General features: G+C 35.0%; 205 protein-coding genes, 4 tRNA genes, 2 pseudogenes and 3 riboswitches (2 of these 214 only partly in view). Of the genes and pseudogenes, 163 read left to right on the top strand and 48 right to left on the bottom strand.

Features of this window, described 5'->3' with window-relative positions:
• Positions 1-212: the final stretch of a LytTR family DNA-binding domain-containing protein gene (locus BM203_RS02925; RefSeq protein ID WP_090092622.1), read on the top strand. 247 nt of this gene lie to the left of the window's left edge; only the last 212 of its 459 coding nucleotides appear in the window; its start codon lies beyond the left edge, outside the window; its stop codon occupies positions 210-212.
• A complete protein-coding gene (locus BM203_RS02920; protein WP_090092620.1) occupies positions 209-964 on the top strand; it encodes a LiaF transmembrane domain-containing protein in 756 nt (251 codons plus the stop codon). Before BM203_RS02925 ends, BM203_RS02920 begins: the two co-directional genes overlap by 4 nt.
• 182 nt (positions 965-1,146) lie before the next feature.
• Here the strand turns inward: BM203_RS02920 and thiE are convergent, their stop codons facing one another.
• Genes thiE through thiM form a run of 3 tightly spaced genes read right to left on the bottom strand, consistent with a single transcriptional unit; the run spans position 1,147 to position 3,426 of the window.
• Positions 1,147-1,809 carry a thiamine phosphate synthase gene (gene thiE / locus BM203_RS02915; RefSeq protein ID WP_090092688.1) on the bottom strand — a complete coding sequence of 221 codons (663 nt, stop codon included), beginning with the start codon at positions 1,807-1,809 and terminating at the stop codon, positions 1,147-1,149.
• Between the two features lie 5 nt (positions 1,810-1,814).
• Positions 1,815-2,624, bottom strand: coding sequence for a bifunctional hydroxymethylpyrimidine kinase/phosphomethylpyrimidine kinase (gene thiD, locus BM203_RS02910; RefSeq protein ID WP_090092618.1), 810 nt, complete (start codon positions 2,622-2,624; stop codon positions 1,815-1,817).
• 13 nt (positions 2,625-2,637) lie between these two features.
• A complete protein-coding gene (gene thiM, locus BM203_RS02905; RefSeq protein ID WP_090092616.1) occupies positions 2,638-3,426 on the bottom strand; it encodes a hydroxyethylthiazole kinase in 789 nt (262 codons plus the stop codon).
• A 71-nt stretch (positions 3,427-3,497) separates the two neighbouring features.
• Positions 3,498-3,601: riboswitch (TPP riboswitch) on the bottom strand.
• Positions 3,602-3,692: 91 nt separating this feature from the next.
• Here thiM and tenA point away from each other — a divergent pair.
• Entirely contained in the window at positions 3,693-4,349 is a 657-nt protein-coding gene (gene tenA, locus BM203_RS02900; RefSeq protein ID WP_090092615.1) for a thiaminase II, read from the top strand.
• A 33-nt stretch (positions 4,350-4,382) separates the two neighbouring features.
• On the opposite strand, the gene BM203_RS02895 is transcribed toward tenA, so the two are convergent.
• Positions 4,383-5,054, bottom strand: coding sequence for a type 1 glutamine amidotransferase (locus BM203_RS02895; RefSeq protein ID WP_090092613.1), 672 nt, complete (start codon positions 5,052-5,054; stop codon positions 4,383-4,385).
• Between the two features lie 64 nt (positions 5,055-5,118).
• Positions 5,119-5,931, bottom strand: a complete 813-nt coding sequence (gene thiD, locus BM203_RS02890) for a bifunctional hydroxymethylpyrimidine kinase/phosphomethylpyrimidine kinase (protein ID WP_407656035.1) — start codon at positions 5,929-5,931, stop codon at positions 5,119-5,121.
• Between the two features lie 143 nt (positions 5,932-6,074).
• On the opposite strand from thiD (BM203_RS02890), the gene glpK reads away from it, so the two are divergent.
• On the top strand, positions 6,075-7,592 hold the full coding sequence (gene glpK / locus BM203_RS02885) for a glycerol kinase GlpK (protein ID WP_090092609.1): 1,518 nt from the start codon (positions 6,075-6,077) through the stop codon (positions 7,590-7,592).
• 15 nt (positions 7,593-7,607) lie between these two features.
• Positions 7,608-8,381 (top strand): tyrosine-protein phosphatase, encoded by a 774-nt coding sequence (locus tag BM203_RS02880; RefSeq protein ID WP_090092687.1) that lies wholly within the window; start codon positions 7,608-7,610, stop codon positions 8,379-8,381.
• 53 nt (positions 8,382-8,434) lie between these two features.
• On the opposite strand, the gene BM203_RS02875 is transcribed toward BM203_RS02880, so the two are convergent.
• Positions 8,435-9,379, bottom strand: a complete 945-nt coding sequence (locus BM203_RS02875) for a class A sortase (protein ID WP_090092608.1) — start codon at positions 9,377-9,379, stop codon at positions 8,435-8,437.
• Between the two features lie 263 nt (positions 9,380-9,642).
• Between BM203_RS02875 and BM203_RS02870 the strand changes: the two genes are divergently transcribed.
• From BM203_RS02870 to BM203_RS02855, 4 genes are all read left to right on the top strand, one after another.
• Positions 9,643-10,515, top strand: a complete 873-nt coding sequence (locus tag BM203_RS02870; protein WP_090092606.1) for a PRD domain-containing protein — start codon at positions 9,643-9,645, stop codon at positions 10,513-10,515.
• 140 nt (positions 10,516-10,655) lie between these two features.
• Positions 10,656-12,611, top strand: coding sequence for a beta-glucoside-specific PTS transporter subunit IIABC (locus tag BM203_RS02865; protein ID WP_090092605.1), 1,956 nt, complete (start codon positions 10,656-10,658; stop codon positions 12,609-12,611).
• A 21-nt stretch (positions 12,612-12,632) separates the two neighbouring features.
• A complete protein-coding gene (locus BM203_RS02860) occupies positions 12,633-14,078 on the top strand; it encodes a glycoside hydrolase family 1 protein (protein WP_090092604.1) in 1,446 nt (481 codons plus the stop codon).
• 26 nt (positions 14,079-14,104) lie between these two features.
• Positions 14,105-14,929 (top strand): histidine phosphatase family protein, encoded by an 825-nt coding sequence (locus BM203_RS02855; RefSeq protein WP_090092603.1) that lies wholly within the window; start codon positions 14,105-14,107, stop codon positions 14,927-14,929.
• A gap of 203 nt (positions 14,930-15,132) precedes the next feature.
• Here BM203_RS02855 and BM203_RS02850 read toward each other — a convergent pair whose 3' ends face one another.
• The gene (locus BM203_RS02850) at positions 15,133-16,368 is read right to left on the bottom strand and encodes an MFS transporter (RefSeq protein WP_090092602.1); all 1,236 of its coding nucleotides are present in this window, start codon (positions 16,366-16,368) and stop codon (positions 15,133-15,135) included.
• A 143-nt stretch (positions 16,369-16,511) separates the two neighbouring features.
• Here BM203_RS02850 and BM203_RS02845 point away from each other — a divergent pair, with 143 nt between their 5' ends.
• The 7 genes from BM203_RS02845 to BM203_RS02815 all read left to right on the top strand — a co-directional run bounded on the left by BM203_RS02845 (position 16,512) and on the right by BM203_RS02815 (position 23,404).
• The gene (locus BM203_RS02845) at positions 16,512-17,435 is read left to right on the top strand and encodes a cytochrome C5 (RefSeq protein ID WP_205755855.1); all 924 of its coding nucleotides are present in this window, start codon (positions 16,512-16,514) and stop codon (positions 17,433-17,435) included.
• Positions 17,436-17,578: 143 nt separating this feature from the next.
• A complete protein-coding gene (locus BM203_RS02840) occupies positions 17,579-18,184 on the top strand; it encodes a hypothetical protein (RefSeq protein WP_090092601.1) in 606 nt (201 codons plus the stop codon).
• A gap of 366 nt (positions 18,185-18,550) precedes the next feature.
• Positions 18,551-19,894, top strand: coding sequence for a family 4 glycosyl hydrolase (locus tag BM203_RS02835; protein ID WP_090092600.1), 1,344 nt, complete (start codon positions 18,551-18,553; stop codon positions 19,892-19,894).
• A gap of 22 nt (positions 19,895-19,916) precedes the next feature.
• Positions 19,917-21,551, top strand: coding sequence for an alpha-glucoside-specific PTS transporter subunit IIBC (locus BM203_RS02830; RefSeq protein WP_090092599.1), 1,635 nt, complete (start codon positions 19,917-19,919; stop codon positions 21,549-21,551).
• A gap of 87 nt (positions 21,552-21,638) precedes the next feature.
• Positions 21,639-22,430, top strand: coding sequence for a MurR/RpiR family transcriptional regulator (locus BM203_RS02825; RefSeq protein WP_090092598.1), 792 nt, complete (start codon positions 21,639-21,641; stop codon positions 22,428-22,430).
• Positions 22,431-22,563: 133 nt separating this feature from the next.
• Positions 22,564-22,920: a hypothetical protein gene (locus tag BM203_RS02820; protein ID WP_143453044.1), complete on the top strand. Its 357-nt coding sequence runs from the start codon at positions 22,564-22,566 to the stop codon at positions 22,918-22,920.
• Position 22,921: 1 nt separating this feature from the next.
• Positions 22,922-23,404, top strand: a complete 483-nt coding sequence (locus BM203_RS02815; RefSeq protein WP_090092596.1) for a PTS sugar transporter subunit IIA — start codon at positions 22,922-22,924, stop codon at positions 23,402-23,404.
• 70 nt (positions 23,405-23,474) lie between these two features.
• Here BM203_RS02815 and BM203_RS02810 read toward each other — a convergent pair whose 3' ends face one another.
• The gene (locus BM203_RS02810) at positions 23,475-26,462 is read right to left on the bottom strand and encodes a TIM-barrel domain-containing protein (protein ID WP_090092594.1); all 2,988 of its coding nucleotides are present in this window, start codon (positions 26,460-26,462) and stop codon (positions 23,475-23,477) included.
• Between the two features lie 154 nt (positions 26,463-26,616).
• On the opposite strand from BM203_RS02810, the gene nagA reads away from it, so the two are divergent.
• The gene (gene nagA, locus BM203_RS02805) at positions 26,617-27,771 is read left to right on the top strand and encodes an N-acetylglucosamine-6-phosphate deacetylase (RefSeq protein WP_090092593.1); all 1,155 of its coding nucleotides are present in this window, start codon (positions 26,617-26,619) and stop codon (positions 27,769-27,771) included.
• A 55-nt stretch (positions 27,772-27,826) separates the two neighbouring features.
• On the opposite strand, the gene BM203_RS02800 is transcribed toward nagA, so the two are convergent.
• The gene (locus tag BM203_RS02800) at positions 27,827-28,303 is read right to left on the bottom strand and encodes a nucleoside 2-deoxyribosyltransferase (RefSeq protein ID WP_090092591.1); all 477 of its coding nucleotides are present in this window, start codon (positions 28,301-28,303) and stop codon (positions 27,827-27,829) included.
• A gap of 18 nt (positions 28,304-28,321) precedes the next feature.
• Positions 28,322-29,122 (bottom strand): tyrosine-protein phosphatase, encoded by an 801-nt coding sequence (locus tag BM203_RS02795; RefSeq protein WP_090092589.1) that lies wholly within the window; start codon positions 29,120-29,122, stop codon positions 28,322-28,324.
• Positions 29,123-29,273: 151 nt separating this feature from the next.
• Between BM203_RS02795 and BM203_RS02790 the strand changes: the two genes are divergently transcribed.
• The 13 genes from BM203_RS02790 to BM203_RS02735 all read left to right on the top strand — a co-directional run bounded on the left by BM203_RS02790 (position 29,274) and on the right by BM203_RS02735 (position 43,526).
• Positions 29,274-29,747 (top strand): universal stress protein, encoded by a 474-nt coding sequence (locus BM203_RS02790; protein WP_165777845.1) that lies wholly within the window; start codon positions 29,274-29,276, stop codon positions 29,745-29,747.
• A 290-nt stretch (positions 29,748-30,037) separates the two neighbouring features.
• On the top strand, positions 30,038-30,964 hold the full coding sequence (locus BM203_RS02785) for a phosphate/phosphite/phosphonate ABC transporter substrate-binding protein (protein WP_090092587.1): 927 nt from the start codon (positions 30,038-30,040) through the stop codon (positions 30,962-30,964).
• Between the two features lie 108 nt (positions 30,965-31,072).
• Positions 31,073-31,207: a hypothetical protein gene (locus BM203_RS08645; RefSeq protein ID WP_255409639.1), complete on the top strand. Its 135-nt coding sequence runs from the start codon at positions 31,073-31,075 to the stop codon at positions 31,205-31,207.
• A gap of 28 nt (positions 31,208-31,235) precedes the next feature.
• The gene (gene phnD, locus BM203_RS02780; RefSeq protein ID WP_090092585.1) at positions 31,236-32,171 is read left to right on the top strand and encodes a phosphate/phosphite/phosphonate ABC transporter substrate-binding protein; all 936 of its coding nucleotides are present in this window, start codon (positions 31,236-31,238) and stop codon (positions 32,169-32,171) included.
• A gap of 15 nt (positions 32,172-32,186) precedes the next feature.
• Entirely contained in the window at positions 32,187-32,960 is a 774-nt protein-coding gene (gene phnC / locus BM203_RS02775; protein WP_090092584.1) for a phosphonate ABC transporter ATP-binding protein, read from the top strand.
• The gene (gene phnE / locus BM203_RS02770) at positions 32,953-33,756 is read left to right on the top strand and encodes a phosphonate ABC transporter, permease protein PhnE (protein ID WP_090092583.1); all 804 of its coding nucleotides are present in this window, start codon (positions 32,953-32,955) and stop codon (positions 33,754-33,756) included. The genes phnC and phnE (BM203_RS02770) overlap by 8 nt, the downstream gene beginning before the upstream one ends.
• Positions 33,756-34,568 (top strand): phosphonate ABC transporter, permease protein PhnE, encoded by an 813-nt coding sequence (phnE, locus tag BM203_RS02765; protein ID WP_090092581.1) that lies wholly within the window; start codon positions 33,756-33,758, stop codon positions 34,566-34,568. The genes phnE (BM203_RS02770) and phnE (BM203_RS02765) overlap by 1 nt, the downstream gene beginning before the upstream one ends.
• Positions 34,569-34,823: 255 nt before the next feature.
• Positions 34,824-35,309 carry a hypothetical protein gene (locus tag BM203_RS02760; protein ID WP_090092579.1) on the top strand — a complete coding sequence of 162 codons (486 nt, stop codon included), beginning with the start codon at positions 34,824-34,826 and terminating at the stop codon, positions 35,307-35,309.
• A 52-nt stretch (positions 35,310-35,361) separates the two neighbouring features.
• The gene (locus tag BM203_RS02755) at positions 35,362-36,759 is read left to right on the top strand and encodes a metallophosphoesterase family protein (RefSeq protein WP_090092577.1); all 1,398 of its coding nucleotides are present in this window, start codon (positions 35,362-35,364) and stop codon (positions 36,757-36,759) included.
• A gap of 99 nt (positions 36,760-36,858) precedes the next feature.
• Entirely contained in the window at positions 36,859-38,808 is a 1,950-nt protein-coding gene (gene asnB / locus BM203_RS02750) for an asparagine synthase (glutamine-hydrolyzing) (RefSeq protein WP_090092576.1), read from the top strand.
• A gap of 20 nt (positions 38,809-38,828) precedes the next feature.
• Positions 38,829-40,103 (top strand): carboxylate--amine ligase, encoded by a 1,275-nt coding sequence (locus BM203_RS02745; protein ID WP_090092574.1) that lies wholly within the window; start codon positions 38,829-38,831, stop codon positions 40,101-40,103.
• A 166-nt stretch (positions 40,104-40,269) separates the two neighbouring features.
• Positions 40,270-41,487, top strand: coding sequence for an MDR family MFS transporter (locus BM203_RS02740; RefSeq protein ID WP_090092572.1), 1,218 nt, complete (start codon positions 40,270-40,272; stop codon positions 41,485-41,487).
• A gap of 89 nt (positions 41,488-41,576) precedes the next feature.
• The gene (locus BM203_RS02735; RefSeq protein WP_090092570.1) at positions 41,577-43,526 is read left to right on the top strand and encodes a M13 family metallopeptidase; all 1,950 of its coding nucleotides are present in this window, start codon (positions 41,577-41,579) and stop codon (positions 43,524-43,526) included.
• Between the two features lie 72 nt (positions 43,527-43,598).
• Here the strand turns inward: BM203_RS02735 and BM203_RS02730 are convergent, their stop codons facing one another.
• The 3 genes from BM203_RS02730 to BM203_RS02720 all read right to left on the bottom strand — a co-directional run bounded on the left by BM203_RS02730 (position 43,599) and on the right by BM203_RS02720 (position 47,318).
• Positions 43,599-45,635, bottom strand: coding sequence for a KUP/HAK/KT family potassium transporter (locus BM203_RS02730; protein WP_090092568.1), 2,037 nt, complete (start codon positions 45,633-45,635; stop codon positions 43,599-43,601).
• 117 nt (positions 45,636-45,752) lie between these two features.
• Complete coding sequence (locus tag BM203_RS02725; protein WP_090092566.1) at positions 45,753-46,205, bottom strand: hypothetical protein; 453 nt, start codon at positions 46,203-46,205, stop codon at positions 45,753-45,755.
• Positions 46,206-46,412: 207 nt separating this feature from the next.
• Positions 46,413-47,318, bottom strand: coding sequence for a hypothetical protein (locus BM203_RS02720; RefSeq protein ID WP_090092564.1), 906 nt, complete (start codon positions 47,316-47,318; stop codon positions 46,413-46,415).
• A 208-nt stretch (positions 47,319-47,526) separates the two neighbouring features.
• Here BM203_RS02720 and BM203_RS02715 point away from each other — a divergent pair, with 208 nt between their 5' ends.
• From BM203_RS02715 to BM203_RS02685, 7 genes are all read left to right on the top strand, one after another.
• Complete coding sequence (locus BM203_RS02715; RefSeq protein WP_090092563.1) at positions 47,527-47,745, top strand: DUF1659 domain-containing protein; 219 nt, start codon at positions 47,527-47,529, stop codon at positions 47,743-47,745.
• Between the two features lie 6 nt (positions 47,746-47,751).
• The gene (locus tag BM203_RS02710) at positions 47,752-48,018 is read left to right on the top strand and encodes a DUF2922 domain-containing protein (protein ID WP_228150088.1); all 267 of its coding nucleotides are present in this window, start codon (positions 47,752-47,754) and stop codon (positions 48,016-48,018) included.
• Positions 48,019-48,544: 526 nt separating this feature from the next.
• Complete coding sequence (locus BM203_RS02705; protein ID WP_090092558.1) at positions 48,545-50,326, top strand: SLAP domain-containing protein; 1,782 nt, start codon at positions 48,545-48,547, stop codon at positions 50,324-50,326.
• A gap of 135 nt (positions 50,327-50,461) precedes the next feature.
• Complete coding sequence (locus BM203_RS02700; protein WP_090092557.1) at positions 50,462-51,301, top strand: hypothetical protein; 840 nt, start codon at positions 50,462-50,464, stop codon at positions 51,299-51,301.
• A 209-nt stretch (positions 51,302-51,510) separates the two neighbouring features.
• Positions 51,511-52,020, top strand: coding sequence for a sigma-70 RNA polymerase sigma factor region 4 domain-containing protein (locus BM203_RS02695; protein ID WP_143453043.1), 510 nt, complete (start codon positions 51,511-51,513; stop codon positions 52,018-52,020).
• A 107-nt stretch (positions 52,021-52,127) separates the two neighbouring features.
• On the top strand, positions 52,128-53,354 hold the full coding sequence (locus BM203_RS02690; RefSeq protein ID WP_090092554.1) for a glucosaminidase domain-containing protein: 1,227 nt from the start codon (positions 52,128-52,130) through the stop codon (positions 53,352-53,354).
• A 39-nt stretch (positions 53,355-53,393) separates the two neighbouring features.
• Entirely contained in the window at positions 53,394-54,512 is a 1,119-nt protein-coding gene (locus tag BM203_RS02685) for an SLAP domain-containing protein (protein WP_090092553.1), read from the top strand.
• A gap of 97 nt (positions 54,513-54,609) precedes the next feature.
• On the opposite strand, the gene BM203_RS02680 is transcribed toward BM203_RS02685, so the two are convergent.
• Both BM203_RS02680 and BM203_RS02675 read right to left on the bottom strand, forming a co-directional pair.
• Positions 54,610-55,578, bottom strand: coding sequence for a Gfo/Idh/MocA family protein (locus BM203_RS02680; protein ID WP_090092551.1), 969 nt, complete (start codon positions 55,576-55,578; stop codon positions 54,610-54,612).
• A 138-nt stretch (positions 55,579-55,716) separates the two neighbouring features.
• On the bottom strand, positions 55,717-56,505 hold the full coding sequence (locus tag BM203_RS02675; RefSeq protein WP_090092550.1) for a hypothetical protein: 789 nt from the start codon (positions 56,503-56,505) through the stop codon (positions 55,717-55,719).
• Positions 56,506-56,661: 156 nt separating this feature from the next.
• Here BM203_RS02675 and BM203_RS02670 point away from each other — a divergent pair, with 156 nt between their 5' ends.
• The 13 genes from BM203_RS02670 (at position 56,662) to lepB (ending at position 70,605) form a co-directional block, all read left to right on the top strand.
• A complete protein-coding gene (locus BM203_RS02670) occupies positions 56,662-57,354 on the top strand; it encodes a 2,3-diphosphoglycerate-dependent phosphoglycerate mutase (RefSeq protein ID WP_090092548.1) in 693 nt (230 codons plus the stop codon).
• 157 nt (positions 57,355-57,511) lie between these two features.
• Positions 57,512-58,084 carry a MucBP domain-containing protein gene (locus BM203_RS02665; protein ID WP_133158281.1) on the top strand — a complete coding sequence of 191 codons (573 nt, stop codon included), beginning with the start codon at positions 57,512-57,514 and terminating at the stop codon, positions 58,082-58,084.
• 255 nt (positions 58,085-58,339) lie between these two features.
• On the top strand, positions 58,340-58,777 hold the full coding sequence (locus BM203_RS02660; protein ID WP_090092546.1) for a MerR family transcriptional regulator: 438 nt from the start codon (positions 58,340-58,342) through the stop codon (positions 58,775-58,777).
• Positions 58,770-59,183, top strand: coding sequence for a cupin domain-containing protein (locus BM203_RS02655; RefSeq protein WP_090092545.1), 414 nt, complete (start codon positions 58,770-58,772; stop codon positions 59,181-59,183). The genes BM203_RS02660 and BM203_RS02655 overlap by 8 nt, the downstream gene beginning before the upstream one ends.
• Positions 59,183-59,503, top strand: a complete 321-nt coding sequence (locus BM203_RS02650) for a carboxymuconolactone decarboxylase family protein (RefSeq protein WP_090092544.1) — start codon at positions 59,183-59,185, stop codon at positions 59,501-59,503. The genes BM203_RS02655 and BM203_RS02650 overlap by 1 nt, the downstream gene beginning before the upstream one ends.
• A 106-nt stretch (positions 59,504-59,609) precedes the next feature.
• Positions 59,610-60,578, top strand: coding sequence for an asparaginase (locus BM203_RS02645; protein ID WP_090092543.1), 969 nt, complete (start codon positions 59,610-59,612; stop codon positions 60,576-60,578).
• Between the two features lie 145 nt (positions 60,579-60,723).
• A complete protein-coding gene (locus BM203_RS02640; RefSeq protein WP_090092541.1) occupies positions 60,724-62,526 on the top strand; it encodes an FAD-binding protein in 1,803 nt (600 codons plus the stop codon).
• Positions 62,527-62,649: 123 nt separating this feature from the next.
• Positions 62,650-63,558, top strand: coding sequence for a LysR family transcriptional regulator (locus BM203_RS02635; protein WP_090092539.1), 909 nt, complete (start codon positions 62,650-62,652; stop codon positions 63,556-63,558).
• A gap of 193 nt (positions 63,559-63,751) precedes the next feature.
• Positions 63,752-65,236: an FAD-dependent oxidoreductase gene (locus tag BM203_RS02630; protein WP_090092538.1), complete on the top strand. Its 1,485-nt coding sequence runs from the start codon at positions 63,752-63,754 to the stop codon at positions 65,234-65,236.
• 25 nt (positions 65,237-65,261) lie between these two features.
• Positions 65,262-66,482, top strand: a complete 1,221-nt coding sequence (locus BM203_RS02625) for an MFS transporter (RefSeq protein WP_090092536.1) — start codon at positions 65,262-65,264, stop codon at positions 66,480-66,482.
• A gap of 30 nt (positions 66,483-66,512) precedes the next feature.
• Positions 66,513-68,378: an FAD-dependent oxidoreductase gene (locus BM203_RS02620; RefSeq protein WP_090092535.1), complete on the top strand. Its 1,866-nt coding sequence runs from the start codon at positions 66,513-66,515 to the stop codon at positions 68,376-68,378.
• Positions 68,379-68,441: 63 nt separating this feature from the next.
• Positions 68,442-69,878: a vinyl phenol reductase gene (vprA, locus tag BM203_RS02615; protein ID WP_090092533.1), complete on the top strand. Its 1,437-nt coding sequence runs from the start codon at positions 68,442-68,444 to the stop codon at positions 69,876-69,878.
• 163 nt (positions 69,879-70,041) lie between these two features.
• The gene (gene lepB, locus BM203_RS02610) at positions 70,042-70,605 is read left to right on the top strand and encodes a signal peptidase I (protein ID WP_244269956.1); all 564 of its coding nucleotides are present in this window, start codon (positions 70,042-70,044) and stop codon (positions 70,603-70,605) included.
• Positions 70,606-70,976: 371 nt separating this feature from the next.
• Here lepB and BM203_RS02605 read toward each other — a convergent pair whose 3' ends face one another.
• Positions 70,977-72,323 (bottom strand): threonine/serine exporter family protein, encoded by a 1,347-nt coding sequence (locus BM203_RS02605; protein WP_090092531.1) that lies wholly within the window; start codon positions 72,321-72,323, stop codon positions 70,977-70,979.
• A gap of 158 nt (positions 72,324-72,481) precedes the next feature.
• On the opposite strand from BM203_RS02605, the gene BM203_RS02600 reads away from it, so the two are divergent.
• The 11 genes from BM203_RS02600 (at position 72,482) to BM203_RS02550 (ending at position 84,964) form a co-directional block, all read left to right on the top strand.
• A complete protein-coding gene (locus BM203_RS02600) occupies positions 72,482-73,237 on the top strand; it encodes a DeoR/GlpR family DNA-binding transcription regulator (RefSeq protein WP_090092528.1) in 756 nt (251 codons plus the stop codon).
• On the top strand, positions 73,237-74,151 hold the full coding sequence (gene pfkB / locus BM203_RS02595; RefSeq protein ID WP_090092525.1) for a 1-phosphofructokinase: 915 nt from the start codon (positions 73,237-73,239) through the stop codon (positions 74,149-74,151). Before BM203_RS02600 ends, pfkB begins: the two co-directional genes overlap by 1 nt.
• Positions 74,152-74,166: 15 nt before the next feature.
• Complete coding sequence (locus BM203_RS02590) at positions 74,167-76,107, top strand: PTS fructose transporter subunit IIABC (RefSeq protein ID WP_090092523.1); 1,941 nt, start codon at positions 74,167-74,169, stop codon at positions 76,105-76,107.
• A gap of 158 nt (positions 76,108-76,265) precedes the next feature.
• The gene (locus BM203_RS02585; protein WP_090092522.1) at positions 76,266-77,153 is read left to right on the top strand and encodes a metal ABC transporter solute-binding protein, Zn/Mn family; all 888 of its coding nucleotides are present in this window, start codon (positions 76,266-76,268) and stop codon (positions 77,151-77,153) included.
• 19 nt (positions 77,154-77,172) lie between these two features.
• A complete protein-coding gene (locus tag BM203_RS02580; protein WP_090092521.1) occupies positions 77,173-78,366 on the top strand; it encodes an SLAP domain-containing protein in 1,194 nt (397 codons plus the stop codon).
• A gap of 51 nt (positions 78,367-78,417) precedes the next feature.
• Positions 78,418-79,038, top strand: coding sequence for a metal ABC transporter ATP-binding protein (locus BM203_RS02575; RefSeq protein ID WP_090092680.1), 621 nt, complete (start codon positions 78,418-78,420; stop codon positions 79,036-79,038).
• Positions 79,038-79,835, top strand: coding sequence for a metal ABC transporter permease (locus BM203_RS02570; RefSeq protein ID WP_090092520.1), 798 nt, complete (start codon positions 79,038-79,040; stop codon positions 79,833-79,835). The genes BM203_RS02575 and BM203_RS02570 overlap by 1 nt, the downstream gene beginning before the upstream one ends.
• Positions 79,836-79,994: 159 nt before the next feature.
• A complete protein-coding gene (locus BM203_RS02565) occupies positions 79,995-81,224 on the top strand; it encodes a lactate oxidase (RefSeq protein WP_090092519.1) in 1,230 nt (409 codons plus the stop codon).
• A gap of 351 nt (positions 81,225-81,575) precedes the next feature.
• Positions 81,576-83,069 (top strand): ABC transporter substrate-binding protein/permease, encoded by a 1,494-nt coding sequence (locus BM203_RS02560; protein WP_090092518.1) that lies wholly within the window; start codon positions 81,576-81,578, stop codon positions 83,067-83,069.
• Positions 83,062-83,808, top strand: coding sequence for an amino acid ABC transporter ATP-binding protein (locus BM203_RS02555; RefSeq protein ID WP_090092517.1), 747 nt, complete (start codon positions 83,062-83,064; stop codon positions 83,806-83,808). The genes BM203_RS02560 and BM203_RS02555 overlap by 8 nt, the downstream gene beginning before the upstream one ends.
• Positions 83,809-83,821: 13 nt before the next feature.
• Positions 83,822-84,964, top strand: coding sequence for an ArgE/DapE family deacylase (locus BM203_RS02550; protein ID WP_090092516.1), 1,143 nt, complete (start codon positions 83,822-83,824; stop codon positions 84,962-84,964).
• A 58-nt stretch (positions 84,965-85,022) separates the two neighbouring features.
• Here the strand turns inward: BM203_RS02550 and pepF are convergent, their stop codons facing one another.
• Positions 85,023-86,828, bottom strand: coding sequence for an oligoendopeptidase F (gene pepF / locus BM203_RS02545; RefSeq protein WP_090092515.1), 1,806 nt, complete (start codon positions 86,826-86,828; stop codon positions 85,023-85,025).
• A gap of 149 nt (positions 86,829-86,977) precedes the next feature.
• On the opposite strand from pepF, the gene BM203_RS02540 reads away from it, so the two are divergent.
• The 7 genes from BM203_RS02540 to BM203_RS02510 all read left to right on the top strand — a co-directional run bounded on the left by BM203_RS02540 (position 86,978) and on the right by BM203_RS02510 (position 93,426).
• On the top strand, positions 86,978-88,168 hold the full coding sequence (locus tag BM203_RS02540; RefSeq protein ID WP_090092514.1) for an LCP family glycopolymer transferase: 1,191 nt from the start codon (positions 86,978-86,980) through the stop codon (positions 88,166-88,168).
• Between the two features lie 33 nt (positions 88,169-88,201).
• Positions 88,202-88,567: a hypothetical protein gene (locus BM203_RS02535; protein WP_090092513.1), complete on the top strand. Its 366-nt coding sequence runs from the start codon at positions 88,202-88,204 to the stop codon at positions 88,565-88,567.
• A gap of 88 nt (positions 88,568-88,655) precedes the next feature.
• Complete coding sequence (locus BM203_RS02530) at positions 88,656-89,099, top strand: MarR family winged helix-turn-helix transcriptional regulator (protein ID WP_122059464.1); 444 nt, start codon at positions 88,656-88,658, stop codon at positions 89,097-89,099.
• A 42-nt stretch (positions 89,100-89,141) separates the two neighbouring features.
• Positions 89,142-90,539, top strand: coding sequence for an MDR family MFS transporter (locus tag BM203_RS02525; RefSeq protein ID WP_090092510.1), 1,398 nt, complete (start codon positions 89,142-89,144; stop codon positions 90,537-90,539).
• A gap of 101 nt (positions 90,540-90,640) precedes the next feature.
• Entirely contained in the window at positions 90,641-92,188 is a 1,548-nt protein-coding gene (locus BM203_RS02520) for an ABC-F family ATP-binding cassette domain-containing protein (protein WP_090092509.1), read from the top strand.
• A 7-nt stretch (positions 92,189-92,195) separates the two neighbouring features.
• Positions 92,196-92,972 carry a threonine/serine exporter family protein gene (locus tag BM203_RS02515; protein WP_090092508.1) on the top strand — a complete coding sequence of 259 codons (777 nt, stop codon included), beginning with the start codon at positions 92,196-92,198 and terminating at the stop codon, positions 92,970-92,972.
• Position 92,973: 1 nt separating this feature from the next.
• A complete protein-coding gene (locus tag BM203_RS02510) occupies positions 92,974-93,426 on the top strand; it encodes a threonine/serine exporter family protein (protein ID WP_090092506.1) in 453 nt (150 codons plus the stop codon).
• Between the two features lie 196 nt (positions 93,427-93,622).
• On the opposite strand, the gene BM203_RS02505 is transcribed toward BM203_RS02510, so the two are convergent.
• Positions 93,623-94,333, bottom strand: coding sequence for a C39 family peptidase (locus BM203_RS02505; RefSeq protein ID WP_090092504.1), 711 nt, complete (start codon positions 94,331-94,333; stop codon positions 93,623-93,625).
• 148 nt (positions 94,334-94,481) lie between these two features.
• Positions 94,482-96,059, bottom strand: a complete 1,578-nt coding sequence (locus BM203_RS02500; RefSeq protein ID WP_090092502.1) for a multicopper oxidase family protein — start codon at positions 96,057-96,059, stop codon at positions 94,482-94,484.
• Positions 96,060-96,406: 347 nt separating this feature from the next.
• Here BM203_RS02500 and BM203_RS02495 point away from each other — a divergent pair, with 347 nt between their 5' ends.
• Together BM203_RS02495 and BM203_RS02490 are read left to right on the top strand one after the other, a co-directional pair.
• A complete protein-coding gene (locus BM203_RS02495; protein WP_090092501.1) occupies positions 96,407-96,943 on the top strand; it encodes a hypothetical protein in 537 nt (178 codons plus the stop codon).
• A gap of 77 nt (positions 96,944-97,020) precedes the next feature.
• Complete coding sequence (locus tag BM203_RS02490; protein WP_090092499.1) at positions 97,021-97,641, top strand: LVIS_2131 family protein; 621 nt, start codon at positions 97,021-97,023, stop codon at positions 97,639-97,641.
• 21 nt (positions 97,642-97,662) lie between these two features.
• On the opposite strand, the gene BM203_RS02485 is transcribed toward BM203_RS02490, so the two are convergent.
• Together BM203_RS02485 and BM203_RS02480 are read right to left on the bottom strand one after the other, a co-directional pair.
• Positions 97,663-99,183 (bottom strand): O-antigen ligase family protein, encoded by a 1,521-nt coding sequence (locus BM203_RS02485; RefSeq protein ID WP_090092498.1) that lies wholly within the window; start codon positions 99,181-99,183, stop codon positions 97,663-97,665.
• Between the two features lie 86 nt (positions 99,184-99,269).
• Complete coding sequence (locus tag BM203_RS02480; RefSeq protein WP_090092496.1) at positions 99,270-99,587, bottom strand: DUF2187 domain-containing protein; 318 nt, start codon at positions 99,585-99,587, stop codon at positions 99,270-99,272.
• Between the two features lie 94 nt (positions 99,588-99,681).
• Here BM203_RS02480 and BM203_RS02475 point away from each other — a divergent pair, with 94 nt between their 5' ends.
• The 4 genes from BM203_RS02475 (at position 99,682) to BM203_RS02460 (ending at position 102,845) form a co-directional block, all read left to right on the top strand.
• Positions 99,682-100,227, top strand: a complete 546-nt coding sequence (locus tag BM203_RS02475) for a guanylate kinase (protein WP_090092495.1) — start codon at positions 99,682-99,684, stop codon at positions 100,225-100,227.
• Between the two features lie 149 nt (positions 100,228-100,376).
• Complete coding sequence (locus tag BM203_RS02470) at positions 100,377-100,862, top strand: C40 family peptidase (RefSeq protein ID WP_090092493.1); 486 nt, start codon at positions 100,377-100,379, stop codon at positions 100,860-100,862.
• A gap of 210 nt (positions 100,863-101,072) precedes the next feature.
• Complete coding sequence (locus BM203_RS02465) at positions 101,073-101,798, top strand: C40 family peptidase (RefSeq protein ID WP_090092492.1); 726 nt, start codon at positions 101,073-101,075, stop codon at positions 101,796-101,798.
• Positions 101,799-101,996: 198 nt separating this feature from the next.
• Entirely contained in the window at positions 101,997-102,845 is an 849-nt protein-coding gene (locus tag BM203_RS02460) for a C40 family peptidase (RefSeq protein ID WP_090092491.1), read from the top strand.
• Between the two features lie 160 nt (positions 102,846-103,005).
• Here BM203_RS02460 and hflX read toward each other — a convergent pair whose 3' ends face one another.
• The gene (gene hflX, locus BM203_RS02455) at positions 103,006-104,271 is read right to left on the bottom strand and encodes a GTPase HflX (protein WP_090092489.1); all 1,266 of its coding nucleotides are present in this window, start codon (positions 104,269-104,271) and stop codon (positions 103,006-103,008) included.
• A 406-nt stretch (positions 104,272-104,677) separates the two neighbouring features.
• On the opposite strand from hflX, the gene BM203_RS02450 reads away from it, so the two are divergent.
• From BM203_RS02450 to BM203_RS02360, 19 genes are all read left to right on the top strand, one after another.
• Positions 104,678-105,130, top strand: a complete 453-nt coding sequence (locus BM203_RS02450; RefSeq protein WP_090092487.1) for a PTS sugar transporter subunit IIA — start codon at positions 104,678-104,680, stop codon at positions 105,128-105,130.
• Between the two features lie 27 nt (positions 105,131-105,157).
• The gene (locus tag BM203_RS02445; RefSeq protein ID WP_090092486.1) at positions 105,158-106,558 is read left to right on the top strand and encodes a PTS galactitol transporter subunit IIC; all 1,401 of its coding nucleotides are present in this window, start codon (positions 105,158-105,160) and stop codon (positions 106,556-106,558) included.
• Between the two features lie 18 nt (positions 106,559-106,576).
• On the top strand, positions 106,577-106,867 hold the full coding sequence (locus BM203_RS02440; RefSeq protein ID WP_090092485.1) for a PTS sugar transporter subunit IIB: 291 nt from the start codon (positions 106,577-106,579) through the stop codon (positions 106,865-106,867).
• A 49-nt stretch (positions 106,868-106,916) separates the two neighbouring features.
• On the top strand, positions 106,917-109,025 hold the full coding sequence (locus tag BM203_RS02435) for a BglG family transcription antiterminator (RefSeq protein ID WP_090092483.1): 2,109 nt from the start codon (positions 106,917-106,919) through the stop codon (positions 109,023-109,025).
• A gap of 184 nt (positions 109,026-109,209) precedes the next feature.
• On the top strand, positions 109,210-110,640 hold the full coding sequence (locus BM203_RS02430; protein WP_090092481.1) for an MFS transporter: 1,431 nt from the start codon (positions 109,210-109,212) through the stop codon (positions 110,638-110,640).
• A gap of 488 nt (positions 110,641-111,128) precedes the next feature.
• Positions 111,129-111,695: an aldose epimerase family protein gene (locus BM203_RS02425; RefSeq protein ID WP_090092480.1), complete on the top strand. Its 567-nt coding sequence runs from the start codon at positions 111,129-111,131 to the stop codon at positions 111,693-111,695.
• Between the two features lie 104 nt (positions 111,696-111,799).
• Positions 111,800-112,909 (top strand): LCP family protein, encoded by a 1,110-nt coding sequence (locus tag BM203_RS02420; RefSeq protein ID WP_090092478.1) that lies wholly within the window; start codon positions 111,800-111,802, stop codon positions 112,907-112,909.
• Positions 112,910-113,180: 271 nt separating this feature from the next.
• Complete coding sequence (locus BM203_RS02415) at positions 113,181-116,153, top strand: sulfatase-like hydrolase/transferase (protein ID WP_090092477.1); 2,973 nt, start codon at positions 113,181-113,183, stop codon at positions 116,151-116,153.
• Positions 116,154-116,422: 269 nt separating this feature from the next.
• A complete protein-coding gene (gene tyrS / locus BM203_RS02410; RefSeq protein ID WP_090092475.1) occupies positions 116,423-117,688 on the top strand; it encodes a tyrosine--tRNA ligase in 1,266 nt (421 codons plus the stop codon).
• Between the two features lie 52 nt (positions 117,689-117,740).
• The gene (locus BM203_RS02405; RefSeq protein ID WP_159428280.1) at positions 117,741-118,139 is read left to right on the top strand and encodes an NUDIX domain-containing protein; all 399 of its coding nucleotides are present in this window, start codon (positions 117,741-117,743) and stop codon (positions 118,137-118,139) included.
• Positions 118,140-118,239: 100 nt separating this feature from the next.
• The gene (locus BM203_RS02400) at positions 118,240-118,578 is read left to right on the top strand and encodes a heavy metal-binding domain-containing protein (RefSeq protein ID WP_090092472.1); all 339 of its coding nucleotides are present in this window, start codon (positions 118,240-118,242) and stop codon (positions 118,576-118,578) included.
• A gap of 56 nt (positions 118,579-118,634) precedes the next feature.
• Positions 118,635-118,708 (top strand) — tRNA-Thr (locus BM203_RS02395).
• A gap of 21 nt (positions 118,709-118,729) precedes the next feature.
• Complete coding sequence (locus BM203_RS02390) at positions 118,730-119,383, top strand: HD domain-containing protein (RefSeq protein ID WP_090092471.1); 654 nt, start codon at positions 118,730-118,732, stop codon at positions 119,381-119,383.
• Positions 119,384-119,619: 236 nt separating this feature from the next.
• On the top strand, positions 119,620-120,702 hold the full coding sequence (locus tag BM203_RS02385) for a BMP family lipoprotein (protein WP_090092469.1): 1,083 nt from the start codon (positions 119,620-119,622) through the stop codon (positions 120,700-120,702).
• A 124-nt stretch (positions 120,703-120,826) separates the two neighbouring features.
• Positions 120,827-121,891 carry a BMP family lipoprotein gene (locus BM203_RS02380; RefSeq protein ID WP_090092468.1) on the top strand — a complete coding sequence of 355 codons (1,065 nt, stop codon included), beginning with the start codon at positions 120,827-120,829 and terminating at the stop codon, positions 121,889-121,891.
• A 72-nt stretch (positions 121,892-121,963) separates the two neighbouring features.
• Positions 121,964-123,499, top strand: a complete 1,536-nt coding sequence (locus BM203_RS02375) for an ABC transporter ATP-binding protein (RefSeq protein ID WP_090092466.1) — start codon at positions 121,964-121,966, stop codon at positions 123,497-123,499.
• Complete coding sequence (locus tag BM203_RS02370; RefSeq protein ID WP_090092465.1) at positions 123,492-124,595, top strand: ABC transporter permease; 1,104 nt, start codon at positions 123,492-123,494, stop codon at positions 124,593-124,595. Before BM203_RS02375 ends, BM203_RS02370 begins: the two co-directional genes overlap by 8 nt.
• Positions 124,595-125,551 carry an ABC transporter permease gene (locus BM203_RS02365; RefSeq protein WP_090092464.1) on the top strand — a complete coding sequence of 319 codons (957 nt, stop codon included), beginning with the start codon at positions 124,595-124,597 and terminating at the stop codon, positions 125,549-125,551. Before BM203_RS02370 ends, BM203_RS02365 begins: the two co-directional genes overlap by 1 nt.
• A gap of 10 nt (positions 125,552-125,561) precedes the next feature.
• Complete coding sequence (locus BM203_RS02360) at positions 125,562-126,500, top strand: nucleoside hydrolase (RefSeq protein WP_090092463.1); 939 nt, start codon at positions 125,562-125,564, stop codon at positions 126,498-126,500.
• 303 nt (positions 126,501-126,803) lie between these two features.
• Here the strand turns inward: BM203_RS02360 and BM203_RS02355 are convergent, their stop codons facing one another.
• Complete coding sequence (locus BM203_RS02355; RefSeq protein ID WP_090092461.1) at positions 126,804-128,120, bottom strand: C1 family peptidase; 1,317 nt, start codon at positions 128,118-128,120, stop codon at positions 126,804-126,806.
• A 130-nt stretch (positions 128,121-128,250) separates the two neighbouring features.
• Positions 128,251-128,673, bottom strand: coding sequence for an Hsp20/alpha crystallin family protein (locus tag BM203_RS02350; RefSeq protein WP_090092460.1), 423 nt, complete (start codon positions 128,671-128,673; stop codon positions 128,251-128,253).
• 198 nt (positions 128,674-128,871) lie between these two features.
• On the opposite strand from BM203_RS02350, the gene greA reads away from it, so the two are divergent.
• Both greA and BM203_RS02340 read left to right on the top strand, forming a co-directional pair.
• Positions 128,872-129,333: a transcription elongation factor GreA gene (gene greA, locus BM203_RS02345; RefSeq protein ID WP_090092459.1), complete on the top strand. Its 462-nt coding sequence runs from the start codon at positions 128,872-128,874 to the stop codon at positions 129,331-129,333.
• 236 nt (positions 129,334-129,569) lie between these two features.
• Positions 129,570-130,232: a CPBP family intramembrane glutamic endopeptidase gene (locus tag BM203_RS02340; protein WP_090092458.1), complete on the top strand. Its 663-nt coding sequence runs from the start codon at positions 129,570-129,572 to the stop codon at positions 130,230-130,232.
• Between the two features lie 128 nt (positions 130,233-130,360).
• On the opposite strand, the gene BM203_RS02335 is transcribed toward BM203_RS02340, so the two are convergent.
• Together BM203_RS02335 and BM203_RS02330 are read right to left on the bottom strand one after the other, a co-directional pair.
• A tRNA-Gly gene (locus tag BM203_RS02335) sits at positions 130,361-130,431 on the bottom strand.
• 59 nt (positions 130,432-130,490) lie between these two features.
• Positions 130,491-131,088: pseudogene (locus BM203_RS02330) on the bottom strand (SOS response-associated peptidase family protein).
• A 107-nt stretch (positions 131,089-131,195) separates the two neighbouring features.
• Here BM203_RS02330 and trpS point away from each other — a divergent pair.
• The 18 genes from trpS to BM203_RS08305 all read left to right on the top strand — a co-directional run bounded on the left by trpS (position 131,196) and on the right by BM203_RS08305 (position 151,681).
• Positions 131,196-132,215: a tryptophan--tRNA ligase gene (gene trpS, locus BM203_RS02325; protein ID WP_090092457.1), complete on the top strand. Its 1,020-nt coding sequence runs from the start codon at positions 131,196-131,198 to the stop codon at positions 132,213-132,215.
• 3 nt (positions 132,216-132,218) lie between these two features.
• Positions 132,219-132,698 (top strand): deoxycytidylate deaminase, encoded by a 480-nt coding sequence (locus tag BM203_RS02320; protein ID WP_090092455.1) that lies wholly within the window; start codon positions 132,219-132,221, stop codon positions 132,696-132,698.
• Positions 132,685-133,287 (top strand): TPM domain-containing protein, encoded by a 603-nt coding sequence (locus tag BM203_RS02315; protein ID WP_090092453.1) that lies wholly within the window; start codon positions 132,685-132,687, stop codon positions 133,285-133,287. The genes BM203_RS02320 and BM203_RS02315 overlap by 14 nt, the downstream gene beginning before the upstream one ends.
• Before the next feature lie 55 nt (positions 133,288-133,342).
• Positions 133,343-133,507, top strand: a riboswitch (M-box (ykoK) riboswitch).
• A 96-nt stretch (positions 133,508-133,603) separates the two neighbouring features.
• Positions 133,604-136,294 carry a magnesium-translocating P-type ATPase gene (gene mgtA / locus BM203_RS02310; protein ID WP_090092451.1) on the top strand — a complete coding sequence of 897 codons (2,691 nt, stop codon included), beginning with the start codon at positions 133,604-133,606 and terminating at the stop codon, positions 136,292-136,294.
• A gap of 109 nt (positions 136,295-136,403) precedes the next feature.
• Positions 136,404-138,377 carry a methionine--tRNA ligase gene (gene metG / locus BM203_RS02305; protein WP_090092450.1) on the top strand — a complete coding sequence of 658 codons (1,974 nt, stop codon included), beginning with the start codon at positions 136,404-136,406 and terminating at the stop codon, positions 138,375-138,377.
• Positions 138,377-139,144, top strand: a complete 768-nt coding sequence (locus BM203_RS02300) for a TatD family hydrolase (RefSeq protein ID WP_090092448.1) — start codon at positions 138,377-138,379, stop codon at positions 139,142-139,144. The genes metG and BM203_RS02300 overlap by 1 nt, the downstream gene beginning before the upstream one ends.
• A complete protein-coding gene (rnmV, locus tag BM203_RS02295) occupies positions 139,131-139,697 on the top strand; it encodes a ribonuclease M5 (protein WP_090092446.1) in 567 nt (188 codons plus the stop codon). Before BM203_RS02300 ends, rnmV begins: the two co-directional genes overlap by 14 nt.
• Positions 139,690-140,577: a 16S rRNA (adenine(1518)-N(6)/adenine(1519)-N(6))-dimethyltransferase RsmA gene (gene rsmA, locus BM203_RS02290; RefSeq protein ID WP_090092445.1), complete on the top strand. Its 888-nt coding sequence runs from the start codon at positions 139,690-139,692 to the stop codon at positions 140,575-140,577. The genes rnmV and rsmA overlap by 8 nt, the downstream gene beginning before the upstream one ends.
• 82 nt (positions 140,578-140,659) lie before the next feature.
• On the top strand, positions 140,660-140,905 hold the full coding sequence (locus BM203_RS02285) for a Veg family protein (protein WP_090092443.1): 246 nt from the start codon (positions 140,660-140,662) through the stop codon (positions 140,903-140,905).
• A gap of 110 nt (positions 140,906-141,015) precedes the next feature.
• Entirely contained in the window at positions 141,016-141,846 is an 831-nt protein-coding gene (gene purR, locus BM203_RS02280) for a pur operon repressor (protein WP_090092441.1), read from the top strand.
• A gap of 61 nt (positions 141,847-141,907) precedes the next feature.
• Positions 141,908-143,293 (top strand): bifunctional UDP-N-acetylglucosamine diphosphorylase/glucosamine-1-phosphate N-acetyltransferase GlmU, encoded by a 1,386-nt coding sequence (gene glmU, locus BM203_RS02275; RefSeq protein ID WP_090092440.1) that lies wholly within the window; start codon positions 141,908-141,910, stop codon positions 143,291-143,293.
• 104 nt (positions 143,294-143,397) lie between these two features.
• Positions 143,398-144,747, top strand: a complete 1,350-nt coding sequence (locus BM203_RS02270; protein WP_090092439.1) for an MFS transporter — start codon at positions 143,398-143,400, stop codon at positions 144,745-144,747.
• Positions 144,748-144,888: 141 nt separating this feature from the next.
• Positions 144,889-146,526, top strand: a complete 1,638-nt coding sequence (locus tag BM203_RS02265) for an SLAP domain-containing protein (RefSeq protein WP_090092438.1) — start codon at positions 144,889-144,891, stop codon at positions 146,524-146,526.
• A gap of 289 nt (positions 146,527-146,815) precedes the next feature.
• The gene (locus BM203_RS02260) at positions 146,816-148,174 is read left to right on the top strand and encodes a PTS sugar transporter subunit IIC (protein ID WP_090092436.1); all 1,359 of its coding nucleotides are present in this window, start codon (positions 146,816-146,818) and stop codon (positions 148,172-148,174) included.
• Positions 148,175-148,189: 15 nt separating this feature from the next.
• Positions 148,190-149,296 carry a DUF871 domain-containing protein gene (locus BM203_RS02255; protein ID WP_090092434.1) on the top strand — a complete coding sequence of 369 codons (1,107 nt, stop codon included), beginning with the start codon at positions 148,190-148,192 and terminating at the stop codon, positions 149,294-149,296.
• Positions 149,297-149,528: 232 nt separating this feature from the next.
• Positions 149,529-150,500, top strand: coding sequence for a ribose-phosphate diphosphokinase (locus BM203_RS02250; RefSeq protein WP_090092432.1), 972 nt, complete (start codon positions 149,529-149,531; stop codon positions 150,498-150,500).
• A 290-nt stretch (positions 150,501-150,790) separates the two neighbouring features.
• On the top strand, positions 150,791-151,330 hold the full coding sequence (locus BM203_RS02245; RefSeq protein WP_090092430.1) for an ATP-binding cassette domain-containing protein: 540 nt from the start codon (positions 150,791-150,793) through the stop codon (positions 151,328-151,330).
• A gap of 120 nt (positions 151,331-151,450) precedes the next feature.
• The gene (locus BM203_RS08305; RefSeq protein WP_143453042.1) at positions 151,451-151,681 is read left to right on the top strand and encodes a hypothetical protein; all 231 of its coding nucleotides are present in this window, start codon (positions 151,451-151,453) and stop codon (positions 151,679-151,681) included.
• A 92-nt stretch (positions 151,682-151,773) separates the two neighbouring features.
• Here the strand turns inward: BM203_RS08305 and BM203_RS02240 are convergent, their stop codons facing one another.
• The gene (locus BM203_RS02240) at positions 151,774-153,132 is read right to left on the bottom strand and encodes an HD domain-containing protein (protein ID WP_090092428.1); all 1,359 of its coding nucleotides are present in this window, start codon (positions 153,130-153,132) and stop codon (positions 151,774-151,776) included.
• A 268-nt stretch (positions 153,133-153,400) separates the two neighbouring features.
• Here BM203_RS02240 and BM203_RS02235 point away from each other — a divergent pair, with 268 nt between their 5' ends.
• From BM203_RS02235 to tkt, 9 genes and pseudogenes are all read left to right on the top strand, one after another.
• Complete coding sequence (locus tag BM203_RS02235; RefSeq protein ID WP_090092427.1) at positions 153,401-153,805, top strand: YwiB family protein; 405 nt, start codon at positions 153,401-153,403, stop codon at positions 153,803-153,805.
• Between the two features lie 45 nt (positions 153,806-153,850).
• A complete protein-coding gene (gene rpoE / locus BM203_RS02230) occupies positions 153,851-154,408 on the top strand; it encodes a DNA-directed RNA polymerase subunit delta (protein ID WP_090092426.1) in 558 nt (185 codons plus the stop codon).
• A 127-nt stretch (positions 154,409-154,535) separates the two neighbouring features.
• On the top strand, positions 154,536-156,155 hold the full coding sequence (locus BM203_RS02225) for a CTP synthase (protein ID WP_090092424.1): 1,620 nt from the start codon (positions 154,536-154,538) through the stop codon (positions 156,153-156,155).
• 110 nt (positions 156,156-156,265) lie between these two features.
• Positions 156,266-157,540 carry a UDP-N-acetylglucosamine 1-carboxyvinyltransferase gene (locus tag BM203_RS02220; RefSeq protein ID WP_090092422.1) on the top strand — a complete coding sequence of 425 codons (1,275 nt, stop codon included), beginning with the start codon at positions 156,266-156,268 and terminating at the stop codon, positions 157,538-157,540.
• 586 nt (positions 157,541-158,126) lie between these two features.
• Positions 158,127-158,709: pseudogene (locus BM203_RS08720) on the top strand (ROK family protein).
• 220 nt (positions 158,710-158,929) lie between these two features.
• Complete coding sequence (locus BM203_RS02210; protein WP_090092421.1) at positions 158,930-160,966, top strand: BglG family transcription antiterminator; 2,037 nt, start codon at positions 158,930-158,932, stop codon at positions 160,964-160,966.
• A complete protein-coding gene (locus tag BM203_RS02205; RefSeq protein WP_090092419.1) occupies positions 160,963-161,268 on the top strand; it encodes a PTS sugar transporter subunit IIB in 306 nt (101 codons plus the stop codon). Before BM203_RS02210 ends, BM203_RS02205 begins: the two co-directional genes overlap by 4 nt.
• A complete protein-coding gene (locus tag BM203_RS02200) occupies positions 161,268-162,635 on the top strand; it encodes a PTS ascorbate transporter subunit IIC (RefSeq protein WP_090092418.1) in 1,368 nt (455 codons plus the stop codon). The genes BM203_RS02205 and BM203_RS02200 overlap by 1 nt, the downstream gene beginning before the upstream one ends.
• A gap of 17 nt (positions 162,636-162,652) precedes the next feature.
• A complete protein-coding gene (gene tkt / locus BM203_RS02195; protein ID WP_090092416.1) occupies positions 162,653-164,638 on the top strand; it encodes a transketolase in 1,986 nt (661 codons plus the stop codon).
• A 185-nt stretch (positions 164,639-164,823) separates the two neighbouring features.
• Here the strand turns inward: tkt and BM203_RS02190 are convergent, their stop codons facing one another.
• The 3 genes from BM203_RS02190 to BM203_RS02180 form a co-directional block, all read right to left on the bottom strand.
• Positions 164,824-166,239, bottom strand: coding sequence for a C69 family dipeptidase (locus BM203_RS02190; protein ID WP_090092414.1), 1,416 nt, complete (start codon positions 166,237-166,239; stop codon positions 164,824-164,826).
• 333 nt (positions 166,240-166,572) lie between these two features.
• Positions 166,573-167,874, bottom strand: a complete 1,302-nt coding sequence (locus BM203_RS02185; protein ID WP_090092412.1) for a nucleobase:cation symporter-2 family protein — start codon at positions 167,872-167,874, stop codon at positions 166,573-166,575.
• Entirely contained in the window at positions 167,874-168,452 is a 579-nt protein-coding gene (locus tag BM203_RS02180; protein ID WP_090092410.1) for a xanthine phosphoribosyltransferase, read from the bottom strand. Before BM203_RS02180 ends, BM203_RS02185 begins: the two co-directional genes overlap by 1 nt.
• A gap of 74 nt (positions 168,453-168,526) precedes the next feature.
• Positions 168,527-168,624, bottom strand: a riboswitch (purine riboswitch).
• A 182-nt stretch (positions 168,625-168,806) separates the two neighbouring features.
• On the opposite strand from BM203_RS02180, the gene guaA reads away from it, so the two are divergent.
• Positions 168,807-170,363 carry a glutamine-hydrolyzing GMP synthase gene (guaA, locus tag BM203_RS02175; protein WP_205755859.1) on the top strand — a complete coding sequence of 519 codons (1,557 nt, stop codon included), beginning with the start codon at positions 168,807-168,809 and terminating at the stop codon, positions 170,361-170,363.
• A gap of 155 nt (positions 170,364-170,518) precedes the next feature.
• Here the strand turns inward: guaA and BM203_RS02170 are convergent, their stop codons facing one another.
• The 6 genes from BM203_RS02170 to rpe form a co-directional block, all read right to left on the bottom strand.
• The gene (locus BM203_RS02170; RefSeq protein ID WP_090092408.1) at positions 170,519-171,301 is read right to left on the bottom strand and encodes a helix-turn-helix domain-containing protein; all 783 of its coding nucleotides are present in this window, start codon (positions 171,299-171,301) and stop codon (positions 170,519-170,521) included.
• A gap of 21 nt (positions 171,302-171,322) precedes the next feature.
• Complete coding sequence (locus BM203_RS02165; RefSeq protein ID WP_090092407.1) at positions 171,323-171,742, bottom strand: hypothetical protein; 420 nt, start codon at positions 171,740-171,742, stop codon at positions 171,323-171,325.
• Positions 171,743-171,756: 14 nt separating this feature from the next.
• Positions 171,757-172,191: an MDR/zinc-dependent alcohol dehydrogenase-like family protein gene (locus BM203_RS02160; protein ID WP_090092405.1), complete on the bottom strand. Its 435-nt coding sequence runs from the start codon at positions 172,189-172,191 to the stop codon at positions 171,757-171,759.
• A gap of 506 nt (positions 172,192-172,697) precedes the next feature.
• A complete protein-coding gene (locus BM203_RS02155; RefSeq protein WP_090092403.1) occupies positions 172,698-173,723 on the bottom strand; it encodes a LacI family DNA-binding transcriptional regulator in 1,026 nt (341 codons plus the stop codon).
• Positions 173,724-173,790: 67 nt separating this feature from the next.
• Entirely contained in the window at positions 173,791-174,285 is a 495-nt protein-coding gene (rpiB, locus tag BM203_RS02150) for a ribose 5-phosphate isomerase B (protein ID WP_090092402.1), read from the bottom strand.
• A gap of 2 nt (positions 174,286-174,287) precedes the next feature.
• On the bottom strand, positions 174,288-174,938 hold the full coding sequence (gene rpe / locus BM203_RS02145; protein WP_090092400.1) for a ribulose-phosphate 3-epimerase: 651 nt from the start codon (positions 174,936-174,938) through the stop codon (positions 174,288-174,290).
• A 384-nt stretch (positions 174,939-175,322) separates the two neighbouring features.
• Between rpe and BM203_RS02140 the strand changes: the two genes are divergently transcribed.
• Genes BM203_RS02140 through BM203_RS02125 form a run of 4 tightly spaced genes read left to right on the top strand, consistent with a single transcriptional unit; the run spans position 175,323 to position 178,987 of the window.
• The gene (locus tag BM203_RS02140) at positions 175,323-176,258 is read left to right on the top strand and encodes a sugar phosphate isomerase/epimerase family protein (RefSeq protein ID WP_090092398.1); all 936 of its coding nucleotides are present in this window, start codon (positions 175,323-175,325) and stop codon (positions 176,256-176,258) included.
• Between the two features lie 33 nt (positions 176,259-176,291).
• Positions 176,292-177,665 (top strand): PTS transporter subunit EIIC, encoded by a 1,374-nt coding sequence (locus tag BM203_RS02135; protein ID WP_090092397.1) that lies wholly within the window; start codon positions 176,292-176,294, stop codon positions 177,663-177,665.
• Positions 177,666-177,694: 29 nt separating this feature from the next.
• A complete protein-coding gene (locus BM203_RS02130; protein WP_143453041.1) occupies positions 177,695-178,486 on the top strand; it encodes a DeoR/GlpR family DNA-binding transcription regulator in 792 nt (263 codons plus the stop codon).
• 15 nt (positions 178,487-178,501) lie between these two features.
• A complete protein-coding gene (locus tag BM203_RS02125) occupies positions 178,502-178,987 on the top strand; it encodes a PTS sugar transporter subunit IIA (RefSeq protein WP_090092392.1) in 486 nt (161 codons plus the stop codon).
• A 272-nt stretch (positions 178,988-179,259) separates the two neighbouring features.
• Here BM203_RS02125 and BM203_RS02120 read toward each other — a convergent pair whose 3' ends face one another.
• Together BM203_RS02120 and BM203_RS02115 are read right to left on the bottom strand one after the other, a co-directional pair.
• Entirely contained in the window at positions 179,260-179,883 is a 624-nt protein-coding gene (locus tag BM203_RS02120) for a hypothetical protein (protein WP_090092389.1), read from the bottom strand.
• A gap of 177 nt (positions 179,884-180,060) precedes the next feature.
• On the bottom strand, positions 180,061-181,362 hold the full coding sequence (locus BM203_RS02115; RefSeq protein WP_090092388.1) for an APC family permease: 1,302 nt from the start codon (positions 181,360-181,362) through the stop codon (positions 180,061-180,063).
• Positions 181,363-181,571: 209 nt separating this feature from the next.
• Between BM203_RS02115 and rbsK the strand changes: the two genes are divergently transcribed.
• From rbsK to alr, 7 genes are all read left to right on the top strand, one after another.
• On the top strand, positions 181,572-182,483 hold the full coding sequence (gene rbsK / locus BM203_RS02110; RefSeq protein ID WP_090092677.1) for a ribokinase: 912 nt from the start codon (positions 181,572-181,574) through the stop codon (positions 182,481-182,483).
• Positions 182,484-182,519: 36 nt separating this feature from the next.
• Positions 182,520-183,428, top strand: a complete 909-nt coding sequence (locus BM203_RS02105; protein ID WP_090092387.1) for an L-lactate dehydrogenase — start codon at positions 182,520-182,522, stop codon at positions 183,426-183,428.
• A 181-nt stretch (positions 183,429-183,609) separates the two neighbouring features.
• Positions 183,610-183,858, top strand: coding sequence for a type B 50S ribosomal protein L31 (locus BM203_RS02100; RefSeq protein WP_090092385.1), 249 nt, complete (start codon positions 183,610-183,612; stop codon positions 183,856-183,858).
• Positions 183,859-183,978: 120 nt separating this feature from the next.
• Positions 183,979-185,346 (top strand): UDP-N-acetylmuramoyl-tripeptide--D-alanyl-D-alanine ligase, encoded by a 1,368-nt coding sequence (locus BM203_RS02095; protein ID WP_090092384.1) that lies wholly within the window; start codon positions 183,979-183,981, stop codon positions 185,344-185,346.
• Positions 185,347-185,355: 9 nt separating this feature from the next.
• Entirely contained in the window at positions 185,356-186,855 is a 1,500-nt protein-coding gene (cshA, locus tag BM203_RS02090) for a degradosome RNA helicase CshA (protein ID WP_090092382.1), read from the top strand.
• A gap of 75 nt (positions 186,856-186,930) precedes the next feature.
• Positions 186,931-187,284, top strand: a complete 354-nt coding sequence (gene acpS / locus BM203_RS02085; protein WP_090092381.1) for a holo-ACP synthase — start codon at positions 186,931-186,933, stop codon at positions 187,282-187,284.
• 1 nt (position 187,285) lies between these two features.
• Positions 187,286-188,431, top strand: a complete 1,146-nt coding sequence (gene alr, locus BM203_RS02080; RefSeq protein WP_090092379.1) for an alanine racemase — start codon at positions 187,286-187,288, stop codon at positions 188,429-188,431.
• Between the two features lie 45 nt (positions 188,432-188,476).
• On the opposite strand, the gene cbpA is transcribed toward alr, so the two are convergent.
• Positions 188,477-189,184, bottom strand: a complete 708-nt coding sequence (gene cbpA, locus BM203_RS02075; RefSeq protein WP_090092378.1) for a cyclic di-AMP binding protein CbpA — start codon at positions 189,182-189,184, stop codon at positions 188,477-188,479.
• Positions 189,185-189,418: 234 nt separating this feature from the next.
• Here cbpA and pth point away from each other — a divergent pair, with 234 nt between their 5' ends.
• From pth to BM203_RS08555, 16 genes are all read left to right on the top strand, one after another.
• The gene (gene pth / locus BM203_RS02070; protein WP_090092376.1) at positions 189,419-189,985 is read left to right on the top strand and encodes an aminoacyl-tRNA hydrolase; all 567 of its coding nucleotides are present in this window, start codon (positions 189,419-189,421) and stop codon (positions 189,983-189,985) included.
• A gap of 1 nt (position 189,986) precedes the next feature.
• Complete coding sequence (gene mfd / locus BM203_RS02065) at positions 189,987-193,478, top strand: transcription-repair coupling factor (RefSeq protein WP_090092374.1); 3,492 nt, start codon at positions 189,987-189,989, stop codon at positions 193,476-193,478.
• A gap of 16 nt (positions 193,479-193,494) precedes the next feature.
• Positions 193,495-193,737 (top strand): RNA-binding S4 domain-containing protein, encoded by a 243-nt coding sequence (locus BM203_RS02060; protein ID WP_090092373.1) that lies wholly within the window; start codon positions 193,495-193,497, stop codon positions 193,735-193,737.
• Between the two features lie 79 nt (positions 193,738-193,816).
• Positions 193,817-194,203, top strand: coding sequence for an FtsB family cell division protein (locus BM203_RS02055; protein WP_090092371.1), 387 nt, complete (start codon positions 193,817-193,819; stop codon positions 194,201-194,203).
• Complete coding sequence (locus tag BM203_RS02050; protein ID WP_090092369.1) at positions 194,200-194,565, top strand: S1 RNA-binding domain-containing protein; 366 nt, start codon at positions 194,200-194,202, stop codon at positions 194,563-194,565. The genes BM203_RS02055 and BM203_RS02050 overlap by 4 nt, the downstream gene beginning before the upstream one ends.
• Entirely contained in the window at positions 194,555-195,814 is a 1,260-nt protein-coding gene (gene tilS, locus BM203_RS02045) for a tRNA lysidine(34) synthetase TilS (protein ID WP_090092368.1), read from the top strand. Before BM203_RS02050 ends, tilS begins: the two co-directional genes overlap by 11 nt.
• Positions 195,815-195,900: 86 nt before the next feature.
• A complete protein-coding gene (gene ftsH, locus BM203_RS02040; RefSeq protein ID WP_090092366.1) occupies positions 195,901-198,081 on the top strand; it encodes an ATP-dependent zinc metalloprotease FtsH in 2,181 nt (726 codons plus the stop codon).
• A gap of 45 nt (positions 198,082-198,126) precedes the next feature.
• Positions 198,127-198,993, top strand: coding sequence for an Hsp33 family molecular chaperone HslO (hslO, locus tag BM203_RS02035; protein WP_090092364.1), 867 nt, complete (start codon positions 198,127-198,129; stop codon positions 198,991-198,993).
• A 117-nt stretch (positions 198,994-199,110) separates the two neighbouring features.
• Positions 199,111-199,734, top strand: coding sequence for a histidine phosphatase family protein (locus BM203_RS02030; RefSeq protein WP_090092363.1), 624 nt, complete (start codon positions 199,111-199,113; stop codon positions 199,732-199,734).
• A gap of 106 nt (positions 199,735-199,840) precedes the next feature.
• Positions 199,841-200,863 (top strand): tRNA dihydrouridine synthase DusB, encoded by a 1,023-nt coding sequence (gene dusB, locus BM203_RS02025; RefSeq protein WP_090092362.1) that lies wholly within the window; start codon positions 199,841-199,843, stop codon positions 200,861-200,863.
• 20 nt (positions 200,864-200,883) lie between these two features.
• On the top strand, positions 200,884-202,431 hold the full coding sequence (gene lysS, locus BM203_RS02020) for a lysine--tRNA ligase (RefSeq protein WP_090092360.1): 1,548 nt from the start codon (positions 200,884-200,886) through the stop codon (positions 202,429-202,431).
• A gap of 265 nt (positions 202,432-202,696) precedes the next feature.
• Positions 202,697-202,870: an adenine-specific methyltransferase EcoRI family protein gene (locus BM203_RS02015; protein WP_228150090.1), complete on the top strand. Its 174-nt coding sequence runs from the start codon at positions 202,697-202,699 to the stop codon at positions 202,868-202,870.
• A gap of 336 nt (positions 202,871-203,206) precedes the next feature.
• The gene (locus BM203_RS02010) at positions 203,207-204,154 is read left to right on the top strand and encodes an ABC transporter ATP-binding protein (protein ID WP_090092357.1); all 948 of its coding nucleotides are present in this window, start codon (positions 203,207-203,209) and stop codon (positions 204,152-204,154) included.
• The gene (locus BM203_RS02005) at positions 204,141-204,896 is read left to right on the top strand and encodes an ABC-2 family transporter protein (protein WP_090092355.1); all 756 of its coding nucleotides are present in this window, start codon (positions 204,141-204,143) and stop codon (positions 204,894-204,896) included. The genes BM203_RS02010 and BM203_RS02005 overlap by 14 nt, the downstream gene beginning before the upstream one ends.
• Positions 204,893-205,660 carry an ABC-2 family transporter protein gene (locus BM203_RS02000; RefSeq protein ID WP_228150091.1) on the top strand — a complete coding sequence of 256 codons (768 nt, stop codon included), beginning with the start codon at positions 204,893-204,895 and terminating at the stop codon, positions 205,658-205,660. Before BM203_RS02005 ends, BM203_RS02000 begins: the two co-directional genes overlap by 4 nt.
• A gap of 352 nt (positions 205,661-206,012) precedes the next feature.
• Positions 206,013-206,171: a tyrosine-type recombinase/integrase gene (locus tag BM203_RS08555; protein WP_090092354.1), complete on the top strand. Its 159-nt coding sequence runs from the start codon at positions 206,013-206,015 to the stop codon at positions 206,169-206,171.
• A gap of 97 nt (positions 206,172-206,268) precedes the next feature.
• Here the strand turns inward: BM203_RS08555 and BM203_RS01990 are convergent, their stop codons facing one another.
• Positions 206,269-207,081 (bottom strand): DUF2785 domain-containing protein, encoded by an 813-nt coding sequence (locus BM203_RS01990; RefSeq protein ID WP_090092352.1) that lies wholly within the window; start codon positions 207,079-207,081, stop codon positions 206,269-206,271.
• Positions 207,082-207,238: 157 nt separating this feature from the next.
• Between BM203_RS01990 and BM203_RS01985 the strand changes: the two genes are divergently transcribed.
• The 5 genes from BM203_RS01985 to BM203_RS01965 all read left to right on the top strand — a co-directional run bounded on the left by BM203_RS01985 (position 207,239) and on the right by BM203_RS01965 (position 209,677).
• Positions 207,239-207,310 (top strand) — tRNA-Gly (locus tag BM203_RS01985).
• Between the two features lie 43 nt (positions 207,311-207,353).
• Positions 207,354-207,427, top strand: a tRNA-Pro gene (locus BM203_RS01980).
• A gap of 420 nt (positions 207,428-207,847) precedes the next feature.
• On the top strand, positions 207,848-208,216 hold the full coding sequence (locus BM203_RS01975) for an ArpU family phage packaging/lysis transcriptional regulator (RefSeq protein WP_090092351.1): 369 nt from the start codon (positions 207,848-207,850) through the stop codon (positions 208,214-208,216).
• A gap of 11 nt (positions 208,217-208,227) precedes the next feature.
• Entirely contained in the window at positions 208,228-208,629 is a 402-nt protein-coding gene (locus BM203_RS01970) for a hypothetical protein (RefSeq protein WP_143453040.1), read from the top strand.
• A gap of 256 nt (positions 208,630-208,885) precedes the next feature.
• Positions 208,886-209,677 (top strand): hypothetical protein, encoded by a 792-nt coding sequence (locus BM203_RS01965; RefSeq protein WP_090092348.1) that lies wholly within the window; start codon positions 208,886-208,888, stop codon positions 209,675-209,677.
• Positions 209,678-210,583: 906 nt separating this feature from the next.
• Here BM203_RS01965 and BM203_RS01960 read toward each other — a convergent pair.
• From BM203_RS01960 to BM203_RS01930, 7 genes are all read right to left on the bottom strand, one after another.
• Positions 210,584-210,880 carry a hypothetical protein gene (locus BM203_RS01960; RefSeq protein ID WP_090092347.1) on the bottom strand — a complete coding sequence of 99 codons (297 nt, stop codon included), beginning with the start codon at positions 210,878-210,880 and terminating at the stop codon, positions 210,584-210,586.
• A 79-nt stretch (positions 210,881-210,959) separates the two neighbouring features.
• Positions 210,960-211,100: a hypothetical protein gene (locus tag BM203_RS08410; protein ID WP_159428279.1), complete on the bottom strand. Its 141-nt coding sequence runs from the start codon at positions 211,098-211,100 to the stop codon at positions 210,960-210,962.
• A gap of 467 nt (positions 211,101-211,567) precedes the next feature.
• Positions 211,568-213,007, bottom strand: coding sequence for a DNA primase family protein (locus tag BM203_RS01950; protein WP_090092343.1), 1,440 nt, complete (start codon positions 213,005-213,007; stop codon positions 211,568-211,570).
• Entirely contained in the window at positions 213,000-213,791 is a 792-nt protein-coding gene (locus BM203_RS01945) for a bifunctional DNA primase/polymerase (protein ID WP_090092341.1), read from the bottom strand. Before BM203_RS01945 ends, BM203_RS01950 begins: the two co-directional genes overlap by 8 nt.
• 161 nt (positions 213,792-213,952) lie before the next feature.
• Positions 213,953-214,207, bottom strand: coding sequence for a DNA-binding protein (locus BM203_RS01940; protein WP_407656036.1), 255 nt, complete (start codon positions 214,205-214,207; stop codon positions 213,953-213,955).
• A 4-nt stretch (positions 214,208-214,211) separates the two neighbouring features.
• Positions 214,212-214,433: a hypothetical protein gene (locus BM203_RS01935; protein ID WP_090092337.1), complete on the bottom strand. Its 222-nt coding sequence runs from the start codon at positions 214,431-214,433 to the stop codon at positions 214,212-214,214.
• Entirely contained in the window at positions 214,430-215,128 is a 699-nt protein-coding gene (locus tag BM203_RS01930) for a phage antirepressor KilAC domain-containing protein (RefSeq protein WP_090092336.1), read from the bottom strand. The genes BM203_RS01935 and BM203_RS01930 overlap by 4 nt, the downstream gene beginning before the upstream one ends.
• Before the next feature lie 340 nt (positions 215,129-215,468).
• Here BM203_RS01930 and BM203_RS01920 point away from each other — a divergent pair, with 340 nt between their 5' ends.
• The 5 genes from BM203_RS01920 to rpoC all read left to right on the top strand — a co-directional run bounded on the left by BM203_RS01920 (position 215,469) and on the right by rpoC (position 228,476).
• Complete coding sequence (locus tag BM203_RS01920; protein ID WP_090092675.1) at positions 215,469-216,524, top strand: helix-turn-helix domain-containing protein; 1,056 nt, start codon at positions 215,469-215,471, stop codon at positions 216,522-216,524.
• Positions 216,525-216,632: 108 nt separating this feature from the next.
• The gene (locus BM203_RS01915; protein ID WP_090092333.1) at positions 216,633-217,784 is read left to right on the top strand and encodes a site-specific integrase; all 1,152 of its coding nucleotides are present in this window, start codon (positions 216,633-216,635) and stop codon (positions 217,782-217,784) included.
• 667 nt (positions 217,785-218,451) lie between these two features.
• Positions 218,452-220,947 carry an ATP-dependent Clp protease ATP-binding subunit gene (locus BM203_RS01910; RefSeq protein WP_090092673.1) on the top strand — a complete coding sequence of 832 codons (2,496 nt, stop codon included), beginning with the start codon at positions 218,452-218,454 and terminating at the stop codon, positions 220,945-220,947.
• A gap of 209 nt (positions 220,948-221,156) precedes the next feature.
• Complete coding sequence (gene rpoB / locus BM203_RS01905) at positions 221,157-224,798, top strand: DNA-directed RNA polymerase subunit beta (protein ID WP_090092331.1); 3,642 nt, start codon at positions 221,157-221,159, stop codon at positions 224,796-224,798.
• Positions 224,799-224,813: 15 nt separating this feature from the next.
• A complete protein-coding gene (gene rpoC, locus BM203_RS01900; protein ID WP_090092329.1) occupies positions 224,814-228,476 on the top strand; it encodes a DNA-directed RNA polymerase subunit beta' in 3,663 nt (1,220 codons plus the stop codon).
• Positions 228,477-228,525: 49 nt separating this feature from the next.
• Here the strand turns inward: rpoC and BM203_RS01895 are convergent, their stop codons facing one another.
• Positions 228,526-229,212, bottom strand: coding sequence for a prepilin peptidase (locus BM203_RS01895; protein WP_090092328.1), 687 nt, complete (start codon positions 229,210-229,212; stop codon positions 228,526-228,528).
• A gap of 180 nt (positions 229,213-229,392) precedes the next feature.
• On the opposite strand from BM203_RS01895, the gene rpsL reads away from it, so the two are divergent.
• The 3 genes in view from rpsL to fusA are tightly spaced (at most 21 nt apart) and all read left to right on the top strand, a layout consistent with a single transcriptional unit that may run on beyond the window.
• Positions 229,393-229,800, top strand: a complete 408-nt coding sequence (rpsL, locus tag BM203_RS01890; protein ID WP_090092326.1) for a 30S ribosomal protein S12 — start codon at positions 229,393-229,395, stop codon at positions 229,798-229,800.
• A 14-nt stretch (positions 229,801-229,814) separates the two neighbouring features.
• Positions 229,815-230,285 (top strand): 30S ribosomal protein S7, encoded by a 471-nt coding sequence (rpsG, locus tag BM203_RS01885; RefSeq protein WP_090092325.1) that lies wholly within the window; start codon positions 229,815-229,817, stop codon positions 230,283-230,285.
• 21 nt (positions 230,286-230,306) lie between these two features.
• Positions 230,307-230,686, top strand: the start of a protein-coding gene (fusA, locus tag BM203_RS01880; RefSeq protein ID WP_090092323.1) for an elongation factor G. It continues 1,714 nt past the right edge of the window; only the first 380 of its 2,094 coding nucleotides appear in the window; it begins with the start codon at positions 230,307-230,309; the stop codon falls past the right edge of the window.

The raw sequence follows: 230,686 nt of genomic DNA, 5'->3' as shown, positions 1-230,686 counted from the left end.
ATAAATTATATGAATTAGAGAAATTGCTTAGCTGGCAGTTTATGCGTGTTTCTAAATCAACTATTTTAAATTTAAAACAGGTTTATGCATTGACTAGATCAATTTCTAATTGCCAAGTACATTTTCGAGATTCTTACAAAGTTGTTTACGTTTCGCGCCGTTATTATCATAATTTGAGTGATAAATTAAATGAGAGAAGGTCCTTATCATGAGAAAACAAAAGATTAAAGAAATTTTGTGGGGCATTGGTTTAGTGGCAGCAGCCGTTTTCTTAATTCTTAATCAATTACAGCTTTTATCTTTTCATTTAGGCTTGGCCACTATTTTTTGGACAGTAATTTTTGCAGTAAGCTTAATCAATAGCCTCGTTAATCATAATTTATTTGGTACAGTATTTTCAGTCGCCTTTTTATTGATTGTTTATGCTGAGCCACTACACATCACTAGTATTGTTCCGTGGACGTTACTTTTAGCAACTTGTTTAGTGTATGCGGGATTACATTTGATTTTTGCAAAAAGCTGGCATCACTATCACACATCTTATTTTTTCAATAAGCGTCAAAGCAGAGGCTGGACGGAGGGCGAATTCACCTCTACCAAAAGTGATTTTGGTGATGACGACAGTGAAAATGATGAGCGTCATATCGTGATTAACCAAAAATTATCGGAAGTTTCGCGCTACGTTCATTCACAAAACTTAGAAACAGTCACTATTAATTCAACAATGGGTACAACTAGTGTTTATCTAGATTCTGCTAAACCGGCTGGCGATACGGTGATAATTAATGTCAATGCTTTAATGAGTGAGGTTGCAATCTACTTGCCATTGTCATGGCAACTTAAGGACAATTTAGCTACTATTTTGGGTGAAGTAGAAATTAATGGTACAGCAAAAGGCAATGGTCCAACGGTAATTCTGCAAGGATCAAGTAGATTTGTCTCAATTTCGATTAATTATGTTTAAAAGAGCCGTAACAATGCACCTAGCCGTATTAAAAACCTCCTAGTATTGAAAAATTTGAAGCAAAGTAAAGATTACTCTTATGAAGTATATTTAAAGAAGTAAAAAAAGACAGTACTGAAGATAGTACTGCCTTTTTTGAAGTTAGCTAGGACTTTAAATAACGAGGAAGAAGCTAACTGTTCTTATTGTCGCTGCCAATTGGTGGTAAGCATTGCTGTAACAGTCTTTTGAATGTTCTTACTTTGGGAAATCATTGAAATGACTGCTGCGCCAGCTACATTAGTTTGGGCAATTGCTGGTAAATCTGTAACCTTAATGCCACCAATTGCAACGATTGGTCTACGAGTGCGCTTGACTAGTTTAGCTAAACCAGTAAGACCTATTTCTGGATCAGCATTGTCTTTTGATTGTGTGGTAAAAATTGGACCACTGCCATAATAATCAATGCCAGCAATAAGGTCGCCTTTGGCAATTTCTGTCATAGTAGAACATGAGTAGCCCACAATCATCTGGCCGGCTACTTCATTTATTACCTGGGCAATATCTTCATCATCTTGACCAACATGGATTCCTTCAGCGTGAACTTTTTTGGCTAAAGCAACATCATCATCGATAAAAAATGGCACATCATATTTTTGACAAAGTTGGTGTAGTTCTTCGGCCATTGATAAGCGGTCACTTTGTTTCAAAGTTGATTTAGGACCCTTGTCACGGAATTGATAAGCAGTGATGCCAGCTTTGAGAGCTTCTTCTACTAATTCTGGTAGACTTTTGTTTGCGGGCAGGTCTTGTGTTCCACAGACAAAATATGCGGTTAACTGTGTGGGATCAAATTTTTGCATAATTTCTCCTAGTTTATTTTTACCCAATGATTAAGTGGTCCGTGACCATGGCCAACTTGGATGGTTTCTGCGATAGCTTTGGCTACGTATTGTTTACCAAGTTTAATTGCAGCACTTAAAGTTTGACCGTGAGCGAGCTGAGCTGTAATTGTTGCAGCTAAAGTGTCACCGGTGCCGTGAGTTCTTTTGGTGTGGGTACGTGGACTGCTAATCCAAAAATCGGTACCATCGGCTAAGAGGGTATAGTCGCGTACTAGTTCATTTTCAGCATGACCACCTTTGATTAGAACATTTTTCACACCCATCTCTTGTAAGGCATGAGCTAGTGCGGGATACTGTTTTTCGCTGCTTGCCTTAATTCCCGTCAGTACTTCAGCTTCGGGCAAGTTGGGTGTTACTAAATCTGCAAGTGGTAAAAGTTCTTCTTTGACAGTTTTAACAGCATCTTTACTTAGCAGGGGTGCACCGCCTTTAGCTACCATTACGGGATCAATTGTAATGGGACCAAAATCATACTTTTTTAGGTTAAGAGCAACTTGATGCACGTGAGCTGCATCGCCAAGCATTCCTGTTTTGCAGGCGCGAATCTTAAAATCAGCGGCAAGTGAAGTAAATTGTGCATCAATTAGTTCTAATGGCATTAAAAAAGAGTCTTGTACACCAAGGGTATTTTGTGCGGTAACTGCTACCACCACTGCTGTACCAAAAACTTTTTGCATTTGAAAAGTCTTAAGATCAGCCATAATACCAGCACCACCACCAGAATCGGTCCCAGCGATTGTTAATACTTGAGGGAAAGAATTAATTTTTTCAGTCATAAAAAGTCGTCCTTTAGTCAAATTTTGCTATTTTTTCAATATCGGCAACTTGAACTTTAGCCAAGTAGTCTATCAGATGCATACCGAACGTGCCAGGGCCAATTTCTGGATGGTCTTTAGCTAGTAATTCGCCAGTAGCTGCAAATACCAAGGTGGCAGTTTGAGCTGCTTCAAATGGATCAGCCCCAACTGTTGTAAAAGCTGCCACAATACTAGATAGTACATCACCTGAGCCAACATGGGCTTGAAATAGCGGGGTGCCGTTGTAAACATGTGCAATCTTCTTGCCATTGCTGATTGTGTCTGTTGCACCACTAGCAATAACAACACAGTCCAATTTTTGAGCCGTTTTTTGGGTGATTTGGTCAAGATTACCTGAACCCGAACCGGCATCAATCCCTCGGGAATTCCATTCAAAACCCCCTAAAGCTGCAATTTCGCCAGCATTACCACGGATTATGCTAACTGGAAATCTGTGGAGGAGGTCCTGCGCTGTTTGCAGACGATAATTAACCGCTCCTACAGCGACAGGGTCAAATACGATAGGCTTTTTATCTTGGGTAGCTAAAGCGCCTATTTTTTTCATTTGGGCAATTTGCAACTGGGTTAAGGTGCCGAGATTAAGGGTGATGCTTGAAGCCATCTTAACCATTTCTTCGGCTTCGGCAATTTCTTTACTCATAATTGGTGAAGCACCAATAGCATTTAAACTATTAGCAACATCTTGAACGGTGACAAAATTAGCAGCATTTAAAACAACCGGATTTTTTTCTCGTAATTCATTGAGAATATTTAACTTCATTTCAACCTCCAACAATTGCACTAGCCTACTTGCGTAAATAAAAAGCTTTGACACTATCATGTGTCAAAGCTTAACGGTTATTGACACGTTCCTACGCAAGAATTAGCTTACAGGTTCAAAGGGTCTAGAACGTAGTTCCATCTCAGCCTCGATGGGGGCTCCCCTCGTGTTATCGCTTTCTATTATAATAACTTTTTAAGTTTAAGGCAATTAAAAATAGGCATAAAATAAGAATAAAATTAATAAAGTAGAAAAGAGGCAAATTAATGAGTTTCACGCAGCAATTGCATCAAGCAGCACAAAATATATGGCAAAAAAGTCTGGTGCATCCTTTCATTACAGAATTACAAAGTGGCCAACTACCGTTAACAAAATTTCGGTTTTATTTACTGCAGGATCGATATTATTTAGTTGAATTTAGTAAGTTCCATCATCTATTAGCTGAACAAGCAGGTAATCCGCAAATTAAAAAATTTTTATTGCAGAGTGAAGCAGATCTTAGAGCTTGCGAATGGTCTGTCCGCAGTGATTTTTTTACGGGATTAAAAATTACTCCAATGGAAATTAGACAAACAGCGGTTGCGCCTACGGCGTATAATTATGTCAATCATATGTATCTGACACTCGAACGTGATGGCTTTGCCCCAGCAATCGCTGCAATTGTTCCTTGTTATTGGTTGTATCAAGAAATTGGGCAAAAATTAGCTAAAGTTGGCTCACCCGTAGCACTCTATCAAACATGGATAGATACTTATGATAGTGACTGGTATGAGGTCAATGTGACGCATATTTTGCAATTAATAAATATTTTGGCTAGTCAAGCCACCGCAACTGATCGTCAAATGATGCAAACAGCTTTTATTCGCAGTAGCTACTACGAATTGCAGTTTTGGCAAATGGCTTACGCAAAAGAGCGATGGTAATAAAAAACTGAACTAGCTAGTAGTTCAGTTTTTTTATTGAGCCGCAAGTCGTTTTTCATGCTGAGCCAAAATCATGTCAACAATTGCTTGGGCGACATTAAGGTTTTTTAATAATGGTCCATGAGAATAGGTACCAATAAAGTTATGATAACGTAGCCCTTCGACTTTATCTTGGGGGTTATTACCATAACCTTCAATCATTTTGCCTAAAGGATGCAGTTTTTCTTTATCATCAAAATATGTTTGTCCTGAATGGTTTTCAAAGGCACTAACTTCACCCCAGTCGCTCAGATACCTAGTATCACCAATCATTCGCTTATCTGACTTAAAAACGGTGTGGAAGGGTAAGATATCTAGTCCTTTAATTGTAATGCCAGAATTAGTTTTGTAATAAGAACCAACTAATTGATAGCCCCCACAAACACCTAACATTGGGCCGTCACTATTGATATAGTTGGTTAAAGTATCTTTATGACGTGGTAAGTCTTTGGCAACTACAGTTTGTTCAAAATCTTGGCCACCACCAAAAAAAACAAAGTCATAGTCAAAAGCGTCAAAGCTATCGTTTAAAGAAATATTATCTATTTGAGTTGCATAATTTTGTTTTTTTAGTAAATAGCGAATAATTTTGACATCACCAGAATCACCATAGGTATTCATTAGGTCTTCGTATAAGTATGCAATTTTAATTGATTTATCTGCCATTTTATCTCTACCTCTATTCTTTGGTTAAAGTATATCCTAAAGGTAAAGCGTGAGCAAAAGATAATTATTCAATATCTTCTTGGGCAGCGAAATGATTAATTGGACCATATTTTGAGCCAACTTCAATTGGATGAGCGATTGCTTCATAAGTAAAATCTTTAGCAATTTTAACACTGTCAATAATTGACATTTTTTTGGCAAGTTCAGCAGCAATAACTGCTGATAGGGTATCGCCTGTGCCATTAATTCGTTCAGTATTAATAAACGGCTTAGTAAATTCATAAACCTGACCGTCAGCAGCCAGCAGTACATCGGTTACTCGGGTTTGGTGAGGACTATCGTGGCGCCCCTTCATTAAAATATTCTTCGCTCCCATTGCTTGTAACATTTTTGCCCCCATCAGCACTTCTTCTTTTGAATCCAAAGAAAGCCCTGTTAATTTTTGTTGTTCATAAAAATTAGGTGTAATGATATCAGCAAGTGGTAGTAGTTCATCTAAGAAAGCTTGGTAAGCGTCATCGTCAAGCAGGGTATTTCCATGTTTAGTCATAATAACAGGATCAATGACAATCTTACCCATATCATATTTACGCAAGTTAGCTGCAACGCAAGTAATAATTTCTTTATTAGCCAGCATTCCAGTTTTAAGAGCTGAAATTGCAAAATCATCATTTAGAACATCGAATTGCTTTTGAATAAATGAAATGGGCATTACTTCTTGGGCATAGATTCCCGTGGTGTTTCCAGCAACAGCGGCAGTTAAAAGCCCCATACCATATACTTTTCGGGCATAAAATGAATGTAAATCTGCAGTCATTCCAGCACTACCATCACTATCATTTCCTGCAATTGTCAGAGTAATAATTTCTTTTTTCATTATTATGTAATCCTCTTTTAAATAAAAGTTTTATGTTCACAGTATAACTTAAAAAATAGGGACAATGCTATAATTATTTCTTGTAAAAGCAAGGTGGGGTAGTAAAATTATGATGAACCGCTTTCTTATAGAAAGGACAATTTATGGCGAAAAATTACATTATGGCAATTGATGAAGGAACAACCTCAACGCGGGCAATGATTATTGACCATCAAGGTCGAAAAGTTGCTTCTTCACAAAAGGAATTTCCGCAATATTTTCCACAACCAGGTTGGGTTGAGCACAAAGCAGAGGAAATCTGGCATGCAGTTCAAACTACAATTGCTAATGCGATTATTAATTCAGGAATTCGTCCAGAACAGATTAAAGGTATTGGCATTACTAATCAAAGAGAAACAACGGTAATTTGGGATAAAAAGACTGGTAAGCCAATTTATAATGCAATTGTGTGGCAATCTCGCCAGACAACTAAGTTGGCTGAAAAATTGAAAAATGCTGGTTATAGCAAATTAATTCATAAAAAAACCGGTCTAATTATTGATCCGTATTTTAGTGCTACCAAAATTCGTTGGATTTTAGATAATGTTGCAGGTGCACAGCAAAAAGCGGAACAGGGTGACTTGCTTTTTGGGACGATTGACAGTTGGTTGTTGTGGAAATTAACGGACGGTGCAGTTCATGTGACCGACTATACGAATGCTTCCAGAACAATGTTATTTAATATCCATGATTTAAAATGGGATGAAGATATACTTGAATTGTTAAATATTCCTAAAAAAATGTTACCAGAGGTTAAATCTAATTCTGAGATATATGGTTACACTAATTCGTATACTTTTTTTGGTGGTAAAGTACCAATTTGTGGTATTGCTGGTGACCAGCAGGCGGCTCTTTTTGGTCAATTGGCTTTGAAAAAAGGAATGGTAAAAAACACTTATGGAACTGGTTCATTCATTGTAATGAATACTGGTGAAGAACCGACTGAATCGGATAATAATTTATTGACGACTATTGCTTATGGACTTAATGGTCAAATTAACTATGCTCTTGAAGGCTCTATTTTCGTTTCAGGGAGTGCTATTCAATGGTTGCGCGATTCAATGAAAATGGTTAAAACAGCAACTGAATCTGAAACAGCAGCTAAGTTATCCAAATCTGAAAATGAAGTTTATGTTGTGCCAGCATTTACTGGCTTAGGAGCTCCATATTGGGATTCGGCAGCCCGTGGGGCAGTTTTTGGGGTTACACGTGGAACAAATCGTAATGATTTTATTAAGGCCACACTGCAGTCATTAGCCTATCAAACTAGAGATGTAGTTGATACAATGCAGATAGATTCAGGAATCAAAATTCCAACTTTACGTGTAGATGGAGGCGCATCAAATAATGATTATCTTTTACAATTTCAAGCTGATTTATTAGGAATTAAAATTGAACGTGCTCAAACATTAGAAACAACTGCTTTAGGCGCAGCCTTTTTAGCAGGGCTGGCAGTAGGATATTGGAAAGATCTTGATGAATTAAAAGATATATTTGTTGTGGGCAAAACTTTTGAATGTCAGATGGCAGAGGAAGAACGCAACCGCTTGTATCAAGGATGGAAAAGGGCGGTTAAAGCTACGCAAGTTTTTGCTCATGGTGAAGAAGCATTGAACAAGTAGGAAAGAGTGAGTAAGTTGGCACACAAACGAATCATTAAATTAGATGGACCACTAAATTTTAGAGATATTGGTGGCTATCAAAATGAAAATGGACAAACAGTTAAATGGAATAAAATTTATCGCTCAGATTCGCTCAGCTCTTTAAGCGCAAGTGATCAAAAAAAATTAGCCCAATTGCGGATTACTACTGATTGTGATTTGCGTTCGCAATACGAAAAAAATACTGCGCCAGATATTTTATGGGCAAACGTCAAGTTGGTTGATGTCCCTGTATATGCTGAAGTCGGGGCCGATAAATCAAAGGAACATTATAATTCTCAGTTTTTGGGTCAAATACCCAGTCTAAATAACAATTTTATGGGTAGAATTTACCAGCAAACTTTACTTAATGCACATAGTCAGACGATGTTTGCTAAAGTATTTGCTGAACTTTTAACCTTACCCGAGGAGGAAGCCTTAGTATATCATTGCAGTGCTGGTAAAGATCGAACCGGTATGGTGTCAGTCTTAGTGTTAATGGCTTTGGGAATTGCGGATGACACAATTGCCCGCGATTATCTGTTAACTAACCAGCTTTACGATTTCGCGGTTTCGCGTCAGCTGCCCAGTAATGATGAGATTTCCCAAATGGTCGCTAAGATGAATGTAACTAAGGGTGAAGGAATTGCAATTAAAGGCATTACCGAAACCATTCGTCAGGGCTGGGGAGACTTTGCTACCTTTTTCAAAAAAGAATTAGGCTTTAGTATCATGGATTACCAGCAGTTACGAAAAATGTATTTAGTATAGAGTTAGTTTTAATATAAAAAACTTCTAATATAAATTAGTGAAGTATACTGCAATTAAAACCAAATCTTGCTTAGCGCTGCAATTATGATTAATAAGAACAGAATTGTTAAGCAAATAATAATTGTGCTTAATGTTCTAGTATTTTGAAAAAAACTAGGCTGTGCAATTAAGCTAGTTTGTTTTTGAGGGGCAATTGTTTTATGACCTTTATCAGTTACTAGGGTTATTTTTCTTGTTTGCTTAGATTCCTGCTTGCCGGTAAGTTCTGCTGCCAATAGATTCTTGCTAGTCGCCTTTGTTTTGCCGATTAGTTCTCCTTGAGCCACTGTACGGTGAGCACCATAACCATATTTAGAAGTATTGAAATCAGAACAAGTAATTAGGGTAAGTAGTCGCTTTTTTTGTACATTATTTTCTACTTCGACTTGGGTTGGTTTAATAGTAAAAGATATGTTTTGAATACGATAAGCATAAATATGATGTAAGTCGGTCACGTAGACTATGTCGCCCGCTTTAGCGAGGTGTAAGTTGTCTAAAACAGCTCCACCATAAGTTCCCATATAGTGCCCAGCCAGAACGTAATTATTCTGTCCTCCCATAATTCGCTCAGGTAGACAAGTTACTACGCCATAAGCTAAATTTTGATTATGACTACCATAGCCTGCAAATAAAGGGGTATGGATGTTAACGGTCGGTATTGCAATTTGGCCAATGGCATATGCTTTTTTGTGTCTAGAAGTGAGTAAACGCTTAGTAGTAATTGATTCAGTCTTACTAGCATCATAAGTTGTTTTATGTTGTTTATTTTGATCTGCTTTTTTAGCTGTTAGCTTGGAACTGGCCTGTTCAGCATTTAATTGAACCAAGTATGAGTTTCCTAAACCAGAACCAAAAAAGATTAGAGCAACTCCGGAATAAAATAGTAGCCCGCTCACTAATAAGCGGATAGAGGACCATAGTTTATTTTTAGCTGAATAATTTTGCTTTTTTTTAGTCATATAATTATCCTTTTTTAAAAAATAAATTTCTTTGCATGTACTTTATATTAAAATAGATACTTTGACAAACTATAAGACTATAAGCAATTGCAATGCCAAAAATCAAAATGTTAAATAACAAATAATTGTTGAAATCGCTTTAACAATGATGTATAATCTTTTAAGTAAATAAGTGTGTTACTGATTCGATCAGGCATTAACCTATGAACAACAAGTTTCTCATGCTGCTCATAGGTTTTTTTATTGAAGTAGGAGTACGCTGAGTGAAATTTATTAAAAATTTTAACAACAATGCTGCTTTAGTGTCAGATGAATTTGATGTTGATTGGGTAGTAATTGGTAATGGAATTGGTTTTGGCAAAAAGCCGGGCGATTTTGTTGATGAACAAAAAATAACGCGACGTTTTGTTGCTGTTGAAAAGAACATTAAAATGATTGATAGTGTTAAAGATATCGATTCAAGGACTTTGGCACTAACTACTGATGTTATCAATTTAGTATCAATCAAACTAAAAGTAAAATTTTCTGATTACCAATATTTAGTTTTAGCTGATCACATTGATTTTATGCTTAAAAGGACAGACGAAGGCTTTACTTTGGGTCCGGATACGCTCAGCTGGGAAATAAGGAAACTTTTTCCTAAAGAATATACTGTTGCAAAAGAGGCTTTAGCTTTAATTGAACAAAAAACTAACTCTTCTTTTCCTAAATCAGAAGTAGCCTATCTTGCTTATCACTTTATTAATGCCAGTTCTAAGCAGACGAGACTCCAAGATACTGTCAAAATTACTAAACTAATTAGTGGCGTAGTTGAAATAATTGAGTATCAATATGGTATGCAATTAGATACGGAGTCTTTCAATTTTAATCGCTTTATGACCCATTTACGTTCGTTTATGGTGCGTCACCTTTATCAAATTAATGATGAAGATAATGGTAGTGAATTAGATCAGTCTCTATTAGAATTGATGAAGGTAAAGTACAAAAAGTCATACGAAACAGTTTTGAAAATTGGCACTTATTTACTTAAACAGGCCGGTTGGAAATTACAACCTGATGATGAAGTTTATTTAACACTCCATGTTTGGCGGGTAACGCATCGACAAGGAGACAGTAAAGCTAAGGAATCAGAGTAATTTTAAATATTAGTTTGTACGGTGTGTTACTGTTTACAGGCATTAACCCGAGAACGTAAAGAAAAGTCTATTGCAATGATGCAAGGGGTCTTCTTTAGGTTTGCGGGTTTTTATTTTGTTGTTTTTATTAGGAGGATCAGATGGCTTACGAAGAATTAAGTCGAGAAATTATCGCCAATGTTGGTGGTAAAGATAATGTCGCTAGCGTGGTGCATTGTACGACACGTTTGCGTTTCAAATTGAAAGATGAGAAAAAGGCAAATGACGAAAAGATGAAAGCGACTGATGGAGTACTTTCATTAGTTAAATCTGGTGGTCAATACCAGGTAGTTATTGGTAATAATGTTGCCGATGTTTATGATACTTTAATTAAAGTCGGTGGCTTTAGCGATGGCGGTGCAGTTAGTGATGATTATGTTGATAACAGTAACATGAGCATCGCTGATCGTTTTATTGATTTGATTTCTGGTATCTTTAACCCTATTTTAGGACCACTTTGTGCAGCCGGAATGATTAAGGGTTTCAATGCAATGTTTTTGTCTTTTGGCTTAGTAACAGCCAATTCTGGGACTTACATGATATTGAATGCCATTGGCGATAGTTTATTCTACTTCTTGCCAATCATTTTAGGTATTTCTGCAGCTAAAAAGTTTGGGATTAATGAGTACCTAGGTGCAACAATAGGAGCTGCTTTGTGTTACCCAACTATCGTAGCTATGGCTAGTAGTAAAACAGCACTCTTTACGGTTTTCAAGGGCACAATTTTGCAAGCTCCAGTCCACATGACTTTCCTTGGAATTCCTGTTATTTCGATGAATTATACTTCATCAGTTATCCCAATAATTTTAGCAATTTGGTTTGCTTCAAAAGTACAAAAAATTGCGCGTAAGATTATTCCTGATGTGGTTAAAACTTTCTTAGTACCATTTGTTGTTCTTTTGATTACTGTACCGGTTACTTTTTTAGTCATTGGACCAGTGGCTACGTGGGCAGGTAATGCAATTGCTGCAGTTATTAGTGCTATTTACAACTTTAGTCCAATTTTAGCTGGTATTTTAATGGGTGCTTTCTGGCAAGTCTTTGTAATCTTTGGTGTGCACTGGGGCTTTGTTGCGGTGATGATGACTAACATTGCCGCTATGGGCTTTGATCCAATTGTTGGTCTATCGCTGGCAGCTTCATTTGCGCAAACTGGTGTTGTTTTAGCAATGATTTTCCAAACTAAGAATGAAAAAACTCGTAGCATCGCTATTCCAGCTTTTGTATCTGGTATTTTTGGGGTAACTGAACCAGCTATTTATGGACTAACACTTCCACGTAAAAAGCCATTTATTATCAGTTGTATTGCCTCTGGTATTGGCGGTGGACTAATTGGTATGTTTGGTACAAAGCTCTATATCATGGCTGGAATGGGCATCTTCTCAATTCCAGGTGCAATTGGTAAAAATGGTGTTGATGGGACAGTTTACGGCTTAATGATTGCTATGGCTGTGGCAACTGTCTTAGGGTTCTTATTACAAATGCTCTTTGGAAAAAATAGTGTTGATGCACCAAGTGATGGTCAAGTTGCAACCAATACTGATCTAGCAGCTTCAGCAGCTCAAACTGAACCAGCTACCAAAACCAGTGCTGTAGCGATGAACCAAGCGGAAACTTTAGTTGCGCCTTTAGCAGGTACAATTGTGCCGTTAAATGAAGTTAAGGATGAAGTTTTTGCTAGTGGCTCAATGGGTAAGGGAGTTGCTATTGAGCCTAAGGAAGGTAAAGTTTGTGCACCATTTGATTGTGAAGTAGCAATGGTGTTCCCAACCGGACATGCAATTGGTCTTAAATCAGCAAAAGGCGCTGAGGTAATGATTCATATTGGAATGGATACGGTTGAATTAGATGGAAAAGGTTTTAAAATATTAGTTAAGAAGGATCAAGCTGTTAAGGCAGGCGAACCTTTGATTGAATTCGATATGGCGGCAATTAAGAAGGCTGGCTATCCGGTAACAACACCAATTGTTGTCACTAATTCAAATAGCTATCAAGATGTTACAGTTTTAACTAGTGGTAATGTAGCTTTTGGCGATCAATTACTGGAATTAAAATAATTTATAGAAAGAGGTATTATAATGACTACAAATAATTTTCCCCAAAATTTTTTATGGGGCGGTGCTACTGCAGCTAACCAATTAGAAGGTGCTTATCAAGAAGACGGTAAAGGTCTATCAGTAGCTGATGTTTTACCTGGTGGTAAGGATCGAATGAAGATAATCGCTTCACCAGATTTTGACTTTTCAATTGATGCAAAGCAAGTCTATCCTAACCACATTGGTATAGATCATTACCATCATTTTAAAGAAGATATTGAATTGTTTGGTGAAATGGGCTTTAAGTGCTACCGTTTTTCAATTGCCTGGTCCCGAATTTTTCCTAATGGGGATGAAGAAACACCTAACGAAGCAGGTTTGAAGTTTTATGATGCCGTAATTGATGAATGTTTAAAGAATCATATTGAACCAGTTATTACTATTTCGCATTATGAAATGCCGCTACATTTAATTAAAGAATATGGTGGCTGGAAGAATAAGAAGTTGATTGGTTTCTTTGAAAACTTTGCTCGAACTGTTTTAACTCGTTATCAGGATAAAGTTAAATATTGGATGACTTTTAATGAAATCAACAGTGCAGCTCATTTTCCAATCATGAGTCAGGGCTTAACTGTAAGTAACGGTGCCTTAGATAAGAAGAACGTTTATCAAGCCTGGCACAATCAATTTGTTGCTAGCTCAAAAGCAGTTAAAATTGGTCATGAATTGGATCCAGAAATGAAAATAGGTTGCATGATTCTTTATGCGACAACTTATAGCTACGATTCAAATCCTAAGAACCAATTAGCTACTTTGCAAACTAATCAAGCTAATAATTTCTTCTGTGCTGATGTGCAAGTACGCGGCCATTACCCAGCATATACGAAGAGTTTACTAGCCCGTCAAGGGGTTCAATTATCTGATATTGACTACACTGACGAGGAACTAGAATTATTAGCCAAATATCCAGTTGATTATATTGGCTTTAGCTACTACATGTCATCTGTTGTTGATGTAACACATGAGAATCAAGAAACAACTAATGGTAATTTAATGGGTGGTGTTAAGAATCCATTCCTAGAGTCAAGCGACTGGGGTTGGCAGATTGACCCAGCTGGTTTAAGAATTGCGCTCAACCAATTATCTGATCGCTATGAAAAGCCATTATTTATTGTGGAAAATGGTTTGGGTGCAGTAGATGAGCCGGATGAGAACAATTATGTAGCTGATGATTACCGCATTGATTATTTGCGTGAACACATCGAAGCTATTTCTGCAGCAATTGCTGATGGTGCTGATGTGATGGGTTATACCCCTTGGGGCTGTATTGACTTAGTTAGTGCTTCAACAGGTGAAATGTCTAAGCGTTACGGCTTCATTTATGTCGATGAAGATGATCAAGGTCAAGGAACGTTTAATCGGTTCAAGAAGAAGTCATTCGATTGGTATAAGCAAGTTATTTCTACTAATGGAGCAGATTTAAGCTAATAAATTTATAATTTAGGAGTAAGAAAATGAAACATAAATTGTCCCATTTTTTAGTACTATTAATTAGTGTAGTTAGTGCATTTTCATTTAGTGTACATCCAGTTAGCGCTAAAGGTAAAAACAATAAGCCAGTAACAATTTATTTAACTCGTCATGGAGAAACTACTGCTAATGTGATGCATTTAGCGCAAGGTTGGAGCGACTTTACGTTAACTGAAAACGGCATTAAGGGTGCAGAATATCTAGGGAAGGGCTTAAAAGGTATTAAGTTTAGTGCTGCTTATTCGGGCGACTTATCTCGGCAAGAAAAAACGGCTAAAGGGGCCTTGAAATATTCTGGTAACAAAAAAGTGCAACTGAAAGTAGATCCACGTTTGCGTGAGTGTAATTATGGCAGTTACGAAGGTCGACCAGATATTGCTAAAAATGTACCGGAAATTGCAGAATATTTAGGTTATACTAGCCTCGAAGATTTTCAAGCAAAAACCGGTAAAATGTTGCAAAACAAGATGCAAGATGGTTATTATGGTTTAGATCAACAAAACAAGTTGAATACTAATCTTCCAGCGCAATATCGCGCAGAAAGCTCAGGGACGGTTGAAAAACGTATGACTGAAGTTTTGACCATGATTGCTAAGAAGCAACAGAAAAAAGGTGGCAATGTCTTGGTAGTTAGTTCAGGTATGTCCATTAACTTGTTCTTATCGACACAAAACTATCCAGAATATCAAGGAACTGGAATGGCCAATGATGCGGTTACTAAATTAGTTTATAAGGATGGCAAGTTTAAGCTTGCTGGTGAAATCGGCAGTTTGAAATACTTTGATGCTGGTAAAGCAGCAAGTAAGTAATACTAACTCTAATTATTTATCAATAAAAAGCGTGATATTTAAAATCACGCTTTTTTTATTGAATAATTTTAGTAAGTAATTATTTGTATCAATCTTAATAATCACATATAAAATAAATTGAAATTCAGTTAAGTTTTTAGTTATTAGAGGTTTCAGCGCAATATAAGGATTTAAGTGCAAAACTTCTAATCACTAAGTTGATATTATTTATTGTTGCTTTTAAGACTAAATAGGATAATTAAGACGAAGTTAATTGCTAGCATCAGTCCGGTCGTCCAAAAGACGGTTGCATAATTGAACACACCAGAAATTGCAGAACCCATTAGTGAACCGAAAACAGAACCAACTGCTTGGAAAGACTGATTATAACTAAAGATACGACCAAAACTTTCAGCAGGTGTGTTTAAGGTTAAAACTGTCTGAGCGGCTGGTAGCATGGCTGCACTGGCGATTCCAAGCAAGAAGCGTAAACCGGCTAAGATCCAAGGTGAATGTGTAAGTGCCATAGGAATAAAAAGAATAGCACCAACAATTAACCCAACACGTAAAATTTTAAGTGGACCAATTTCATCCATTTTGTGGCCAATCTTAGATGCAGCCAATAGGGTGCCAAGACCAGGAGTTGCAGCAACAATTCCAGCGACAAAAGCGATATTTTTACTATTAGGCATCATTGATTTAACATAAAGCGAAACGATGGGATCAATTGACATGTTAGCAGCTTGGACTAGTAAAGTGGTGACAAACATAGCAACAATTAATTTTACATGCGGTAGAGTATGCATAATTTCGCTCATTGGTTTCATTTCTGCTCGCGAAACGGGAGTAAATTCTTCTTTAACTAAAAAAGTTGATCCTAAGAAAACTAGTACCATCAAAAATCCTGTAATAAAGAAAGGAATTCGATAGCCCCAAGCACCTCCAAGCCAGTTACCAAAAAAGTTTGAGAGAACACCACCTAAAAGGGGTCCTACTAAGTTACCAGCGGTTCCAGCGGTCATCATCTGGCTCATAACCCAACCACTTTTTTGGTGTGGGGTTTCTCCAGCAATTAAAGCAGTTGCATTGTTAATATAACCTGAAAAAGCGCCCTGAATAAAACGCATTACAATAATGTAGATCGCGTTAGGTGCAAAACCGGTTGCTGTGATTGTTAAAGCCATTACCCCAGATGCCCGCATACACATTAATTTGCGGCCCTTACGATCAGCTAAATTTCCCCAATAAGGTGAAACTATTGCCTGGGCAATAAAAGTCATTGCAAAAGCTAGTCCGGAATAAAGGCTAACTTGTAATTGCGTGTAGTGACCTAAGTCAGCGATAAATAATGAGATAAAAGGCATTGTCATTGAATAGCCCATGCCAGTAATAAAGCAGCCTAACCACAAGGTATAAAAAGCTTTGTGCCAATTAGCTGGTAATTTAGTCGATTGTGTCAAAATTCCCTCATCTTTCTTTTTTAAATTTATTAAAAATTATTGTCTTTTTTATTCTAGCACAATAAATTTAATAAGAATTTACTAAACCATAAAAATTATACTTAAAACGTGTTAGGATAATACTTTTGAAAGGAAGATTGTTCATGGGTAAGCAGTCACATATTACTAGAAATGAGTACCGTAAAAAATACATGACAAATAATGAAAAAGCCGGTAGTTCTTCCCCAACGGTGCGCACATCTCAACCTGAAAAATCGCGTACTAACTATCGTCATCTCAAATTGAATTTTTGGGAAATATTTTCTGATCGGCCTTATTTAGCAGTCACAGTTATAGTATTAGCGATTTTCTTTATAATGGCTAAATTATGGTTACTATTAGTTTTATTACTATTATTGGTGATAGTAGGTGTGTTGGTGATTGCGCGTAGCCATCATCCCAATCAAGTATTGAGTTTAGAATTTAAATTAAAAGCGCAACGCAAATTAAGTATGCTACGTTCCTTACAATTTGGTGGCTCAATTATTATGTTTTTAGCAACTTATATGAAAAAAGTTGTAACGGTTAATTTTTCAACTGCAGGCTCAACTGATGGGTTACAAGTAATTCAAGGAATTTTGTCAAATCGTGCGGGTATTTATGGACAACAGGGGTCATATTTCTTAAGTTTACTTAATACCTTAACTGGGGGACAATTATGGGGGAAGTATCGCTATGCTACTAATAGTGCGCAAATGATGAATAGTAATGCTGGTCGTTTAATTATTATATGGGTTTTACTTTTAATGTTGGCACCGGCATTCTGTGTATTGGCTCAATTTTTTCGTGAACCACATGCTCGTAACGCTACTTTAGTTGCGTCATTGATTGCTACGGTGGATTTATTACTAACCCCTTATTTAATGCGTAAATGGATTGTGGCTTATGCGATGGAAAATAGATTAGCGCATGAGCAGGCGATGGCGGCTATCAGTATAGGACCTATGGCATATATTGCAATGTTATGTTCAATTTTAGTTTTAATAATTTCTATTTATCGGATAATTAAACAAGATAAATTTGACTGATATAAATCGTTTCCACTATGGAATGCGGTTTTATTTTTTTAATTAAATAGCATTATTGTAAGCGCTTGCTAATAAGAATCTTAAGAAGTATAATTTGTAGCATATACTGAAACCGTCATGCTTACAGAAAAGGATAAAAGTCAATGAAAAAAGCAAAAATAATTACTTTAATTACGACCTTGGGGCTGTCCTTAGCAGGAATAGCTACGGTTGCTGTGCACCCTGAACAAACTATTCAAGCGGCCGTAGAAGGTAATAAATACGGACTTGTCAAACGCTATGCCTTACCGCAAAGTTTACGCGGGACATGGTATACCCAAGTTTCAAATATGTCACTAATGAAGATCACTAAGCATTCTTTTTCAAGACCTGGGACTAATGGCAAAAAGCTTTACGCCGTTGTCTATGTTGTTGGTAAAGTTAAGGGAACGAATAAATATCCTTGGCAAATGACAGGTAAGTTCGACAAGTATTATGAAAAAGCGATGAGAATTGAAAAAACACGCAAGATGCGGGGATTAAAATGGACCGTGATTGGACCAGTGGATGACCATGCTCCCAAGATGGCCACAGCTTATACCATGCATGAAGAAAACATAGATGGGCAAACCGCTAAAGTTGTCTTTGAAGCAGATTATACAGGTAAAGTAGTCAATCAGTACTTTACAACGTTAGAATTAGCTCAAAAATATAGTAAGCAAAAATTTACTGATATGACTTATTTTAATTTAGACAAGTTACCACAATAATAATTCTTAAATAAAAAGTCTAAGTTCTCAAATTCGAGAACTTAGACTTTTTAGTATATTATTTTTTAGCGCGATAAAAGAAAATTTCACGTGCAGCACTAGTGAACCAGATGATTGATAAATAAAAGGGAAAACCATATCTTTTTTGAGATATGGCTTTTGCTTAGCTGTAGTTAAGTATAGTACTAATTAAGAATTTTGAAAAATATTTCTTAAAATGAAACAAATAATTCAAGTTATGAAATACGTGTCTTCTTTTAAAGAAAGCGAATACAAAAAGTAGAAAAAATGTTATAAATAAACTTGTAAGCTAGCTACAAAAATAATACCGCTCCATATGGATATATGAACTAAAGGAGAAAACAAATGTCTAAAAATAATAAACGTTATTCGGTTGTGATTGCTGGTGGAGGAAGTACCTTCACACCTGGCTTTGTATTAAGTTTAATTGCTAATGAGGATAGGTTTCCATTAAGAAAACTGAAGTTTTATGATAATGATGCAGACAGACAAAAGAAAATTGGTGACGCGTGTGCAATTATTATGAAAGAGCGTGCACCAGAAATTGAGTTTTCATATACTACTGATCCAGAAGAGGCATTTACTGATGTTGATTTTGTAATGGGGTCAATCAGAGTAGGTAAATATGAAATGAGAGACCATGACGAAAAAATACCATTAAAATATGGAGTTAATGGTCAAGAAACAACAGGACCCGGTGGAATGGCATATGGTTTGAGATCAATTCCTGCAATTATACAAATTATTGATTGGATGGAAAAATATTCACCTAATGCTTGGATGATTAATTATTCTAATACAATTGCTATTGTTGCAGAGGCTTGTCGTAGATTTAGACCAAATTCAAGAGTCATTAACATTTGTGATATGCCAGTAGCAATTATGACTAGAATGGCACAAATTTGTGGATTAAATGATTACCATGATCTTGATGTTAATTACTACGGACTTAATCATTTTGGTTGGTGGAAAGAAGTTAGAGATAAAAATACGGGTAAAGATTTGACTCCACTATTAAAAGAACATCTTTCAAAAAATGGTTACTGGATTGGGGGTGAATTTGATAAAGATACAGAGGAAAGTTGGGCTGAAACTTTTAAGAAAGCTAAGGACTGCTTTGCCCTTGATCCTGAAGCATTACCAAATACATATTTGCAATATTACTATTATCCACAATATGAAGTTTCCAATGCAGATCCAAATCATACACGAACTGATGAAATTCGAGAATATCGTGAAAAATTGGTTTTTGAAGAATGTGCAAGAATTGTTAAAGCTGGTACAGCAAAAGGTAATTTATGGGAAGCAAGTGTTGAGCATTCAAATTATATTGTTGATATTTGTCATGCTATAGCTTATAACACCCATGAGAAATTTTTTGCTAATATTGCTAACAATGGTGCTATTTCTAATATTGATCCTGATTCAATTGTTGAGGTGCCTTGTTGGTTTGGTTCTGATGGTGTTCAAGCAATGGCAACTGGTGAAGCTGGAGTATTTGAGCGTGGAATGATTATGGAACAACAAACATGTGAAAAACTAGTTGTTGATGCCTATGAACAAAAGTCATATACCAAGATGTGGCAAGCTTTTGCACTTAATAAAACAGTTCCTGATGCATTGGTGGCAAAAAAGATTCTTGATGATATGATCCCTGTTAATAAGCTATATTGGCCAGAACTTAAGTAATTGCTAGGGAGGATAGTTACTTATGATGCAAAAGTTTCAAAAATTTGGTGCCGCAATGTTTGTACCTGTGCTTCTATTCTCTTTTGCAGGAATTGTTGTTGCGCTAGGTAGTTTATTTACAAATCAACAAGTCTTAGGATCACTAGCTAATCCTGGAACTACTTGGAATTCTATTTGGGATACAATTTCAGCAGGCGGCTGGACAGTTTTTAAGCAAGAAGCACTACTTTTTGTTGTTGGACTCCCAATTGGGCTGGCTAACAAATCAAAAGGTAGAGCGGCAATGGAATCTGTAATCACTTACATGACCTATAATTATTTTATTGGCGCAATTTTAACTCACTGGGGTAAAAATTTTGGTATTCCTAATTTTGCTAAAGTTCAACTTATTGAAAATTCAACTAATTATGGATTAACTGAAATAGCGGGAATTAAAACATTGGATACCAGTATAATTGGAGCTTTAATTGTTGCGGGAATTGTAATATGGCTTCATAATCGTTATTTTGATAAAAAATTACCTGAGTGGTTAGGGACATTTCAAGGATCGACATATGTTTATATTTTAGGCTTTTTTATCATGATACCAGTAGCTGTATTAACCTGTTGGGGTTGGCCTAAGGTTCAGTTAGGAATTGGTGGAATACAGCAATTTATTGTGAAGAGTGGCGTTATTGGAGTATGGATTTACAATTTTTTAAATAGAGTTTTAATTCCAACCGGACTACATCACTTGGTGTATATTCCATTTCAATACGGTCCGGCAGTGGTTGCTGGTGGACTGCAACCATACTGGTTACAACATTTATCACAATTTGCTTTAAGTACTCATCCTTTGAAACAATTAGCACCAGCAATGGGTTTCCAATTGTATGGCAATGAAAAAGTTTTTCTTGCTCCAATCATTTGTTTAGCGTTTTATGCAACAGCAAAGAAGAGTAAGAAAAAACAAACCTCAGCATTACTTATTCCTGCTGCTTTGACATCATTTTTTGCTGGAATTACTGAGCCAATTGATTTTACTTATTTATTTGCAGCTCCAATATTATGGATAATTTACTCAATTATTGCTGCAACTATGAATACAGTAATGTTTAGTTTGGGAGTTGTTGGTAATTTTTCTGGCGGTGCAATTGATATGGCTGCTGAAAATTGGATTCCCTTATGGAACCATCACTGGCAAACATTTTTAATTCAATTTATAGTTGGTATTATTTTTGCAATTATTACTTTCTTTATTTTCAAATTCATGATTAAAAAATTTAATTATATTACTCCTGGTCGTGAGGATGATGATCAAGAAGTTCAACTACTAAATAAGAAGGAATATCAAAATAGAAAAAATTTACAATCACAAAATTTTGATAATAATAAAACAGAGAGTAATCCTTACATTGATAGAGCAATAGCATTTCTTGACTTACTTGGTGGGGATGAAAATATTAAAGAGTTGAGTTCATGTGCAACTAGGTTAAGAGTTTCCGTTAAGGATCCAGAAAAATTAGGAACTGATGCTCAGTTTAAGGCTGCCAAAGCAATCAGTGTAGTTCATCATGGTAAGGCAATTCAAGTTATTGTTGGTCTTGATGTTGCTCAAGTACTTGAAGCGATGCAAGAATTGCGAAAGAAAAATCAAGACAATAGTAGTCACAATTAGCATGTTTAATGCAATAGAGCGCTTTAATAAATAAAAAGCAAGTTATAAAATGTAAGTAACTACTTTATATGGAGCGTATATTTACTAATGTCAATATTAAAATCTTTAGTTTATCAAAATAGTAGCAAATTAAATGATTCCGAAATTAGAATAATTCAATTTGTTCTAGATAATGCCAAAATATGTAAAACATTAAGTCTTTCGGAACTTGCAGAAAAATTATTTGTTTCGAAATCCGCTATTTTTCGATTATGCAAACATTTAGGATTAAGTGGATATAGTGAACTAAAGTTTTATCTAAATGAGGTTTATATAGAAAATAAACAAAAATTGAGCAATATAGATATATCGAATAATTTTGGTCCAGATTTAACAAAAGAAACGGCAAATTTATTGAAATATTTTCAATCGCTTGACCTAAAAAATTTTTATACAGATTTGAGTAATGCTAAAAACATATATATATATTCAACTGGTTGGATTCAACAAATGCTATCAAATTTTCTTTCGCATGAATTATTAATTTTTGGGATTTCTTCCATTGTTTTACCTGCTGCTGTGAGTGAATTACAAGGAGTAGGTAAGATAGCTAAAAAGGGTGATATGCTTTTTATTATTTCTTATACAGGTGATAATAAAGAAATAAATGATGAATTAGGAAAATTTGAGTTAGTTAATAATAAATTGCGTTATGTGTCATTTACGGACTTGAAGAAAAATAAATTAGCTTCGCTTGCTAATTATAATTTTTATTATCCAACTGTTAATTTTAGTACAGATAATAATGTATCATTTATACTCGCATATTTATTAATTGACTTATTAGTTAATAATTTTGGTATCTGGCAAAATAGAAAAAGTGAAAATAATGATATCTAATATAAATAATTATATTTTAATATTTTTAAATAAAAGCAATTTAAATGCAAAAAGAATCTTAACTTTGTATATCGATGCATTACTTTTAATACCACTATGTTTCGGAAGTTTCTTATTCTTTGTATTAACTATTATGAAACAGAATATGCCAGTGATTTTAGCTAAATTTCCAATTATTAGTATTGAAATAATTATCGCAATTACAGATTTTTTATTAGGCTATTATCTGTGGTTGAAAAAAGATGAACTTATAGCAAATCCTAAAAACTATCATTTTTTCATGTTATGTCAGGCAGTTAGTCAATTAATGGTTGGCAATATTTTATGTTTGATTTTAGCGATTTTTGGTCTATTACGCATAAGTAGTTTCAAAGAGAAATATCAAGCAGAGAATAAACTTATTAAAAATATATCGGTAATTTGTTTAATAGCTTTTAGCCTTTGTTTCGTGCTATTTATTTGCTTAGATATAAAAAATAGTAGGTATTAAAATGTTTAACTTATTTAAAAAAAATAAATTTATTGTTGAGGCGGTTTGTGATGGGGATTTATTTCCAATTACAGCTGTGGAAGATGATGTTTTTTCAACCAAAATGTTAGGTGATGGATATGCTATTAAGCCTAACAACGGAAAAATATATTCTCCAGTTGCAGGGACTATTACAACTGTTTTTCCAACTATGCATGCTATAGGTATTACGGTAGCAAACGGTTTAGAAATCTTAATTCATTTAGGACTAGAGACTGTTGCTTTGGCAGGCGAACCATTTGAAGTATTTGTCCATGAAGGTAGTCTAGTTAAAAAAGGTGATCTTTTAGTGAAGATGGATTTAGAGATGATCAAGACCAAGCAATACGATAGCACTATAATAGTTGTCTACACCAATATGGACATTATTAATTCTGTTTCAGAAGTTGACGCAGGCGCAGTGAAACATGGCCAAGAAATTCAAGTAATAGAATTTAATAATTGAAAAATCATAATCAAAAACTGCAAAATATTATTAATATTTTGCAGTTTTTGATTATTTAAATGTAAATAATTTATTTTTTAGCGCGATAAAAGAAAATTTCACGTGCAGCAACTAGTGAACCAGATGATTGATAAATAGCAAGTTCTATTGCTTTAGCAGTTACGTCACGTAAGCCTACTACTTTATTTTTGCTATCTGCTTTCCATTGTAAGTGATCGATGTAACTGGTGAAGTTCTTGCCATCTGGTGATACTAAAATGGAAACATCAACTGGATTTGCTTTGTGATCAATATTGCGTGGTACAAAAACCATCCGGCTCAAATTTTCTACTTTATCAAAAGTAAAAGTTAATTTGAGTGGGTTATCCTGCAAGCTAACTTGGTTAGTCTGCCATTCGCTAGCTAATTTTAAGTCAGTTAAGTAAGTTAGTGGGTGATGAGAGTTACTTTCACAATTGCTAGTGACTAGAATATCAGCAATTGCGTTTTCGATTGCTTCGTGTTTAGTAATTACTCCAAAAAGATCAGACCACTCGGATACCTTATTTCCAGCTACATAGCGCATACGGATAATATAACGATTATTGGGGGTCAATTCATGGAAAGTGAAACTTTTACCGGAAATTCCTTCATAAATAAGATGATTAATTTCAACTTCAACATTGCCAGGGCGAGACCAAGTAAGTTCAAATGAATGGGCTGAAATTTTATTTGAATCAACTGACGGTAATTTGGGAGATGGGAGAAGCCCATTAGTAACAGCAGGTACCATGACTTTGCTATTATAAGAAAAATTATTAATGGTAATTTCAATTTTGGCATCGGTTATATTCCGATTTGCTAGTTTAATTTGAAAAGCAGTTTGTCCTTGTTGCAGATATGGAGCAAATTCTGGTAAAGCATAATTAGTATTATAAAAGATTCCTTCGCGTGCATGATTAAAGGCATCAATTGTACCGTATTGCTGTATTTGTATAACTTGATCATTGATCTTTACTGTAACTTGATCAGAATACGAATCACACATTATGGTTAATTGGGTTTCTTGGTCAGTTTTTAATGCGGAGTAGTCGCCTTTAATTGGATCAATTGTAATGGTCAGCTTTTCACCTTTAACTATGCTTTTAATATGTGTTTCGTAATGATGCTCGCTAAAAGCAGTTAAATCATCATCATTATAAATGACAGTTTCGCTTTCTCCTTGAGGATAAAAGAAGAAATTACGGTGACCAAAGTCAAAAATACTCCCTCCACGCACAAATACTGGCAAATGCCATAGGGGAAATGACAGATTATTATAGACGCGGTTACCAGCATATTTTTTTCCAGTAAGTAGATCAATCCACATTATATGTTTGCCGGGTAAATATAAATTATCTTTACGTGAATCGCAATTAGCATCTTCGCGTCCGTTTGTGATAGGCGCAATTAAAAAATTATTACCTAACATAAATTCGCTGTTGAATTGCTCAGTATAATTTATTCGTTCGTCAGGAAATGCCATAAATAATGGTTGCATAATGGGATTTCCAGTTCGAGCTTGAGCATTTAGCGTGTATAAATAGCTTTGTAACTGTTGATGTAATGCTAGATATGCACGATTTATATTGGTTATTTTATTATTATAGGAAAATGGTGTTTTACTATAATTACTTTGATCATCGATATTAAATAAGAAGGGCGTAAAGGTTTTCCATTGAAAATCACGAACATAAATTTGAGCATTTCCGCCACCTTGAGCACCATCAATTGCTGCTCCTACTAAAGGTTGACCTGATAAATTTGCTCCAATCATTCCCGCAACTTGGGTGGTGATGTTTTCCCAATTTCCACCAACATCACCAAAAATTAAGGCTGCCTTATTTTGCATCCCCATAAAACCGCCATCCCGCAGTATTAATGGACGTTTAGGTCGTAAAATACTTTGCAATTGCTTCTGGTCGGTATCGATTGCAGTTTCATTACGTGCATAGCTAAAGCTACTTTTAGATGGTAAAGTAGGCTGGCCTTCATACCAAAATCCTGGTTGAACTCCCTGGTCGATAGCATAATCATTGAAAAAATTAAATCTTTGGTAATCAACAGCTGATACACCATGGTTGGGGATAAGCCAAGCTAAGTTGAAGTTCATTGCTTTATAACGATCAATAAGACCACGAGCAGAAAATTGATAGTCTTCCTCACCATTAAGCGAAGCTTTACCAGAGGCAACAGTGGGGTCATTAGTACGAGTATAATAACTATTGTCAAAACGACTGGCATTGCGCTCCTTGGCTTGACTTGGTTGCCAAAGAGTAGTAATGAAATTGCCAATATGTCCCAAACCCAACGCATATTTAGGCAATAGTTGGGGTTGGCCAGTTAAAGAATAGTATTTTTTTAAGATAGAGTGGGGTGTTTCGCCCATTATATAAAAACTATCAAAAATCACGTCTTGATGTTTAATCAATGTTAGTTCGGGATTTTGCTGTCCAAAATCATATATACCTTCTTGGGCAGTATTACGGATTTCACCGTAACCAGCATTTGACCAAAAGAATGGCACCTGCAGCGGAATACCGCCTTTTCCAGTAATTTGATCATGCTTAATCATAATTTTGCGTCCTTTATGACTGAAATAGCCATTTTGTAAGCCGCCACCAAAATAAAATTCATTTTTTTTCTGAACGAGAGTTTCACTTGTGGCTTCATTTGATAGCTCTAGTGGTTTGGCCTGGGCCATACGAATGCGATGTAGTTTTTCATCAAAGATGCTCATTAATACAGGATTTTGCCCAAAAATAATTTGATAATTACCTGCATGAATAATTAATGAATCGTTGGTTGCATGGACACGTGAAAGTTTAAATGCACTTTCGTCAAAATTATTTAATTGAATATAAGTTGTACGGTTTTCATTGAAGTTTTGTTCTGGATCAAGTAAAAAGCGAAAAATACCATCTGCTAAAATGTAAAAATGTGCTACTTCTCCGGTAGCAAAGTGTAATTCGTAAAAGTTTTCACATCTGTTAGCACCAGTCAATGCTCCTAATTGATGTTTGTTTGTTTTTTGTATCATAATTATTGCTTTCCTGTTAACTATTCTTACTACTATTATAACTAAAAAATAGAAACTTTCTGTAGTATTTGTGATTGAACTGGTAAAGGTAAATTTATTAAGCTAAAATGAAGATGAAAATATTAAGCTGAATTTTGTAAAGAAAGGTAAAATAATGACTTATTATATCCATGCAGATAAATTTTTTCTTGAAAATGTAACTGAAGATGGTGGTTACTTAGAAATTCAAGATAATGGTAAATTTGGCTTTTACTATTCTGAAAATGAAAAACCTCAAGGTAAAATTATTGACTACAGCGGCAAGTGGATTGCCCCAGGTTTAGTTGACACACATGTTCATGGCTCTCTTAATGAAGATATAATGCGTAGCGACTGGGCCGGTGTTAATCGGCTGTCAGAAGGTTTTTTACAATCAGGTGTAACTAGTTGGTTACCGACCACATATACTGCTAGTGCAACAACTTTAACTGAAATTTGCCGAATGTTTGGTGAGCATAAAGGTGAAGAAACTGGTGCTAAAATTCAAGGGCTCCATTTTGAAGGACCATATTTTACTGCCGAACATGCTGGGGCAGAAAATCCTAAGTATTTGCTTGATCCGGATATTGATCAATTTAAGCAGTGGCGTGAGGATTCGCAAGGCTTATTAAATAAAATTTCACTTGCACCAGAAAGAAAGGGTGCCAAAGAATTTATTCGGGCAGTTGTTAAAGAAGGAGTAGTTGTTGCTTTAGGACACTCTAGTGCCGATTATACCCAAGCCAAGGCTGGTATTGAGGCAGGGGCTTCAATGTTTACTCATACTTTTAATGGCATGCCTGATCCGGCTCATCATGATACTTCCATTTCTAATGCAGCAATGGCCTTAAATAATGTAACTGCCGAATTAATCTGTGATGGGCACCATGTGAATAAGGAAATGGTCCGTGCCTTGATTAAGGCTAAGGGACCAGAACACATTTGTTTGATAACAGATTGTATGGAAGCTGGAATGATGCCCGATGGAGATTATATGCTTGGTGAATTACCAGTTTATGTTAAAGATGGGATGGCCCGTCTTAAAACAGGTGATAACCTGGCTGGTAGTATTTTGCAGCTTAATACTGCTTTAAAGAATGTTGTTGATTGGAATGTGGCCACACCAGAAGAAGCAGTAATGATGGCTGCTTATGTACCTGCTAAAAGTGCCCATGTTTTAGATAAGTGTGGTTCAATTGCTCCTGACAAGGCAGCTGATTTTTTAGTATTAAATCAAGATATGACTTTGAGTGAAACCTACTTAGAAGGAGAGTCACGGTATCAGGCTTAAAATTGAAATACGAAAAAAACCGCTTCACATCTTGTGAAACGGTTTTTGTTTTAGTTTAGTAGACACCACCATCATAAAAATTGAAAGTTGGTTTGTTAAAATCAAAATCTTTTAACTCGCTAATTTTGATGGCATTATCACACACACCCCAGCTCATCAAGTTAATTGATTTGCCAAAATCTTCATCAGGAATTACTAAAACAATATACTTACCTTGGGACATCGCATAGCCCAGTTCCATGCCCAGGCCTACATCTTCTTCATCAGGAAGATAAACGCCAATCATGACGTCATTTGCTTTAATACCAGTTAAGTCACCCCGATAAGTAGCATTTGCCCATTCTCGATCATGTAAGTATTCGGGATGCTCTGCCACGTTAATACCCTTATATTGGTGGTCTAATGGAACATAACTGTTTTCAAGGTCAATTGTTGGATTTTGTGCTAAAGCTGACATTGCTTCTTGATATGCCTTGTTTTGTTTTTCGTTAAACCAGCCTGCGCCAAAATAAACGGTCTTTGTTTTACCCATTTTTCTCTCCTTAGCATTTTAATCTAGATAAATTTTGCGTAATTGAACAATTTTATCATCAGTTAGTCTCATGATATCATGCAAATAGTTTTCTAGACTACCATAATTTTTATTTATAGTATTGATAACGTAATCAAAATACTCTGGGCAAACAGTTTGTAAGTCTCTTAAATTACTAATTGCTGCATCATTGGCACCCTCGTCTTTGGCCTTTTGCAAAAAGTTATTAACGAAATCTTTAGTGGCGATATTGGTAAATAAATAGTCTGCTCTAATGGTTTCAAGCGGTACATTCAAAGCAGATAAAATTAAGATTGCTGCTAAGCCAGTCCGGTCTTTACCAGCAGTACAGTGAAATAGTACACTTTTATCGGATTCTGTGTTAGCCAATAAAATGTCAAAAAACTTACGATATGCTTTTTGAGCTGATTCACTTTTAATCATATCATCATAGGCAATAAACATATGGTTAAAGCCGGCTTTAGGATCATCATTTTCTTGACTAATAATTTCATCAATTCCCTTAGAAGAATTAGTTAAATCTTCACTGAAAACTGGGTTGAAATTGTATGTTACCCCTTCAGGAACACGATCAGGTTCTTGGTCTACTTCGTCTTTACTTCTAAAATCAACGATATACTTAGCACCATAATCTTGTAGAAATTGAAGGTCAGCTTCATCTAGTGTCGCCCAATTAGCTGTTCTAAGTAGTTTATGCTTTTTAATGGTTTTACCATCCATAGTTTTATAGCCGCCAAGTTCGCGAAAATTACGGCCATTCTTGATTGGGATAAGTTGATTTGTTAAATTTTTAGTCATTAAATTCTCCACCTTTTACACTTTGAGTTCCAATATCATTTTAGCAATAAACTAAGGTACAAACAATTCCAAGAAATTCCCCAAAATTACTAAGGCTAAAATATGTTAAAATATAGAAAATTAAGGATTGTACATTAATAAAGGGTGGATTATGACTATGAAAAAAGAACAGATTTTAGTGCCGGTTGATGGTTCTGAAGCAGCCGAACGTGCTTTTGATAAGGCAGTAAAAATAGCAATGGATGTGGATGCTCATCTTGATCTGTTAAATGTAATTGATACTAGACAATTTTTGGGCGAAATCCAAGATACTGTAATTACAGGTGATACTATTTATCAAATGACTCAAGATGCAGAAAAATATTTAAAAAGTTTAAAAGATTGGGCTCATGATAGCCTTGGTTTTGACAATCTTGATTATCATATTCGTTATGGTAGTCCCAAGGCTATTATTTCTTATGACTTTATTCAGGATCATCATGACGATTTAATTATCATGAGTTCAACTGGTTTAAACGCTGTTGAAAGAATGCTAATGGGCTCAGTAACTGAATATGTCAATCAACATGCATTAGCAGATGTCTTAATTGTTAGAACAGATATTAACAATAAGCCAATTAAGTAATTTGAAGAGTAATCCGAACTATAGTTAAAGCAAAATAAAAACAATAATTAACTGGAACATACGAGTAAATCGTATGTTTTTTATTTACGAAAAGCATAAATAAAATGTTCGTATTTAAATAATAGCATAAACGTACAGGAAAAAATTAATAATATTAACCTATAAATTTGCGAATATTAATGATAGTATTTAAATGTATTGAACGTAATTTAACTGAAACTGATTAAATAAGTTTGCCATTTTAATTAAAAAGATTCAGTTTGTACATGGAATATAGGAGTATTATAGAAATGAAAAAAGTCAAGCAATTTCTTGTAATAATGATGGCCGTACTATTTGCAGCTAATTTAACGGCGTGTGCAAATAAAAAAACGTCTTCAAGTAGTAATGAACCCAAGTCACTTAATGTCCAATTTGTTCCCAGCTCTGCTGCTAATAAGTTAGAAGCGCGGGCAAAGCCAATGGAAAAATTACTTTCTAAGCGGTTAGGCATTCCAGTCCATGTTTCAATGTCAACTGATTACAGCGGGCTAGTTGAGGCAATGAAGTCTAAGAAAGTTGATGTGGGTTTTTTGCCTTCTGATGCTTATATCATGGCACATAAGCAAAAAGCAGCTGATTTGCTCTTACAAGCAGTTCGCTATGGTATAAAGCAACCCGGTGGAGTGACAACTAAAAAGTTAGTCAACTTTTATCGTGGTGAAATTTTAGTTAAAAAAGATTCTGCTATTAAAACCTGGAAAGATCTTAAAGGTAAATCAATTTCTGTTCAGGACATTACCTCAGACTCAGGTTATGTTTTCCCCGTTGCTGAATTAAAACAAAAGGGGTTAGATGTTACAAAGAGCTGTAAAGTTGTTTCTGTTAAAGGAGCTGACCAAGGGGTGTTGAATGTTTTAAATGGTGATACGGATGCAGCCTTTGTTTTTGAGGATGCGCGCAATATTGTAAAACATGATGAGCCTGATATTATGACTAAAGTTGTGCCTATTTACTTCACCAAACCAATTCCCAACGATACGATTTCAGTTATTTCCAGTATGCCTAAAAATTTTCGGAAAAAATTAGCTAAAGCGTTTATTGCTATCGGTAAGTCTAAAGCGGGTAAGAAAATTATAGAGAGTGTCTATAGTCATGAAGGCTATGTTCACGCTAAAGATAGTGACTATGACACCATTAGACAATATAATAAAATTATGGATACAATCAAAAAATAATTTTTAATTTATATGAGCTATTTTTATATATTTTACTTTGCTAAATAAAGTATTTCTGTTATTATTTGATAGAATAATTACCAAAGCATCGAAAGGGGGCAAAGGCTGATGCAAAATGAAGTATCCATTAGAGATTTTGCAGTTAAGCTTTTTTGTTTCTTTAAAAATGATGTTATTGTTCGCTTTTTAAATAATATTGTTGGTAAAAGACTTAGTATGACTCACGCTTGTGTTCTTAGCTAAAGTCTTTTTTTATGTCTGGGAGGGCATGATGAATAAATTTAAAAAAATACTTGCTGGTTTTGCGGTGATGCTGGTAGCTGTGATGGCGACTGCTTGTTCAGGTAACTCAAGTAAAAGTAAGAGTACAGATAATGCCGCACCTAAATCTTTAAATGTTCAGTTTGTACCAAGTCAAGCGGCAACTAAACTAGAATCAAGGGCCAAGCCGCTAGAAAAAATGTTATCTGACCGCTTAGGCATTCCAGTCCATGTTTCAATGTCAACGGACTATAACACGGTAGTTGAAGCAATGAAGTCTAAAAAAGTTGATGTAGGCTTTTTACCACCAAATGGATATGTTTTAGCACATAAGCAAAAAGCAGCAGATGTTCTACTGCAAGCTCAAAGATATGGCGTTAAGCAACCTGATGGTCGGCCAACTAAAGAGTTGGTTAACTATTATCGTGCAGAAATTTTAGTTAAAAAGGGTTCTAAGATTAAAACTTGGAAAGATTTAAAAGGGAAATCAATTTCCATTCAAAGTCCGACCTCTTCAGCTGGTTACGTATATCCCATTGCTGAATTAAAGGAAAAAGGCCTTGATGTAAGAAAGAGTTGCAAATTAGTAACTGTTACAGGTCAAGATCAATCTGTTTTAAATGTTTTAAACGGTGATACGGATGCAGCTTTTGTTTTCGAAGATGCACGGACCATCGTTAAAGATGATAATCCTAATATTATGAAACAAGTTGTGCCAATTTACTTTACCAAGCCAATTCCTAATGACACAATTTCGGTTGTTCCAAGTATGCCTAAATCATTTCGGAAAAAGTTAGCTAATGCCTTTATTGATATTGGTAAATCAAAGAAAGGTAAGAAGATTATCGAAAGTATTTATACGCACGAAGGGTATGTCAATAGTAAAGACAGCGATTTTAATACAGTTCGTAAATATGAAGAGATTATCGAATCAACTAAAAAATAAAAAAGGAAGTATATAATGGCAGATTCTGCAGTTAAACCAATAATTGAATTAAAAAATGTAAATAAAATTTATGGTAAAGATATTGTTGGTTTAAAAGATATCAATTTAACTATTAATAAGGGTGAATTTGTCGTTATTGTTGGCTTATCTGGTGCAGGAAAATCAACTTTGCTGCGTTCAATCAACCGCTTAATCGACATTAGTGCCGGTGATATTTTAATTGCTGGTGAGTCAATTACTAAGGCTAAAGGTAAAGAGCTTAGAATGTTGCGCCGTAATATTGGAATGATTTTTCAAAGCTTTAATTTAGTTAAGCGCTCGAGTGTCTTACGTAATGTTTTAACTGGGCGGGTAGCATATTATCCAACTTGGAAAAGCACCCTAAATCTATTTACTAAAGAGGATAAACAAAGAGCATATGATGCTCTGCAACAGGTTGATTTGGCTGATAAAGTATATAGCCGAGCTGATGAACTTTCAGGAGGTCAGCAGCAACGTGTAGCCATTGCTCGGGTTTTAACTCAGAATCCTGATATTATTTTAGCTGATGAGCCTACAGCGTCACTTGATCCCCAAACTTCACGGCGGGTAATGCAAGATTTAAAGATGCTCAATGAAAAGCATGGTATGACAGTTATTATTAATTTACATAGCGTGCAATTGGCGAAAGAATTTGGTAAGCGAGTAATCGGCGTACGTGCTGGTGAAATCATTTATGATGGCAAAATGAGTGAAACGCCAGAGTCCACCTTTAATCAAATATACAGTGGTGGTGAAAAAGATGAATAGCACTGATCCAGAAAAATTAATGACATTGCCTAAGAAAAAATTTAAATTCTGGAACTTAATTTGGGTAATTATTTTTATTGGCGGTTTGTTTATTTCAACTGGTGTTACTAAAACAAGTTTAGGTGCTTTTTTTAGCAATTTTGGGCAATTTGCTGATATCTTCTTACAAATGCTTCATCCGAATTGGGCATATCTTGGTGCAGTGATTCCGCTTCTGCTGGAGACGATTAAGATGGCTGTTTTAGGAACTGTAATTGGTTCAGTCTTAGCCTTTATCTATGCATTATTAATTGCACGTAATATTGTTAAGAATAAAACAGTAACCGGCATTCTAAGGGTAATTATGAATATTATTAGAACGATACCTGACTTACTACTGGGAGCAATTTTTGTGGCAATTGTGGGTATTGGTCCGGTGGCAGGTATCTTGGCATTGGCGATTTGTACGTTTGGAATAGTGGTTAAATTATTTTATGAAGCCATTGAAACAATTGACCCAGGTCCCATTGAAGCTTTAACTGCTGTAGGTGCTAATAAATTGCAAATTATTGTTTTTGCAGTTTTACCTCAAGTTATCACTTACTTCATTTCATATTGCCTATATGCCTTTGAAATCAATGTGCGGGCTTCAACAGTCCTTGGTTATATCGGTGCTGGTGGGATTGGCTTGTACTTGCAACAAACACTTCAAGTCTTTGACTATGCAAAAACCGGGACAATTATTATTGTAATTATTTTGGTTGTGGTACTAATTGATTACATTTCATCTAAATCACGGGAGGCGTTGATGAACTAATGGATACTACTATGAAAAAATTGCCTCCTAAGCCAATTGAATGGAAAAAACGCATCTTACATTGGGCTATAGCAATAATTACGGTTTTCTTAATTATTTGGTCTTGTACAGGGATTGATTTTGGTGGTATTAAGGAAACTGCTGGCCAAATTGCTGGTGCAATATTTACAGGTATTTTTAATCCTGATTGGTCCTACATTTATAATGGGACCGGTGAAGATTTAGTTTCTCAATTATGGGAAACTGTTTGTATTGCATTCTTAGGGACCTTCATCTCAGCAATTATTTCTTTACCATTTGCTTTTTGGGCAGCACATACAAAGCATAAAAAATGGTATCTATCACGTTTAGGTAAGATTGTGCTAGCAGTCATTCGGTCATTCCCTGAAATAGTTTTGGCTTTAATGTTTATCAAAGCGGTTGGCCCTGGTTCAGCAGCTGGTGTTTTAGCCTTAGGTTTTCACTCAGTGGGAATGTTAGCTAAATTGTTTTCAGAAGCAATTGAAAATTTAGATGATGGTCCCAATGAGGCAGTAACTGCGGCTGGTGGATCAAAAATGAATATAATCATGTTTTCAATCCTACCTAATTTAATGCCTGCCCTGATTTCTAATACCTTATACCGGTTTGATGTTTCAATTAGATCAGCTTCAATTCTTGGTCTTGTTGGCGCTGGTGGTATTGGCTATCCTTTAATAATTGCTTTACAGTATCGGCAATGGAATCGAGTGGGAATTATTTTACTCGGTATTATTGTCATGGTAATTGTTATTGATGCAATTTCTGGTTGGATTCGTAAAAAATTAGTATAAATAAAAAGTAGTGCAGGTAAAACTGCATTACTTTTTTTATTATCGGGGTATTATATTTACCGTTAGTTTTTGCTGTGCTATCAATGAAATTAATAAAATTTATATTTTTAGATAAAAATAGACAAATTGTAGTCCGTTTTAAGTAAAAACATTATTATAATTATTAATTCTTTGTTAACAGAGTAAAAATTTATTTTGAAAAAGTGCAATAGTAGTTTTTTTGGTATAATATAGAATGAACTTTAGGAGGATATCATGGAAAAGTTAGCTATAGTGGCTTTGGCCGATGATTTGGCCATGAACCAAGAAAGTATTTTAAACCAAGAAATAGATTTTGATGCCGAGGCTGTTTATCGTGTAATTGACAGTTTGCAAGTACTGCATAAGCCAGTCAAAGAATACTTTGCAATGACACAAGAACAATATTATGAAACCGAGAGTGATCATAAATTAACTTTGATTAATTTATCAGCAAACTTGACTGACTTGCATGATCGCATCTTAACTAATCACGTAGATGGTTTTGTGGATCAACATGAGATTAATCTGACTTATAATCATGAAAATCCTTTCGAAGATGATTTTTATAATAATGTAGTCGATTTTCATGTTGTTAGCTATAGTTTGAAGGTAATTGGTGCCGTTCAAGCAGTAGCAGCTCAAGAATTACAAACAGTATTGTCTAAAGATGCAGTTTTGTCAATTGGGTTAGCAGCATACGCATTGGCAAATAATAAATAAAAATGAAGGCTGTGGCTAATGCCCAGCTTTTTCTTTAGCTTGAGGCAGAATAATGGAATTTTTTAGATATGCTAAAGGATTAGTTAATCGGATTAGTAGTGTAAGAGAGCAGAAATTATCGCAAAAGAAAAATGTCTCACTTGATCCGATGCAGGATTACTTAACTGTAGGAGAATATCGGGTTGATGAGGAACAACATACGCCGCATAATCAGCCATATAATTTAACGGTTTATAAAGATGATGAAGGGGTTTTACATCAAGCACTTAGTTTAGAAAGTACAACTAAGTTAGAACCGGAATATGTCCGTGACTTTAATCAAGAATTAGGCTGCTATCGTGCCTTTGCTAATCGGAATACTGGTCGCCGCTACGTGGTTGAAGAATATTTAGAACAATTTGTTGGGCGAGTAAAAAAGCATGTCCGCCAAGGAGAAAACTCGGTAAATGTCAGTGTGATTACTGATACCCATTATAAAGATGCCAACAGTATCGATTTTTATGGTTGGAATGGGCTAACCCATGTTAGTGAGTTTTCCTATTTAGATAATTTAGGTTTATTAGATTTAAAAGTTCACCTAGGGGATTGGATTGATGGGTCAGATACCGGATTTTTAGGTGAGAGGGAACTTATTAAATTACGTGATGCTTTTAAGTCAAACTACATTCCATATATAATGATTAAAGGAAATCATGATGAAAATGATAAATATGATGAACATCATGACTTAAAAGCATCGTTTCCAGAAAATGAATTCGAACATATTATGTGGCCGCAGATGTACGCGCAAGATGAGATTAACTATATTTCACGCCAGCATGGGGTTTGTTACTATGATATAGATAATGTTCGCTTTATTGCGGTTAATACTTCAGACTTACCCTATTATTTGGATGCGCAAGGTCGCAAAAAATATGATGCCAAAATTACCTTAGGTGTTAGAGAAGATCAAATTGAAGAAATTATTGAAATTTTGGAACAGTCTTCGAATAAAAATATTATTTTTATGAGCCATGCTAATCCAATTAATCGTAAAGCTTCTAATGCTTTGAAATATAATGGACGTTCTCTTCATGAATTATTAGTAGCCTTTAATCAAGGTGAAAAAGGCCGAATGCATTCTAGCTATGGTATTCCTGCGGAATTTCGCTTAGCTAATGATTTTGATTTCACTAATGTCAAAAATGCCCGGATTATCGCCTATTTTTGTGGACATCGGCACCGTGAAGACCAATATCGAATTAATGGTATTCAATATATTTTATTTAATTGTTCGGCTTTGATGGGTCCTAACCATGCTTTAACTACTAAGTATAATAAAAATTGGAAACGACAGATTGATCATCAAACAGAATTTGCGGGTTATGTTGTGAATATTGATTTGCATCGACACTTAATTCAAGTATTTGGCTATGGTGCGGCAAGTAAGAGACGATTTTTTTATATTTAGTAAAAATTCACAAGTAGTTTGGTAAATATGTGATTTTTAGCATATAATAGAGCGACTAGACTAAAAAAATAAATTACTGAAAATAAGGGAAGATAAACTATGTGCGGAATTGTCGCGTTTTATAATCCAGAAATAAACGATAAACAAGCTGCAATTGGCAAAATGATGGCAGCAATTAAGCACCGTGGTCCAGACTCAGATGGACTTTACACTAATGATAAAGTGGCACTTGGCTTTAGACGATTATCAATTATTGATTTGCGTGGTGGAAGTCAACCGATTTTTAATGAAGATAAGACGCGGGCAATTGTTTTTAATGGTGAAATTTATAATTTCAAGCCGCTAAGAGAAGAATTGATTGAAAAGGGTCATACCTTTACTACTAAGGCTGATACTGAAGTTTTACTTCACGGCTATGAGGAATGGGGAATGACTGAGTTACTTAAGCGCATACGAGGTATGTTTGCCTTTATTATTTGGGATGATAATACACAAACAATGTATGGTGCACGTGACTTTTTTGGCATTAAACCATTATATTATAGTGACGACAATGGTCAGCTACTTATGGGCTCCGAGATTAAGAGCTTTTTGCAATTTCCAGGTTTTAAACGTCGTTTAAATACTGAAGCAGTTAAGCCATATTTAATGAATCAATATAATGATTTGGCGGAAACTTTTTTTAAAGGGATCCATCGCTTTCCGGCTGGACATTGGTTTGAGTATAAAGCTGGCAAAATGAAGATGCATCAATATTGGGATGCGGAATATAAAGCAAATAATTTAAGCTTTGAAGAAACTGTTAATAAGATTGATGAAGATTTACGTGAAACAGTTGAGCTCTATCATAATGCTGATGTTCCAGTGGGTGCCTTTTTATCAGAGGGAGTCGATTCCAGCTATATTACTAGTATTTTAAATCCGGATGATGTTTTTTCGATTTCTTTTGATGATGCTACTTATGATGAATCATCTAAGGCTAAGGCACTAGCTGATATTAAAGGTTGGCAATTTTTCTCAGATAAGGTAAATGCTGATGAAGCAATGCATGACTTTGCTGAGATGCAATATCATATGGATGAGCCTGATGCTAATCCATCCATTATCCCTTTATGGTACTTGTGTAAGATGGCACGTAAGCATGTTACGGTAGCATTATCAGGCGAAGGTGCAGATGAACTGTTTGCAGGTTATGTTAATTATGGTATGCACACCCATAACAATGTGATCAAAGCATTTACAAATCAATGCAAAAAATTACCTAAGAAGACTAAAGTTAAGTTAGCTCATCAAATCAAAAAAATGCCGAATTTTCCTGGGAAAGTTCATCTTTATACTAACTTAGCTGAACCAAGTGAATTTTATGTTGGTCAATCGGTTATTTATGATTTGGATTATCCAACGATATTTACTTCTCAAGATGCTAATAGTATTTTGAAACCATCTTATCGTAACAAATTAACTGTTAATGGTATCTATCAAACGGACTTTAAAAAGGTTAAAGACCTTGATAATGTTCGTCAGATGCAGTATATTGATTTGCATCATTTTATGCTTAATGATATTGAGCAGAAGGCTGATAAGATTTCCATGGCGCATTCTTTGGAATTAAGGGTACCGTATTTGGATAAAAAAATAGCGCAACGGGCTAATTCAATCCCCACAGAATATCTTGTTAATAAGCATGATACTAAGTATGCCTTGCGGAAGGCTTCTGAAAAGGTATTACCAGCTGAATGGGCTAAACGTCCTAAACTAGGTTTTCCAACTCCAATTAAACAATGGCTACAAGAACCTCGTTTTTATAAACAGGTACGTGAACTATTTAGTGAAGCTTTTGTTCAGGATATTTTTGAACAGGATAAAATTTTGCAGCTACTTGATGATAATTATAAGGGTGACGGTTCGCATCGGCGACAAATTTGGACAATTTATACTTTCCTTGTTTGGTACAAATTGTTCTTTGTTGATTATGATGAGACAGTCAATCGCTATCAGCATGTACAACCGGAAGTAGCTAACTTAATTGAACAAGGCAAGTTAGTCTAATTAGGAGCAGATTTTAAAAAATGAAACAGGATTTTACACCAATTCTACTAGGTAGTGATATTAACGTTTATGGTATGGCTCGTTCATTCAATGAGGAATATGGTATTAAAGTTAAAGCACTAGCTGATAGTCAATTGGCGCCAACTCGTTACTCCAAAATTGTAAGCGTTGAACTACATCAAGGTTTTAGTGAAGATCCAACTTTTATGGAAGTTATGCGTGACCAGATGAAAATCTATCAAGATCATCAAGAACCGGTGATTTTAATTGCTTGTGGTGATGGCTATGCCGAACTATTATCTAAACACAAGGAAGAACTTGAAGCAACTTTCATTGTTCCATATATTGATTATGACTTGTTGAAAAAGTTAATTTCAAAAGAGGGCTTTTATCAAATTGCCGAAGAATATGGGCTTCCCTATCCTAAGACTAAGATTGTTACTGTAGCTGATTATCAAGCAGAAAATTATTTAAAGCTTCCATTCGATTATCCAATCGAATTAAAGCCAGAAGATCCGGTATCTTGGCTTGATGTTCATTTTGAAGGACGCAAAAAAGCTTTTACAATTCATAATGAAGCTGAATTAAAAGATATTATTAGTAAAATTTATAGCAATGGCTACAAAGCAGATTTAATTTTACAGGACTTTATTCCGGGTGATGATTCTAATATGCGTGTTTTAAATGCTTATGTAGATAAAAATCATCATGTTAAAATGATGTGTTTAGGTCACCCATTGCTAGAGGATCCTACTCCGCAAGCAATTGGTAATTATATGGCGATTTTGCCTGAATATGATGAAAAGCTGTATGAACAAGTTGAATCATTTTTAGAAAAATTAAATTATGTCGGGATGGCTAATTTTGATATTAAATATGATAATCGAGATGGTAAGTATAAGTTTTTCGAAATTAATTTGCGGCAAGGTCGATCAAGCTTTTACGTTACTTTAAATGGTTATAATTTGGCTAAATGGTACGTTGATGATTATGTTACCGATAGCTTGCAGGAAAAAGAGCCAGTTTATGGTAATAAACTTAAGTCGCAACATACTTTATGGTTAGGAATTCCGGTAAAAGTATTTAAGCAGTATGCCACTAATAATGATGCTAAACGTCTAGCTGAAGAATTAATTCATGAGGGACGCTATGGTACCACGGTTTTTTATGAAAAAGACCGTAATTTTAAGCGTTGGCTACTACTTAAATATATGTTCCATAATTATATAGGTCGTTATCAAAAGTATTATCAAGTGAATAAAGGACAGTTCTTTAATCAGCAGAAGAAACAATAATTTTAAAAGCTCATCTCACTTAAGAGATGAGCTTTTTAATGATTTTAGAATGGTCTCCAAGGCAATAACTTGATTTTTATAATATTTAGATTATTAGTCGGGGTGTTTTTTTGCACACTTCTTGTTAAACTGGTAAATGGAATGCTAATTGGGAAGGACGGAATAAATGAAACTCTCACATGGATCAAATAATGAAACAGAGGTCAAATTGCGTTGGCTGTTACTAGGCGAATTAGTAACTTGGATTGGGTCAAGCTTTGTTTGGCCGTTGACCTCAGTCTATTTGAATAAGCAATTGCATATTAGTTTGTCAGTAATTGGTATTGTATTATTTTGTAATTGTGCCAGTAATGTCTTAGGATCAATTGTAGCAGGTTGGCTTTATGATAGGTATAACCCATACCCACTAATTGTAATTGGTTTGGGAATTGATGCTTTAATTTTAATTTTGATGGCTTTCTTTCATGGTTGGCCTGAATATTGGTTTTGGCTTGTTTTGACAGGATTTGTTAGTGGCTGGGACGGAACACTAATTAATTCAATTGCGACAAGTTTGCGTAAATATCCAGGAAAATATGTGTTTAATTTGATTTATTTTGCCCAAAATGTAGGTACTGTCACAGGTACTCTTTTAGTGGGTTATTTGTATGATTTTTCAATTGAATTCTTATTTTTATTAGCGGCATCTTTATTTATAATTGGTTGTATTAACGCAGCAATTCACTATCGACCAATTAGTAATTTTCACCGGCAAAGGCATACGAGTGTAAAAGTTGGGGAAAAACACAAATTTGAACCAATGCCTAAGTACAATACGATGTTAATGTGTGGTTTTTTATTGTCTTTGGCAGTCACTTGGTTAATGTATATGAATTGGGAATCGAACCTTTCAGTGTACATGGTGTCATTAGGTATACCATTTCATTTATATAGTTTGCTATGGACGCTTAATGGGGCAATTATCGTAATTGTTCAAGTAATTTTAGCACGTTACCCCCATTTATTTAAAAACCTATTTCAACAAATTATTTTTGGGACATTAATGTTTGCTATTTCTTTTGCTACACTTATTTTTGCTCGTGATTTTGTTCATTTTGCCTTATCAATGGTAATTTTAACCTTAGGTGAAGCAACGGCGTTTCCCGCAGTTCCAGCATATGTTAATGAGCTATCTCCGCTTAGCAGTAAGGGAAAGTATCAGGGCGTGATTAATGTAGCGCGGGGAATTGGCCAAGCTTTTGGTCCCTTATTTGGGGGAATGATAATTGATCGTGCAGGATATATTCCCTTTTTTATTATTGCTGCTGGTGGGATATTTTTAATGGTAATACTACTTTTACCATTGTATGCTAAGTTAAGGAAATATATTAAGTTATATAAATAATGTGTTAAATATTTGTTGATAAGCTGTATAATTAAAATGACAATATTAATTTATTCGAATTTTAATTTTAATTTAAAAGGAGTGTTAGCATGAGAAAAAATTTTGCAGTTCGTGGCGGTAGCGGTGATGTAATTGAGCCTAAAGTAGGTACTAGGCCGCAAGACAATATTTATTTGGCAGTCAATTCGGAATGGATTGAAAAGACAAAGATTCCGAGTGATCGCTCGCGAATGGCCTCTTTTGATGGTATTGATGTTAATGTTGAGAAACATTTAATGCAAGATTTTGCAGACTTTGCTACTGGTAAAAAAGAAATTCCTGCTATCCCTAATTTAGCAGAGGCAGTCAAATTATATCAATTAGCTAGTGATTTTGATAAGCGTAACAGAGAAGGTGCTGAACCAATCAAAGCCGATTTGAATATTTTGACCGGTATTAAGGATTTTTCTGATTTTAATTTAACTGCTCCTGACTTGACTACCTTTGCATCGCTACCATTTGGTTTTGATGTAGAGCCTGATATGAAAAATACCAAAGTTAATGTATTATATTTTGCTGGTCCAGGTACATTTTTACCAGATACTACCACTTATCAAACCGCAGATGCTCCCAAGTTATTGACAATTTTACAACAGCAATCAGTTAAGTTACTTCAAATGGCTGGTATTGCTGAAGATGAAGCTCAAAAATATGCGGCAGCTGCTATTGAATTTGATGCTAAGTTGGCTAAAGTAGTCAAGTCTTCTGAAGAATGGGCTGATTATCCAGCTACCTACAACCCAATGGCGATTGCCGATTTTGAAGATAAATTTAGTGAATTTAAGATTCAATATTATCTTAAAGAAGTAATTGGTGAAGAACCCGAGCGGATTATTGTTGAAGAGCCACGTTATCTTGATCATATTAATGAAATTATTAATAAGGATAATTTCGCTGAAATAAAAGGCTGGATGATTGTTAACTTTATTAATAGTGCTGCCTCTGACTTGTCGCAAGAGTTTCGTGAAGCTGCTTTTCCATTTAGTCAAGCCCTATCTGGTCAACCTAAATTGGCTGAGGGCAATAAACAAGCTTACCATATCGCTAATGGCAGCTTTAGTGAAGTAGTTGGTGTGTATTATGGTAAAGAATACTTTGGTGCTGATGCAAAAAAAGATGTTGAAGATATGATTCAACGGATGTTGGATGTCTATAAAGATCGTTTACAGCAAAATAGCTGGCTGTCTGCTGAAACTAAGAAAAAGGCAATCATTAAACTTGAGGCTTTAGAGCTTAAGATTGGGTACCCAGATAAGATAGAAGAAATTTACAATCGGCTGAAAGTGATTCCAGCTAGTCAAGGTGGTAGCCTTTATTCTAATGAGCGCGCCTTTGCTGTTGCAGAACAAAAGTACAATATTGAACAACTACATCAAAAGGTTGATCGTACGGTTTGGGCAATGCCGGGTAATTTGGTTAATGCCTGTTATGATCCCCAAAGAAATGATTTAACTTTCCCAGCAGCAATTTTGCAAGCACCATTTTATGATTTAAAGCAGGATAGAGCAACTAATTTCGGTGGCATTGGGACGGTTATTGCACATGAAGTTTCACATGCTTTTGATAATAATGGTGCTCAATTTGATGAATTAGGTAACATGACTAATTGGTGGACTGAAGCAGACTATGCTGAATTCAAAAAGCGAACACAAGAAGAAATTGATTTGTTTGATGGTATTGAATATGGACCAGTGAAATTGAACGGTAAGCAAATTGTTTCGGAAAATATTGCTGATCAAGGAGGCTTGACTGCTGCTGTTGAAGCTGCTAAGAATGAAAATGATGATTTAAAGAAACTATTTGAGAATTTTGCTCGTATTTGGGCAAATAAGCAATTAACTGAATCAATCAAGACGCAAACAGCCGTTGACGTGCATGCACCTGGTCCATTGCGGGCTAATGTACAAATTCAATGCCAAGATGACTTTTATAAAGTTTTTGCGGTAACACCTGAAGATGGCATGTGGCTAGATCCTGATAAACGCGTAGATATTTGGTAATTAGCAAACAACATAACAAAAAACACTGATCAAAAATTTCTGATCAGTGTTTTTTATATGCAGGATTATTAACTATTGAATTACTTCATCTTCATTTTTCAAATGAGAGTAATCACATGGGGCGACTCGTTTAATATGTAAATCTCTACTTGGTCGACCTAAGATTAATGGTACACTTTCGACTACAGTATCAGTATATTCCAAGCCAAACCAAGATGCAGGATTAGAGGACAAATTTTGTAACCAAACGCGAGCCGTAACAATCCATTTTTCAAAGCCTTTTAATTTAGTTAATGGGCTGACGACATCTTTGACAATGACGAATGAAAAGTCACCCACCTCTCTTCCAGGTGAGGTTGTATATTCTTGTGGTTGCGATTCAATCGTTCCATCTTTAATTAAGTCGTGAACCACTTGGCGTAAATAAACATTTACACTAGTTTGCTTTTTAAAACCTAAATACAATTGAACGTTAATTACATTCTTAGTGTCATAAGTATTTACGGCATACTTTGCTGTATATGGTTCATTAGTAATGTTTACGGAAACAAACCAATAGGCCCCCGCTCTTTTTGGTCTTTTATCCAAAATTGAATATAAAATTTCACGTTTAATAAATTTATTGTACTTCACTTTAGCCATGTAGACTAAGTTAGTAGCATAGACTGGATAATCATCATCGTGACTAAGATCAGTCAGCATATCAGTATATTTATCTAAACGAACATAAGTGTTTGCTCCTTCATGTTTGTCCCGAACCTTATTACCGAAGAACCAGATAAACATAATAATTCCAATGAAGCCAGCAATTAAGACTGTAACATAACCACCATGGGTGAACTTAGTTAAACTAGAAATTAAAAACATACCTTCGATAAAACCAAAAACGATAAGGAAACAAAGACGTAAAATCAGTGGGTGGTTTTTTGCACCTAAATATTCAAATAGAAGTAAGGTAGTCATTAACATGGTAACCGTGATAGACAGACCATAAGCAGCTTCCATATGCTCTGAAGTACGGAAGAACATAACAATTGCAATCGTGACTACACAAATCATTTTATTAACAGCAGGGATATAAATCTGCCCGTGTTCAGTTGTAGGGTAGTTGATTTTCATTCTCGGTAAGAATTTAAGACCACTTGCTTCAGACACAAGGGTAAAAGATCCGGTAATTAAAGCTTGCGAAGCAATAATAGCAGCAATTGTTGCTAAGATAATTGCAAATAAACGTAAATTAGCGGGTACCGCCTCAAAGAAGGGATTTAGCTCCGTCCCGTTTGTATGGTAGTTTGGATTTTGCAAAATCCAAACGCCTTGTCCCAGGTAGTTTAGCGCTAAGCAAATAAAGACATATGGCCAAGAACCCAAAATATTACCACGACCAACATGACCTACATCAGAATATAAGGCTTCTGCGCCTGTTGTTGCCAAAAAGATTGAACCTAAGATAAAGATACCAACTTTATTAGCAGGACTAAATAAAACTTTGATAGCTAAAAGAGGATTTAGTGCCTCTAGAATAGACCAATCTTGCATCATATTGTGGAGGCCAATTAAGCCTAAGAAGCTAAACCAGATTAACATAATTGGTCCAAATGCCTTACCAATTATGCTAGTACCAAAAGTTTGAATTGAAAATAATAGTAATAAAATTACAATAGTAATGATAATGACAGAATTTTGATCAGGAACAGGGATGCTTGAACCAAAGTGCATATTTTTTAGCCCTTCAATTGATGTTGTTACTGTTACTGCAGGGGTTAAAGTACCGTCAGCCAGTAATGCTGCACCGCCAATTAATGCTGGTATTACTAGCCACTTGGCTCTTTTACGAACAAGTGCATATAATGCAAAAATCCCTCCTTCGCCGTGATTAGTTGCGTTGAGAGCAATCATTACATACTTAACAGTCGTCAATAAGGTAACAGTCCAAAAAATCAAAGAAATTGAACCTAAAATTAGCTCACGGTTAACATTGGCAATACCGCCGTTGCCAGTTACGATTGATTTCATAACATATAGCGGACTAGTACCAATATCACCGTAAACAATTCCTATCGTAATCAGCAGACCTGCTACTGAAATCCGTTTCTTTTTTTGATCCATAGTTATTCTATACTCCAATAGATTAATATAAAAATTGTTTAAGTAAAAGAGAATGTCAATTTGACATTCTCATCTAAGGATATATTTTGTTCTTTTTTTAGTTATAGTACAAGTAAATTATGACAAAGAAGTAGAAATATTATCACGACGATTTTCATACCAATTATCCCAATCGTCATATGAAGTCATCTCTGCTGCTTTGATATTATCTTGACGAATAATTTCATCGACAATATTTTGGAGATTTTGCGCATGGTATTGTAAAGCATGCTGCATAAGCTCTTTTTGTTCAAAATGAATATTATCAAGTAGGTAATGGTTAATGTCAACCATATTAGAATTGGTATCATATAAATTCATGATTTCCAAATCTTGTTGGTTGAATTTAGCAATGTAAAAGTAAGTAAAAACTTGGAGATAGTCAGGCTGTTCAGTAAACTCAGTCTGTGGCATAGTAGTCCATGTTGCTTCAGGCATAACTACTTTTAGTTCTTCTTCTTTTAATTCTTTTTCTTTATCTTGTTCTTTTTCGTTATCTGTATCTTTGATATTATTTTCTTTTTCAGTCAAAGCGGACACTCCTTTAATAAAAATAGGAAACGTGAAAGTCAATAGTAATTTTACCGACTTTAGCTAGTAAAAGCAACTATTCTAATGATGGCTGCTTAATAGGGTTAGTCTTTCTTACTATATGCATGAGTAAAACGAGTAGTTCCATTAGCAATAGTACAAGATAACCAAAAACGCCCAAGTTAAGGGCGATTTTTTGGAGTTAAATTAGGGCTTTAGATATTTTTGCACATCCTTTTTAGTAATTAGATTAGGATTAGCTCGCTTAGAACTACGGTAAAGATCGATTAAGTCCTGTGGGCTCCATGACATAGCATCGTAACCTAACTTACCAACACGTTTGCGTAATTGGGCTATTTGATTTTTGGCAACAGTTTTACCGTTAACTTGGTGATTGCCCATTGAGCCTTCACCAGTTTTGCCAGCATTGCCAGTTGCGCCAATACTATTTTGGGCATTATTGCTTTTAGCATGGTTATTTGAACTGGATCCATTACCTGAGATAGCGGCATAACCCTGAATAGCAGATTTACCATTAGTGGCAGCTTTTTTATCCTTTTTAATTCCTGCTTGAGCGATATTTTTATATTTTTGGTAGTATTTATCGCCAATGTAAGGTAAATTTAAAACTTTTTGGTATTGTTCAATAGCTTTTAAATATTGTTTATCAGCCTCAGCTTGAGAGGCGGTTGCAAAAATTGGCTTAATTTCGTGTTTGTAATCATCTTCTACGTCTTCAACAAGAGACTTTAACTTTTCTCCCTGTTTGGTTAAAACAGGATAACCATTACTTTTAGTGATGACTTGATTGATAGCTTTTAATGCCTGATCATATTTACCATCTTGGGCATATTTAATTGTAACAAGCATGTTATCAGCCTGACTTTTATAAGCAGCTGCTTGTTTGGTCTTTTTAATATTTAGTGCCTGCTTAAACTTATTGCTAGCTTCAGCATAATTTTTATTTGCGACTGCTTTTTTACCATGTGTAATTGCTTGATTATAGGAAGCTTCAACTTGGTTATTAGTTGAATTTTGCTTAACAAAAAAGAAACTTCCCCCTAAGACAACAACTACTGCAGCTACAATTGTCCAAATCGTAGTTTTTTTCATAATAGGAATTTGTCCTCCTTACTAATATTAATATTAATTATAGTTGGTTTGGATTGATTTGACCACCTAAGGGCTATTTTTAATAAAAGAAAGTCAATTTTTTTAAAAATGTTACATTTTGGTTTTTCAACTCGTTATTAATAGTGTAAGACATCTAGCGCGCAGATTGATTACTTAAAATAGTTTTAATTAAGGAAGGTTGATAAAAATGAACTTTGAACTAATTGATCAAGCAATAGAATATATGTTTGTCGATGAAAACAATAATTCTAAAAAAGGCAAAAGTCGTATCTTTCCCCATGTTAAAAAGGGAGCAACAGCAACGGGATTGGCCCAATTTGGCACCGCCATTGCCGGTTTGCAAGGTAATAGCTTAGGTAGTGCGACTTTAATTCAAAAGCAAGCAATTAAGTTAAATGAGCAATAAAGATTAATGATTATAGGAAGAAAGGCAAAAATCATGTCCGTAAAAAGTAAAATTTTGCAATTAACATTCTTAAATGGTGCTGGTAAAAAGACTAATGTTGCTTTACCCGATGCAATTGAAAATTTAACTGCAGTCACTGTTGAAAGGGCAATGAATCAAATTGCTCAAGCAGACAGTTTTAGTAAGGATGGAGTTGATTTGTATAAAATTCCTCAGTCTGCTTCATATATTGAACGAACTGTTACTAGTTTGTTCGACCATACTAGAAATTAGGAAAGTAGATCTGAAAATTCTGATGATACTGCAAAAGATAAGTTATAAACTGCGCCATTTATGGCGTAAACTATAATTATTTCACCGTTAAAGTCACGCAAACTATAAAACGCGTGACTTTTTTGATATATTCAAATTATTTTGTTAATATTTTGTAAAATAAAAAGCAAAATAAAATAACGGTTATAACTTTAATTTAATAAAAAAACTGAATTCATAGGCTTAATTAATATTGCAAAATTTAGTCATTTTGAAAAAAATGAAACCGTTTATTACAAAAGTATGTAAAATAACCCCATACCTTGCATTTTAGTTTAAAGCTAGGTACAATATGGAATGTGGTAAGTAATAGCTATGCTTCAGGTTCGACAGCCTGTACGCATGCGCGTTCTTCAGTTGGAGAGCTACCTCATAAGAGTTATAAACTTATGAATTCGACTCGAAGGGTGTTGTAACAATGTAGGATCAAAACGACTGAACCTATAGCCTATTACTATTTTGTATATACACAAGGAGGAAAGACCACATGAAGAAAAATTTAAGAATTGTTAGCGCTGCTGCTGCTGCATTATTAGCCGTAGCCCCAGTTGCTACTTCTGTTGTATCAACTGTTTCAGCTGATACTAATGTTACTGTTGAAGGTGGAACTACTAGTACAGCTCCAGCTGAAGCTTCAATCAAGTTAAACGTAACTAACGTTGCTAGTTTGGTTGCAAATGACTCACCTGCTAAAGTTGCAGCTTCTATTGCAACCCCAAGTTTACCAACAGGTGCTGCTGTAGTACCAGCTAAGGCAAATGTTTATAAAGTAACTAAGAATACTGATGGTACTAATAGTGTTGCTACTACTCCAACTACTGATAAGTTAGTTGCAGGTGAAAGCTATGTTGTTAAAGTTAAAGTTTCAATTACTGGTTTAACTAGTTTTGCTGGTAAATCAGCTACTGATGCTGGCGCATTTAAAGTTAATGGGACTGCTGTTACTGTAAATGGTTCTGGTATCGCTACTGATGTTGAACTTACAAGTGCAGAATTTGCTATTCCTAATCCAGCATTGACAGGCGCACCTTACATTAAGGATGTTGCCAAAAGTTCAGCTGTAGATTCTGGCTCAATTGATCTTACTACTTACAGTGTTGCAGGTATTAAGTCTGACTTTGATAAGAAGTATGCAGTAGCAAATACTACTACTGGTACAGGTGCTGCTGTTCCAAGTATTACTGACTTTGAGGGTTCTGTTCGTGCAGGACTTAAAGCAGCAGGTATTACTGTAAAAGCAGATGGTTCTTTTGACAAACCAGCAGCTTCATTCCCAATTACTTTGAACCTAGCTTCAACCAATGGTAAGACTAATACTTTTGTATTTACTGTCAACCCTAGCGCTACAACTAGTGATGATTCATTCCCATTCATGTTCTTTAATGGTGAAACAGATACAGCTAAGGCATACAAGGGCAATGCAACTATCGATGCTCTTCCAGACAGCATTACTTGGAATTACGTACCAGTTAATGGTGTTGTAGATACTAAGGGAATTCAAAATTCATTTAAAACAACTGTAAGCAAGACAGATACAAATACTATTGTTCCAACTGTTGATATCAGCAAGGTAAACACTAAGGTTGCTGGTAAGTACCCAGTTACTGTTACTGCTACTAACGCTGAAAAGAAGACTACTAAGGTAACCTTCATGTTAACTGTTGGTGCTAAGGATGCTTCTTACAAGATTGTTCAATCAGATGTAGATGTTCCAGTTTACAAGATTACTGGTAACACTGTAACTGACACTAAGACTGTTGTTAAGAACGGTGACCAAATTGCTACCTATGGTGATGCAATTGTAATTAACGGTAAATCATACACTCGTATTAACAGTGCTGATTCAGACCTTTACGTAGAAACTAAGTACGTTGATGGTTCAGTTAAACCTGGCGACAAGGTAACTAAGAAGGTTATGCACAATGCTTACATTTACGATGCTAACCACAAGCGTGTTGGTGACAAGACTTTAGCAGCTTACACTAACGTTGACGTTTATGGTAAAGCTACTAAGCTTGCTGATGGTAGCCTAGTTTACAAGATTGGTGATGACCAATACGTAATGGCTGACAACATTGATGGTACTGTACGTACTTTAACTCACAATGCTTACGTTTACAAGACTAGCACCAAGCGTGCTGACCGTCGTGTATTGCGCAAGGGTGACAAGGTAACTACTTACGGTAACCCTTACAAGTTCAAGAACGGTAAGTCATACTACCGTATCGGTGGACCTGCTAAGCAATACGTTAAAGTTGCTAACTTTTAATTAATTAGTCAATTAAATAATTAATTACCAGAGCGGAAACGATTATCGTTTCCGTTTTTTGGTGTTTAAGTTAAAGTTGTTCATGATAGTATTACTATAAATGTATATTTTATTATGCTAGAAAGGAGTATTATCATGAATAAGAAGCATACTACTTGTCGCTTACCACATAGCCCGCGCTATCAAGTTTGGTCAAAGCAGTTATTACAGGAACGAATTGAAAAAGATAAGGTAGTAGAGCAATATTTAATTAGGACTAACACTTATTTGCTTAATGCCAACACACTTGCAATTTATGAATTTCAGCAGCAACCGTTTTTAGGAATTTATAAAAGTGTAATTTTTGATTGTCAAGAAGGGATTATACTTTGTCAGCAAAGTAGTAGTACCCTAATCACTACTTTTGCACAAAAAGCCTTACTTGGCGGGTTAGAATTTCAACGAGAATTAGCCGATAAACTTAATTTAAAAGGACATAATGTAATTGCAACTGGTAATTTAGCCTACTTTTCCCTCCAAAGCTATAATAGTAGTAATGTTGACTCGATAGCCTTACATCAAATTAGTAAATTTAAGTTTTTAAATTCAGCAACCGTTATTTTTAAAACAATTAACTATAACGGGCATCGGTACAGTTTTATTTTCGATAAGCATAGTAAATATTTATTTGAAAAGATATCTAATGCTTTATTTTTTAATCATGTAATTTCTAAATTATTAGCAAATCACGCAGCTATTTATTTTGGGATTACTTTATCCAAAAAACGCGGCCCCTCGTTGATTGACCAATCTGATTATTTTCATCCGCATAAGGCAATAGGTGATCTTTCCTTGAAGAGTATTATTTCTGCTGTTAATCAAAAAAGGCAACTAAGGTATGTGCACTATTTAGCTGACGAATTTGAAATGCCCTATTTAATTGAAGCAAATAAGACAGTATATTATTTAAGTAAACGACCAGATACTTTATATTAAAGTAACAGCTAAACCAATTCGGTTTAGCTGTTTTTTAACCGAATTTTGGCCGCCTACAGTTAAAAGTCCGCGTAAAATATTAATAATACTAGAAAATAAGGTTAATTAAGCTAATGGTATTTTAGCTCAGGTTAATTATGGTTTTCAGAATTAATTTAAACTTGCTAATCTGATGATGCACAAGCGCTTGTGACAATATATTGAAAGGAATGTCACAAATGAAGATTAGTGAGCAGGCATTTTTGCTGGCTTGGCATAATCAAAAATTAGTCCGAGATGCTTTGAAATATGTACATGTTAGCCGAACTTATCAAGGTTATGAAGATTTATTTCAAGAAGGAATTATCACTTATGCTGGAATGATTGAACTACATGGAAAGTTGACAAGGGAATTGAACCGCTTGAGTTTTCGAAAAGTAGTTTGGCATACAATCGATTTATTACGTAAAGAAAAGCGTAACCAAAATCTTGAACATGTTTTGAAATTATTAATAACAAATAGACAATTTAATAGTGCTGAGCTCAACTTGGCGTTAGCACAAGAGCTTCCTAAGCTGAACAATACTGAAAAAATGTTATTTTATAGTCATTTAATTAATGGACAATCAATTACATCTATTGCACAAAAGAATCAGATTAATCGAGTACAATTGCAACGAGTTAAACGTCAGCTATTAGTCCATTTACGGAAAATTTTGATTTTAGATTACGATTTGTAATATAACGTATTCAATATTACTTTTTGACTACAATTAAAACTAACCTATTGTTTATAGTAGGATTGCTCGATACAATAAAAGTGTCGGTTAAGGAGGAAACATAATTTATGAAAAAGAAACTAATCACCGGTATTTCGGCAGCAGTACTTGCAACAACTGCTGTTGGACCGGTTACCAACAACCTGATTGCCAATTCTATTTGGCAAACTAAGCCAGTTTCAGCAGCTCAAGGTAATGAAGCTAAATTTTTAAATACTGCAGCTTCGCAAGCACAAAAAGTTGCTAAAAAATATGGTTTATACCCATCAGTTATGATTGCACAAGCAATTGTTGAATCTAATTGGGGACAATCAGGGTTAGCAGTAAACGCTAATAATTTATTTGGCATGAAAGCTGATGATAGCTGGCCAGGTGAAACGTATGCAGCGAGAACGCGAGAAGAAGATAAAAACGGCAAGAGCTATTATATCGTTGCTAAATTTAGAAAATATCCTAGTTATCAAAACTCATTTGATGATAATGGCAAGAAGTTGCGCCAAGGTGTTTCTTGGCAACCTGATCGTTATCAGGGTGCTTGGCTTGAAAATGCCACTTCATACACTGATGCAACTAAAGCTTTGACAGGAACATATGCGACTGCCAATAACTACAACACCATCTTAAATAATAGAATTACAACTTACAATTTAACCCAATATGATCCGCAAGTGTCTAGTACCAGCAAGTCTTATGTTGTTAAAAAGTCAGGTGCAACTTATGCTTGGCCAACTGATCACAGTGTAACGACTAAGACTGATTCGATTAGTAAGGGTGATGCGGTGACAGTTACAAAGACTATTACTTTTTATAATGGCAAACAACGCCTATATATTTCAGGTAAAGGCTGGGTAAATGACTCAGCTTTGGAAATGGGTAGTGCCTTACCACCGGCAGCGCAGGCACCAAAGAATGAAAAGAAAGTTAACAAGACTTTAATGCATACAGCTTACATTTACGATGCTAAAGGTAATAAAGCTAAAGGTATGAAAGCCATTAAGGTTAGTGGTAGCGGCAAGGTAATTGCTACTTATGGTACCAAGACTATTAATAATAAAAAATATTATCGTATTGGGCAAAACCATTATATTGCCAGTGGTAATATTGACGGTACAATGAGAATTTTAAAACATGATACCTATGTTTATAACAATTATGGTAATCGTGATAACCAAGAAATTATGAAAAAAGGTAAATCTGTAGCCACTTATGGTGCAGCAATTTCTATTTATGGTGTGCAATATTACCGTATTGGGGTCAACCAATACATTAAGCGCGCAGATTTTAGCCTTAATTAACCACCCCCTATCAGCAAGAAATGAGGAACTAACTTTTAGATGAAGATAAAGAAACTAATAACTACTATTGCTATCGGAGTAGGTTTAGTTATCCCTATTTTTAAAATAAATCAAAATCAAGTAGTTGAAGCTGCTACCGTAAATTCAATTGCTAAGCAAAATAGTTATAGCAATGTTACTTTTTTATATAAAATGTTGCAAACACAAAACATTCGCTATAATAAGTTTTATGCTAATGGTAACAAAATTAAGTACCGTAAGGGTAAGCCAGAAGGAATTGTTATTCACGAAACAGCCACTCCTGGTGCATCAGCTTATAATGAGGCGATTTATTTTAATCGTGAGTGGAAGAACATGTATTCATATGTGCATGCCTTTGTCGATCACGGCCAGGTAATTCAAATGATGACGCCAAATTATGGTGTATGGGGTGCAGGAGCAATTGCTAACAATCGCTATATTCAAATTGAATTATGTCAGGAGAACACGCGTGCTAAATTTGCTAAAAGTGTAAATAATGATGCAATTTATGCAGCTAAGCTACTTCATCGTTATAATATTAAACCAAGTAACGCCTGCAATACAGGCAAGGGTACAGTTTGGTCACATCATGCAGTCTCGCGTTTTTTAGGTGGAACAAATCATACTGATCCTGATGATTACTTCGCTAGGTGGGGTTATTCAATGAATCAATTTTATGCCTTACTGAAATATTACTATAATTTGCAAGGAGCAGAGCCTAGTCCTACTCCTAAAAATGATAGTACTAATAATCCTAGCATAAATGAATCTGAGACAGCAGGAACGAAGACTTTGATGCACGATTCCTATATTTATGATGCTAATGGTGAGTTAACTAGTGCCCCATTAAAGTTAGCAGGAACGCAAGTAACCTTGAGTGGCTCTAAGACTATAAATGGTAAGTCATACTTAAAAATTGATGATAATCAATATATTGATGCAAGTAATATTATTGGTACAGAGCGGACTTTGAAGCAGGATGCTTATATTTATGATACAGCTGGTGTGCTTATGAATGAACCTGAACTTAAATGTAATCAAGCAGTTAAAGTTTATGGTAGTCCAATCAATATTGCAGGTGAATTTTATTATCCAATTAATGCTAGCCAATTTGTGAAAGTAACTAATTTTAAGTAATTAAAAACAGTTCAAAGAAAATCTTTAGTAATCACTAAGAGCATTTTTATTTAGTGATGTAGGTTGTTTCCTTGGACTGTTTTTTTATGTAGAAAAATCAATTTTTAATTGATGCCTTAGCTTTAGCTAAAACTTCAATGACAGCAGTACTATGCTTATATAATTTGTTAGCCATTTGCTGATCATGTTGATCAATAATTTTACTGAAATTATTGAATTCGCTAGCCATACGGTGTGAATATTGATTAAAACGTAAGCGGTTGGTTTCTCCATTACGCATTTCAACTGTAAAGTCGTTAATAACACCTGTAGATCCATCAAAATAAATAGAACCCTTTTCTCCTTCAATAAAAGAACGGGGGGTAGTATAGCAGTCTTTAGCTGCAATAAGAATGGCCTGCTTATCTGGGTAAACTAAATTTAAGCTACCTGAAGTATCAACACCCTTTTGCATAACCGGATAATATTGCACACTAATCGGTTTGCCAAAAAGACCAACTACTAGGTGTATATTATATATATTTAGGTCCATTAAGGTTCCACCGCCCTTAGTGGGGTCGAAAACAGGCGCAATTTTATTGGCTAAAAAGTCATCATAACGACTAGAATATTGAGTATAATTGAGGCAAATAATGTGAATAGGTCCAATTTTATTTATTATTTTTTTGATTGCTTGATAATTTTTTAAATGAATATTTGTAATTGCCTCTAAAATAATTACCTTGTGCTGGTCAGCCAATTGTTTGAGCTCAGCAGCCTCGGTAACTGTTGCTACATAAGGCTTTTCACAAATTACATTTTTACCAGCTAAAATAGCTTGTTTTACTACTTGGTAGTGTAATGAATTTGGTACAGCCACATAAACAGTGTCAACGTTGTTATCGTTACATAAAAGTTCGTTATTTGTAAAGACATCTTTAATGTTATATTGTTTGGCCAGACTTTGGGCAACGTGTTGGCTGCGTTCAGTGGTTGAAATAGCGGTTATTTTCATATTGGTAATTTTATCTGCTGTTTGTAAAAAATCGTGTACAATCATACCACTACCAATAATTCCTAATTTCATGAATAATCCTCCTTTTAAAAATTATATCTATTACTACTTCAATCTTAGATGATTCGATATAGATGGGCAATAGGCGCGCTTGTCTCTCTAAAATAAAAAACACATTATAACTAAGGTTATAGTGTGTTTTTATTAGTTTTATTTTTTCTTTTGCGGTAAAGGCTTCGCATCTAAAACATTGTCTGGCATCTTTAAAAAATCATGGGTGCCAATATTGGCATAGCTTTGACCAACTTCAAGTTGCATCATTTTTCCTATTTTCATATATACCTTATAATTAAAAGATACCAATTTTTGCTTTTTAACAACAAGTTTAACGTCCATTTTTTGATAGGTTCCTTTTTGAGTAAGTTGTTTATAAGCTGGTAATTGTTTTTTGCTTTGGTTATTTGTCCCAAAGATTGGCTGAACGGCAGCCTGCATTATTTTTTTATCAGTAAGTGTTGCAGTTAAAGTATATTTATTATTTGACCGCTTCATTTGATAGGCATTAATGAGTTTGTTAGGTGGATCTAGTAGCATTTTGTTATTCATAACCGCGTCAACAATATCGTTATATGAATGTCCAGTTAGTTTATCAAGGGGAGTAACATACCACGTACTTTGCCCGTTAATATAAGCCTTATTAGTATTACTGATCCATTCCTCTAAATTACTGCTTTTGCCTTTAGCTTGAGTTTGATAATTCAAATGAAAAATGGTTGGATTACCACCAAAGGTATATGTAGAAGTGATAACTTGACTTTCTGTATCAGTTTTTAAATTAATTAGTTGCTTGGCTTGGCCACTTTTAAAAGTTTGTTGTGACTTTTTGATTACGGTTGATTTGTTTAGAACCGGTTCAGCTGGCTTTTTTTGTGCTGCACAACCACTACTAATCAGTGCTACAATGAGCCCCATACCAAGTAATACTTTTTTTAATCTCATTTTGTTAAAAAATCTCTTTTCTTATAATCATTAATATCTCTATTGTATCGTAAAATGTTAAATTAAAAAACGATTTTTAGTTCTAAACCCTATGAAAACAAAATTTAAATGTGTAAAATAATAAGTGAAGCTTTTAATTTGCAAAGGAGATATTTCATGTCAAAATTAGTTTTGATCCGTCATGGACAAAGTGAATGGAATCTTGAAAACAAGTTTACTGGTTGGGTTGATGTTAACCTTTCAGAACAAGGTGTTGCAGAAGCCAAAAATGCTGGTCGTTTAATTAAAGCGCATGGTCTTAAGTTTGACCAAGCTTATACTTCAGTTTTAACACGTGCAATTAAGACTTTGCACTATGCTTTAGCTGAAAGTGACCAACTATGGGTACCAGAAACTAAATCATGGCGTTTAAATGAACGTCACTATGGTGGTTTGCAAGGTTTGAATAAACAAGCAACTGCTGACAAGTATGGAGATGATCAAGTTCACATTTGGCGTCGTTCATATGATGTTTTGCCACCAAAATTGGAAGATGATTCAGAATTTAGTCAAGTGCACGATCGTCGTTATGCTGATCTTGATCCGAACATCATTCCACGGACAGAGAATTTAAAGGTTTGCTTAGAGCGAGTAATGCCATTCTGGGAAGATCATATTGCTCCTGACTTACTAGCTGGTAAGAACGTTATTATTGCTGCTCATGGTAATTCACTTCGTGCCTTGACTAAGTACATTGAAAACATTTCTGATGAAGATATTATGGATTTGGAAATGAAGACTGGTGAACCAGTTGTCTACACTTTTGATGACAAATTAAAGGTTGTTAACAAAGAAAAGCTAGATGATTAATTAATCAGTAAAAGACTATTTTAGAGGAATCTGAATGGTCTTTTTTGTTATAAAAAATTTTTAATAGTTATTAAACGGTGCATGTATTGAATTAACTTGCTATACTATAAGCAAAGTTTATTTTTTTGTATTATTGAAGGGGTAATTGGTGAATAAAATGAAAAGAAGCGATCAGCATCACACCAAATTAATGTTGAGTGGCATTGTACTTTCAGCGGCAGTTAGCTTTTTTTATTTTCAGCAGCGATCAATGAAGGGCAAGTGCATCTGTTGGCACGATTTGTTAGCTGATAAAACTAATTTTAAAAAAAGAACAAAACAACAATTGCAAGTGATGGGTAATGCTGTACAAAAATTGTGTAAATTTGACAAAAACAAATTGACTGATAAGCAAGCATCGGCATTAGAAATTTTACCAGTTACTACAGCTGCTAGTGAGACTGGGACTGAAGTTGGAGTTTCAGCCCCGCATTCAACAGCTGGAACTACTAGTAATTGCCAGGTTCTAGTTAACTATGTGGATGAAGATAATAATTTGATTGCCCAAAGTGAAATTTTAAGGGGGAAAGAAGGAGTTAGTTATGCTTCGGTCTTCAAGCCGGTTAAAGGTTATTTACTAAAAAAGCGGACAGATAATGCTAAGGGACGCTTTAAAGCAGAAGCACAAGTAGTCAAGTATATTTATATTAAGGATAGTGCTTATCAAGCTCCAACCCAGAACACAAAATAGTGGAACATTTTTGGGTTAATTAGGCCAGTTTACCAGAATTAATAATTGATATTAATTGAGCTATAAAAAAAGAAATCAAACCGTTAGTCGCTTGTAACTAGCGGTTTTTATAATTACTAAATTTACTAACCAAATATTTTACTAAGTTTTACATTTAAAATACTTGACTTAAAGTTAACTTTAAGGAGTATGGTTATCCTATAATTTAGTAAAAACAGACAGGATTCTTGTCTAAATTAAAATTAGGAGTAATTAATGAGCAGGGTGAATAAGTATCGCATCGGTCAATTTAGTCAGGTAACTCATTTGTCAGCAGCAACTTTGCGTTATTATGAGCAAGAAGGTTTGTTGGCGCCAAAACGTGATAGTTTGGGTCAACGATTTTATACTGATGCAGATTTAGCTTGGTTAAATTTTATCCTACATTTAAAAGACACGGGGATGACCATTACTGACCTGAAAAAATATGTTGATTTACGCGCTCAAGGAGATGAGACAATTAGTCAGCGCCTAGCTTTACTCAAGCAAGTCCAAGTTCAGGCTGAAGCGCAATTATTTAATTTAAAAAATAGTTTAACCATTGTTAAACAAAAAATTGCTTGGTACGAAGGTAAGAAAAATGCAACCATTGCCGATGATGAAACTTTTGTAGCTTATTTAAATCGAATTAAGGAGAGGAAACAAAATGATTAAACATGAAAATGAAGTTAAGCAAGCCCTATTTGCATTAGGTGAAAAAAATACGGCCTACCAAAAATATTTTATTGGACAAAGCTATTTGCAAAATTTAGTAGCTGATCCCAAGCTCAATGTTAATGTAGCTAATGTTAGTTTTGAGCCTGGATGTCGTAATAACTGGCATAAACATAATGGTGGGTTTCAAATTTTATTGGTAACTGCTGGTGAAGGTTGGTATCAAGCAGAGGGTCAACCGGCTCGAAAACTTTATCCAGGTGATGTTGTGGTAGTCCATGATGGAGTCAAGCATTGGCATGGAGCGACTAAGGATAGTTGGTTTGCGCATGTGGCTATTACAAGTGGTACACCAGAATGGCTTGAACCAGTACCAGATGAAGTATATCAACAATTGGAGGATTAATGATGAAGAAACAAACAGCTGGACGTGATAATTTAGGTAAGCTGGCCCCGAAGTTTGCTGAATTGAATGACGATGTTTTATTTGGTCAAGTTTGGTCACGTGAAAAGCAATTATCTGCTCGGGAACGTAGTTTAATTACTTGCGCATCTTTAATGACTCAAGGTGCTTTTCCGCAATTAAAAGCGCATCTGAAAATTGCTCAAAATAACGGGGTAACTAAAGAAGAAATGGTTGAAATTATTACTCATTTAGCCTTTTATTGTGGCTGGCCTAAAGCTTGGTCGACTTTTGATTTGGTAAAAGAGGTTTATGGAGAATAAGTGATTGTTTTAAAATTGTCCTACTTCAGCAATAGAGCCAGTCAAATCGGCTATAATGTGTTTAAGTAAAAACAACATTTTTATATTGATGAAGGGGTTACCAATTATGACTAAAAAAATCCTTATTTTACATACTGGCGGTACAATTTCAATGTCAGAAGATGAATCAGGTAAGATTAAACCCAATGAACGCAATCCACTCGCTAATATTTCTCTAAAAAATAAAAGTGAACTTGAACTAGTAACTGAAGAAATTTTTAATGTACCTTCGCCGCATATGAATCCAGAACGAATGTTACAGTTATCACTCAGAATTCGTCAGGCTGAAGCAGAGGGATTTTATGGTGCGGTGGTAACTCACGGGACGGATACCTTAGAAGAAACCGCAATTTTTTTAGATTTAACTATTTCTAGTAACATGCCAGTAGTAGTCACAGGGGCAATGCGCTCTTCTAATGAAATTGGAAGTGATGGTCTATATAATTTTCGGACGGCAATCATGGTAGCTAGTTCCAAAGAATCAGTGGGTAAAGGCGTGGTCGTAGTTATGAATGATGAAATTCATTCAGCACGTTATGTAACTAAGACCCATACTACAAATGTTGCCACTTTTCGCACGCCAACCTTTGGACCAATCGGTATTGTTTCAGAAGGTCATGTCAATTATGTACAGACAATTAAACCGCAACAACATCTACCAATTAATTATGTAGTTGATCAAGTATTTTTAGTTAAAGCTTACGCAGGGATGGGAACGGAATTGTTTCGGGCTTTGAACCAGACCGCAACTAATGGTATTGTAATTGAGGCTTTAGGAGCTGGTAATATGCCACCTGAAACCTTACCAGAGCTTCAAGCACTTGTTGAACATAAGATTCCAATAGTTTTAGTTTCACGTTGCTTTAATGGAATTGCTGAGCCAGTCTATGATTATCAAGGCGGCGGAGTTAACTTAAATAAGATGGGAATTATTTATTGTCGGGGCTTAAATGGGCAAAAGGCGAGAATTAAATTATTGGTTGGCTTGAGTGCAGGCTTGTCAGGCTTAGAATTAAAAAAATATATTAATAATTAAATTTAAATCGTTCATCACAGGTGAACGATTTTTATTTCTAACTTACAGATAATGAATAACTATAAATTATTTATTGTTTGGGGTTGTAATATGTGCTATTATTCTCATAAAATATATGAAAACGATTGCATATAGGAGAAGGTTTATGATTTACCAAGCAGATATTGAATGGGATGCCAATTATGATGTTGTAGTACTAGGATTTGGTGGCGCGGGGGCAACAGCTGCCCGTTTTGCTGCGGACCAAGATGCGCGGGTTTTGTTGGTCGATGCTGCTCCAGAAGGCCATGAGGGTGGGAATACGCGTTATTCTGCTCAGCTATTGGGAACTGGTGAAGATTTTAACAAAATGAAAAAATATTACCAACAACTAACAGCACCGATGTCATTAGATGAGGAGATGATTGACACTTATGTTAAAGGTATGGTGGCAATGCCTGAATATGTCTCTAAGTATTTAGAAGTAGAGCCATGCAGTGCTAAAGACTATGCACCTCAATCACGTTGGGCATTTGAAGAATTTCCTGAATATGAAGGTTCAGAAACGCATGACTTTACCACGGTCGCTAAATCATGGTTTGATGCATCTTTATGGCAAATTTTAAAAAATCAAGTAAGCAAAAGACAAAGCAAGATTGATGTTTTGTATAATACACCAGCCATTGAATTAATTCAAAATGGTCAAACTAGAGTAATTGAGGGCGTTGTAATTGAACGTGATAATAAGAGGCTAAACGTTCAAGCTAAAAATGGTGTAGTACTGGCTACTGGCGGTTTTGAAAATAATCAGCGCATGATTGAAGATTATTTAGGAGCAAAAAAATTAGCTCCTTTAGGTACACTTTACAATAAAGGTGATGGTGTTCGGCTGGCCCAAGAAGTTGGTGCTGATCTTTGGCATATGCATAATTTTGAGTCATTGGGTCTCTTACACGGAATGGCTTTTGCTGTACCTCAAGGTGAGCGCGGTCGTCTAATGTTAGGTGAACAAAATGAAAAAGTTGCTCATGGCAGCGCATTTGTGATTGGTGATGATGGTACAAGATATTTTAATGAAGCAGAAGAAAATCGACATGGCCATATTAAGAATCATGGTCAATGGAAAGTGCCAATTAATCAAGTCCACCCCTATCTAATTTTTGACAGCAAGAAGAAAGAGGAGCTTGATCATGATCCAATAATTGGTAGTTATGCACCATATTATAATCAGATAATTAGTGCTAGTTCACCAGCAGAATTAGCAGAAAAAATTGAAATTGAACCAGCGGTCTTGAATCAGACGGTAGCTAGGTTTAATCATGCATGTGAAGAACATAACGATTCCGAATTTCATCGTGCGTCAACTACGCTACAAGCTTTTACTGGAGCTGAAATTTTTGCAGTTAAGCTGGAACAAACGATGCTTAATACTCAAGGCGGTCCCAGAAGAAATGTGAAAGCTGAGATTATTGATACTAAGGGTCAAGTAATTCCACACTTATATTCAGCAGGAGAATTAGGCGGGATTAGTGCCAATCAATACCAAGGTGGTGGCAACTTAGCCGAATGTTTGATTTGGGGTAAGATTGCTGGGGAAAATGCTGCCATACCAAAATTGGCTAATGAAGCTGACGTAGCAAGTGGTGCTTCGGTAAGTGAGAAACATTTAAATTCTGATTTAAGGCGGGAAACTTACCCCACAGCTAAAAATCAATACATTGGTCGTTCAAGTCGCGGTATGGGTGACGAAATTGTAGTCCGAGTTACTGTTGATGAAAATAAGAATTTGCAAGAAATTGAAGTGTTGAAGCAGGCAGAATCAGCTGATTATGGACAAAAAGCAATTGAGATTTTACCTAAGGAAATGGTCAAGCAAAATCGTACTGATGTTGATGCGATTACTGGTGCTTCCAGTACCAGTAGGGGACTACGGGATGCCGTTAATGATGCCTTAAGCAAGATTAAATAAAGATAGTTAAAAAGGTCATTATTAGTAATGATCTTTTTGTGTAGTCAAAAAACTTTAGTTATAATGAGTAAAATAGAGTAATTATATTTTGAATAAAGAATTTATTGATGGCGGAGAATAAAAATGAATTTTACTCAGTTACGTTGCTTTATCAAGGCAGTAGATAATTCAAGTTTTACAATTGCAGCAGAGAGAATGAACTTTTCTCAATCAGCAGTTTCCAAGAATATTAAAGACTTAGAAAATACCATCGGCGTAACCTTGATTAACCGAGGACATCATCGCATTTCACTTACGGATGCGGGTAAATATTTTTATCGTGTGGCACGTAATGTGGTAGATGATATGGATTATACTGTTGCCTATTTACAAAGTAAAAGAAATGACCCAGAGACCCTCTTGCGAATTGGTGTATGTGATACGCCATTAGAGCAAAGTGTTTTGCCCCTTTTTTTGCGTAAGTTACGCGAAGCTGGAAGTAATTTGAATATCCAGTTTGTTTTTGTTCTAAATAACTCAATTGGCGAGTTGCTTAATCATCATGTTGATTTATGCGCTATTGCACGTGACGATGTCAATGTGGTAGATGACGTTCAGTTTGAACCTTTAATTCAGGGTCAGGTAGTAGTAGCTTGTCCCCCTGATTCACTTTTGGCCCAAAAAAAAGTAATTTCTTTATCAGATTTGATTAAACAGGATTTGTTTTTGCTCGATCCAAATAGTTCACTTAATGTACAGGTCAATTTTCAAAATGAATTGATTAACCATATGGGAATGGATCATATTAAATTTGTTCAAGATTTTTTGGCAATGAATATTTATGTTCGTGGCGGTTGGGGGTATGGTATTTTGCCTAATTTTATTGCTGATTATCAAGCTACTGATATCAGCTATGTCCCAATCGATTATCATGATATTTCTCCATATGGCATTGCCTATATGAAATCTTTTACTAATGAGTCGGTTTTAAAAGAAGTGATTACGACTTTAAATAAAGCAATCACAGAATATTTAAAGCAAAAAAATAAATAATGCACAAATTATAAATAAATGCTTGTAGTCTAGAAAAAAGGGCGTCATACAAGCATTTTTTGTTACTTATTTTTTATCATTTTGGTAATTATTCCATTTAGTAATCTTAAATTCTTAATTTAGTGCAAAGATTCACTAAATTGATAGTATGATAAAAGTGCTTAAAAGATTACTTTAAAAGTGAGGGATAAAAATGGAGAATACTTATGATGTAATCGTTGCTGGGGCAAGTAATTCGGGAGCAATGGCAGCGTGTGCAGCGGCTGAAAAAGGGGCCAAGGTTTTATTAATTGATAAGCAAGGAAGTTCACAATTTCTCTTTCGTTCTTTTTTTGCAGCACTTAATAGCAATGCGCAAAAAAGAGCAGGAATTAAGGTTGATAAAGCTAAATTATTAAATTTTTTAACACTTTTTTTCCAAGACAATGTTGATGAACGATTACTTTGGACTTGGGCTAACCATGCTGATGAAACAGCTAATTGGCTTGAAGATCAGATTTTGAAACCAAATGGTGGTGTTTTAAGACCACAAAAAGATGCTCACTATGAAACTATCGTTAATACCGCTTTTAATACTGAACTAGCAATTGCTACGCCAGATAATGGTTGGGCGCACTATGGTGAGTGGGTACTCAATAAAGCGCAGCAATTAGGTGTGACGCTTAAGTACAATACCAAGATGGAAGAAATTTTAACCAATGATCAAGGAAAAGTAACTGGCGTTATTACTAGTGACCGTGCTAGTGGTAAAAAAACACAATATCAAGCCACTAAGGGCGTTATTATTTGTACTGGCGGTTATGGTGGCAATGTTGATTTAATGAAGAAATGGAATCCACTTGGATACAAGAAGAATGTTTATTCTGATGGACCACGTGACGATGGCTCAGGTATTCTTGCTGGTCTAAAAGTAGGCGCAGCGCGAGATGAAGAACCCGCTGAAATTATTTTTGATCGCGGGGCGGTGCCGGTAGGAACTAAGGCTGAAGATTTTTATAAAATTGACTTTAAAGGTCCGGGGTACTTTTGGTTAGGTGCCTATCCCTTACTAAAGGTTAATTTAAATGGTGAACGCTTCGGTAATGAAAGTGTTCCTTATCAATTTGATATTAATGCCATGTCAAAACAACCTGGTTATCTTGAAGCACAAATTTGGTCTGAAGAAACTATGGATCATTTAGCGCAGTTTGATACGCAAGGCTGTTCTCGCTTAGGTTGGCCAGGAATTTATAATACTGAAGAAAATAAGGCCGAAATTCAACGCCGCCTTGATGATGGAATGGTACAAAAGGCTGACACGATTGAAGAACTGGCTGAAAAATTAGCTTTACCAAAAGATAAGTTGGTTGAAACAGTTAAACGATATAACCAGATGTGTAAGCAAGGTGTAGATACCGATTTTGGCAAAGAAAAATTCAGATTATACCCGGTCGAACATGGCCCATATTATGGTGTCATAATGGGGGGACGTCTTCTTGCAACGCTTGATGGCTTACGGATCAATTCTAAGATGGAAGTGATTGATAAAGATGGTAACCCAATTCCGCACTTATATGCAGCAGGTAATGCTAGTGGTGGTTTCTTCTGGGGCTCATATCCAGACCGTGTTCCGGGCTTAACTTGCAGTCACGCACAAACTTTCGGTAGGTTAGCCGGTCAATTCGCAGCAGAAAATTAGTTTAATTTAAAAAGGAGTTTTAAAAATGATGGATGAAAGACAAATGCCCAAGCTTTTAAATTATCGCTGGGTAATTTTGACCATTGTCGCCTTACTAGATTTAACGAGTAATTATATTCAATTTCAAATCTCAGCTTTAGCTATTCAAATTATGCCAATGCTTCATATTTCGACTGCTCAATTTCAAAGCCTAGTTATGGCACCAATGTTGATTGCGGTTTTTTTGAGTATTCCAGCAGGTACTTTAGCTGATAAGTTTGGTGCTAAAAAAATTGTTTCAATTGGTTTGATTATTTCAGTTATCGGTGCATTTGGTCGCTTAATTGCTCATAACTTTATGACTATGATGCTGATGTTACTACTGTTTGGTGTCTATATGGCGTTATTAAATGCCAATACTTTAAAAATTTTTGGCATGTGGTTTAAACAAGATACAAACATTGCAATGGGAATATTCTTTGCGTCTGCTAGTGTTGGCATCATCTTATCTCGGATTACTAGTCCAAGATTTCCGAGTGTACAATCAGCTTATATGTTTTCATCGATTTTGCTACTTGTATTGGCAATTTGCTGGTTATTTTTTATGAAAGATATGCCTGCAGGTGAAAAACTTCCCCCTGAAGCAGTAAAGCAAGATCATACTGAATCATCAATGGAATTTTTCAAGGCTGCAGCTCGTAGTAAGAAGACATGGATTGTTGCAATTAGTGTCGGTGTTGGAATGGGTGCGAGCGAAGCATTTTCAAGTATTATGCCACCAGCTTTTGCTGCCAGAGGTTTATCTTCTGTTCAAGGCAATACAATTGCTGCAATTGCAACTATTGGTAGTCTATGTGGTTCTCTTTTTGGTCCTGCAATTATTGGTAAAGCAAGAAAGGCAAAGCCGTTGATGATTTTAGTGACACTTTTAGCTGGGATGTTAATTGCTATCACATGGTTTATTCCATTAGGCTTACCTCTAATTATTAGTTTGGTTCTAGGTGGTTTATTTGGCGCAATGACTGGCCCATTGATGCAAGCAATGCCGATTACTTTTCCAGAAATTGGACCGAAGTATGCGGGTTCTGCTGGTGGATTAATTGGCACTGTATCATTACTTTTCTCATACTGTATTCCAGTTATTATTTCTTTGGTTGCTGGGCGCAACTATATGTTGACCTTTATTATTCAAGGTATTGTTTTGATGTTAACTGCTATTTTCATTGCTATTTTGCCCGACGCAAATGATGCACGGCGGCGTAAATAGTAACTAATTTAAACTAAGAGGATTTTTAAAATGGCCAAAAAAATTACAGATAAGCCAGGTAAATATACCGGTTCAGGACAAGGAAAAGAGAGTCAAATCAACCTTGAAGTTGAGGTGGGTAGTGACCAAATTATTAGGGTAAACTCACTTGATCGATATGCACCCGGAAGTTTGGCTGATAATGCCTTCAAGAAGATGGCGCAAAAAATTGTTGCGCATCAGGATGTTGATGTGGATGTCGTTTCTGGAGCTTCCGAAACATCACGTGGAATAATCGAGGGAGTTAAGGATGCTTTAACAAAAGCTGATGTTGACTTAGAAGCGCTAAAAGCTAATGGTGCTAGGACTATCGTAAGTGCTAAGAAAACAATCAATGTTGATGTGGCGGTTGTTGGTGCTGGTGGAGCCGGTGTAGCTGCAGCACTTGCTGCCAGACAACATGGCGCAAGTGTTGCTCTTTTAGAAAAGACAATTTCTCCCCTTGGTGCTAGTACTTTTGCTGGTGGAATGTTTGCCGGTGATAGTCAGCAACAAAAAGAGCAAAACCAAGTTGTTTCTAAAAAGTGGCTTTATAATGAATATATGGATGCGTCACAAGGCTATATGAATTCCATTTTAGTACGCCGGATTATTGATGAATCTGGCAAAACGGTTGACTGGCTCAATGAAAATGGCGCAATTATGAAGTTAGTTGATGCCGGAACAGGTGGCAGTTTCGATCATATTGGGATGCCGGCAACTTTGCATGGTTATCAAGAAGGTGGTACAAAAGCCGTTACCAAACTGATTGAAAAGTTTAAATCTCTCGGTGGACAAATTTATTTTGGGTTTGCCGGTCAAAGGTTATTGCAGGATGATCAAGGGCAAGTTATTGGTTTAATTGCCCAAAGTGATGAGCAGGAATTACAAGTCAACGCTAAAAAGGTCATTATTGCAACTGGTGGTTTTGGCGGTAATGCCGAAATGCGTAAAGAATATCTAGGTGATGTTAGTACGCAAGGTCAGGTTCTACAAAATACTGGGGACGGTTTGAACATGGCTTGGGATGCTGGAACAGCTCGTCATATTAATGGTTCAACTCATTATTTCTGGCAAACTTTCAGCAATGAGGATATCGGTAAAATGGCTAAGCTAGTTGGTCCTGGTTGGATGCCTTTAAATGCTTTAGCTGATTTTCCTAATTTGCGGGTCAATAATCGCGGTCAACGTTATGCTAGTGAAACCCATGCTTTAGACTTTGCAGTCCACGGAGCGGAATTATCTGAACAACCGCAGCAAACCGAATTTGTTATTTTAGATCAGGCCATGCTTAATAAGATTAAGGAAGGCGGCACGGTCGCAATTGAAGATCACTATGGCAAATGGAAGAACAAGCGCGAATTTTACATGGAATTTAACTTCCCAACGGATACTGATGAAAGTATTAAGCGTGAGCATGAAAAGACTGATTTTACGACTCTTTTGAAACAATTATCATCAACGAATGTTGTCTTTATTGGTCAGACCATTCCTGAATTGGCTGAGCAGATGGGAGTTGACGCAATCAACTTGCAAAAATCAGTTGACCAGTACAATGAAGCTAAGAAGAAGGGGGAAGATGAGTTATTCTTCTCTGACACTAAGCGCATGATTCCAGTTGAACAGGGCCCATTTTATGCTGTTAAGTTTATTGCCCGTAATCTTGGGACTCTAGGCGGTGCCACAATTGATGAAAAGATGCGGGCTTTAAAGCCTGACGGCGAACCAGTTGCCAATTTATATATTGCTGGTGCTGATGCATCCGGGATGTATGGCAAGGCTTATGTTGATTTTGAAGGTGGGACTCTGGGTTTTGCTTACATTTCTGGTCGTTTAGCAGGAATTGATGCAGCAGAAACTGCTAAAGAAAGTAATTAAATTTAAAGAGCATGGATTAACTGAATTGACCATGTTCTTTACTAAAGCAATGAGGTCTAAAGAATGGAAGATTATGATGTAGTAATTGTTGGTGCTGGTCTTGCTGGGTTTGCCGCAGCAGCCGAAGCTGGTGATCAAGGCTTAAAAACTTTACTTGTTGAAAAAGGAAAAACGACAGGTGGTACAGGTAATTATGTTGAAGGGGTATTTGCTGCCGATTCAGTAATACAAAAGCAAGAAAATGCGGTTATTGACAAAAAAGAGCTTTTACAAGAAGAATTAACTTATTCTCATTATCGTGCCGATGGCAGAATGTGGCAAAAGTACATTGATCAAGCGGGTACGAATGTTTCTTGGCTAGAAGAGCGAGGCGCTAAAATTGCGATGGTTGCGAATTTGGGTGCTGGGGCTAGAACATGGCACCTCTTTGCCGGTAAGGGTCATGACGCTATTCATAATGGACTTGAGCCATATGCCAAAGAAAAGGGTGTGAAGCTGGTTACGCAAACGCGAGTTATCGATTTAAAGCAAGAAACTGATAATTCTTATGAAGTAACTTTACTTCAAATGATTGATGAAAAAGAGCGAGTGGTTAAAGCTAAGAATGTAGTCTTAGCAACTGGGGGTTATTTGAACGATCAAGAACTATTAGCCAATACTGCTCATCAAAATCCGCAAAATATTATTCCTGTTAATTCTGGCAAAAATACCGGTGATGGTCTGCGCTTAGCATGGAATTTGGGGGCCAAAAAATTCTTTACTGGAATGGCAATGATGTTCGGGGGCCAATTAAAAGACCCGACCATTCCTGCTTATAAGTTGTGGGGGACAGCGATTTGGAGTTCTGTATGTGATCAACCGCAATGTTGGGTTAATGAAATGGGCGAACGCTTTGTTGATGAAAGCGCAGCGGTTGTTAATTGGGCTAATGAAGGCAATGCTATGAATCGCCAAGAGCGAATTTTCTGTATTTTTAGTCAAAAAATCTTAGATGACTTTACAGACAGATCATATCCAAGATCAATGAAGCCTTTTGTGCCTGAAGATCGTTATCCAACCTTGCGTGATGATATAGAGCAGGCTGAAAAAGATGGTCGTGAGTACTTACACAAAGCTAATACCCTTGAAGAATTAGCAGAAGAAATCGATACGCCAAATCTGGTTTCATACGTAAAACATTACAATGAAATGGCAGCAAACGGCGAAGATACGGATTTCCATAAACCTACTAAATATCTATTACCTGTTGATGGCAATGGTCCATTTTATGCCATTGAGTTAGGTGTTGGAGCCTATACTACAGGTGATGGTTTGCGGGTTAATGTCAATAATCAAGTTTTAGACACTGAAGGCCGATTAATTAGTGGCTTATATGCAATTGGTGGTGACGGGTCAGCGGTCTTATATGGTGATACTTACGGTGTTAATGTGCCGGGAACCCATGCTGGGTATTGTATTTTTTCTGGACGAAATGCTATTCAAAGTATAGTTAATAAGTAATTTTAATAATCAAATAAAAATAAGCTTTTCCGGTTAAATACTTGTTGAGCTTATTTTTATTATGCTTATAATAAAGGTGAGATTAAGTTTTATGTTATTGCTTATTAATAAGCAAATAAATATTTTTATCTTTTTTTACGAAAGGATATAATACTAAATAATTATGAAGAATAAACAAAAAGATTCAATGGCTAAAATAATTAGCCAAACAATTTTTATAGGATTGTTTTTTATGGCGCTTTTCTATTTACTTTTTACTTTTATTTTAAGTAATGATGTTGTATCTGGAATATCCATGCAACCAAATTTTGAAGATCGAGATAGGGTTATTTCTGTTAAACATACCGAGGTAAAAAGGAATGATATTGTAATATTAAAGGCCCCACATCGTGCTCTTTATATTAAGCGTGTGATAGGCATGCCTGGAGATAGAATTAAATTTAAAAATGATGTTTTGTATATTAATAATCAAAAAACGGCTGAGCCATACTTAACTGAGGGGAAGCGGCTTTATGCCAACGGTGCCTTATATACATCTGATTTCACTTTGGATAAATTGCAGGTAACGCATGGTATTGCTAAAGTTCCACAAGATTCATATTTTGTAATGGGAGATCATCGCAATGTTTCCAGAGATAGCAGAGAGATTGGCTATGTTAGTAAAGATAAGATAATTGGTGTTGTAAAATTACGTTATTGGCCATTACAAAAGATAACTACATATTAGTGTAAAACTAATTAATCGGTTTAAAGATATATGCTTTATTTAATGGTGACTAAGAAAAAAGCTTACAGAATATGGATAATGTAGTAAAACTTTAGGTATGTCAGGCCATTATGGAAGTTAAATTTTTGAATTTGAAAAAGTAAGTGCCAAAAAAATGAGTGACTTTGTTTAAAAATTGATTTAAGCAGTGATTCGGAACTTAAGCATATTAATTTGTTTTAGGAAAGAGCAAATAATAAAAAGCCAGTATGTAAAATACTGGCTTTTTTAATTACTGGGAGAATGGACGGCAATATTTTAGGTCTTGATTTGGTTTTACCTGTTTTGTCGACGGGGCTACTTAAGGGAGTGACTTTTCTTAATAACAAAAATCAATCTGCATGGCGCCATTTGGCATCAGTCAAAATTCGAGCAATTAATAGGCCAATTGGTAGGGCAATAATGATCATTAAAGCATTCATAATCCAATAAGCCCCGATGTTAATATTAGTTATTCCAAAATTAAAGACTGCTTGATACATGTATAGGCCCGGAACCATAATTACAATTGCAGGTACAGTAATTGCAATTCTAGGAAAGCCAACCTTGTCACGTACAAAACTGGCAAGTAAGCCGGCTAAAAGGGAACCAATAAAAGCAGCCATTGCGGCCGGTATATGGTTAAATTCAACTAAGCTTAACCTTAATGTATTAGCAATTGCCCCGATTAAAGCGGCAACTAGGGCCATCGAAGGTTTAGAATTAAACATTACTGAGAAGCCAAATACGCCACAAAAACTGGCAAGTAGACGGAAAATAGTTAATAAAAATGGTGTTAAATTAAGTTTAGGCATCGTACCTGGTGCTAAATTGAGTAGCGTGGCCATTCCCCAACCAGCCATTGTAGCAATCATAATGACCAAGATAGCATAAGCCATCCTTTCTAATCCTGAGCGCATATCAAGTTTAGAGAGGTCTAGTCCAGAAGTAATAAAGGGAAAGCCCGGAATAACATATAACATGGATCCAATATAGCCATAGGAGTGACCGGCATCCCAAAGCCAAATTTTCTGTCCTAACTTAAAGCAAATAAAATAAACTGCACAAGAAACGGCTACCCCGGTAGCAATTTTGGCTACTAAGGTGATATTATGTTCACCCATTAAGCCTCGAATATAGTTACCAATTAGTGCCCCTAGAAAAGTACAGCTCATTTCTGGTAGTCCACCACCAAGTAAGAAAATGAAGCTAGCACATGCTATGCCAGCACTTAAAGCTGCAATATACAGGGGGTAGCTACGTGTATGCTGCTCAATTTTTTTAAGATTATAATCAACTTCACCAATAGTTAAGTAATCGTTGTCCCGCTCGAACCGTCTAACAAAATCTTCAAGTGCGTTTAGTTTGTTCATATTGACATTGGTTGAAGCTAGTGCCAATGTTTGTGAATAAGATAGGTTATCAGTATCAAAACAAGTATATTCAATTGTCACTAATCCAATATCAGCCGAGCAGGTAATGTCCAATGCGCGTGCAATTGAATTCATTGAGTCACGAACTCGCCAGGCTCCTGTACCACATTCTAAAAGCATCCCCCCAATTCTGCCAACTAACGAACTTTTTTCAACTAGAGTAATATCTTTGATTAGGGTATCATCAGCACTTTTATAAAAATCTTTCCAATGGATTTTCATGTGATGTTTTGCTGATAAATGATGTTGCATATCATTGACTGCCATAATTAACTGGGACTGCCTTTCTTAAAAAGTTATATTTATTCTACCACAACTACCAAAGGAGAATTTTAGACTCATTTTGCATAAAAATGAATTATTTTGAGCGAAAATGATTGCTTTTAACAGTTGAACCGCCTAAAATAACCAGAGAGGTGAAGCGGATGCTAACGCAGGAGCGACAAAAATTAATTGAAAACTACGTTAACCAATATGAACTGTGTCATGTCAGTGATTTGTGTAAAATGACTGCAACATCAGAGTCTACAATTCGCCGTGATCTAATTCAAATGGAGCATGAAGGGCGAATTAAGCGTGTTCATGGTGGGGCGCAATCCATTAATAATTTTGCTCATGACGTTTCGCAACATATTCGCTTCACAATGAATCACGAACAAAAGATTAGCATTGCTCATTACGCAGTTACCCATTATGTGCATGAAGGAGACTATATTTTTCTAGATGCGGGGACAACTGCCTATGAAATGGTTCCTTTCTTGGCTGAAGTTGGTCAAATTACGCTGATTACTAATGGTTTAGAAACGGCCTTAAGTGCTCTTACTCATAATATTAAGACCATACTTTTGGGAGGCAGAATTAAAGATGATACCCATGCTGTGGTTGGACAAGCGGCACTTGAACAGCTAGAAAATATGAATTTTGCAGCAAGTTTTATCGGTACAAATGGGATAGACCATGCTGGTGGTTTAACTACACCAGATCCTGATGAAGCGACTATCAAAAAAAGAGCGCAATTACGTTCAGATTGTACTTATGTTCTAGCTGATTCGTCTAAAATTGGTGAGCGTAGCTTTGCAATTTTTGGCAATGTAAAGGATGTTACTGTGATTACAAATGTGCTTCAAGCACAACAAAAAGGTTTATTACCTACTAAGATTAATTTAAGGGAGGCCAATTAATGATTTATACAGTCACTGTTAATCCAGCACTTGATTATGTGATTCAATTAGAAAAGGTAAACGGTGGTGAGGTCAATCGAAGCAATAACTGTTCATTTTTAGCGGGAGGTAAAGGGATTAATGTTTCCCAAATCCTAAATCAACTGAAAATTGATAATACAGCTTGGGGTTTTGTCGGTGGCTTTACTGGTAAAGAACTAGTGCAACAATTAAATCAACGCCGTATTGTTAATGACTTTGTGACAATTTCTGATGTTACTCGCGTTAATGTAAAAATTCATGCTGAACAAGAAACTGAAATTAATGCTGCTGGTCCTAAGATTACTGCACAAGAAATTACGGCTTTTAAAGACCGTTTAAGCGATTTAAAACAAGGTGATATTGTAGTTTTAAGTGGATCATTAGCACCAGGCTTACCTAGAGATTTTTATAAACAGTTACTGCCAACAATTAAAGCAGCCGGAGCAGAATTTGTTGTTGATACAACTGGAGCAGCTCTTTTAGATACTTTAGAATATAAGCCATTGGTCATTAAACCTAATCATCATGAATTAGCCGATTTGTTTAACACTAGTTTTAATTCTGATGAAGAGATGTTGACTTGCGCTCATAAATTACTTGAGATGGGTGCACAAAATGTAATGGTGTCAATGGCTGGTAAAGGTGGTTATTTGATTACTCATGATCATTTTTATCATGCTAAAGGAGCAGTTGGTACCGCTGTTAATTCTGTTGGTGCCGGCGATTCAATGATTGCTGGCTTTGTTGGAACCTATGTACAAACAGGGGATCCAGCAGAAAGCTTTCGAATTGGAATGGCTTGTGGCGCAGCAACAGCATTTACTAAAGATATTGCAGTTAAAAGTCAAATTGATGCTGTTTTACCACAAATTAAAGTAGAACAGATTTCGTAATGAGGAAAGATTGAAATGAAAATAAGAGATATTTTAGCTCCAGAATCAGTGATTATGTCACTGAAGGCGACTAACAAAGAAGATGCTATTCAAGAAATGGCTGATTTGGAAGTTGAAACTGGAATTGTTAATAATGAAGCTGATTTTATTGCGTCAATTTGGGCACGAGAAAATGAATCAACTACTGGAATTGGTGACGGAATTGCAATGCCACATGCTCGTAATGAGTCAATTAATAAGGCACGCGTACTTTTTGCTAAAAGTGAGCAAGGAATTGACTACAATTCACTTGATGGTCAACCAGTTTACCTCTTCTTTATGATTGCTGCCCCTGCTGGCGCTGACAATACCCATCTTGAAGCTTTAGCCAAATTATCAAGTTTACTAATTAATCCAGATTTAGTAAGTGCTTTGAAGAAGGCCAAGACACCTGAAGAAGTTATTGCTTTATTCGAAGAAGCGGAAGAAAAAACCGATGCGGCTAAGAAAGCTGAAAATGAAAAACCAGCTAGTGATACTGATCAGCCTTTAATCGTTGGTGTTACGGCATGTATCAATGGTATCGCGCACACATACATGGCTCAAGAAGCTTTAATTAAAGCTGGTAAAAAGCGTGGTGTTGAGGTACGGATTGAGACTAATGGTTCTGAAGGAGTTAAAGATAAGTTAACTGCAGCTGAAATCAGTCGTGCCAAGGGTGTAGTGATTGCTTCTGATAAAAAAGTTGATATGCCCCGCTTTGATGGTAAGCCTTTAGTTAATCGTCCTGTTGTTGATGGTATTAATAAACCAGATGAAATGATTGATAATATTTTAAATGATAAAGCCAGCGTTTATCATTCTGATGGTCAAGTATCAGCTGAAGAAGATAACACTAAGCAAAGCTTCTGGGGTTCAGTATATAAGAACTTGATGAACGGCGTTTCTCATATGCTACCATTTGTCATTGGCGGCGGTATATTGATGGCTATTTCATTCATTATCGAAAACTATGCTGGTGGACCAAAATCGCCAGCCTTCATCTTTTTGAATAATGCTGGTAATATGGCCTTTGCCTTTATGGTACCAATCTTGTCGGGTTATATCGCTGAATCAATCGGTGACTTACCTGCTTTAATGCCGGGATTTGTTGGTGGATTTATGGCAACAGTTTATAGTGGTGCATATGGTGGAGCATATGTGGCGAATGTAGTAACTAATGCAAAATCACCAGCTGGATTTTTGGGTGGACTTGCCTCCGGATTTATTGCTGGATATTTAGTAGTTGGCCTAAAGAAACTGTGTGCCAAGCTGCCTAAATCTCTAGAAGGTATGAAGCCAATGCTAATTTACCCAATTCTAGGGTTGCTATTGATTGCGCTTATCATGTACTACATTGTTAATCCAATTTTTAGTTCAATTAACTTTGCAATTACTAATTTCCTAAATCAAATGGGGACAGGTAATTTAGTAGTACTAACAACTATTTTAGCAGCGATGATGTCAATCGATATGGGTGGACCTTTCAATAAAGCAGCTTATGTATTTGCATCTGGTGCTTTTGCTAATGATCCTCATTCAACAGTTGCAGCAGTGATGATGGCTGCTGTAATGGTCGGTGGAATGGTACCCGCTTTTGCGACAGCTATCGGGACTACTTTCTTTAAGAATAAGTTTACTGAAGATGAACGTCGTGCAGGTATTACTAACTGGATTTTAGGTTTCTCATTTATTACTGAAGGAGCAATTCCTTTTGCTGCAGCTGATGCTAAGCATGTTATTCCTTCATGTATTGTTGGGTCAGCAGTAGGTGGAGCTTTAGTTGGTTTTTGGCGGATTGGTGTGCCAGCACCTCACGGTGGTTTATGGGTATCACCGCTAGCTAACCATATTTTACTTTACTTTGTAGCCACAATCATTGGCTCAATTGTCGCAGGTGTGATTTTAGGATTGTGGAAGAAGCCAATTAATAAGTAATATTAGTTAATAAGATGTAACATATGTTTAAAATGCGTCACTTAAATAGTGGCGCATTTTTAGTGTATAATAGTTATTAAAAGTAAGTGGCTATTAAATTTTGTTAGATTTGCTGGTCGCGTTATTTAAAAATATTATAAAAAGGAACGACAATAATAATGAATTTATTTAAATTTAAAAAATTATTTACTTTAACCACTTTGCTAGGGCTTATAGTATTAACTTTGACTGCTTGTACGCAAACGCCAAAGAAAAATACCAAAATGACAATTGTAACCACAACTAATGTTTATGCAGATATTGCCAAAAATGTAGTTGGTAAATACGGTACGGCAGAAGCGATTATTAAAAATCCGAATTCCGATCCGCATGACTTTGAACCAACAACAAATGATGCTAAGAAATTGGCAAGTGCAGATATAATAGTCGCAAACGGTTTAGGATATGATAGTTGGATGAATAAGCTAGCTTCTTCAGTTGATAAAAAGCCGGTTCTAGTCGGTGAAGAACTATTAGGATTAAAGAAAGGGGCTAATCCGCATATCTGGTTTGATTTGGCAATGCCCAAAAAATATGTCGATGATTTAGTTCAGCGATTAAGTAAGAAAGATCCTACGCATGCAAGTTATTATCGCAAAAAGGGGCAAGCATACTTGGCTAAAATCAAAGATATTCAACAAAATGTTAATCAACTTGAGCAACATCATTCGAAGCCTGTCTACGTCAGTGAACCAGTATTTGATTATGCACTCCAAGCTGGTAATTTTAAAATAGCAAATCAAGATTTTGAAAAAGCAATTCAAAATAATACTGATCCTAGTCCAGCAACTGTTCAACAAATGACTGCCGGTATTAAGAAACACAAAATTGCTTTCTTTGTAGTTAACTCACAAACGTCTAGTACAACAGTAAATAACTTTGTGCGCTTAGCACAAAAGGAAAAAATTCCCGTTTTAAAAGTACGAGAAACCATTCCAGTTAAAACTACTTATCTTGATTGGATGACGGATAATTATCAAAGCTTAGCTAAAATTGCTAAGCAATAGTTATACGAGGAAAAAGAAAATGAAAAAAATTATTGCAGTTTTAGCTTTAGCAACAGGGCTAATTGTTGGTAGCGTAGAAACCATGGTCAGGCCAATTACTGTTAAAGCTGATAAAATCAATGATCTAGCTAAGCAGAATACATATAGTGGTTTGACTTATCTTTATAAAATGTTGCAGCAAGAAGGTATACCGTATAACTGCTTTTATGCTGATAATCCCCTCTATTATCGTAAGGGTAAGCCAGAAGGGGTGGTAATTCATGAAACTGCGACGCCTAATGCAAGTGCTCATGATGAAGCAATTTATTTCAATCGTGAATGGATGAATATGTACTCATATGTTCATGCTTTTGTTGATCATAATGGGGTAATTCAGATGATGACACCTAATTATGGCGTTTGGGGAGCAGGGCCTAATGCTAATAATCGCTTCTTTCAAGTAGAATTATGTCAAGAAAATAATATTAATGATTTTGCTAAGAGCATAAATAATGATGCAATTTATGTAGCACAAATAATGCATAGGTATAATATTACGCCAACTAATGCAGTCCATGATGGCAATGGAACAGTATGGTCACATAGTGCCGTATCTAAGTTCTTGGGGGGAACAGATCATGGTGATCCTGATGGCTATTTTGCTAAGTGGGGCTATTCAATGGATAGTTTCTTTGATTTAATTAAATATTATTATGACCAGTTAGACGATACAGACGCCAATACTGGAACTGGTAGCAGCAATAGTGGGGCTGGCAACGCTCCTAGCGACAATGGCAATAATAACACTGGACAGACTCCTAATGATAATAATGATACAGATAATAATTCAACTGATAAAGTATTACCTAAACCAGTTGGTACCAAGATTTTGTTGCATGATGCCCTAATTTATGATGGTAATGGGCTGGCAACAACTGAGCCCTTGAAAAAAGCTGGCGTTAAGTTGACAATTTATGGTGATAAGATTATTAAAGGGCGGAAATTTTTACAAATTGATCTTAACAAGTATGTTGTTGCTAGCAATGTTGAGGGTAGTTTAAGACATTTAACCCATAATGCCTTTGTTTATGATAGTAATGGTTATCGTGTTAAGGTTGGAAAATTACTTCGTGGAATTGATTTGCGCACATATGGTGGTGCAGTAAAAATACAAAGTAGTAAATATTATCCAATTGGTTTAAATCAATTTGTTAAAGTTGGTAATTTTAAATAATTAAGTAAGGAGTGCAAATTGGCTGATATTTTGGAAGTAAGTCATTTATCTATGAAATTTGATAAAAAGACGATTTTTTCGGATTTAAGTTTTAAACTGAAACAGGGTTCTATGACTGCACTCTTAGGTCCAAATGGGACAGGAAAAACAACTTTAATCAATATTTTAATGAATATGTTAGTACCTACATCTGGTAGTTTTACGTTTGCAAAGACGGTTCGTTTAGGGTATGTACCGCAATTTCGTAATATTGATGCAGAGTATCCGCTATCAATTGAAGCTTTTGTTGGTTTAAATTCTGCCATTTTTAAAACCAAGAAAACTAAGTCTGCTATTAAAAAGCAACTAGAAGAGACGAATTTATACAAAATTCGCCATACAAGAATGGGCGAGGCATCTGGTGGTCAAAAGCAACGGGCTTATTTAGCCCAAGCGCTTCTAGACAACCCTAATATGATTATTTTAGATGAAGCAACAGCTAGTCTGGATCCTTTAGCTAAAGATGAATTAATGCAACTAATTAAGCATCTTAATGAAAAGCATAAGATAACTGTTTTATTTGTGACGCATGATGTCCCATTGGCCCGTAAATATATGCAAAATTACCTTTACTTAAATAATCGCCAAATCGAGCAAGGTAGAATGAGCCAATTTGAGGAGGCGTATGAATAATGTTTGCATTTGACTTTATGCGCAATGCTTTTTTAGCGAGTACTTTTATTGCAATAACTTGTGGTACGGTAGGCGTTTATGTTGTTTCACGTAATTTTAGTTTTCTGGCCCATACGCTATCAGAAATTGGCTTTGCTGGAGCAGCTTTTGCAGTTTGGCTGGGAATAAGTCCACTTTGGGGAATGTTATTGTTTACCTTGCTTGGATCAATTAGTGTGGGTGAATTATCGCTGCGAAGTGAGCAAAAAGAATCATCAATTAGTGCAATTTCTGCTTTGTTTATTGGCTTAGGTGTTTTATTTTTAGCGATTTCTGGTAGTAATAGCAATTATGCGACTAACATTTTATTTGGTAGTATTATTGGTGTTGATAAGCAAGGAGTTTTGCAACTGATTATATTATCAGTAATTGTTCTAATGTTAATCTTTGGAATGCAAAAATCGTTAAATTTTGATTCCTTTGACCATATTGGTGCAGTCGCACACGGCATAAAAACTGGAATAGTTAGCTTAGTATTTTTAGTAGCTTTAGCCATGTCTGTTTCTATTGGTGCACAAATAGTTGGTTCGCTCTTGGTGTTCATTTTATTGACTTTACCACCAGCCACAGCCAATTACCTTGGTAAAACTGTTCCCAGTATGATTGCTTGGTCAGTCTTCTTTGCCCTGATTGGAGTCTGGCTAGGGTTATATCTGGGTTTTATTACTAATTTACCAGTAACCTTTTTTATTGCTGTAATTGAAGTAGCTATTTACTTAATAATTTACTTTATTAATATGTTTAGACATAATTTGTGATTTAAAGTAGCGATGTTATTATTAATTACCTATATTGTGAAAAAATAAGCAATGATAAGACCATTATTAAAGCTAATTTTATTTTATTTCACTAACTCAAGAAAGCTCTTTCATGTATAATAGTATTTAGATAGTTATACGTATAAAGGAGTTTTTTTTATGACAGTTTATTATAATGATTTTCCCCAAAGTGATCGTGATGAATATATAAAGATGATTAACCTTGATGAACTTGAGGAACGGGCCAAAAAAGTAATGCCGGAGGGCGCATATTACTATATTGCATCAGGTTCAGAAAATGAATGGACATGGCGAAATAATACCGTTGCTTTTAATCATTTTCAGATTGTTCCGCGCGCTTTGACTAATATGGCAGATCCGCAGCTTGATACCGATTTTATGGGAATGAAGTTGAAGACACCAATAATGATTTCACCGATTGCATGTCATGGAATTGCACATCAAGATGCGGAAGTGGCTACTCAAAAAGGAGCAGCCGCAGCAGGAGCATTGTTTAGTTCGAGTACCTATGCTAATAAGAGTGTAGAAGACATTTCTGCAGCCGCTCCTGAGGCGCCACGCTTTTTCCAACTTTATTTAAGTAAAGATTGGAATTTTAATCAAATGGTCTTTGATGCAATTAAAAAAGCAGGCTACCAAGGTATCTTTTTAACTGTAGATGCGCTAGTTTCTGGCTTTCGTGAAGCTAATCTACGTACACAATTCGCCTTTCCAGTTCCCCTTGACTTTTTCACTCGCTATCAAGGTACAAAAGGAGAGGGGCAAACTGTTGCTCAAATGTATGCCTCTTCTGCTCAAAAGATAGGTCCTGAAGATATTAAGCGGATTAAGGAAATGTCCGGGTTGCCAGTCTTCGTTAAGGGAGTTGTTTGTGCTGAAGATGCCTATTTAGCAATAGGAGCTGGTGCTGATGGAATTGTTGTTACCAACCATGGCGGTCGTGAAATTGATGGTGGACCAGCAACGATTGATATGCTACCTGAAATTGCTAAGGCGGTTGACCATCGTGTACCAATTGTTTTTGACTCGGGTGTTCGCCGTGGTTCTCATGTTTTTAAAGCATTAGCACTAGGAGCAGATTTAGTCGGAATTGGGCGACCATATCTTTATGGTTTGGCTCTAGGTGGAGCTAAAGGGGTGCAATCAGTAATTGAGCAATTAAATAAGGAACTTTTGATTGATATGCAATTGACGGGTTGTAAAACTATTGCTGACATTCGGCATGCTAAAATCACTAATATTAATTATACGGCTGATAATCTAAAATCAAATACAGACCCTGAAAGAATCAAGCCTTATCCTGTAACTAAGGAAAACCAACTTAAAGCTGGTGGCACGGATACTGTTTCAGGTGCATCTCATTTATAATTAATTGTTTTTACCTGTTGCTGGGCTTTGTTTAATTTTGAAAAAGATTACTATTGTAAAAATTGATAAAAACCCCGAAGATGTCTTAACTTCGGAGTTTTTATTATAATCAAATTTAGGAGACGTACTAAAATATTGAAAATTAAATTATAATTCTATAAAATAAATTAAATTATAATTATGTTTATTTATTTTTGTTATCAATTAACTAAAATAATATAATTAAATTATTATATTTTTTGTGATGGGTTCTTTGGATGACTGCTATCTATGCCGAATTTTGAATTAGTCGTTGTACTTTTATTTTTTGATTATTATAATTATTTTTATTACATACATGGAGGGAAAACAATGAAAAAAGCATGGAAATGGCTTGAAAGTATTCTATTGTTAATGATACTACTAACCATAATCCCGCAAAATGTTGGTGCTGCTAGTAAAACAGCACCCAAGGTGACAGATAATTATTTACAAAAAGTTAAACAAAAAGGCGAACTGATAATGGGGACTAGTCCTGATTTTCCTCCATATGAATTTGTCAAAAATATTAATGGCAAGTCGAAAGTCGAGGGAATCGATGTTGAAATCGGAAAAAAGGTGGCGCACGATTTAGGTGTTAAGCTGGTTGTCCGGACAATGGACTTTGATTCATTACTGGTAGCATTAGAAACTGGCAAAATTGATATGGTTATTTCCGGTATGGATGCAACGCCAAAACGGGCACAAAGTGTAGATTTCAGTCATGCATATTACAAAAGTGGTCAGGATCTTTTAATCAGAACTTCCGACAAGAATAAATATCATGATTATCACTCATTTGCCGGCAAGGCAATTGGTGCACAAACCGGTAGTTTACAGGCCACGCTTATTAAAGAGCAGGCTAAAAAAGTTACATTAAAAACAATGGATAAAGATAGTGATTTGATTTTAGGTTTGCAAACCAAAAAGTTTGATGCTGTTGCTGTTGATACGGCTACTGCCGGTGCTTTTGCAAAGAATACCTCTGGTATTACTGCTATTCCATCAGGCTTTAAGGTTGATTCAGCTGGCTCAGCAATTGCTTTTCATAAAGGGGCAAAGAGCTTAGTAAATGCAGCTAATAAGTCGATAGCAGAAATTAAACAAAAAGACCTGATTAATCAGGTTTATTTACCTAAAGCTGGTAAATATTTGACCAATGGTAAAAACCAAAAGGCTGCTAAGGCCTCTAATTCAATGTGGGCATATAAGGATTTCTTTATAGCTGGTGTGGGGTATACTTTATTCATTTCAGCAATTTCGGTTTTCTTTGGCTTCTTACTTGGTGCAATCTTAGCGCTAATGCGGTTAAGCCATAATCAATTTGCTCATACAATTGCTAAGGCCTATATTGAATTTGTCCGGGGAACGCCATTAATGGTACAGTTGCTTTTTATTTATTTTGGGTTAGGGCTAATTATTAATATTCCAGCACTATTATCAGGAATTATTGCTGTTGCTCTTAATTCAGCTGCTTATGTGGCTGAAGTAATTCGTTCGGGGGTTAGTTCAATTGCCAAAGGACAAACAGAGGCTTCACGTTCATTAGGGCTTTCTCGCTCAGCAACAATGCGTTATGTGATTATGCCTCAAGCAATGAAAAATATTTGGCCAGCACTTGGTAATGAATTTGTTTCCCTTATTAAAGAAAGTTCAATTGTATCGGTCATTGGAGTTAAGGATTTAATTTACCAATCGCGAATTGTTCAAGCGGATACTTATCGAGGTGTTATGCCCTTAGTCATCACGATGATTTTATACTTTATTATTACTTTTAGTTTATCCAGCTTAATGAAAGTATTTGAAAGGAAAATGAAACATGACTAATGAGACAGTGATTAAAGTTGAACATTTAAAAAAATCGTTTGGTCAAAATGACATTTTAAAGGATATTAATGCTGAGGTTCGGGATGGTCAGGTTATTTGTTTAGTTGGACCATCTGGTGCTGGTAAAAGTACCTTTTTACGTTGTATTAACTTGTTGGATCAGCCAACTGCGGGGAAAGTTTTATTTAAAAACAAAGAATTAACAGCTTTAAGTGAAAATCAACTTGATACTTTACGTGAAAAAATGGGTATGGTTTTTCAACAGTTTAATTTATTTCCCCATATGAATATTATTGAAAATATTAAGTTAGCTCCGATGAAAGTTAAGCATGTTAGTGATAAAGAGGCTACAGCAACGGGAATTGAGCTCTTAAAACAAGTAGGACTGGAAGATAAGGCTGATACTTTTCCAGCCAGTCTTTCTGGAGGGCAACAACAGCGAGTTGCTATTGCGCGGGCCTTAGCAATGGGACCAGAAGTAATGTTATTTGATGAACCTACGTCTGCACTTGATCCTGAAATGGTTGGTGAAGTTCTTAAAGTAATGCAGGATTTAGCACAAAAAGGAATGACGATGGTTGTTGTAACGCATGAGATGGGATTTGCCAAAAACGTTGCTGATGAAATTTGGTTCATGGCTGATGGCTATATCCAAGAAAAAGCGAAACCAGAAGCATTTTTCTCACACCCAAAAACACAAAGGGCTCAAGACTTTTTGGCGAAGGTATTAGAAACGTAAGAGGGCACAAATTGTGGATGAGAAGCGGGCAATAAAGATTTTGACTGATTTATTAGCAATTGATTCGGCGAACGATCATGAAAGCTTAGTGGCAGACTATATAGCAGCTTTATTTGCTAATTACCCAGTCCAAATTGAGCGTATTACTTATAAACCTGGTCGGGATAATTTAGTTGTTACACTAGGCAATAAGGGACCGTTATTAGGCTTTTCTGGTCATGAAGATGTTGTAGATGCTGGGAATCAAATCAATTGGCAATTTCCACCGTTTACACCAACGCTTTATGATGGAAAAATTTATGGTCGTGGAGCCAGCGATATGAAATCTGGATTAGCTGCGATGATTGTATCAATGCTTGACTTACTTGAGAGTGGCAAAAAGTTACCTGGTCGAATTCGTCTTTTGGCTTCAGTTGGTGAGGAAACTGGTGAATATGGGGCTGCGCAACTAACCAAGAAAGGTTATGTTCAAGACTTGGACGGACTTATTATTGGTGAGCCATCCAATTTTAATATTCGAGTAACACATAAAGGGATAATCGATTATTATGTGTCTTCAAGTGGAAAATGCGTACATTCCTCTATCCCACAAGAAGGTAAAAATGCTATTATGCCACTAATTCAGTTTGCACAACAGGCGCAATCTTTAATGGATAGTCACCAAGAAAAAGATCCTATTTTAGGTTCTTTGACACATGTGATTAGTCAGATTCAGGGTGGTAATCAAATTAATTCTGTGCCAGATCAAGCTTGGCTTTCTGGTAATATTCGGACAACTCCGAAATATCCGAATGATCAAATTTGTGGTGAGTTAGAACAGATAATTGCAAAATTAAATTCTCAAGGAGCAAAGCTTTCAATTCGTTACAGTTATCCTGAAGTACCCCTACCAGATCAATCTAATAGTCAATTAGCCAGATTAGCGCAAGAAGTCGTTCAGCAAGAATTTGGTAAAGACTGCGAATTTACAGCAGGAACAGGTGCGACTGATGCCTCTGAATATATTCAAGCTGGCAATTTTCCTGTAATTATTTTAGGGCCAGCGGAAGGTAAAACTGATCATCAGCCCAACGAATTTATTAAAATAAAGGATTACTTATTAGGATGTAAATTGTATCAGGTACTAGCTTGGCGCTTTTGGCAAGAATATATTTAATCATAAGAAGGCGATAACTAAAAAGCACTTTCTAACGAAAGTGCTTTTTATATAAATATTATTTAAAATTATTATTCACAATAGTTTCAAATTCTTCAAGTCGTTTAGCAAAGGTAGCAAAGGCTTCTTCTAAATAATCAGGCTTAGTCATATCAACACCTGCAGCTTGCATAATTGCTACGGGGTAATTACTAGAACCTGATTTCAAAAAATTGATATAAGCTTCTTTTTGTTGCACTGTGCCATAAACAATCTTATTGGCCAAAGCAGTAGCTGCTGCAAATCCGGTTGCATATTGATAGACATAAAAATTATAGTAGAAGTGTGGTATACGAGCCCATTCTTTATCAATAGCGCTACCAACTTCAACTGCATTGCCATAGTAGCGCTGGTTAAGTTTACCATAGGCGCTATTAAGAAAATCAGCAGTTAATGGTTCACCCTGGGCATCCATTTGATGAATGTATTGCTCAAATTCAGCAAATTGCGTCTGCCGGTACAGTGTACCTTTGAATGAATCAAGATAGTAATTAAGTACGAAGGCTCGCGTCAAAGGATCGGTAATATTTTGAAGAAAGTACTCAGTCAAAATATTTTCATTAGTGGTTGAAGCAATTTCTGCGACAAAAATGGGATAATCACCATAGACGTAGGGTTGATTTTGTCTTGTAAACATACTGTGAACCGAATGTCCGGTTTCATGAACTAATGTATAAAGAGAGTCGACATTATCGGCCCAATTTAAAAGCTCATATGCGTCAGTATCATAAGACCCACCTGAATAAGCTCCCGTAGTCTTATGTTGCGATTCAACCACATCAATAACGCGATTATTAAATAGATAGTCTACTTGACGTAAATAATCATTGCCCAGAGGGATTAAGGCCTTTTTAGCCTCAGCTTTAGCTTGCTCAAAAGTATATGTCAGGGAAGGTTTACCCGTTAAAGGTACATACATATCCCACATTTGTAAATCATCAAGGTTAAGGATTTTTTTACGTAAGTTAACGTAGCGGTGCAATAAATCTAGATGCTTGTCCACGGCTTTAATTAGAGTGTCATAAACAACTGAAGGTATATTATTCTCAGCTAACGCACTTTTTTGAGCAGAATCATAATGATGAACCTTAGCAATATAGTTATGCTTTTTAACAACTCCTGCAAGGGTTGAGGCCAGTGAATTTTGAAATTGCTCATAAGTAGTGTACATTGATTCAAAGGCACCTTGGCGAACAGCACGGTTTTGGGATTGAATTAGAACAGAGTATAGTCCATCAGATAGTTGTACCATTTCTTGCTGCTCATTCTCGACATAACCATATTCCAGATCAGAATTAGTTAATACATTATAGGTGTTTTCAGAAGTTTCTAGTGCATCACCGGCAGCGGCAATAAGCTTTTCTTCTTCAAAAGTTAGTGTATGTGGCTTAAGTTGGGCGATTTGTTCTAATAAGTGGTCGTATTCGCTAAGGCGTGGCTCCTCTTGCTTGAATGCAGTCAGCTTTTCTTGAGAAAGATTTAAAATTGCGGGATTAATGAAGGCAGTTGCAGCTGCAAAGTCACTGGCAATCGCTTGAGCACGAGCAACGTAATTTAAGTAATGTGCGTTAGTTGTATCAACATCACTTGACATTGTAGCGTAAACATAGATTTTTTCTAGTTGGCGCTGGACTAGTAATATTTTAGTTAAACCAGCATAAAGATTATGACCGGAATTAGTAAAATTAACTTGTACATCGTTTAAAGTAGATATTTCTTTTTTTATCTGATTATATGCATCCTCCCAAGCATTATCGGATTGATAAACGCGGGTTAAGTCCCAAGTAAGATTGACAGGTACATCTTTTCTTTTCGGAATGGTCATTAAAATTTCTCCTTTATATATGTTTGATAATAATTATGCCAAAAAGCAAAAAATAAGATATTATTAATTATATTTGTTAATATTCTAATTCAACTTTGAAAGTGATACAAATAAACATGGATAAATAATGAAGGGATTAAATAAAAGTAATGAATCCAAATTCAAAACGTAGAGAAGACTATCGTAGAAGGAGAGCGTCTACGAATCTTTATCGTAATCAAGTTTTTGCTAAACCTAAAGTGACCAACAAAGGTAATGTATTTGCTAGAATTTGTGGTATTATTGTGGTTTTTGGGATTTGTTGCAGTCTAGCATGGGCTGCGCATATGTATTTTACCTTGCATAGTGCAATTGATGGCGAAAATGGTGATTTTGCTACTTCAGCGCGGATTGCAAATAAGCAACCAATTTCAATTTTAATTCTGGGAGTTGATCAAGGTATTGAAGGCCGCCATGATCGGGGTAATTCAGATACTTTAATCTTGGCAACAGCTAATCCAGATAAGAGTAAGGCAACGATGACCTCAATTCCGCGTGATACATTAGCCAATATTTTAGGCGATCCTGGTGATAAATATAATATTTTTCGGGTAAATTCTGCTTATGGTGTTGGGGGAAGCTCCGCTTCAATGCGTACGGTATCAGCACTTCTGAATGTCCCTATTTATTATTATGTGGAAGTCAACATGCAGGCGCTTAAAAATCTAGTGAATGCAGTTGGTGGGGTAGATGTTAACGTACCCTTTAAGTTTTCTTATGATTGGTGTGATTTTCATAAAGGTAAGCAGCATTTGAATGGTCGTCATGCGGTAGCTTATGTGCGGATGCGGCATGATGATCCGCGGGGAGATTATGGCCGGCAAATGCGGCAACGGCAAGTAATTACGGCCGTCGTTAATAAAGCAATTTCAGTAGACTCTGTAGCCAATTATCGCAAACTAGTCAAAATTTTTACCAAATATGTGAAAACTAATCTGACCTTTAATGACATGCTAGCGTTGGCCTTAAATTATCGCAATTGTTCCCAAAATCTTGATAGTAATTATATTCAAGGTCATGATGCTTGGATAAATGGTTCATCAATTCAAGTGGCTCCAACCAGTGAACTGCAAAAAGCTTCCAATAAACTACGTACTAACTTAAATCTGACAAAAGAAGTATTGGATAATGATGAAACGCGATTGAACACCATGAATGAACAAAATAATAATATTAAATGGAAAGATCCCAATCCATTTACTAATTATCAAATCTATCATTCAGTTATTTCGAGTGAAGAAGATAATAAATCTCAAAGTAGCGCTGATACAAGTGTAAATGATAATGCAATCGATAAATAGAATTTTTTTGAGTAAAAAGTAGAAAGGATCAAAATGAAAAAACAATCAATTTTCCCTATAGTTTATGGTTTGATTTCTGCTTTAATTGCCTTTATTGCTGTTTTTTTTATTGCTCAGCATTCTTTTAACTGGAAAGTATCTCTTTCAATTTTAGTAGCTAGTTTTTTTGCAATTATTTTTTTCATTTTGTCATGGTTTCGTGGTCATGCCTCTGTTGAAATTAAGCGCATAGCTAGTGAATTTAACTTATCAGATGAAGATTTAGCTCAAATTACTGGAATGAAAAAAACAGATTTCCCCATCTATAATAATAAGTTACAGTTGATTTTACCTAAACATTATTGGCCTAGGGTTTTAGATGCGCTACAAAAGTATGAACGGGAAAGAAAATCACTTTAAGCTAAATCGTAGTAAGGTTATTAAAAAATTTACTGCTACTATTGCTTTTTATAAAATATATAGTAAACTACACATTTGTGAGGTAAAAATGAAAAAAGAAATTGGGTCAAAGATTAAAGTTGCAAATACCTTAATTGAACGCGAGCTTAATAATCAAATGAGTAGTATATTTGGTAATTATCGTCTTACTGGTGTCCAAAGTATGATTTTAGTTGTTCTTTATGAGGCAGATAATGAACCTATAATTCAAAAAGAATTAGCTGACAAGTTTGTGTTAAGTCATCCAACTATTCGTAGTGTTGTTAGACGCTTAGAAAATGCTGGATTGGTTCAAACCGGTTTTTTAGCCAGTGATCATCGGCAGGTGACTTTGAATTTAACCCTCAAGGGAAGGGACCTAATGCGGGCACAAATTGATAAAATATATGCTGTAATGAATGAAGTTAATCATAAAATCAGCGCGCATCTAACTGAAAGTGAGAGAAATAAGCTGGTTGCTATATTAGATGTTATCATAAATAATTTAAAATAATTATTTGTCAAAAGTATAGTTTGCTACACTAAAGAGGAAATTATGGAACAAAATTTTAAAAAAATATCAAAAAGTAGTCGTAATTCAATGATGATTGTGCTTTTATTTGGTTCATTTGTAGCATTATTAGCTGAAACCTTCCTTAATAATGCAATACCTACAATCATGAATTCATTAAATGTTAGTCAAACAACAGCTCAGTGGTTAACTACTGCATATTTGTTAGTTGTTGGTCTAATGATACCTATTTCTGCTTGGATTTTTGAATCATTTCAATTGAAAAGTAATTATTTAACAATGATGTCAATTTTTTTAATTGGTTCGTTAATTTGTTTAACAGCTCCAAACTTTGAATGTTTATTGTTGGGACGTTTGATTGAGGCGGTAGCCGCTGGTAGTTTAATGCCATTTACGCAAAATGTAATTTTACTTTTGTTTCCTAAAGAGCAACGCGGAATGGCAATGGGAATTACGGGTTTAGTAATTGGGTTTGGTCCAGCAATTGGTCCAACCATTTCTGGTTTGATTCTAAAATATTTTAGTTGGCGTATGTTGTTTTTGACATTAAGTATTGCTAGCCTACTAGTCATGGTTGCGGCAATTTCGGTAGTGAAAAATATTACCATTCCAAAAAGTAGAGCAACGGATTTTGTTTCTTTTGTTGAATCAATAATTGGATTTGGGTTGACACTGTATACTCTCTCAGAGGTTGGTAATACTGGTAAGGTTACACCAATATTATTAGTATTATTCGGCTTAGGCATAGTTATACTTGCTTTATTTGTCCATCGTCAATTAAATTTAGTGCAGCCATTATTAGATGTTCGAGTGTTTAAAAATTGGCAATTCGATCTATGTAGCTTGTTAAGTACATGTAGCAATATTGCAATGGTAGCCGTGGAACTCTTATTGCCACTATATTTGCAAACCATACGAGCTGAAAGTGCCTTAACTTCTGGATTGGTTCTTATGCCAGGAGCAATTATAATGATGATTTGCAATCCTATTGCTGGTAGTTTATATGATAAATTAGGAGTTAAAAAAATTTCATTATTTGGTTTCACAATGCTTATTTTAGGAACCCTACCAATGCTTTTTTTCAATGCTCAAACTAATCTATTAAATATTAGTATATGTTATGCAATCAGGATGATAGGAATTTCATTTACGATGATGAATACTTTTACTGCTGGAATTAATCTAGTGAAACCAAATTTGACAGCACATGCTAATGCTGCTGCTTCTACCTTACGTCAAATTGGGGGTTCATTTGGGACAGCAATTGCTATGCTAATAGTATCACTTACTGCTAATAGCTCAACTAATAAGACAGTGGCACTTGCTAATGGATTTCATGCAGCATTTATTTTGCTAACTTGCTTAGCTTTTGTAGGAATTGCGTGTTCGCTTTTTTTACCGCAAAATAAGAGGTACTACTAAAAATTTTTTAGAAATTGTCTAATCTTTTATCAAAAACAAGCTAAAAAATCGACTTTATTATATACTAAAGCAAGTGTATTTTTAATTGAGGAAGATGGACGATGAGCTTGTTGACAGTTAGTAATTTAGGCCAGCACTTTGTAGATAAGACACTATATGAAAATGCCAATTTTGTGTTAAACAAAGAGGATCATTTGGGCGTTACTGGTCAAAACGGGGTTGGTAAATCAACCTTAATTAAAATTTTAACCGGCGAAATTTTACCAGATGAAGGGCAGGTTAAATGGCAGAATCGGGTGAGTGTAGGTTATCTTGATCAATATGCTAAATTGACGCCTGGGGTCACAATTCGGGCTTTTTTGCAGACAGCTTTTACGGCACTTTATCAAAAAGAAAACGAATTAAATGATTTATATGTTCAGTATGGAGAAAGCGGCGATAATAACCTGCTAGAAAGAGCAGGTAAAGTACAGACTTATCTAGAAGAACATAATTTTTATGGTATTGACACTGAAATAGAACGCGTTGCATCGGGTCTAGGCTTAGCTGAATTAGGTTATGACCATGATGTATCTGAATTATCGGGTGGACAACGTTCGAAAATCATTTTAGCTAAATTACTACTACAAGCTCCGGATGTTTTAGTCTTAGATGAACCAACTAATTATTTAGATGTTTCACATATTGACTGGTTAGTGAATTACTTGAATGAATTTGCAGGTGCTTTTATTGTAGTCAGTCATGATTATGATTTTTTGGGACGCATTGCTAACTGCATTATTGACATTGATTTGGGTACTATTACCCGCTATACGGGAACGCTAAAGCAAGCTATGAAGCAAAAGGCGGCGAATCGAGAAACTTATCTGAAAGCTTACACTAATCAGCAACGCAAGATTGCTAAGACTGAGGCTTATATTCGCAAAAACAAGGCTGGAACAAGAGCTAAAAGTGCTAAGTCACGAGAAAGGCAATTAGCTAAGCTAGAAGTTCTTAATCCACCTAAGGGTAATCGGCACGTCCAATTTGAATTTCCTTATGTGGCCACCGCGGCTAATTTGCTTTTACAAACACAAGATTTAGTAATTGGTTATGATCGACCACTTGTGAAACAGGCTTTTAACTTTTCGCTTGGTGGTAATGAAAAAGTAGCAATTACTGGCTTTAATGGCATTGGTAAATCAACTTTGCTAAAAACCTTGTTAGGGAAGTTACCTGCGATTTCAGGGCATTTTGAAATTTCAGTAGCTACTAAAATAGCTTATTTTAAGCAAGATTTAACTTGGCCAAACAATAATATGACGCCACTACAATATTTACAAGAAGAATTTGAACAGCAAAAACCTAAAGAATTGCGTAGTGCTTTAGCTAGGCTAGGCGTAACTGCTCAGCAGGCAATGAGCCCATTGAAAAAATTATCTGGTGGGGAACAAGAAAAAGTCAAATTAGCTAAGATGCAGTTTGAACCGGCTAATTTACTTTTCTTAGATGAGCCAACAAATCATTTAGATCGTGATGCAAAAGATGCCTTGAGACAAGCTATTATTAGGTTTTCTGGTGCTGTAATTATTGTCAGCCATGAACGTGACTTTTTCCAAGGCGACTGGATTGATAAGACAATTGATATTGAAACGATGAATAAACTTTGAGGGGAAAATGGGCAACGAAAATGAAAAACTTTTTTATCAGGATTTATTGGATACTTGCTTAAAAGTAGGCGAACTGATGATTGAAGGCGGCAGTGAAATGTATCGTGTCGAGGATACAATGATTAGGATTGCCAAAAGTGCAGGTGAAACTGATCCCCGCGTTTTTATTGTTCCAACTGGAATTTTTATGAGTTTAGATCGTGGTAATTATTGTCAAACAATCCAAATTCATGAACGTAATATTAATCTTGAACTAGTCGATCGGATTAATTCATTATCCCGTTCCTTTGCAAACCAAGAGCTTACTTTAAAGCAGGTACGACAGGAAGTTAATAAAATTGCCCAAGGTGGCTATCCCACTTTTCCTTTATGGTTGCAAGTACTTAGTGCTGCAATTGCAAGTGCTACATTAATGGTAATGTTTATGGATAATTATGATTGGATTGATTTCCCAGCAGCTGCAGTTGTTGGTGCACTTGGTTTTATTTCTTTTTATTATTTTAAGCACTATACTAAAATTAAGTTTTTATCAGAATTAGTGGCAGCTATTGTTATGACAGCTGTTGCTGTAGGATTGGTTCATATATTTCCACAGATGATAATTGATAAGATTTTAACAGGAGCGATAATGCCATTAGTACCAGGACTTGCACTGACTAATGCTTTGCGTGATCTTTTTAAAGGAGATTTACTTTCGGGAATGGTTAAGATATGTGAGGCAGGGATAACCGCTTTTGCTTTGGGTGGTGGCGTTGGCATTGTTTTGAAATTTTTGGGAGCGTAAAATGCCTTTCTGGTTAGAAATAGTTATTAATATTATTTTTGCTTACCTTACTTCTCTTGGCTTTGCGATTATTAACAATGTGCCTAGACGAGTGCTCAATTTAGCAGGAATTAGTGGGATTATTTGTTGGCTAATTTATTGGCTGGCGATGCAAGCTAACATGGGACGCTTGCTGGCAAATTTATTCGGCTCATTTGCCGTAGGTATTTTAGGAATTATTTTTGCGCGGAAGAAAAAATGTCCAGCAACCGTTTTTTATATACCAGCAATTGTGTCACTAGTTCCAGGAGTGCCAGCCTATCAGGCAGTGCGTGAATTGACAGCTGGCAATCTTAATTGTGCCAGTGATGCGATTCTGCGGGTAATTATTGTGACTGGGGCGATAGCCTTAGGAATGTTGTTATCTAATATGTGTGTCGAAATCTTTTTTAGAATAAAAAAGATTTACAAATAAGTAAATGTTGCCTATAATAATCTTTGCGAGTCGACAAAGCGCAATTGCGCCTTTTAGATAAGAGGACACCCGCCTTTAATGGCAGACACGGGAAGTGTTGGTGATTGACTAACCTGATGTGAACAGAAGTGGTCACCTATTTTAACAAATAGGCCTTAAGTAAAAAGAGCAGTTTCTTAAGTGAATCTGCTCTTTTTTAGTTGATATATAAAGCTTGTTTGCCTTGTTGATTAAAGCTTCTTTCTAAACCGTGCCAAGATACAGGCTTATTTTGATAGCCAAATGGATCGTTAACATAGACGATTTGTTTATCCTTGTTATAGCCTGTAATTACACAGGCATGAGAGGAAGGTGTTACATGGACAGGACCTTGGGCCGTTACCCAAGTTTGCATGTCAGTAACATGGTTAAAATTAGTAGTCGTGATAATTAATACAGGATGTCCTTGTGAAACTAACCGCAGAACTTGAATGAAATCATGACCGGTAAAATTGACTATGTTATTTGTATATATCTGACCCACTTGTTCTAAGGGTTCATTATAAACGCACCAGCCAGCATTGGCTTGACTCATGTAGCCGACAAAGCCGACATGTGGGTTGCCGCGGTAGCGCCCATCTTGGGAGAAGGAAGATACATGTTTGATTTTTTCGGATAAATCTAATTTGGAGACTTTAATGTCATAATAGCGTAAAAGCATCGCTAATGACGTGACTTCACACCCATTGGGTAAATCGGGATATTGATTTTCGAGCGGAACCATTAATTTTTGTTCTGATTTAATGGTTAACCAATCATATTTGTCTTTGATTTGATTAAAATTGTGTCCAATAAAAACTAGCCCTAGGATAATAAGGCTAATTGCCAGGTATGTCAAATATTTAGTAAGCTGTTTTTTTCTATTCATGAAGCTATTTATAGCATGAAAGTAGCAGAAGCGCAAAATTAGAAGAATTAATTTAATAAATATTAGAAAATATTATTTTGCTCTAGCTAGAGATAATATAAAAGCGCCAGGAATAAATTCCTGACGCTTTTATATTAATTAAAATTAATTAGTGATGACTTGCACCTGAAAATGCATCCATAGTATGATCTTCACCTTTAACAGCCATCCCTTCGGTATCCATACCTGGGCAGTAGACTTCATCCATTGGAATACCCTTTTCTTCAGCAAAAGCCTTGGTTAGGGTTTCCATATCCATTAAGTGATATTTTTTATCAGGATCTTTTGGATCAACAATTTGAATTTGGGCCATCATACCAGCATCTTCGTGTTCAATGATATGGCAATGGTACATGAAGACACCAGTATTTTGGAAGTAAACTTTCAACCGAACCGTTTCTTGTGGCGCAACTTCAACAGTATCCTTGTATACCCCTTGTTCGTTTGGATAAGGTGCTTCGCCATTACGTGAGACAACTAGGAAGTGCGCTCCATGAATATGGAAGGGGTGTAGCATCCCATGAGTGGTATCATTGGTATTAGTTACATCCCAGTACTCAGCATTCATTAATTCCTGCTTTAAATCAATTCTTTGCATTGAGAATAACTTACCATTAATCATGTTATGGTTGTCCATCGTAACATGGGGAACGGGTGAGTTAGGATTAACAACTGGATCATATGGCTTGAACAAAGTGTCAGGAATTACGCTATCATCTTTTTCATAGCTGTGAATTCTAAATTCAACTAACTTAAAGTCATCAGTGTAAAGGTTAACCACATCGCCTTCTTTATAGTCGCTAAAATCAACAACTACTTGTTGGCGCTCGCCTGGCCCGATTAAAACTTTAGTCATTTTAACTGGATGCTCTAAGAATGAGTCATCACCACCAATTTGGGTCATTACTAAGTCATCACTAAAGTGTAAGCGCCATTCACGACGGTTAGACCCACCTAAGAAAATTAAACGAACTTTCTGAGTAGTGACATCAACATAAGGGCGGACCACACCGTTAATAACAGGTGTATCTCCGAAGATACCCATTGCATTATAATCAGCTTTATAGTCAAATTGATTATCTTCATGGAAGATACGATCCTGCAAGATAATTGGAAATTCATCTTTGCCGTAGGTTTTAGGAATTGGCAACTGAGCTTCGTTAGCATCAGTAACGACCACACCCATAGCTAGTCCCATCCAAACTTGTGAAGCAGTTGATGGACATGGATGAGCATGTAGCCAAGTGAGTGCTGCAGGTTGGTTAACGACAAAGTCAATGTGTTTTTCTTCACCTGGATATACAGGGGAGTGACAAGCACCATCGTTACCAGGACCAGATACTTCCATACCATGCCAGTGGTAGGTAGTTAACTCTGGTAGACTATTTTTCAATGTTACGTGAACATGTTGCCCTTTAGTCAATACCATTGTTTTACCAAGAACTGGGAAGTTATAGCCCCAAGTATGGGTTTTTTTACCAGGTAAAAATTGGAAATCACCTTCTTGAGATTCAATGGTATACCAAACATCATTGTACTCTTGTTTGTCTGGTTCCAAAACTGGTGGAACAATTAGTGGTTGTGCTTCAACACCTTCTGGAATATGAAGTTCTTTGTAGCCCATACCATGATTTTTATCAAAATCTTTTGAATTATAAAAATAATCTGTGTAAACTTTATCTGACATGTTTGTCTACCTTTCAATTAAAAAATTTAGCTAAATTTTTTGATATATACTAAATTTACTCTTTGTGAAAACGCTTGTAAAGCATGGGGCTTTATATTTTTTCAGCTGCTTTATTATATGTAACTTTTAAGTAATAGTAAACGAAAAAGTGTTATTTTTTTAGCCTGACAGCCCCATGCCAATAGTACAAATAGCATAATATTAATTTAGAAAAGGTTGAAAAAAATTATATTTTTTAAAAAATGTTTTTTTAAAAATAATTTTAAAAGCAATCAAAAAAAATTGTTTTTGAACTAAAATTTGAGTATCGTATATAGGACTAATATAGAAATAAAGGAATTTGTAATTTGAAAATTAACTTAACAGATTTAACTGAAAAAATTGAACAAGAGGATTATTTACAGGATTTAGAGACGGTTAAATATGCTGATATTAGTAAATCCAAGGGTAAAATAAAAATTATTGCCTCTAAAATGATTAAAGAAACAGTAGCTGCTATTAAGCATGATTCATTGAGTCGTATTGCAGTTGAAGTAACTGGACAGCGACCAGTGACATTTGCTTTAGAAATTAACATCATCAATTTGCCGTATAGTAATTACAAAAAAATTGCTAACTTTTTTGAAGAGGATAAGTCTTATCCAGTTTTTGTTTATTTTGAAACTAAGTCAGAATTTTTAAACGCATCGGGTTTTAGGATTGACCAATTAGCCACTGAAAAAGAAATGCAAGAAACTGAACCTGAGCTAATTGAGCGATTAACAGACTTGATGGTCGAAAAGATTAAACAAGTTAGAGAATATGAAAAACCGGCTACGGCCGTTAAGAAAACGGTTAAGACAAGTAAAAGTAAGGCAGAAAATAAAGCTAAGAAGATTGATTGAGCATTGTAAGTTTGATTGAGATGACTATCCAAAAGTAATTTTTTACAATATAATGAAGATATTACGGGAGGTCGATCATGTTTAGCTGGAATTTACTTGGTGTTTTACTATGGGTAATCATTATTCTGTATTTATTTTTTGTGGTTCAAAATATTCGTAAGCGCCATATTACGATGATTATAAAAAAACACCAGCAATTCAGCTGGTTAAATTTAGCTATTGATTTTTTAGAAGTAGCTATTTTATTGGTAGGTACGTTATGGCTTTTCGGAAGGACTGTGCTAGATAATCCTGATTTAGAAGATACTAGTAAAATTGCTGCAACCGTTATTTATGAGCCATTAATCATGAATACTGGCTCAGGTAATTCTAGTTATGTTGTGATTGACTCTAAAAAGAAAAGAATTGGTACACAGACTTATACTTATTATCGTAATGGCAGGCAAGCTAAAGTATCAAGTGATTTTGCAACTGTAGTTTACGGTAAAAGTCCGCTAGACATTAACGCAGCTAAAATTCCTTATAGTGAACAAGAATTGCGCAAAATGGATCAAAAATTTCAGCATGCTTATGTTGCTATTTATACAGCAAAATATAAGAAAGATTGGCAAAATGGAATTGGCTTGCATGCGGGTCATGTAGCAACTAGATATTATTTAATCAGAATTCCCGATGCTTCGTTTATTAAGCAAAAATAATTTTAACAAAATGATGGTTAATTAGACCATCATTTTTGTATTGTTACTTTTTAGACAGACTAATAAGTTACCCTCAATAAAGGCTAAAATAAAACTAGCAGTTAAAAAGTCAAGTACATTGCCAGAAGAAAATGCCGCCAAAAGGACGAAAGTACTAGCAACAAGTAGTGAACTGATTAAGTAAGTACGAGTTGATTTATTTAGGCACCATCTATAAGTTGCATAAAATAAAACTAATAAATAAGGGCCGACAAACAAGAGCATTCCAATCCAACCTAAAGAATAGATTTGAGCTACAAAGTCGCGTTCCAGATTAAAAATATTGTTCTCACGCACATAAGAAATGCCAAGGAACTTATCCCAATGGTTATTATTAGTTTTAACAACTTGTTTAAGCATGGCTTGCTCAATATGGCGATTTCCCATGCGACTTTGACCGGGTTCGCGCATAATTGCTAACCAAAATTCAGGGTCAGATTGATATGGATAACTTTTAAAAACAAATTTGGGATTAAGAGCATATGCTTGATAATTGTGTTGGATAAATTTACATAAAAATTCTGCTCGCTTTTTGCCAGTGGGGTATTTTTTTAATCCTTGATTTAATTTGTGATTTTCACTTGTCAAATCATGGTCAGACTGTTTTGCTAAATAAATTTCATAATTGTAACGTTGCACAGCTGGACCAATAGCTGTTAGCCCCAGTGAACTTAAACCAATAAAAATAGTAATTAATAAGGCCCAATTACCGTTTTTGACATCTTTAATCACATATTTATGAAATAAGAATAAAAGTAAACAAATGCTAAGTCCACCAATTAGACCAATGGCAGCTACCTTAGTACCAATTTCTACCATAGCTAAGGCATGAATGCTAGTCAGAAAAGCAGTGTGCCAACTGCAAGAGGTAAACATATAGTAGAGCATTAAAGGTAATAACATGAACAGTACTGCAGAAATCATATTGGTAAAATTAAAGAAGCCTTTTGATGCAATATGTGAATAACCAATATTTTGGTTAGTAAACCACGAAAAGATATTAGCACTGATTGTGCCTGTTTCGTAAGATTTTAAGGAAATTACAAATAGATTAGAGATTACGATTGTACCAGAAAAAAGACCAGAAATACCTTCAATTACTTGCTGCAATTGCTTTTGCGTAAATTTTGATTCTTTAGTTAGATATAAAACAATTAAAGGCAAAACCATTCTAATTAAATAAAAAATTTCGCTACTAGTTGAATAGCCATAATCACTTAAACTTATGCTAGTAAAATTACGGACGTGATATAAGTGCAACGCAGAATAAAACATTAATAGTAGCAAATAAACTAATAACAGTTTTTCTTTTGTCAATTTTTGCCAAGACCTTTTTTGGCTAAAAAAAAGGGCGATTAATGTGCCAACTACCAAAATGCGAATAATGGTTGGTAAGGTAAAGGGGAAAATATTAGCTAATTGTCCATGATAAAACCAATAAAGATCTAAAAAGGGTTGGCTTAAGATAAACCAAAATAAAATAGTTCTTGTTTTTTCTTTCACTTTTTTTCTCCATAATTATTATTTTGCTTAAAGTAAAATAGTTAAAAAAAGAGTAGTGGGATAAGCACTACTTTTATAAAGTATATCTATTTATTTTTGTCAGTGGGATTTTCGATGTTATTGAGGTCACTTTTAGCAATTTTTTCAATCTTAACGTCACTTTTAGCTAAAGCTTGAATTTCTTTAATTTTACGTTTGGGAGCACTCTTGAGATTTTTAAAATTAACAACAATTTTTTTATTGAGGTCACTAACTGCCGTTTTATCAGCTTTATCGTAGTCGATAATTGATAACAGGGCAGAATTTTCATAAATTTTTTCAACCTTACCCAAAAAGGGTTTAGTAAGTTCTTCTTCAGATTTTGCACTCAAAATATCATCTAATTTTATATCTGTCTTTTTCATGATGAGTTTTACTTCCTCTCTTACCCATGTTTAATTATAATAGAAAGATACTAATATAAAAATAAACTGTTTTCAAGTAGAGGGAGCCTGGATTATGCGAAAATTAATTTTAATAGCTGGCCCGAGTGGTGCAGGAAAAACAACGATTTCAGAATATCTGCTAGAAAAATTTTGCATTCCACGGGTGGTTACGCACACAACTAGGCCCAAACGTCCAGAAGAAATTGTGAATCAATCTTATCATTTTGAAACTAATACTAGTTTTGAAAAATTGCATTTTTTTGAGCATACTAGATATGGATCTTACCAATATGGTTCAAGTAGAGAAGCTCTTGATAAGGCTTGGGGAAAAAGTGAGCTAGTATCTCTGATTGTGGATATAAGCGGAGTCGAAGCGTATATTAATGCAATCAGAGGGCAGGTATATTTTTTGTATGTAACTGCAAGCACTAAGAAAGAATTGCAGCAGCGACTATTAAGACGGGGCGACAACTTAGCTAAAATTAAAGAAAGACTTAGCGGTAGTGAATTAAACCCCTTACCGCAAAATTTGCAAAAAGATGCCCATATTTTAGTTAATGATAATTGGATTGAAACAGAAAGAAGATTGACAGCGATCATCCGTCATTTACAAGGCTAAAGGAGTAAATGTTTCAAAAGTGGTTTTTTTAACAACTAAATCTTATAGTTTTGTAGCTCATTTGAAATGTATATGTAATATTTAATGGTTAAGATAGAGAAAGTTGATTTAGAAGTTATGAAATATTTGTTTGAGAAAAGGAACTAATTTTGAAATACGGACGTAAGTACTTAATTAAATTAATTGCATTTATAGTATTATTTTTTACAGGCGTGACCACTGCGACAGCAGTAAATGCGACTACTGATGATGTTAGTGCTAGTACAATAACCAAGAGTCGCAATAAAATAGCGAAGCTTGCTAAAAAACAAGTGGGTAAGAGCTATGTATTTGGCGCTACTGGTCCGTCTGCCTTTGATTGCTCGGGGTTAGTTCAATATGTTTACAAAAAGGCGGGCAATACTGTTTTACCTAGAACAACATATTCACAAGTAAGTTTAGGCAGAAAAGTTTCAATGAAGAAATTAAAAAAGGGAGACTTACTTTTCTGGGGGTCAACAGTTGCTCCATACCATGTAGCTATTTATGTAGGTGACAATCAGTTTGTTCATGCGGCCACTCCTGATCAAGGTGTCAGACAACAACCACTCAGTACTTACTTTTATCCTTCCGCTGCAAAACGGGTACTAGAATAATTAAAGTTCTTAGTTCAACGATATTTCTAAAAAATAAATAAAGTAAAAGCTCTCAGGGGAAATTAACTTCTGAGGGCTTTTTTACTTACTAGTATCATATTTGTAACTGCTTTGTAATATTTTGCGAGTAAAATTACCGTTAGCGAGATGAAGTAGAGCTAAAATTATTTTATTTATCAACTTTACTTAAAGTATAGGGGGAATCTGATTTTGAAGGTTAAGAGTAATTTAATAAAATTTACTACTGCTGCAGTTTTGACTATTACAGGAATTAGTATTACTAATGCTACTAATGTTAAGACAACTGCGACTCAGGTTGAAGCTGCAACCAAAAAAGTCAAGATTAACTATATTCCTGGTTATAGTGTAAATGTTTGGGATAACTATGAGAATCCTGATTTTACTGGCAGGAGAATTAAGCATGGGAAGACTGTGAATGTCATCAGTAATGCAGTCGATGCATCTGGGCAAACCTGGTATCAAATTGGGGAAAATCAGTGGATTCAAGCATGTTATACTAAAAAATTAAAGAAAAAAGTTGTTAAAGGAACCGCAACAGCTTATGTACAGGCTTCTTCGCAAGGGGAAAGGGTGGCTGATTTGGCTAAAGCTGCAGTTGGTAAGGCATACGTGTGGGGAAGTAATGGTCCTGACGCGTTTGACTGCTCTGGTTTAGCGCAATATGTTTATAGTAAAGCTGGCAAGGAAATTAGTCGCACAACCTATTCTCAGGTTAAACAAGGTAAGCAAGTTTCAATGCAAAATCTAAAGCCAGGTGATCTTTTATTTTGGGGTTCAGCAAGTGCTCCATATCATGTGGCGATTTATGTTGGTAATAATCAGTTTGTTCATGCGGCCACTCCTGCACAAGGCGTTGTTAAAGAAAATTTGAGTTCATACTTCTACCCTTCAGTTGCTAAGCGCGTGCTTGACTAAAAATGAAATAATAAAAAAACACTTAAAATAATTTTTTAAGTGTTTTTTTAGTGCTAATTCAAAAATTAGATAACATGATCTCTAAAATTTTTGTTATCATTTAAGTAAGTAGACTTGATTAAATAGTTGAAGCGGTTAAGATAAAGTGGAATGTTATTTTTTGATCATTTTCATGCTATTAAAGGAGAATTGACTTGAATGAAGCGTAATTTTTGGAAAATGGGACTGGCAACTACACTAACTATAACTGGAGTAACTGTAGTTGCACCACTTAAGTCGGTCAATGCTACAACTATGAAAGCGCCAATTAAACGTGTTCAAATTAATTATTTGCCTGGCAAGGGCGTAAAAATTTGGACTAATTATGAAGGTGGACAATTAATTACTTTTCGTGCCAAAAATAATAGTAAATGGAATGTTGCAGAAATAGCAATCGATCGTAAAGATCGTCTGTGGTATAAAATCGGCGAAAATGAGTGGATTGAAGCACGTTATACGATAGATCTTGAAAAAGAAAAGCCAAATAATAAAAAACAATTACATCTACTGCCAGATAAAGCAAGTAAAGAAACCAAAAACCATAAAAAAACAAAAGGACAAAAAGTTGAGCAGCAGTTAGTGGTACCTACTAACAAGCCAAAAAATAATCGTGGGCTAAATGCACAGAATAGGGTCAATGCAGCGCAACGAATACAAGCAGTAGTTGATATGGCCAAAGCTCAAGTTGGCAAAGGTTATGTGTGGGGTGGTAACGGTCCGGATAATTTTGATTGTTCTGGGTTAGTCCAATATATTTATAATCAAGTTGGTGGAGTTAAGTTACCCCGTGTTACAACAGATCAAGTAAAAGTTGGTAGTACAGTTTCAATGGATAAGCTTAAGCCAGGAGATTTACTTTATTGGGGGGCGGTCAATGCCCCATATCATATAGGTATCTATATAGGTAATAATCAATTTATTCATGCCGCAACCCCTGAGCAAGGAGTAGTTCAACAAGTGCTTAGTTCATATTTTTATCCATGTGTGGCTAAGCGGGTAATTTTTTAATTGCCTAAAAATTACTAAATTTAGTTATCTTAAAATTGAATATGTAATTTATCGTTTAAAATAGAATGTTTGTCTTAATTTAGACTGTTTTCTAAGTCTCTAGCGAGTAAAGAAGAACCAATTACTGCTTAAATAGGAATTGGTTCTTCTGCGCAAAATTTTAAATTATATATTTTTTAAATTGTAAACTTTTATCTGGTGTTAAACGAGCATATAAGTGGACCCCATCAGATTGGTACTTTTCGTCAATTATTTGTGTTTGCTCGTGAAGCTGGGACAATATTTTGCCAGCGGTTAAGGGTATAAGTAATTCTACTTTTTGGGATGCTGCAAAGAGATGTTGAGTAATTAATTGTGCTAAGACAGTAATAGATGCTTGACTAGTGGCAGCATATAAAAGATTATCCCCTTCAATTTGTGGATAGTCACGTTCAGTTTTATCTGCTTTATTATAAGCAGTAATCATTGGTGTATCTTTTATACCAATCTCGGCTAAGACCGCTTGTGTAGTATGAATCGTTTGTAGCATGTTGGGATCAGTGGCATCGACAACGTTAATTAAAAGATCAGCATCCTTTACTTCCTGCAATGTTGCCTTAAAGGATTCGATTAAATTATGTGGTAATTTTGAAATGAATCCCACTGTATCTGAAAGAATAAAACTAAAATTATTATTTAATTTAATTCGACGTACGCTAGTGTCTAAAGTTGCAAAAAGCATATTTTTAACAAAAACTTGCTTAGCTTCATTTTCTTGGGAAAATTTTGTAAGTAAACCGTTCATTGTAGTAGATTTACCTGCATTAGTGTAACCGACTAATGCCACTTTAGGAATTTGGTTTTGATTACGCCGTTTAGCCTTTATCGCTTCTTGCTTTGTAACATGTTCTAGTTCGCGCTTAATAGCCGCAATCTGTTTACCAATAGTTCTTCTGTTTAATTCTAATTTGGATTCACCTGCACCACGATTGGCCAAACTACCACCACGTTGTTGATCTAAATTGTTTTCTGATGGATGCAATCGTGGCAATTCGTATTGTAGTTGAGCCAGTTTAACTTGCAATTGAGCTTGTTTAGTCCGTGCTCTGCTAGCAAAAATTTCAAGTATAAGTTCTGTCCGGTCAATGACCCGCAATTTTGTTAATTTTTCTAAATTACGAATTTGCATAGGTGACAGTTCATCATTTAGTATTAATACTTGTGCTTTCAAGCCATGGGCTATGTTTTTAATTTCATTAATTTTTCCAATACCTAAATAAGTACTTGTGACTACTTGAGTAGCATTTTGGCGCGCTTGACCAACTACATCTAAATTGGCTGCTGTGGCTAAATTAGCGAGCTCAGTCATATAATAATCAAAATTGGGATCATTTAAATTGACGCCAGCGAGAAATGCTTTGATTGGTTGAGGGATATTATTAATCATTTAAGCCTCTTATTCTTTCTTTGAAAATTTAATTGGTAAATTACATCGCTATTGTTCAACTTAAATTAGCCACATGATTACATCTTCTTTCTATAAATTAACTTCAATTGTAATACAAAAGGTTAGGTTTACCAAAATGAAATATTTGGTTGTTATTATTAATTTTGATTAATAAAGTCTCTTTTGTAATCGCTAAAAATTATGATAAATAAAAGCACATCCTTAGTGATGTGCTTTATTTATTTAAAACTAGTTAGTAACTCTTTTTAGTATGATTTTAACCTTTAACGTGCACATAAGCATAATTTGATTGGTGCAGTAATTGCACTGGAATTTAATGGTAACAGTTACTTATATAGTAACTATGTAAGTGCTTAAATTATAAAATAAAGAAAGGAGTGAATAAATGAAAATTTTAGAACCAGACTTGGTTTTTGCCCATGTAAAAGCAACTAGTAGTGATGAAATTATTCATTATTTAGCACAGAAGCTGCAAAATAAGGGTAAAGTTAAGATTTCTTTTGAACAAGCAGTCAAAAAGCGAGAGTTACTTCACCCTACTGGCCTGCCTAGCGGTGAAATCGCAGTAGCAATTCCCCATACAGATGTTGATTACGTTAATGAAGCAGCGATTACATTTGCTACTTTGGCTCAGCCAATAGAATTTCATAATATGGCAATAACAGATGAGATTTTAAGGGTTCAAATTGTAGTAATGTTGGCATTAAAAAATCCACATAGTCAAGTAGAAATGTTACAAAAATTAATGGCCTTGTTTCAAGATCAAAAGCTATTAAAACAACTTAAGGGCATCACTAGTAGTCAAAAACTATATCAGGTCATTTCTGAACATATTTAGATAAAATTTATTTTGGGAGGAATTATTGTGAAACCGATAGTTGATTTCATTATGTATATTGTTGGCTTAGGTCCAACTGTTTTAATTCCAATTATTATGCTGATTTTTGGCCTATGTGTCCGTGTACCATTTACTAAAGCACTCCGAGGTGGATTAATGGTCGGAATCGGTTTTATTGGATTAAACGCAACTGTTTCAATTTTAACTGATGTTATGAATCCATCAATTAAGAATATGATTCAAGTTATGCATTTGAATTTACAAGTAATTGATGTTGGTTGGCCATCAGCGTCAGCGATTGCCTATGGTACGGCAGTAGGTGTAAGTATGATTCCGCTAGGAATTGCAATTAACGTTTTAATGTTAGTAACTAAGACCACATCAACGATTGATGTTGATATTTGGGACTTTTGGCATTTTGCCTTTAGTGGCTCATTAGTTTATGCCTTAACTAAAGATATTGTGCTCAGTTTATTTTTAGCCAGTGTAAATATGATTGTCATTATGGTTACTGCGGATAGAACTGCGCCGCTTTCGGAGAAATATTTAGGATTACCAGGAATTTCAATTCCACATGCTTATGCAGGTTCATTTGTACCTATTGCGGTTATTCTTAACTGGGTGATGGATAAAATTCCTGGTGTTAATAAGATTCATCTGGATGCTAAAGATTTTAATAAAAAGTTTGGCTCGTGGGGTGAGCCGACACTTTTAGGATTTGCTATTGGGATTATTATTGGAATTTTGGCATATGGGTTTATTCCGAGCATCACTGTGGCTACGAAGCTAGGGAAGATAATGCTGATGGGTGTTACTTTGTCTGCAATAATGATCATTACGCCCAAAATGGCTGCTTTACTTTTGCAGGGAGTAGTTCCAGTTTCTGATGCAATTCAATCTTTTATTCAAAAAAAGTTTTCTGGCAAAAGAAAAATTTATATCGGAATGGATACCGCTGTGGGAATTGGTAGTCCTGTTGTGTTAGCTTGTGCTACTTTGATGATTCCGGTAGCATTATTATTTGCTTTTATTTTACCAGGTAATAAATTCTTACCCACAATTGGTTTAGTCGGCTTTGTCTTTATGTTTCCATTAATTGTTTCAATCACTCATGGTGATTTCTTTAGGTCATTTATTATTGGTGCAGTTAATGTAGTTTTAGGATTATGGATAGGTACGGATTTAGCACCATTGGTTACTAGCAGCGCAAGGGCAGCTCATTTTACTATTCCTAAAGGATCATCCTTAATTTCAAGTATTGATTATGGCTCTAATCCATATCCGTGGCTAATTGTGCAAGTAGCTCCATATAAGTTAATCGCATATGCAGTTGGGTTACTTTTGATTATTTGCCTTTGTTGGTGGAATAGAACAAAGATTATTGCAGAAGAAAAGCGTAGAGAAGTTGCTATTCAAGATAAAAAGTAAAATTAAGGAGAATATATTATGAAAAAAATTTTAGTTGCCTGTGGAGCTGGGGTAGTTACAAGTACGTCGGCAATGAATAAGCTACAAGAAGAATTAGCTAATCGAGGAATTTCTGCAGCTGAATATACTTTAGGTCAGTCTTCTGTGGCCCAAGTCGAATCATTGGCTAATGACTACGACCTAGTGATTACCACAACTCAATATGATAATGAGGCTATTAATACACCAGTAATTAATGGCTTACCATTGTTAACAAATATTGGTGTTGAAAATGTCATCGATGAAGTAGTTAAAAAATTGGGTCTTTAGTTTTATTTTGTCAAATTGCTAAGATACTAAAATTTGAAGGGTGATTAACATGATGACAAGCAATTCTGCCAGTTCCGTTAAGGCAAAAAGGCTATTAAATTATTTGGTTAAATCCCCTGGTTTTGTAAGTTTAAAAGAAATTTTAGAAACTTTTAGTATTTCGCGGCGAACAGCTTTTAATTGGTTAAAATTAATTAATCAAACTTTACGTCAAAATAATTTAGACGAAATCATTAACGTTCCTAAATATGGTTATAAAATTACTAATCAGACAAAAAAGAAATTGTTGGCTGATGCTGGGATAATGGAAACCGTATCTAGGTATAGTAAAATTAAAAGTGTCAACGCCGCTGATCGACAAATAATGATTGTTTTGATGCTAATCGGGGAAAACAAATATTGCTCAATTAATGTATTGGCAAGAAAATTTTCCTGCTCACGTAATACAATCATTAAGGATTTTAAAGCACTTAATGAGCGTTTTCCGCAACTCAAAATCGCTAGTTCTAGATTCGGGCATCGAATTATTAGTGATGAGTCGACAATACGAGGAGTAATATACGAATTACTGCTTTATCAAAATAAGCTGGTTTTTAAGTTTATCAAGCATTTGGATTTTTCAATTACTGAAGCTAAGACAATAATTAGTACTGCGCAAAAGCAGTTGGAAATGACTTTTTCGGAAAATTCTATTGAACAATTAGCATATTTGTTAACTTTTACAAGATGGCGGATTGGGCATGGATTATGTATTTTTAGCACAGCAGACTTAGAGTGGATAAAAATTAATACAAGCAATGTTTTATTTACCTGTGAAAAAATATTACAATCATTAATTGGAAAAAAGGTGCCTAGAGGTGAAGTGGTTTTTCTTAGTAAATTTGTTTTGTGTTCACAAGCTACTAAAGTTAATTGTGTTAAGGCCGATTTATACCATAATTTAGATAGTATTGCCCAAGAAATTATTTTTCGTTATGAGCAATTAACAGAGCAAAAAATTTCTGATAAATTATTTACTCAAGTTTTATGTAACCATTTGTATGCCACTTTTTTCCGAGTGAAGTTTGATTTACCATTTTCTTCAAATGAAGTAGATGAAATCAAACGGCAGTATCCAGAATTGGTTAAATTTACAGCAGTTGCATGTGCACCACTTGAACAATTCTTACATAAAAGATTATCAAGCAATGAAGTTGCTTTAATATACTTGTATTTTGGATCAGTTAGCCATAAAAATTATCAAGATTTTTCAGATATGGACAAGTTACAACGAGCAGCATTAGCAGATGTTTTAGTTGTTTGCTCTAGTGGAATAGGTACATCTGCTATGCTTTATCAAGAACTCAGTAAAATGTATCCATTGATAAAATTTTCTTTACCACTAGAAATTCGTGATTTACCGCAAATTTTTAAGCGGTCTTATCAAGCAAAATTAATTATTAGCACGGCTAATTTAACTGATACCGTATATCCTATTCCAGTTGTAAATGTTAGAGCTGTTCTGACTAAGCATGATCAAAGTGCGATTGAAAAATTATTACGCCAAAAAATTCCACGTAAAATTGAGCATAATGAAAGTGCTGTTAATAGTTTAGTCTCTATCATCAATGAGTATGCAGATGTTAAAGATGAAAATGGCTTAAGAATGAGCTTAGATCGCTTTATTTTTCCAAAAAATCAAAAATCTGTTCATTATAATTTACCAACTTTAAGTAATCTGTTATCTGCAAATCATATCAAGTTTTTACATAATAATGATGATTGGAATTGGCAGGACGTGCTGCATTTTGGATGTGAGATCTTAGAGCAAGACGGAATTATCGATGAATATTATTGCGAAAAGATTATACATTTAATTGAGCAATATGGACCGTATATGCTGATAGCTAATAATATCTTTTTAGCACATGCTGCACCTGATACTAGTAGTAAAAAAGCAGGTATAGTGCTAATTTTACTAGATCATCCTTTAGTAATAGAAGCTTGTCAACAAAAAGAAATCGTGACCTGTATGTTTGTCTTATCACCAGGAATGAAACGTGAACATGAAAAGGCTTTGGAACAACTAATTGATATAGTTAGGGATAAAGAAAATGTTTTGCGCTTACTTAAGGCTAAATCTATTCGAGAAGTACGCCAAATTTTATTATGCTTTTAAATAAAATGGTAGTTAAAAAATATTAATTTAGCTTACTGTTAATTGGACTAATAAATATGAAAAAGAATGCGACCACAGAAATAAGGTGGTCGCTTTTGATTATTTTGCATTAGTGAAAATAAAGTGTATAATTGAATCTTATAAGGTACCTAACCAAAATTAAAAACTAAGGAGACTGGTAGAAATGACGGAAACTTTAAGTTACCAAAATGATCAAAAAGTACAAAAAAATCGCTGGTGGATATTAGTAGCTGTAGGTCTTTTTACTTTTATGTCTACGCTTGACGGAACAATTGTCAATATTGCTTTGCCAGTAATTAGCAACGACTTACATATACCAATGAGTCAATCGGAATGGGTTGCTTCACTTTATTTAATCGTTGTTTGTAGTTTTATTTTGTTTTTCGGTAAGTTAAGTGATCTTCACGGAAAAATTAAAATTTTTCGTTTTGGAGCAATTTTTTTTATTGCTGGATCTTTGTTATCAGGGATTAAAGTAAATCTATTATTCTTACTTGTAGCAAGAGCTATCCAAGCGATCGGGGCCGCAATGACTATGGCCACTAACAATGGTATCATTACAGAAATTTTTCCTACAACGGAACGAGGTAAAGCACTAGGGACAATAGGATCTTTTGTTGCTCTAGGCTCAATTGCGGGTCCAGGATTAGGTGGACTTATTTTAAGTAAGCTATCATGGTCATATATTTTTTGGCTGAATGTTCCGGTTGGGATTGTTGCTGCAATAATAGGTGCAATTTATCTTCCTAAGGATATTACCTTCACTACTTCAAGCCTTGATAAAATGGGGTCTTTTAGCTTTGCCTTAGGAATGATTGCGTTGTTTGGGGGCATTTTCTTAGGACAACAATTTGGCTTTACGTCTTTACCAGTTTTAGCAATGCTACTAGTTGGCGTTATTAGCTTTATATGGTTTGTTTCAATTGAAAACCACGCTGAAAATCCATTATTACAATTTAAATTGTTTAAAAATCTCGATTTTTCAGTAAGTTTATTATGTGCACTTTTAGTTTTTATTACTAACTTCTTTTTTAATGTAGTTACTCCATTTTATTTGGAGAATGCACGTCATTTAGCGCCAAGTCAAACAGGTTATATTTTGATGATTTTACCAATAGTTCAATTTTTTGCAGCTCCAGTTGCTGGTGCACTTTCTGATAAAATGAATCCAAAATTGTTAACTTTCATTGGTCTAGTTCTTTTATTAGTTAGCCAAATTTGTTACTCACTATGTAATCTTAATTCTTCAATTTGGCTATTTGTTGGTAGCATTGCAATTATGGGACTAGGAAGTGGCATCTTTACTTCACCTAATAATTCATTAGTAATGAGTTCAGTTCAGCAAAAAGACTTAGGAATTGCTGGCAGTATTAATTCACTTTCACGAAATTTAGGGATGGTAATTGGAATATCGAGTGCAACTACTGTTCTTTTTGCAGCAATGAGTCATGCTAAGGGTGCGCGAGTAACGGCCTATTTACCGAAACAACCAGAAATTTTTATTTATGGCATGCATGTTGTTTTTATTATTTCGATGATTATCTGTTTAATAACTGTAATTTTAAGTGGTTGGCGTTTGTTTAGAAAAGATTAAATTAAAAATATTATATTTATTTAAAGCACTACAATTTGATGTTGATTTATCTCATGTTTTGAGATAATAGAGATTAATTGTGGTGTTTTTATTTGAAATATTATCTTGTATTTTGATTAATTGTTTGTATTTTTTAAACAGCAATAGTAACTATAAAATGGTAAACTTATTAGTGGTAAAAAATCTAGTGATTGCTTGGGAAATTATAAGCAAAAAAACACCCCTATTATAGGGGCGCTCTTTTTATTAACTTGTTCCAAAAACTGATTTTTATAATTCTCGGGAACAATGTTATTATAATATATTAGAACTGATTTTGCTAATATTTTATTCTATTTATATAAAATATTTTCTTTGATAATAATAATTTTTTATTATTGTATCATTGTTATTTTGTCATAGTGAAGCTAGGACACTCGTTTTCCATGATTGACATCAAGCCTAGTTAAGTGATATTTTTTGTATGAGAAGAAAGTTTGGAGTAAGCTATGCAAATAATTGAAAGTTCGATTTTGCGTATTGCAATCGATGAAAAAAGGGCAAGGTTAGTTAATCTTATATCTCAAAATAATCAAATCGATTATTTTAAAGATGGTGATCTGCAAAGGAACCTGATAGTTAATTTTACTGGCGAAAATCAAAATGAAAATTTAGCAAAAATTCTACCTTGGACAATTGTTGATAAAGGTGATTCAAGGATAAGTCTGGCTTTGATTGATGACAATTCAAGTTATAAGAAATTTCCTTATCATTTTGAAGTGATTTTAACTTATGCTGTTGAAGGTAATCGAGTTGATATTAAATATTACTTGAAAAACAATTCCTATAAAACTATGCCATTTTCTTTATCTTTAGCAGTTGATATACCTGATGGTTGGGCAAAAGAGGAAAAGGTAAATGAAGTTATTTTAAGCAAGAATGCTGTTAAATTACAGTGTATCTCGTCTAGTCTTGCCTTAGCAGTAAAGAACAATCAAATTGTTGCTGCAATGAAACAAGCAGAATTAGAAAAAGATCATGGTGAAGAATTTGGTCTATCATTGTTATTAACGTAAACAATTTAATGTTTTTAATAAGATATCAGAGTCAAGCCGACAACGGCTTGTTTTTTTTGCTATAATATATCCATTGTATAATTAAATTGGGTAAGTAAAGAAATATGAATCACAATCATAATCATCCACGCAAAAGTCGGGTTGAAAAACATGCAAAGGATTATAAAAAAAGGCGATATGCCTTAATTTTACTCCTTAGCATCATTGTTTTTGTAATTGTAGCGTATTCGGCCTATCTCTATTTTCGAACTAAAGAGGCTGTTGATAGTACTTATGATAATAGTGCCCATGTGCAAATTAAGCATGGGGAATTTAATGGTAAGAATAGATTCGCAATTTTATTGATGGGTACGGATACCGGAGCTTTGGATCGAACTGATGAAGTGGGTAATACTGATACTATTATTGTTGCAGTAGTTAATCCAAAAAAGAAGCAATACACTTTAATGTCTGTACCACGAGATACTATGGCACAGATGATTGGTACACCAAACTTTCAGGTAGAAAAAATTAATGCTGCCTATTCGATTGGTGGTGCCAAAATGGCAATGGCAAGTGTTTCTAAGTTAATTAATGTACCGATTAAATATTATGCTTTAGTTAATATGAAAGGAATCATGCGCTTAGTAAGCTACGCTGGTGGTATCAAATTGAAGCCAATGCTTAGCTTTGAGTATGGTGGATATGTTTTTAAGAAGGGACAGTTAACCCATATGGGTGGCGGCGGTGCTTTAGCATATTCACGAATGAGATATGATGACCCAGAAGGAGATTACGGTCGCCAGAAACGTCAACGACAAGTAATTACAACACTTATAGAAAAGACGGTTTCACCGGGTACTTTAACAAAACTTGATTCAGTGTTAACTTCAGTTTCAGGTAGTGTTAAAACAAATCTTCCTTTTGATGCTCTGCAACAAATTGCACTTAACTATCGCAGTTCGACTAAGAAGGCACAAAATGATTATCTTCATGGTCATAATGCCACAATTTACGATGCTTCTTATCAAGTCCAATCAACTGAGGAATTACAGCGAATTTCGGATCGTTTGCGCCAGGAATTGGGCTTAAAATCTGAGTTGATTGATAATAATGAGACGTATCAGAATAAACGTAATAAAGAGCGTGGCTTTGACTTTAATGATCCTGAAACTCAGGATTATACTATATTTAATGATTATCAGAATCAAATACAGGAAGAAGGTGATAATTAATGATATTTATAGCATCATTAACACTTTCTTGTGTGTGTCTGGATTTAGTATTGGCAATTTTAAGGCATAGTTTCCGAGTGTTAGGGAGAAATACCTGAGTTTATTATAATCGAGCAGCAGTAGCTACAGCTAAGTTTAGTAAGTACTACTTTGCTGGTTGATTTTATAAGTTACAAGGATCATATTTATACATAATCGATTATAATGCAGTGTAAAAAGTATAGACACTGGTTAATAACATCATTTTTAGTGAGGGATATATACTAGAAATATGAATAAAAATAAAAAATCTTTAACTGTTGCACAGATTATTTGCTTACTGGTTGCAGCTCTTTTCATGTTGATTCAAATGTTTAACTTGAAGGGAATTGCTGCTAGAACACACTATTCATTCATTCGTTTCGTGCCTGATATGCTACATAATATGACTCTGATAATAGTGCCAATGATTTTTGGAGCAGTATATAGTAGAAAAAAATTGAGTGCAAGTGAAAGCTTTAAGTATTGGCTAATGGCTAGTGCAACGCTTATTATTTATTATGTACTTTTTTTCTGTAAGTTACCTGGTCATTTTAATATGTGGCGCACATGGGGCATGTTATTTCCGATTATTGCAAGTACTTCAGTTTTATTTGCGGGATTGCTTTTCAGTTTATTAGTTCAGTCACATTTGTATGATTTGTTGCATAAATTGACAAGCAAGCAGAGCTGGCTTATTTTAAGCTTGCTTACTATTTTTGGCTTTGCTCTCAGTGCAGGCAATCTTACATTTCAATATTCAATTTATGGCTTATACTTAATTCTCTTTTTTGCTTGGGGTATGTTTTTAGCTCAAGTGTCAATTAATGGTAAAGCATTAAGTTTAATAGTTACTGGTGGGTTAATATCACTGGTTGTTGTTTTGATAGGTGTACCTGGCTTTGATGCAGTTTATTGGTCACAAATAGTTGCTGGTAATGGGGGCGGCGATTGGAATCGCGAATTCCTAAACAATCCCTCATCACCATTTATGTTTTTAATGGTAGTGGCTATTTTCTTACTATTTAAGAAAATTATTCTGACCTTTAATACTAAGCAAATGCGTTTATTTGTTCCATTAATTATACTCATGGATGCACCAATTTCGGCAAAATTTATGGGCTCTTTTCGGTTTACTGGTTCTTCAACTATTAATAAGTTACTGGTGATTATTGCCGTCTTAGTAATTATTGGTATGTGGGATCTAATTCTTGAGCGCTATTTGTTTCAGTTTAAGCCCTTTAAGCGAGTAATTACTTATCTTGATCATGAATCTAATTTAGCAAAAATTTGTGAAAAACTGTGGGCTGTTTTTATTAAGTTTATTATCTCTAATCGAGTTAACTTGTTGACCTGGTCTTGGTTCTATCTTTTGAGTTTTGGCTCATTTTTAATTGAATCAGATAATCTTAGAATTCAAATCAGTACCGCTAAGACAATTAATGCCATCGTCTACTTATTGGGGACGAGATTCTTTGCTATTATTTTAACTACTATTTTACTTGATGCCTTATTTTCGGTATTTTATTTTGTAACTACACGTTATTGGACCTCAAATACATTAGTTAGTTTAATTGCGATTGGTTGGGCAGTAGCGAATAAGATTAAATTATTATTGCGTGGTGAACCAATCTACCCAACTGAAATAAGTGAAATTGTAAATTGGAAAACTTTGCTTCCAATGATTGGTAAAACAACTGTAATTGTAATTTTACTTGCAATTTTACTTGTAATTTTGCTTAATGTATTTTTAGAAATTAAGTTTCCGATTAAGAAAAGAGGCTCCTGGAAACGGCGTGGTATTTGGGCCTTAGTCAGTTTATTACTGTTTATGACCCCACTTCGTTTTAATCATGATGGTGGTGCAATCTACCACGTTAATCGAGGCTTTGATAATAAACAAACATTCCGCAACCCTGAACGTGATATTCAAGTCAATGGTCCGGTATTAAATTTTCTAAATTATATTGATTTACAAATTATGGACCAACCGGATAATTATTCGGCCTCATCAATTAAGACTTTAAGTAATAAATATGCTAAGGTTGCAGATAGAATTAATAAAACGCGTAAGAATGATTTACATAACCAGACAATTGTCTTTAACTTAAGTGAAAGTTTTGTTGATCCTAATACTTTTCCAACTATTAGATTTGACCACTCTGTTTCAAATCCAGTTAAGTTTATTGAATCAATGAAGTCTCGTTCTTCATATGGTACGATGCTTAGTGCTGGCTATGGTGGTGGTACGGCGAATATGGAATGGGAAACATTAACTGGTTTAAACATGGGAATGTTTAAATCAACTTTGACCCCATATGTCCAAATCGTACCTAATTTTGATTTTTATCCAACAATCGGTATGAATTTTGATTATAAATCTGCGGTTCACCCATTTATTGGTACGTATTATTCAAGAAGAGAGGATTACCATCGGTTTAAATTTGATAAATTCGTCTATACTGGGTCTAAATATAAAGTTATTGATCAAAAGAAATTAGGTAAGAGTGGTTATAATTCAGACTTTACTACCTATGCCAATGGATTACACCAAATCAATTCACGTAGCGGTGGGCAATTTATCAATTTGATATCGATTCAAAACCATATGCCGTATAACAATTGGTATCCTCATAATGAATACATCGGCAAAATTTCTGGCGAACTATTTAATACACCGGCTATTCGTGAGCAAATGGCAACATACGTTAAAGGAACGCAATATACGGATAAGGCTGTAAAACAGTTTATTGGTGAAATTGATAAAATCAAAAAACCAATTACACTAGTCTTTTATGGAGATCATTATCCAAGTATTATTTCACAAAGTTACACTGCTAAATACCCAGTAGAGATGCATTCAACGCGTTACTTCATTTATTCAAACAAATATGCGCGTGCTCATGGTGCAAAGCTAAGATTACCGCGTAAAGCTAATAATTTTGTTAGCTCAAGTGACTTTATTGCTATGATGCTAGAGCAGACCGATTCAAAGGTCACTCCTTATCAAGCGTTATTAACAGAAGTTCATAAACAATTGCCGGCAATTACCATTAATTTTAAAGGGGACAAAGGATTTGAATTAATTGGTCGAAAGGGACAAGTAATTGATCCCAAGTATTTGACTAAAAAACAACAAGCATTACTTGCTGATTATGAGACAATTCAGTATGATATGACAGCTGGAAAAGCGTATGGATTGAAGATTGATGGCTTTTACAAGTAAAAATAATTTTGTTGACATATTAAAAAAAAATTAGTATGATCACGTTATAATATTTAAGTAGCACTTTGATTCAGGGTTCAGAGAACTAGCATTTGGTGTGAGCTAGGCAGGTTGAAGGTTGCAAAATACAGATTTGGGTAGTTCCAATATCGACTTCAGTTAAGGCGCTATATTGAGCGTAAACGTGGGTGGTACCACGGCTAAGAAAAGTAATTTAGTCGTCCCTAGATTCTATTTTGGAATCTAGGGATTTTTTTTGGAGGAAAAAGATGGCAAACTTTGACATTTTAGAAGATTTAAGATGGCGCGGGGCAATTAATCAACAAACGGATGAATCCGGCTTAACTAAATATTTGCAAGATCATGATAATTTTGCATTATATTGTGGTACAGATCCAACAGGTGATTCGCTCCACATTGGACATTTAATCCCGTTCATGATTCTTAAGAGGTTTCAACTGGCTGGTTACCATCCAGTAATTGTAATTGGAGGAGGAACAGGTTCAATTGGTGATCCGTCTGGACGTAAATCAGAACGGGTACTATTAAGCCCAGAGAAGCTTCATCAAAATGAAGTAGCTTTAACTAAGCAGATGGAAAAATTGTTTGGTACTGCTAATTTTGAAATTGTAAATAATTCAGAATGGTTAGATCAAATAAGTTTAATCGATTTCTTACGTGATTATGGAAAACATTTTCAGGTGAATAATATGCTGAGTAAAGATGTAGTCGCTAGCCGTTTGGAAAATGGTATTTCCTTTACGGAGTTTTCATACCAAATACTTCAAGCAATTGACTTTTATTGCTTGAATAAAGATCATAATGTGCAGATGCAAATTGGCGGAAGTGATCAGTGGGGTAACATCACAGCGGGCATCGATTTAATTCATAAATTGTCCGGTTCAGAGCAACCTGCATTTGGCTTGACTATACCGTTAATGCTGAAAGCCGATGGAACTAAATTTGGTAAATCAGCAGGTGGTGCTGTTTGGCTGGATCCGGAAAAGACCAGTCCGTATGAATTTTATCAATTTTGGCTTAATCAAGATGACCGTGATGTAGTTAAATATTTGAAATACTTTACATTTTTAAGCCATGAAGAAATTGAAGAACTAGAGGTACAAGTAGCAAAGGAGCCTTGGAAGAGAACAGCCCAAAAAGTATTAGCTAAAGAAGTAACAGAATTTGTTCATGGTGAAGCAGGATTAGCAGAAGCAGAAACGATTACTACTGCCCTCTTTTCTGGTGAGATTAAAAACTTAACGGTTAAGCAAATTGAGCAAGGACTTAAGCATGCTCCGATGGCTACAGCAACTTCTGAAAGCAAAAATATTATTGAGTTTTTAGTTGATACTCAAATTGAATCTTCTAAGCGTCAAGCCCGCGAAGATGTTCAAAATGGAGCAATTTATATTAATGGTGAAAAAAAGCAGTCACTTGATTTCAACGTAGACCCAAGTCAAGCATTTAGCGGTAAATATGTAATTGTTCGTAAAGGAAAGAAAAAGTATACTTTAGTGAAAATTAAGGGTTAGATTAAGTGAAATGGCTGTTATTAGCAGGTATTTTATTTATAGAAAGGAAAAAATGCGAGCGCGAATTATCCTTTATTGTCCAACGATAAAAGCTGTTTTATTAATTCACCGCATTAATAAGCGAGATTATTGGGTAGTGCCAGGTGGTCAAGCACACAAGGGAGAAACAGCAAGAGAAACGGCCCTTCGGGAACTTAAAGAAGAGTTAGGGATTGAGTTAGCGGCTCGAGATTTAACTCTACTATATCAATTAGACCAAGATAACGAACAACAAATTTTTTTTAAAGCGACATCCAAATTAATTAGGGCCCCATTAATTCAAGGTGAAGAAAGAACGCGGTCAAGTAGTACTAACATCTATCATCCAGAATGGGTTAAGCTTAAAGATATAGCTAAGATTAATTTAATGCCACCACAAATAGCAGCAAGGCTAGCAGCAGACAATGCTTAAAATTATAATAGCGCTGTAATTGACAAATTATAGTTATTTATTCATAATCATATTTAATGATATAGCCTTATATTATTAAATATAATCTTAGGAGATAAGTATGAATAACCAATCAATTTTAGTTACAACAACAGAGAAGATACCTGGTAAAGAATATGAAATCATTGGTGAAGTTTTTGGAGTAACAACTCAATCTAAAAATTTTTTGAAAGATTTTGGTGCAGGACTAAAGTCAATGGTTGGTGGAGAAATTCGTAGTTATACCAAAATGCTAGAAGAGTCACGTGAACAGGCAATGATTAGATTACGTGAATCAGCACAAAAATTGGGTGCAGATGCGGTGGTAATGATGCGCTATGATTCCGGGTCAATTGGTAATGACATGCAATCAGTTGTTGCCTATGGTTCAGCAGTAAAATATGTAGCACATAATGCATAATTAAGATAAAAAAGTATTCTCGTTCTATGTGAATACTTTTTTGTTACAATAAATATGCCGCTTTAGCTCAGCAGGTAGAGCACCGCCGTGGTAAGGAGGAGGTCCCACAGTTCAAATCTGGGAAGCGGCTTAAGGATAAGGAGTTGATCTTATGGATATAACTAAAGTAATCTGCTTTGTTAAGGAAAAATTGAAAAATGAAAAAACAGGTCATGATTTTTATCATGGTCAACGTGTAGCTCATTTGGCACGGCAACTTTATTTGCAAGATAACCCGACTGCTGACTTGGCTAGTCGAAAAATAGGGATTATTCAAGCAACAGGCTATTTACATGATACAATTGATGAAAAAATTTGTAGTAATCCAGCAACTGTAATCCAGCAAATAAAAGTTGTGTTGAAGCAGGCTAAGTTTACGGAATTAGAAATTCAAGATATTTTGTTTACAATGCAACATATGTCATTTTCTAAAAATATTGGGCATCATTATCAGTTACCATTATCTGGTAGATATGTTCAAGATGCAGATCGACTCGAAAGTCTGGGTGCTATAGGAATTGCACGTGCTTTTACCTATGGCGGATTGCATGGCATTGATATTTATAATCCTAAGATCAAGCCAGAAAAGCTAATTAGTCATGACCAATATCGTAAGCATACTGAGACAACAATTAATCATTTTTACGAAAAATTGTTTCAGCTTGAAGATACAATGAATACTCTTGGTGGCAAAAAAGAAGCACATAAACGCACTGAGTTTATGCATAAGTTTGTCGATCAATTTATGGCTGAATGGAATGTTTAATAAATATTTTTAGTAAGTAAACTGAGATTTTAAATAAGAATCTCATTTTTTGTTTACCGCAAAATAAAAATAAAAAAATTTAGTTGTTGCATACAAAAGCCCTAATCGGCAAGCTATGACAAGTTTTACGCCAAAACAAGAACATTGCTACATCAACACTTTATATTGTATAACAGCTTTGACATAACCACTAAATGTTGATATTTTATTAACTGGAATATCTAGGAGGTCATAAAATGAAAATCAAAAAAATTGTTTCTTTTGCTACCATCGCATTATTTACTGGACTGGCATTGACTGCTTGTTCAGGCAAAAAACAGGGTGGAAATGGTAATTCTAGTGGAAGTGCAAAAAATTCAATTGCATTAATTACTGATCAAACGGGTGTTAATGATAATTCTTTTAGCCAGTCTGCTTGGCGCGGATTTAAAGCTTATGGTAAAGAGCACGGCTTAAAGCAAGGCCGCAATGGTTATCAATATTTTCAATCAAGCGGTTCAGCTGATTTTGAACCAAATCTAGATCAAGCGGCTAAGTCGGGCTATCAAACAATCTTTGGCATTGGCTATAGTTTGAAAGATGCGGTTAGTGCAGCAGCCAAAAAGTATCCCAAAAAGAATTTTGTTATCATTGATGAAGTAATTAAGGGACAAAAAAATGTGGCCTCGGCTAACTTTAGAAGTGAACAGGCAGCATATTTAGCAGGAGTAGTTGCAGCAACGCAAACTAAAACTAATACGATTGGCTTCATTGGTGGAACACATGGCGATATTATTGATCTATTTGACGCCGGATTCACCAAGGGTGTTCATGATCAAGCTAAAAAATTAAATAAAAAAATCACATTATTAAATCAATATGTTGGTGACTTTACTAGTGCTGATAAAGAAAAAGCTATTGCACAATCAATGTATGCCAAAAAGGCTGATATTATTTTTCATGCTTCTGGGATGGCCGGTAATGGTCTTTTCCAAGAAGCTAAATCAATCAACCAAAATCGTCCAGCCAATAAAAAAGTTTGGACGATTGGTGTAGATGTTGACCAATCATACCTTGGCAATTATAAAGATAAAGACGGAAAGAAAAGTAATTGTGTTTTAACTTCTGTAATTACCGGAGTAAATGTTGCAACTCATGATATTGCTAATCGCGCATATAACGGTAAGTTCCCTAGCGGCAAGCAGCTAGTTTATGGCTTAAATACTAATGGTGTATCGATTGAACGTGGGCAAATCAATAGTAAAGCTTGGGAATATTCACGTATAGCAAGGGAACAAATCATTAAAAATAAAATCAAGGTGCCAATTCATCCCAAATAAATAGTTCGTATTTTGATTGATAATTGTTTTTATATCTGCTGGAAAACGATAAAAGTTGAAATTAAACGTATTTTATAATAAAATTAAAGTTATAAAGTTCGCGTTTTTGGAGGATATAATAAACATGGGGAAAAAAATTACGAAATTATTATCACTAGGGGTTGTAGCTACTTCTGCTATCTTACTTTTTACTGCTTGTACAGGCAAAAAACAAGGTTCAACTGGGCAGAGTAAAAAAGATAGTATTGCTCTAATTACAGACAGTAACGGAATTAGCGATCAATCCTTTAACGAAGCCGCATGGGCAGGTTTCAAAGCTTACGGTAAAGAGCATAATTTACAAAAAGGATCCGGATATCAATATTTTGAATCCAATAGTGCCACTGACTTTACCCCAAATTTTGATCAAGCAGCTAAGTCCGGTTATGATACAATTTATGGTATTGGTTATATGTTGAAAGATGCTGTTAAGGCAGCTGCTAAGAAAAATCCAAAGAAAAATTTTGTTATCATTGATGACATAATTACCAAGCAAAAAAATGTTACATCCGTAACTTTTAAAAGTAATGAAGCGGCTTATCTAGCTGGAGTGGCGGCTGCCTATACAACTAAAACAAATAAAGTTGCTTTTATTGGTGGGGCTAAGGCTGTAACAATTGAATCTTTTGCAAGTGGTTTTAAACAAGGTGTTACTGATGCAGCTAAGGCGCTAAATAAAAAAATTGAAGTTACCGAGCAATATATCGGTAATTTCACTGCAACTGATAAGGCAAAATCAATGGCGCAATCGTTATATGCTAATAAATATGATGTGATTTTTCATGCCGCTGGCTCAGCTGGAAATGGCGTTTTTCAGGAGGCCAAAGCATACAATCAAATGAGATCAGCTAGCCAAAGAGTCTGGGTTGTTGGCGTTGATGTTGATCAAGCAAAACTGGGAAATTACAAGTCAAAGGATGGGCAAAAGGGTAACTTTACTTTAACTTCTGTTTTAAAAAGATTAGATGTTGCAACTAAGTCAATTGCAGATCAAGCGGCAAAAGGTAAGTTCCCTGGTGGTAAACATTTGGTATATTCTTTAAAGGATAATGGTGTATCCGTGACTAAAGGAAGTATGTCACCTAAGGCTTGGACTGCCGTGCAAAAAGCCAAAACACAAATTGTATCTGGTCGAGTTAAGGTGAAATAATAAAAAGTAATTAGGTAAAATAAAAACTCTTTGTATCCACAAAGAGTTTTTTATAAAAGGAAATAGGGCTAAATGAAAAACACGACTAATGTAATTGAAATGCGCCACATTGTCAAAGACTTTAATGGCTTTAAAGCTAATAACGATATCAATCTTACTTTGCAAAAAGGTGAAATTTTAGCACTCCTTGGGGAGAACGGTGCTGGGAAGTCTACCTTGATGAATATTTTATCGGGGCTGCTTACGCCATCTGCTGGTGAAATAGTTGTTCGTGGGAAAAAAGTCACCATTAAAAATCCGACAATTGCTAAAAAATTAGGAATTGGTATGGTACATCAACACTTTATGTTGATGGATTCTTTTACTGTATTGGAAAATATTATTTTAGGGCATGAAGTTACTAAAGGGATAAGGTTAGATTTTAAGAAGGCACAACAGGAAATTAAAGAGTTGTCGCAACGTTATAATTTAAATGTTGATCCCTTAAAAAAAGTTAGTGAAATTACAGTGGCTCAACAGCAACGTGTTGAAATTCTTAAAATTTTATATCGTGGTGCAGATATTATGATTTTTGATGAGCCAACAGCAGTATTGACACCCCAAGAAATTACTGAATTTATTCAAATATTACATGGGTTAGCTAACGAAGGTAAATCAATAATTTTAATTACTCATAAGTTAGAAGAAATTAAGCAAGTAGCTGATCGAGTAAGTGTTATTCGTGCGGGTAAAAGTGTCGGTAATTTTAAAGTTGCTGATGTAAGTAATAATCGCTTAGCTGAATTAATGGTGGGACGACATGTTAATATGCAATTAGATAAAGCTCCTGCCATAATTGGTAAAACAATTTTAAAAGTTGCTAATTTAAATGTTAAAAATAAGCAAAATATTCCTGCTTTAAAAGGATTATCTTTTAATTTACGAGCGGGAGAAATTTTAGGTATTGCAGGTATTGATGGTAATGGTCAAGATGAGTTAGTACAAGCTTTAACTGGCTTAACACATATTGATTCAGGTCATGTTCTAATCAATGACCAAGAAACAACTAATCAAGAAGTCCGTAAAATTACCGAAAAAGGTGTTTCATGTATTCCTGCTGATCGTCAAAAGTTTGGCTTAATCTTACCCTTTTCAATTGCTGATAATTTAGCTATCCAGTCATATTATAAAAAACCGTATTCTCATCATCATGTACTTAATCATGATTTGATAAAGCAACATGCTCAAAAATTAGTTAGCCAGTTTGACATTCGAACTACAGGAGTTGAGTCACCAGTAAGTGATCTATCTGGTGGAAATCAACAAAAAGTGATTATTGCTAGAGAATTGAGCCGAGATAGTAATTTAATTATTGCTTTTCAACCGACAAGAGGGTTGGATGTTGGTGCAATTGAATATATTCATCACCAACTGCTAGCTCAGCGAGCTAAAGGGAAAGCAATTTTATTAATTTCTTATGAACTAGATGAAATTATGCAACTATCGGATCGGATAATTGTTTTACATGATGGTAATATTTCTGGGGAAGTTAAACCAGATGATACTAGTGATAAGGAATTAGGTTTATTAATGACTGGAGTTAAGAAAGAAGGTACAACTTTTGCTTAAAGTAACTTCCAAGACTAAACAGAATTTAGTACTAATTATCTCAATTTTGGCGGGCTTTTTAGTTGGGGCAGTTATTATGCTCGTTTGGAGTTATAACCCGCTACAAGCATATTCGTCAATGTTTATGAGTGCACTGGGGAATATGAATGGGCTTGGTGAAACTATTCGTGAAGCGACACCATTAATTTTCACAGCGATTGGCTTCGCAATTGCTTCAAATGCTGGTTTTTTTAATATTGGTTTACCGGGTCAAGCACAGGCGGGGTGGCTAACCTCGATTTGGCTTGTATTAGCTAATCCTAATATGCCTAAGTTTGTGCTACTTCCACTAGCAATCGTTGCGGGTATAATAGCTGGAGCAATTGTGGCTGGTATTGCTGGTTGGTTACGGGCACAATTTGGAACAAATGAAGTTATTACCACCATCATGTTTAACTACATTGTGCTCTATTCTTCGCAGTATTTGATGCAACAAATTATGCCAAGTCGTTTGCGTATTGATACTGACACAACAAAAACAATTTCAGCTAATGGAAGTTTAAAAATTAATTGGTTAAGTTCAATGTTTGGTGATTCCAGAATTAATGCTGGCATTTTTCTAGCAATTATTGCTGTTTTTCTTTATTGGTATTTAATGAAGAAGACAACGATTGGTTTTGAAATTCGGTCAGTTGGAACTAATCCTTTTGCCAGTCGCTATGCTGGGATGTCGACTAAAAAGAATATTATCCTTTCGATGTTGTTATCTGGAGGTTTTGCTGGCTTAGGTGGTGTAGTACAGGGACTAGGGACTTATCAGAATTACTTCACGCAAACAACTAGCCTAGATATTGGCTGGGATGGCTTGTCAGTTGCCTTACTTGGTGGTGGTACTGCAGTCGGTATATTGCTTGCTGCGTTATTATTTTCTATTTTGAAAATTGGTGGTCTAGGTATGCAGACAATTGCGGGTATTCCCTATGAAATAGTTTCCATTGTGATTGCTGCAATTATCTTCTTTGTTGCCATTCAATATGTAATTGGCTTGTTATTTAAGGATAAAGGTTCAACCCCAGATATAGAAAAAGTCTCGCATATTACTGAAGGAGAGCAATAATGAATTTAGTTGCAATTTTATCTTTGCTAGTGTCATCAACTATTGTATATTCAACTCCCTTAATTTTTACTGCTCTTGGTGGAGTGTATAGTGAAAATTCAGGAATTACTAACATTGGACTTGAGGGAATCATGACCATGGGAGCTTTTTCGGCAGTAGTTTTTAATTTAACTTTTGCTACTTCTTTCGGCAAATTGACCCCATGGTTGGGGTTAATTGTAGGAGGAGTAGTCGGGTTGCTATTCTCATTTTTGCATGCTGTTGCAACGATTAATTTTCATGCCGACCATGTCATTAGTGGTACTGTACTCAATCTGATGGCACCACCATTAGCAGTGTTCTTGATTAAAGCAATTTATGATAAGGGGCAAACAGAAAATATTACACAAAGTTTTGGGTACTTTAGCTTTCCTGGATTAGTTAAGCTGCCGCTTATTGGACCAATTCTTTTTGAAAATACATTTGCTCCAGCTTGGGTTGCAATTTTTGTAGCGGTTTTTTTGTGGTGGATTTTATATAAAACTCGTTTTGGTTTACGATTACGCTCTTGCGGTGAAAATCCCCAAGCAGCTGATACGCTGGGAGTCAATGTTTATGGTATGCGCTATGCTGGTGTATTAATTTCAGGCTTTCTTGGCGGTATTGGCGGTGCAGTATTTGCACAAGCAATTTCGGGTAATTTTTCGATTTCGACGATTGTCGGTCAAGGTTTTATGGCTTTGGCAGCTATGATTTTTGGTAAGTGGAATCCTTTAGGAGCAATGCTTGCTTCGCTATTTTTTGGTTTTGCCCAAAGTATCAGTATTATAGGCAATCAGTTACCATTTTTTAATCATATTCCGTCTGTTTATATGCAAATTGCTCCTTATGTAATTACAATTATAATTTTAGTGTTATTCTTTGGTAAGTCAGTTGCTCCAGCAGCTGATGGTCAAAATTATATTAAGTCAAAATAGGAAGATAACAATGAAAGAAATTTATTTTAATCATGATGGCAATATTGACGACTTAGTGTCCTATTTATTGCTATTACAAGCACCAGATATTAAGTTACTTGGTGTTAGTGCAATTGACGCCGATGGTTATCTTGAGCCATCAGTAGAAGTTTGTCGAAAAATGACGGATCAATTTAATTTGCGTGGTGATAAGCTAGCTATTGCTAAGTCGAATTCGCGGGCAGTTAACCAGTTTCCAGAAGCGTGGCGTACGGCATCATATTCCTTTAATTCACTACCATTACTAAATGAGTCTGGAAAAATAACAACTGGTGAAGCCGCTGAACCAGCGCATTTAGATATGATTGATAAACTAAGAAAGGCAGCTAAGCCAGTTACTTTAGTTATGACAGGCCCTTTAACTGACTTAGCCCGTGCTTTAGAAGTTGATCCCAAAATTGAAACAAAAATTGATCGTTTATTTTGGATGGGTGGTTCACTTGATGGTCATGGAAATGTGGTACAAGTAAATGCTGATGGAACACAAGAATGGAATGCTTTTTGGGATCCATTTGCGGTTGATCGAGTCTTTCAATCTGAGATTTCAATGCAAGTTATTGGGCTAGAGAGTAGTGAAGAACTACCACTAACCAATGATCTTAAGATGCACTGGGCAAGTTTGAGAAAATATCCGGTAGTTGATTTAGTAGGTCAAGCATATAGCTTATTAGTAAATCCTCCAATTCAAAGTGCCCAACTTTATTTTTGGGATGTATTGACTACAATTAATGCTTTATATCCAGAAGTGGTTCTAGCTTCGGAAAAGCGAACAGTTAAAGTACGTACCGTGGGTAATGCTGCAGGTCGCTTGGAAGATGATGAAAATGGGCGGGAGATTACTTTAGTAACCAAAGCTGATAAGGACTTCTTCTTTAAAAAGTTTGATGAATTAATGATGCAGACTAAGTAAAACTATAAAAACAGTTCTAGTTTAGAGCTGTTTTTTTTGCTTTATTATAAATAAAGTTAGTATATATACTTACTTATAGTGATTTAAATTAAATTATTTTTTTATATCATTTAGTACAAAGAATGAGAAGATAGTTAGTTAGAAGAGTAGTCTACCTAGATATTAAAAGGATGAAAAAGCAAAATGTAAACAAGTAGTTAGAAGTCAACCAAAAAGACTAACTCAATAAAATACTGAGTTAGTCTTTTTATTTATAAAACTGGCTAATTTTTAGAAGCAATCTATACTAGAATCATTGCCGGCTTAAGCCAATGAATCCCAAGCTGGTAATTCAGTTGCAGGGCCTTCGGCTAAAGTGATTTGTTCAGAAGTTAGATACTTCTTATGAACAGCAACTTCATAAACGTATTCTTTAAACCATTCATTGTTCATTACAAAAAAGCCCTTGTCACCATTTTTTTCACCCCAGGAATTTTCTACTTTCCACTGGCGAATGTGACCCTGATCTTCGTCGACGCCAACAAGAGCCATGGCATGACTAAAGTAGCCGGCACCAGTTCGCAATCGATCAGCTTTTGACATTTTTAAATCAACCCCAAATAGGTCACTTAATTGATATAAGTTGCTATCTAAATAGCCTTTTTGCCGATCACTTTGCTCACCAACATCATTGCCAAACCAAACAGCTTCGCCATCTTTTAACTGGTTAACACTAGCACGTTCTAAGTATTCAATGGGAACATTGAGCCATTGAATGTGACAAGTGCCATCAATGTTATTGGCATCGGGCAAACTATAAAGTTTATTGTATTCATGGTCTGGAGCGTTAGCTAGAAGTACATAATCATTAAAGTCAACATCGCCCATATATTTATGTAGAAATTCTAGTGGGGTTAATTCTTTGTCTAAGTGATAATTTTTATCATCATCACGATATTCTAAATCAAACTTCTTAGGTGGCTCTCCTACAGCAATAGCTGTCATTCGATAAACCTCACTTAAGAATTGTTCACGAACGAGTTTGATTTTTTCATCTTCTCCTGCCTGCTTTAATTTACGTAGAACCAATGCGTCTTTTTTAAGCTTATCGCCTAAGGCTTTGCCAAAGCCAGCTGTATTATTTGCATTAAAGCTTTCCGGCATTGCATATGAAGGTACAACACCGTACTTTTCGATTAAGGCTGTTGCCATTTGAAAATGCCCGCCATCTTTGCCAGCATTATTTAGATGAGTTCTAACAATACGAGAATCAAGTGGCTCACTAGCTGTTGCAATAATATAGTTATAGAAATTATTAGCTCGTTCAATTTTGTCCCAGAAAAAGTTATAACTTTGTGAAAAAGTAAAGTTTTTACAATGATACTTTTGCCCAAAATTATGACGTAAAATATTTAGCGTCGCAAATTCCCAGCAACGACCAGATTGACGTTGATTGGTTACATTATCAGTAGCTAATTCTGTAGAAAAAACACGGGTTAGTTCATTTTGCACCCGATCATTATAAGCAGCAGCTAAGACACCACTTTTTTGTGCAGCCCTAGCAACAACCTGATTTTGCGTGCTTTTATTAAAATCAGCTGAAAACTTTTCTAATTCTTGTAAGGTAAGTTTGTATCCCATAGGTGAATCTCCTTTTAATTTAATTTTAAATCACTTCATATTTTAATCTAAAAGAAAAACGAGTTCAATAAGTGAACTCGTTTTTAGGAATTATAGGGTTGATAGTTTTGTCAGAATTGTGTTATTTAAGTTAGTCAATTTTTATTGAATTATCATTTTTATCTGTACTTTGCTTTGGTAAGACGACGGTTAAAACACCATTTTCATATTTGGCACTAATTTCATTAGCAGCGACATTTGGCAATCTAAAGCTTCTAGAAATGTGACCAATACTTCTTTCACGGTGAATAATACTACTATTGTGGGCAACATCCTTAAATGCTTTCCTCGACCCAGCAACACTTAAAATACCATTGTTGTAGTTTAAGCTAATATCATCTTTATTCATACCTGGCATATCAATATTAATTACATAATCATGATCATTTTCAGCCACATCAGACTGCATTAATTTTGTTATTTCAGTCTCATCAAAAAATTTTCTCGGAAGATCAAACCAATCATTCATTGCATCGAAAAAGTCATTGTGACGATTTATCATTTCATTTGTCATAGTAAAAACTTCCTTTCAAAATTAAATTATTTTATTACAGAAGGCTTTCAATTCCTCTGTACAATTATTATTATAGTATTCAGCATTGAAAAATAAAAATAATTAGCACTCTTATTTTTTAAGTGCTAATTATGTGGTGGCTATCCTTTTATTATAAGAATTATAGCTTGTGGATTATTAAAATGAGGAGAAGAAGTTTTGACTTATTATCAGAAGATGACCCCAGAAGGCTATCAAAAAATTGAGATGGAAATTGCTCGTTTAAAAAAAGAGCGTCCAAGGCGAATTAAAATTTTGCAGGCAGCTCGAGCATTAGGTGATTTATCAGAAAATACCGAATATACCGAAGCTAAGCGCGAGTTAGGACATTTGCAAAGTAGATTACGTTATTTAAATAAGCAGTTGAATTATGCTGAAATTATTAAAAAAACTACTGATGGTAAAGTTGATTTAGGCAAAATAGTCACACTTGAGATTGGTCAAGAAAAAGAAACTGAGACATACCAAATTGTTGGTCGGATGGAAGCCGATGTTACTAAGGGTAAACTTGCCTTTGATTCACCATTGGGACAGGCGATTATGAAAAAAACTGTGAATACGACTGTAGAGGTAATAGCTCCTGCGGGAAACTATCAAGTAACAATTAAAGCGATCGATTAAAGACACCCCATTTAGTCGTACTTAATGTTAGTAATATAGTGTCCTATTAGGAATTAGTTGTGTCATATCTGAATTTAGATATTAAGTTTCGAGGAAGGAATTAGAAATCTTCTCGAAATGGATGGTCGAAAAAGCTAGCTATTTAAGAAAAGTTAATGATCATTTCATAAAATTACTTTTTTTTGCTATAATATGGATTTTGAAGAGTATACAATTAGTTAGATAGAGGTAGTTTTGTGAATACACCAGCATCAAGAGAAGGTAACCTAATACGCTATATTGTTTATTTTATTTGCTATTTAATGACAGCTGGCGTAATCAAGCTAGTTATTGAAAATCTGCCAATTCATATTTGGAATTTTATCTTATTTGCAACAATTTCCTTAATGGTTTTGTTATTTTTTATTTATCGCTTTAATCGAGAGCAACGCTTCTTTGCTCCAGGATTAGCCAGGTCATGGATTAGTAATTTTGCGCTTATTATTGGCATGACCCTGCTAATTACTGTATTCAGAATCAGTATTTCTTGGTTGCAATCGTATAATCACTTGCAGTTGTACGGTCTACAAACAACATATTTACACCATGAAGGGGTGGCAAATTATTGGTTCTTTTTGCTTGCGTTAGGAATAGTTTTACCGATATTACAAGAGTTTTTAATTACTGGCTTTTTGTTTAACTATGCTTTTAGGCGTGATAATGTACCTACCGCTATTTGGGGGATTATTACATCTGGAATTTTATTTAGTTTGCTTAATTGGCAAAATTCAGCAACATTATTATTAATCAATTTCTTTTTTGGCGCTATTTTTGCTTGGTCTTATTTGTATACACAAACTTTATGGATGCCGATTTATTTATCTGTTTTAAATGGTGTTTTACTTTTAATTATGACGTAAACTTAAGAACCAATGTATTAAGATAACTAAATTGCTTGGTCTGTTTTGGGATCAATTATAAGAATTAAATTACATAAAAAACGTAGGTTAAATCCTTAGGATTGACCTACGTTTTTTATATAGTATTAAGCGGATAGCGTGAATCGAACCCGCATCTTCAGCTTGGGAAGCTAACATTCTACCATTAAACTATACCCGCATTTCCTATTTATTTTACCATAGTTTTTTAGAAAAACCAACTTTCGGCAAAATTTTTGGCTACTGGGCCATTTTAGTGGCAACTAGATTTACGTCACGCGTAATTAGTGCGGAAAAATTTTGAAATAACCACTGGCGTAGTTCATCTGGCTCAATAACTAATGGCATCCGATCATGGATTGGTTGCATTATTTGATTAGCGGTGGTAGTAACCATTGAAAAATAATCGTTTTGGTAAATACCAGCAATTAAAGTCAGGGGCTCGTTAGAATTATGAAAACTATATTGCTCATGTGCTTGTTTACCGTATTTAGTAATATAAGTTTCCTGTGCTGTTTCAAAAAAGCAGTTTGTAACAATAATGCATCGTCTACGTGCAAAAGATGAATCCCACATAGATGGCCGTTGATTGAAGAAACGTTCTATTCGAGCATTGAAAATAACTTGATTTTGATTCATTGGCTTGGGATAGCCCCAAGTTTTAGGAATTAAAAGTAACTGATTATTTTGATATAAGAGTATAGGGGCCTTTTTTTTGGGGAAAAATATTAGAATTTTGCGGTAGATTCGAATCTGGTTCTATTAATGGTAATTTTAAATCGGTAATTAAGTATTTTTTGATTTCAGCTAAGCTTGGTATTTGGAATTGATGACACATTTGATCCTCTGTATTTTATCATGGCTTGATTTTTGGTAGAATTAGTTGTAATTACTGCATTAAAAAGATTTTAAAATTTTTTTCAACTTTCGGCAAGGAGGATACTAATGAAAAATAAAATACTACTTACGGGTGATCGTCCAACTGGTAAATTACACGTTGGACATTATATTGGTTCATTAAGAAATCGAGTTAAATTACAAGATTCTGGTGAATATCAGCCATATATTATGATTGCCGATACTCAAGCACTTACGGATAATGCACGTAATCCAGAAAAGGTTCGTAATAGTTTAATTCAAGTTGCGCTTGATTATTTGGCCGTCGGTATCAACCCAGATAAATCAACCATTTTTGTTCAATCACAAATTCCCGCCTTATTTGAATTAACAGCCTATTACATGGACTTGGTTACAGTTAGCCGCTTGGAACGAAACCCTACTGTTAAGGCAGAAATTAAGCAAAAAGGGTTTAATGATTCAATTCCAGTAGGTTTTTTGAATTATCCTGTTTCACAAGCTGCTGATATTACGGCTTTTAAGGCCACAACTATACCAGTAGGTGACGACCAAAAACCAATGTTGGAACAGACAAGAGAAATTGTTCGAACTTTTAACCGTGTATATAATTGTGATATTTTGGTGGAACCAAAGGGTTACTTTTCGACTAAAGGACAGGGAAGATTGCCTGGGCTTGATGGAAACGCTAAGATGTCAAAATCTTTGGGCAATGCAATTTATCTTTCAGATGATGCAGCAACTGTCCAAAAGAAAGTTATGTCAATGTATACTGATCCTGGGCATGTTCATGTACAAGACCCTGGTAAGATTGAGGGTAATATCGTCTTTACTTATCTTGATATTTTTGATTCTGATACAGCCAAAGTGGCAGAATTGAAAGAAGATTATCAAAAGGGTGGATTAGGCGATGTCAAAATAAAACGATATTTAAACAAAGTATTAGAGCAGGAATTAGCACCAATCCGTGAACGTCGACTCCGATATGAAGAAAAGATTGATGAAGTTTATGAGATGCTCGAAGCAGGCTCTAAACAAGCTAATATTGTCGCAAATCAAACATTGTCTGAAGTACGTGATGCGATTGGCTTAAACTACTTTAAGAGGTAAAAAATGCGTGATCGGATTCCTTGGAAACAATACTTTATGATGCAAGCTTTAGTAATTGCGCAGCGTTCTACTTGTGATCGTGCCTTAGTAGGCAGTGTTTTGGTAAAAGATAATAGAATTATTGGAACTGGTTATAATGGGTCAGTTAGCAATGAGCCACATTGCGATGATATTGGGCATCAGATTGTTGCTAATCATTGTGTGCGAACAATTCATTCAGAAATGAATTCATTGATTCAATGTGCGCGCAACGGTGTTTCAACTGATTATACGGAAATTTATGTTACACATTTTCCTTGTTATAATTGTGCTAAGGCTTTAGTTCAAGCGGGTATTAAAAAGATAAATTATTACTTTGATTATCATGATAATCCCTTGGCAATTGAGCTTTTTAAAGATTGTGAGGTTCCTTATGAGCAAATTAAAATTAATCGCAACTATGTTGAACAGCTGGCACATAAGCTTGAAGATGTTGAAAACTAAATTAAGTTCTATAGTTGTATTAGTTAGTCTATTTTTAACGATGACCGCATTTTCTGATCCTAATATTAAGGATGAATGTCACCTGTTAGATAAAGAAACTAGCCATTTAATTGTTGCTAAAAATGGGCGGTATTTACAAACTAGTGAGCAACCTCAGATTGTGGTGCAAACGGTTCAACGAATAAATGATTTGACGCCACATCGTTTAGCTAAGGCTAAAAAAACTGTCTTTATCGTTGTAGGGGTCAAAAAAGAAAAGCGGAATGTCCAAATTTATTCTAGTAAGGATTTGCATGGTGCTTTTACAGCAGATGTGCGGGGAAGTATTATCCGATCACAATCTGCCGCCTTACTTAGCAAGGACAAAAAAGAATTTAACAAGGGCTTGAGATTTGTTTTTCGCGCTTGTGCAACGACCATTGATCAACGCTACCAATATGCCCTTGATAAATATGATTTAACTAGTAAGGAACGGGCGCAAGTCATTCATCCGCATCGATTGGCTTTGCCGATTGCTATGGCTTTAGTTATTGTAATTGCTGGCCTAGCGTATTTTTTCAAAAGTAATTTACATATAAAAAATAAGTAAAAGGATTGACCACCTTAAGCGTGTGTGTTACTATCGACTTGCTAATTAAATAAAACAAATAAACTGTTAGGTGAGACTCCTACGTGAACATATGCTATCGCTCAGAAACATCCAGAGATGCCAATGAGTCAAATAGTTATCGTCGATTTAAGGCGCTAACCAGATAGCTAGCTTAAGGCTTACGTCACGTAGTGTTAAAACTGAACGACGAGTACTTGATAATACCTTGTTTAAAAGGAGGGAGCGCCTAGCGGATGAAGCGGATGGGGGCTCTCTTTTAGTTTGTTTGAATTTTGGAAAAGAAGGAGTGAGAATAATGTTGAAAAAAGCCAATGAATCAGCTACTAACCAAGATTTGGAGCTGGTTAAAAGTATTGCTAAGGAAAGTAGAACTGAGACACTAGCACGACTACATACTAGCAGTGATGGGTTAACAAGTGAACAAGCTGTTCGCAATAGAGAAGAATATGGTGCAAATACAATTACGTCTAACAAACATAATTCTAAATTGCATTTTTTGACAGAAGCTTTTATTACTCCTTTTAGTTTAGTATTAATTGTTTTAGCATTTTTATCATTATGTACCGATTATATTTTTGTTCCAGCCGGTGAAAAAGATTTAACAACGGTAATAATTATGTTAACGATGGTCTTTATTTCAGGGATAACTAATTTCATTCAGAATATCAGATCATCAAATGCTGTTGATTCACTCTTAAAGATGGTTTCAATTACAACTGACATTATTAGAGACGGTAAGGATCAAGAAATTGATACTAGTGAAGTGGTAGTTGGTGATGTAATTCGGCTTGCAGCTGGTGATATGGTTCCGGCTGATATGCGTCTTTTAACGAGTAAAGATTTATTTTGCTCATCGAGTTCATTAAATGGAGAATCGAATCCAGTTGAAAAAATTGCAACCAAGAAACCTAAAATTGGCGCAGATCGTGATTATTTAGATTACCCAAATATTCTTTATGAAGGGACAACGATTGTTTCTGGATCTGGACTTGGTGTTGTATTTGCTACAGGTGAGCGGACAATGTTCGGCAAGCTGGCACATGATATTTCAAATCAAGATGTAAAAAACACTGCATTTGATGTGGGAATTAAAAATGTGTCTAAGCTATTAATAATTATGACGGCTATTATTGCCCCATTGGTTTTTATTATTAATGGTTTAACTAAGGGAGATTGGGTTAATGCCTTAATTTTTTCAATTGCAACTGCAGTTGGGTTGACGCCAGAAATGCTGCCTGTAATTGTGACAACTAATTTAGTCAAAGGTTCAATTGAAATGTCCAAAAAGGGCACAATTGTTAAAAAGATGAATTCGATTCAAAATTTTGGCTCAGCCGATATTTTGTGTACTGATAAAACAGGAACTTTGACTCAAGATAAAGTGGTTTTAGAACGGCACTATGATTTAAATTTACATGAAAATCCTCATATTTTAGAATTAGGTTATCTTAACTCATATTACCAGACTGGAATGAAAAATTTGATTGATAAAGCAATCATTGAAGCAGCTGGTGATGAATTAGATATTAATGAAATTCAACGTGATTATAATAAGATTGATGAAATTCCGTTTGATTTTTCTAGAAGAAGAATGAGTGTAGTCGTTGAAAATGCTGATCTTGAACATGGCGAACACTTGCTAGTAACTAAAGGCGCTTCTGAAGAGATGATGGCTGTTGCCACTAAAATTGAAGTCGATGGGCAAATTTTACCGCTAACGCCAGAACGTAAACAAAAAGTAATGGAAAAAGTTAACGAAATGAATAGCGATGGATTGCGGGTTATCATGTTGGGTTATAAGCGTAATCCAGCTCCTGTGGGAGAATTTTCTGTTAAAGATGAAGAAAACTTGATATTATGTGGCTTCTTAGCCTTTCTTGATCCCCCAAAGGAAAGTGCCAAAGCGGCTTTGGCAAAGCTTAAAGAAGACGGTATTACAGTTAAAATTTTAACTGGCGATAATGAAGCAGTTACGCGAACAATTGGTTTGCAAGTAGGTTTAAATGTAGATACGGTTTACTCTGGGGCTGATTTAGAAGGGAAAAAACCGGATGAATTGGCAAAGATGGTAGAAGAATGTAATATTTTTGTGAAGTTATCACCAGAAGACAAAACTAAGATTATCAACTTGTTGAAACAAAATGGTCATACAGTAGGCTACATGGGTGACGGTATTAATGATGCACCAGCAATGAAAGCGGCAGATGTTTCAATTTCAGTAGATACAGCTGTAGATATTGCGAAAGAATCAGCCGATATCATTTTGCTACATAAGGATATGAATGTCTTAGAAACAGGGGTTAGAATTGGACGTAAAGTCTTTGGTAATACTACTAAATACATTAAGATTACCCTATCTTCAAACTTTGGTAATATTTTATCGATTCTAGTTGCGTCCTCATTTTTACCATTTTTACCAATGCTGCCCTTGCAACTATTGGTTTTAGATTTATTATATGGAACTAGTTGCTTATCATTACCATTTGATGAAATGTCTGATGATTATCTCAAAGAGCCACGAATTTGGTCGACTAAGAAATTACCAAAATTTATGTTTTACTTTGGTCCAACTTCTTCAGTTTTTGATATTCTAACATTTGGCTTATTATACTTTATAATTTGTCCGTATTTAGTTGGTGGTAGCTTTAATGCAATTAGCCCTAGTCAAAAAATAGCTTTTATAGCCTTATTCCATACGGGGTGGTTTATTGAATCACTGTGGACGCAAGAAATGGTTATTCATGCCTTGCGTGACCAGCGCTTGCCGTTTATTAAGCAACATGCTACAACCACCGTTGTCTTGTCTACTTTCGGTGCTGGGATTATCGGAACATTGATTCCATTTTCCTCTTTAGCAGGTAAGCTTGGTTTTGGTAAGATGCCATTAAGCTTTATGTGGATTATTTTAGGAATTTTAATCCTTTATATCTTACTGACGACTTTGGTAAAGCATTTTTACTTAAAAGATGAAAAATTTCTAATTTAAAAAATATGGCTAAAGGTTAAAAAGGGAATTCCAGGAGGAATTCTCTTTTTTGTTGGTGTAGTATTATATAATATAATGAATTATACGAATCTTAAGGAGAAAAATGAAAATGGCTGATAAAAAAACTTTTTACATTACGACCCCAATCTATTATCCATCTGGCCGCCTGACCATTGGTAATGCTTACACTACTATTGCTGCTGATGTTATGGCTCGATACAAGCGTAGCCAGGGTTATGATACTTTCTTTTTAACTGGAACTGATGAACACGGGCTAAAGATTGAGCAAAAAGCTGAACAGCAAGGAATCAAGCCACAAGAGTTTGTTGATAGTATGGCAGCAGATTACAAAAAATTATGGAAAAGCCTGGATATTTCTTATGATAAGTTTATTCGCACCACTGATGAGCAACATGTTAAAGGCGTTCAAAAAATATTTGAACGTTTGTTAAAACAAGGTGACATTTACCTTGGCGAATATACTGGCTGGTATTCAGTTGAAGATGAGGAATACTTTACTGAGTCACAATTGGCCGAAGTTTATCGTGATGCTGCGGGCAAGGTAGTTGGTGGCAAGGCACCATCTGGTCATAAGGTTCAACTGGTTAAGGAACCATCATATTTTTTCAAAATGAGCAAGTATGCTGATCGACTTTACCGCTACTACCAAGATCATCCTGAATTTATTCTGCCTAATTCGCGCGAAAAGGAAATGGTCAATAATTTTATTAAGCCGGGGCTAGAGGATTTGTCGGTTACTAGAACCACAGTTTCTTGGGGAATTCCTGTACCAAGTGATCCTAAGCATGTTGTTTATGTCTGGATTGATGCTTTATCAAACTATATTACCGCCTTGGGTTATGGCTCTGCTGATGATTCTTTGTTTAAAAAATATTGGCCAGCTGATGTTCACTTGGTTGGTAAGGAAATTGTTCGTTTTCATACAATTTATTGGCCAATTATGTTAATGGCTCTTGATTTACCGCTTCCTAAACATATTATTGGTCATGGTTGGGTATTAATGAAGGATGGTAAGATGTCTAAATCAAAGGGTAATGCCGTTTATCCGGAGTCAATTACCAGCCGTTATGGTGTAGACGCTTTACGTTACTACTTAATGCGAGCATTACCTTTTGGTTCTGACGGTATTTTTACACCGGAAGACTTTGTTGAACGAGTTAACTATGATTTAGCCAATGATTTAGGTAACTTGCTAAATCGGACCGTTTCGATGATTAATCAGTATCAAATGGGTCTTGTTAAGCCAGTTAGTGAACAAGATGAATTGGGCAAAAATTTAGCTGAAACTGCGCATAAAGTGATTAATAGTTATCAACAAGAAATGGACACGCTTCACTTTACGCAAGCAATTGATGACATATGGCAATTAGTCAGTCGTGCTAATAAATACATTGATGAGACAGCGCCTTGGATCTTAAATAAAGAAGACAAAAAGAATGATTTAGCGCGAGTCATGGCTAATTTAGCAGAAAGTTTACGTATTATTGCATTATTAATCGCACCGATTATGACGCGGACTGCAGGCAAAATATACAAGCAATTAGGACTTGATTGGAATAATTCTGCGCAAAAGCAACTTAAATTTGGTGGCTACAATTGGAATATCAAAGTTGCTGCAAAAGCACAGCCAATTTATCCACGTTTAAAGCCAGAAGAAGAAATTAAATATATTAAAGATGAAATGGCAAAAGCTAAGCCCAAGAAGCAATCCCGCAGTGAAAAAGAGCAAAGCAAAGAAATTACAATTGATGATTTTGCTAAGATTAAAATTCAAGTTGGGCAAATTTTAGCAGTTGAGCCAGTTAAGGGCTCTAATAAGTTATTACAATTTCAATTAGATTTTGGTGCAGCAAACAAACGTCAAATTTTAAGTGGAATTAGGAAATATTATCCAGAAGCAAGTGAATTAGTAGGTAAAAAAGTACTGGCAGTAACTAATTTAAAGCCACGTAAGATGCTAGGAAAACTTAGTCAAGGCATGCTTTTATCTAGTGAAAAAGCAGGACAAGTAAAATTAGCTATTGTTGGTGATGAGCATGAAATTGGGGCAGAATTAGGTTAATGGAATTAATTGATAATCACACCCATTTACAAGACAAACCTTTTCAAGGAAAAGAAGAGTTTTACCTTGAACGTGCACATAAATTAGGGGTAACCAAAGTAATTTGTGCTGGTCAAGACCCTACTTTTAACCAACAAGCAATTGCCTTAAGCCAGCGTTTTGATCAAGTTTACGCAATGGTTGGCTATTGTCCTGATATTGCTAAAGCTTATAATCAAAAGGCTGAAGATTTATTAATTGAGCAGTTGCAAACTCCTGGTGTGGTAGCGATGGGAGAGATTGGGCTCGACTATTATTGGGATGAAACGCCGCGAGAAAAGCAAAAAGAGGTATTTGCTCGACAAATTGAGGTTGCACATGAATTAAAAATGCCAGTTGATGTCCATACGCGTGACGCTTTTGCGGATTGTTACGAAATTCTCCAGCATAGTAATCTAGAATATGGTGCAGTCTTGCATAGTTTTAATGGCAGTGTTGAATGGTTAGCAAAGTTTTTAGCTTTAAATGTTAACTTCTCCTATTCAGGTGTGGCGTCTTTTACTAAAGCGACGCAGGTGCATGAATCTGTCAAAAATACTCCACTAGATCGGTTACTGATTGAAACGGATGCACCATTTTTGACACCTAAGCCATACAGAGGCAAGCAAAATGAGCCGGGTAACGTTTATTATGTTGCACAAGCTATTGCTGAATTGAAAGATATACCAATACAAGAGGTTGCTCAAGCAACTTATGCTAATACAATGAGGATTTATGGGCTTAACTAAAAAACATTTTAATGCAGTAGTTGTTGTTGAAGGAAAAGATGACACAATTAGGTTAAAACAATTTTTCCCGGGAATTGAAACAATCGAAACAAATGGTTCCGATGTGCCAGATGCCGTTTTAGTAGAATTAAAAGAATTAGCTAAAAAGCGCGATATAATTGTTTTAACTGATCCTGATTTAAACGGAGAACGGATTAGACGGTTGGTTACTGAAGTAGTGCCAAACGCGAAGCAAGCATTTATCACTCGTCAAGAAGGTCGACCACGTAAAAAAGGAAATTCGTTAGGAGTTGAGCATGCCTCAAAGGCTACGCTGACTACAGCTTTGAGTGATTTACATGAAAGTAAAATGCAAAGCAGTGATTTGACTAGAGCAATATATCGAAAATTAGGTTTAGCTAGTGACTTAAATTCGCGTAAATTACGGGAAAAAGTAGGAATTAAATTGCGAATAGGTTACGGGAATGCACAACAATTTTATAAACGGTTACAAACTTTTGGGGTAACTAGTGCTCAACTTGAGAAAGTAGTAGAGGAGGTTAATAATGAATAGTGATATGCCAATTGGTTCAAGTGTAAGAACCCAAGCCATTATTAATCGTTATTTTTTACGAGCTAAGAAAAATCTCGGCCAAAATTTTTTGGTTGACTTAGATGCTCTCGAAGGAATTGTTCAAGCCGCAGAGATTAAGTCCAATGATCAAGTAATTGAAATTGGTCCAGGAATAGGTTCATTAACTGAACAATTACTATTGGCAGGGGCAAAAGTCTTTGCCTATGAAGTCGACGAAACTTTGCCCGAAATTTTACAAAATGAATTACCTGCAAAAATCAATGGTGTCCCGATAAAAGAGCGCTTTAAGCTTATGATTAAGGATATCTTAAAGGCGGATTTTGCTACTGATTTGGCGGATTTTTTTGATTTAACTCAACCAGTTAAAGTAGTGGCAAATTTGCCATATTATATTACGACGCCAATTATTTTCTTTTTAAATGATACAAAGTTAAATTTTTCCAGTTTAACTTTAATGATGCAAAAAGAAGTAGCCGAGCGGCTTAGTGCGCATCCAGCTACTAAAGAATATGGTCCACTTACAATCTCTGTCCAAACGCAAATGAAAGTAAACCTTGCCTTACAGGTAAAAAGCAAGTCTTTCATTCCAAGACCTAAGGTTGATTCTAGTGTAGTTGTTTTGCAGCCTTTGCCTAAAAAAACAGATGTTGGTAATATTAAACATTTTAATCGGGTAGTCAAATGTTGTTTTGCCCAAAGACGCAAAACATTAAATAATAATTTAAAAACTTTAATTCCTAATACCTTCCAACGGGAAGCACTGATTAGTAACTTGGGTGTTGACTTACATACTAGACCAGAACAATTGACGATTGACCAGTTTGTCGACCTAGCCCGAGCCATACCAATTAAAAATTAACCAAAATATTCGGATTTAGCTTTAAAAATGATTGAAAAAATAATGATAACATGGTAGAATTCCCCCAAAGGAGTTGTTATCAGTGCCAACATCAATTATTACCATTAAGCAAAAATTGGATTCACATTTGGGTGATTCATTAACTGTGGTTGCAAGAGCAGGTCGGAAGAAGGTTACTAAGAGACGGGGAATTTTGCGGGAAACATTTCCAGCAGTTTTTGTGGTTGACTTAGATCAAGATCAGAATAATTTTGAGCATGTCTCATATAGTTATACCGACTTGTTAACCAAAAACATCACTTTAAAGTTCGATGATGTGACGGAATAGTTACAGTAAAAAGTAAAAATAATTTTTTGGTAGTAACATTTTAAAATGTTAGTGCCTTTTTTTGTGGTTCAGAGTATAGTAGAAAAAGTAAACATTAGAGAGGATAATTTATGAAACGTTCAGAAAGACTAGTTGATATGACGAAATATTTAATGGAGCGACCACACAATCTGATTTCATTACCTTTTTTTGCAACGCGCTATGGAGCCGCTAAGTCATCAATTTCTGAGGATTTAACTATTTTAAAGCATACTTTGGCTGATAATCAAGATGGTATTTTAGAAACAGTTGCTGGAGCTGCTGGAGGAGTAAGGTATATTCCGTTTTGGGGTAAAAAAAATGTTACCCAATATTTACAAGACTTGGCTAAAAGAATTGAAAGTTCAGAACGAATTTTAGCAGGTGGTTTTGTTTATCTTTCAGATATTTTAGGTAATCCACAAGACTTAGATAAAATTGGGAAAATAATTGCTACTCGTTATGCTTATTCCAATATTGATGTGGTAATGACAATCGAGACTAAGGGAATATCATTAGCTCAAGCAGTTGCACGGTATTTGAATGTACCATTTATTACAGCCCGCAAGCGGTCAAAGGTAACTGAAGGAGCTACTGTCTCCGTTAATTATATTTCTTCTTCGCTTGATCGTGTTTCCAAAATGGAACTTCCCACTAGAGCTTTAAAAGAAAATTCAAATGTCTTACTAGTAGATGATTTTATGATGGCTGGTGGTACCTTGACGGGGATGAGACAGTTAGTAAAAGAGTTTAATAGTAATATTGCTGGAATTTGTGTTTTATGTGAAGCGGACTTTGATGATGAAAAAGTAATTGAGGGACACTTATCTTTAATTAGGATAAAAGATGTAAATGATAAGCAAAAGATAATTGTAGCTGAACCCGGTACACTACTTGGACATACTAACTTTAACCGCTTTTAGCATATAAAATGATATGTTAAAATATGGTAGTAACTTAAGAATATAAAAGAGGCTGAATTTAATGAAAAAATTTGTAGTTGTACTTGCAGCCGGTAAGGGTACACGAATGAAGTCAAAGCTATATAAAGTTTTGCATCAAGTTTGTGGAAAATCAATGGTCGAACATGTAGTTGAAGCAGCTCAAGCAATAGAACCAGATAAAATAGTTACAGTAGTTGGTAATGGAGCAGAAAAAGTAAAAACTGTTTTAGCTGGGAAATCTGAGTTTGTTTTACAAAAAAAACAGTTAGGCACGGGCGATGCAGTTTTAACAGCAGAAAAGCAGTTAGCTCAAGAGGACGGCGCTACCTTAGTAATTACAGGAGATACTCCACTTTTTACAAGTAAGACTTTACAAAAGTTGTTTGACTACCATCAAAATAAAGGTAATGCTGCTACTGTTTTAACAGCACAAGCACCTAATCCATATGGTTATGGTCGAATTATTCGGGATGAACAAGATAATGTTTTACGGATTGTAGAACAAAAAGATGGTAGTCCTGAAGAATTGAAAATTAAAGAAATCAATACAGGTGTCTTTTGCTTTGATAATAAGCAGCTTTTTAGTGCCCTTAAGCAGGTAACTAACGATAATGCACAAGGTGAATACTACTTAACTGATGTATTAGAAATTCTGCGTAATAATAATCAGCGTATTGGTGCTTATAAAATGCATGACTTTAGTGAAAGCATAGGGGTAAATGACCGCATAGCTTTAGCACAAGCTACTAAAATTATGCAAAAAAGAATTAATGAGCAGCATATGCGAGAAGGGGTCACTTTTGTTGATCCAGATACTGCCTATATTGATGCAGATGTAAAAATTGGTAGTGACACCGTAATTGAGGGTAATGTCGTAATTAAAGGTAAGACAGTAATCGGTAATAATTGTTTAATTACTGCTGGTTCGCGTATCATTGATTCTCAAATTAGCAATAAGGTGACTATTACTTCGTCAACTATTGAAGGAGCAAAAATGGCCGATCATAGTGATATAGGTCCTAACTCACATCTACGCACCAATTCTATTATCGAAGCAGGCGTTCATATTGGTAACTTTGTTGAGGTTAAAAATGCTGAAATTGGGCAGAATTCTAAAGTTGGTCATTTGACTTATGTGGGTGATGCTACTTTGGGTAAAGATGTCAATGTAGGTTGTGGGACAATTTTTGCTAACTACGATGGTGTGCAAAAGGATCATACAACCGTTGGTAACCGATCTTTTATTGGCTCAGGCTCGACATTGGTTGCTCCAGTAAATGTGGCTGATCATGCTTTTATAGCCGCTGATTCAACTATAACTAAAGATGTTAGTCAATATGATATGGCAATCGCTCGCGGTAAACAAGTAAATAAACCTAATTATTGGCATAGGCTTCCTTTAGCTAATGATCCCAATTGGCAGTAAACGCTAAAAGCTCTAGTTTAAACTAGAGCTTTTTTAATTACTAAAAAATAAATGTTGTCCTTAATAAGAAAGTGCTATCATAAGTGATGAAAGGGGGAATGATAATGATTAGTTGGCTTTTAAAACAACCAGATAAGGAGGAGCAAATACCACCAGAAAAAATTGCCAAGACCTACAGATGGCATCAATTAGGTGTCTTGTTAGCTACTTGCATAGGTTATATTGGTTACTATATTATTCGTCTAGTTTTTACAGCTGAACAAAATGACATTATGAAAGCATATCACTTTACAACTGCTAATGTTGGGTTGATTTTATCTTGTTTTGGAATTGGTTATGGTGTAGCTAAGCTATTTATGGGGGTATTAGCTGATAAATGTGATGCCAATCGCTACCTAATGGTTGGCTTGTTATTATCAGCATTTATAAATATCTTTTTAGGGTCGACCCGCAACTTATACATCATGATGGCATTGATGTTTATAATGGCAATAACGCAGGGAATGGGGGCTGCTGCATGCCAAAAAATGATTCAACTTTGGTGGGGGCCACGAATGCGAGGCACAATGTATTCGATTTGGTCGTCAGCCCATAATGCTGGCTCCTTTATTTGTGTAGCAATTGTTCAACTGGCTGTTTTTTTATTTTCTGGTTCAATTGCAGCTGTCTTTTATACGGCATCAGCTGTTTCATTTGTGCTTTGTATATTAATCCTAGTTTTAGGAGCAGATCGACCAAAAGTTGTTGGACTCCCAGATATTGCAACTTATACGGATGATCGAGTTATTCTAAACGATGGGCAAATTTCAACTTCTGATCAAACTGACTTGAATGTTGGCCAAATTTTTATTAAGTATATTTTAAAAAATAAACTAGTTTGGGCTGTAACATTAACTTCGATGTCACTTTATTTAGTTAGGTATGGTATTCAAAGCTGGATTCCCGCTTATTTAGTTCAAAATAAGGGCTTTGATCCTGCAAATGCAAAATGGTTAATTGGTATTTTTGAATTAGCATCTGTTCCAGGTGTAATCATTATGGGTGCTATTTCAGATGCTTTAAAGGGTCGACGAGCATTAGTTTCAATTTTTTGTGTGCTTGGCACATTAATTTGTTTAACGATTTATTTTTTTAATAATAATCATACTTTAATTATTGCCGCTTTAATAATCATGGGCAATTTGATTTATGCACCATTGACTTTGGTTGGATTAATGATTAATGAAGTTGTCCCTAAATTTGCTGTGGGAGCATCTACTGGCTTTATGGGCTTTTTCCAATATATTTTTGGTGAATCTTTAGCTACAGCACTGATTGGTATTTTAGTTGCAAAATTTGGTTGGCTAGCAAGTAATACTGTCTTATATGGTGCATCAATTCTAGCACTTGTTTTTTTACTTTATACAGCAGTTAGTGAAACAAAAATGCAAAAAAAATCACAAATTAATTTATAAATTGGAAATAATTAATTTGAGTTTCCTAGAGTAAGTAGAGTATTAAGAAAAAGTAAGCTATTTTAAAGTCGATTTATTAGAATTACATTTTAGTATATAATAAGAATTAGTAAATTAAATTTTAGTGAGGTAAATAGATAAATGAAATTAAGTCATAAGTTATTGATGGTATCAACTGCTGCGCTTCTTGGCGTTAGTCCAATTTTGAGTGCAAGTCAAGCATCATTAGTACAAGCTGCTAAGACTAATAAAACTGATACCAAAACTAATAAGTCTGTTTCTAAAAAAGATACTGCAAAGAAAACCAGTTCAAAAAAGAATAGTACTTCAAAGCGAGGCACAATTAAATTAAGTCGGAATGCTTATGTTTATGATAAAAATGGCAAACGTCTTAAGAGCTACATGGGCAGTGCTAAGTATACTGTAATAGCTAAGGGTGTTACTTTAAACTACAATACTAAAAAGACAATTAATGATGTTGATTTTTATGACCTTGGTGGTAATGCTTATGTCAAAGCTGCTAATGTAGGTTATGTTGACGGCAAGAAAGTTAATCCTAAAAAAAGTGAAAAAACAGACCAGTCATCTACCACAGCTAAATTAAAGAGTAATGCCTATATTTATGATGAAAAAGGCAAAACTAATAAGAAAAAAATCAAGAAGGGTCAAGTAATTGCAGTTGATCAATTAGTTTATATTGGTGGTAAACTTTATTATCGGATTAGTGGTGAAAAGAATCAATTCATTAAGGCTAATAATGTAGGGTCAACTACTGGTACTGCATTAAAACCAATTAATAAGAAGCCAGAAAAAGATGATGACAAAACACCGTCAGACAATCAAAATGACCCAACGGTAATTACCTTAAATCATAATTCATATCTTTATGATGGTAAAGGTAGCTCAAAAAGCAAAGTAGTTAAGAGCGGTCAAAAGATTCAAGTTGATAAGTTGCAGTACATTGGTAAAAATCTCTTTTATCATGTAAATGATAAAAATTATCCTGGTGATGATAATTGGATTAAGAAAAATAATGTTGGCATCATTACTGGTAAGCAATTAACGCCTTCTAATGCTAAACCTGATGATAAACAAAACGGGACAATTGCCACATTAGGTCAGGATGCTAACGTTTATAATAGCAAAGGGGTTATGCAATCAACTAAGACTTTTGCTAAAGGTCATACAGCCCGTGTAAATGAATTACGTTATATTTGGATTGAAAGTGAAAATAAGGCTGAATTATTCTATAAGTTACAAAGTGATAAGAATGGCTACCTTAAAGCAAGTGATATTAGTACCATTGCAGGTGATAAATTAATCCCTGTTAATACAGCGGAAGCCGCAAAAGAAGAAACTGTTATGGCGACTGATGCAGATAAGAAGACTTTACAAGCTGCGTTAACTGAAGCCACGACTATTAAAACAAGTGATAGCTACAAATTATCAAGTAAAGCTTTACGTGATGCTTACGATGCAGCCATTACTTCCGGTAGCCAAGTGAACAGTGCTAATGCAACTGTTGCTAGTGTTAAAGATGAAGTAAATAAAATTAGCAAGGCTAAGGCTGCGCTTAATGGTAAGAAGGTTGTAGTTAATGATTTGAAAAACTTAACCATGGATGAAGCAAATCAAATAGTACAATTAGTAGCTACTGCTAACGGTGTTGACAAGAATACTGTTAAATTTAGTAATAACAATACTGTTTTAACGATTACTAGTGCTAATGGGTTTGAACAAACATTAAATATTGAAGATTATGCAACTATTGTTAAGTAATTAAGATAATCAAAGATATAGCTCAAAAAGCAGGTAAAAGGCAAATATGACTTTTACCTGCTTTTTTTAATGGTTAAAGTTAAAACTAATATACTGGAATTAATAAATAGCTAGATTTATTACTTTAGATTGTGTAAGCTAATAAAGCCTTAAATGATTAATTAAATGTAGTTAAGGAAACATTGCCTGCTATATAATAAATATTAATATCTGTTTTTTTATATAATGTAAAGCGGATACAAATACTATGCTATAATATACAGGGAGTAAAAATAGTAGGAGGAAAATTATGAATGCTTTAATTAATTGGTTAAATAAGCATGTTGTTCCAGTCGCTGCTAAGATTGGTTCAATACGCTGGCTAATTGCCTTGCGTGATGCCTTCATTGCAGTAATGCCGTTAACCTTAGCTGGATCTTTAGCAACTGTAATCAATGCCCTTGTTAGAGATTTGCCTACTAGCTTTGGTTGGACTGGTTTTGTCAATTCAATGCAATGGTTGATTAGTATTGATTCTCTTGTGTGGACTGGTACCATGGCTATTTTAGGTTTACTGTTTGCATTTACATTTGGCTACCAAATGTGTGTTCAGTACAAAGTTGAACCAATAGCTGGTGGTCTTGTCAGTTTAGGGACATTTGTCATGGGCTTACCGCAAAACTTTTCTTTAATTTTGAGTAATACCCTAACCCATGGAGATGCTAAGACTTTGACAGGTGCCGGTGCCGCTGTTGACGGTAAAAACATAACTGCTTGGGGTTATTTTAATTTTAATAAGTATTTTGGTTCAGCTGGTTTCTTTACGGTAATGATTATGGGGGCCATTTCGGTAACTATTTATATTTGGCTTATGAAAAAAAATATTACTATTAAGATGCCTGATAGTGTGCCACCAGCAGTGGCAAAAGCCTTTACTGGCATTATTCCAGCGACAGCAGGATTGTATGTAGTTGGCGTAATTGATTATCTCTTTAGTCTTAGCCATACAACAGTAATTGACTTTATTTCTCAAACTATTCAAGATCCACTATTAAATATAGGTCAAGGATATGGAAGTGTTTTACTTGTAACTATTCTTGTACAAGTTTTGTGGTTCTTTGGTATTCACGGTACTAACGTACTTATGCCAATCACAGAAAGTATTTGGATGACTGCTCAATTTGCGAATATTAATGCTGCAAATAAAGGACAAGCTTTACCTTATATGTGGACTAGATCAGATTTTGACTTTTATGTTTGGATTGGTGGCGCTGGCTCCACCTTATTACTGATTTTAGCAATTTTAGCCTTTTCAACGCGTGAAGATCAACGAGCAGTAGCAAAGGTATCACTTGTTCCTGGAATCTTTAATATTAATGAACCGGTCATGTTTGGAATGCCAATTGTGCTAGACCCGATTTACTTTATTCCGTTTGTAATTGCACCTATAGTTATGGTATCAACATCTTATGCAGCTTTAAGTATGGGGTGGGTATTACCTGTTAAAGCTAATATGCCGTGGGCTATGCCACCATTTTTGAATACATTTTTAGGTACATTGGATTGGCGCGCAGTCGTTTTGCAACTAGTTAATATGGTAATTGGTTTCTTAATCTATGTGCCATTTGTTAAAGCTGCTAACAACGTTAATACACAAGCTGAGGCTTAATAGGAGTTATATTTAATGAAACAATTAGGAATTTCACTTTATCCTGAACAAAGTACTTTTATACAAGATAAGGAATATATGGATTTAGCCAAAAAATATGGCTACCAGCGTATTTTTACGTCACTTTTACAATTAAAAAGTGATAGTGGAGAGGATTTGTTGGCCCGTCTTAAAGAAGACGTTGATTATGCTAATCAATTAGGCTTCAAAACAGTTGTTGATATAAATCCCGCACTATTTAAAGAATTAAGAATTGACTATAATGATCTTAGCTTTTTCCAAGATTTAGGTGTTTGGGGATTACGGCTAGATGAGGGATTTAGTGGTATTGAAGAAGCGGCGATGACGCATAATCCTTATGGCTTAAAAATCGAATTAAATATGAGTCGGGGTACTAATTATTTAGACAGTATTATGTCTTATGACCCGGAAGAAGATAATTTAATTGGTTGTCATAACTTCTATCCGCAAGAATATACTGGTCTAAGTGAAGAGATTTTTTACGAATATTCACAAAAATACCGTGACTATGGGTTGCATACTGCTGCTTTTATTTCATCTAAGCATGCTCAATTTGGTCCTTGGCCAGTCCACGAAGGTTTGCCAACGATGGAAAATGATCGCGACAGAAATATTTTTAGTCAAGTAACTCACTTAAGATTAAGTAAAATGATTGATGATATCATTATTGGCAATGCTTTTGCTACTGAAGAGGAGTTGTCTCAAGCGGCTGCTGCTTTTAAGAGTCCTTTTCCTACTTTGAGCATAGAATTTACAGGTAATGTTTTGCCAATTGAACAAACAATTTGCTTAAAAGATGTTCATCTGTATCGTGGTGATGCTTCAGCATATTTGTTACGGGATACTAAACCACGAGTAGTTTATGCAAACGAAGCGATTCCAGCACAAACTGAAATTAAAGAAGTTTTTGATTATGGTGATGTGGTAATTGTGAATGACAAATATCCACGTTATAAAGGTGAGTTGCAACTGGTTTTGACTCCATTTGAAAATGATGGTCGGCGTAACTTAGTTGGTCATTTAAGAGAAGACGATCTTGACTTATTGGATGCAATTGAACCGTGGAGCACTTTTATTCTTAAAAATGCCAAAAACAACTAAATAAATTGTTACAGTGATTGTAACGGCTAAAACAAATAAAAACCTTAAATTTCTATTGAAAGTTAAGGTTTTTATTTTGATAGTAAATAGTTTAAATAAAAAAATACACAATATCTGGTCTTAAAGGCTTGAATGTCGCTTTGTAAAGTTGAATAATAAGATAGGAATAACTTTTTCAGACAACTTTTGCTAAAATAATAAGTTGTTAACCAAAGATTAGACGGAGGAAATTATGTCTTATAAAGACAACATGATGTTGTTTGCCCTGAATTCAAATGTACCGCTTGCCCAAAAGATTGCCGAGCGAGTTGGAATACCGTTAAGTAAGTCAAGTGTTCAGCGCTTTAGTGATGGTGAAATTCAAATTAATATTGATGAATCAGTTCGTGGGAAAGACGTTTATTTGATTCAGTCATTGAGCGTTCCAGTAAATGATAACTTAATGGAATTATTAATTATGATTGATGCTGTGCGTCGGGCTAGTGCGCAAACAATTAATATTGTAATCCCATATTATGGTTATGCACGTCAAGATCGTAAAACTCGCCCACGTGAGCCAATTACAGCCAAGCTTGTTGCTGATATGTTGCAAGAAGCTGGTGCAACTAGGGTCTTATCATTAGATTTGCATGCACCACAAATTCAAGGCTTTTTCGATATTCCAGTTGATAATTTAATGGGCGCACCATTATTAGCTGATTACTTTTTATGCAATCATTTGGAAAAAGATGCTGTGGTTGTTTCTCCAGATCATGGTGGTGTTACGCGAGCACGAAAATTAGCTGAGTTTTTAGGCACGTCCATTGCGATTGTAGATAAACGGCGGCCACGAGCTAATGTTGCTGAAGTAATGAATATTATCGGTGACGTTAAAGGTAAACGGGCAATTATTATTGATGATATGATTGATACTGCGGGAACCATTACATTGGCAGCCCAAGCTTTAATTGATGCTGGTGCTACAGAGGTTTATGCAAGTGCAACTCATGCTGTTTTATCAGGTCCAGCTATTAAAAGGTTAAATGATTCCCCAATTAAGAATTTGGTTTTGACTGACTCAATTAACCAACCTGAAGAAAAGAAATTGGATAAAACTTTATTAGTTTCGGTTGGTCCATTGATGGGTGATGCGATTAAATGTATTCAAAAGAATGAGCCATTGAGTCCACTATTTAATACGCGTTATCAAGAAGATCAACACTAGACTAAAAAGCAACATTTTAGTAATTTAGTTAAATATTAACCAATTTAAGTATCAGGCTACTAAGTAGTTTGATACTTTTTTATTTTTGATTCATTAAATAAAAATAAAAATAACATTTATAATTTAATCATGCTTGCATATAATTAAAATGTTTATATTAATTAAAGCGAAAATAATTAAGGTTTACATCAATAAAAATATGACAGATTGCTAATATTTTTTTCAATTGCTATCTAAAAGCAGAGTTTATTTAATTTATGAAGAAAAATATTAATAATGGAGAATAATAAATGATTGTTGAAACCAAAAATCTTTATAAAGAATACCAAAAAGTAGTATCAGCCACACTATTTCATAAAAAATACCAGCAAATTCTAGCTGTCCATGATGTTTCCTTTCAAATTAAAGCAGGTGAACATGTCGGCTTGGTTGGCTTAAATGGGTCGGGTAAATCTACTTTGATTAAAATGATTCTTGGTATTTTGCAACCAACTAGCGGTAAAGTAGAAACCTTTGGTTGCGTGCCAGTAGATAATCGTCAAAAAAATGCTCTGAAAATCGGGGTGGTCTTTGGGCAAAGAAGCCAATTACGCTGGGATTTACCGGCGATGGATACTTTTCGTTTAAATCAAGAACTTTATCAAGTACCACAAACAAGTTTTGAGCAGCGAGTAAGGGAGTTATCTCAGATGCTTGATGCGAAAGATTTTCTCTTTCAACCAGTGCGCAGCCTTAGTCTGGGGCAACGAATGAAAGTTGAATTTATTGCAGCTTTAATTCATGATCCAGATTTAATTATTTTGGATGAATTTAGGTTATTCCATCACTAAGTTAAGTAATCGTGGGAGGAGTTGATATTGCCCTTTACCTTTGGGTACTGAATCTTCAATTCAACTTACTGGCAGTTTTGTTAGTGCTAGTTACAGGTGTTTTAGCCTACATCTTATATTTTGAGTACTTTTACTTTTTATACCTATAGTATCTGGGGTATTGCCACTTTCAAGGAAGCCCTACTTTTGATCTTGTCGGGTAATGTTTTTTCGGCTTACTTTTATCCGCAAGTATTAAAACAGGTAGCGTCCTATTTGCCTTTTCAATATTCATTTAGTGCGGTCGGTATGCTAGCGCAAACTCCTTCTTGGCGCTTATTTTTACGTAAATACCAGAGTACGGGTAGCTAAGTTGTAAAATTTTGAAAGCCTAACTGTTTACTTAAAATTTAAAATAAGCTGAATTAAGTAATTTAAAGTCCAAATTAAATTCAGCTTATTTTTTATTTTCGGGGTTTTCTTAAATAACGTAAGGTTCCATTTTTAATATAGCGTTGAAATTGCTGATAAAGGGGATCGAAAATTTGTGGTTCATCACTATTGGACATCATAATTTTAGGAAAAAAGAAACGTTCATCACCTTGTAAAGTTCCGTTAAGAGCGCGTACAAGAGGACTAAGTTGGGATAACTCAATCAATTGCCCATCGTCTTGCATGATTTCGATTTGGCTATTAGCATTTTTACCGCTAGGCTTGTAAGCATCATACGGCTCATCAAAAGCGGAGTTAGTGTCCGTGTAATAGGTGGGATCAAAGCCAGCTTGTTTAATTAAGTCTTTCAGCTTGGGTAAGAGATTTTTGGTTTCGACGTCAATCCGGATACTGGCAAACGGTTTACGAAATAAATAAAGATTTGCTAAATCAGCTAGAATTGGGTCATTTGCATCGGTCCACATTAAAAAATTGGTTTCCATCACTCCATCATCTAGTTTAAGATAGTCGTTCAGGGTCCAACTATCTGCTAAAAAATTAGCTAGTTCAGGCGTTACTGGTAAAACTCCTTTGTGGTAAATGATTTTTGCCCGTTCTAGTAAGTGCTGGAGCATTACTTCCATTGCACGACCGACGCGGTGAAAGTAAACTTGTTGGTACATCTGGTAACGCGAGACTATGTAATCTTCTACTGCATGCATGCCGGACATGCTGAAACAAATCCCATCGCTAAATGGTCTGATCTCTTGTAAAATACGGGACAGATCAAATTCACCATAAGTGACACCGGTAAAGTAGGCGTCGCGTTTAAGATAATCCATTCGATCAGCATCCGCTTGACTAGAGATCAATTTTACTACTTGGGGATTAGGATAAGTTTTAGCAATTACACTGGCTACTAGTTCAGGAAAATTAGGTGCAACTTGGCGTAATACTTGATTAACTTCAGTGTTCGGGTCGGTAATGATTTTTTGACCAATTTTTTCATGATCAGTACCAAAAAGGTGTTCAAAAGTGTGTGAATAGGGCCCATGACCAATATCATGAAGTAGCCCCGCACATTCAACTAATAAACGATTATTTTCATCCCAAAGCCCGTCGCCTGAATGCTGAGTGGGATATTTTTGGGCAAAGATATTACAAATTCGTCTAGTTAATTCGTAAACTCCGGCGTTATGCTCAAAGCGAGTGTGTGTTGCACCGGGAAAGACATAAGCAATCGGCCCCAACTGTTTAATTCTACGCATACGCTGAAATTCTTTAGTGGCAACTAGGTCTTGGATTACTTGGTCTTCAATATGAATGTATTCGTGAACTGGATCACGCAGTACAATTTCTTTAGTTAATTTAATATTTTGAAATTTAGGCATATGGGACCTCAGAGATGGTTAACTAAGTAGTCAAAAAACTTATATATCTTAATTATAACAAATTTCTAGTAATGCAGGTTAATTGAATTCTAGCCCCAGCTCCGTTGGTTAACTGTAAAGTGAGTCTAGCAGAATTTCTAGCTAAAAAAAGGGAATTAACTTATAATAAAGCAGAATAAAAGCTTTAAAAATGTGATTTAGACTAGCTAATTATAAACTATTTTTAAAGGCTATAAACAGTTTGGCAAGGGAGAATTTAAATTAAACAATGACTAGAGTAAAAGTTAACTTTACCAGTACAATTGTTCAAGAAAAAGAAAGTGAAACATTTACTAAAACTAGTGTGGGTGAATTGATTAAAATTGGAGAGGTTACTAGAGTTTCATACTTAGAAGATGGTCAAGTACCGGTTAAGATTTTAATTAAGCCTAATGATGTGATTATTAAGCGCAGTCAGGACAGTGCTAATTATTCACAGTTACATTTTGTTTTAAACGAACAACGAAATTGTCGATATGTAGCGCAAGGTTACCAAATGGATTTAAAAAGTATGACTAATTTAATTAAATTTTTCCCTAAAATTGATGGTTCACAAGAACTTCGAATTGAATATAACCTCTTTAGTGGTCTATACTTAATAGGTAATTATACCGTCACATTGATTTTTACTTAAACGCCTAGTAAAATGGAAAAGATTGACAAAAGAGAGGAATGCATTGTGGGATTAAACGACTTTAAAGACAAAAATCGCAACGAATTATCAATGATTGAAGTTGCTCGCGCAATTTTGGAAGATAACAATAAGAGAATGGCCTTTGCTGATATTGTTAATGCTGTGCAAAAGTTTTTGGGTGAGAGTGACGAAGAGATAAGAGAACGTTTGCCTCAATTTTATACAGACATGAACACTAATGGTGAGTTTATCTCTATGGGAGAAAATATTTGGGCACTACGTTCGTGGTTTCCGTATGAATCAGTTGATGAAGAGGTTAATCATCCTGAAGATGAGGATGAAGAAGATACTCGTACGCATCATAAGAAGGTTAATGCCTTCTTAGCTAGCGCTACTGGTAGTGATGACATCATTGATTATGATAACGATGATCCTGAGGATGAAGATTTAGATGCTGCCCCTGCTGATGAGACTGATTTTGTTGCGGATGACGATAATTTCACTGATGCAGCTGATGATGAGGATGAAGATTTACCAGACGGTATCGAGGGACAATTATCAGAATTAAATGATGATGAGGATGAAGATGAAGAAGATGAATAATTTTCTTGACTTCAACAATAAAAATAGATAGTATTTTATTTGGGCACCTTATGTGCGTTTATGCTCCCGTTAGGGAGCTTTTTTTATTTTATGGGTTAATTTTATTTTTGCAAAAGGAGTTTGGCTAATGACAAAATATATCTTCGTTACTGGCGGTGTGGTTTCTTCGTTGGGAAAGGGCATTACTGCTTCAAGCCTAGGACGGTTGTTAAAGAATCGTGGTTTAAAGGTAACAATGCAAAAGTTTGATCCTTACATCAACATTGATCCAGGGACTATGAATCCATATCAACATGGGGAAGTTTTTGTAACTGATGATGGAACAGAAGCTGATTTGGACTTAGGACACTATGAGCGCATGGTTGATGTGCGGACCAGTAAATATTCAAATGTCACTACTGGGAAAATTTATAAAGAAGTTCTAGAAAAAGAACGCCGTGGTGATTACCATGGTGCTACTGTGCAGGTTATTCCGCATATCACTGATATGATTAAACAAAAAATAATGCGTGCAGGGCTAACAACTGATTCTGATGTCGTTATTTCTGAAATTGGTGGAACGGTTGGAGATATTGAATCAACACCTTTTATGGAAGCGATTAGACAGATGCGCCGTGAAGTTGGTAAAGAGAACGTAATGTATATCCATTGTACCTTAGTACCATATTTGCATGCCGCACAAGAAATGAAAACCAAACCAACCCAGCATTCAGTTGCTGAACTTCGTAGTATTGGTATTCAACCTAATATGTTAGTTTTACGAGCAGAAATGCCAATTAATCAAGAACACAAAGATAAGATTTCGACTTTTACTGATGTTCCAGTTGACCGAATTATCGAATCAATTGATGCACCATCACTATTTGATTTGCCATTGGCCTTTAAAGAACAAGGAATGGATCAAAAAGTTTGTGATTTTCTTAATCTCAAGAGTCCTAAGCCTGAAGCTGATATGGCAGAATGGATTCGACTTGATGAACGGGTCAAAAATTTAAAGCATACAACTAAAATTACCTTAGTTGGTAAATACGTTGAATTAGAAGATGCATATATTTCAGTGACTGATGCCTTAAAGCATGCGGGATATGCCTATGATACTAATATTGAAATTCAAAAAGTCCAAGCAGAAGATATTACTGCAACTAACATTGCCAAATTAATGGAAGGCAGTGATGGGTTAATTGTTCCTGGTGGGTTTGGAACACGAGGGCTCGAGGGAATGATTACTGCAATTAAATATGCTCGTGAAAATGATATTCCTTTCTTGGGTGTTTGTCTTGGGATGCAGATGGCAACAGTAGAATTTGCTCGAAATGTTTTAGGCTATCAAGATGCTAATACGGCTGAAGTAGACCCAGAGGCTGCTCATAATGTAATTGATATTATGGCTGATAAGCGTGATGAAGAGAATATTGGGGGAACTCTACGTTTAGGTCTTTATCCAACAGCGTTAAAGCCAGGTACTAAAACTGCTGCGGCCTATGATAATCAAGAAGTGATTCAAGAGCGTCATCGTCACCGTTTCGAATTTAATAATGAATATCGATCAGAATTTGAAGCTGCTGGTATGACCTTTGCTGGCGTTTCACCTGACAATCATTTGGTTGAAGTAATTGAACTATCAAAAAATAAGTTTTTTGTTGCAGCGCAATATCACCCTGAATTCTTGAGTAGACCCCAAAGACCTGAAGGATTATATAAGGCATTTATTGGTGCAGCCAGTGGTTTGCCAGAAAAAGAACTTTAATAAAATTTTTTTATTTTTAATGGAGAAGACAAAGGTCTTCTCTTGTTTTTTCTGGTAAATTCCTTTAACATTATTATGATTAAATGAAATAGAAAAGGATTTTTTCGCCAATGAAGCAAATGATAATTCATGGTGGAAAGCCCCTACAGGGTGATGTCTGGATTGGTGGTGCTAAGAACTCAACGGTAGCCTTAATTCCGGCATCTATTTTGTCGCGTACACCAGTTACTTTGGAAGGCGTTCCAAGGATTGCAGATGTTGACAACTTAATGGATTTGCTGAGTGAAATGGATGTTGAAAGTGAATTTCACCAAACAACTTTGCACATTAACCCAGAAAACATTAAGATGAGTTCATTACCAAGTGGTAAAATTAAGAGTTTGCGTGCGTCGTATTATTTTATGGGTGCACTTCTTGGACGCTTTGGTAAGGCTGTTGTGGGCTTCCCTGGCGGGGATGATATTGGTCCCCGCCCAATTGACCAACATATTAAGGGTTTTGAAGCACTTGGTGCGTGTGTAAAAAATGAAAATGATCAAATAATAATCACAGCTCCGTCTGGTGGCTTGGAAGGTGCTCCAATTCACCTGGAAATGCCATCGGTTGGAGCAACTATGAATATTATCATGGCCTCAGTTACGGCCCATGGTCAAACTATTATTAATAATGCTGCCAAAGAACCAGAAATAATTGATTTAGCTACTTTTTTAAATAATATGGGTGCAATTATTCGAGGGGCTGGTACTGATTCAATAAGAATTGAAGGGGTTGAGCTCCTCAAAGCCAGAACGCCCCATACTATTATTCCTGATCGCATTGAAGCAGGTACTTATATTTCATTAGCAGGATGTATTGGTAATGGTATTTGCATACATAATATTATTGAAGAGCATTTAGATTCTTACCTTGCTAAGGTTGAAGAAATGGGACTCGTCATTGATGCAGATGAAGACTCACTGTTTATTTATCCGGCAGGAGAATTGAAAATGACCCAGATTAAAACCGATGCCTACCCAGGTTTTGCAACTGATTTGCAGCAGCCAATCACGCCGCTTCTTCTTTCTGCTAAAACTGGTGAAGGCGTAATTATTGATCGCATATATCCTAAAAGGATAGGTCACATTGAACAGTTACGTAAAATGGGTGCCAATATTAGTGCGGAAGATAATGTTATTTTAGTTCACCCTACTGATGAACTTCATGGTGCAACGGTTTCAGCAGGCGAGATTCGCGCTGGTGCTTGTCTAATGTTAGCTGGATTAATGGCTAATGGTGAGACAGTTATTAATAATGCTGGTAATATTTTGCGCGGTTACGACCGAGTACAAGAAAAATTGCGATTACTTGGTGCTGATGTCACTATTCAAGATGTGCCAGATAAATAGCCAACTTAATATTTAACAAAAGACTAATCGTTAAGGTTAGTCTTTTGTTTTGCCTCTATAAATTACTATTATTTTAAGATTATTTCTTTTGTAATAAATTTGTAATATACTTTAATTATTATTAATTAAAAAAAACTATGTACAAGAATGAAATTTAAATTATATAGTTTTTCTAATACTTTTATATCAGCAGTACTCTTAAGTGTACCTGTATATTCAACTATATTGGTAAATAATTTGTTGCAAAAACAGATACCGTTAAGGCTGATCCTTAAAATTGTTAGGCAGAACTGAAGCTTTGGCAAATAAACTATTTGGCCGAGAAAAGAAAATTGCACTAATTTCAATCAAACAAGTGCAAGAATTTATAAATATGGCACTTTGGCTAAAATTCCCGTGCTTCTCATTGGTCTCTATCCGACTATCCAAAAGTAAATATAATTTTGCTTGAAAGAAAAATTGGAGCCTGAAGTATGCTAGCTTCAAGTTTTATTTTTTTAATAATGGTTATTTAATTCATAAGTGCGAGGTAAGCATTTATTTAATAAAAAAGTAACAGAAGTAAAAACGAAATAAAAAGTAATTAATGTTATTAGGATCAATCGAAACTAGCGGTACCAAGTTTTTGTTTGTGCCGTTGGTAACGAAAATTATCAAATAAAAGATCAAACCACTTTTTCACGACAACGCTGGCAGAAACTTTGACAAAACTGTCGAATATTTTAAGCAGTTTGCTGTCGATGCAATTGGAATTGCATCTTTTGGACCGATTGAAGTCAGAAAAACAACATCTAATTATGGTTATGTTATGTATATTTCCAAAAAAGATTGGAATAATATGGACTTTGTTTGGCTTTTAACTGAGACAATTAAAGTTTCGGTTTTTTACTACCGTTGTTAATGGCTCTGTTTATGGTGAATATGTCATGTCGCAACTTGCACATGAAGACGTTGATTCTATAGTTTATTACATAATTGGTACTGGTATAGGCGGCGGAGTTACCAGCGAAAAATTTCTAGCAAAAGTGTGGCGTACCTTTAAGGTTTTATTAAATGATTATGTTCACTTTCCTTCTTTAGAACAATACATCACAATGTTTGAAATAATTGATAATGGTTCTGCAATAGTCGGTAATTTTGCTTTAGCTAAAAGATTGTTAAGAGAGTAAATAGTTTTTTCGTAAAGATCTAGAAAATACTACTTAGTAGTTTTACGTGCGTATTTTAAAAATGACTTTGCATAAATAGAAAGTAATAAGATAATTAATTAATTGCATGAAGATAAAAATCTTCATGCTTTTTTATGAGTTCAGTTTTTGTACTGAACTTTGTTAACTTTTTTCTTGGAAGCGATTTATTCATAATAAAAATAACAAGGAGGCATTGTAAATGAAAGTACAGTTTAACCAGAGTCAACTTAAAATTATAGATCTCCTTGTAAAAGTTAAATATTTCATGACGGTTGGTGATATGTCTGAAAAAGTTAAAGTGTCAGAAAGGAGTGTTTATAAAAATCTAAGTTCACTTAATAAGAAATTAAAGACACTGAACATTGAAGGAACACGCAATGTTTATGGTCAAGGCTATTATTTGAGCGAAAAAAGCAAACAACAGATACAGAAGTACTTAGCCAATGAAAGTTCAAATAAATACAGTTCTTTAGAAAGGCAGTACATAGTTTTTATTAATCTGCTGATTGACAGTAGATTCAGTGTTCAAAAAATAGCACAGGGATGTGGTGTCAGTAAACAAACAATTTTAAAAGACATTCAAAGTCTTAAACAGAAAATGAAAAGTTTTGAAATAACGATAGTTTCGAACTATTGGGGACATTTTTTACAGGGACAAGAAATAAAAATTAGACAGTTCCTTTTTTCATGGCTTTATTCTGATCATGAATTAGCGGGTATTTACGAAACGCGGGAAATAAAAGAATTAAAGGTATTAATTAGTCAATGGTTAAGCTCATTTGAAAATGCTAACAACATCATATATTCTGATGAATTCATTTATATTTTCGCTAATTTTTATGCATTGATTTTAAAAAGAATTTTTAATAATGCTGTACTTAAAGGTAAGAAGTGTACGATTAGTGCAAAGTTGCAGGAAACACCTGAATATAAATTTTCTTCTTCATTTTTATCTATCCTCTTAGGGGATAGATGCAGTGATTTTGAGAATAATTATTTGACTTTTGTTCTTTTAGGAGTTCAAAAACGCAAACTTCCTAAAGATAGTATTAACACAGAAATAAGTAATATTGTTTATGTCATTATTAATAGTTTCAAGAATTTAGCAGATTGTGCGTTTAAAGATGAAAGTAAACTGCATCAAGATTTAGTTGTTCATCTGGCGACTACTTTTTTTCGTGTTAAATACCGGCAACAATATCAAAATAGTGATTTTGATTCAATCAAAGAAAATTATCCAGATATATATATTTATACCAAAATGAGCATTCATCCTTTTGAACGATTTATTGGTGCCAGTTTAAATAATTATGAAGTTGGTTTAGTTTCGATTTATTTTGCTTCAGAAATCTCACGTAAAAATGAAAATGATTCAAAAGTACTTTTAGTGAGTTCAGGTAGCAATGGCTCTGCTGGATTTCTCATGACTCAGATGGTAGAACAATACCCTAATGTCAGTTTTAGTTTGCCAATAGCTCCATCCGAATTAACAAATAGACCAATTGAAGAAAGGGCAATTATTACTAATATTTCTTTGACTGGCACAAAATTGCCTTGGTTAAAGGTAAATTCGGTCTTAACTAGTAAAGATTTTGAGAATATTGATAATTTTTTCCAGCTTAACGGTATTACTAATTCAGAGAACCTTCAGACTGAATTTAAAGCAATGATGGAAACTATTTATGATAATACGAACGTTATTCATGGCAAGGCTTTGGAAAAAGGAATTAAGCAAATATTAGTAGATAAGAAGAAACATGAGAAAAAGAAAAAAAGGATTGGACCATTGCTAAGTGAAGTATTAACAGAAGACAAAATTAAATTTAGTCATGATAAAACCTTAAATTGGGAACAGGCAATCGAATTATGCTCTCAACCATTATTAACAGCAGGCAACATTACGCAATCTTATATAACTGCGATGATTAACAACGTTAAAGATAACGGCCCATATATTAATATTGGTACTGAAATTGCTTTGGCGCATGCAAGACCTAGTCAAGGGGTTAATAGATTAGGAATGTCTTTATTGTTATTAGATCATGACATTGATTTGGTAGATAAAGAACACAAAATTAAATTGATTATTGTGCTTGCAGCTCAAGATTCAACATCACATTTAAGGGCTCTTTCAGAGTTAGCCAAAATTTTAGGTAACAAAGAAGATGTAAGCAAAATAATGAATGCTAAAAATGCAATTGAAATAGAGGATTTGATTAAGAAAGGTGAAAAATGAAATTAGGAGCATGTTGTAGTACAGGAGTAGGCTCATCTTTCATGGTAGACATGAATATGCAAGATGTACTTAAAGAAATAGGAAGATCGGATGTAGAAACTACTCACATTGATCTTTCTGGACTCAATCCAAGTGTGGCTGATCATTTTTTTGTAGGACGCGATATGTATGACGCTGTAGCAAATGTTGTTGGTAATGATAACGTGACAGAATTAAGCAGCATCATTGATAAGGAGGAATTAAAGGAAAAAATTCAAGCTTATCTGAATAGTTTTGATCAAAAAAGTGAGGGTGATAACTGATGAATGAAATTTTAAACTTCTTCTTAAGTATTGCTAGAACTCCTTCAATCTTAGTTGGATTGGTAGCAGTCTTAGGTTTAATTCTGCAGAAAAAGGATTCAACAGAAGTAATTTCAGGTGGGTTGAAAACTTTTGTCGGATTCCTAGTCTTAACTGGTGGTTCGGGAGTAATTACAGATGCCTTAACACCTTTTGGCAAAATGTTTATGCAGGCTTTTCATGTTCAAGGCGTTGTCCCTAACAATGAAGCTTTTACTGCTACTGCATTAACAAAATACGGCAGTGCTACTGCGATGATATTGCTGATTGCAATGATAGTAAATATCATTTTAGCCAGAGTATCGCACTTTAAATATATTTATCTTTCAGGACATGTCATGATCAATATGTCTTGTATGTTGGCAGTACTGCTTGCCGTAGCAGGCTTTACAGAAATACCTTCAATTATTGTTGGTGGTACTTTTTTAGGTCTATTTGACACGATGATGCCAGCTTTAGTTCAGCCCTTTGTTAAAAAGGTTACTAAGAGCGATGAAATTGCGATTGCGCATACGGGTGACTTTGGGTATTTAATAGCTGGATTAGTTGCAAAGCTTGTTGGTGATCCATCCAAATCAACAGAAGATCTCCATGTTTCTAAGAAAGTATCGTTTTTAAGAGATAATACGATTGCCGTGACAATTACGATGGCAGCGGCTTATCTGATTATTGCGTTATTTGCAGGTCCCGTTTATGTTGAAAAATTGAGCGGTGGAATTAACTACATAATCTATGCCTTAATTGAATCTGGTTCATTTTCTGCCGGTGTTTACATTATGCTAGCTGGAGTAAGAATGATCCTAAACGAATTAATTCCTGCCTTCAAAGGTATTTCAACTAAATTAGTTCCTAATGCTAAAGCTGGCTTGGATATTCCAATCCTGTTTACATTTGCACCTAATGCCGTAATTATTGGTTTCTTTTCCAGTTTTGTAGGCGGCTTGGTTGCCACATTACTAATGGTTTTATGTCACATAACCATTGTCATTCCCGGCGTTGTAGCTCACTTCATGTGTGGTGGGGCCGCTGGTGTTATTGGTAACACAGTTGGTGGTCGTCGTGGTTGTGTCATTGGATCATTTATTCACGGCTTATTGATTTCTTTTGTACCAATTATTTTAATCCCAGTATTAGGGCACTTGGGCTTAGGAACAGCTAGTTATGCAGATGCTGACTTTGGTATTGTTGGCTCCTATGTTGGGTATAGTGGTTTACTTGGTGGTCGTTCATTAATCATTGCTGCACTGGTAGCTGCATTGGTAATTTTCTTTATCGTATCAATTACCTTAGATAAGAAGCAAAAGAACGTAGTTAGATTAACCAAATAAAATTTAAGGAGTTAAAAATGAAATATACGGCAAAAGATAACTTAGCAGTGAATGCAATTAGAGCTCTAAGTATTGATGAAATTCACAAAGCCAACTCAGGACATAGTGGTATTACTTTAAGTGCTGCTCCGTTAATATATACTATCTATCAAAATATGAAATTTGACGTGACTGATCCGCACTGGTTTAATCGTGACCGTTTTGTTCTTTCAGGAGGTCACGGGTCAGCAATGTTATACGCTATTTTACATTTGCTTGGTTTTGATATTTCAATCACTGATTTGAAAAAATTTAGAACTTTAGGTAGTAAAACTCCTGGTCACCCAGAAATTACTACTTCGGGTGTTGACGTTGCTACTGGTCCGTTAGGACAAGGATTCGGTATGGCTGTCGGTATGGCTATGGCAGAAAAACACCTTAGTTCGCTCTACAACAAGCCTAATTACCAAATTATTGATAATAAGGTTTATGTGATTCTTGGCGATGGGGACTTAATGGAAGGTATCAGCCATGAATCTGCTAGTTTAGCTGGGCATCTGCAACTGAATAATTTGATTGTGTTATATGATTCAAACCGCAATACCATGGATGCAAGTATGGCACAAGAATGCGATGATAACGTTGCACAAAGATTTGAAGCATACGGCTGGAATTACTTTAAAGTTACTGATGGCAATAATCTAAATGATATTGATGCGGCAATTAAGGTTGCTCAAGATGAAAAGAAAAGACCGACCTTAATTGAAGTAAACACTGTTTTAGGCTACGCGTCTCCATTTGCAGATAGCCATTTAGCTCATGGAGCGGTTTTGGATGCAGAACAAGTTGTTGCCACTAAAAAGCAACTTGGCTATGAGTATGGTCGATTTGAGGTTCCTCAAGAGGCTTATGCTGCATTTGAGGACGTTAAAGCAGAAGGTCAAAAAGCCCACCAGAAATGGTCAGAACTCTTGCAAGACTACATTGAAAATAATCCTGAACTTGGCAGTCAACTAATTAAGAATATTAACAATAATGTCAAACTTAATTTTGCTGAAAATAAGTTAGAAATACCAGATGCTCTTTCAACAAGAGATTCTATTCATCAAGTTTTACAGCAAACTAGCAAGTCAGAATTAAATATTTGGGGCGGTTCTGCAGATTTAGGCAGTTCTGACAAAACCTACTTTGATGGTGATGAAGGTTTTCAACCCAATTCATACGATAAAAACAACTTGTACTTTGGTATTCGTGAGTTTGCTGAAGGTGCGGCAATTAACGGCATCACTTTATACGGTGGCTCTAGAGTATTTGCTAACACATTCTTTATTTTTTCAGACTATATGAAAAATGCAATCAGGATGTCTGCCTTAATGCAGATTCCGTCAATCTTTATTTTTGGTCATGATTCTATTTCTTTAGGCCCCGATGGTCCTACTCATCAACCAATCGAACAATTAGCAGGAATAAGGGCAATCCCTAACTTAATTGTATTTCGTCCAGCTGATTATTTGGAAACGATTTATTCTTGGCAATACGCTATTAATCAAAAAGATCACCCAGTAGCATTTATATTGGGTCGTCAGAATTTGCCAACCCTCTTGAATTATCAAGACAGCGTTAAGTCTGGTGTTTCAAAGGGTGGTTATATCCTGGCGGAAGCAGAAAATGGTGAACCGGAAGGTATTTTAATGGCTACTGGTTCTGAGGTAAGTTTGGCTTTAGCAGCGCAAAAAGAATTGGCACAAAGTGGCAAAAATGTCCGCGTGGTATCAATGCCAAGTTTTGAACTATTTTTAAAGCAGGGTCCAGAATACCAAGAAAAAGTTCTACCTAAATCAATTAAGCACCGAGTATCAATTGAAATGGCATCTACTTATGACTGGGGACAATTTATAGGATTAGATGGAGCAGCTATTGGCATTAATCACTTTGGTGAAAGTGGTGATGGTGACGAACTGATAAAGAAATCTGGCTTTACGGTTGATAATATTGTCAAAACATACTTAGCTATTTGCCAGTAATGAAATAAGGCAATAGTTCTTATTTTAAATATGATATAAGTGAATAATAAAAAAGTGTTGGGAGAAATCTCAACACTTTTTTGCGTAAGAATTATCAAATATTTATTCTGAAAAATTAAAAAGCTGCTAACAACTATTTAATGTTAGCAGCTTTTAAGGCGTACATTTAGTAGACGTTAAGAAGTTTAATCTAATAAATCGAACTTCAATGTGGCTAAGTTGTGTCCTTCGTTAACCATGTTGCCGAGCAACTCAATTGTATTATTGTAAACTTGGTCGGCCATCTTTTGATTAGCTTCTGTTAGGGCATCTTCAACTGCTTTACCTGAAAGTCCAGCGACTTTTTTATCAGTTTCATGTTGAATGAAGTGGCACTCAGCTAACGATTTTTGCTCAAAATCATTTTCTAATTCACCGTAAACTTTAAAGTTAGTGTCACCAAGTTGAGCAGTTAGCTTGTTTAACCAGAAAATTTTGTTCAAGTCAAACTTAGGACCGGTTTGGAAGCTAGCTGGTGTGTCATTAACGTTGGTGTAGAATGGGACAAAACTGTTAAAGGTATTTGGACCAAAGCAAAGCCATTGAACACCAGCGATTTCTTCTGGTACATCGTTTCTAACTTGTAAAATATGTGTTTCAAAGTTACGGTTCAAAGCAATTGGCCGAAAAGCTTTCTTTTGTTCAGGCGTACCTTGATCGCCGTATGGATCAAATGGGGTATCTTGGTAGTGTGAACTTTCAACAAAGCAAATGTCCTCGATACTAATCTTGCGGTTAGCATGACAAATGAATGGTTGATCCTGATCGCTTGGCTTGCCACCAAATTCTGGATCAAAATAATTATGGACATACCAAGCCCGTGGATTATTATAATGAGCATCTTTAATAGTTGAACTACCAAAGATGTGGCGCATATTGTAACCGTCATGATCAGGATTTAAGTGGTAAGTGTCAATTAATTCTTCTAGTTGCGTATCAGCCATAAAGCCATCTTGACCAAAGTTAAATTCGTCAATATTTAAGCGGTTAGGGGCAATTACGTAAGCATCATCTGGAATTCGGCGGGCAATCCAGTGGTGACCGCCAATTGTTTCCAGGTACCAAATTTCATCGTGGTCAGCAAAAGCCATCCCATTCATTTCATAGGTACCGTATTTTTCTAGCAGGTAGCCAACACGCTTAACACCTTCAAGGGCGCTATGGATATAAGGCAAAGTTAGGGTAACAAAATCTTCTTCACCAAGTCCGCCTACACTAACTAGTGGATCAATTCCCTGAATACGGGAATTTGTTGTAATTGTTTCAGTCGCAGTCATCGCAATGTTATCGGAGTTGATTCCGGCTGCTGCCCAAATACCACTTTCACCAGAAACGTCAGGTGCGCTGGTATAACGCATAGGAGTTTCAGCTAAATCTGCATCATCAATTTTTTGGTGACTGATGACACTTTCATAGTGTTTAGGTTGTTTTTCAGGGGTAATAACTTCAAACCCTTCTGGAATAATGGTTCTACCACCATCTTCACTGCGGGCAATCATAGTTGAACCATCGATACTGGCATTTTTACCAACAAGAATGGTTGTACATTCTGCTTTTTTCATAAATATTGTCCTTTCAAAGTTCTTAAGGTATATTGTATTAAAAAATGGACATTAATTGCAAAAAAATAGTTGATTTTTAGGAGAAATTATAGTTGTTTTTGTCGAGGGTAACTAGTAATGGAAATTAAGCGGCATTGCAGGGGGTCATCGAAAAGTGGATCAAATAAATACTACAATCAAACTAGCATTAGGTACACATTAAAAGACCGCACCCCGCTTGAATATCGGAATACGGCCTTAACGGAAATAAAATAGTATTAGCGTCTGACTCTAAGCGTTAACTTCACTCCCTATAATAGAACAAGAGTACTATTTTACTTTACTATGATGTGACTAAATTTGGTTAGCAGTCAAACTGTTTTTGGACTTAGCATCATTGAGTAGTAAGTTTAGGATAGTAGCCGATAAACTGGTGATCACAATACCATTATTTAGGAAAAGTTGAATTGTTGCAGGTAAATTGTGGAAAAACTGTGGATAAATAGTAACACCTAGTCCCAGGCCAATTGAAATAGCAATAATTAAAATATTATTGTTATTACTTAAATCAACTTGGACTAAAGTTTTAATGCCCTGAACGGCAATCATGGTAAACATTACTAGCATGGCCCCACCTAATACTGGTGTTGGAATAATGGTGACGAGAGCGCCAATTTTGGGTAGCAGTCCCATCGTCATCAACAATCCAGCGGCCCAATAAATGGGGCGTTTAGTTTTAATGCCTGACAATTGTAAAAGTCCAACATTTTGCGAAAAGGTCGTGTAAGGAAAAGCGTTGAATAAACCACCTAGGATTTGAGCGAGCCCTTCTGCCCGATAGCCTTTTTTAAGATCATCTTCTGAAACTTGATGCTTAATCAAATCACCCGTGGCAAAGAAGACGCCAGTTGATTCAACCATTGAAACTAAGGCAATGATGATCATTGTTAAACTGGAAGACCATTCAAAATGAGGCGCTCCAAAGTAAAAAAGTTGCGGTAAATGAAACCAGGATGCTGTAATTACTGGGGCAAATGAAACTAGACCTAGGCACGCAGCAATAAGTGTGCCGCTAATTAATCCTATTAAAACTGAAATTGATTGTAAAAAGCCTTTTGTCCAAATTTCTAAAGCTAAAATAATGAACATAGTGCAGAAGGCAAGTAATAAATTTTGACTACTACCAAAATCCTTAGCAGTAGCATTGCCTCCGCCCATATTTTGAATGGCAACTGGGATTAAGGTTAGACCAATTGTGGTAATTAAGGTACCGGTGACAACAGGGGGAAAGAATTTTTTGATTTTGGCAAAAACCCCAGCAATTAAAATTACGAAAATGCCGGCAATAATAATGGCCCCATACATATCATTAATTGAAAATTTGCGACCAATCATTTGTAAGGGAGCAACCGCCTGAATAGCGCAGCCAAGAATTACAGGGAAGCCAATACCAAAAAAGCGATTAGTAATTAACTGTAAAAGAGTTGCCAACCCACACATAAAAATATCAATTGAAACTAAATAGGTCATTTGTTCAGCGTTGAATTTTAGAGCTGTCCCAATTAAAAGTGGCACTGCGACTGCACCAGAATACATTGCTAACAGATGTTGCAGCCCAAGGACGGCGGCTTTTTGTTGACTGACTTCTTTTTGCATTAATTTTCCCCTACAAAATGTACTTGATTATCAGCTAAACTAGCAATGTTTGCTAAAGCTTCAAGTTTATAGCCATGTTTTTTAATCCAAGTGCTACCGCCTTGAAAAGACTTAGCTACGACTACGCCCACGCCAGCTATTTCCGCATAGGCTTGATGAGCAATATTAATCATGCCCTTAACGGCTTCACCATTAGCTAGAAAATCATCAATAATTAATAAACGGTCGTTGGGATTGAGAAATTTTTGTTCAACACAAATTTGGTTAGTGGTTTTCTTGGTGTAAGAATAAACATCCGCCCAATATACTTCATCGTTAAGTGTCGAGGGCTTTTTTTTACGGGCAAAGACCATGGGTACGTGTAACTCATAGGCAGTCATTACCCCAGGCGCGATTCCTGAAGCTTCACAAGTTAAGACTTTGGTGATACCGGTATCTTTGAAAAGATGAGCAAATTCTGTTCCAACGGCCATCATTAATTCAGGATCAACTTGATGATTTAAAAATGAGTTAATCTTTAGGACATTTCCGGGTAAAACTTCGCTATCGTTGCGAATACGATCTTCCAGCAATTTCATACTTTTCCTCCTAAAACAAAAAGGTCTTTTCTACCAAAACTATGGTAAAAAAGACCAATAAGACAGTGACACTGCGCTATTTGTACTTGATCCATAGTTCAGAATTCACGGTTCTGAGTAGAGACTGCCGACCAGATTACGGCAATATATAGACATAATATTTGCTTGTGTATGCATTCTAACAAAGTAAATTTAGTTGTGCAAGATTAAGGGGGGATTTTAAAAATAAATTAGTTCAGGCATATATCGATATAATTTTTGAGAAAAAATTTTTTATTTAAAAAGTAGTTGACCCCACCTTAAATTCTTAGTACAGTTTAGATGATTTGATATTTAATTAGCAAAGGAGCCAGAATGTCAGTGAGAAAAAAGATTCATGATTTTGATGAAATTATTGTTTTAGACTTTGGTAGTCAATATAATCAACTAATCACGCGGCGCTTGCGTGATTTTGGCATTTATTCTGAACTATTACCGCACGATCTTAGCTTAGAAAAAATTAGAAAAATTAATCCTAAGGGCATTATTTTTTCCGGTGGTCCTAACAGTATTTATGATGACAATGCTTTAAAGGTTGATTCTAAAATTTTTGAATTAGGAATTCCTATCTTAGGTATTTGCTATGGCATGCAATTAATGTCGTCTTATTTAAACGGTAAAGTTGAAAAAGCTGATAATTCTGAATATGGTAAAGCTGACATTCAAGTAGAAGATGCAAATTCGGTTTTATTTGATGGCTTACCAAAAGATGAGTTTGTTTGGATGAGTCATGGTGACTTAGTTAAGCAGGCACCAAGTGGTTTTAAGACAATTGCTTCAAGTAAAAATTGTCCGATTGCGGCGATTGCTAATGAACAAAGCAAGTTTTATGGCATTCAATTTCATGCTGAAGTTCGCAATACTGAATATGGCTTAGATATTTTGCGTAATTTTGCTTTTAAAGTCTGCAAAGCTAAAGCTAACTGGTCAATGGCTGATTTTATTGAGCTGGAAATTGCTAATATTCAGCACACAGTTGGTGATAAAAAGGTAATATTAGGCTTATCTGGTGGGGTAGACTCTAGCGTGACGGCTACTTTGTTACATAGGGCAATTGGTGATCAATTAACTGCCATTTTTGTTGATCACGGGATGTTGCGCAAAAATGAAGGTGACGAAGTAATGGCCGCCTTGAATCGTGATTTAGGTGTGAACATTGTGCGGGTAAATGCCCAAGAGCGCTTTTTAACTAAATTAAAGGGTGTAACTGATCCCGAGCAAAAGCGTAAAATCATCGGTAAGGAATTCATCGAAGTTTTCAACGAAGAAGCGCAAAAGATGCATGAAGTTGATTTTTTGGCGCAGGGTACACTCTATACTGACGTAATTGAAAGCGGCACCAATACAGCACAGACAATTAAGTCCCATCACAATGTCGGCGGTCTGCCTCAGGATATGTACTTTCAACTAATTGAACCATTACGAAAATTATTTAAGGATGAAGTGCGTCAGCTTGGTGAAGAATTAGGGATTCCGCATGACTTAGTTTGGCGTCAGCCGTTTCCTGGTCCCGGTCTTGGGATTCGGGTGTTAGGTGAAGTTACTGCACCTAAATTAGAATTGGTACGTGAAAGTGATGCCATCTTACGTGCAGAAATTAAAAAGGCAGGTCTAGAAGAAGACGTCTGGCAATATTTCACAGTTTTACCAGGAATTAAATCAGTTGGTGTCATGGGTGACGGGCGGACTTATGACTATACGATTGGCATTCGGGCAGTAACTTCGATTGATGGGATGACAGCTGATTTTGCGCGCTTGCCGTGGGAGGTCTTGCAAAAAGTTTCAACGAGAATTATTAACGAAGTTGATAACGTTAACCGCGTCGTTTATGATGTAACGAGTAAGCCACCTTCAACTATTGAATGGGAATAAAAGGTCATGTTAAGTTATGAGGAAATTTCAATTTAACAATACTTATTTAGAACAAGCTTTATGAAAAAGGTAAAAATTAATTTGGTTGTCTGCTCAAAGTCTACTAAATATAAAAGCACTTAATATAAAAATTGAGTGCTTTTTAGTTTGTGTATTTATTTGATATTTTGGTAGCATTTTAAGATCATTGAAGAATAATTGCCTAACATGAAATTTCCATGAATTTTATTGATCCTGTCTAATCCAGATAAGAACAATTTTAAAGCAGTCGCGTATTTTGCTAAATCAAAATAAATCTTACCTTGTTGATATTGAATTACGTTAAGATTTTCAGACTGTGCATCACTAATGGTAGATGAATATTTATTTACTATTTTAAATATTTTAAAGGCTTCTTTGTTTCTTCCTAACTGAAAGTAAATAACACCTAAAGAATTAAGTAATAGTAGTTCAATAGAATTTTTAGGAATTGGCTTTGAAACATTCATAGAGTATGAAATTGCCACCTCAAAGTAATGCTGGCAAGCCAATAAATCATGCTTAACTTGATATATTGAACAGCTATAATAGTAATAATAAGTTTGAAAGTCTAGATTAGTATTAAGGGATGCAATAATATTTTGATCATCCAAATATTTAATAAGCTTAGTATATTTATGTTCTCTACATAATTTAAAGGTTGTATTTGCAAGATAAGTATTATTGCTAAAATTTAATTTTTCTTTTAAAAAAGCTTTATCAATAGATAAATTTAGTTTGCTACATATAGCAATAAAAATAGCAGTATTTGGTATATAGTCACCATGCTCGATACTACTTATCATTCCTTGTGAGCAAATTCCTTCGGCCAATTCTTTTTGAGAAAGCTTTTTATTTATCCGTTCTTGTTTAATTGTTTTACTTATTTTTTTAGAAATTACTTCTTCAAAGTTGTTCATAGTACTGTTTACTATAGCATATTAATCTTTAAAAAAAATCAAATTTCTTCCTCTGCTTGGGCTTGTAGTTTGATATTCTATTGCTTCATTAAAATTTTTGTAATTAAAAATTTGATTAATAGGTATAAATAATCTATTGTTTGAAATTTCATTCATCAAGAAACTATAGTCCTTTGGTAAAGCTGGTTTACTAATGAATTTAACACCAAATAAATCATTTTGTGCGACACTAATAACTTCGTCATTGTTCTGAATATGCTGATAAAGTTTGTCATTGATAGCACTGCCGACTAAATCGATAATAAGATTGTTCTTTTGCGCTGTTGCTTCAATATCTGGTTTTATATTATATTCATTAATCTTTTGTTTTAGGTAGTTTGCTGATAAAGTTCTTGCCTTGGGGATAAATGGCACTTTTGTGAATCGTGTTAATAATTGCATTAATACTAATCCTGTCACCGAATCGGCGCATAAATAATTATCTGTTTAAATGTATTTTTAACGATTTTAAACAAACTGAGAGCTAGATCAGCTCCACCAATTAGTCCGGTAGCTTCTTCATTTGAAACATTATCCAAAATTGGAATAGTTAAAGGTGGGATATTTGAAGTTATTTTTTCTTGAAAAGTTCCCCACTGATTTAAAATTAATACACGTTTATTGAGAAGAGATGATGAACGTAGATTTCCGATTGCTACTACTGTACCTGTTGCACCATAGCCAAGAATTGATGGTAGTTTTGTGGGGACTTGACCATTAAGTTTTAATAAATCATATCTAAGCAAAGGAACAAAATTTGTTTTTACTTTAATAGAAATTGGTGAAAGAGGAATTGATGGCATTTCTTTAATTTGAGTTTTATTATATCCTGTTTGAATTATTGCTTTCATTGAATTTTCCTTTCAGTAATTGGATAATGAAAGTCTATACTGTTTTAAATAATTGTTCTAATTAGAATACTAATAATTACGGATGAATGTGTAATTAATCTAAGGAAAGTAAAAACATAATTTGGTTGATAGTCAGAATATATAAATAAAATCTTTATATCAGCAACCTTACTCCTAGGATGTTAATCTTTCCTAATATTAAACGCATTATGATTAAAGATATACTGACCATCATTTTGATGATCCATTTTATAAAGTACGAGTAGGTAGATGGTAGTAATTATGAAATAGTACAGGTAATTTTAGGAACATCTCTATATGAGAAAATGCAAATAGTGGTAATCGATTATCATATGCTAAGAAAATTTTTAAGAATAATACATCGGTGGCTTATTTAATGGTAAGGCAAGTGTACAAACTGTTATTTATGTATTTAAAGTGGCTGATAAAATTTATTATAAAATAAAAAATAGATACATATTTTGTACCTATTTTTATTTTGATAGTTATAACGTTGATCGTTCAATCAAATTAACCGGAATGATATCATGCTCGCTTGAAACTAATTTAGTATCTTCACTTTTAATTGCTTTAATTAGATGCTGACTAGCTCGTAAGGCAATTTCTGCAACATTTTGTCTAATAGTAGTAAGTTCAGGAAATGAATATTTGGCAATTGGAGCATCATCAAAGCCAATAATTTTTACATCTCCCGGAATATTTAAGCGAAGGTCGCGTGCAGAAACTAGGATATCGGCAGCTAGAGTATCGCTTGTAGCAAAAATGCCCAAAGGTAATTTTTGTTTTTGAACTAAGTCTCGTAGAATAGTTCTAATTTCTAATCTTCGTTCGTCTGAGCCTTGCTTATAAGTACTGTTAAGGTAGAAAATTGAATTATCAATTTTACTATTTAAATTAAGTGATTTAATAGTATCCTTAAAGCCTTTTATTCGATGCTTAATAGATGAGGAGCTACCAACTATTGTAAATAGTAATGGTTGGGTATCAGCTTTGATTAGAGTTTGGGTAGCTATTTTAGCTCCCATATAATGATCTGACCCTACATAGATTGTATCTTGATTTTTAGGTTCACGGTCAATACAAACAACTGGAATATCTCGGCTAAGAATTTTAGTATTAAAAGGATTATCACCAGAAATTACAATTAAGCCATCAATCTGTTTTGATTCTAACATTTGGAGGTAAGTCATTTCTTTTTGAGAATTACGTCCAGTATCACAAATAATAGTGGAATAATTATTAGAAAAAAAGTTGTTTTCTATTTTTTCAACTAGTGAAGAAAAGAAAGTATTTGCTAAGTCTGGCACAATAATTCCAATTGTATTTGAGCGTTGCATTCTAAGACCTTTGGCAAAACTATTAGTTTGATAATTATATTTTTTAATGGTTGCAAGTACGCGTTGCTTTGTCTCTTCAGAAAAGCGCCCATTATTGTTAATGACGCGTGAGACAGTTGAAGCTGATACACCACTTAACTTAGCGATTTCTTTGATAGAAACTTTATTACTCACGATTAATTTTAATTCTCCTAAATCATTAATTAATGTGAGCTATTATGACCAATCATTAATTAATTTTTTATATCTCAGTAATATTATTTTTTATTTTATCAAACTTTTTGCTATCGTGTGCATCTTCTGCAGCTAGTTCGTCAATTCGTCTTTGGTGCCTGCCACCTTCAAATTCTGCAGCTAACCAAGATTTTACAATCATTTTTGCTAATTCAGATCCAACAACACGTGAACCAAAAGCTAAAATATTTGAATTATTGTGACGTCTTGATAATTCAGCTGAATATGGGTCACTAACACATGCCGCACGAATACCAGGAACTTTATTAGCAGCAATTGAAATACCAACCCCAGTTCCACAAATGACAATTCCTAAGTCATAATTACCAGCAGCTACTTCTTCACCAACTTTTTTACCATAAATCGGGTAATCAGTTCGTTTATTCGAATAAGTACCAAAATCATAAATTTCATAACCAAGTGACTTAACATATTCCATAATTACAGGTTTTAGTTCGTAGCCAACATGATCAGAACCGAATGCAATTTTTAAGTTTTTCATAATTATTCTCCTCGTAATTTTTTGATAATTTCAGAATAATTTTCTTGTTTTCCAAAAAGAGTTGACGTTCCCAAAATAAAACCATCGACACCAATAGCTGATAATTCTTTGATTTTTCCTGGTGAAATAGCGCCATCAACCATTAAAGTAAAATCTTTTTCTTGCTTTTGTTGTGCTAGATTTTTAATTTTAGGAATGACAAAATCTAAAAATTTTTGACCTGCAAATCCTGGATTGACAGTCATGACCATTACATAATCTGCAAGAGGTAATAGTTCTTTAATTGTTTCAATTGAAGTACCAGGATTAATTGCAATCCCGGGACGCTTACCTAAACTTCTTATTTTCAATAATGTGCTAGTAGGAATTGGATCTGTTTCTGGATGAATATAGATAATATCAGCCCCAGCATTACTGAATAAGTTAATATATTGATTTGGATTTTTAATCATCAAGTGAGCATCCATAGGTAAGGAGGTCAGGCTACGAATTGCTTTATAGTCTTCTAAGCCTAAAGCAAAGTTAGGTACAAAAATACCGTCCATAACATCCATATGGAAAATATCAACGCCAGCTTTAATTAAATTAGAGACCTCAGATTTAATGTTGGCTAGATTAGCGCACATCATTGACGGACATAGTAATCGTTCCATAAATTATTCTCCTTTTTGAACAATCGTTTTCTCAGAAATGAATTTAACATTGAATTAAATAATAGTCAACCCGAACATTTTGGTTTGTTATATCAGCATATTTATAATTGCTATTTAGGTTGATGGTTGACAAATTAAAAAAGCATGCTAATATATCATTTAAATTAGAGAAAACGTTTTCTCAAAAAGTATCAAGGAGGATTAACCAAATAAAAAGAAAAGTTAATTAATAACTAGTGTCTATGTTTTGCAATTCATGATATTTTTTTGTAATTTTTTGAAAAAATATGAAAAATAATTATTGAAATATGAAAATTATTGATTATAATTGAAAATGTAAACGATAACAATTATGGATAAGATGAAATGAAAGGAATCTATCACATGGAATTAAAATTAGCTACAAGATTAAATGCATATCTACCCCACTATAATAATGATCTGGAAAAAGTCTTTGAACAATTAGAAAAAGTAGGTATCAACTATGTTGATATTAATTTTCCACAACAAACTCTTGGCATTACTCCAGAACATATGAAAGAGATGCTTGATAAACATAATCTACAGCCAAATGGAATGGAGATGCGTTTTGAAACACACTATTTGACTGGAGATTTGGGTAATCCAGATGAAAAACTTTATCAAGATGCCATCAAAATGTGTAAAGAAGCCGCAGATTATTGCCATGCAATTGGTGGATCAATGATTAATATTTGGAGTGCACATGATGGCTTTGATTATAGTTTTCAAATAGATTACGTTGAATATTGGAATAGAATTGTCAAAGCGTGTCAAGAAGTTGCAGATTATGCTCCTGACATTAGATGGAGTATTGAATATAAGCCATATGAACCTCGTGGCTATGCTTTCGTTGATAGTATGGGAATAGTAGAAATGATGCTCCATGATATTAACCGCAAAAATTTTGGAGTTTTACTAGATTATTGCCACATGTTGATGAAACATGAAAATCCAGCAATGGGTACTGCACTCTTTTGTAGTAGAAAACAACTTTTTGGCGTCCACTTAAATGATGGATACGGAGTGCATGATGACGGATTAATGGTTGGTACAGTAACGCCTTTTAAGACACTTGAATTTTTATATTATATGAAAAAATATAATTTTGACGGCATGATTTACTTTGATACAGAACCTGTGAGAGAAGATCCTTCAGATGAAACAAAATCAAATATTGAAATGCTCAAGTATTTATTAGATTTACTTGATCAAATAGGTATGGATAAAATTCAGCAGATTATTGACTCTAATGATGGAGTGAAGGCAAGAAACTTAATGCTCGAATTTTTACAAAAATAGATTTCTAATTTGTAAGTAAGAAGGTGCAAATCTATGGATTATAAAAAAACTGCGCAGGGAATACTTCAAGCAGTAGGTGGATCAAAAAATATCACAAATATGACACATTGCGCTACCAGACTAAGATTGACTTTGAAAAACGACAATGTAGATGATACTAAGGTCAAAGCAATTGATGGAGTAATAAATGTTGCCCGTGGAGGTGGTCAATATCAGGTTTTAATAGGTCTTGATGTTCCTAAAGTATACGATGCCTTTGAAAGTCTAGTGAACGGTTCAGGAAATACAAACGTTGAAACTAAACCAGAAATTCATGGTTTAAAAGATTGGATAAATAATTTGTTTACGGCTATTGCGGGAATATTTGCTCCATTATTACCAGCATTGGCAGGTTCAGGAATCCTATATGGATTATTACTTTTGAGTAGTCAGCTAGGATTAGTAAGTCAAAAAAGTGGTACTTTTGTGATTTTAACTGCTGCTTCTAAGGCAGTATTCTATTTCTTGCCAATTCTATTAGCTTTTTCCGCATCTAATCGGTTTAAAGTCAGTCCATATATTGGTGCTTTAATTGCGGGGGCCTTGTTATTTCCAGATTTTATCCAGCTGATGGGTAATCATGGTAATGGTGCGATGTCATCTTTTATGGGAATACCCGTAGTTTTAATGAATTATAACTCAACAGTTGTGCCAATTTTGATTTCCATTTGGGCATATTCATACCTATATAAATGGCTGGAAAAGCATGTTCCAGAAAATTTACAGTTAGTTATTACACCCTTAATTTCTTTATTAATAATGGTTCCATTAACAGTGATTGTTATTGGCCCATTGGGAGTATACGGTGGTCAAATTGTCGGTGATGCTGTCAATTGGTTAATTAAAAATGCCCCAATTCTTTGTGGCATTGTAGTTGGTGGCGGGTGGAGTTTCTTAGTATCTTTTGGTATTCATTGGGCGGTTAATCCAATCATGATTAATAATATTGCTACTAAGGGATTTGATTATATTTGCCCGTTGACGTTTGCTTGCAATTTTGCTGTTATTGGTACTGCCTTTGGCGTTTGGCTAAAAACGAGAGATAAAGAATTAAAAAATTTCTCTCTAACTGGTGTCATTACAATTTGTTTATCGGCAATTATTGAACCAACTTTATTTGGTTTGTTAGTTAAAAACCGAAAGATTTGGTTAGCACAAATAATAGCCGGAGCAGTTGGTGGAGCTTATCTTGGCTTAACTAAAGTGTTTACTACGGCATTTGTATTTGGTAGTGTAACTACTTTTCCAGCATTTATCTCTAAATCTGGTGGCAATTTTATTAATGCAATGATTGGACTTGGAATTTCTACAGTAGTAGGTATAGTTCTAGGGTTCTTAGTTACAAGTAGAGAAGAAAAATTGGCGTAGGAAATTTTTGATAGTATAATTGAAAGGGAGTGAAAGAGTTATTAAGTATTAGCTATGGAGAAAAATATTTGTTACCTGTTGAGAGACAAAACAAAATTTTAACAATTTTAAAAAATAATAAAATGATTAAACTTGATGAATTGCATAAACAAATTCCTGAAGTATCATTATCTACGCTAAGAAGAGATATTAAAGTTCTTGAAAAAAAGGGAAAGATTGAGTACCTTTTTGGTGGAGCGATTCAGCTAGTATCAAAGATTGGTGAAATATCTTTTATAAAAAAAGCAACGATGCATTTACAAGAAAAAGAAGAAATTTGTAAATTAGCTTCAAGCATTATTCAAGATCATGACACGATATATATTGATTCAGGATCGACGTGTACACTTCTTTTAAAGCAAATAGTTAATAGACAAGTTGTTATCTATACTACTAATACACAGGTTTGTAGTATTTTAGGCGATTTAGTTGCTGATGTTGTTTTAATTGGCGGTAATTATAATGGTTTTACCTCGTCTTTGACTGGTTCCTTAACCGAGGCAACCTTAAAAGATTTACATTTTGACAAAGCCTTTTTTGGCATCAGTGGTGTAAATGCTGAAACAGGTTATATGACACCATCAATTGAAGAATCTTCTAAAAAAAGAATAATTAGTCAACGGTCGATTCAATCTTATATTTTATGCGATAGCAGTAAGTTTGGTGTGACATCAACAGTGAGTGCTTTACAATTAAAGGAGGCAACTTTGATTTCTGATCAGTTTGATAGTGAAATTGCTGAGGGTACGCAGATGATAGTTCCTAAGACTTTTAAGTCGTAAAAAGGGAGGATAAATGTGTTTAAGTTATTTTCCAGAAAAGTAAAAGCTGAAATAGTTGTTCCAGTTTCAGGTAAGTTAGTAAAGATAACTGATGTAAAAGATGATATATTTTCGCAAAAAATGATGGGTGATGGTTTTGCAGTTATCCCTAGTGGTGATACAGCTGAAATAGTTGCTCCGATTGATGCAGAAATAATTATGATTCCAGAAACGAAGCATGCAGTTGGTTTAAAGAGTAAACAAGGATTAGAAATTTTAATACACATTGGGTTAGATACTGTTAACCTTAATGGAAAGGGATTTGAGCTACTTGTAAATCAAGGAGATAAAGTAACTAAGAATCAACCTTTGATTAAAATTAAACCAGATTTTTTTGAAAAACAAGGTTATGATCCAACTACGATAGTTGTATTTACTAAAGGGTTTGACAGAGAAATAGTTCCGGTTCCTGAGTACGGCTCACTAATTAATGCAGGCGAAGTTGTGCTTGAATCACTATAGTGTCAATAATAAGCTTAATATTTTTTTAATGAAAAGATATAAAAAGCTTGGAAATTGTTAATATTTCTAAGCTTTTTGTTTTTTTAAAATATAAATAAAAATAGTTAGCGCAGTCACTAATATTAAGTCTAACTAATGTGAGACTAGCTTTAATTTATCTTATAGCCATCTTTTTTATGTGATATGTGAATTGAATTGTTAAGATAATAAAAAGCAATATTCTTCATTATCATAATGAAGAATATTGCTTTAAAATCTATTTAACTAAAAAATTATTTTTTGTTTTCAGGAGCTTTGTCCGTCTTACTTGGTGTATCTACTGGGTGATCAGTTGGTACATCAGGTAGTGGATTAACAATTTTAGCTTGTTGTTCCTTTTCAACGATTGGCTTTAACCAGTTAATTTCTGCTTTTAAATAAGCACGATATTTTTTAGCATAACTAGCATGATTCTTAGAAAAGTGCTTCAAAGTATCAGTATATAGGTTTAAACGCTTTAACTTAGAAAGTTTGCGTCCCTTCTTGATAGCAGCATTATAATATTTATTGGCAGTTTTATGCTTTTTGGACCATTTAGCATTAGTTTTAATTAACTTAGCTTTTGGTTCTTGAGTCTGGGCTTCTTCTTTAGGCTTTTGTGCATCAGCATTCGGGTTTGGCGCAACAACTTTGTTGTCTTCTTTAGGCTTTTGTGCATCAGCGTTAGGTGCAGTTACCTTGTTGTCTTGACTAGCCTTTGAATTGTCAGTAGTTGCAGTATTGGCATCAGTTTTTGCAGTATTGTTAGTTACTTGATTAGTAGTATCAGCTAAAACAAGTGCAGATTGACTAATAATTGGGGAAACGGCAGTAATACCTGTTACAGCAAGGGTAACTATTTTTTTATTAAACTTCATAATTTTACCTCTCTAATTAATAAATACCTATGTATTTTAACACAGAACATATTAAGGATTATAAATTAATTGTTAAGTTATGATTACAGAAAGTAAGATTTCTTACCAATTTTTGTAAAATTATAAAATTTAGCGGACAGGGAGTAATTAACTAGTTAAAAATAGCTCCAATTACTTCTATTTATTTTGATGCTGGACATAAAGGTACACAGGCCAGCCACTCAGAGTGAGTAAAATACCGATTAAAGCTAAAATGGGTTGGGTAAGGGTGGTACTAATGACGATAAAACTAGCGCCACTAATAGCTAGAATAGGTGGTAGTGGATACCAGGGAGTCTTATATGGCCGCTGGAGGTTAGGCTTTTTAATTCGTAAGAGCATAACGCCAATAAATAATAGGATTGAGAAAATCCAAGAAACAAAAACTAGCATATCAGTTAGTGAATCAAAAGTTCCGGAAAAAATCATAATGGTCGCAACCAAACACTCAAACAGCATACTATTTGTGGGTACTGCTGTTTTTTGATTTAGGGTGCCAAAAAACTTGGCACCAGGTAATTTGTTTTCTTTCCCAAGAACATATGGCATCCTTGATCCTAACAGCAGGTGACCATTAATTGCTCCGAAAATTGAAACTAAAATTCCAAAACTAATAATGATACTCCCAAAATTGCCGAACAACTGTTGCGACGTCAAAAGCGCCGTTGCTTGATTGCCCACAATTAGTTTCCAAGGAAGTATTTTGATGAAGCTCCAATTAAGCAAGGTATAAATGACAGTTACCCCAAATAATCCCCAAATAATTGCTTTAGCAAGTGTTTTGGCTGGGTTTTTAATTTCACTAGCCAAATTACCAATGCTTAACCAACCATCGTAAGCAAATAAAACTGCTAACAAAGCTTGGCCAAAGGCAACAGCACCACTTGCAGATGAAATTTGTGGTCGAGGAGCTGAAACTAAATGGTTTTGATTGCTAATGACGGCTAATACAATGATAGTTAGAATGGGAATTAATTTAATTATCAAAGCAATTTTTTGAACTTGTCCACTTAATTTAGAACCAAGCCAATTAATAGCAAGAATTATAAGTATGACAATCAGTGCAGTTGCTGTAATTGAAAGGTGACTAAAGCCAGGAATTGCTTTAAGTTGAGTTGCAAAAACAATAGCTAAAGCGCCAATGTTAGCTGGATAATAGATAATAATTAATGACCAACCAAATAAAAAAGCAACTTGTGGACCATAAATTTTTTCGAGGTATTTAACCGGACCACCTTCTTCAGGGAAAATTGCAGCCAATTCGGCGATGCTTAAGCCCGCCATCAGTGTGATGAATCCGGCAAGTGGCCAAACAAGAATACTCAGCCAAGGGTTACGGGTAAGCGTAGAAATATTAGCAATTTTAAAAAAAGCACCACCGCCAATCATTGTCCCCATAACGGTTGCCAAAGCTGCAAAGAAGTTTAATTGTCTTTTCATTGTTCAATACCTTATTAAATCAAAATTAAATTTATCATTGTAATTATAGGATAAGGTTTGCAAAATAAAAAGATTATTTGTAAAAGATAATTAATAAACTTAAAGGAAATAGAAAATATTTACTTCTTGCATACATGAAAGCAATTACGTGTTATTATTTGAAGGAAATAATGTTGATGATCTTTCTTTTATTGTATAAAGGAGAAAAAATGAGTAAAGTTACAGTAGTCGGTAGTCTTAATTTTGATACTAATCTACGAGTAAAGCGGATGGCAAAACCTGGCGAAACGATCCATGCTAAAGATCACTATTCTGCTACTGGTGGTAAGGGTGCTAATCAAGCAGTTGCAGCAGCTCGAGCTGGTTGTACTGTGAAATTTATTGGTGCTGTCGGTAATGATGTACCAGGTAAGGAATTGCTTGCCGCACTTAAACAGGAAAAGATTGATACAAGTGGAGTTATGATAGTTGACCAAGAATCAACGGGGCAAGCCTACATTACTGTTGATGATGCTGGGCAGAATTCAATTACAATATATTCTGGTGCCAATTATCGCTTTGACAAAAATTATGTTAGTCAGAATAGAGCATTACTCACTGATAGCGATTTTGTTGTGGCTCAATTTGAGACGCCAATTGCGGCCACTATTACAGCTTTTGCAATAGCTCATCAAGCTGGGATTAAAACCATTTTAAATCCTGCTCCTGCAATGGAAGAGATCCCTTCAGAATTGCTTAAATTAACAGATATAATTATTCCTAATGAAACAGAGGCTGCTACAATTACTAATGTACAGGTTGTTGATGAAGCTAGTGCTAAAAAAGCCGCTGAAAAATTACATCAGCTAGGTGTGGCTACAGTCATTATCACTATTGGCTCCAAGGGAGCTTTTTATGATTTTCAGTCTAAGAGTGGGTTAGTTCCAGCATATAAAGTCGAGGCAGTAGATACCACTGCTGCGGGTGATACCTTTATTGGGGCACTGGCAAGTACTCTTAAACCCAATTTAGCTAACTTAAGTAAGGCAATTAATTTTGCTAATAAAGCTTCATCACTCACTGTTCAAAGATATGGTGCACAGCCTTCAATTCCTTATCTTAAAGAAATCGAAAAAATTTAAGTAAAGTTATTAAGCAAAGAGAAAGAGGTAGGTATTATGACAACAAAGATTGGAATTATTGGTGATGGTCATGTCGGCTGTACTGTAGCACATCAATTGATCATTTCAGAACTAGTTGATGATTTAGTAATGATTGATGTTAATGAAAAAAAGGTCAAAGCTGATGCAGTTGACTTTGAAGATGCTATGGCTAACTTGCCCAATCACGTAAATATTAAGGTTAATGATTATTCGGCTTTAAAAGATGCTCAAATTGTAATTAGCACCTTAGGCAGGATTTCACTTGAAACTAAAGGCGATCGTTTTGAAGAACTAGAATTCAATAAAAAACAGTTGAAGCCAATTACTGATGCAATTAAAAAGAGTGGCTTTAATGGAATTTTGTTAGTTATATCTAACCCAGTCGATGCAATTACTAATCTATACCAACAATTAACGGGATTACCTAAAGAACATGTGATTGGAACGGGTACTTTACTTGATACTGCACGTATGAAAAAAGTAGTAGCGCAAAAATTTGATGTTGATCCACGTTCAGTGAGTGGTTTTGTCTTAGGTGAGCATGGCGATTCACAATTTACAGCTTGGTCGACTGTAAAAGTTTTGCAACAACCAATTTTTGAATTTACACAAGATAAATCTTGGCGAGTAGAGGATCTTGATAATGAAATTAAAGAAGGGGGTTTTACGGTTTTTAACGGTAAGGGTTATACTAATTATGGTGTTTCAGCTGCGGCTGTTAGAATTGTTCGGACAATTTTAACTGATGCACGCACAGAATTACCAGTGTCGAGTTTTCAAGAAAAATATGACACTTATATGTCTTATCCAGCTGTTGTTGGGCGAGAAGGAATAGTTGCTAAAATTAACTTAAAACTAACAGCAGTAGAAGAGAAATTGCTACAAAAATCTGCTGAAACAATCAAAGAAAAATCGCAAGCATAATTTATAGTGAGTAAAAATATCTAATAGTTATGTGATTCTAAATTTAGGAATCATTGTTTTAAATTACTAAGCCTGTTATAATTACTAAGGCTTGAAATTTAACATTAAAAATGTTATTGTATTTAGCGTTAATCGATTAATCTATGGTTTGCAATAAAGCCATGGCAAAGGAGTAATAAACATGAAACAAGGCATTCATCCAGATTACCAAGAAGTTGTCTTTATGGATTCAGCAACAGGTGCTAAATTTGTTGCTGGCTCAACTGTAAAGTCAAAAGAAACAGTAGATTACGAAGGTAAGACTTACCCATTAATTCGGGTTGAAATCACTTCGGATTCTCATCCATTCTACACTGGCAAGCAAAAGTTTGCTCAGGCCGATGGTCGAATCGAAAAATTCAACAAGAAGTATGGTATGAAAGAGAAGTAGTATCTTTGATCTGGTGGAAGCAGTCCCATTGGGGCTGCTTTTTTATGTAAAGCCTATGGCTTATTTAAAATTGGATTAGGATGCTTTACCCAAATTTCTTTTTAGCTAGGAGAAAAATAGATGAAAATGCAACTGGCAGAAATTGCCAAGGCAATTAATTCAACTTGTGAGGGCAACGAGCAAACTGTTATTACTTCTGTTGTCTTTGATTCAAGAAAAATTACAGCTGGCGGCTTATTTGTTCCATTGAAAGGAGAAAGGGACGGGCATGACTTCATTGATAGCGCAATCAACAATGGGGCCAGTGCCACTTTATGGCAAAAGGGCCACCCCAATAAGCCTAATAATATTGCAATTCTAGAAGTTGAAGATCCTTTAACTAGTATGCAACAGCTAGCACAGTATTATCTTAATAAAGTTAATCCAACTGTAGTTGGAATAACTGGTTCTAATGGTAAAACTACTACCAAAGATATGACCTCAGCTGTTTTGGCTAAAAGGTTTAACGTTCATAAGACTGATGGGAACTTTAATAACGAAATTGGTGTGCCAATGACCATTTTGGAAATGAAACCTAATACAGAGATTTTGGTTTTGGAAATGGGAATGGATCATGCAGGGCAATTACATTTATTAAGTGAGCTTACTCATCCGGATGTTGCTGTAATTACAATGATTGGGGAAGCCCATATCGAATTTTTAGGCTCGCGGGCAGCAATTGCTGATGCGAAGATGGAAATCACTGATTTTTTGCGTGAAGACGGTGAACTTATTTATAACGGTGATGAACCACTTTTGCAAGCGCGAGCTAAGAAAATTAACCAAGCAAAAGTTACCTTTGGCCTAGCAAAAAATGATACAGTTTATATGACAGGTTATCGAAGTTATAAGCGTCATGCTACATTTACGGTTAACAATTCTGATAATCAATTTACTATTCCCATGATTGGTAAACATAATGTTTCTAATGCACTATCGGCTTTGTGTGTAGGGCGTTATTTTGGTGAAAGTGATGAAGAAATTGCAGTGGCTTTGGCTGGCTTTACGCCTACTGCTAACCGAATGGAGTGGGAAAAAGGCGATGTAGGCGAAGACATTATGAGCGATGTCTATAATTCAAACCCGACAGCTGTACGTGCTGTTTTAACTAGTTTTGGTCAAATTGAAGTACCAAAAGATAGCAGACGGATTGCCGTTTTAGGCGATATGTTAGAATTGGGGCAGCAGTCGGATAGTCTCCATGCTAAATTAGCGGATTGTCTTGACCCACAAGTGATAAATGAAGTATATTTATTTGGCTCAGAAATGAAGAATTTAGCAAATGTTCTCAAGGGAATATATTCTGATGAGCATTTGCATTATTATACAAAAGATCAGATGCAGCACATGATTGCTGATTTGAAAAATGATATTAAGCCGCATGATATAGTTGTTCTTAAGGGATCGCATGGCATGCACCTGGAAAAGGTACTAGAGCGGCTTAGATAGGAGAATTTAGTGAAATTTTCGGAATTAGGATTAAATGATGAGCTTTTAAAAGCTATTAAACGTTCAGGCTTTGAAGAAGCGACACCAATCCAGGAAGAGACAATTCCTCTTGCTTTAGCAGGCAGGGATGTAATTGGTCAAGCACAAACAGGAACAGGTAAGACTGCTGCTTTTGCTTTACCAATCTTACAAAATTTAGATAAAGATAAGAAGGTAATTCAAGCCTTAATTATTGAACCGACTCGCGAACTGGCAATTCAGACGCAAGAAGAGCTTTTTCGCTTAGGACGTGATGAACGTGCCCGTGTACAGGTCGTATATGGTGGGGCAGACATTAGTCGACAGATTAGATCACTTAAGAATCATGTGCCAGCGATTTTAGTTGGTACCCCAGGAAGACTGCTTGATCACTTAAAGCGTAAGACAATTAATTTAGCAGATGTTAACACTATTGTTTTAGATGAAGCTGACGAAATGCTTGATATGGGTTTTATTCAAGACATTGAAAGCATTTTAAGTTATGTTAAAAATCGTAAGCAGACCTTACTTTTCAGCGCAACTATGCCTAAGCCAATTATGAATATTAGTGAAAAGTTTATGGATAATCCAGAAATAGTCCGAATTAAGACTAAGGAACTAACCGCTGATTTGATTGATCAATATTATGTTAGAGCAAAAGACTCCGAAAAATTTGACATTATGTGTCGGTTAATTGATGTTGAAAGTCCTGATTTAGCAGTTGTTTTTGTGCGAACAAAGCGACGTGTTGATGAGGTTACACGAGGCTTACAAGCCCGTGGCTATAATGCAGCTGGAATTCATGGCGATTTATCACAGGCACGAAGAATAAGTGTTTTAAAACGCTTTAGAGCTAGTAAACTTGATATCCTAGTTGCTACTGATGTTGCTGCGCGTGGGTTAGATATTTCAGGCGTAACGCACGTTTACAATTATGATATTCCGCAAGATCCAGATTCATACGTCCACCGTATTGGACGTACGGGTCGAGCTGGTCAAAATGGGAGCTCTATTACCTTTGTTACACCAAATGAATTGGGTTACATGAGAACAATTGAGCAATTAACCAAGAAGAAGATGACCCCACTTGCTCCACCTTCAGATGATGAAGCTTTAAGAGGCCAGTTGAAACTTGCTAAGACTAAGGTTGAGGATTTGCTAAAGGAAGACTTGACTAAATATGCTGCTGATGCTGCTGAGTTATTAGAAAATTATTCGGCTATTGATTTAGCAAGTGCCTTACTTAAGAATTTATCAAAAGATTCTTCAAGTGTTGAAGTCAAAATCAGTTCCCAAAAGCCATTGCCATATAAAGGTGGCGACGGGCGTCGTAGCGGAAACAGAAGTCGCGGCCGTGGTAATTACCGTGGTGGCAGCCGAGGTCATAGTAATTATCGTGGTGGTAATCGTGGCCATGGTAATTATCGCGGTGATCGTTCACATAAAGCAAATAGCGGTCATAGTTTTGTGATTAAAAGTAAAAAAGATTAATGATTTACAAAATAATGAGTTGGCTTGATGTACAACTCTTTTTTTGTATTATAATTTTTTATATGAGGTAAAAAAATGATTGTAGGCGTAGGTATTGATACTATTGAAGTTGAACGTGTGGCAAAAATTGTGACCAAGGGCGATTCTTTTGCAAAAAAAGTTTTAACACCTAAGGAATTTGCTCAATATCAAAAGATGGTTAATAAGCGAAAAGTAGAATATTTAGGTGGTCGTTTTTCAATAAAAGAATCTTTTTCTAAGGCCATGGGGACTGGACTTGGAAAAGAAATTGGATTGCAAGATGTTGAAACGCTGTGGGATAAGGTAGGGCATCCGGTGACAACTTCACCAAAGTTCACTGGTAAAATTTGGTCGAGTATTACCCACGACAATCATGAAATAATCACATTAGTTGTTTTGGAGAAATAAAATGATTCCAGGAATACATCGTCCGGCTGCTGTTTGTGTTGATTTGGCAGCTATTAGGCAAAATATAAAAGAAGAAATAAGACATTTAGAACCGGGGCAAAAATTGTTTGCGGTTGTTAAAGCAAATGCATATGGACATGGGGCTGCACAAGTTGCTCAAGAGGCAGTAAAAGTTGGCGTGAGTGGTTTTTGCGTGGCTATTTTAGATGAGGCTTTAGAGTTACGTCAAGCAGGGATTGTTCAGCCAATTCTAGTCTTAGGTGTAACACCACCTAGATTTACCTCGCTAGCTGCTGCTAATGATATTTCCCTAACAGTTCCCAATTTAGCGTGGTTAGAAGATGCAGAAAAAATCTTAGTAGCAGAAAATGCAGATTTAATTCTTAAAATACATTTGGCGATTGATTCTGGGATGGGGCGAATTGGTTTTAGTGAGGATGCTGAATTTCTCAACGCTAATAATTTTTTATTAAATAATCCTAATTTTTTTGTTGAAGGACTATTTACTCATTTTGCTTCAGCTGATAGTAGTGATGATACTTACTTTAAAAGTCAAGTTCAGCGCTTTAATCATTTAAAAAAATTGCTAAAAATAAAACCAAAATGGATTCATGTGGATAATACAGCAGCTAGTGTTTTTAATAAGGGTGTTCATAGTGATCTAGTACGTTTTGGAATTGGAATGTATGGTTTGAATCCATCCTCGAATCCTACTAGTCCAGATTTGTCACTAACAATTAAATTAAAACCCGCCCTTTCATTTGAAAGTGAACTAGTGCAGGTGCACACCATTCATGCCAATCAGGGGGTAGGCTATGGTTCAACTTATGTTGCAACTAGTGACCAAATAATTGGCACGGTACCAGTAGGATATGCTGACGGTTTTATTCGTAAGTTTCAGGGCTTTAAAATAAAAGTAGGAAACGAATATTGCCCAATTGTGGGACGAATATGTATGGATCAATTAATGGTGCGATTGCCTCATGAAATGCCCGTGGGTACCAAAGTGGTACTGATTTCTAATGACCCACTAGCTCCTAATAATATTAAGGCGGCAGCTGATTACGTTGATTCAATTCATTATGAAGTAGCTTGTTTATTAGATGATCGCTTACCGCGTAAATATTACGGGCAATTGAATTGCTAATCAAAAAAAGACATTGCAAAAGCAATGTCTTTTTTGTCAATGAAATTAATCATTAATTGGCTTATTGAGATAAACTCCTGGATTTTCATCGCTCATAATGGTCATGCCAGCTTGTAAATCTTCAATTTCTGCAACTACGTAACCCTTATGTTCTAATTTACCAACAATAGTTTTCAGTGTTTCTTCACTCACACCAGCTGGAAGAGTAAATAAGATTCGGCGAACGAAATTATGACTTTGCTGAGCAGTAGATGCATCTAAACTCATTGTTCCAGCGATATTAGAATATTTATTAATAATTTTTGCCATTTTTACTAAATTACCATTTGAATTATCGGTTAAAACGGTGAGGACATACGAACCGGTTTTAAGATTCCATGCATCAGATAACATGTCTAATAAGCGAGAGTGTGTTAAAATACCATAGAACTTACCGCTTTCATCTAGAACAGAGATGTAAGGTAGGTCTTTTATTGTGAAGAATACTTTAAAAAATGGTGAATTAACTTTAATTGTTTTAGTTGCGTTTTTAAGTAGATGTGTTACTGGTAAATCCATATCTTTTCCTTGAGATTTGTGGCGGTAAATATGCATCTTATAAATATTCCCACGAAAAATAGTTCCAGTATCATCTAAAATAGGTACACATCTGTAGCCCGAATCTTCTAAAGTTTCCAGGGCTTCAGCTAATGTAGCATGTTCGTTGACTGTTGTTAGATAATCTTTTTTGATAACTAAAGATTTAATAAGCATGAAACTGCCTCCATTATAAAAATTGTTCTAGATAATTATAACATAAATAGTATATTAATTAGATAAGTATTAAAATTAAATATTGGATAAATAGAGTTTAGCACGTACAGGATAATTAAAAAAGATTTTTACTTCACATTTACATGTACATGTAAATGTAAGTATGCTTATTAATTATCCTATGAGGTGGCTATACTATTCATTAAATACGATTAAAAGTAAGGGGAATTACTAATGAAATTAATTGTTGGTTTAGGAAATCCAGGTAAAAAATATGATGGTACCAAGCATAATACAGGCTTTATGGCGCTAGATTATTATTTAAAGCAAGGTTCCCTTCAGCTTGAGCGCGAAAAGTTTGAAGGCAGATATATTAAACAAGTTATTAAGGGTGAAGATGTTATTTTTCTTGAACCACAAACTTTTATGAATGAATCTGGCCGCTCAGTTGCCCAATTTGCCCACTTTTTTAAAATTAAGGCACAAGATGTTTTGATTATACAAGATGATATGGATCTACCATTAGGAAAAATTAGAATTCGGGCAACTGGTAAATCTGGTGGGCATAACGGAATTAAAAGTATCATTCGCGATCTTGGCACTAGTGATTTTAACCGGCTCAAAATCGGTATCAAACATCCAGCTAATGTTACTGAAGCTAGTGTTATTTCGTGGGTTTTATCCAAATTTAGTATGGAGCAACAAAAATTAATGGATAATGCTTTTGAAATTAGTAGTGATGTAATTACGGATTTTATTACTGGTAAGGGTTGCCAATTTTTGATGAATAAATATAATTGATATGCGTTTAACTAATTTAATTGAAAAAGATCAAGAATTAACTAATTTTATAGCTAAAACAGTTAATGTGAAAAATTCACTCATCACCGGTGCCAATGCTGGTGCTTTTAGTGTACTTTTATGTCAGCTAGTAAGTGAGCTTGATCGACCAATAATTTTAATTGAAGAGAATGAAAACAAGGTGCAAAAGCTCTATGGTGAATTAAAGCAGTTAATGCCAGATGGTAGAGTACAGCTTTTCCCATTAGATGCAACGATTGCTACACAAACAGCAGTTAGCTCACCGGATGAACTAAGTAGTCGAATACAAGCACTTAACTTTTTATTAACTGGTGAACAAGGAATTGTGCTAACTACCCCACAAGGGGTGCAATATAAATTGTCTAATCCTAAAGAATATCAAGCTGTAAGGCAAGAAATTAGGGTTGAAGTTGAGTACGATTTAACTGATTTAACAAGTTGGTTGATTAGTTCAGGGTATCGGCGGGAAAATTTAGTAGCTAAACCAGGAGAATTTGCTTTACGAGGTGATATTTTAGATATTTATCCTCTAGATCGTGAAAATCCAGTTAGAATCGAATTCTTTGGTGATCAAGTTGATACTATTCGGGAATTGGATTTAGCTAGTCAGCGTAGTCAAAAAGAAATTAAAGCTTTATCAATAGGACCGGCGCAGGATCATATTTTTACTGTACATAACTTTAAAAGTGCAGTTAAGCAAATTGAAGTTGCAATGGTCGATGCCCCAGCACCTAAAGAAGAAGTGGAAAATCATTTTACTTCAATTTTAGCGAATTTGAATGATAATAATTTACCCCAGAACTATTCTTTTCTAATTGACTTCTTACTTTCTAATTCAAGTAGCATTTTAGATTATCTAACTAAAGATGGCTTAATTGTATTAGATGATTGGTCCTTAATTAATCAGTCAATTAAAACAGTAGATCAGCAAAATGCTGGTTTTATTGCTGACGAATTGAAGACCGGTGCAATGTTGCCAGGGCAAGTAGTGCGCAGTGATTTTTATAAAAATTGGGCTATAGACGGGCACCATCATGTATATTTTTCCCCTTTTCAAAGGAGTATTGGTCGAGTTCGGTTAGGGCAACTCCTTGATTGGCAAACTAGACAGCCTCAAGAGTTCTTTAGTCAGATGCCGCTGTTGAAAACTGAAATTGAGTCTTATCAAAAAAAGAAACAAACGGTTATCTTGCAAGCAGATAATATTCAAAGAGCACAACAAATTAAGCAGACTTTAGCTGAATTTGGTGTAAACGTTCCAATAGTTGAAGCTGATCAGTTAATTGAGCAACAAACACAAATAATTGTTGGCTCATTTATGCGTGGCTTTTCTTTACCTAATAGTAAGTTAGTTTATTTAACTGAACAAGAATTATTTAATAAACCCACCCACCAACCCTCAAAAATTAAAACATTAGAAAATGCACAGCGTTTACGTAATTATACTGAGTTAAAACCAGGCGATTATGTTGTGCACGTCAATCACGGGATTGGCCGTTTTGAAGGAATTAAGACGCTAGAAAACCAAGGAATTAAGCGCGATTATATTACTATAACTTATCAACATGGTGATCAGTTATTTGTTCCAGCTGATCAATTAAAGTTGGTGCAAAAGTATGTTGCTTCAGAAGAAAAGCAGCCGCATATTAATAAATTAGGTGGCAGTGAATGGGCTAATACCAAGCGTAAAGTTCAGTCTAAAGTTGAAGATATTGCAGATGACCTGATTGAACTTTATGCAAAACGTGAAGCAGAAAAAGGTTTTGCTTTTGCTCCAGATGATGAATTACAACAGCAGTTTGAAGCTGCTTTTCCTTATGTTGAAACAGCTGACCAGTTACGCTCAACTAAAGAAATCAAGCATGATATGGAACAAGAGAAACCAATGGATCGCTTGTTAGTTGGTGATGTAGGCTTTGGTAAAACTGAAGTGGCATTACGGGCTGCCTTTAAAGCGATTGAAAGTGGTAAGCAAGTGGCTTTCTTAGTGCCAACAACTATTCTAGCTCAACAACACTTTGAAACAATTCAAGATCGATTTAAAAACTTTCCAGTTAATTATGCAGTCTTATCAAGGTTTCAAACTGCAAGTGAAACCCAAAAAATTATTGCTGAACTTCAGGCGGGTAAGCTTGATTTAGTTGTAGGTACGCACCGACTTTTATCTAAAGATGTGCAGTTTAAAGATTTGGGACTGCTAATTGTTGATGAAGAACAACGATTTGGGGTTAAGCACAAAGAACGCCTAAAAGAACTAAAAGCTAATATTGATGTATTAACACTAACAGCTACACCAATTCCAAGGACCCTACATATGTCAATGGTTGGTGTACGTGATCTTTCGGTGATGGAAACACCGCCTTCTAACCGTTTTCCAATTCAAACTTATGTCATGGAGGAATTGCCAAGCGTGGTCAAGGATGCCTGCTTGCGTGAAATGCAACGTGATGGGCAAGTCTTTTATTTACACAATCGAATTGGTGATATTGATGATGTGGTAGTCAGGTTACAAGAGCTATTGCCTACGGCTCGAATTGCTAGTGTACATGGTCGAATGAGCAAAAATCAGATGGAGGATATTTTATATCGCTTTTTAAATCGCGAATTTGATATTTTGGTCACAACTACAATTATTGAAACAGGTATTGATATGCCTAATGTAAATACGATGGTCATTGAAAATGCCGACCATTATGGTTTAAGTCAGCTTTATCAGCTGCGCGGACGAATCGGGCGTAGTGCAAGGTTGGCTTATGCCTATTTCTTATATCAGCCTAATCGAGTGTTAACTGAAGTGGGTGAAAAGCGCTTAGAAGCAATTCGTGATTTTACTGAATTAGGTTCAGGCTTTAAAATAGCAATGCGTGATTTGTCAATTCGGGGTGCTGGCAATATGCTTGGAGCACAGCAACATGGCTTTATTGACAGTGTAGGGTATGATTTATATTCACAGATGCTCAGCGATGCAATTTATAACCGCAAGGGTAAGCATAAAGTCAAAAAGAGTAATGCGGAAATTGAACTAGATTTTGAAGCTTATATTCCGGAAAGTTATATTAGTGACCAAGAAGAAAAAATTGAATTTTATAAAAAAATCAAGGCTGCTAATTTTGATGAAATTCAGGAAATCCAGGATGAATTAATTGATCGTTTTGGTGATTATCCTGAACCAGTTGAAAATCTTTTGGCAATTTCAAATTTAAAACTTGAAGCTGACTTAGCCCAAGTGTTGAGTATTATTAGAGTAAAGCAACAAATAAAAGTTGAATTTGATGTTTCAGCTAGTAAAGAATTGACTGGACCTAATATTTTCAAAGCTTTAGAACATGTTTCCTTAAAAGTCAAAATTAATTTAAATCCACAAAAGCACTTGGTTGTGCTGTTGACGCTTTTAGATAATATGTCTAAGAGACAGTTGATTAATGAACTAATTAAATTTATGAGTGCAGTAAGTGATATTATTCAAAGATAAGAATTGAGGCAGAACAATGAGAATTGATAAATTTTTGAAAATTTCCCGTTTAGTGAAAAGACGGCCAATTGCTAAAGAAATGGCTGATCAAGGACGAATTAGGGTAAACGATAAAGTAGTGAAGTCAAGTTATGAGGTAAAACTTGGTGACCTGATTGAGGTTGGTTATGGTTCCAGAACAGTTAAAGCAAAAGTGTGTGCTATTCGAGAAACAACTAAAAAAGCTGAAGCAAGTGAACTTTATGAATTAGTTGATTAAGCAACTTAGATATATGACATTTATTTTAGTCATTGTTATAATTGAATTAGGATCAATTTAATTTATATAGGGGAAAGCCATGAAAGGACCACGTATTTACAATTCGCCAGGTAAAAAGGAGCAACTAGCTCTTTTAGTAAAAAAGCAACGGCAGCGTGAAAAGTATATAAAACATGTTCATCGAGTTCGGCGTAGGCTAATTGCTGGTGCTTTTGTGATTTTATTTGTGTTTTTGGGTATGCAAATAATGCATGCGTATATGCAAACAAGGCAAATAAATGATCAAGTGCAGACCTCTAAGCAAACACTTAGCGAACTTAATGAGCAAAAACGCAGTTTATCGATTAAACGAGATAACTTGAAAGATTCAGATTATGTAGCTAAATTGGTTCGTTTTAAATTTTTATACTCTAAGCCAAATGAAACAATTTATAATTTACCTGAGGAAAAAAATAAGGATCAATGAAGTATCAAGTAGGACAGCGTATTACAGGTGTGATCAATAAAATTACAGATTTGGGTATATTTGTGACACTACCCAAAAACAAGATTGGACTGATTCATCATAAAGATTTTGGGGCTAATTGGTTACACGAACGGCAAAATTATCACAGTGGTCAGGCTATAAGGGTGGTTGTCATCCACAATTATCGCGGAAAAATAAGTCTGTCAAAAATGCGGGTAAATGATTCACAGCTGATTGATCAGACCAATGAGTTTTTGCAAACAAAAAAGGAAAATTTTTTATCTGTTTTGGCTGAGACAGTAAGTAATAGCCAGACAGAAATCAAAAAATTAGAACAAGAACTGGTTATCTATGCAAATTGAAAATTTTTTTAATCAAAGAAAAATTTCTTTATCTGCTAAAACTTTAGTTGTCGCCACAAGTGGTGGGCCAGATTCAATGGCATTACTGGATATGCTCTATAAATTAAGGGGTAAGTATAATTTTAGATTAGTTGCGGCACATCTAGACCACCAATTAAGACCTGATGCTCATCGTGAAATTGAGGTAATTAATAACTATTGCCAAAATAAAGAAATTGCAGTAGTAAATGAGTATTGGCCAGTTGAAATGCATCCGGAAAAAGGCATAGAGGCAGCTGCCCGTGCGTACCGCTATTCATTTTTGTTACGAACAGCTAGGGCTAGACATGCTGATTATTTGCTAACAGCGCATCATTTGGACGATTTAATAGAAAATATTTTGCTTAAATTTATTCGTTCAGGGAATCCAAGTGAAATGAATAATTTGCAAGCTATAAGTCATTTTCAAGAATTTCTGTTATTGAGGCCCTTGTTATCAATGGAAAAGGTGGATTTATTAGCCTATAATAAGGCTAATCATATTCCTTTTGTGATTGATCAAACTAATGGTCAGGATGATGTTTTACGGAATCGCTTACGTCATAATGTTGTTCCACTTTTAAAAAAAGAGAATCCATTAATTGGACGTAATGCGTTGCGATTCAGTAACCAAATTAATTTATTGCTTTCATTAGTTGCCCATCGATTTGATCAATTAGCGCAGCCAGAGCCTTTTGTTGGGGTATCATATCGCTTACCGATAAGTACTTTATCCACTTTGTCTAGGGCAGAACAAATTTCTTATTGGCAATATTTTATTTGGCGCACTTGGCATAGACGTGTTAATGAAAATTTATCTGGCTTTAAACTTATTAGTTACCAAGGCTATTTTTATTTATGCAAAAACAAGCTACGAGTATTAGAAAAGAGCAAATCGATTAAGATCGACTATGAGTTTTCTTTTAATCAGCGCCGTTTTATAATTAGTAGAAGCAAACAGGAACATGGAAATTTAATTGATTGCTTTAAAGCGCCTGCTAAAGCTAAATTTAGTGTAGGACTTTTAGCTCAAGGTGAAAAATTACCTTTAAAGAATGGTCATCATGTGCTAAGTAAAAAAAAGTTTGCGGAAAACTGTATTCCTAACTTATTACGACCATATTGTTTAAGCGTATATGCAAATGGCGTTACTGTATACGTGGAACATACGTATCACAATCAATTGGTTAGTGAAAATGAACAAAAATATTACATATATGCGACCAATTGATAAGAAATTTTAAAAAGATAGAGCATTAGTGAAATTTGTGATAAACTTTTATTCGTGTATCTATAGAAACTTTGCGGAGGTTTTTTATGAAGAATAACCGGAATCGGCTGTTTTCAAATGGCTTGTTCTATTTAGTTGTTTTCCTTTTATTAGTAGCGGGAATCAACTGGGCACTTGGTGGATCTAATAGTTCTGGTGGTAGTGAAAATATTAGCTATTCAGAATTTGTAAAAGATTTAGATCAAGGTAAAGTTAAAAGTTTTAACGTTCAGCCTGCCAATGGTGTGTATACGATTTCAGGAAGCTATAAGGAAGCACAAAATAGTAAAGAAAAATCAAGTTTTGATTTTTTTAATGATAAATCTGTTGCAAAAGTAGATCACTTTTCTACAACTATGCTTCAGAATGATTCAAGTGTGTCTAAAATACAAGATTTAGCTCAACAAAATGGTACAAAAATGACCACTCAGGGTGAGTCACAATCTGGCAACTGGATTTCTACTATTGTAATGCTAGTGCCGACAATTCTCTTTATCGTTTTACTTTGGATGATGATTAGCCAAAGTGGCGGTGGTCGAGGTGGCAATGGCGGAATTATGAATTTCGGTCGATCACATGTTAAACCAGAGGATCCAAAGAAAAATAAAATTCGTTTCTCTGACGTTGCAGGTGAAGAAGAAGAAAAGCAAGAGTTAGTTGAAGTAGTTGAATTTTTAAAAAATCCAGCTAAGTTTACTAAACTTGGAGCAAAAATTCCATCTGGAGTTTTATTAGAGGGTCCTCCGGGTACGGGTAAAACTTTGTTAGCCCGTGCTGTAGCGGGTGAAGCCAATGTACCGTTCTTTTCAATTTCAGGTTCTGATTTTGTGGAAATGTTTGTTGGTGTCGGGGCCAGTCGTGTGCGTGATTTATTTACTAATGCGAAAAAGAATGCCCCAAGTATCATTTTTATTGATGAAATTGATGCGATTGGTCGTCGCCGTGGTAGTAATGCCAGTGGTGGTGGTAATGATGAACGTGAACAGACTTTAAACCAGTTGTTAGTGGAAATGGATGGTTTTGAAGGAAATGAAGGCGTAATTGTTATTGCTGCCACTAACCGGTCGGATGTTCTCGATCCAGCGTTATTGCGACCTGGTCGTTTTGACCGTAAAATTTTAGTGGGTTCACCAGATGTACGTGGACGTGAAGCAATTTTGCGGGTACATGCTAAAAACATGCCACTTGCAGATGATGTTGATTTAAAAGAAATCGCACGGCAAACTCCAGGTTTTGTTGGTGCTGATTTAGCTAACCTGTTAAATGAAGCTGCTTTATTAGCGGCTAGACGTAATGGGTCAGAAATTACTGCTCTTGATTTAGATGAAGCTGAAGATCGGGTTATTGCTGGTCCAGCTAAGCGTAATAGTATGATTTCACAAAAAGAAAGACAACGAGTTGCCTTTCATGAAGCGGGGCACTCAATTTGTGGTTTGGTTTTAAGCGATTCACGTACCGTGCGAAAGGTGACTATTGTTCCCCATGGTCGTACGGGTGGCTATAATTTAATGATGCCTAAAGATGATCAATTTCTTTTGACTAAAAAGCAATTAATGGAACAAATTGTTGGTTTAATGGGTGGACGTGCTGGTGAAGAAGTTGTTGTAGGTGATCAATCAACTGGAGCATCGAATGACTTTGAACAAGCAACTGCAATTGCTCATAGTATGGTAGTTAATTATGGTATGACTGACTCTTTAGGAATGGTTGAATTAGAAAAAGAAGGTGAAACCAATCCATATGGCTTAAAGCCGTATAGTGAGGCTACTTCGGCTAAAATTGATGAAGCAGTCAGAGAAATACTTGATAAAGCTCATACTCAGGCGGTTGAGATTGTAAAGAATAATCGTGAAAAACACCGCATTATTGCTGAAGCATTACTTAAATATGAAACATTAGATGAAAAGCAAATTATGGCACTCTATACCACTGGTAAGATGCCAGAAAAGACTGAGCAAGAATATCCTAGCGAATCTAAAGTTTTAACTTATGAGGAAGCTAAAGCTGCGGCTGAGAAGAAGGACAATCATAAGGAAATTATGGCTGATAGTAAGCCGGAAACTCCCGTACAAAAAAACCAAGAAGTAGAAGCAAAAAATCCTGAAAATCCGGTGAAAGCCAAATCTTCACTTGAATCTAAGGCACTTGATTCTAATAAGTCTAAGTCAGTGGCAAAAACTGATAAAAATGAAAATAAAAAGGCTTCGGATAATCATCCGCAAGACTAATTACAAATAGGGCCTAGCTAGGCTCTATTTTTTTAGGAGAATACAATGAGCGATTACTTAATGAAAGCAATTGACAAAACAAAAAATCTACGGTTATTAACCATTTCGGCTAAAAATTTAGTGCAAGAAGCACAGACTAGACATAATACTTGGTCAGCCGCTTCTGCTGTTTTAGGACGAACTTTACTTGCAGGTGAATTACTTGCAGGAGCTCAATTAACGGATCAGGAAGAACTCACAATCCGCTTACTTGGCGATGGTCCCGTTGGGCCTACAATTGTTACAGCTAAATCTGACTTAACTGTTAAGGGGTATGTAAAAAATCCGCATATCGCTTTGCCTGCTAAAGCGGGTGGGCATATTGATGTTAAAAAGGCAGTTGGTCAAGGATGGCTTGAAGTGACAAAGGACTTAGGGTTAAAAGAACCCTATACTGGGCAAGTTCCTATTGTATCTGGTGAAATTGCGGAAGATATTGCCTATTATTTAACTAAGTCAGAACAAATTCCTTCTGCAGTAGGGCTTTCAGTTTTTGTTAATCCTAATAATACAATTGGTGAAGCAAGTGGATTTATGCTTCAAGCATTGCCTGGGGCAAGTGACAGCCTGATTACAAAAACTATTGAGCGGATTGATCATTTACCAGCTTTGTCAACCGCTTTTTTGGCTGGAATGACACCAGAGGAATTGGCAGAATCGATTTTAGGGAATGATTGTAAAATATTAACTAGGGAAGATGTGGCTTATAAATGTGACTGCTCAAAGGAAAAATATTGTCAGATTCTGGCAACATTAAAAACAAGTCAAATTGAAACGATGATTAAAGAAGACCATGGTGCTGAATTAACGTGCAATTTTTGTGGAAATAAATATCAATTTACTGAAAAAGAATTAAGGAATATTATTCAATAAATAAAAGCACAGTATTTTAAAGTATAGTTGCATGTTAATAAAAATAGAGATGCGATATCGTATGGTTTTTATTATAATGAAAGAGTTAATCTAAATAAGAAAGCGAGGATCAGCCCAATGCTAAATGTTTATATTGTACGGCATGGCCAAACTGATACTAATAAAACTTTTGCCATTAATGGTGCCGGTACTAATTTACCTTTGAATGAAACAGGAATTAAACAAGTTACAGCTTTAGGAGATAGTTTTGATATAGAAAAAATTGATTACGTCTATGCTAGTCCCTTAATTCGTGCAAAGCAGACAGCTGAAATTTTAGATCGTGGTAAGCACGATATTATTTACGATGACCGCTTAAAAGAGATTGACTACGGCAATTGGGATGGGAAACCAGCTCAAGAACTACTTGCCAAGTATCCCGAAGCATTTGACGAGTTAGGCTATTTTACAGAAAATTATACTAATTTCTGTTCGGGTGAAAGCTATCAGCATTTAAATGAGCGCTTGATGGAATTTTGGCAAGATCTTGTACACAGGCATGTCAATGAAACAGTACTTTTGGTATTTCATGGCACAGCTTCAAGGGCATTGGTTCAAAACATATTGCATACGCCTAACATTGCAATAATTGGTGAAGCTAAAAATGCAAGTGTTACCAGAATTTCTGTTGCTGATCATAGTAAGCAGCCCTTTTTACGTTATTATAATCGGGTGGCACCAAGTGATTTCTTCTCTGATTAATTGGTAAAAAAGCCCTTCTATAGTATTTTTTAATTAATGCTACAATGAAATTTTCTTTAGGGGTTTGTTTTTGTTATGATATTAGAGTATTTGAAAGGATGATTGTGTGGACAATAGCTGGAAAATTGGTGATTTAACCATTCCCAACCGCGTGGTAGTCGCTCCAATGGCAGGAGTTTCTAATTCTGCCTTCAGAATGATTTGTAAAGAATTTGGGGCAGGACTAGTTGTATGTGAAATGATTTCTGATCACGGTATAATTTATCGTAATAAAAAGACGATGTCGATGATGAAAGTTGATCCGCGTGAACATCCGATGAGTATTCAGATTTTTGGCGGTACTGAAGCAACACTCCTGGAAGCGGCGCAGTATATTGACCAACACACTGCTGCTGACATTATTGATATTAATATGGGGTGTCCGGTACCTAAGGTAACTAAAACTGATGCTGGATCAAAATGGTTGCTTGATGCCAATAAAATTTATCAAATGGTGCATAAAGTTGTGCAAAATGTTTCTAAACCAGTTTCAATTAAAATGAGAATTGGTTGGGATCGGAAGCATATTTTTGCGGTTGAAAATGCTTTAGCTGCCCAAGAAGCTGGTGCCAGTATGATTGCGATGCATGGCCGAACCCGCAAGCAGATGTATGCAGGTGAAGCGGACTGGGAGACTTTGCATGATGTAGCTCAGGTACTAGATGTACCCTTTGTAGCCAATGGAGACATTACTACACCTGAGTTAGCTCAAAGAGCCCTGAATGAAATTGGTTGTACTGCGGTCATGGTCGGACGAGCAGCACTTGGTAATCCTTGGATTTTAAAAGATATGGTGCATTACTTAGAAACGGGTGAAAAACTGCCCGAACAGACAGTAGGAGAGCGTGTTGAGACAGCTAAGCATCAGCTTAAGGGATTAGTCGAACTAAAGGGAGAAAAAATTGCAGTTCCAGAATTTAGACAGCAAGCTGCCTATTATCTAAAAGGAGTTCCCCGTTCAGCTCGAACTCGTGCTAAAATAAATGAAGTTTGGACTGCCCAAGAAGTCTATGATCTGCTTGATAATTTTGTGACAGAATATGAAAAATGGCATGCGCAAAAAGCGGTCAAAAATGAAATTAAGCTATAAATATAATGGAGGAAAAGTAATTGGCTAAAAATGAAATGAATGATCAGTTAATTGTTCGTCGCCAAAAAATGGAAGAGCTACGTGATAATGGGATTGAACCATTTGGTATGAGAAAATTTGCTCGAGCAGATTTAGCCCGAACTTTGAATGAAAAGTATGCTTATACTGACAAAGATGAATTAAATGCTGAATTGCCAAAGACTAAAATTGCAGGTCGTATGTTGGCTAAAAGAGGAAAAGGTAAAGTTGGTTTTGCAGATTTGTACGATCGAACTGGTAAAATTCAAATTTATGTACGTAAAGATGCAGTTGGTGAAGAAAATTATCAAATATTTAAAAAGTCAGATATTGGTGATTTCTTAGGCATTGACGGTGAAGTTATGAAGACTGACACCGGTGAATTAACAATCCGTGCCACGCATATTACCTTTTTATCTAAGGCACTAAGACCATTACCAGATAAATATCATGGCTTAAAAGACGTTGAGCAAATTTATCGTCAGCGTTATCTTGATCTTATTTCTAATCGTGCAAGTTATGAACGTTTTGTTAACCGGACTAAGATTATTCAAGCGATTCGCGATTTCTTAAATCAAAAAGAATTTTTAGAAGTTGAAACGCCAGTTTTACATAATATTCCGGGCGGTGCTGAAGCGCGTCCATTTATTTCACATCACAATGCATTAGATATTGATTTATATATGAGAATCGCGCTTGAATTACCACTTAAACGTTTAATTGTTGGTGATATGGAGCGAGTTTATGAAATTGGCCGTGTATTTAGAAATGAAGGTTTAGATACCCATCATAATCCAGAATTTACTGAACTGGAAACGTATGCTGCATATTGGGATTTTCATGATGTTATGGATGAAGCAGAAGGAATTATTCGTGCGGCTGCTAATGTAGTTACAGATGACGGTAAGGTTACTTATCAGGGAACTGAGATTGACTTAGGTAAGCCATTCCGTCGGGTTCACATGGTTGATTTAATTAAAGAAAAAACTGGAGTTGACTTCTGGCAAAAGATGAGCATTGAAGATGCTATTCAAACAGCTAATGAGCATGACATTCAGGTTGAAGGTTTTTGGAAAGTTGGTCACATTATTAATGCCTTCTTTGAAAAATACTGTGAAGAAACAATTGTTGATCCAACTTTTGTTTATGGTCATCCAGTTGAAATATCGCCACTTGCCAAGAAGAATGCCGATGATCCTCGTTTTACTGATCGCTTTGAAATTTACATTATGGGTGAAGAATATGGTAATGCCTTTTCAGAATTAAATGATCCTGATGATCAAAGAGAAAGATTTGAAGCCCAAATGGCTGAGCGAGAAGCCGGTAATGATGAAGCTGATATGATTGATGAGGACTACTTGCGAGCTATGGAATATGGCATGCCACCAACTGGTGGTCTAGGTATCGGGATTGACCGCTTAGTAATGCTTTTAACTGATGCTCCAGCAATTAGGGATGTACTACTCTTCCCAACAATGCGTCCAGAGCATATTGAAAGTGTCGAAGCAGAAGTTAAGGCTGATTTAGCTAAAAAGGCTAAGAAAGACTAATGTTAGGCTTCTAGAGTGTTTTAGCAATAAAGTTTAGGTTTGCTTTTAAATCCTTAAATTATTTAAAAATGATAGTGTCTACACCAAGAATACATCAATTTTGAAACTAATTTGGTAAAAGGCTGACGAAAATCAAATCTCATATTTATGTTTTTAAACATAGATATGAGATTTTTTTATAAAATATAATTACAATAATTTTATAAGGTGTTTAAATAGCAAAACAGTGCATAACAAATGCAAAAAAAGGCCAAAGAGGATTGATTTGATAGATGATCCGTTTGAAAGCAATTTCTTTAAATATTTTGTAGTTTACTTTAACGATTATGTCTTAAAGAAATTAATTGCTACAAGCCATGATTCAAGTCCAGTCGTTAATCAACAGCTTTCTTTATTTGGTGATGATGAAGAAGAAAAGATTATGGGAAAAAGTATATAAGATAGAATCAACTCATGTAGATGATTTCGTTTTTCCATCATATTTTTATGCTTAAAATTAATTGAAGCCTATCAGATTAGTACTTAAAAGGATTAATTTGATAGGCTTTTTACTCGTTTTTAAACAAAAAATTATTTTAAATAGGCACAAAAAGTGATTTTAGTAGTTGAAATTAAGATTTTGCGAGTACTCAAAATGATTAGTGGTAGACTTTATGCTCACTTTTTTTGTTTATGTAGAAATAAAAAGTAATTTTTAAAAATAGGCTATCTAAAATGTTTACATTAAGAATAATATGAGTATAATATTAATTATTAATGAGGTAAGTGAGAGAAAATGATCAGACTAGATAATGTTTCATTCGATTATGTAACATTTGAAAAAAATCCTGGGTTAATAGGTTCAGTGCACGACTTTTTTAAACGCAAGAATCAAAAAAAGCGGGCAATTGATACACTAAATTTAAACATTTCTGATGGTGAATTAATAGGATTGATTGGACCTAACGGGGCAGGGAAAACTACTTTTGCAAAATTATTAACGGGGATAATAGAACCAACTGAAGGCGATATTAGGGTTGATAATATGAATCCAGCTTTGCATCGGAGATCATTTTATCAAAATATTGGTGTAATGTTTGGCCAAAAGACCCAGCTTTCTTGGAACTTGCCACCTATAGATACATTTAATATGCTCAGTGCGATTTATCAATTAAATGATGAAGATTATAAAAAAAGATTAAATTATTTAATAAAAGTGTTGAATTTAAAAGATATCATTAAAATCCCTGTTCGAAAATTATCTTTAGGTCAGCGGGTAAAATGTGAGTTATTATGTACACTTATTCATTCACCTAAATATTTATTTCTAGATGAACCTACTTTAGGCTTGGATATAGGGACTCAAAAAAATATATATGATTTTTTACTTGAAGAAAATAGAGTAAATCAAACTACGATTATATTTACGTCACATAATTTACGTGATATTGAAGCGATTTCTAAGCGATTACTTATTTTAGCCCAGGGGCACATTGTTTTTGACGGATCTTTAAATTCGTTACCAGTGGATATAAACGATCATCAAAAATTTAAAGTTAAATTCTTGGATCCAAATAACAATATGGTTGCTAAAGAAAAAGTACTATCAATTTCAGAATTACAGAATGAAATTGATAGTGTAGGAGAGAAAAATATAATATCTATTAATCGGCAAGGAATGACAATCGAAGATTTGGTTTTATCAATATATAAAGAATGGGATAAAGCTAATGAAAAAAATTAAAAAGTATATGCCTATTTTATATTTAGGGATGAAGGATAATTTGGTCTTTCGCTCTAATATAATCCTTACAATAATATTACAGGTAGCTAACTTGGCAGTATCTTTATGGATATGGAATTTATTACTACCACATTCTGATTTTATAAACATGGCCAGATATTTGATTCTTACTAATACAACTACCTTGATATTTACAACTACTCCACTTTATTATTTAGCGGGTTTAATCAGTTCTGGAAGATTATCAATGTATATAACTAAACCTATATCACTTTTTTGGTATATTTTTTTGTATAGCTTTGGTAGGCAATTTTATATACTAATATTCTATTTGGTCTTACTAGTAATACTCTCTAACAATTTTATTATAGTTGTTTTTTTGTTTTTCTATTTTATAGTTGCAAATTTTATGTTTTTTAACTTGATGTTGTTACTTGGAGAATTAAGTTTTTGGATTATTAATATGTGGCCCTTACGTAACGGCATAAACGCAATTTACTTACTTCTGGGCGGATTGTACTTTCCCTTAAATATGCTGGATAAAAGAATTTATAGTTGGCTGCAATATAATCCCTTTTCTTTGGTTACTGACGTACCTGCAAGGTTGATAATTAGTGGGGGCAATACTAATGCGATTATTAAATATTTTTTTGTAGTTTTTTTATGGCTAGTTGGTTTTAATTTCCTTAGAAAATATATTTTTAAAATAGGAATTAAAAAGTATGAAGGTGTAGGTGCATGATAAGAATTGGTAAAACAATCTGGAAAAAAAGTATTGAAGAATTCTTGATTTATAGAACAACAAGTATTATAACTTTTGTTTTAGCCTTGATATTTTTGATTATTGAATTGGTAACAGGGAATATTTATTATGCTGATAATCGGAGTATTCCCGGTTGGACTGAAAATCAATATTTTATTCTAATAACTTTTGTTAACTCTTCTACATATGTCTATAATATATTTTTTATATTAGGACATGAAGAACTAAATGATGATATCTTAGAAGGCAATTTAGATTATGTTCTAATCAGACCTAGTTCTTCGTATTGGCTATCTGCAATTAGAGGTATAGATATTCCAAGTATTTTTAATTTTATAATTACGTATATTTTGCTAATCATTTTTCTAAATAAAGAAGTAATAACACAATTTCAATTTATAGTTGTTAATATTTTAATAATTACAACTGCTTTGATGATTTTTGTCTTGAATCAAATATGTTTAACTTTGCTATTTTGGTTTAACGGATTAGTAGGATTAGGTGGAGTTGTTGAAGATTTATTCAATTTTGCATCACGGCCTACAAAAATATTTCCTAAAATAATACAAAATATTTTTGTATTCGTGCTACCTATATTATTAGCAACGAATATCACTAATGAATTTTTGAAATATGGAATACAGTCATATTTTATTTATTATTTGATTTTATTGGTCCTTTTTTATGTAATTTCTAGATTTTTATGGAGATTAGGAATAAAAAAGTATGTTTCGGCTAATTAAATTTGAAAGGAGGTGAGTGACATGGGACCGTACAAGATCACAGCATACTAAGTCAGATATAACTCCAACATTTATTTTGAATAAAGATGAATTGGCTTTCTTTAACATGTAGAAGAAAAGCTAACTTATATTCTTAAGTCATGTAAGTCAGGTGATTCTGAATTAGGTGAAAATGTCAGAGTTTAAATAAAGAGCCTGCAGTCAAGCACTTGTGTTCTATAATCGTTCAAAAGCTAGGCAAAACAGGATATGGTATTAATACACCTTATTAGGGATGCCAATTTCAACGCTTTAAGTAAAAGTTCTATTATATAAAGGAAAAAATTTATTACTTAACTTTAGTTGCCATACATTGCGGCATATATTTACTACTAGATTGATTGAATTTGGAATAAATATAAAAGTTATTCAAGAAGCTTTAGGACATTTGGATATTCAAACAAATTTAGGTATATATGTTGATGTAACTAAGGATCTGAAACCAGAACAGTTCATACAGTTTGAAGATTAATGAGCAGTCTAATAATTCTTCCCAATAATGCGTCTAGAGCATCTTGAAGATATTTAACGTGTAGTTGAAGAAGACTTAGCCAAAAATAGGTCAACGTTTATTTATAAGCATCATAATATTTTTCAATTAAATTAGCAATTGGTACTTGTAATTCGGGCCTTTTTTCTAGGAGAAAATACCAACTTTGAAGTATTGCTAACCAAGTACTTAATTGATGCCAGCCGAGTAAATTGTCATTGGCTAATTTTTGGTAGCGTTCAGTATTGAATTCATTAATGAATTCAATAAAAGTAGAAGTAGAAAATTTTTGAGTCTTAAGCCCTTGAAAAAAAGCATAAGCCAAGCGTTTCTCTTCATCATCAACAAAGGTAATTTGCATATTGTTAAAAATCGTTCGGATTAAATTTAAAAGATCTATTTGGTCTTGAATGATAAATTTGGGATGTCGCAATGTTGCAGCTAAAAAGTCACTACCATGTGCGATACTATGGGCCCAACCTTTATTTTTGACAAAGCTGCGATAATCCTTTTCTAATTCTAAATATGCAATACTCCAGTTGAAAATTGTTTGCCGTTCATCGTTGGTTAAAATTGTCTGGTCGCTATCCATTGCCAAAATTAGTGCTCCCAATAGGGCAGTGAAGGTGCGCAAAAAAACAGAATCATTTTCAGGTTCAGTAATTTGATGAAACAAGGTCTTTTTATTAATAAAAAAATCGATAATCATTCTAAGTTGCTCTTTGTTAAAAGAATTTTCCTGAAAACCACGTGCTAAAAGACTGTAACTAAGGTTATCGCGAAGATGTGGATCAATACTACCAAGATTATTTAAGAGTATATATACATGTTGATCAGTAAAGGATAGTTGATTTTTGGGTAAGTGCAATAAATTTTCTAGTTCATTTTGCACGGTTTTTCTCCCCTTTTTTAATTATTACTTGGTAAAAAGTATACCAAATTTTTGCTAATATATGATAATCTTTTGTTTTATAAAGTAATTAGCTAGTTAGATTTTTTAAAAAAAGGGTTGCAAAACTATATCTGTCTGCTATAATAATAGATGTCTTGCGGAAGTAGTTCAGTGGTAGAACATCACCTTGCCATGGTGGGGGTCGCGGGTTCGAATCCCGTCTTCCGCTCTCTAATAAAGACTCACCACTTTAGGTGAGTTTTTTTATTAAACGGGAAATAGCTCAGTTTGGTAGAGCGCTACGTTCGGGACGTAGAGGTCGCAGGTTCGAATCCTGTTTTCCCGATAAAGCAGATTTGTCTTAGTTTCAACTAGCTTCAAGCGTTGATACTAAGGCATTTTTATTTTTTCTGATTTTTTGAAATTAACTGAAATTAGGCTAAAAGACTTCATATTAGACTTCATATTTTTAAGAGTACGTGCAGGTGGGCTAATCTTAGATATTTAGCTAAAGATTGATTTATAGGGCTTTTATAATAATCTGATAAATAGTTTGACCACCAAGAAGTACAAAAAACAACTTCATATTTTTTAAAAGATACAGAATTAACTAAAATAGGGCGCCATAAAAAGGGCTTTCGCTATCAGTCTGATACTTTCGAGAGAATGCAAAAAAAGCATTCTATTTCTTTACTTTTGCCTTTTAGGTATACTTTACTTAAGTTAAAAATAAAACACTTAGAGCGTAAAATATGGATATGCAAGTATGAAAACTGATGAAGTAAAAGATTTTTTCAAACATGATTTAGACCATTTATTAGCACTATGTAATCGCCATAGAAGAGATTTACTAGCGGATAATGTAGACCAGCTCCCTGTATTAACTGAAGAGCGTACTGATGAAGATATTGCTTATGCAGGTAAGATAACGTGGGTGGTTGGTAAAGCTATTCAAGCCTGTTCGGTTAAATCAAGAAAGATACTAACAGATGCTTATTTAAAAAGGCAGCTAGATAAAATAACTATGGTTGAAATGGGCTATAGTCAAGCTAGATATTATCAGTTAAAACAGATTGCTTTAATTGAATTTGCTGATAATTTTACGGCATATTTAAAAGAAATGGGCGTTATTTAGTCAACTTAGTTATGGAAAGAGCAGGAATGGTTTACGAAGAAAATGTAAGAGTATTTCTTAAACGTGATTTAGGTATATTTGCTATTCATGCAGGCAGACACAAAAAGGACTTAGTAGCAGAGCATTTAGATCAATTAACTATTTTTAACGTTGATGTACCTAAGATTAAGTATGCTGAAAAGTTAACCACTTGTGTGGGCAAAGCAATAGCGGCATGTACTGATAAGTCACGAAAAATACTAACAAGCGTTTATTTGCTGGATCACTTGAATAGAATTGCAATGAAAGAAATAGGTTATGGCCAATCTAGATATTGGGAATTAAAACAAATAGCCTTAGATGAATTCATGGATAACTTTGCTAAATATCAGAAACAGATAGGACTAGAACCAGCTTTTAAGTTGGTTAAATAAATAGAGGTCGCGTTTTAAAAAAATGTTCAGATTTTAGGTAAAATGCTAAACCCTGAAAACGACTGGTTAGGTTTGTAGTAAGTGGTACGGATGTTAATAGGGGTGTATTCCAACAAATATCAGCGTTTATTAGTGTATTTGTTTAACCAAAAACAGATTAAAGTATTGATTTATAGCTTTTAAAAGTATTGTACACTTTAAATTGTGTATAATATATAGCAAAATTTCAAAATAATAATTTTAGTGAGGTAAATACATGTCTCCTTTAACAGGTCTGTTACAATTTGTTCCAAATATTGAAATTGCAAATAAGTTTTTAGAAAGTGAATTTTGTTTAAAAGATATACTTAGTTATAAGCAAAAAGATTTTAAATCAGATTGTTGTAATAATGTAAAGTATGATAATTTGGAAGGAAAAATCTTAACTACTGGTATAATTGAAAAATGTTGTTTTATATCTTGTTTTACAATGCTAAATGATTCGTTCTTCGAAAAAAATCCGCCATATAAATTAAAAAAAGAAATTATAGAGGGCTTAGAAAAGGGTAATGTAAGCGAGTATGGGAAAATGGACCCAAGACCATTTATTACTATAAAAAGAGCCAATGTAGAACCTGTAGTTGATGAATTATGTGTTCAAAGCAAATCCTTTTTAAAGAGTATCAATTATAATGGGCCAGGATTTTCTACTAAGGCAGTTCTTTATCTTGAATTAGAAGACTATTTAAAAAGAGGAAGTGAAGCACAAGAAAAGCTTAATAATATAAGATCATCAAATGAAAAAGTTGAACTCATAAATATAAATAATTTAACAGATCAGCAGAAAACTGATCTTTGTGATGCTCTGAAATTTATGTATTTTACTAAGTTAAAAAAATATCAAGTTCAGAATGAATATAGAATGCATATTATTTCTGATGATCCATTGCCTGAAAAGTATTTAGTCAACGGTCTTTTAAGGGTGCCTATTAAAAAAAATTTACATAATTACATTAAGGTGCATAAGGTGCATGACGATATATATAATCTTACTAAGTACGATTTATAAATATTTTTAAGTACTTAATACAGTTGATACATATTATTACTTAAATACTTCATGATAATATGATTTTTGTTTATTATTTTTATGAATTTGATGATTGAAGTAAATTGCTTGTCGCAATTGTTCATTAGCTAAAGTTACGATTTACGGCTTCACCTTAATATTATATTACTGTTAATAGTGAGATTGTTGATGACAGGAGCTAAACGTTATCCCCTTGGCAGGGATGAATCATTGCCATAAATTAGTGTAGTGATTGTATAAATTTTAGGAAAAACTAATTATGGATTAGTCATAACAGAACAATTAAATTTACCTCGAAATGGTTTACAGCCATAACGGATTTCTAAATGAATCTGAACCACTTGGAGATAAATATAGCCATTATGTGCATTCGTCCCGAAATTATTTGTTAAGGATGTCCTAAACTGGGGCATCCTTTTTATTTTCTTTAGCAAAGAGTATAGAAAAGATAGGGCTAGAATTGGACTAATGTTATAAAGGTATTTTCAAAATAAAACTACTTTAGTTAACCATCCTGCAACTTAACAATTAAAAGATTATCCCCCCTATCAAAAAGTTTTAAAAATTTGGTGTGTCACGAAAGCGAACACCACTTGTTGCGGCTCCTCTAGATGAAGAATAGGGGCGGGGGATGCACACGGTCTTTTTTAATTACTCATGATTTTACTCAAACGTTTAATTACTGTTCGTATAAAATTTAGGGACGGTTTGTGTGAGTGCTCTCTTCAATAATGAGAGTAGCCCCCGACTGTTAAAAATGTTAGGAATAAATTTTAAAATTTGAAATATCCTCTAAAAGTTCCGTCCTTGTTTTAGGTACGTTGCTTAGCTGTTAGCATTTGTTAGCATAAAAAATATCGTCACGAATTGCGACGGTATTTTAGCTTATATTTGTTTAAATTCTCGTTTAACGTGGTTATCTAAAATAGTGTAGATATATAGACCATCACTTGTAGTTGAACTTGTTATCAGAATAGGTGTACCGTCATGTTCTACAGCAATTCTGGTAAACCATAATCTACTATTTAGTTCATTTAAATAATTGCTATGTTCTGCTTTATTGCAAATTAACATCATACAATTACAGAAATGCACAGCCGCTTGCTTACCAGATCCTTTTTCTATTTTTTTGACTAATTGCATCATGTCATAACCTGCAGCATTGTTAATTGAGTAATACATAATTTTTCCTTTGCTTAAGTTTAATATTCTGAATTAGGTGGTATGTCAATTATCTACTAACTAATTATGTGAATCTTTGTTAATGTTCCATATCTTCAATAGTAGATATAGTATTCTTATTAATTAATACTTTGCAGGTTTTACCTGAAAGATTGTTATCAATTTGAATGTAATCATCCTTTGTACTGTTAATCAAATTATGAACATCTTCTATATCCATTCTTGTTCTTCTAAGAAATCCGTTTGTTAAAAATATATTTGTCATGTTAACCATTCCTTTAGTTATTAGCTACTGAATCTATTCCTGTTATGTCATTCTAATTTGGTACAGAAATATGGTACAAACATTTAAATTTATAAAGCCTTTGTTATCAAGGATTAAAGCCAATTGGTATTTTGGGTACAAATTATAAAATTGCCCTCTAGCCTACAGGCTGTGGGCTTAGTACAAGATGCACACTATTTTTTTAAATTACGGGAGAAGATATAGAGGGTATGTAGTATTAGGGTATCTACTGTATAGCCTTTATATACAATTCTATTTATTAAAAAAAGAATGTACCTCTTGTACCGTACTTACTCTCGTAACAGGTTGGGTGTATGTTTTTGTCTGTACCTTTGAAAGTTCCACTTGTACCGTACTTCCTCTAATAATGGTTTATTGAAACCCGTATTTTGTACCAATCTTTAATTTAAGCTGATACCTTTATAAAAGTACCGTCTTTTACGCCTGTTTCCAGCAATCCGTTTATTTTCGACGCTTCGAAAGATACCTTTGTTTTCAAGCTCTTTTTTGAATTTTATTTTACTTACTGGTTTGAAATTATATTTAAAACACCAGGTGTTATAAGCATTGTACAAATCGTTTTCGTTAGTTTCTTCCGTTGTAATTAAGGTACAATTCTCATTAAGAAATTGCTTTATCGGGTCGTTATCCTCTAGCCAATTGCCTCTCTGCTCAATAATTGATTGGGTTTGTTTAATTTCTTTTCTTTTCATTGCATCCCTTGCTAAGACAATGCACTTGTAAACAAATTCGCCTCGTTCTTTTTTGACCTTTTTCATATCTATGGTCTGTTCAAAGTTATTTATCTTATAGAATTTGATCACATTGATTCGGCGGTAAAAGGCATTAGTGGTATTACTGAAACTAGGTAAGTCATTGGCTGCAAATAATAATTTGGCATAATTAAACAATGCTATACCTGGTCGATTTTTAACTGGTGCAGTAATTGAACTACCACCAGTTAATTTCTGTAAAACAGTAGTATCAGGGATGTATGCATTAGATATATCGTCATATTCATTTAAATACTTATTGTATAATTCTGAATGACTAAAATTGTTGGGCTTTTTATCTGCTAGATCAATTAATGAGACAAAAGAAGTGTTTTCATGTCCAACTAGAGTAGTAAGATAGTTCATAAAAGTTGTCTTACCGTCACCACCTGGGCTTAGTAAGATAACAAATAATTGGATAGGTTCATAACTGGGGTAGAAGATGTAACCAATAAATTCCATCAATGATTGCATATTTTCGCCTACCGAAAGAGCTAACCAATTTTCTGTTTCTAACCAGTTGGCTTTGTTTTTCCAACTATTAATAACAGCTTGTGCGTCTGGGTATTTATCATTAACCACCAGGTTATAATCAACACAGGAAGTAAAATAATATTTAGGATCATGCTCTTGTAGTTTGAATGCATCCCAATCCCAAACACCATTTTTAAAGTTGAAGTAACGCCCTGGTTTCTTACCAAAGGTATCAGTCCATTTAACGCGCTTAATGCTGTCGCTAACAAAGTGAAATGCATCCCTAGCCGCTCGATCAGTCCACATGTGCTGCTTGTTTAAAAGCTTTGTAATAGCACTCTTGATGCTCTTAATATTTCTAAGCTCCCAATGTCCCTCGTTATAGTTATATTCGTAATAGTCTTCTTTATCACCATTCTCAACAATAATACAGTTATGTTTTGCAAGAATAGTTTTACCAAGGATTGCGATATTAACTTTAGGCTTGCCGTCATTATCAGGGACTATCCAATCAGGGGCAGTTTTGATTGATTTATTATACTGCTCTAGCTTTTTAGGATCTGTTTTAACTAATTCTGGTTTGTTTTCAGGCAATATTGTTAACCTCTCGTTCTAAAATGCTATTAAAAGTACGTGTTACCTCATTTCTAGGCAAAGGTTCTTGGAATTGGTCGTTTGCGATAATAGCTAACTGATAAATAGTTTCTGCTCTTGCGCCTGTTTTAAATAGTTTGCCAATAATATGGGTAAGGTAGTCATTTCGCTTACCTACTATCTGCGGATAAAATAATTCATCTAGTAAGCGGCCTGTCCATGTTTTACGGCCATAATAATGTTTTTTGGCCTTAATACCTTTTTGAGTTTTCTGTTGAATGAATTCAATTAGTTCTGTAGGTGCTTCAACAACAGGTTGATCAGGATTAACCCATTCATAACTAATACTATTAAGCGAGGTAGGAGGTACTAAAGAAATATTGCCTTGTTCGGCTTGAATATCTACTCCCGGTAAGAACCCCGCTTTGGTCTTATTAGGTTGACCATCCTTTTTTAAATAATATAGATGTAAACCATCATTGGGAGTTAGAGCAGTTAAGGTATCAGGTAACCAATCAATAGGGATGCTTTCTCTAATTGATTTAAAACCGTCTATTTTTGTTTTCCCACTATGCTTAGGGGTGTCAATGTCAATACTAAATATATTAGTCATTTTCCATGCAATACCCAAATTAGGGTTATCTGTCCATAATTGAGTTATTTCCTTGTCTGTGAGACTTGGTTTATTGGAATGAGGAATTGCAGGGCTCTTTAAATTAACATTGGTAGGGATTACTGAAAACCCGTGTTCAGCATATTTAACAGCCCAATCTAAGTTATTCATTGCTAATCCCCTTGCTTTGTTGTTGAATTAAGGTCAATAATTTTATATTCTTATCATAGTGCATGATATTATTCTCCTTGTTTTTCTACTATGTTAAACATCTAAGATTAATTCACTTGCACGCTATTAGATGTTAATTCCGTTTCTTTTTACTGGGGAGTTTAAGAAACGGTTTTTTCTTTGCTCTTAAGCCAATCTGTAATTGATTGCTTGCCGTAAAGTTTACGTCCGTCAATATCCGCAACAGGCATCCCTAAAGTAGCCCAATAGCTGATAGTAGAGGGAGCAACACCAAAGTATTTAGCAATCTCTACACGGTTTAAATAGGGTCTAGGGTGGTTAAGAGTATCTTTGATCGTATTAATAATAGTTGTTTTAATTTCTGCTTCTTGCATGATTATTAGCCTTTTTCTAATTGAATTAATATGCATTATCAATAAAATCATTATGACTTTTGGCATAGCTCTTAATAATCTCTGTAAGGGACGAAATTTGATTTAATTGATCTAACGTTAAATCTTCAGGGCTTTCAATTTCTCGAATTTTATCGAAAAGTATACATAAACCTTTATATAAGTTATTACTTTCTCTTGCCACTTGAATAAATTTGTCGTCTAGTTTGTTCATGTCTATATTTTTCATGCTTGTAACTCCTTTTCGTGATTAATCAGTAAATTAAACTCTTCTCGCCCTTTAGGCGTTATTAATGTTTGTGGAAAACCTTGCCGACTGTCTTTTACTTCAAAATAATTATTTGAATATTTCTCATAGGGCATTAAGTCATTGTGTGCATCCCGATAGAGATATTTGTTATCTAACAGCCAATTAATAAAATCTTTGCGTTTAATTTTTAACATTTTTGCCGTTTTAGTTAAATTGACCAATGTCTTACGGTCTATAAGATCATCAAAGTAATCTGCCTTAGGCTTCATTAAACGGTTCTCAATAGCTAAATTAGCATTCTCAAGCGTCAATTTCTTAGCTTGTTCTTGTGCTAGGGCATAACCACGCCTAATTACTTCAGCTGGATTATTCCATTGCTGTTCTACTTGAATTAGATATTTCCGATATTGTTTACCTTTTTCGGTTCGACTTAATAAGCAAAGTTGTTTGGCCATGTCGATTGTTAAGGCATAGTCTTGTAATTCACGTTTGGCACCATTATTAACAACCGTATCTATAAATACACTTGTAAAATCTACATCTTCTTCAAAGTCTTTAAAGTTTTGTGATACCCACAAACTAAAGCGTGTCTTTATTTCTAATCCTTTGTACAAATCTCTAGCGCTTATTAATTGCCTGTCGTCTTTTACCTGTACTTTAATCAGTTCCTGCATTCGTTGTTCCTTTCTATGTTAATAGATGTGTATTCGTCAATTAGCCAATCGTTAATACATTTAAATGTTTTCTTGTTAACGTTACGGTGGCCATGCTTGATTATGTCGTTAAGTGTCCATCTGTTAACACCTGTTATCTTTTCGAGGTCGGTAGTTGAATAATCAAGTTCACCTCGTTTACGTTTAAGTGCCAAAACTTGTTGTTCTGTTAATTCCATATAATCATCTCCTCATTCCTACAAATGTTTATGTAAATAATAATCTACTTTTGTAGGAAAATCAAATAAAAAAACACAAAAGTAGGAAAATGATGATAGAATGTTCTAAAGGCGGTGAAATTATGAATAGGATAAAGGAGCTGCGGAAAAGTCATAGCCTAAGTCAGGCTGAACTTGCAAAAGAAACAGGTATTAGTAATCAGGCCATTAGCTTCTATGAAAATGGAAAGAGACAACCAAAAATTGAAACTTGGCAGAGACTAGCTAAGTTCTTTAATGTATCAGTCCCTTATATTCAAGGACTAACTTATACTACCGAGCAAATGGTTAAAATTATTCATGATTTTTATTTTATGGGATATGATTCTGAACATGCTTTTTCAGTTTCAGATGATTTTTCAAATGAGGTAAATATTTACATTAAAGTAAATAGTGACGATGTGATACCTAGAGAATTGTATAGAGAAGATGAAACCGAATTCAAAATTACTGATACAGTTGAAAAGTATTGGTTGAAACATTTCAAATCAATATTTGCTATTCCAAAGATAAGAAATATTAAGAAAAATAATTATGATAGAGTAATATCAGCTATTCATATTGTTATAGAAGGCAGAAATAGGTCACCTAAGACTCCGCATGATCTCACATATTTAGGACAGTTTTTCATAAAAAAATATGAGAAAGAGAGTAAATATCATTCGGATACAATAGATAAAATAAAATATCTAGATTTATCATCTGCAAAAATAGCAATTAATGAATATGCTGATTTAATAATTCAGTTGAGGGATGAAGTAAATAATTTTAAGAAAGATAGCTATAATGAAAAAGATTATGATAAGCAATTTGCTCAATACGTTAAGGCTGAATTGTACAATTTATATGAACCAACCAAACATGACATTATTGAATTTTCCAAAATAATAGATGAATTGGTAAATAAAATAATGAACGATAAGGAATTTAAAAAGAGATTATTGAATGAAGAGGATAAACAAGATTATTTAGAGATATTTAGAAATTACAAAAAACAGCATAATGAAAATGTTGCTATTATTGATGAATATATAGAAGACTTAAAGGATCGTGAAATTGATCCAAATTTATACTATGAAGATATTGATGAGACGTATAATACGGATAATATTTATTTAGATGAGTTTGAAGACCAGTAACTAGCATCCCTCACAAATACTGTAACGAAACGTTATTCCATAAATACATGTTAAATATCTAAGATTAGTTCACTTGCACGCGTCGAACATACAAAGGATATAATTAACATGGACAATGAAATTAAAGAGTACACCACGCCTAGTGGTCAAAGTAGATACGGATTTAATATTTATGTAGGTAAAGACGAGGCAACAGGGCATACTATTCAAGTAAAAAAGCAGGGGTTTAAGAGTAGGGATGCAGCCGAAAAAGCATACTATGAGTACAAAATAAAAGTCCTTAATGGCGAATATGAACCCCTTACTCATAAACGGTATACCATGAAGGACTTATTTAAATTATGGTCTAAAACTTATAAGACAACGGTTAAAGAGAGTACATATGCTACAGCACTACTGATTTTCAATAACCACATTCTTAAAGAGTTAGGCAATTTTTATATAGATAAGCTTACCATTTTTCAGTGCCAAAGTGCGGTAAATAAGTGGTTTGAAATTGCACCTAAGGCATATAAACGATATATTCGCTATGCATCCCGTATGTTAAATTATGCGGTTGATCTTGAATTAATAGATAAAAACCCCATGAAAAAGGTGGTTAGACCTAAATATATTGAACAGCCAACGGAATTTGATAACTTTTATTCTAAAGATGAATTAAAAAAGTACTTAGACTGTGCTAAACATGTTAAGTACCAATATTATGTATTCTTTAGATTGTTAGCCTATTCAGGGATGCGTAAGGGTGAAGCATTAGCTTTAAAATGGAACAGAGTAGATTTCTTGCATAATACGGTTAGAATAGATAAATCAGTTAGTAGGGGACTAGAAAATCGTTTATACATTTCTACACCAAAGACACGGACGAGTATAAGAACCATTCATTTAGATAAACAAACGATGAACGTTCTAAAAGAATGGCGAACAAGGCAACAAAAAGAGATGCTTAAACTAGGATATAATTTTTTAAGTACGGATAATTTGGTCTTTGCAACTTACCAGAATAAGCCATATCAGCCCACTAAAACAACCGATTGGAATAATAAAATATGCAAGTATGGTAATTTACGGCATATCACTTCACACGGTTTCAGGCATACACATGCATCCCTATTATTTGATTCTGGGGCATCAATGAAAGAGGTTCAAAAAAGACTAGGGCATTCATCAATTAAAACTACAATGGACGTTTATACTCACGTAACTAAGCAAAGCGAACAGGAAACAGTAACCGAATTTGAACGATATATGGAAAGTTAAGACTTCATATGGGGCTTCATATGTCGAAACTTCCACTATAAACGTTGATATTACAATGTTTTTAGCAGTAAAGTTCAAGACCTGTTTTCCCGATAATGAAGATTTGTCTTAGTTTCAATTAGCTTCAAACGTTGATCCTAAGGCATTTTTATTTTTTGGTTTTTTGAATTATCTGAAATTGGGCTAAAAGACTTCATATTTTTATAAAGATACAAATCACCTAAAATAGGCCGCTATCATGTATTTGTTTTTAGTTATTAATAGGTTGATTATTAGTTTGTATTGTTTAAATTTTTATTTAAATAAGGGGTTAATTTAACAGTGGAACCAGACTAAGCTTATTTATCTTCTGGAATAATTCTAAAGTTATATGAGCTCAATTTTGTTTGTTTAACAAAAACTGGAATAAATTAGTGAGGCTGCTTTTTTACCATCAGAATAAACACGATAAAAGGCTTATAAAGAAATAGTTAGCGATTTGTTTAAGATTATGGTAAGCAACATGGTAAATATAATGAAAGAGATAGGAAAGTTAGCATCACAGTACAGTCTTTGCTATAATAATTGCGTGTTTAACGTGAACTAATATATTCTTGAAACAAAAAAATTTACAATTCAGCAAAAGAGTATATAGTGAATACACGTCATTTATAAAGGTGGTGCTATGATGAAAAAAACTTATACTAACAGTGCAAATCAAGTTTTAGAAATTGCACGTGAACAAGCACAAAATTTTCACCATCGCTTAATTGGTACTGAACATGTGCTATTGGCGATGGTAATTGAGTCTGATGGTGAAGCTGGCAAGGACTTAAGATCTTGGGGAATAACTGCAACAGCAGTTCGTGAAGAAATCGAACGCTATACTGGTTATGGTTCAGCTGGTAAAGCTACTTATATGGAAATGTCGCCTAGATTAACTATGGTTTTAGCCTATGCCGCTACATTAGCAGGACGTGAAGGGGCTACTAAAATTAAAACTAGCCATATTCTTTTAGCACTTGTCTTTAATGAACAAGTTTTAGCGTCAGTAATTTTACGCAATCTAAATGTAGATGTTGATGGCTTAAAAAATGATATTTTACATAGTTTGGGTGAAGACGACCAACTGCTTGATTTGAATGAAAATGATGACAGGGGCTGGTCAAATTATGGTAATGTAGAGGCTAATGATAAAACTAACAGTACTACTCCAACCTTAGATCAAGTATCAGTAAATCTAAATGAGCGTGCAAAAAATGGTCAAATTGATCCAGTGATTGGGCGTGATCGGGAAGTTGCTCGCGTAATCGAAATCTTATCCCGGCGTAATAAAAATAATCCAGTCTTGATTGGTGAACCAGGAGTGGGGAAAACAGCTGTGGCAGAAGCAATCGCAACTGCAATTGTAAGTAAGCAAGTACCGCATGACTTATTGGATAAACAAGTGATTTCTTTAGATTTGGGTGGCTTAGTTGCTGGAACTAAGTATCGGGGTGAATTTGAAGACCGTCTCAAAAGAATTATTAAGGAAATTACTAATGATGGTACAATCATTCTTTTTGTGGATGAGATGCATACCTTAATTGGTGCAGGTGGTGCTGAAGGTTCAATTGATGCTGCTAATATTTTAAAGCCATCGTTGGCCCGCGGTGATTTACAAATGATTGGTGCTACAACTTTTGACGAATATCAAAAATACGTTGAAAAAGATCAAGCATTGGCTCGGCGCTTTCAGATTGTACGTTTAACTGAACCATCACGCCAAGAAACTTTCGCTATTTTAACCGGGTTAAAACCTAAATATGAAAAATTTCATCATGTTAAAATTGATAAGGCAGCGTTAGAAAATGCAATTGACTTGTCTAGTCGATACATTTCTAATCGTTATCTGCCTGATAAAGCAATTGATCTAATTGATGAAGCTAGTGCATCTGTTAAAATCAAAGCTGGTACAGGTACAAATAATCAATTAGTTCAAGTTAGTGATCAACTTAAAAAAGTAATTGAACAAAAGAACCAGGCTGCAGTTAATCAAAACTTTGTGAAGGCAGCGCAATTACAAGAACGACAAAATAGCCTGCAAGTAAGGCAAGATCAAATTTATAGTCGTATGAAAAAATCAGAGAAAAATGGGGCAATTGTTCATCCCGAAGACATTGCCAAGGTGGTATCTAATTGGACCGGTGTTCCAGTAACACAAATGAGTCGAAATGAAACCAAACAATTAGCTAACCTTGAAAATAATTTACACCAACGAATTATTGGTCAAGATAAGGCTGTTTCGGCAATTAGTAAGGCAGTTCGCCGTAGCCGTAGTGGTATTAAAGATGAGAATCGTCCAATTGGTTCATTTCTTTTCTTAGGTCCAACTGGAGTAGGCAAAACCGAACTTGCTAAAGCTATTGCTGCCACAGTTTTTGGCTCAGAAAACAATTTAATCCGAATCGATATGTCAGAATATATGGATCAAATTGCTAGTAGCAAATTAATTGGTTCAGCTCCTGGATATGTCGGTTATGATGAAGGTGGGCAGTTATCTGAACAAGTTCGGCGTCATCCTTATTCTGTAGTTTTATTAGATGAAGTTGAAAAGGCACACCCTGATGTATTTAATTTGCTATTGCAAGTCCTTGATGATGGCTTTTTAACCGATTCAAAGGGACGTAAAGTTGATTTTAAAAATACTATTATTATTATGACCTCCAATCTAGGTTCACGCTCAATCTTTGAAACCAAGGCTGTTGGCTTCAGTGCTGATAATTCTAACCAGGTAAAATTACGTCAAGATCGGGTAAAAGAAGCACTAAAACAATTTTTTAGACCAGAATTTTTGAATCGAATTGATGAAAGCATCATCTTTGATGAACTTGATCAAAAGCAATTAAGGCAAGTGGTAACTTTACTTACGCGTAAATTAATTGAACGTTTGAATAAACAGGGGATTCAACTTAAAATATCGCCTGCGGCTCTTGATAAAATTGCTCATGATGGTTATGATCCAGAAATGGGTGCTAGACCACTGCGGCGAGCAATTCAAAAAGATATTGAAGATCAAGTTGCTTCAATGCTAATTGAGGGAGACTTGCAAAGTGGTGATACTTTGAAAATAGGATGTAATCGGAAAAAATTAAAGTTTGATTTAATTAGGGCAACAAAAGATAATTTGGCCAATGTTAAGTAATAACATTGACATTTAATTATTTGTTAGCTATACTTAGTCGTGATTAAAAAGCTGATTTTCAGAATTTTGCTGATATATTGTCCAGCAAAATAATAAGGACAAAAATGACAGTAGTCGTTTTTGTCTTTTTTATGCTTAAAATTCTAGCTTTTTGAAATTGTAATCAAAATGTAATACTAGCTTTCTCTGACAGAAAGGATGTTTTCTCCTTGTTAAATGGACACGTAGTGAATTTTGGCAAACATCGAACAAGACGTAGTTTTTCACGCATTAAAGAAGTGCTAAAACTACCTAACTTGACTGATGTCCAAACTGAATCATATAAATGGTTTTTGGATGAAGGTATTAAAGAAGTTTTTGACGACATTATGCCAATTAGTGACTTTTCAGGCAAGCTTTCTTTGGAATATTTGGGTTATAAACTCCAGAATTCAAAGTACACTGTTGATGAAGCACGAGATCATGATGCGACTTACGCTGCACCAATGCATGTTACCTTAAAGTTAACTAATCAAAAAACTGGTGAAATTAAGACTCAAGATGTATTTTTTGGCGATTTACCATTAATGACTGAATCTGGCTCTTTTATTATTAATGGAGCTGAGCGGGTTATTGTTGCCCAATTAGTTAGATCACCTAGTGTTTATTATTCTGGTGATTATGATAAAAATGGGCGTCAGATTTTTGGTACAACAGTTATTCCTAACCGTGGGGCCTGGCTTGAGTATGAAACTGATGCTAAGAATGTATCATATGTTCGCGTTGATCGGACACGTAAATTGCCATTGACGGTAATTATTAGAGCTTTAGGTATTGGTTCAGATGATGAAATTATTGATCTTTTTGGCCAAAGTGATACTTTACAGTTTACTTTAGAAAAAGATGTTCATAAGAATCCAGCTGATTCACGGGTTGCCGAGGCTTTGAAAGATGTTTACGAACGTTTACGTCCTGGTGAGCCTAAGACAACTGATTCTTCACGTTCCTTGCTATATGCGCGCTTTTTTGATCCACGCCGATATGATTTAGCAGCCGTTGGTCGCTATAAGGTTAATAAAAAATTATCTTTGAAGAGTCGGTTATATGGGCAAACTTTAGCTGAAACTTTAGCTGATCCTGATACGGGCGAAATTGTTGCTAAAAAAGGTACCATAGTTACCCACGAAGTAATGGATACTTTAGAAAATTATCTTGATCGTGATGATTTCAAGATGGTTACTTATCAACCTTCAAAAGAGGGTGTTTTACCAGATCCGATTACTGTTCAAGAAGTTAAAGTATACTCAAAAGTTAATCCTGAACGAATAGTTAAAATCATTTCTAATGGTCATATTGATAAAGATGTTAAATATTTAACTCCAGCAGATGTATTGGCATCAATTAATTATTTCTTCTTGTTACAAGATGAAATCGGTAATGTTGATGATATTGATCACTTGGGCAACCGGCGAATTCGCCGAGTTGGTGAGCTTTTACAAAATCAATTTAGAATAGGTTTAGCTCGAATGGAACGTGTTGTGCGTGAAAGAATGTCAATTCAAGATCCGTCAACCGTTACACCACAACAGTTAATCAATATACGGCCAATTGTAGCTAGTTTGAAAGAATTTTTTGGTTCATCGCAATTATCACAATTTATGGATCAACACAATCCATTGGGTGAATTAACTCATAAGCGGCGCATGTCTGCTTTAGGACCTGGTGGACTGACTCGTGATCGTGCTGGATATGAAGTTCGCGATGTGCACTATACGCAATATGGTCGTCTATGCCCAATTGAAACCCCAGAAGGTCCTAACATTGGTTTGATTAACTCCTTAGCAAGTTATGCTGTTATTAACAAGTATGGGTTCATTGAAACACCTTACCGACGGGTTTCTTGGAAGACCCATAAAGTTACGGATAAAATTGATTATTTAACTGCTGATGTTGAAGATAATTACATTATAGCTGGTGCTAATACTCACTTAAATCCAGATGGTTCGTTTAAAGACGATTTGATTTTGGCTCGTCATAAGGAAGACAATGTTGAAGTTAGTCCAGATAAAATTGATTATATGGATGTTATTCCAAAGCAAGTCGTTTCTGTGGCATCAGCATGTATTCCATTTTTAGAAAATGATGACTCTAACCGAGCTTTAATGGGTGCTAACCAGCAGCGCCAAGCTGCACCACTGATTAATCCGCACAGTTCTTTAGTTGGAACCGGTATGGAATATCGTGCTGCGCATGATTCTGGTGCTGCTATTGTAGCCAAAGCAGCTGGAACAGTTGAATATGTTGACGCTAACACAGTCAGAATAAGACGTAATGATAATACTTTAGATAAATATACACTTGAAAAATATCGTCGTTCAAATAATTCTAAGTCCTATAATCAAACACCTAATGTTAATTTAGGTGACAAAGTTGAAGCAGGGGAAGTAATTGTAAATGGTCCAACTATGGATCATGGTGAGCTAGCTTTAGGTCAAAATCCAGTGATTGCTTTCATGACTTGGAATATGTATAACTATGAAGACGCAATTATGCTCTCAGAACGTTTAGTTAAAGAAGATGTCTATACTTCAATTAGTATAGAAGATTATGAATCTGAAGCTCGGGATACTAAACTAGGACCTGAGGAAATTACGCGAGAATTGCCTAATGTTGGTGAAGATGCCCTTAAAGATCTTGATAAACAAGGTATTGTTCGGATTGGCGCTGAAGTTCATGATGGTGATATCTTGGTTGGTAAGGTAACGCCTAAGGGTGTGACTGAATTATCTGCTGAAGAAAGATTACTTCATGCAATCTTTGGAGAAAAGGCGCGTGAAGTCCGCGATACTTCTTTGCGTGTACCACATGGTGGTGGCGGAATTGTGCGTGATGTTAAAGTTTATACAAGAGAAAATGGTGATGAGCTTTCGCCAGGCGTAAATACTTTGGTTCGTGTTTATATTGCGCAAAAGAGGAAAATCCAAGTTGGGGACAAAATGTCTGGTCGTCATGGTAATAAAGGTACGGTTGCCGCTGTTGTTCCAGAGGAAGATATGCCATACTTGCCAGACGGTACACCAGTAGATATATGTTTGAATCCAATGGGTGTTCCTTCACGTATGAATATCGGTCAGCTATTAGAGCTACACTTAGGTTGGGCTGCTAATAAGTTAGGTATACATGTTGCTACACCTGTATTTGATGGTGCAAGTGAAGACGATGTTTGGGATACTCTGCATGAAGCTGGTATTGATAAAGACGGTAAGACTGTACTTTATGATGGACGTACAGGTGAGCCATTCCACAACCGTGTATCTGTGGGTATTATGCACTACTTGAAATTAACGCATATGGTTGATGATAAAATTCACGCTCGTTCGATTGGACCCTACTCTTTAGTTACTCAACAGCCACTTGGTGGTAAAGCACAGTTTGGTGGACAGCGTTTTGGTGAAATGGAAGTTTGGGCACTTGAAGCCTATGGTGCGGCATACACACTTCAAGAAATTTTGACTTATAAGTCAGATGACGTTGTGGGGCGTGTAAAAGCTTATGAAGCGATAGTTAAGGGTGAAAGAATTCCTAAGCCAGGTGTTCCTGAATCTTTCCGTGTTCTTGTCAAAGAACTGCAATCATTAGGATTGGATATCCGTGTGCTTGATATGGATCATAGTGAAATTGAGTTGCGCGACATGGATGATGATTCAAGTGAGCATTTAAATATTGATACTTTATCAAAGATGGCAGAAGAACAGCAAAAGAAAAAACTAGCTGAAGAAGCGGTGAAGTCTGGAGCAGAAACAGCTGAAATACCAACTAAGAGTGAAACTCTGGTTGATGAGTCCGATGATGATCACAAGATTTCTAAATAGTAGGAGGTCAAACTTTTGATTGACGTTAATAAATTTGAAAGTATGCAGATTGGTCTTGCATCCCCGAATAAAATTCGGAGTTGGTCATACGGCGAAGTTAAAAAACCTGAAACGATTAATTATCGTACTTTAAAACCCGAAAAAGATGGTTTATTTGATGAAAGAATTTTTGGACCAACTAAGGATTGGGCATGTGCATGTGGCAAGTACAAAGGCGTAAGATATCGTGGTATCGTTTGTGATCGGTGTGGGGTTGAAGTTACTTCATCTAAAGTAAGAAGAGAACGGATGGGTCATATTGAATTGGCTGCTCCAGTTACTCATATTTGGTACTTTAAGGGAATACCATCAAGAATGGGATTGATTCTTGATATGTCACCAAGGTTATTAGAAGAAGTAATTTATTTTGCTGCTTATATTGTAATTGATCCGGGTGACACCGACCTTGAATTCAAGCAATTGCTAACAGAAGTTGAATATCGAGAACAAAAAGCTAAATATGGTAGTCGCTTTGAAGCTAAGATGGGGGCAGAAGCAATTCGTGATCTGCTACGTAAAGTTGATTTGGCCAAAGAAGTTACTGATTTAAAGAAAGAATTAGCGACTGCTACTGGTCAAAAACGTGTTCGTGCAATTAGAAGACTGGATATTTTAGATGCTTTTAAAGATTCTGGTAATAAACCAGAATGGATGGTTATTGATGCCGTACCAGTTATTCCACCGGACTTACGTCCAATGGTTCAACTAGAAGGTGGCCGCTTTGCTACTTCTGACTTAAACGATCTTTATCGTCGAGTAATTAATCGAAATAACCGGTTAAAGAGATTACTTGACCTTAATGCTCCTAACATTATCGTGCAAAATGAAAAGCGGATGTTGCAAGAAGCTGTTGATGCTTTGATTGATAATGGTCGTCGTGGTCGCTCAGTTGTCGGTCCAGGCAATCGACCATTGAAGTCTTTATCACACATGCTGAAAGGTAAACAAGGGCGTTTTCGTCAAAACTTACTTGGTAAACGTGTTGATTATTCTGGTCGTTCAGTTATTGATGTTTCACCAAAATTGAAATTTTATCAGTGTGGTGTTCCGCGGCCAATGGCACTTGAATTATTTAAGCCATTTGTGATGCACGAACTAGTTAAACGCAAGATTGCATCCAATATTAAGAGTGCAAAACGCAAAATTGATCGTGAAGATGATGAGGTTTGGGATGTACTTGAGGACGTAATCAAGGAAAGAACAGTTCTACTGAACCGTGCTCCTACCTTACACCGTTTAAGTATTCAGGCATTCGAACCTGTATTAGTGCCAGGCAAATCTATTCGCTTACATCCATTAACTTGTGAAGCTTATAATGCTGACTTTGATGGTGACCAGATGGCTATTCATGTTCCACTATCTGATGAAGCAGTTGCGGAATCAAGATTATTAATGCTAGCAGCGCATCATATCTTGGCACCTAAAGATGGTAAACCGATCGTTACACCTTCGCAGGATATAGTTTTAGGTAACTATTGGTTAACACAAGCTGAAAAAGGTCGTGAAGGCGAGGGAATGATTTTCAATTCCCCAGATGAAGCAACTATTGCTTACAATAATGGTGATATTCATTACCATACAATTATTGGTATGGCTGCTGATTCAATGCCGGAAAAAGCATGGCCGAAGGGCTGTGAACACGGTATTTTTATTACGACATATGGTCGGGTAATTTTTAACCAAATTTTTCCAAAGGATTACTTCTATATCAATGAACCAACTGAAGAGAATTTAAATAATCCTTTAGCAGAAAAGTATTTCTTACATTCAGGCGAAGACATCAATCAAAAAATCGATGATATTGCTGATGAATTAATTTCTACACCATTTAAGAAGTCATTTTTATCAGATTCGATTGCAACAATTTACAAGTATTATCGGGTTCAAAGAACTTCAGAGTATCTTGATGACCTAAAGACTCTTGGTTATACAAGTTCAACCACTTCTGGTATTACTATTGGAATGACTGATGTTCCGGAAATTGATGATAAAGATGAAAAGGTAGCCAAAGCGCACAAGCAAGTTGATGTTGTTTCTAAGCAATTTAGACGTGGGCTAATTACGGAACAAGAACGACATGATCGTGTGATTAGTATCTGGAATGAATGTAAAGATCAAGTTCAAAATGAAATTGCCCAAATATATGATCCACGTAACCCAATTACAATTATGGCTGACTCAGGTGCTCGTGGTAATATTTCTAACTTTACACAGCTTGCTGGAATGCGGGGGTTAATGGCCACACCTAACGGTGGACTATTTGAAATTCCAGTTACTTCAAACTTTAAAGAAGGGCTATCTGTACTAGAACTATTCATGTCAACTCACGGTGCACGTAAAGGAATGACCGATACAGCGTTGAAGACGGCTCAGTCAGGTTATTTGACTAGACGTTTAGTAGATGTTGCGCAAGATGTGATTATTCGTGAAGAAGATTGTGGTACTGATCGTGGAATTGATGTTCATGCTATTATGGAAGGCGATGAATTAATAGAACCACTCTATGATCGTTTACTTGGTCGATTCACTGCCGAAACGGTTAAAGATCCACAAACTGGTGAAGCAATTGTAGGGCCAAATGTAATGATGGATGAAAATATGGCGCACCAAATTTGTGCTGCAGGAGTTACTAATGTTAAAATTCGTTCAATTTTAACTTGTGATACATCACATGGTGTTTGCCGCAGATGCTATGGTATGAATTTGGCAACTGGTGAAGCGGTTGAAGTTGGTGAAGCAGTTGGTACTGTTGCGGCGCAATCAATTGGGGAACCGGGTACTCAGCTAACTCTACGTACTTTCCACAATGGTGGTGTTGCTGGTGCCGAAGATATTACACAGGGTCTTCCTCGTGTGCAAGAATTGTTTGAAGCGCGTAATCCTAAAGGTCGGGCTGTTATTTCTGAAGTTGATGGAATAATTGATTCAATTCAAGAAAATCCAGCAGAACACACTCGTGAAATCACAGTTAAAGGTAAGATTGATACCAGAAGTTACAGCGTACCGTACACAGCATCTGTTGCAGTTGCTGAAGGTGATGAAGTGAAACGCGGAGCCAAGTTGACCCTTGGTTCAATTGATCCGAAAGAATTAATCCAAGTTACAGATACTTTAACAACTGAAGAATATATTTTAGTTGAAGTTCAAAAAGCTTATAGAATGCAGGGGGTTGATATTTCCGATAAGCACGTTGAAGTTTTAACTAGACAAATGCTTCAAAAAGTTAGGGTTCTTGATCCTGGTGAAACTAACTTGTTACCAGGTGAAATTATGGATATTGGCCAATTTAAGGAACGTAACACGTCAGTAATTATTTCTGGTGGCATCCCTGCAACCGCTCAAAGTGTGATTTTGGGAATTACTAAGGCAGCGTTAGAAACTAATAGTTTCTTGTCGGCTGCATCATTCCAAGAAACCACTCGTGTTCTTACTGATGCTTCAATCAGGGGTAAAAATGACCCACTTCTTGGGTTGAAAGAAAACGTTATTATTGGTAAAATCATTCCTGCTGGTACTGGTTTACCAGTTTATCGTAATATGGAACCTGAAGCAGATGTAGCTAAGCCAAAGTCTGTTTATTCAATTGCTGATATTGAAAAACAAATGAAGGAAGCTGACAAGCTAAAGGATCCACAATAATAAATTTTAAAAGAGCTTAATTTCTTAATTATAAGAAATTAAGCTCTTTTTAGTTAAGCATCAACTGTATAATTAAACCTAAAAAAAGATAGGGAATAAAAGGTATAGCTTGTTTTTTTGAAAAATTTTTCTTTTCAAGGATGAATTGTGAAAGTAAAAAAATAGAGCCAAATAAAAAAACTTGATTAGCAAAATGCGCATTAAAATATAGTATTAAAATTAAATAGATAATTAAATCGCCGCTACCAAGTTTTTTCTGAAAAATATAGATAACAAGTAAAATTAAAATTGGGAATGCCTCGATATAATCTAATAATTCAGCTTTAAATAAATTGCTAATATGATAGCTTATAGAAAAAAAGGCTGGTAAAAGCATGACGAGGTGAAACTCAGAATGTGTCGCATCATAAATCGCAACAAGCAATAAGCTAAAAATCAAAATAGCTGTTAGCTGTCCTTCAATCTTACTAAAGTCGATCTGAATATAGGCAAAACCACCAATAACTTCAATCAAAAAAAGATGGGCAGAAATTTGTCCATGACAATATCGACATCTGCCACGTAAAAAAATGTAAGAAATAATAGGAAGTTCATCTAGTAAGCTTAATTCACTGTGGCAAATTGTGCAGTGTGATCTAGTAAAGATAAAGTCACTTTGATTGTAATGCTCACAAATTACCGCTGCATGAGAAGCTAAGCAACTTCCAATTATAAAATTGGTTAATAAATAAATCATTTTATAAATTCACCTCAATTAATAATACGTAAAAATAAGTGAAATTTCTTAATAGAATGGATTGATTTTTAATTAGAAGCGTGTAAAATAATCTATGTACATTTTGAGGTATTGTTCAGGATAAAAAAGAAACTCCTGGATGTGTGAATAAAATAAACGATTTATAGGAGGAAAAATTTAATGCCAACCATTAATCAATTGGTAAGAAAAGGTCGTCGGACTAAGACGACTAAGTCAAAGTCCCCAGCTTTAAGCTATGGCTATAACAGTATGAAAAAAGAATTAGTATCTAACCCAGCACCACAAATGCGTGGAGTTGCTACTCGTGTGGGTACTATGACGCCAAAGAAACCAAACTCAGCTTTACGAAAGTATGCTCGTGTACGTCTTTCTAACTTAATTGAAGTAACTGCTTATATTCCCGGTGAAGGTCACAACTTACAAGAACACTCGGTTGTTTTAATTCGTGGTGGTCGTGTAAAGGACCTTCCTGGTGTGCGTTACCATATCATTCGTGGTGCTCTTGATACTGCTGGTGTTGATGGCAGAAAACAAGGTCGCTCTAAGTATGGTGCCAAGAAAGATTAAGGAGGAGTTAAATAATGCCTAGAAAAGGACATGTAGCTAAAAGAGATATCTTAGCAGATCCAGTATACAACTCAAAGCTTGTTACTAAGTTAATTAATCACTTGATGATTGATGGTAAAAGAGCTAAGGCATCTGCAATCCTTTATGACGCTTTTAATATCGTTAAAGAAAAGACTGACAAAGAGCCACTTGATGTTTTTGAAGAAGCAATGAATAACATTATGCCAGTTTTGGAAGTTAGAGCTCGTCGTATTGGTGGATCAAATTATCAAATTCCAGTTGAAGTTCGTCCAGAAAGAAGAACAACTTTAGGCTTAAGATGGTTGGTTTCATATGCCCGTTTGCGTAATGAGCATACAATGGATGAGCGTTTAGCTAATGAAATTATTGATGCTTCAAATAACACTGGCTCAGCAGTTAAGAAGCGTGAAGATGTTCATCGCATGGCAGAAGCTAACCGTGCCTTTGCTCATTATCGTTTCTAATTTTTTAAGGAGAGAGAATTTATGGCTAATAAACGTGAATTTCCATTAGAAAAAACACGTAATATTGGTATTATGGCCCACATTGATGCGGGTAAAACCACCACTACCGAGCGTATACTTTACTACACTGGTAAAATCCATAAAATTGGTGAAACACATGAAGGTGATTCCCAAATGGACTGGATGGAAGAAGAAAAAGAACGTGGTATTACCATTACGTCAGCGGCCACAACTGCTCAATGGAATGACTACAGAATTAACATTATTGATACCCCAGGACACGTTGACTTTACAATTGAAGTTGAGCGTTCCCTTCGGGTGCTTGATGGTGCGGTAACTGTTCTTGATGCTCAAGCTGGTGTTGAGCCACAAACTGAAAATGTTTGGCGCCAAGCTGAAAC

Origin of the sequence: Lactobacillus bombicola (assembly GCF_900112665.1) — a bacterium.
Classification (GTDB): domain Bacteria; phylum Bacillota; class Bacilli; order Lactobacillales; family Lactobacillaceae; genus Lactobacillus; species Lactobacillus bombicola.
The sequence above is the reverse complement of the archived record's forward strand: the minus strand, read 5'-3'. Positions and strand labels throughout refer to the sequence as shown.

What these genes read in the sequence shown, in the direction of transcription:
- BM203_RS02920 (WP_090092620.1), top strand. Translation starts at nt 209, where the DNA reads ATGAGAAAACAAAAGATTAAAGAAATTTTGTGGGGCATTGGTTTAGTG.
- thiD (WP_090092618.1), bottom strand. Translation starts at nt 2,624, where the DNA reads ATGACTGAAAAAATTAATTCTTTCCCTCAAGTATTAACAATCGCTGGG.
- thiM (WP_090092616.1), bottom strand. Translation starts at nt 3,426, where the DNA reads ATGAAGTTAAATATTCTCAATGAATTACGAGAAAAAAATCCGGTTGTT.
- tenA (WP_090092615.1), top strand. Translation starts at nt 3,693, where the DNA reads ATGAGTTTCACGCAGCAATTGCATCAAGCAGCACAAAATATATGGCAA.
- BM203_RS02895 (WP_090092613.1), bottom strand. Translation starts at nt 5,054, where the DNA reads ATGGCAGATAAATCAATTAAAATTGCATACTTATACGAAGACCTAATG.
- thiD (WP_407656035.1), bottom strand. Translation starts at nt 5,931, where the DNA reads ATGAAAAAAGAAATTATTACTCTGACAATTGCAGGAAATGATAGTGAT.
- glpK (WP_090092609.1), top strand. Translation starts at nt 6,075, where the DNA reads ATGGCGAAAAATTACATTATGGCAATTGATGAAGGAACAACCTCAACG.
- BM203_RS02875 (WP_090092608.1), bottom strand. Translation starts at nt 9,379, where the DNA reads ATGACTAAAAAAAAGCAAAATTATTCAGCTAAAAATAAACTATGGTCC.
- BM203_RS02865 (WP_090092605.1), top strand. Translation starts at nt 10,656, where the DNA reads ATGGCTTACGAAGAATTAAGTCGAGAAATTATCGCCAATGTTGGTGGT.
- BM203_RS02860 (WP_090092604.1), top strand. Translation starts at nt 12,633, where the DNA reads ATGACTACAAATAATTTTCCCCAAAATTTTTTATGGGGCGGTGCTACT.
- BM203_RS02855 (WP_090092603.1), top strand. Translation starts at nt 14,105, where the DNA reads ATGAAACATAAATTGTCCCATTTTTTAGTACTATTAATTAGTGTAGTT.
- BM203_RS02845 (WP_205755855.1), top strand. Translation starts at nt 16,512, where the DNA reads ATGGGTAAGCAGTCACATATTACTAGAAATGAGTACCGTAAAAAATAC.
- BM203_RS02840 (WP_090092601.1), top strand. Translation starts at nt 17,579, where the DNA reads ATGAAAAAAGCAAAAATAATTACTTTAATTACGACCTTGGGGCTGTCC.
- BM203_RS02835 (WP_090092600.1), top strand. Translation starts at nt 18,551, where the DNA reads ATGTCTAAAAATAATAAACGTTATTCGGTTGTGATTGCTGGTGGAGGA.
- BM203_RS02830 (WP_090092599.1), top strand. Translation starts at nt 19,917, where the DNA reads ATGATGCAAAAGTTTCAAAAATTTGGTGCCGCAATGTTTGTACCTGTG.
- BM203_RS02825 (WP_090092598.1), top strand. Translation starts at nt 21,639, where the DNA reads ATGTCAATATTAAAATCTTTAGTTTATCAAAATAGTAGCAAATTAAAT.
- BM203_RS02820 (WP_143453044.1), top strand. Translation starts at nt 22,564, where the DNA reads ATGAAACAGAATATGCCAGTGATTTTAGCTAAATTTCCAATTATTAGT.
- BM203_RS02815 (WP_090092596.1), top strand. Translation starts at nt 22,922, where the DNA reads ATGTTTAACTTATTTAAAAAAAATAAATTTATTGTTGAGGCGGTTTGT.
- BM203_RS02810 (WP_090092594.1), bottom strand. Translation starts at nt 26,462, where the DNA reads ATGATACAAAAAACAAACAAACATCAATTAGGAGCATTGACTGGTGCT.
- nagA (WP_090092593.1), top strand. Translation starts at nt 26,617, where the DNA reads ATGACTTATTATATCCATGCAGATAAATTTTTTCTTGAAAATGTAACT.
- BM203_RS02800 (WP_090092591.1), bottom strand. Translation starts at nt 28,303, where the DNA reads ATGGGTAAAACAAAGACCGTTTATTTTGGCGCAGGCTGGTTTAACGAA.
- BM203_RS02795 (WP_090092589.1), bottom strand. Translation starts at nt 29,122, where the DNA reads ATGACTAAAAATTTAACAAATCAACTTATCCCAATCAAGAATGGCCGT.
- BM203_RS02790 (WP_165777845.1), top strand. Translation starts at nt 29,274, where the DNA reads ATGACTATGAAAAAAGAACAGATTTTAGTGCCGGTTGATGGTTCTGAA.
- BM203_RS02785 (WP_090092587.1), top strand. Translation starts at nt 30,038, where the DNA reads ATGAAAAAAGTCAAGCAATTTCTTGTAATAATGATGGCCGTACTATTT.
- BM203_RS08645 (WP_255409639.1), top strand. Translation starts at nt 31,073, where the DNA reads ATGCAAAATGAAGTATCCATTAGAGATTTTGCAGTTAAGCTTTTTTGT.
- phnD (WP_090092585.1), top strand. Translation starts at nt 31,236, where the DNA reads ATGAATAAATTTAAAAAAATACTTGCTGGTTTTGCGGTGATGCTGGTA.
- phnC (WP_090092584.1), top strand. Translation starts at nt 32,187, where the DNA reads ATGGCAGATTCTGCAGTTAAACCAATAATTGAATTAAAAAATGTAAAT.
- phnE (WP_090092583.1), top strand. Translation starts at nt 32,953, where the DNA reads ATGAATAGCACTGATCCAGAAAAATTAATGACATTGCCTAAGAAAAAA.
- phnE (WP_090092581.1), top strand. Translation starts at nt 33,756, where the DNA reads ATGGATACTACTATGAAAAAATTGCCTCCTAAGCCAATTGAATGGAAA.
- BM203_RS02760 (WP_090092579.1), top strand. Translation starts at nt 34,824, where the DNA reads ATGGAAAAGTTAGCTATAGTGGCTTTGGCCGATGATTTGGCCATGAAC.
- BM203_RS02755 (WP_090092577.1), top strand. Translation starts at nt 35,362, where the DNA reads ATGGAATTTTTTAGATATGCTAAAGGATTAGTTAATCGGATTAGTAGT.
- asnB (WP_090092576.1), top strand. Translation starts at nt 36,859, where the DNA reads ATGTGCGGAATTGTCGCGTTTTATAATCCAGAAATAAACGATAAACAA.
- BM203_RS02745 (WP_090092574.1), top strand. Translation starts at nt 38,829, where the DNA reads ATGAAACAGGATTTTACACCAATTCTACTAGGTAGTGATATTAACGTT.
- BM203_RS02740 (WP_090092572.1), top strand. Translation starts at nt 40,270, where the DNA reads ATGAAACTCTCACATGGATCAAATAATGAAACAGAGGTCAAATTGCGT.
- BM203_RS02735 (WP_090092570.1), top strand. Translation starts at nt 41,577, where the DNA reads ATGAGAAAAAATTTTGCAGTTCGTGGCGGTAGCGGTGATGTAATTGAG.
- BM203_RS02730 (WP_090092568.1), bottom strand. Translation starts at nt 45,635, where the DNA reads ATGGATCAAAAAAAGAAACGGATTTCAGTAGCAGGTCTGCTGATTACG.
- BM203_RS02720 (WP_090092564.1), bottom strand. Translation starts at nt 47,318, where the DNA reads ATGAAAAAAACTACGATTTGGACAATTGTAGCTGCAGTAGTTGTTGTC.
- BM203_RS02715 (WP_090092563.1), top strand. Translation starts at nt 47,527, where the DNA reads ATGAACTTTGAACTAATTGATCAAGCAATAGAATATATGTTTGTCGAT.
- BM203_RS02710 (WP_228150088.1), top strand. Translation starts at nt 47,752, where the DNA reads ATGATTATAGGAAGAAAGGCAAAAATCATGTCCGTAAAAAGTAAAATT.
- BM203_RS02705 (WP_090092558.1), top strand. Translation starts at nt 48,545, where the DNA reads ATGAAGAAAAATTTAAGAATTGTTAGCGCTGCTGCTGCTGCATTATTA.
- BM203_RS02700 (WP_090092557.1), top strand. Translation starts at nt 50,462, where the DNA reads ATGAATAAGAAGCATACTACTTGTCGCTTACCACATAGCCCGCGCTAT.
- BM203_RS02695 (WP_143453043.1), top strand. Translation starts at nt 51,511, where the DNA reads ATGTCACAAATGAAGATTAGTGAGCAGGCATTTTTGCTGGCTTGGCAT.
- BM203_RS02690 (WP_090092554.1), top strand. Translation starts at nt 52,128, where the DNA reads ATGAAAAAGAAACTAATCACCGGTATTTCGGCAGCAGTACTTGCAACA.
- BM203_RS02685 (WP_090092553.1), top strand. Translation starts at nt 53,394, where the DNA reads ATGAAGATAAAGAAACTAATAACTACTATTGCTATCGGAGTAGGTTTA.
- BM203_RS02680 (WP_090092551.1), bottom strand. Translation starts at nt 55,578, where the DNA reads ATGAAATTAGGAATTATTGGTAGTGGTATGATTGTACACGATTTTTTA.
- BM203_RS02675 (WP_090092550.1), bottom strand. Translation starts at nt 56,505, where the DNA reads ATGAGATTAAAAAAAGTATTACTTGGTATGGGGCTCATTGTAGCACTG.
- BM203_RS02670 (WP_090092548.1), top strand. Translation starts at nt 56,662, where the DNA reads ATGTCAAAATTAGTTTTGATCCGTCATGGACAAAGTGAATGGAATCTT.
- BM203_RS02665 (WP_133158281.1), top strand. Translation starts at nt 57,512, where the DNA reads ATGAAAAGAAGCGATCAGCATCACACCAAATTAATGTTGAGTGGCATT.
- BM203_RS02660 (WP_090092546.1), top strand. Translation starts at nt 58,340, where the DNA reads ATGAGCAGGGTGAATAAGTATCGCATCGGTCAATTTAGTCAGGTAACT.
- BM203_RS02655 (WP_090092545.1), top strand. Translation starts at nt 58,770, where the DNA reads ATGATTAAACATGAAAATGAAGTTAAGCAAGCCCTATTTGCATTAGGT.
- BM203_RS02650 (WP_090092544.1), top strand. Translation starts at nt 59,183, where the DNA reads ATGATGAAGAAACAAACAGCTGGACGTGATAATTTAGGTAAGCTGGCC.
- BM203_RS02645 (WP_090092543.1), top strand. Translation starts at nt 59,610, where the DNA reads ATGACTAAAAAAATCCTTATTTTACATACTGGCGGTACAATTTCAATG.
- BM203_RS02640 (WP_090092541.1), top strand. Translation starts at nt 60,724, where the DNA reads ATGATTTACCAAGCAGATATTGAATGGGATGCCAATTATGATGTTGTA.
- BM203_RS02635 (WP_090092539.1), top strand. Translation starts at nt 62,650, where the DNA reads ATGAATTTTACTCAGTTACGTTGCTTTATCAAGGCAGTAGATAATTCA.
- BM203_RS02630 (WP_090092538.1), top strand. Translation starts at nt 63,752, where the DNA reads ATGGAGAATACTTATGATGTAATCGTTGCTGGGGCAAGTAATTCGGGA.
- BM203_RS02625 (WP_090092536.1), top strand. Translation starts at nt 65,262, where the DNA reads ATGATGGATGAAAGACAAATGCCCAAGCTTTTAAATTATCGCTGGGTA.
- BM203_RS02620 (WP_090092535.1), top strand. Translation starts at nt 66,513, where the DNA reads ATGGCCAAAAAAATTACAGATAAGCCAGGTAAATATACCGGTTCAGGA.
- vprA (WP_090092533.1), top strand. Translation starts at nt 68,442, where the DNA reads ATGGAAGATTATGATGTAGTAATTGTTGGTGCTGGTCTTGCTGGGTTT.
- lepB (WP_244269956.1), top strand. Translation starts at nt 70,042, where the DNA reads ATGAAGAATAAACAAAAAGATTCAATGGCTAAAATAATTAGCCAAACA.
- BM203_RS02605 (WP_090092531.1), bottom strand. Translation starts at nt 72,323, where the DNA reads ATGGCAGTCAATGATATGCAACATCATTTATCAGCAAAACATCACATG.
- BM203_RS02600 (WP_090092528.1), top strand. Translation starts at nt 72,482, where the DNA reads ATGCTAACGCAGGAGCGACAAAAATTAATTGAAAACTACGTTAACCAA.
- pfkB (WP_090092525.1), top strand. Translation starts at nt 73,237, where the DNA reads ATGATTTATACAGTCACTGTTAATCCAGCACTTGATTATGTGATTCAA.
- BM203_RS02590 (WP_090092523.1), top strand. Translation starts at nt 74,167, where the DNA reads ATGAAAATAAGAGATATTTTAGCTCCAGAATCAGTGATTATGTCACTG.
- BM203_RS02585 (WP_090092522.1), top strand. Translation starts at nt 76,266, where the DNA reads ATGAATTTATTTAAATTTAAAAAATTATTTACTTTAACCACTTTGCTA.
- BM203_RS02580 (WP_090092521.1), top strand. Translation starts at nt 77,173, where the DNA reads ATGAAAAAAATTATTGCAGTTTTAGCTTTAGCAACAGGGCTAATTGTT.
- BM203_RS02575 (WP_090092680.1), top strand. Translation starts at nt 78,418, where the DNA reads ATGAAATTTGATAAAAAGACGATTTTTTCGGATTTAAGTTTTAAACTG.
- BM203_RS02570 (WP_090092520.1), top strand. Translation starts at nt 79,038, where the DNA reads ATGTTTGCATTTGACTTTATGCGCAATGCTTTTTTAGCGAGTACTTTT.
- BM203_RS02565 (WP_090092519.1), top strand. Translation starts at nt 79,995, where the DNA reads ATGACAGTTTATTATAATGATTTTCCCCAAAGTGATCGTGATGAATAT.
- BM203_RS02560 (WP_090092518.1), top strand. Translation starts at nt 81,576, where the DNA reads ATGAAAAAAGCATGGAAATGGCTTGAAAGTATTCTATTGTTAATGATA.
- BM203_RS02555 (WP_090092517.1), top strand. Translation starts at nt 83,062, where the DNA reads ATGACTAATGAGACAGTGATTAAAGTTGAACATTTAAAAAAATCGTTT.
- pepF (WP_090092515.1), bottom strand. Translation starts at nt 86,828, where the DNA reads ATGACCATTCCGAAAAGAAAAGATGTACCTGTCAATCTTACTTGGGAC.
- BM203_RS02540 (WP_090092514.1), top strand. Translation starts at nt 86,978, where the DNA reads ATGAATCCAAATTCAAAACGTAGAGAAGACTATCGTAGAAGGAGAGCG.
- BM203_RS02535 (WP_090092513.1), top strand. Translation starts at nt 88,202, where the DNA reads ATGAAAAAACAATCAATTTTCCCTATAGTTTATGGTTTGATTTCTGCT.
- BM203_RS02530 (WP_122059464.1), top strand. Translation starts at nt 88,656, where the DNA reads ATGAAAAAAGAAATTGGGTCAAAGATTAAAGTTGCAAATACCTTAATT.
- BM203_RS02525 (WP_090092510.1), top strand. Translation starts at nt 89,142, where the DNA reads ATGGAACAAAATTTTAAAAAAATATCAAAAAGTAGTCGTAATTCAATG.
- BM203_RS02520 (WP_090092509.1), top strand. Translation starts at nt 90,641, where the DNA reads ATGAGCTTGTTGACAGTTAGTAATTTAGGCCAGCACTTTGTAGATAAG.
- BM203_RS02515 (WP_090092508.1), top strand. Translation starts at nt 92,196, where the DNA reads ATGGGCAACGAAAATGAAAAACTTTTTTATCAGGATTTATTGGATACT.
- BM203_RS02510 (WP_090092506.1), top strand. Translation starts at nt 92,974, where the DNA reads ATGCCTTTCTGGTTAGAAATAGTTATTAATATTATTTTTGCTTACCTT.
- BM203_RS02505 (WP_090092504.1), bottom strand. Translation starts at nt 94,333, where the DNA reads ATGAATAGAAAAAAACAGCTTACTAAATATTTGACATACCTGGCAATT.
- BM203_RS02500 (WP_090092502.1), bottom strand. Translation starts at nt 96,059, where the DNA reads ATGTCAGATAAAGTTTACACAGATTATTTTTATAATTCAAAAGATTTT.
- BM203_RS02490 (WP_090092499.1), top strand. Translation starts at nt 97,021, where the DNA reads ATGTTTAGCTGGAATTTACTTGGTGTTTTACTATGGGTAATCATTATT.
- BM203_RS02480 (WP_090092496.1), bottom strand. Translation starts at nt 99,587, where the DNA reads ATGAAAAAGACAGATATAAAATTAGATGATATTTTGAGTGCAAAATCT.
- BM203_RS02475 (WP_090092495.1), top strand. Translation starts at nt 99,682, where the DNA reads ATGCGAAAATTAATTTTAATAGCTGGCCCGAGTGGTGCAGGAAAAACA.
- BM203_RS02460 (WP_090092491.1), top strand. Translation starts at nt 101,997, where the DNA reads ATGAAGCGTAATTTTTGGAAAATGGGACTGGCAACTACACTAACTATA.
- hflX (WP_090092489.1), bottom strand. Translation starts at nt 104,271, where the DNA reads ATGATTAATAATATCCCTCAACCAATCAAAGCATTTCTCGCTGGCGTC.
- BM203_RS02450 (WP_090092487.1), top strand. Translation starts at nt 104,678, where the DNA reads ATGAAAATTTTAGAACCAGACTTGGTTTTTGCCCATGTAAAAGCAACT.
- BM203_RS02440 (WP_090092485.1), top strand. Translation starts at nt 106,577, where the DNA reads ATGAAAAAAATTTTAGTTGCCTGTGGAGCTGGGGTAGTTACAAGTACG.
- BM203_RS02435 (WP_090092483.1), top strand. Translation starts at nt 106,917, where the DNA reads ATGATGACAAGCAATTCTGCCAGTTCCGTTAAGGCAAAAAGGCTATTA.
- BM203_RS02430 (WP_090092481.1), top strand. Translation starts at nt 109,210, where the DNA reads ATGACGGAAACTTTAAGTTACCAAAATGATCAAAAAGTACAAAAAAAT.
- BM203_RS02425 (WP_090092480.1), top strand. Translation starts at nt 111,129, where the DNA reads ATGCAAATAATTGAAAGTTCGATTTTGCGTATTGCAATCGATGAAAAA.
- BM203_RS02420 (WP_090092478.1), top strand. Translation starts at nt 111,800, where the DNA reads ATGAATCACAATCATAATCATCCACGCAAAAGTCGGGTTGAAAAACAT.
- BM203_RS02415 (WP_090092477.1), top strand. Translation starts at nt 113,181, where the DNA reads ATGAATAAAAATAAAAAATCTTTAACTGTTGCACAGATTATTTGCTTA.
- tyrS (WP_090092475.1), top strand. Translation starts at nt 116,423, where the DNA reads ATGGCAAACTTTGACATTTTAGAAGATTTAAGATGGCGCGGGGCAATT.
- BM203_RS02405 (WP_159428280.1), top strand. Translation starts at nt 117,741, where the DNA reads ATGCGAGCGCGAATTATCCTTTATTGTCCAACGATAAAAGCTGTTTTA.
- BM203_RS02400 (WP_090092472.1), top strand. Translation starts at nt 118,240, where the DNA reads ATGAATAACCAATCAATTTTAGTTACAACAACAGAGAAGATACCTGGT.
- BM203_RS02390 (WP_090092471.1), top strand. Translation starts at nt 118,730, where the DNA reads ATGGATATAACTAAAGTAATCTGCTTTGTTAAGGAAAAATTGAAAAAT.
- BM203_RS02385 (WP_090092469.1), top strand. Translation starts at nt 119,620, where the DNA reads ATGAAAATCAAAAAAATTGTTTCTTTTGCTACCATCGCATTATTTACT.
- BM203_RS02380 (WP_090092468.1), top strand. Translation starts at nt 120,827, where the DNA reads ATGGGGAAAAAAATTACGAAATTATTATCACTAGGGGTTGTAGCTACT.
- BM203_RS02375 (WP_090092466.1), top strand. Translation starts at nt 121,964, where the DNA reads ATGAAAAACACGACTAATGTAATTGAAATGCGCCACATTGTCAAAGAC.
- BM203_RS02365 (WP_090092464.1), top strand. Translation starts at nt 124,595, where the DNA reads ATGAATTTAGTTGCAATTTTATCTTTGCTAGTGTCATCAACTATTGTA.
- BM203_RS02360 (WP_090092463.1), top strand. Translation starts at nt 125,562, where the DNA reads ATGAAAGAAATTTATTTTAATCATGATGGCAATATTGACGACTTAGTG.
- BM203_RS02355 (WP_090092461.1), bottom strand. Translation starts at nt 128,120, where the DNA reads ATGGGATACAAACTTACCTTACAAGAATTAGAAAAGTTTTCAGCTGAT.
- BM203_RS02350 (WP_090092460.1), bottom strand. Translation starts at nt 128,673, where the DNA reads ATGACAAATGAAATGATAAATCGTCACAATGACTTTTTCGATGCAATG.
- trpS (WP_090092457.1), top strand. Translation starts at nt 131,196, where the DNA reads ATGAAAAATAAAATACTACTTACGGGTGATCGTCCAACTGGTAAATTA.
- BM203_RS02320 (WP_090092455.1), top strand. Translation starts at nt 132,219, where the DNA reads ATGCGTGATCGGATTCCTTGGAAACAATACTTTATGATGCAAGCTTTA.
- BM203_RS02315 (WP_090092453.1), top strand. Translation starts at nt 132,685, where the DNA reads ATGTTGAAAACTAAATTAAGTTCTATAGTTGTATTAGTTAGTCTATTT.
- mgtA (WP_090092451.1), top strand. Translation starts at nt 133,604, where the DNA reads ATGTTGAAAAAAGCCAATGAATCAGCTACTAACCAAGATTTGGAGCTG.
- metG (WP_090092450.1), top strand. Translation starts at nt 136,404, where the DNA reads ATGGCTGATAAAAAAACTTTTTACATTACGACCCCAATCTATTATCCA.
- BM203_RS02300 (WP_090092448.1), top strand. Translation starts at nt 138,377, where the DNA reads ATGGAATTAATTGATAATCACACCCATTTACAAGACAAACCTTTTCAA.
- rnmV (WP_090092446.1), top strand. Translation starts at nt 139,131, where the DNA reads ATGGGCTTAACTAAAAAACATTTTAATGCAGTAGTTGTTGTTGAAGGA.
- rsmA (WP_090092445.1), top strand. Translation starts at nt 139,690, where the DNA reads ATGAATAGTGATATGCCAATTGGTTCAAGTGTAAGAACCCAAGCCATT.
- purR (WP_090092441.1), top strand. Translation starts at nt 141,016, where the DNA reads ATGAAACGTTCAGAAAGACTAGTTGATATGACGAAATATTTAATGGAG.
- glmU (WP_090092440.1), top strand. Translation starts at nt 141,908, where the DNA reads ATGAAAAAATTTGTAGTTGTACTTGCAGCCGGTAAGGGTACACGAATG.
- BM203_RS02270 (WP_090092439.1), top strand. Translation starts at nt 143,398, where the DNA reads ATGATTAGTTGGCTTTTAAAACAACCAGATAAGGAGGAGCAAATACCA.
- BM203_RS02265 (WP_090092438.1), top strand. Translation starts at nt 144,889, where the DNA reads ATGAAATTAAGTCATAAGTTATTGATGGTATCAACTGCTGCGCTTCTT.
- BM203_RS02260 (WP_090092436.1), top strand. Translation starts at nt 146,816, where the DNA reads ATGAATGCTTTAATTAATTGGTTAAATAAGCATGTTGTTCCAGTCGCT.
- BM203_RS02255 (WP_090092434.1), top strand. Translation starts at nt 148,190, where the DNA reads ATGAAACAATTAGGAATTTCACTTTATCCTGAACAAAGTACTTTTATA.
- BM203_RS02250 (WP_090092432.1), top strand. Translation starts at nt 149,529, where the DNA reads ATGTCTTATAAAGACAACATGATGTTGTTTGCCCTGAATTCAAATGTA.
- BM203_RS02245 (WP_090092430.1), top strand. Translation starts at nt 150,791, where the DNA reads ATGATTGTTGAAACCAAAAATCTTTATAAAGAATACCAAAAAGTAGTA.
- BM203_RS02240 (WP_090092428.1), bottom strand. Translation starts at nt 153,132, where the DNA reads ATGCCTAAATTTCAAAATATTAAATTAACTAAAGAAATTGTACTGCGT.
- BM203_RS02235 (WP_090092427.1), top strand. Translation starts at nt 153,401, where the DNA reads ATGACTAGAGTAAAAGTTAACTTTACCAGTACAATTGTTCAAGAAAAA.
- BM203_RS02225 (WP_090092424.1), top strand. Translation starts at nt 154,536, where the DNA reads ATGACAAAATATATCTTCGTTACTGGCGGTGTGGTTTCTTCGTTGGGA.
- BM203_RS02220 (WP_090092422.1), top strand. Translation starts at nt 156,266, where the DNA reads ATGAAGCAAATGATAATTCATGGTGGAAAGCCCCTACAGGGTGATGTC.
- BM203_RS02210 (WP_090092421.1), top strand. Translation starts at nt 158,930, where the DNA reads ATGAAAGTACAGTTTAACCAGAGTCAACTTAAAATTATAGATCTCCTT.
- BM203_RS02205 (WP_090092419.1), top strand. Translation starts at nt 160,963, where the DNA reads ATGAAATTAGGAGCATGTTGTAGTACAGGAGTAGGCTCATCTTTCATG.
- BM203_RS02200 (WP_090092418.1), top strand. Translation starts at nt 161,268, where the DNA reads ATGAATGAAATTTTAAACTTCTTCTTAAGTATTGCTAGAACTCCTTCA.
- tkt (WP_090092416.1), top strand. Translation starts at nt 162,653, where the DNA reads ATGAAATATACGGCAAAAGATAACTTAGCAGTGAATGCAATTAGAGCT.
- BM203_RS02190 (WP_090092414.1), bottom strand. Translation starts at nt 166,239, where the DNA reads ATGAAAAAAGCAGAATGTACAACCATTCTTGTTGGTAAAAATGCCAGT.
- BM203_RS02185 (WP_090092412.1), bottom strand. Translation starts at nt 167,874, where the DNA reads ATGCAAAAAGAAGTCAGTCAACAAAAAGCCGCCGTCCTTGGGCTGCAA.
- BM203_RS02180 (WP_090092410.1), bottom strand. Translation starts at nt 168,452, where the DNA reads ATGAAATTGCTGGAAGATCGTATTCGCAACGATAGCGAAGTTTTACCC.
- guaA (WP_205755859.1), top strand. Translation starts at nt 168,807, where the DNA reads ATGTCAGTGAGAAAAAAGATTCATGATTTTGATGAAATTATTGTTTTA.
- BM203_RS02170 (WP_090092408.1), bottom strand. Translation starts at nt 171,301, where the DNA reads ATGAACAACTTTGAAGAAGTAATTTCTAAAAAAATAAGTAAAACAATT.
- BM203_RS02165 (WP_090092407.1), bottom strand. Translation starts at nt 171,742, where the DNA reads ATGCAATTATTAACACGATTCACAAAAGTGCCATTTATCCCCAAGGCA.
- BM203_RS02160 (WP_090092405.1), bottom strand. Translation starts at nt 172,191, where the DNA reads ATGAAAGCAATAATTCAAACAGGATATAATAAAACTCAAATTAAAGAA.
- rpiB (WP_090092402.1), bottom strand. Translation starts at nt 174,285, where the DNA reads ATGAAAAACTTAAAAATTGCATTCGGTTCTGATCATGTTGGCTACGAA.
- rpe (WP_090092400.1), bottom strand. Translation starts at nt 174,938, where the DNA reads ATGGAACGATTACTATGTCCGTCAATGATGTGCGCTAATCTAGCCAAC.
- BM203_RS02140 (WP_090092398.1), top strand. Translation starts at nt 175,323, where the DNA reads ATGGAATTAAAATTAGCTACAAGATTAAATGCATATCTACCCCACTAT.
- BM203_RS02135 (WP_090092397.1), top strand. Translation starts at nt 176,292, where the DNA reads ATGGATTATAAAAAAACTGCGCAGGGAATACTTCAAGCAGTAGGTGGA.
- BM203_RS02120 (WP_090092389.1), bottom strand. Translation starts at nt 179,883, where the DNA reads ATGAAGTTTAATAAAAAAATAGTTACCCTTGCTGTAACAGGTATTACT.
- BM203_RS02115 (WP_090092388.1), bottom strand. Translation starts at nt 181,362, where the DNA reads ATGAAAAGACAATTAAACTTCTTTGCAGCTTTGGCAACCGTTATGGGG.
- rbsK (WP_090092677.1), top strand. Translation starts at nt 181,572, where the DNA reads ATGAGTAAAGTTACAGTAGTCGGTAGTCTTAATTTTGATACTAATCTA.
- BM203_RS02105 (WP_090092387.1), top strand. Translation starts at nt 182,520, where the DNA reads ATGACAACAAAGATTGGAATTATTGGTGATGGTCATGTCGGCTGTACT.
- BM203_RS02100 (WP_090092385.1), top strand. Translation starts at nt 183,610, where the DNA reads ATGAAACAAGGCATTCATCCAGATTACCAAGAAGTTGTCTTTATGGAT.
- BM203_RS02095 (WP_090092384.1), top strand. Translation starts at nt 183,979, where the DNA reads ATGAAAATGCAACTGGCAGAAATTGCCAAGGCAATTAATTCAACTTGT.
- acpS (WP_090092381.1), top strand. Translation starts at nt 186,931, where the DNA reads ATGATTGTAGGCGTAGGTATTGATACTATTGAAGTTGAACGTGTGGCA.
- alr (WP_090092379.1), top strand. Translation starts at nt 187,286, where the DNA reads ATGATTCCAGGAATACATCGTCCGGCTGCTGTTTGTGTTGATTTGGCA.
- cbpA (WP_090092378.1), bottom strand. Translation starts at nt 189,184, where the DNA reads ATGCTTATTAAATCTTTAGTTATCAAAAAAGATTATCTAACAACAGTC.
- pth (WP_090092376.1), top strand. Translation starts at nt 189,419, where the DNA reads ATGAAATTAATTGTTGGTTTAGGAAATCCAGGTAAAAAATATGATGGT.
- mfd (WP_090092374.1), top strand. Translation starts at nt 189,987, where the DNA reads ATGCGTTTAACTAATTTAATTGAAAAAGATCAAGAATTAACTAATTTT.
- BM203_RS02060 (WP_090092373.1), top strand. Translation starts at nt 193,495, where the DNA reads ATGAGAATTGATAAATTTTTGAAAATTTCCCGTTTAGTGAAAAGACGG.
- BM203_RS02055 (WP_090092371.1), top strand. Translation starts at nt 193,817, where the DNA reads ATGAAAGGACCACGTATTTACAATTCGCCAGGTAAAAAGGAGCAACTA.
- BM203_RS02050 (WP_090092369.1), top strand. Translation starts at nt 194,200, where the DNA reads ATGAAGTATCAAGTAGGACAGCGTATTACAGGTGTGATCAATAAAATT.
- tilS (WP_090092368.1), top strand. Translation starts at nt 194,555, where the DNA reads ATGCAAATTGAAAATTTTTTTAATCAAAGAAAAATTTCTTTATCTGCT.
- ftsH (WP_090092366.1), top strand. Translation starts at nt 195,901, where the DNA reads ATGAAGAATAACCGGAATCGGCTGTTTTCAAATGGCTTGTTCTATTTA.
- hslO (WP_090092364.1), top strand. Translation starts at nt 198,127, where the DNA reads ATGAGCGATTACTTAATGAAAGCAATTGACAAAACAAAAAATCTACGG.
- BM203_RS02030 (WP_090092363.1), top strand. Translation starts at nt 199,111, where the DNA reads ATGCTAAATGTTTATATTGTACGGCATGGCCAAACTGATACTAATAAA.
- BM203_RS02010 (WP_090092357.1), top strand. Translation starts at nt 203,207, where the DNA reads ATGATCAGACTAGATAATGTTTCATTCGATTATGTAACATTTGAAAAA.
- BM203_RS02005 (WP_090092355.1), top strand. Translation starts at nt 204,141, where the DNA reads ATGAAAAAAATTAAAAAGTATATGCCTATTTTATATTTAGGGATGAAG.
- BM203_RS02000 (WP_228150091.1), top strand. Translation starts at nt 204,893, where the DNA reads ATGATAAGAATTGGTAAAACAATCTGGAAAAAAAGTATTGAAGAATTC.
- BM203_RS01975 (WP_090092351.1), top strand. Translation starts at nt 207,848, where the DNA reads ATGAAAACTGATGAAGTAAAAGATTTTTTCAAACATGATTTAGACCAT.
- BM203_RS01970 (WP_143453040.1), top strand. Translation starts at nt 208,228, where the DNA reads ATGGAAAGAGCAGGAATGGTTTACGAAGAAAATGTAAGAGTATTTCTT.
- BM203_RS01965 (WP_090092348.1), top strand. Translation starts at nt 208,886, where the DNA reads ATGTCTCCTTTAACAGGTCTGTTACAATTTGTTCCAAATATTGAAATT.
- BM203_RS01960 (WP_090092347.1), bottom strand. Translation starts at nt 210,880, where the DNA reads ATGTATTACTCAATTAACAATGCTGCAGGTTATGACATGATGCAATTA.
- BM203_RS08410 (WP_159428279.1), bottom strand. Translation starts at nt 211,100, where the DNA reads ATGGATATAGAAGATGTTCATAATTTGATTAACAGTACAAAGGATGAT.
- BM203_RS01945 (WP_090092341.1), bottom strand. Translation starts at nt 213,791, where the DNA reads ATGAATAACTTAGATTGGGCTGTTAAATATGCTGAACACGGGTTTTCA.
- BM203_RS01935 (WP_090092337.1), bottom strand. Translation starts at nt 214,433, where the DNA reads ATGAAAAATATAGACATGAACAAACTAGACGACAAATTTATTCAAGTG.
- BM203_RS01930 (WP_090092336.1), bottom strand. Translation starts at nt 215,128, where the DNA reads ATGCAGGAACTGATTAAAGTACAGGTAAAAGACGACAGGCAATTAATA.
- BM203_RS01920 (WP_090092675.1), top strand. Translation starts at nt 215,469, where the DNA reads ATGAATAGGATAAAGGAGCTGCGGAAAAGTCATAGCCTAAGTCAGGCT.
- BM203_RS01915 (WP_090092333.1), top strand. Translation starts at nt 216,633, where the DNA reads ATGGACAATGAAATTAAAGAGTACACCACGCCTAGTGGTCAAAGTAGA.
- BM203_RS01910 (WP_090092673.1), top strand. Translation starts at nt 218,452, where the DNA reads ATGAAAAAAACTTATACTAACAGTGCAAATCAAGTTTTAGAAATTGCA.
- BM203_RS01895 (WP_090092328.1), bottom strand. Translation starts at nt 229,212, where the DNA reads ATGATTTATTTATTAACCAATTTTATAATTGGAAGTTGCTTAGCTTCT.
- rpsL (WP_090092326.1), top strand. Translation starts at nt 229,393, where the DNA reads ATGCCAACCATTAATCAATTGGTAAGAAAAGGTCGTCGGACTAAGACG.
- rpsG (WP_090092325.1), top strand. Translation starts at nt 229,815, where the DNA reads ATGCCTAGAAAAGGACATGTAGCTAAAAGAGATATCTTAGCAGATCCA.